The following is a 212,861-nucleotide window of genomic DNA, read 5'->3' as shown; positions in this document are numbered from 1 at the left end:
GTCCTGCTGCTCCGCGGCGGTTCCGAGGTTACAGGGAAGCAGCAGCCCGTAGACGTTCTCCTCGCCGAGCGCTTCGACCGCCAGCGTCGCCGCGACGGTGGAGTCGACGCCGCCGCTCATGTTCACCACGACCTCGGTCGCCCCGGCGCCGTCGACGTACTCCGCGACGAACGCCGTCAGGTGGTCCCGGAGCGACGCGACCTCGGCCGCGTCCGTCGCGAACCGCTCGCCGGCCGCCGCGGGCCGACTCATGACCCGCCCCGTTCGGCGAGCGGCTCGGAGCGCGTTTCCACACGACAGCGACCGGTCGAGAATGCGGCGTGCGTCAGCATTTGAACGTGTGAAACGACCGGACTGTTGGTGAAAAGTATTCCGCCCGAACACACCGGCATCCCTAATATTTCTATAACTCTTTGCATGGTCATCGCCGAGAATCACCGGAGTTTGGGGAAGAATCTCGTTTAAGTGACCGTTCGACGACAGAGAATCCGCGCAGCCGTCGCCGAGAACACCCGGCAGAACGCAGTTTTCGACAGATACGCGGGAAAACCACATATTCTCACCGTTATTTGACTCTCTCGTTCAATTTAGTTTCCGTCTATCCTAGTGTATTGACTGTTAATACGTCATTCCCGGAAAGATTTATGTGGCAAGTTGCCCAGACCTGGGTCGTCACGAGGTGATCAGAGTAACACACTACACGCGACACCTGCAAACGTCTTGGCCTTCAGCGACCTTCGGTAGGTTCGATGGGCGCCGACCGCACCATCCGTGACGGCGCCCACGCGAGCGGCGGCAGCAGCCTCCGGCACTGGCTGTGCTTTCTCATGGTTCGTTGGGCGGGCAACGGGTCGACCTACGCCCCACGCCGGGGTCTGCGGACCCCTGCCCCATCCCAATCTCTCGTTCGGCAGTCAGTGACACCGATACGAGTCGTCCACGGAGCGGTCGCTGACCCGACGACCCAGGAAACGACGGCCGGGCCGTCGTCGGTGAGGTCAACCGGGCCACCGCACCGTCGGCGCGACGCCGCCAGCCGCAGCAATTCTTTCCTCGATTACCAGCTACTTACCGCGTTCCTGTCTGTCGTTGGACATGGGCGGTCGTTTCAGCAGACGGATGTTTCTGGGGCTCGGCGCGTCGACGTCGCTGGCGCTCCGGGGGGCGGGCGTCGCCAGCGCCGCGTTCTCCGGAATCGACCAGGACTTCGAGTCGCTCAGCCCCGGCAGCTACCCGTCGGGGTGGACGAAGAACGGGGCGAACACACAGCAGGTCGTGGACGGCGTCGCACACAGCGGCGGCCGGTCGCTGAAAGTGAAAGGCGACCACGGCGGCTGCTGGCAGGCCATCGCGAACGCACCGCTCGGCGGCCACCCCGGGACCGACGCAATCCGGCTCACCGGGAGCATCAAGCCGGGCGCGTCGGGGTCGTTCGGCTGCCACGACAAGTACTACGGGCGGCTCCAGCTCCGAACGTCGGCGGGCGGGTGGTCCGACGGGTCACACCGGAACCTGCTCAGTTTCGACCGCGACGGCACCGTCTCAGGCGCCGGCGGCGTCGGCCTCGGGTCGTTCTCGCCGGGCGACTGGGTGACGTACGACGTCCGGTACGAGTACGACGGGCAGGGCACCGTCTCGCTCGAGTACAGCATCGACGGCGGGAGCGCCACCGGGTCGGCGACGGTCGACGCGCCGAACTGGGAGACCGACCTGTCGTATCTCGCGCTCCGCAGCGGCGACTTCACGGCGTACTGGGACAACCTCACGGTGAAGCGCGTCGGCGGCAGCAACCAGGTGCCGACGGCGGACTTCCAGTACGTCCCGGACGCCCCGACCGTCGACGACGACGTCGTGTTCGACGCCGCCGACGCGGGCGACCCGGATGGCTCCATCGCCGGGTACGCGTGGGACTTCGACGGCGACGGCGACTACGACGCCTCCGGCGAAACCGCGGTGCACAACTACGACGACGGCGGCGAGTACTCGGTCGCGCTCCGCGTCACCGACGACGACGGCGCCACCGACGTCGCGACCACGACCGTCCGGGTCGGCTCCGGGAACAGCGCGCCGACGGCGGAGTTCGAGTTCTCGCCGACCGACCCGGCCGCCGGCGAATCGGTGTCGTTCGACGCGTCGCCGTCGAGCGACCCGGACGGCTCCATCACGAGTTTCGACTGGGACCTCAACGGCGACGGCGACTACAACGTCGCCGGCGAAACCGTCCAGCGGACGTTCAGCGACGCCGGCGAGTACACCATCGGGCTCCGGGTGACCGACGGCAGCGGCGCCACCGACACGACGAGCCGGGTCGTCTCCGTGTCGACGCCGGAGAACGACGCGCCGACCGCCGACTTCGACGTCGCGACCGACAGCCCGACCGCGGGCGAGCCGGTGACGTTCGAGGCGACCGCCAGCGACCCGAACGGCTCCGTCGCCCGGTACCAGTGGGACCTCGACGGCGACGGCAACTACGAGGCGAGCGGAAGCACCGTCGAACACACCTACGGCGAGGCGGGCGAGTACGCCGTCCGGCTCCGCGTCACGGACGACGACGGCGCCACCGACGTCGTCGAGCGCGCCGTGTCGGTCGCGGAGCCGAAGAACAAGCCGCCGTCGGCGGTGTTCGACGTGTCGACGCCGAGCCCGCAGGTCGGCGAAACGGTGCGGTTCGACGCGGCCGCCAGCAGCGACCCGAACGGCAGCATCGAGCGGTACCGGTGGGACCTCACCGGCGACGGCAGCCGCGACGCGACCGGGGAGACGGTCGAGTTCACCTACCAGGAGACCGGGGAGTACACGGTGTCGCTCACAGTCGTCGACGACGACGGCGCCACGGCGACTTCGCGCGGCACCGTCACGGTCTCGGAGAGCCCGTTCACGTCGCTCAAGCAGGCGCATCTGAAGACGGCGAAGCGCGTCGAGGACCTGTCGGTGACGAACTTCGACGTGACCGCGAAGGCGAAATCGGCGAACGAGGGGTTCACGGCGGCGGTCGAGCGCGGCGACCTGAAGCGGGACGTCGCCGTGCAGGCGATCAGGCGGCTCGACTACGGGCTCAGCGTCACCGAGGACGCGCTCGAACACGTCGGCCCGGGGAAAGAGCTGTCCGCGAACCAGGTCGACCTGACACAGGAGATGGCGCGGCCGACCATCAGCACCTCGCTCGAACTGCTGTTGACGGTCGTCTCCATCACGAAGAAGGTCGCGAAGGGCGTCGGTATCGGGACGAAGGCCGTGCTGGCTACCGCGAAGTCGAAGGCGACGGACGCCGTCAAAACGATTCTGAAGGGCATGCTGGGCCGCGCGGTCGACGCGATGGCCGAGATCGACTACGAGGCGAACACCATCGTCGGGAAAATCATCGACGGGACGCTCGACACGGTGGAGGCGGTGAACGAAGCCGTCGAGGAGGCGAGCGACCGGCTCGCGAACCAGGTCGGGAAGTCGCTGCAGCGGTACGACGAGGTCGGCATGTCGACCGGTATCGCGACGATGACCGGGACGTTCGTCGGCTCGACAGCCGGGTCGCTGTACGCCGGCGTGCTGTTCCTGTACGAGTTCCTGTCGCCCGACCGCGTCGTGAAAAACGGGCTGCGCGGGGACACGAACGCCGCGACGTCCGCGGCGAACCAGGCCGGCATGTCCATCGCGAGCGAGGCCGAAGACACGCAGGGGCTGATTCAGGACGCCAAGGAGTTCGGCCAGTCGTTCAGCCTGACGCAGGCCGTCTTCGACCTGTGGAACGACCCGAACCTGTGGAACGTCGCGAAAACCATCGGCTCGGTCGTCCTGTTCGTCGCCGGCGGCGTCGTCAACGCGTTCGCGACGGGCGCCGGCATCGGCGCGCTCATCAAGATCAACACGACGCACCACCTCGGGCTGTTCGACGTCATACGGGGGTGACCATGCAGGAAACACACACCGACGTCCCGGCGCTGTTCGAGGAGTTCCGGGACGCGCTGGCGCGTGAGGACCTGCCCGCCGCGGTCGAAGCCGCCGTCCGCATCGACGACGCGGAGGCGTCGGTCGACTCGCTACTGACTGACTTCGTGACCGCGGTCGACAACGGCGAAACCCAGCTTGCGCGGACGATTCTCGGCCAGATTGCAGAGACGTACGAGCGGGGCGGCGAGGAGTTCGAAGCGAAGGTGCAGCGGGCGATGGCGGCGGTCGAACAGGGAACGCTGACCGAGTCCGAGCGAGAGCAGCTGCTGCAGTTCACGCGGAACGCCGCCCAGACGAACCTCAGCCGGACCGGCTTCCTCGTGGAGGCGGTGAGTTTCTTCGAGGGCGACGAGGGCGAGTCGTCGCTGGTCGAGACGACGAAGCGGGTGAAGCAGGCCGAACAGAACATCGACAGCGCCTCGGAGGCCGCGACGTCGACCGCGTCGAACGCCGACATCACGGCGTCGCCGGGGCTGCTCGGAAGCAGCGCGCCCGACGAACTCACGCAGGGGACGAGCGTCACGCTGACCGTCACCGTCGGCAACGTCGGTGACGCGGAGAGCGGCCCGTTGTCGCTCGCCGTCTCCACCGAGGACGGCCTCGAACCCGGGCAGTCGTCGTACGGCGTCGGTCCGCTCGCCGGCGGTGCGCGCAGGCGGCTCGACGTGGAGCTGACGGGGCGGTCGGCCGGCACGCACAGTGTGACGCTGTCGCTGCAGGCGGACAGGTCGACCGTGGAGTCGCTGAACGAGTCGTTCACGGTGAAAGAGACGGCCGACACGGTCCGGGAGGCCATCGTCGGCAGCGACGGCGGCGCGCTGGACGCGACCGACGTCCGGAACGCAATCAGCTACTGGGCGGACGACAGCCCGGTGCCCGGCACCGGCGGAAAGACCGTCGACACCGAGACGATCCAGCGGCTCGTGACCGAGTGGGTCGACGCGAACGGAGGCGGCGATGCGTAGCCGCGGCGACGCGGACCGGGGACGCGCGTGGCTGGTCGCGGCGGTGGCCGTCGCGGCGGTGCTGGCCGTTCCGCTCGGCGCGGCGGCCGGGACGGCGAGCGCGCAGTCGTCCGGGCTGACGGCGTCGCTGAACCCGGTGCGCGACACCATCGCGCCAGGCGAGACCGTCCAGGTCGGCGTCACCGTGAAGAACGTCGGCGACGCGCAGAGCCCCGCGCCGGTGTTCGACCTCGGCGAGCTGCCCGCCGGGTGGAGCGTCGCGTCGTGGGCCGGTACGGACGCGACCTACCGGAGCTCCACGCACGAGTGGCTCTGGACCACGCTCGACGCCGGCGAGGTGAAGAAGTTCACCGTTACGCTGGCCGTCTCTATGGACGTCAGTGGCGAGGCCACAATCACGGCGACGCTCACCGACGGCGACGACCGGCGCGCCACCGCGCAAGCCACGGTCACGGCCCGCGGCGACCCGGTGACCGCGACCGCGTCGCCGACGCCGACGGCGCAGCCGACGACCGGGTCGGGCGGCGAGACCGCGGCCGCGACGCCGACGCCCGCCGACACGGCGACGGCGACGGGCGGCGACGGCGGACGGCCCGGCCTGAGCGACGTTCGGACAGCGGTCCGCAGCCCCGGCTTCGGCGCCGCGCCGACGGCAGCCGCTGTCGCGGCGGTCGCGCTGGCGCTTCTCGGCCGCCGGCGCTCGCGGCGGTAACTGTCGTTCCGCCCGCCGGTTCCGGGGCCGGCGGCGGTGTTCCAGCCGGTGGAAATATCACGTCGCTGTGAGACGGGGCGGCCATGAGTGGCTCTCTCGTGGACCGGATATGGGACGACGTCTCGGCGCGGGTCGGCGACGACCTCAGAGCCGTCACTCGCTACGACGTCGACGGCTACGAGACCCGAAAGCGGGGCGACGTGGAGCCGCAGTACAGCGACAGGGAGAAACGGGAGATGATAGACGACACCATCGTCACGCAGCTGAACCTCGCGGACACCGAAACCGCGTTCAAGGCCGGCGAACTGCACGCGCTCGTCCGGGTGTTCGACGAGGCCTGGGTGGTGTCGTGGACCGACCGCCTCCCGAAGAAGTCCGGCGTCATGGTGTCGATTCAGCGCGGCAGCGACGCGACGATGGCCGACGTCGAGTGGGTCGTCGACTACCTCGAAACCGGCGGCGACGGACTGTTCGACTAATCGAGGCCGAGCCGACAGCGACCCGCCGGCCAGTGCCCGGTCGCTCGGCGGCTACGCCGCGAGGGCGACGACGGCGACGCCGACCCAGAGGACCCCGATTCCGCACTCCGTCAGCACGACGAGGTCCGCGATGGAGCCGAGTTCGTACCACGCCTGCCCGTCGGTTCTGTACGCGCCGTCGCCGGTTCGGCTGAGCCGCTTGAACTTCGAGTCGTTGCTGCGGAGCAGGTGGCCGTCGACGCGCGCGGCGAAGTCCTCGATCTCGCTCCGGCGGTCCCACGCGGCGTCCCGTCCCTGCCGGTAGCGCGCCGACCAGTTGCCGAGCAGGAAGAACAGGAACGCGCCGAGCAGCGACACCGCCAGCAGTTCGCGGTGCCGGCCGTTCCAGTAGAGTCCGTTCGCGACGTCGAGCAGCAGCCCGAACAGGGCCAGCGAGACGTAAAACGACTGAATCAGCAGCGTCTCCTTGTTCCGGGCGTCGTCGCCGGCGCTCTCGTAGTCGGCGAGCAGCAGGTCCCGGCTCCACTCCGTCCGCAGCGACTCCGCTACCGCCGCCTCGTCGTAGTCGGCGTAGTTGACGCTCCAGTCTTCGGTGAACGGCGGCCTGTTCCCGCCAGGTGCTTCGGCTCCGCTCTCGCCGGCCGCTGCACTGTCCGCTCCGTCTCCCGATTCGCCGGCGCCGCCGTCAGCCCCAGTCTCCTCGTCGGTCATATCCGGCGGTTGCGGCAAGCGCCCAAAAGGCTACACGTCGCTCGAGTCGTCACGGCTACGCCGCGTTCACAGGTCGAACCAGCGTACCGCGACGACGAGGCCGACGGCGGTGAGCGCGAGGCCGTAGCCGAACGCCGCCGTGTACGACCCGGTCGCCTGGATGGCTTCGCCGGCGAGCAGCGGCGCGGTGAACGCGCCGAACAGGCCGACGTGGTGAGCAGCGCGACCGCGGTCGTGACGTGGTCGTCGTCGACGGTCGCCGGGACGACGCCGTAGAAGACGCCGAGGCTGAGCTGGACGAAGTAGCCGCCGACCAGGAGGAACCCCGCGAGCAGCAGGTACGTCGACGACAGCATGACGCCGGTGAGCGCCACGCCGGAGGCGACGAGCGACACCACGACGACGGGGCGGGCGCGGCCCGCGAACAGCCGGTCGGTGACGACGCCGCCGCTGGCGCGGGACGCCGCGCCGAGCAGCGGGAACAGCGCGGTGAGCGCGCCGCTCTCGGCGAGCGACAGCGTCAGCCGGCTGTTCAGGTACGTCGGCACCCAGCTGTTGACGAACAGGTACAGCGAGTACGAGACGAATCCGAGGAGGCAGACGAGCAGCACCGACCGGTTCCGGGCGACGGCGGCGAACTCGCCGGCCGACGGGAGTTCGCCGCTGCCGCCGCGTTCGAGGTCGGCGGGCCAGAACGCCGCGACGCCGACGGTGGCCGGGACCAGTAGCAGCGGATACACGAGGAAGACTGCCTGCGGGGCGAACGCGGTGGCGATGGCGGGGCCGGTGACGTGGCCGAGCGCGAACCCGACCGGGCCGCTCGCGGTGTACAGGCCGGTCGCTGTCGCCGCGTTCCGGAACTGGCCGACCGCGGTGAGGCCGGTGTTCCACAGCAGCACGAACCCGAAGCCGGCGACGGCCCGCGACCACAGCACCGGCCAGTAGGCGCCGCGCGCCGCGAAGTACCAGCTCACGGCGCCGCCGACCACGAAGACGGCGGTGGCGAGCGCGACGCTTCCCAGTACCCCGAACCGGTCGACGATGGCGCCCGCCGGCAGGCTCCCGACGACGGCCACGCCGAGCATCACGCTCACGAGCCAGCTTACCTGGACCGGCGTCGCGCCGAGCTGGTCGGCCAACAGCGGCGCCGTGCTCGACGGAACGATTTCGTAGGCGCCCGCCGCGACCGACGTACAGAGGATGCTCACGACCAGTCCGGGGTGCTCACCGAGCGACGGCTTGGCGTCCATCGAGATGCGTGCCTCGTCGGCGCGTCGTGGTGCGGATACAAGAAAGTAGCCGGGCGGCCGCCGCCGAATCAGGCGGTGCTTGCTGGTTTCTCGCCTCGGTACGACGCGCGAGGCGAGCGGGGGCGGTTCAGGGCGCGCCGGCGATGACGAACGTGCTCTCGGCGTCGCCGTTGTGAATCTGCCGCTCGTCGGCCGGGTCGACGCGGAGCGCGTCGCCGGCCTCCATCTCGACGTCGTCGCCCTCGACGGTGACCGTGGCGGCGCCGTCGACGAGCACGTACACCTCCTCCTGGCCGTCGTCGGCGTGGTCGTGCGCCATCCCCTCCCAGCCCGGGTCGCACTCCAGCACGCTCACGCCGAGGTTCTCACAGTCCAGCGCCTCCCGCAGGAAGTGCAGTCCACCGCCCACGGCGTCGACGTCCTCGTAGTTGACCGTCGCGTACGACATGCATCCGGGTTCGACGGCCGCACCCAAAGGTGCTTTCCTCGCGGTCACGGGGTCAGCGGCGAGTCTGCCGTCGGGTCGGCGTCGTCGGCCGTTCAGAACGGTGATGGGCGCCAGCCACTGCCCACGAAAGCGCAGGTGGTGTTGGGTGCCGCTTCCGAGAGACGGTGGTGATGCGTGGCTGGCGGCCTGCCGGCCGGGTGCCATTCGGACGTGTCGCTCCGATCCGACCGACGACCGACTGATATGATTCCCGGATGAAAAGGTTTGGGTGACAATATGTTCAGCGTGAGAGGCCGTCGGTACTCCGGCGTCGACGCCCCCAACGACCCGAGTTCCGCGAAGCGACTCGGAGTCCGTCGCCGGCGACGAGTCGGGTCCGGCGGCCGGCGCGCCGCCCCTCAACGCATTTGTCGGAGGACGCACATTCGGAGGCATGGAAACCGTCGACATCGACGCCGTGGCGCCGACGCCGACCAAGACGGGGGTACAGCGACGGACGCTCACCGACCCGCTGGCGGCGGCGAACCTCGCCGTCAACCACTACCTGCTCGCGCCGGACGACCGCCTCTCCAGCGGACTGCACGCCCACACGGACCAGGAGGAGGTGTTCGTCGTCGTCGAGGGGTCGGTGGCGTTCGAGACGCCCGACGGAACCGTGACGGTCGGGGGCGGCGAGGCGGTCCGGTTCGCGCCCGGCGAGTACCAGTCCGGCCGGAACGCCGCCGACCGCGACGCAGTCGTGCTCGCCGTCGGCGCGCCGCGGGACGGCGGCGAAATACGGGTGCCGCGGGTCTGCCCCGACTGCGGCCACGACGGCATGCGGCCCGAAGCGGACGCGGACGGCGACGCGTACCTCACCTGTCCGGACTGCGGCGTCGAGGAACTGAGTCCCCCGCCGCGCGGCCAGTGGTGACGCCGCCGGGGTGCGCGAACAGCGGCGCTACTCGGAGCGGCTCCGGTCGCGAGTCGAGTCGACCGGCACCGTGAGCACCTGGACGGGGGCGGCCCGGACGACGCGCTCGGTCGTGCTGCCGAGGTGGACCAGCCGGTCGAGACCGCTGCGGCCGTGCGTCCCCATCACGACGAGGTCGGCGCCGTAGTCCGCGACCGCGTCGACGATTTCGCGGTGCGGGACGCCGCGCCGCAGGTGTTTCTCGACGGCGACGCCGCGCTCTGCGGCGAGGTCGCCGACGGCGTCGAGCGCGCGCTCGCCGTCGCGTTCGGCTCCCTCGACGGCGGCGTCGTACTCGGCGGCGACGAACCGTTCGTCCACGACGTACACCGCGTGCGCCGCGGCGTCGAACCGGGCGGCGACGTCGAGGCCGACCGCGACGGCCTCGTTCGACGCCTCGCTGCCGTCCGTCGGGAGGAGGACGCTCGCGTACATCGGCCGACTGTTGGGCGCGGACACCAAAACCGTAGCGCCGCCCGGGTTTCGCGGCGAATCCGGCGGTCGACGGGGAACTTCGGCGTCCGCGGCGACCCCGGCGTCGACACGGTAATCCGGCGCCGACGCGGACGGAGTGACGAAACGCAGCGCCGTCGTGGCCGGCGAACATCTTTAACTTCGTTTCGGACCCGACGGCACGGTATGTCCTCACAGGAGGTCCAGCTTCGGAGCACGGTCGGCGGATTCACGGCGAACGGGAAACTGCACACGCTCAGCGTCTGGTTCATCCTCGCGCTTCGGCTGATGATGGGGCTCGCGTTCCTGCAGAGCGGCCTCGACAAGATTCTCTCCGGCGAGTTCAGCGCGAAGGGCTACCTGACGGGCGCGGTGCCCGCCAGCGGCAGCCCCGCGGCGGACCTGTTCGTCGCGATGGGGAACACGCCGTGGTTCGTCGACTTCGTGAACGTCGCGGTGCCGTGGGGCGAACTGCTCATCGGCCTCGGGCTGCTCGTCGGAGCGCTCGCCCGGTCGCCGCCTTCTGGGGCGCGTTCATGATGCTCATGTTCTACCTCGGGAACTGGGACGTCGCTCACGGCTACATCAACGGCGACTTCGCGTACATGCTCGTGTTCCTCTCGGTCGCCGCCTTCGGAGCCGGCCGCATCCTCGGGCTCGACCAGTACATCGAGCAGTACGAACTCGACGGGCAGGCGCTCGTCGACCGCTACCCGTGGACGCGCTACTTCCTCGGGTAGCGCCGGACGCGTTCGTCTCGGGAGCACGGGAACCGCGTCACTGAGCGTCGACGCTTCGTCAGCGACTCACTGTTCGGCGGCCGTTCCGTGGCCGCCGTGGTCGGGGAGGCGGACGAGCGACAGCCAGAACCGTTCGAGCGACCGGACGTTCTCGATGAACTCGTCGGGGTCGGCCGGCTTCGTCAGGTAGGCGTTCGCGCTGTGCTCGTACGACGACAGCACGTCCTCGTCGGCGGTCGAACTCGTCAGAATCGTCACCGGAACGTAGTCGATTTCGGGGTGTTCGCGGACTTCCCGAAGCACCTCGTCGCCGTTCTTCCGCGGGAGGTTCAAATCGAGGATGACGAGGTCCGGCCGCGGGGCGTCGGCGTGGTCGCCGCGCCGGTGGAGGAAGTCGAGCGCGTCGACGCCGTCGCCGACGACGTGGAGCGTCGCGTCGACGTCGCCGCCGTCGAACGCCTCCTCGACGAGCCTGACGTCGCCGGGGTTGTCCTCGACCAGCAGCACGTCCGCTCCGCCGTCGCCGCGTCGCCGGTCGGTCATCGGTCCCCCTCGGCCGGCAGCGTGAACCGGAACGTCGACCCGTCGCCGGGCGTGGAGTCGACCCAGATGTCGCCGCCGTGCCGCTCGACGATGCGTTCACACAGCGCGAGGCCGATGCCGGTGCCGCCGTGCTCGTCGGGGCCGTGGAGCCGCTCGAACACCTCGAAGACGCTGTCGGTGTCGGCCGCGTCGATGCCGACGCCGTCGTCGCTGACCGAGACGACCCAGTCGTCGCCGTCGCGCTCGGCGGCGACGTGGACGGACGGCGGCCCCTCCCCGCTGTACGTGACGGCGTTGTCGAGCAGGTTCTGGAACAGCTGCCGGAGCTGCCCCGGGTCGGCGGTGACCGTGGGGAGCGACTCCGCCGTGACGTCCGCGTCCGCCTCCGAAATCTTCACCTCCAGGTTCGCGCGGGCGTCCTCCAGCGGGTCGTTCAGGTCGACCGGCTCGAACGGGTCGCCGCGGGAGTCGACGCGGGAGTACTCCAGCAGGCCGTCGATCATGTCGCGCATCCGGTCGGCGCCGTCGACGGCGAACTCGATGAACTCCCGGCCGTCCTCGTCGAGTTCGTCGGCGTACCGCCGCTCGACCAACTGGAGGTAGCTCGACACCATGCGCAGCGGCTCCTGCAGGTCGTGGGAGGCCGCGTACGCGAACTGTTCGAGCCGCTCGTTCGACTCCTCCAGCTGCTCGACGAGCGTTTCGAGCCGCTGTTGGCGTTCGACCTGCTCGGTGATGTCCTGCGCCATCGTCATCCCGGCGAACACGTCGCCGTGTTCGTCCGTAATCGGCACGACGTGGACGACCCACTCGCGGCCCTCGTAGGCGAGTTCGACCGACTCCTCCGCGCCGTCGAGCGCCGCCTCGAACGCCGGGACGAGCGCGTCGGCGGTGGCTTCGTCCCAGACGTCCCTGACGTGTTCGCCCTCGGCGTCCGCCGGGTCTACCGGGATGGAGTCGAACGCCTGCCCGGCCGCCAGCGTGTAGTTCAGGTCCTCGTCGAACAGCGTGACGAGCCCGTTCGGGAAGTACTCCGCGAGCGCCCGGTAGCGCCGCTCGGACTCCTCGAGCCGCCGCTCGTACTGCCGGCGCTCGGTGACGTCGCGGTCGGAGACGATGACGGAGACGACGTCGCCGTCGTCGTTCGTCACCGGCCGGAACACGCCGTTGATGTAGCGGCGCTCGTCCGGCTGGCCGATCGGGGTCTCGAAGTCGACGTACTCGCCGTCGGCGGCGCGCTCCACCCACTCGCGGACGTCAGCCCGCACGTCCGCGTCGTCGCCCCACCACGGCGTCTCCCAGAACGGCTCGCCGGTGACGTCGTCGAGGTCGGCGTCGATGTACTCCATCGCGGTCTGGTTGATGTCGAGCACCGTGCCGTCGGTGCCGAGCAGGCCGACGAGGATGTTCGGGTCCTCGAAGATGGCGGTGAAGCGCCGCTCGGTCCGCCGGAGCTCCCGTTCGCGCTCCTTCCTGTCGGTGACGTCGCGGAAGTACACCGACAGCCCGGTTCCGGAGGGGTACGCGCGGACCTCGAACCACGCGTTCAGCGGCTCCGGGTAGTACTCCTCGAACGACACGGTCTCCTGGCGGTACATCGCGGCCTCGTACTTCGATTCGAACTTCCGGCCGACGGCCGCCGGGAACTGCTCCCAGACCTCGGTGCCGACGAGCGACTCGCCCTCCGGCGCGATGAGTTCGCGGGCGCGGTCGTTCAGGTACGTGAACCGCCAGTCGTCGTCGAGCGCGAAGAAGGCGTCCGAGATGCGGCCGTACACCTCCTCGCGCCGGCGCTGGACGCGGTGGTTCTCGACGGCGGAGGCGAGCACGTTAGCGACGCTCTGGACGAAGTTGGCGTCGTCGTCGGTGAACTCGCGCCGGTCGGTCGTGTGCGTCCCGAGGACGCCCCACGGGTCGTCCGTCGAGCCGATGACGACGCTGATGCCGCTGACGACGTCGTGGTCGGTGAGAAGGTCCGGCCCGGAGAACCGCGGTTCGGCGGCGAGGTCGTCGACGATGACCGGCGCTTCGGCGGCCAGCGTGTAGCCGGCCTGCGAGTCGCGGTCCGTCGGCACCGTCGCGCCGCCGACGACGCCGTCGCGCCACCCGACGCCGTGCCGCAACACCAGTTCGTTGCCGTCCGGCAGCAGCTCCAGCACCTTCGCGTACTCGTTGTCCAGCGTCTCCGCGACCGCCGCCACCGCGTCCCGCATCAGCCCGTCGAGGTCGTCGGTCTCGAGCGCCTGCTGTCCGAGTTCGGCGACGACTTCCTGCTGACGGATTCTGGCGCGGAGCGCCGCGTCGCTGGACGACGAGTCCATGCTACCTCGAACCCGGGGGGCCTGCCGTAAAACGTCTCGGTCCCGTACCCAGGTTTTATTCAGATGGAGCGGCGGGAAACGAGAATCGAGCGACTTCGGCGTTCTCTCGCGTCGCCTGAACGCCGGCAACGACGGCGCGGCCGCCCGGGAATCCCGGCACTCGGGGGCCGGGTCGATTCCGGCTTAGCGGCGGCGGTCTCCGCCGCGGCGGCCGCGCGCCCAGAGGAACGCGCCGAACGCCAGCGGCGAGAGCAGCGCCGCGCCGACGCCGCCGGCGACCGCGAGGCTGCTCGTCGACACCTCGTAGACGCCCTCGTAGAGGTCGCCGACGACGACGGCGCCTCTCATCCCCTTCTCCGCGTGCGGCTCGCAGGCGTAGGTGCTGACGCCGACGCCGTCGAAGACGAGGCCGAACTCGCCGGTGGACTGCGACGGGCTGGCGTACTCGCCGTCGGTGGCCGCGAACCCGTGCGGGCCGTCGTCGCCGACCCACTCCCAGATGACGCGCGTCCCCGGGTCGACGTTGACCGCGGGCGGCGAGAACGCGAAGCCGCCGCCGTTCCCCTGCGCGCCAACCTCGATGCGGACCTCGTCGCGGCCGCGCATGTCGACGGTGCCCTCGAAGTTGTCGACGTCGTCGAACCAGTCGCCGTAGTCGGGTTCGCGGTCGACGTACTCGAAGACCGGCTCCGGTTCGGGGGTCGGCGTCGGCGTCGACACCGCGACGTCGACGTCGCCGACGACGACGGCGCCTTTCATCCCCATCGCCTTGTGCGGCGCGCACGCGTACAGGGAGACGCCCGCGGCGTCGAAGACGTGTTCGAACGTCGCGCCGGCGTCGCCGACGAACGGGCTCTCGTAGGCGCCGTCCTCGGCGACGACGTTGTGGCTGCCGCCGTCGCCGGTCCACTCCCAGACGACGGTCGTTCCGGGGTCGACGCGGACGGCGGCGGGGCCGAACGCGAAGCCGCCGCCGTTCCCCTGTGCGCCCACGGCGACCGTGACGGTGTCGGCGCCGCGCTCGTCGGCGACGCCGTCGAAGTTCGAGACGTTCGAGAACCACGCGGTGAGGTCCGTCGTCTCCTGTGCGGCGGCCGGCCGGGCCGCGCCGAGCGCGACGCCGCTGGCCGCCAGCAGCGCCGTCCCCTGCAGGAAGCCGCGACGGCCGACGCCGGCGGATTCGGCGTCGCGGTCGGCGGTTCGGACAGCGTCGTCGTCGTCGCGGACAGCGGGAGTAGTGCTCATACGAGCGGCTACGCGGCCCCGACCGATAACCACTGAAGCCGTTTCTTAGCCGGTGAGAACCGGGTTTCCGATATATCCCCTCGGGCCGCATACCACCAGTTGGAGACGACCACTCATGACGTACACAACGACGCGGCGACGGGTGTTGCAGGCTGCCGGACTCGGCGGAACCATGGCGTTAGCCGGCTGTACGGTCGGGACGCCCCCGAGCAACGACGTCGACACGTCGCCGGTGCAGCTGACGACCGCGGCGGAACTCGGCGAGGCGAAGCCCGTCGACGTCGACCGGGTCGCCGCGGACCCGCGGGACGTCCCCGCGCCCATCACGCGGAAGACGCCCGCCACCGTCGAGGTGGAACTCGAAACGCTCGAAGTCACCGCCGAGGTCGAACCCGGCGTCACCTTCACGTACATGACGTTCAACGGCCAGATTCCGGGCCCGTTCATCCGGACCCGCGTCGGCGACACCGTCGACCTCACCATCCGGAACGCCGAGGGGAACTCGATGGCGCACAACGTGGACTTCCACGCGTGCCGCGGCCCGGGCGGCGGCGCCGAGGCGACGCTCGTCGCGCCCGGCGAGGAGAAGCGGCTGCAGTTCGAGGTGACGTACCCCGGCGCGTTCATCTACCACTGCGCCGTCGCGAACGTCGACTACCACATCAGCTCCGGCATGTTCGGGCTCATCCTCGTCGAGCCGGAGGAGGGGCTGCCGCCGGTCGACCACGAGTTCTACCTCGGCCAGCACGAGCTGTACACGAACGGCGACACCGGCCAGAAGGGCCACCACGAGTTCGACTTCGCCCGGATGGCGATGGAGGACCCGACGTACGTCCTGATGAACGGCGAGAAGTACGCCATCACGCCGGACAACTACGCCGAGATGACCGTCAAGACCGGCGAGACGGCCCGGGTGTTCTACGGCGTCGGCGGCCCGAACCTGTTCAGCAGCTTCCACGCCATCGGCAGCGTCTGGGACGAGGTGTGGGAGCAGGGCGCGCTCGCGAGCGACCCGATGCGGTACGTCCAGACGACGCCGGTGCTCCCCGGGAGCGCCTGCGTCGCGACGATGTCGTTCCCGGTGCCCGGCGACTTCAAACTCGTCGACCACGCGCTCTCGCGCGTCGCCCGGAAGGGCGCGCTCGCCATCGTGCGCGCGGAGGGCCCCGAGAACACCGACGTGTTCGACCCCCAGGAGTAGGTCGAAGCGGCGCTGAAGTCGGCGGGGCGTCGGTTCTCCGCCGACGCCGGTGACTGCTGGGAGCCGCACCGCTGCGTTTCGCGAACCGTACCGCTGCTTCGGTGAATCCACCCTCGGCTTCGGCTGACCGGCCGGTGAAGCGTTCTTCAGTAAACCGCCGGACAGAAGTATCGTTCAGATTACCTATTTGGTGTGGCGGCGTCCACGTTCAGCCGCATGAGACAGTCCGCTGCACCCGGCCGCGCCGTCCCGAACCCCGACGGGTCGCTGGCCGCCGCGTTCGCGCTGACCTGCATCGTCCCGGCGCTGCTCGTCGCCGCGTCCTACCCCGTCCCTACCGCCGCGTGCCTCGCCGGCGCCGCCGCGGCGACCGCGCTGACGAAGCTGCGGAGTCGACGCGGGGCGCCCGCGGCCGACACGCGGTCGCTGACGGCTCGATGGCGACGCGGACCGCGCCCGCACGTCGACTCCTGACCGGGCGCTGGGCCGCGTCGAGTCGGGTCAAGTCGGGCCGGGTCGGGCCAATCGCGAGGCTACGATTCGCCGGTGAACGTCCGCATCACGTCCGCGGAGACGCCCTGCTTCGAGAACACCGTGACGAGGTCGCCGGCGTGCATCGTCGTTTCGCCGCGCGGGGTGATGACGTCCTGGCCGCGTTCGATGGCGACGACGAGGATGTCGTCGCCGAGCAGCCCTCGGTCGTCCGCCGCCGCCAGCGTCGTCTCGGCGAGCGGCGCGGACTCGGCGAGCGTGATTTCGAACACCTCGGCGCCGCCGGCGAGCGACATGAAGTCCTTGACCGAGGGGCGCTGGACGGCGCGGACAAGGTACTCGCCGATGAGCCGCTGGGGGTTTTCGAGGACGTTCACGCCGATGCGGCGGAACACGTCCATGTGCTCGGGGTTCTGCACGACGCTCACCTTCGATTCGATGCCGAGTTCCTCGGCGAGCAGCATCACCATGATGTTCGTCGCGTCGGCGTCGGTGGTCGTGATGACGGCGTCGGCGTCGTCCGCGCCGGCGTCCACCAGCGTCTCTTTCACCGTCGCGTCGTCGTTGATGACGAGATAGTCGTGGTTCCGGCTCACCGCCTCGGCCACCTCGGCGTCGGACTCGACGACGACGATTTCGTTCCGGGTCCGTTCGAGCAGGTCGATGACCTGCGACCCTATCGCACCCGCACCGACGACTATAGTATACATACGCCTCCAACAGTTTTGTCCGTTCTAAATCTTGCTTTCCGCAACATCCGGGCGGTTTCGGTCGGTCACCGGACGCCGTTGTAGGCGACGTAGCCGAGGAAGACGAGGATGTAGGCGACGGCGAGCGCCGTCGTGACGGCGTTGCGGCCGACGGCGCCGATGAGCGGAATCAGCACGGCGCCGGCGACGAGCAGCGCGTCGAACGTGCGGTCGTCCGCGCCGGCGGCGAGCAGCGGGCCGACGACCGGGACGTCTTCGAGCCGCATCAGTCGTACACCCCCGTGGAGACGAAGACGCCGCGCAGCAACACCAGCACCGGGATGATTTCGAGCCGACCGATCCACATGTTGAACAGGAACATCACCTTCGTGACGGTCGGCATGCCGGGGCCGGTGATGCCGGCGGAGAGCCCGACGTTCCCCTGCGCCGAGGCGACCTCGAAGAGGACGTTCTCCAGCGAGTAGCCGCCGGGGCCGGTCGGGAGGCTGACGAGCAGCACGAACGCGCCGAGCGCGAGGAAGACGAACCAGAGGAACGTGATGATTGCGGCCTCCTCGAACTCCTGGGCGGTCTCCTCGGAGGTCAGCGTCCGGCCGTCCAGTTGGAACGTCCGCACCGCGTTCGGCGGGTAGAAGACGCCGCGAATCCGGAACAGGGTCCCCTTGGTCAGCGTGAGCAGCCGGACGAGCTTGATGCCGCCGACCGTCGACCCGGCGGCGGCGCCGACGACCATGCCGGCGGCGACGGTCAACTGCGCCTGCGGCGACCAGTCCGTCCCGAGCGACCCGGCGGTCTGGAACCCGGTGCAGGAGGCCGCCGAGACGAACTGGAACAGGCCGTAGCGCACCGACTGGAACAGCGCCGCCGGGGCGCCGCGGAGGACGACGCCGGCGACCGCCACGGACTCGGGGGCGTAGACGCGCTCCGTGAACAGCAGCGCGGTCAGCAGCGCCGAGCCGAGCCCGAAGAAGACGAACACCCACCGGGTCTGCAGGTCCGTGTAGAGGTTCCGGAGGTCGCCGGTGAGCACGAGGTAGTGAATCGGGAACGCGATGCTGCCGAGCACCATCACCGGGACGAGCGCGAAGTCGATGGCGACGCTGCCGTACGTCCCGATGGAGCTGTCGGTGACGGAGAATCCGCCGGTCGCGAGCCCCGTCATCGCGTGGTTGATGGCGTGCCACATCGGCATCCCGGCGAGCCACAGCAGCAGCACCGAGAAGAACGTGAACAGCAGGAAGATCCACCAGATGGTGCGGACCGTCGAGACGATGCTGGGGTGAATCTTCTCCGAGCGCGCCTCGCTGCGGTACAGCGTCAGCGACCCGCTTCCGGGGCGGGCGAGCACCGCCGTCGTGAGCACGATGACGCCGACGCCGCCGACCCACTCGATGAGCGACCGCCACCACTGCAGCGTGCGCGGCAGCGCGTCCTCGTGGACCGACATGGTCAGGCCGGTGCCGGTGAAGCCGCTCATGCTCTCGAAGACGCCGTTCAGCGGGTTCCGGAACGCGGCGAGCGTCGACGACGCGTCGGTGCCGGCCGTCGTGAACCGAGCCGGAACGCCGAGCCACGCCGGGTCGAGCGCGGCGGTCCACGCGACGAAGAGGAACGGGAGCGACCCGAAGACGGCGACGAGGAACCAGCCCGACGCCGCGATCATCATGCCGTGGAGCCGTCCGGGGTCGTCGGCGCGGTCGAACCGTCGGCGCAGCGCCGCTCCGGCGAGCAGCGGCGCCGCGCCGGCGAGGACCAGCCCCGGGAGGACCCACCACTCGCGCCACACCAGCGGCACGACGACCGAGACGAGGACGAGCCCCGCGAGCGCCTCCAGCATCCGGCCGAGGTCGCGGGCGATGGTCCCGAGTCGAAGCGGCATATCGCTTTCGTTTGCACAACCGGCTTAAAAACGAGTTGGTTCAGGGCGCCATCTGAAGGCCCTGATATCGGTATCCGAAAGACGACGTTCCGCTTGGCGGCGGCGACCCGCGGCGCCGAACCCCGAGTCCGACCGCGGCGCCGACCGGCCGTCAGCGAATCGACCCGTCAGGGAGGCCCGATTCAACGGCCGCGCGGAGCCGGCGGACGTCGGCGGCGTCCGCGAGGTCGCCGAGCGCGTCGTCGAGGTTCGTCGCGAGCCGTCGGCGGTGGTCGTCGAGCGCCTCGCGGTCGACGTCGACGCCGAACCGCGCGCCGGCGGACGGCGCCGTCCGGTCGAACTGGAGGTGTCGGAGCGCGCCGAACTGCCGGCCGAGCGCAGCGAGCCGGTCGCGGCGACCGCGGTCCGCGCCGGCGAGCGTGGCGCCGATGACCGCGGCGCCCTCCCCGAGCGCGCCGACGGTGGCGTCGAGCAGCGACCGGTACTCCGCGGCCGACGGCGACGGCGCGTCGTGCATCCGGCTGAAGCCCTCGCTCATCCGTCGGGAGACGGCGACGAGCGTCCCGAAGCAGTCGTCGAGCCGGTCCGTCGAGGCCGCGCCGAGCGTCGAGTACGCGGAGGTCTGGAGGTAGTCGCCGGCGAGCAGCGACGCGGTGGTGTCGGCGCCGGCTGTCGAATCGTCGCCGGCCGCGTCGACCGCGGCCGCGCGGACGTCGGCCAGGAGGTCACAGCGGAGCAGGCAGTAGCCGCGGAGCAGTTCGACCGCGGCGGCGGCGCGGACGGCCGACTTGCCGGGCGCGTCTCCCGAGACGGCCTCGGCGGTGCCGACGAGCAGGTCGCCGTACGGCCGGCGCTCACGGCGCAGGACGGCGCGCCGGGCGGGGGCGAGCTGCTCGCGGTCGGCGTAGCCGAGCGCGGATTCGAGGGCGGATTCGAGCGCCGCGTCGACGTCGGTGTCGCGGTTCCGTGACATCTGCGTGCTGGGTCTCAGTCGTCCGTGGTTCGCGCGTCGGGGTCGGGCGAGCGGCCGGGTGCGTCGGCCGCCGCGTCGGTGACGTCGGCGTCGCGCCACGTGTCGCGCTGGTACCAGGCGTACGCGATGGCGGCGCCGGCGACGTTCGACACAGCGAACGCGGCCCATATGCCTGTTTCGCCGAAGGGGTCGGCGGTGAACCACGCGAGCGGGAGCCGAATCCCGCCGAGCATCGCGACGGAGATGGCGGCGGCGGTCAGCGTCTTGCCGGCGCCGCGGAAGCTCCCGGTGTACGCGCGCATGACGCCGATGAAGCCGAAGGTGAGCGCGACGTACCGGAGGAACTCCGTGGCGACGTCGACGACGGCCGGGTCGGTCGTGAACACGCTGGCGATGGGCGCGGCGGCGACCCAGACGACGACGCCGGCGGCGGTGAGCACGCCGAACAGCGTCTTCGAGGCGAGCCGCACCGCGGCCTCCGCGCGGTCCGGCTTCCCGGCGCCCATGTTCTGCCCGGTCATGGTTTCGACGCCGCGGGCGACCGCGATGGCGGGCAGGAAGATGACGGAGAACACGCGCGTCCCGATGCCGTAGCCGGCGACGACCGTCGTGGAGAAGGTGCCGACGACGACCAGCAGCAGATTGATGGAGAGCGCCCGGCCCATCCCCTCGACCGACGCCGGAATCCCGATGCGGAGCAGGCGCCGGAGCGACGCCGCGTCGGGGACCATGTCGGCCAGGTGAATCTGGACGCCCCGGGTGCCGGCGAGCATGATCGCGAGGCCGACGAGCATCGCGAGGCCGCGGGAGAACACGGTGGCGATGGCGGCGCCCTGCATCCCGAGTTCCGGGAACGGCCCCCAGCCGAATATCATGAACGGGTCGAGCGCGATGTTGAGCACGACCGACCCGAACATGACCACCATCGGCGTGATGGTGTCGCCCGAGCCGCGCATCAGCGAGACGAACACGAAGAAGCCGAACATGAACACGAGGCCGAGCGAGATGACCTGCATGTAGCCCGCCGCGCGCGGCAGCACGTCGGCGGACGCCCCCATGAGCGCGAGGAACTCGTCGACGAAGAGGTAGCCGACGCCGCCGAGGACGACCGAGGCGATGAGCGCGAACGTGATGGTCTGGGAGGCGGCGTACTCGGCCGCCCGTTCCTCGTCGGCGCCGGTGTGCTGGGCGACGAGGACGCTCCCCGCGACGGAGAGCCCGGTGCCGAGCGAGATGAGCAGGAACACCATCGGGAACGCGAACGAGATGGCGGCCAGCGCGTCGGTGCTGTACTGGCCGAGCCAGAACGTGTCGCCGAGGTTGTAGGCGGTCTGGAAGAGGTTCGTCACCACGATGGGGAGCGAGAGATACAGCAGCGGCTTGCCGATGTCGCCGGACGTCAGGTCGAACTCGTCGCGGCCCTTGAACAGCGCGGCGACGCGGCCACGGAGGCTCATCCCCCGACCACCGCGGTGGGCACGGCGACGGCGGCCCCGTTCGTCGAGTCGGCTCGAAGCAGTGCGTCGTTCATTGCGTACCTGATACTGACTGACTAGTTAGTCAAAAGCCCTTCGGGAATCGGAGAGCCGCGATTCTTCGCCTCAGACGGGGGAAACCGAGGACCCTGGCTGATTGACCATGTGGTTCACTCGGCGGCTCGACCGCCGCTCCACAAGTGTTTTGCCGGGGTCACTCCGAAGAGAGACTGATGAGTGATTCCTCGGAGACGAGCCCCGAGTCCGACGTCGACGAGGAGATCATGGAGGCGACCTACCGCGCGCTGTGCGAGTACGGCTACGCGGACCTGACGGTGAAACGCATCGCCGAGGAGTACGGCAAGTCGACGGCCGCCATCCACTACCACTACGACACCAAAGACGACCTGCTGGCGGCGTTCCTCGACTACCTGCTCGACCGGTTCGTCGACACCGTCCACGGCGTCGACGTCACCGACCCCGACGAACGGCTGGACCTGCTCCTCGACCGGCTCTTGCTCGACCACGTCGACCGCCGGGACTTCCTGGTCGCGATGCTCGAGATGCGGGCGCAGGCGCCCCACAACGAGCAGTTCGACGCGCAGTTCGAGGCGAACGAGGAGTACATCCGGTACATGCTCCGCACCGTCATCAGCGACGGCATCGACCGGGGCGCGTTCGCGGACGTCGACGCCGAACACGCCGCCAGGTCGCTGATGACTATCGTCGACGGCGCCCGGACCCGCGCGGCGCTGCTCGACACCGAGGAGACGCTCACCGACGCCCGGCAGACCGCCGACGAGTACGTCACCGCGGTGCTCAAAGCCGACCGGTGACGCCGACCGACGACGCCAACCGACGACGCCGACCGCGGACGGCGACCCAGGACGCCGGCGCCTGGTCGGCGGCCGTCGATACCTCTATACGGCCGTCAGACCACCAGCCCCGCATGAGTGAGCCGATTGTCGACGCGACGGACCCGGACGAGGCGTTCGCCGCGCTCGCGGACGAGACGCGGCTCGCCATCCTCCGGGCGCTGGCGGACGCCGACGGCGACGAGGCGACGTTCTCGGCGCTCCGCGACGCGGTCGGGATGCGCGACTCCGGCCAGTTCAACTACCACCTCCAGAAGCTCACCGGGACGTTCGTCGCGAAGACCGACGACAGCTACCGGCTGACCGTCGCCGGCCGGCAGATCCGCGGCGCGCTGCTCGCCGGCCGCTACACCAAAACCGGGTCGGTCGACCCGGTTCCGCTGGACGACCCGTGTCCGGCGTGCGGCGGCGACCGGACGTTCCACTACGACGACCAGCAGGTCGAAATCACGTGCGACGACTGCGACCTCGGCAGTTTCTTCGGCATCCCGCCCGGCGTGTTCGCCGGCTACGACGCCGACGAGTGGCCCGCCGTCGCGAACCGGTATCTCAGGACGGTGGTTCAGCAGGCCGCCAGCGGCTTCTGCCCGTTCTGTGACGGCCGGATGCGGTCCCGGCTCGCCGACCAGCTCGCGACGACCGACGACGACGCCTCGCCGCCCGAGGAGTACCGGGACGTCCCGACGTTCCGGTTCACCTGCGACCGGTGTGGAGAGACGCTCGCCGGCGACCTCGGGGTCGCCCTGCTGGACGTCCCGGCCGTCGTCGCGTTCTACCACGACCACGGCGTCGACGTGCGTGACGAGCCGCTGTCGGCGTTCCGGACCATCAGCACCGACCGCGCCCGCATCGTCGACCGCGACCCGCTCCGCGCCGCCGTGACGTTTACAGCCGACGACGAGTCGCTCACGGTCGAACTCGACGAGTCGCTCGCGGTGGTCGAGGCGGAGCGCACCGACTGACGCCGCACCCGGCTCGGGGCGGCGGCAGGCGACACGGACACTCGACGGGCACCGGGCGCTCCGGCGAATCGTCGTCGCGGACCCCCGCTGCAGCCGGTCGAAAACCCCCGGAGCAGTAACTCTTAGGAGGGTGACGTGACTGGGAGGGGAACACATGGCAACGAACACGATTCGCGGGACGGTCGCGGGGCTCGGCCGGCGAGCGAACCCGGCGTTCGCCGTCGGCGTCGTCGCGGTGTCGGTCGCCGCGTTCGGCTACGCGGTCACGGCGGCGTCGATACAGCAGCACACCTACATCCACGTCATGGCGGGGCTGCTGTGGACCGGGACGGACATCTTCATCGGCGGGATTCTCGGCCCGGTCATCGGCGGACTGGACGAAGAGCAGAGCGCCGCCGTGTTCGAGCGTCTCACCCCGAAGACCTCGTTTTTCCTGCCGTCGATGGCGTTCCTCACGATCGCCGCGGGGCTGACGCTCGCCATCCGAATCGGGCTGTTCCCGCACGCCGAGCCGTGGCTCGCGCTGTTCACCGCCGCGAACCTGATTCCGGTGATGCTGCTGGTCGGCTGGCGGCTGAACGCCTGGCGCGACCGCCGCTGGCAGGCCATCACCGCCGTCGTCACCGTCGGGTCGCTCGCGTGGGTCGCGACCACCGTCGGCCAGTTCCAGATGACGTCGCCGGCCATCGTCGTCACGCTCGCCATCGTCACGATTCTCTCCGTGCAGGGGTTCGACTTCCTGATGCCGGGCGAAGTCCGGATGTACATGGAGATGGTGTCCGACGACCCCGACCCGTCGGTCATCTCGGCCATCGGCCAGCAGAACGCGAAACTCGGCGGCGTGCAGGGGCTGTTCCAACTCGTCCTCATCGCCGTCATGGTGTCGCTGCGCTACGGCGGCTTCTGAGTCGCCGAGTCCCTGAGTCGGCCGTTGCCCCCGGCGACGCGGAGCCGCCTCGGCTCGCGACCGCCTCAGTATTCGTACAGCGAGACGACGTACGGGAGCTTGTTGTACATCCAGACGGCGACCGGAATGCCGACGACCGAGAGCGTGAACAGGTAGGCGACGCCGGTCCAGACGCCGCTCGCCCACCAGCCGACGAACACGAAGTAGACGCCGCGGACGACGAGGCCGTGCGGCTGTTCGCTCGGCGTCCCGGTCTCGTCGACGAAGTCGCGCTCCTTCAGCGACAGCACCTTCGGCACCGTGTTTATCATCCGGATGCCGAGCGGCAGCCCGACGACGGTGACGTTCAGGAGCCAGGCGACCGACAGCCAGAGCCCGGTCGCCCACCACCCGACCAGGACGAACCACACCGCGCGGACCAGCAGCGAGGGCTCGGACCCGCCTGCTCGCGTCGACTCAGTGTTTGCCATTCGTTCCGGGTTCGCGCTCGCCGGCTAACTGTCTTTGGGCGGTTTCCGTCACGGAGCGTCCCGGCGCCGGGGCGCTGTTCGCCACAGACCGCGAGGGCTGGCCGACGCTGCGGCTGCAGCGGTCAGTCGACGGTGTACCGCGCGGTGCCGTCGACGACGGTCCGCTCGACGCGCCCGGCGTCCACGAGGTGCGCCAGGATGCTCATCGTCTCCGGGAGGACGTACCGGACGTCGTGGCCGGCCTGGATGGCGTCGACGACCGCCGCGGCGGTTCGGTTGCCGTCCGCGACCGCCGCCTCGACCTTGTCGACGCGGCCGTTCAGTTTCGCGCGGTCGCGCGTCACCGTCTCCGCGAACCGGGCGTGGACGTCGCCGTGGCCCGGGTACGTCCGGTCGACGTCGCGGGCGGCGAGCGCGTCGAGCGCGTCCGAGAACGCCGGGACCGCCTCGCGGTAGCCGTCGTCGTAGCCGTCGTGCAGCAGCGCCGAGCGGAACGGCAACAGCACCATGTCGCCGGAGAACAGCACGTCGTCGCCGCCGAGCGTCGCCGCGTAACACAGGTGGTCTGCCTGGTGGCCCGGCGTGTGAATCGGGTCGAACTCGACGCCGCCGACCCGCAGCGGCTCGCCCGGGTCGACCGCGTCGTCGACGCTGTCCGGCGGGAGCAGCGACCGGGCGCGCTCGAGCGACGCGACGGCGGTCTCGGCGGCCTCGTCCAGTTGGTCTTCGGGGAGGCCGGCCGGTTCGAGGTTCGCGCGGCTGCGTTCGCGGACGGCGTCGGCGTCGCGGTTCAGCCGGTCGACCGCGGAGGCCGGCGCGTGCACCGTCGGGTCGCCGGCGTCGAGCAGCGTCGGAATCTGCCCGGTGTGGTCCGGGTGCGGATGCGTCACCACGACGTGGTCGACGTCGGCCGGCGCCAGGTCGGCCGCCGCCAGCCCGTCCCGGAGCGACGCCTCGGTGTTCGGGAGGCCGGCGTCGACGAGGATTCGCTCGTCCGCGTCGACGAGGAACGCGGCGACGTGCCCCGGCGGCCAGTCCATCGGGAACTCCAGCCGTGTCACCGAGACGGAGCCGCCGTCAGCCATTCCGGGCCACCGGGTCGAGCGAGCTGTGGTCTCGGCCGCGAGCCGCGTCTGTCACCGCGTCGGGGTCGGCGTCGGAGGCGCGCCTTCGTCGCATGGTTGCCGACTCGCGCAGGGCCCACAAAGGCGTTCCTGCATCGGAACTCCGTCGGCGGAGCCGCACGGCCGGCCGCCGGTCGGTCAAACGGCCGTTTGAGTCCCCCGAAAGCGTATGTCGGGCGGCGGGGACGGTCCGGCTATGCGCCGCAGAACGGTCCTCGCGCTGCTCGGCTCGACCGCCTCCGCCGGCTGTTCGACGCTCGGCTCACCGCCGACGGACACCGCGGACGCGACGCGGACGCGGCCGGCTCGCTCGACCGACGAAACGCCGACACCGGCCGACGGCGGCGACGTGTCGCCGCTGGAGCCGGAGAAGGACTGGAGCCTCGTGGCGTTCCAGACGCTCCCCGTGACGGTCGCGCTGCCGGAGACGCGGTCGCGGACGCGCGACGACGGCTCCGTCGCGATGCAGTTCGCTCGAACCGCCACCGCGGACGGCCCCGCGCTGCTCCGCGGAACGTTCACGAACCGGAACGACGCCGCGAACACGTTCGACCTGCACGCGCTCCCGCTGTTCCAGTCTGTCCCGTCGGCGTGGCCCGGCGGCCGCCCGCGGAGCGAACGGTACACGTACCGCGACGAACTCGTGTTGGCGCCGACGGCCGACCACGACCTCGCGACGGCGACGCCGGCGGTGGCGCTGGCCGACGACGGCCGGTGGCGGCTCGACGATCCGGTCGACGGGCCGTGGTTCCCGGAGCAGGCCCGGCTCGGCCCCGGCGAGTCCGTGCGAATCGAGTACGCGCTGGTGGGCCGCGGCGAGGGCTCGGGGTTCCCGCGGGCCCGCTACCGGTTCGACGGGCACGGCGACCGCACCGTCGACGTCGCGGTCTGGTCGACCGACCACCCCGGGCCGACGGGCGACTCCCGGTTCGCGGGCGCGTCGCCGCCGGCGCTCCCGGAGGCGACGCGGATGGCGTGGTACCACGGCGCCGACGCGGCGACGACGTCGTTCCTCCGGCCGGAGTCCGAGCGGGTGGAGCTGCCGGCGAGCGTCGACTACACGCTCGTCAACCACGGCCGGAGCCGGCTCGCCGGGAATCCGTACTTCTGGCGGCTGTGGAAGCTCGTCGACGGCCGGTGGTTCCACGTCGCGCCGCGGGGCTGGCCGGTGCCGCTGTCGTTCGTTCCGCCGGGCGGGACCGAGACGTGGACGCTCGCGGCGTTCGACGAACACGCCATCGACACGGGCGCGTCGTCGACGGTCGGCTTCCTCGGCGGCGGCCGGTACGCCTTCGAGGTCGGCGTCGGCCGCGAACGCAGAACGGACGCCGCGCTGCTCGACGTCGAGGCGCCGGCGGCGACGCTGGAGCCGACCGAGGGCCTGACCGTGACTCGCGACGGCTCGCGGGTCCGCGTCAGGTGGCCGCGCCGCGCCGACGAGGTGCCGCGGGCGACGCTGACGCTGACCCGAGCGGACGCCGGCGACACCGCCGAGACCCGCCTCATCACGGAGCAGGTGATGCAGCCGCACAACGCCGCGCTCCGGAACACGCTGCCGTACGTGGAGGACGGCGTCACGGCCGTCTCGCTCGTCACGGACCGCAACACCGTCTCGCGAGGGGCGCGGACCGGCGGCTACGAACCGGGGCGCTTCCGGTTCCGCTACGAGGGAGCCGTCTACGAGGCCGCGGCGACCTTCGACGGCGCGTGAACCGCGCCGCTTCGGGCGCCGCCGCTCGGAGCGAAACGCACACGGCCGGCCGCGGCGAACGGCGAACATGAGCGACGCGAACGACCCCGGCGAACCGAGCGCCGGACGCGACGACGGCGGCCCGAGCAGCAGCCCCGACAGCGACAGCGGCGGCGCAGTCGTGCTGCTGTCGGGCGGGATGGACAGCGCGACGGCCGCGGCGCTCGCGCGGGAGCGCGGCCACGACCTGCACCTGCTGCACACGTCGTACGGGCAGCGGACGGAGGCGAAAGAGCGGCGGTGCGCCGAGCGGCTCGCCGACGAGTTCGACGCATCGTCGTTCCTCCACGTCGAGACGGACCACCTGCAGCGAATCGGCGGGTCGTCGCTGACGGACGACTCGATGGCGGTCCCCGACGCCGACGTGGACGCCGAGGAGGTCCCGTCGTCGTACGTCCCGTTCCGGAACGCGAACCTCCTCGCGATGGCGGTGTCGCTCGCGGAGGCGAACGGCTGTGCGGCCGTCTACATGGGCGCGCACTCGGAGGACTTCTCGGGGTACCCGGACTGCCGCCCCGAGTTCTTCGAGGCGTTCGAGGCGATGGTCGACGTCGGCACGAAGCCGGAGACGGACGTCGCCGTCGAGGCGCCGTTCGCCGAGTGGTCGAAGACCGACGTCGTCGAGCGGGGCGTCGACCTCGGCGTCCCGTTCGAACACACGTGGTCGTGCTACCGGGCGGAGGCCCCGGCCTGCGGGACGTGTGACGCCTGCGCGTTCCGGCTGCAGGCGTTCCAGCGCGCCGGCGTCCGCGACCCCATCGAGTACGCGGAGCGACCGGACTACCAGAACTGAGCCGGAAAACTGCGGACGCGTTTGGAATCCCGCGCGAAGAGTGCCGCCCGTGGCAGGCAGGCAGTATTTATAGGTCCGAATCGTTCATGCAGGTAGATGGACCAGATCGAGCTGACCGACAGCCAGCGGGAGCTGCTCGCTGCGCTCGTCGACAGGTACCAGACCTCGGAGTCCCCGGTCACCGGCGAGGTGCTCGCCGAGGACGTCGACCGGAACCCGGGGACGATTCGGAACCAGATGCAGAGCCTGAAGGCGCTGAATCTGGTCGAAGGCATCCCCGGGCCGAAGGGCGGCTACAAGGCGACGGCGAACGCGTACAACGTCCTCGACTACCAGTCGCTGGAGAACCCGGAGACTGTGATGCTGGCCCGCGAGTACGACCACGTCGACGTCACGGTCGACGAGATCGACTTCACGAACGTCCACGACCCCGACGAGTGCGAGGCGCGCCTCCACTTCGAAGAGCCGGTCGAGCAGTTCGACGAGGGCGACGCGATTCTCGTCGGGCCGACCCCGATTTCGAAGCTCGTGCTCGGCGGCGTCGTCCAGTCGGTCGACGCCGCAGCCAACGAGGTCGTCGTCGACGTCGCCAGCCTCGAAGCGCCGCTCGACGAAGCGTGACGGCGACGAACCGCGACGGGCCGAACTCCTCCGCGGCGAATTTCTCCTCTGTTCCCGTAATTTCAACCGTTTTCCGCGGCGAGTCGCCCGATTCCGCCCACTACGCTTTTACTCGCAGACCCGGTACTCCAGTCGAATGACCGAGTCGCCGTTCGAGCAGGACGGCATCGGCCCCGTCTCGACAGCGACGGGTCGCGGCATCGACGTGCTCCACGTCGAGGACCACCACGCCTTCGCGGAGTTGACCGCGCTGTCGCTCGAACGGCTGAACGACCGGCTCACCGTCACCACCGCCGACAGCGCCGCGGCCGCGACGGACGTGCTCGCCGGCGACGACGTCGACGTCGACTGCGTCGTCAGCGACTACGACATGGCGAACGTGGACGGCCTCGAATTCCTCGAAACCGTCCGCGAGGCCGACCCGGACCTCCCGTTCATCCTGTTCACCGGGAAGGGCAGCGAGGAGATCGCCAGCGACGCCATCTCCGCCGGCGTCACGGACTACCTCCGGAAGGGGGCGGGGACCGAGCAGTTCGACCTGCTCGCGAACCGCATCGTCAACGCCGTCGACCAGCACCGCGCGGAGCGCACCGCCACCCGGGTGGAGCAGCGGCTCCGCGAACTCGCCGAGAACACGACGCAGGTGCTGTGGATGTTCACCGGGGACTGGAGCGACCTGCTGTTCGTGAACTCGCCGTACGAGCGCATCTACGGCCACTCCGTCGACGACCTGGCGGCGGATCCGACGAGCTTCCTCGACGCCGTCCACCCCGACGACCGCGACGCGGTCCGAGACGCGATGGCGCGGCTCTCCGCCGGCGAGACGGCGGACCTGAAGTACCGGGTGAACCCGGCGGAGTCGTTCGGCCGCTGGGTGTGGGTGCAGGCGCAGCCGATTCGGGACGCCGACGGCGACGTGGTCCGCATCGTCGGCTTCACCCGCGACATCACGGAGTGGAAACAGCAAGAGCGGACGCTCGAAGCGCTCCACGAGACGAGCCGCCGGCTGATGAGCGCCGAGTCCGACGACGACATCGCCCGCATCGCCGTCGACGCGGCCCACGACCTGCTCGGCATCCCGATCACGGGCTGCTGGCTGTACGACGACGACGAGGACGTGCTGCGCCCGGCGGCGTTCACCGAGCAGGCCGCCGTGACGGTCGGCGACCAGCCGACGTTCCGCGGCGGCGACAGCCTCGCGTGGGAGGCGTTCCAGTCCGGCGAACATCACGTCTATGGCGACGTGTCAACCGTCGACGGACGCTACAACCGCGAAACCGCGATCCGGAGCGAAGTCATCGTGCCGCTCGGCGAGTTCGGCGTCCTGAACTTCGGGTCGCGGGAGCCCGACCTGTTCGACGACCGCGACGTGTCGCTCGCGCGCATCCTCGCGGCGAACACCGAGGCGGCGCTCGTGAGAGCCTCCCGGGAGTCCGCGCTCCGCGCGGAGCGCGTCTTCTTCGACCAGGCGCTGAACGCGCTCGAAGACCCGTTTTACGTCGTCGGCCTCGACGGCACGATGCACCGCTGGAACGACACCTTCCGCGAGGTCACCGGCTACACCGACGACGAAATCGCGTCGATGACGCCCGCCGACTTCGTCGTCGACGACGACGTCGACCGGGTCGTCGAGGCCATCGCCGACGTCTACGACGGCGGCACCACGACGGTCCAGACGACGGTGGAAACGAAGGACGGCCGCCGCATCCCGTACGAACTCAGCGGGTCGGTGCTCACTGACGCCGCCGGCGACCCCGCGGGGCTGGTCGGCGTCGGCCGCGACGTGACCGAACGCCGTGCGCGCGAAGAGCGGCTGACCCGGCAGAACGAGCGGCTCGAACAGTTCACCCGCATCGTCTCACACGACGTCAGGAACCCGCTGAACGTCGCGCAGGGCCGGCTCGAACTGGCGCGGGAGGAGCGCGACAGCGACCAGCTCGCGGCGGTCGCCGACGCGCACGACCGCATCGAGACGCTCATCGACGACCTGCTGACGGTCGCGAAGGAGGGCGACGAGGTCACGGACCTGGAGCCGGTGTCGCTCGCCGACGTCGCCGCGGAGAGCTGGGGGACCGTCGACACCGACCGGGTCGTCGAGGCGGACCCGAACAGGCTCCAGCAGCTCCTCGAGAACCTGTTCCGGAACGCGGTCGACCACGGCGGCCCGGGCGTCACGGTGACCGTCGGCGACCGGCCCGACGGCTTCTTCGTCGCCGACGACGGCCCCGGAATCCCGGAGGAGAAGCGCGACCGCGTCTTCGAGTCGGGCTACTCGACCGCCGCGCACGGCACCGGCTTCGGTCTCAGCATCGTCCGCCGCATCGCCGACGGCCACGGCTGGACCGTCGATGTCGCTTCGCACAGCGACGGCGGCGCGCGGTTCGACATCTCCGGCGTCTCCACCGCCACGGATGCCGCGGACGCCACAGAGGAGACGGACTAACTCATCTCGCTTCTCGCGGCTCGGAATCGGGGGAACTGACGGGTGCGCCGGGAATCGGAGGGAAGTCGCTCGAACCAGCGCCGTCGCCCCAGCCCGGCTTCCGGAGTCACAAGCGTGAACCGAGTCGTCCCCCTAGGGGGCGACATGAGTGGATACCAGCCCGGCCGGTGCAACATCGGCGGGCGCCAGCGACGCAAGCGAGCGCTCGTCGCCGCGGTGTCGTTCGTCGCCGCCGCGGCCATCGTCGCCGCCTACCTCGTCGGCCGCATCCCGGAGGAGCTGCTCGTCGCCGTGTTCGTCCCGCTGTCGGTCGGCTTCGAGTGGGCGTTCCAGGCGTACGAGGCGTTCTGCGTGCGGCTCGCGCTGCTCGGCCGCTACAACTTCTGCAGCGACGACGGCGACGAGGCGGAACGCGGCGACGTGACCGACCCGTCCCACCAGCAGGCCGACCGGATGTTCGCCGCGAAAATCACGGTGGTCAGCGTCGCGCTCGCCGCCGCCGTCACCGTCCTACTCGTCGCGCTGCTGTGAGCCGAGCGGCGCTCGGCCCACCTCGGCGGCGACCGGCTTCGAGTCAGAATGAGAGGTGGGACGTCGAACTGGGGCCGCTGTCGTCGTCGCCGGCGTCGACGCCGCCGGCGTGCGCGAACTCGTAGGCGTCGTCGGTGAGGTAGACGGTGCCGTCCTCGCAGTCGACGTCGGCGCTTCCGAGGGTCGTGTCGGCGGCCTTGCCGTTGTCGCAGTAGCCCGAACAGGTGTCGAACATGGAGCCGTGACGCGGGCAGACGAGTTCGCCGTCGCGGACCGCGGCGCCGTTCCCGCGGTCGAACCGCTGCGGCTCGTGGGTGCACTGGTTCCGCCACGCCTCGACGCCGTCCTCGCAGGGGACGAGGATGAACTCCTGTTCGCGGCCGTACGTGTCCATGACCGTGAACAGCCACGACCCGCTGTCGTGGACAGATTCGACGGACGTGAGTTCCTGGCGGAGTGTCACGCCGGCCGAACGAACCGAATCCAGTAATAGCTACCCATCACGTCGGTGCCAGTATCGACGGAAGCGTCGGTTCCGGCGTCAGCGTCGATGCCGGCGTTCACTCGAACGCCCTGCGGAGGAAGACGAGGACGCCGCCGAGCATGGCGAGGTTGCCGAAGAAGGCGAGCCGTTCGCCGCCCCGGTCGTCCTCGTCGGCGTTCCAGAAGTCGTGCATCGTGGCGGTGACGACGGCGAGGAACGTCGCGGCGGCGCCGGTGGCGAGCCGCGGGAGCCGCCAGACCGCGATACCGACGCCGGCGGCGACCATGGTGCCGGACGCCAGCGGCGCCAGGACGTCCGGCATCGGGACGCCCGCCGATTCGGCGTACGAGACGGTGTCGTCCATGTCTCGGAAGTCCTCGGTGGCCTGCAGCGCCAGGCCGAGCCCGAGCGCGACGCGGCCGAGCCGGGAGAGCGAGTCGTCGTCGCCGTCGGGGTCCGTCTGTTCTGTCACGGTGCTGTATTGTCGCGGCGGCCTCAAAAGCGTGTCTCAGAGCGCGGAGTGGCCCCCGCGCCGGCGGGCCAGGCTGGTATCAGGACGGGACAGTGCGGCGTCGCCGTCGACCGCGACGTCGCCGGCGGCGTCGGGCTCGGCGGCGACCCGGTCCCGCTCCCGGCCGCACCTGTCAGCGTGGGACATGATTTAATTGGCGGCACGTCCCTGTTCGGGGCGAATGAGCGACCGAGACGAGCCGGCCCTCGAATCCCTCGCCGACTCGCTGGCGACGGGGTCGGAGTCGGTGATGGACATGCTGGAGCTGGTGACGGCGCTGGTGCTCGTGTTCCTGTTCGCCGTCGGCGTCTTCGACCTCGGCTTGAAGCTCGCCGGGATGATTCAGTCCGGCGCCATCACGAGCGCGCGCAGCGTCATCAAGCTCATCGACACGGTGCTGCTGCTGCTCATCATCGTGGAGATATACCGGACCGTCATCGCGTACGTCGAGGACAAGGAGATCCTGCCCATCGTCGTCAACGTCGGCATGATCGCGATGGCGCGGAAGATAATCAGTTTCCGCACCGGGAAGTACGAGTCCGCGAGCGAGGCGCTGCTCGGCGGGCTCACGTACGGCCTGCTGCTGCTGTTTCTCGTCGCCGCGTTCGCCATCATCCACTACGTCGACTGGGCGGTCGACGGCGGAACCCACGGCGACGACGACAGGGAATCCCGCGGCGGCGACGCCGGCGGCGCGAGTCGCAGCAGCGGTGGCGGCAGCGGTGGCGGCAGCGCGGGCCGCGGCGGTGACGGCAGCGGAGCCGGGGGTAGTGCCGGGAGCGGAAACTGACGGCGGCGAGGCGTCGTTCTGCGGGCCGAACTGTCGGCGTGCCGGAGCGCCGCGGGGGCTCACCAGGCGACGCGGCGGCCGAGCACGAACACGACGAGCGCGACCAGCATCGCGCCGATGAACGCCTCGATGCCGGCGAGCGTCCGGGCGGACGCGCCGACCGGCTGGATGTCGCCGTAGCCGAGCGTCGTGAACGTCACCATGCTGAAGTACATGTTCTTCCCGATGATGAGCCAGCCGCGCGGCGTCGTCACTTGCGCGAAGCTCTCCAGTCCCTGCGTGGTCAGGCCGCTGGAGCCGCGCGTCCCCTTCGTCACGGTCGCGTACAGCAGCCCCCAGACGACGATGACGACGGCGGAGACGTAGACGGAGCGCCACAGCCGCTCGCCGTAGCCGCACGTCTGGTGGAGGACGTTGTTGCCGCCCCACTTTCCGAGCGCCTTCAGGCGGTTCGGGACGGAGACGTCGTGGTCGGCGGTGGCGTCGCGGTTCCGCGCGATGTCCCAGTTCTTCCGGCGGCGGTAGTACATCTCCTTGATGAAAAACTCCGCGGCGGCCTTCCGGTCGCCGAACTCGCTGGCGCAGTTTTTCGCCTTCAGGTACGTGTTCTCCAGCGTCGCCGGGTCCGCGATGCCCGCCTCCTCGGCGGGCAGCGTCTCCTCGCTCACGGCGAACTCGTGGATGACCCAGTTGCTGCGGGCGAGATGCGCCTTGTGGGCGGTGAAGTCGAACTCCTCGAAGTCCGTGTTGCAAAAGCGGAAGTGGTCGAACAGCTCGTGGTCGCAGTCGGCGTCGTCGAGTTCGACCTCGTTGACGCTGCTGCGCGTCAGGTCGTAGAAGACGCTGCCGTCTTCGGGCTGGCCGAGCGTTCCGCCGCGGATGCGGGCGCGCCGCAGGTCGACCAGCGTCTCCTCGCCGTCCGGCTGCGGCCGGAACCGGACGGACTTCTCGAAGTCGGTTTCGCTGAACGTCGCGCGGGCCGCGAACACGGTCTCGGTGAAGTTCGCGAACAGGAAGCTCGCCTTGTCGAAGTCCGCCGTCGAGTGGAACGTCGCGCTCTGGAAGCTGGCGTCGTCGTTGTGCATGTTCGCGCTGCCTTCGAACTCGGCGGCGCGGAACGTCGCGTCGTCGCTGAACTCGGCGTCGGCGAACGTCGTGTCCTTCCGGAACTGCAGTTCGTCGAAGTGGGCTTCCCCGCCGAACCGGGCGCTGGAGAAGTCGGTTCGGTCCGCGAAGACGGCGCGGGAGAACAGCGCCGCGCCGCCGAACGCGGCGTTCTTGAACTCGGCGCGCTCGCCGAACGTCGCGTCCACGAAGACGGCGTCGCCGTCGATTTCGACGCCGAGGAAGTCCGCGTGGCGGAACTCCGCGAGTTCGAAGTTCGCGCTCCCGCCGAACGTCGCCGCCTCGAAGTCCGCGTCGTCGACGGTGTGCGCGCCGCCGTTGAACTCGGCGCCGCGGAAGCTCCCGCCGGTTTCGAAGTCGACGTCGGCGAAGCTGACGTCGCCGTCGAACCGCGCCTCGTCGACGTCGGCGGCCGCCTCGAACGTCGCGTCCGCGAACGTCGTCTGGTCCGCGAACGACGTGAACGAGACGTCGGCGGGCCCGCGGAACGTCGCGCGCTCGAAGTGCGCGCTCTCGAACGCGCTGCGCTCGAACGTCGCGGCGGCCTCGAAGACGGCGTCGTCGAAGCCGGCCTCCCGGAACTCGGCCTCCCGGAACTCGGCGTCGCCGCCGAAGACGGCGTCGTTGAACGCGGCGTCGTCGTCCTCGTGGTGGCCGCCCTCGAACTCGACGCCCGTGAACACGGCGTCGCCGCCGAACGCGACGCCGTCGAAGTCGGCGTCGGTCTCGAACCGGGCCTCCGAGAAGTCGGCGCGGCCGCGGAACTCGGCGCCGTCGAACGCCGCGTCGCGGTCGAACCGGGCCGCAACCATCGTCGTCTCGCCGCCGAAGACGGCGCCGGTGAACGCGGCGCGCTGGAACTCGGCGCGGCGGAACGTCGCCACGTCGGCGAACGCCGCGTCCGCGAACGTGACGTCGTCGTCGCGGACGTTGTCGCCGCCGTCGAACTCGACGCCGCGGAACGCCGCCGCGCCGTCGAACTCGGTTGCCGCGAACGAGGCGTCGTGGTTGAAGCGGGCCTCGTCGAACCGCGCCTCGCCGGCGAACGCGGCGTCGTCGAACGTCGACGGCCCCTCGAAGGCGGCCTCGTCGAACGCGGCGGCGCCGCCGACGGCGGCCGCGGCGAAACTGGCCTGCTCGAACCGGGCGCGCCGGAAGTCGACGTCGTCGGCGAACCGCGCGTCCTCGAAGGTCGCGTCGTCGTCGCGGACGTTGTCGCCGCCGTGGAACTCGGCGCCGCGGAACGTCGCCCGCAGCGCGACGGAGACGCCGTCGAAGGCGGCGTCGTCGTGGAACCGGGCCTCCTCGAACGTCACCTCGTCGCCGAACTCGGCGCCGGTCATCGTCACGGAGTCGTGGAAACTCGCTTCGGCGAACGTCGCCGGGCCGTCGACGGCGACGCGGGCGAACGTCGCGAGCGCGAACTCGGCGGCGAAGCAGTCGAGCGACGCCGTGAACGTCGCGTCCGCGAACGTCAGGTCGTCGTCTTCGACGTTGTCGCCGCCGGTGAACTCCGCGCCGCGGAGCGACACCGGGGCGGCGAACGCGGCGTCGGCGAACGACGTGTCGCCGTGGAACCGCGCCTCGTCGAACGTCAGTTCGCCGTCGACGGCGGCCGCGTCGAAGGCGGCGTCGCGGTCGAAGACGGCGTCGTCGAAGTCCATCGAGGCGGCGTCGACGCGGCGGAAGTTCGCGACCCGGAAGGCGGCGCGCCGGAAGTCGGCGTGCCCAGAGAGCGTCGCGTCCGCGAACGTCAGGTCGTCGTCCTCGACGTTGTCGCCGCCGCGGAACTCGGCGCCGGCGAAGACGGCGTCGCCGTCGACGCGGACGCCCGAGAAGTCGGTGTCGCTGCCGAACCGCGCCTCCGTGAACCGGGCGTCGCCCGCGACGTCGACCGCCGCGAAGTCGGCGTCGTCGGTGAACGCGGCGTAGTCGAAGCCGGCGTCGGCCTCGAACGCGGCGTCGACGAACGTGACGTACGAGAACTCCGCGCGCTCGAAGTCGGCGTCCGCGGCGAACCGGGCGCGCTCGAACGTCGCGTCGTCGAGCATGACGTTGGCGTCGCCGCGGAACTCGGCGCCGCGGAACGTCGCGGCGCCGCCGAAGTCGGCGTCGGTGAACTCGGCGTCGCCGTCGAACGTCGCCTCGTCGAAGTCGGCGTCGGCCTCGAAGACGGCGTCGACGAAGTCGGCGTACCGGAACGCGGCCTTCGTGAAGCTGGCGTCGTCGTGGAAGACGGCGCGCTCGAAGCAGGCGTCGTCGTCGAGCAGGTTCGCGTCGCCCTGGAACTCCGCGCCGTCGAACCGGGCGGGGCCGGCGTACTCCGTGTCGCGGAGGCAGGTGTCGGCGTGGAACCGGACCTCCTCGGCGGCGACCGCGCCGCCGAACGTAGCGTGCTGGAAGTCGACGTCGCCGTCGAACGTCGCCTCCCGCAGCGTGCACTCGCCGGCGACGTCGGCGCCGCTGACGTCGACGTCGGCCCGGAGCGTCGCGTCCGTCGCGTCGAACGCCTCGACGTCGGCGCCGCGCAGGTCGAGCGGCTGCCGGACGTCGGCGTTCGCGAGCGACAGCGTCCCGGCGACGCGGGCGTGCCGCAGGTCGACCGGGTGGGTGTCGGGCGCCTCCAGCACCTCGTGGTCCAGCGTCAGGTCGCCGAACCGGGCGCCGACGACCTGTTTCGCCTCGGCGCCGCCGGCGCCGGCGAGTTCGCGGAGCGCCGCCGCCACGTCGCCGTCGGTGACGCCGCGCTCGGCGCGCTCCTCCACCGGCAGGTGGAACACGCAGAAGTCGGCGTCGCCGTGCGCCTCGTGCGGACACGACCACTCCGCGGTCACCGCGGTCGTCGCGCCGTCGTCTCCCCCGTGCTCCGCCGGGTCGAACCGATACGTACAGCGAGCAGACACGTTGTGCCCGGAGTCGTCGCACCGTCTGTTAAATGTTGCCTCGGCGGGACTTTCGTTCGCGGTCGACGACCGGGAAGAATCGGGGGCCGCGGCGCGCTACTCGATGGTGACGCGGCCGCCGGTGTCGGCGGAGCGGTGGATTGCGGCGATGGTCTCCATGTCGACGAGGCCGTGTTCGCCGTCGAGGCCCACGTCGGCGTCGGTGACGACGGCGTGTCCGAAGTAGTCGAACACCTCTGTCATCTGGTTCACCTTCGGCGTGTCGAAATCGAGGGTGGTGTCGCCGAGCGTGACGGTCAGTTCGGTGTCGAGGTGGAACGCCGGTTCGATGCGGACGCGGCCCTCGGTGCCGGTGATTTCGAGGTGCGTGGTCGTGTGGGCGTTCTGGCTCGCGGTGCAGGCGGCGAGGACGCCGTCGTCGAACTCAAGCGTGAACGCGGCGTGTTCGTCCGGGACGTCGGAGAACGCCTCGTGCTCCGAGCGCATCGTCGCCTGCGCCGCCACGGGGTCGGCGTCGAGGATGAACCGCGCCGTGTTGATGGGGTAGATGCCGAGGTCCATCACGGAGGTGCCGTAGCCGCTGCGGTCACGGTCGAGCCGCCACTGGTCGGGGTCGTCGAAGATGTCGAGGAGCCGCTGGGTGTTCGCGCCGTGGACGTGACACGGCTCGCCGATGGCGCCCGACTGGACGAGTTCGCGGACGCGGCGGACAATCGGCTCGGTCTGCATCCGGTAGCCGACGGCGAGCGTGACGTCGTTGGCGTCGCACACCGCGACCATCTCGGCGGCGCGTTCGACGGTCGCCTCCATCGGCTTCTCGGTCAGCACGTCCTTTCCGAGTTCGGCGGCGGTCCGAGCGAAATCGAGGTGGTAGGCGTTCGGCGTGCAGATGTAGACGGCGTCGTAGGCGTCCGCGGCGGCGCCGTCGTGGAACTCGTCGTACGTCACCACGTCGGTGACGGTGTCGACGTCGGCGGCGACCTCCTCGCCCTTCGCGGTCGAACTGGTGACGAGCGTCGTCGTCTCGCAGTGGTCCGACTCGGCGATGGCCGGAATCGCCTCCTCGACCGTCCACCAGCCGAGCCCGATTAGCGCGAACCGGACCGTGCCGTCGGTGGTCGTCTGCCAGTCACGGCGCTCGAACTCGTCGACGTACTCGGACAGTGACATGGCCGCCCGTTCGCACACCGGAAGGTAAAGCGGGGCGGTTCGGCGCGGATATTTACTGGAAGACGAATGAGAGATTCGGGGAGCGGCCGGTCAGCCGAGGAACTGGAGGAGGACCAGCACCGTGCCGAGCGAGACGACGGTGGTCGCGAACACGTTCGTCGAGGCGAGCCGGGCGTCGCCGCCGAGCTCCGAGGCGTAGATGAACGTCGAGACGGCGGTCGGCATCGCCAGCATGACGACGCCGGCGCGGAGCGTCGTCGGGTCGGCGGCGAGCAGCGTGAACGCCGCGAGCGCGATGGCCGGCATCACGAACACCTTCAGCGCGACGACCGAACTCACCGTCGGCACGTCGATGGCGCCGAGGTCGAGCGAGAACGACGCGCCGACCGACAGCAGCGCGATGGGGAGCGCCAGCGTCGACAGCGCGTCCAGCCCGGCCAGCACCGGCGCCGGGACGCCGAGGCCGAACGAGGAGAACGCGAGGCCGACGACCAGCGCCGCGATGACCGGGTTCCGGGCGATGCCGCCGAGTTCGTCGCGCAGCGACGCGTCGGCGTTGTTGATGGTGACGAGCAGCAGAATCGTGAGCGGCACCTGCGTCAGCGCGCCGATGCCGAGCAGGATGCTGGCCTTCGCGGTGGCGAGGTCGCCGAACGTCATCGCGACGATGGGGAGCCCCAGGAAGCCGAAGTTGCAGTGGTACGACTGGACGACGGCGACGCTGCGGGTCGCCCGCGACGCCTTCCGGCGGTGGACGACCCAGCTGATGAGCGCGACGCCGAGCAGCGCGGCCCACAGCCCGACGACGAGCGTCGGCGACAGCACCTTCCCGAGCGGCTGGCTGAACGTCGACCGGAAGACGAGCGCCGGCAGCGCGACGTAGAAGGCGAACCAGGTGAGCCGGTCGGTCCACGTCTCCGTGAGCACGCCGACGTACCGGCCGCCGATGCCGACGCCGAGCAGCGCCAGCATGTAGAGAAGCTTCGAGATGACAGCCATACCGGCCGGAGGCCGGACGGCCGTTTGGGTCTTCTGTTCGCGGCGCTCCCCGCCGGCGACGCGCCGGGGCAGCTCCGGCGGTGAGTGGCCGCCGCCGGTCAGCCGTCGCCGCCGCGTTCCGGTTCGCCGAGTTCGTGCCACGGCCGAATCGAGTGGACGGCGTACCGAGTGGACGCCGTACTCCGAGTCGAGTTTGAGGAGGGCCGCTGATTCGCGGCGGCCGCTCACCGCTCGTGGTACAGCGAGTAGAGGATGACCGAGAGGCCGATGGCGACGAGCAGGCTGTTGATGAGCACGCCCTGCTGGATGGAGACGGACAGCAACTGGTTCGCGATGCCGGCGAGGAGCGCGCCGAGCGTGATGACGCCGAATCCGACCGCGAGCAGCCGGAGCGACGCGGATTTCGTGCGGCGCGACGCCCGGTAGGCGATGAGGGTGACGGCGCTGCCGAGCAGCAGAATCACGGTCTTGACGGCGACGATGGCGGTGTCGACGGCGACGCTCACAGCTCGTCACCCATCGTGGACCACATGTCAGCGAGGCGTTCGTCCGCGGCGCGCGCCGGCCGCGACACCGTGACGGCGAACCCGGCTTCGTCGCCGTCGCCGCCGGCGGCGGAGCCGTCGGAGCCGTTGGAATCGTCGCCGTCAACGTCGATGGAGACGGTGACGTCGGTGACGTCGCGCTCGTACCGGGAGACGCGGCCGCCGTCCGGGCCGGCCTCGATGGACTCGCGGACGAGCGACGCGCGGCTGAGCAGGTCGAGTTTGCGGTACAGCGTCGACTTCGATATCGTGCAGGCGTCGGCGAGGTCGGTTGCGGTCATGGGGTCAGTTGTCTCGCGGAGGATGGCGCGGCAGTCGGGGTCGCCCAGCGCGTCGAGGACGTCCTGCAGCGCCGGGTCGTCCGCCGTGGTCGCCGGGGAGTCGACCATCACTGAGAACGGTGGTCAGCCGGCATCATCAACGAACCGGTGGGTCGCCGCGGCGTCACGGCCCGGCCGCGTCGCGCTCGCCGCCGACACCGACCGGGTCGCCGAGGCGGTCGACCGCGGCATCTACACGGCCTCGCGCTCGCCGTACACCTCCAGCAGCTCCTGGTACCGGTTCCGGACGGTGACGGTGCTGACGCTGGCGACGTCGCTCACCGTGTCCTGCGTGAGCGACTCGTTCGTGAGCCGGGCGGCGGCGTAGACGGCGGCGGCGGCGAGGCCGGCCGGGCTCTTCCCGCTGTGGACGCCCTCGGAGACGGCGGTTTCGAGGACGTCGCGGGCGAGCCGCTCCGTCTCGTCGGAGACGCCGAGGTCGGAGGCGGTCCGGTGGAGGTACTGCGTCGGGTCGACCGGCTCCATCTCCAGGCCGAGTTCGGTCGAGACGTAGCGGTACGCGCGCTGCACCGGGAGCTTCTCGACGCGGCTCACCGTCGCCATCTCGACGAGCGTCCGCGGGACGCCGTGCTGGCGGGCGGCGGCGTACAGGCAGGCGGTGGTCATCGCCTCGATGCTGCGGCCCGGCAGCAGTTCCTCGTCGACCGCGCGCCGGTAGAGGACGCTCGCGGTCTCGCGGACGCTCTCGGGGAGGCCGAGCGCCGACGCCATCCGCTCGATTTCGCCGAGCGCCTGCTTCAGGTTCCGCTCCTGGGCGTTCTTCGTGCGGAACCGCTCGTCCCACCGGCGGAGCCGCTGGAACTGCGTCCGCTTGCGCTCGGAGAGCCGGTGGCCGTAGGCGTCCTTGTCCTGCCAGCCGATGGTGGTGCTGAGCCCCTTGTCGTGCATGAGCGTCGTCACCGGGGCGCCGACGCGGCGGCGGTCGGAGTCCGGTTCGTCCCCGAAGCTGCGCCACTCCGGGCCGCGGTCGACCTCGTCGGCGTCGAGCACCAGCCCGCAGTCCTGGCAGGTGCGTTCGGCGCGCTCCTCGTCGGCTCTGACGGGGCCGTCACACTCCGGGCACGTCGCCCGGGTTCGGCGCGTCGAGTCGGTCTCCGGGTCGGTTCGGGCGCGGTCGCGGTCGGTCGACGTGGTGAGTGTTTCGTTCATCGCTTTGGGGCTGCCGGCGTCGCGTCCGCCGGCTGTGAGTCGTTGTCACGCGTAGTCGGCCCGGAGCGGGTATGAACGAACGGCGGATTCCCGAGAACTGGGAAACCGCCGAACAATAAGGTGAACGACGACGAACCGGGCGGTATGGCCCGGAACGAGTCCCCCGCCGCGGTCGCCGCCGCAGTCGTCCCGTCCGCCCGCAGCACGGAGCGCGCGCTCGCGACGCTGCTGCTCGCGCTGCTCGGCGCCTACGCGGCCGGGACCGTCGTCGGCGCCGCCGCGCCGACCGTCGACGCCGTCGGCGTCGTCGCGGTCCACGTCGCCGCCGCGGTCGGCGTCACCCTCCCGGTCGCCGTGCTCGGCCGCGCCGCGCTGAGCCGGCTCCGCGAACGCGTCGAACCGCCGGAAACGGTCGACTCTGTGGTCGCTCTCGCCGTAGTCGGCTGCCTGCTCGCGCTGCTCCTTCCGATTCCGGCGGCCGCGTCGACCGCGCTGTTCGGCGCTGCGGCCGTCGGCGCCGTCGCGCTGGCGTGTCACAGCGTCGCCGTCGCGGTCCGGGGCTGAGCAGGAGCCGGTGCGCCGTTTCACGAACCGCAGAGCCACGTTGCACCGACAGCGGCGTCGCTGTCCGCGGTGAGAAGGGTTTTCCGCTCGCGACGCCGAGCGTGAGTCGACCGGCGTTGGTGGCCCGTTCGGGCCGCAGGAACCATCAAAACCCTTTTGCTGGCCTGATTGAATAGTTAGTTAGTATGGATGGGAGCAACTCGTTCCTCGGCGACCCCGCCAACACCCGCGAGGCCATCATGCGGGCGACCTTCTTCGCGCTCTGTGAACACGGCTATGCGGACCTGACGATTCAGCGGATCGGCGACCACTTCGACAAGAGCAAGTCGCTGCTGTACCACCACTACGACAGCAAGGACGACCTGCTGCTCGACTTCCTGTCGTTCACGCTCGACCGCTTTCAGGCGTCGGTCCCCGACGCGGACGCCGACGGCCCGGAGGCGCGGCTCGAAACGGTGTTCGACCGGATTCTCGCGGAGGACGTCGACGACGACCAGATCGGCTTCCTGGAGGCGATGACGGAGCTGCGCGCGCAGGCCGCCCACGACGACGAGTTCCGCGACCTGTTCACCGAACACGACGGCCTCCTCGTTGACCGGCTCAGCGACATCGTCGCCGACGGCGTCGACAGCGGCGCGTTCCGCGACGACGTCGACCCGGACCGGGCCGCGGTGTTCCTGGTGACGACGCTGCTCGGCAGCATGACGCGCCGCACCACCACGACGACCGGCGACGTCGCCGCCGTCCGCGCCGAACTCGACACGTACGTCGAACGCCGGCTCCGCGCGGACCCGGCCGACGACTAGCCGCCGCCCGAGACGCAGACACGGCCGTAGCGCGGTTCTCTCCGAGAAATCCGACGCCGGGGCGTCGGGGGAGCGTCGCCCCGGCGTCTCGACGCGCACAGTTCGGTGCCCTCGCCCGTCACCGCCCGTTCGACCCACGATGCCGTCGCATTCCACGCTGCGTCACCGGCTCACCCGGCGTGAGCCAGTGTAATTCGGCGTTCGGTCGAGAACGGGGAAAGTCGTTTAGCCAAAGTTGTTTGGTTCGCCACCCGACGGCCCGGGCGGACCGACGCCGGGGCCGAGGCGCCGGCGACCCCGGATTCCGCGGTGTCGACGGATTCATTTGGCTCGTTCCGCTCCTCTCCGCCATGCGCAGACTCGACCCCGACGGCGGTGACTCCGGCGGCGACGACGCCGCAGGCGGCTCGACCTGTGCCCGCGTCGGAGCAGCGACCGCGGCAGTCGCCACAGTCGCCGCTGTCGCGGCGGCCGCGGCGCGCTGGGCGGTCGGCGTCGCCGCGGCGCACCCCGGCCACGCGCCGGCGACTGAACCGGCCGGAGTGTTCGGCGGCGGCGCGGTTCCGGGCGTCGTGGCCGCCGTCGGGGTCGCCGTCGCGGTCGGCGCGGTCGCGCTCGCCGCCGAGGACGCCGTCTCGCGCCGCGCGGCCATCGTCGGCGTCGCCGCGGGCGCCCTGCTCGTCGCCGCCGGCGTCGTCGCCGCCGTCGCCTGAGCCGACCCGCCCGGCGGCGAACGCGTCCCGGCAGTGGCCGGCCGGCGGCGCGAAACCGGTTTCTGTGGGCGGAGCGACCGGCCGAGTATGACCGACACGGAGACGGAGCGGCGAGCCGCGGGCTGCCTGCTCGGACTGGCGTGCGGCGACGCGCTCGGCCGGCCCGTGGAGTTCCGGACGCAGTCCAGCGTCGCCGCCGAACACGGCCGCGTCACCGAGATGCTCGGGGACGGAACGCACGGCCAGCCGGCCGGGACGGTGACGGACGACACGGAGCTGGCGCTGTGTATCGCGCGGTCGCTCGCCGAGAACGGCGGCTTCGACGGCGCCGACGTCGCCCGCCGGTTCGTCGACTGGCTCGACGGCGACCCGTTCGACGTCGGCGGGATGACCGCCGACGCGCTCGGCCGCATCCGCGACGGCGCCGACTGGCGCGACGCCGGCGACGCCGTCTGGGCCGACCGGCCCGAAGGGCAGAACGCCGGGAACGGCAGCCTGATGCGCTGTGCGCCGTACGCCGTCGCGTTCCGGTCGGACCGACGCCGGCTCGCCGAGGCGGCCGCCGCGTCGTCGGCGATTACGCACGCCGACCCGCGCTGTGTCGAGTCGTGCGTCGCGCTCACCGCCGTCGTCGCGGACCTGCTGTCCGGCGCGGCGCCGGCGGCGGCGCTCGGCACCGCGCTGTCGCTCGCCGCCGACCGCGACGCGCCGACCGAAATCCGCGACGCGCTCGCCGCCGCCGACGACCCGGCTGCCGTGTCGCTCGACAACTCGGGCTACGTGGTCCACACGCTCGAAACCGCGCTGCACGACGGCCTCACCGCCGACTCGGCCGAGGACGCAATCGCCAGGGCGGCGAGCCGCGGCGGCGACGCGGACACCGTCGCCGCCGTCGCCGGAGCGGTCGCCGGCGCCCGGTTCGGCGCCGACGCGCTCCCGCCGCGCTGGCTGAACGAACTCGGCGTCGAAGCCGAGCTCCGCAGCCTCGCCGCGCGGCTCTGCGAACTCGACGCCGACTGACCGGCGACCGGGTCGCCCGCGGCGCGCGCTCGCGCCGGGGCTCGCAGTAGCCCGCAGTCTTACCACGGAACCGTGCGTACCCCCCGTCGATGAAGGAGGTGGAGCTCACCGGCCCGGCGGGCGCGGACCCGCTGGCGTGGACGCGCGAGTCGACGCCGCTGCTCCGCGGACTCGCCGACGACCTGCGGCGGGCGGAGCCGTTCGCGGGGATGACGGCGGCGGTCGCGTCGCATCTCGAACCGAAGACCGGGGTGTTCATCGAGACGGTCGCGGCCGGCGGCGCGGACGTGCTGTTCACCGGCAGCGACCCGGACAGCGGCCACGAGGCCGTCATCGACCACCTCGACGACCAGCCGGGGCTCGAAGCGTTCGCCGCCGAGGGAATGACCGAGGCGGAACTGGACGAACAGCACCACCGGCTGCTCGACCGGGAGCCGGACCTGCTGTTCGACGACGGCTGCGTCCTCGCCGCGAAACTGCACGACAGCCACGGCGACGCGCTCGAGTCGGTCGTCGGCGTCGCCGAGCAGACCACGTCCGGCGTCCACCGGCTCGAAGCGATGGCGGCCGACGACGTGCTCGCCGTGCCGGCGTTCGCCGTGAACCACACGCCGATGAAGCGCCGGTTCGACAACGTCCACGGCACCGGCGAGTCGGCCGTCTCGAACGTCCAGCTCACCGCGAACCGCATCGTCTCCGGGGAGACCGTCGTCGTCGCCGGCTACGGCCACGTCGGCCGCGGCGTCGCCGAGAAGGCGCGCGGCATCGGCGCGCACACCGTCGTCGTCGAGGTCGACCCGCGGAAGGCGCTCGAAGCGCACATGGACGGCCACCGGGTCGCGTCGATGGCCGACGCGGCCGCCGACGGCGACGTGTTCGTCACCGCCACCGGCGTCAGGGACGTCGTCCGCGAGGAGCACTTCCGGGAGATGCACGACGACGTGCTGCTCGCGAACGCCGGGCACTACGACGTCGAAATCGACGTGGACGCCCTCCGCGACCTCGCCGAGTCGACGTCGACGCCGCGCGCCGGCGTCACCCGGTTCCACCTGCCGGACGGCCGCCGGCTGAACCTGTTCGCAGAGGGCCGCCTCGTGAACCTCAGCGGCCCGTACAGCCAGGGCCACCCGGCCGCCGTGATGGACTCGACGTTCGCCATGATGACGGTCGCCGGCCGCGAACTCGTCGAGGCCGACCTGTCGCCGGCGGTCCACGCCGTCCCGGACCGGCTCGACCGCGAAGTCGCCCGGAAGAAAGCCGACGCCGTCGGCGTTCCCGTCGAGGACCGCACCGACGAACAGGCCGCGTACCTGGAGGACTGGCGGCGCGAGTAAGAGCGCCGTGAGCCGCAGCCGTCCGGCCGTTATCGCTGCCCGCTGAGCGCCTCGTACGCCGCCCACGACTCGTCCTCGGCGGGCGGTTCGACGCGGTCGCCGTCGACGTAGACGCCGCTGCCGGCAGAGACGTCGCCGACGACGGCGGCCGGCGTCCCGCGGTCGGTCAGCGCCGAGACCACGGCGTCGGCGGCGCCGGGGCGCACAGTGACGATGAGCGTCCCGGACGTCGTGCAGTTCCACGGGTCGAGCCCGAGCGCCTCGCAGGTGGCGACCGCGCCGGGGAGCGACGGGACGGCGTCGGCGTCGACGTCGAACCGGACGCCGGCGGCGCGGGCGGTTTCACAGAGCGCGCCGCGGAGGCCGCCCTCCGTGGCGTCGTGCATCGCGGTGACGCCGCCGGAGTCGCCGTCGGAATCGGTCGACGCGGCGCGGCCTGCGTCGGCGGCGGCGAGCGCGTCGCGGACGACGCCGACCTCGTCGAGGCAGGCCTGCGCGTCCCGCAGCGTCGACTCGTCGAGCGACGCGAACGCCTCGGGGTACAGCGTCGCGAGCAGCCCCGCGGTCTCGACCGCCGGGCCGTTCGTGACGACGACGCGGTCGCCCGGCCGGGCGCCGTCGGGCCGGACCAGGTCGTCGTGGTCGGCGACCCCGAGCACCGTCGCGGCGCCGACCCACGGGTACGACGCGGCCGGGTAGCGCGCGGTGTGGCCGGTCGCGACGGCGACGCCGAGGTCGGCGCACTCGTCGCTCATCGCGGTCCACAGCGCCGCGAACTCATCGTCGGTGATGCCGGCGGGGAGCGCGAACGACGGGCAGATGTGGGTCGGCGCGACGCCGGCGACGGCGACGTCCGCGAGCGCGAACGCCAGGGCGAACCGGCCGGCGCGCTCGAAGCCGAGGTCGGGGAGCACCGACAGCGGGTCGGTCGCGGCGACGAGCGCGCGGCCGCCGACGTCGAGGACGCCGAAGTCGACGCCGTGCTGCGGGCCGAGCGCGACGTCGTCGCGGTCGGCGCCGAGGTTCGGGTACACCACGTCGTCGAAGAAGCCCCGGTCCGCCTTGCCGAGCCGGTCGCCGTCGTCCATACCGGCGCTCCGGTCGGCGACCGCAAAACGGTGGTGATAGCGGCCCGGACGCGCCGCGAACGGCGTCCGTCGCCGCCGGCGCCGTCAGAACCGCGGCGCCATCGGGTGAGGAATCTCGTGTTCCCGCCGCGGCGTCGGCGCGGACAGCTCGGTTTCGCGGCCGTCGGGCCACCGAACCGTGGCGCGCTCCGGGGTGGCGTCGCCGAGGCCGAAGTGGGCGACCGGCTCCATCTGGCAGAGGTAGCCGGAGCCGGCGCAGACGACGCGGGTCTTCGTCCACGCGTCGGTTTCGAGGGTGACCGCGGCGCCGCGCGCCGGGGCGCCGTACTGCGTCGTCGGCCGGATTCGCAGCCAGTCGCCGTCGCCGTCGGCGCCGAACAGCGTCAGCGGCTGCGCGGCGAGTTCGCCGTGAACCAAGAGGAGTTCGAGGCTGCCGTCGCCGTCGACGTCGGCGACGGCGGCGCCGGTACCGAGCCCGCTCGGCTCCGCGGCCGGCCCCGCGTCGATGCGGGTCCAGCCGCCGGACGCGCCGTCGGTGTCCGCAGCGTCGGGGGCACCGGCGGTGCTGGCGTCCGCGTCGACGGGGCGTTCGCGGCGGAACAGTCTGTTTTCGGCGCCGATGGCGTGAACGAACAGTTCGTCGCGGCCGTCGTTGTCGAAGTCGGCGGCGACGACGGTGCGGACGCGGGTCGGCGCGGCGAACGCCGGCGGCGCCGCGTCGACGAACCGGCCGCCGTCGGCGGGGCCGCCGTCTGCGTCCGGCGTGAACAGCCTGCTCGGCCCCTCCCAGTTGCCGCAGGCGACGCCGCCGTCGGCGTAGGTGACGCCGCGCGCGTCGCCGTCCGGGTCGTCGACGCCGGCGGCGGCGGCGACGTCCTCGAAGTGCCCGCGGTCGTTGCGGAACAGCCGGTTCGGGCCGCGTTCGACGCCGACGAACAGGTCCATGCGGTCGGAGACGACGGGGCCGGCGAGCAGCGACCGGCCGCAGGCGTCGACGTCGAGGCCGACGGCGGACGCCATGTCCGAGAGCTCGCCGTCGTCGCCCAGCTCGTAAAACCGCGAGGGCGCCCCGTAGGAGGCGACGAAGACGCCGTACCGGCCGGTGCCGTAGCGGTCGAGTGCGGCGACCGAGCGGCCGGCGCGGAAGTTCCCGCGGTCGGCGTTGACGCCGAGGCCGAACAGGTCGCGCCACCGGGCGTCGTCGGCGTCCGGGAAGCCGTCCACCGGGTCGAGCAGCAGGTCCGTATCGCGGGTGTGCCCGCCGAACTCGTCGGTGTTGTGGACGTACAGCTCCTCGTCGCCGTCGGCGTCCAGGTCCGCCGCGGCGACCCCGATGGCGTGGCGGCCCGGGTCAGCGACGGCCGACGACGCGACGTCCCGGAGGGCGCCGTCGCGCCACGTCAGCAGCCGGTTCTCGTCGCCGTAGCCGGTCACGAGGACGCAGGGCCCGTCGACGCCCGGCGTCACGGCCGCGCCGTAGCCTCGGTGCGGCGTTCGGTCGGCGACGTCCGCGGACCGGTCCGTGAACACGCAGCGACCTCAGGGGTCGACAGGGAAGAACACACGGATTGTGACAGCCACCCGGTCTGCGCCGTCGACGCCGACGAACCGGGCGGCCAGCCGAGGGGTCGAGGCGCAGCGCGGGGCGGCGAGCAGGGGTGAGTGGTGGTGGTTCGGGCGGCGGCGAGCGGTGGAGAGACAACCCTTTTCGGGGCTCCGCACAAACCGGGACGCATGGCAGACGACGAGCCCGAGGAATCCGAGTCCGAGTCCGGAGAGGAGGAGAAGTCGTTCCGCGAGCGCGTCGAGGAGATTCGCGAGCGACGCGAACAGGAGCGCGAGGAGGGCGAAGGCGGCGCCCCGAGCCCCGAAGAGATGATGGGCGGCGGAGGCGGCGGCGGCATGGGCGGCGGCAACCCGTTCGCGCAGATGATGGGCGGCATGATGGGCGGCGGCGGAGGCGGCCCCGGCGGCATGGGCGGCGGTCCGCCCGGGATGGGCGGCGGCCCCGGCGGCGAAGAGGAGAGCGCCGGCAACGAGGAACTCGTCCGCGAGGTGCGTCAGCTCCGCGACGAGGTCCGCGACGTGACCCGGCAGCTCCAGCGCATCGCGCAGGCCGTCGAAGACGACTGACGACGCGGCGTCGCGACCGGCCACCGCGGCTGCCGGCTGCGACCCGCCGACCCGCACTCACTTTTGCTGCTCAGAGGCCGTCGTAGACGTCGCCGAGTCGGTCGACGGCGTGTTCGACGCTGACGGCGTCCCGTCGGTCGAGACAGTTCGTCGAGAGCCGGTCGCGTTCGGCGAGCGTCCGGTCGATGGCGTCCGCGAACGCGGCGGCGTCCCCCGGCGGGAACCGGTAGCCCGTGACGCCGTCGACGACCGTGTCCGAGAGCGCGCCGGCGTCGACGCCGACGACCGGCGTGCCGCAGGCGTTCGCCTCCAGCGCGACGAGCCCCTGCGTCTCGACGGGCGACGGGAACAGGAACGCGTCGAGCGACGAGTAGAACGCCGGGAGGTCCTCCCGCGGCAGGAAGCCGAGGAACCGGGCGTCGACGTCGTGTTCGGCGGCCGCGGCTTCGAGCGCGTCGCGGGCGGGGCCGTCGCCGCCGAAGACGAGCGTCGCGTCGGTGTCTGCGGCGGCGACCGCCGGGATGATGTCCGGGAGTTCCTTCTCGAAGCCGTGCCGGCCGGTGTAGCCGACCAGCGGGCCGTCCGGGAGGCCGTACGTCTCGCGGAAGCCGGCGTCGTCGACCGGGCGGAAGGTGTCGACGTCGACGCCGTTCGGGACGACCTCGATGCGGGTGTCGACGCCGATGTCGCGGAGGTGGTCGCCGGCCGGGTCGCTCGGGACGACGACGGCGTCCGCGCGGGCGAAGTAGAGCCGCTCGTAGCGCTTCGCCGCACCCTCGATGGCCGTCGCCGCCGGGCCGCCGGCGAGGTAGTCGGCGTACTCGGCCGTCGGGGTGTGGTAAGAGGCGACCAGCGGCGCGTCGATGCGGCGCGACAGGTACAGCGCCGACAGGCCGAGCGCGAACGGGGTGTGCGCGTGGACGACGTCGGCGTCGCGGACCGCCGACGGGACGCTCGGGACGGCCGCCCGGAACCCCTCGTAGAACGGGAACCGGACGCTGCGCGCCGGGTGCTCGCCGGACTCCGGGTCGTACTCGTCGGTGCCGGGGTAGACCACGTCCATCCGGCCGCCGCGGTCCTCCCACCGCTCGCGCCACGTCTGGATGGTGTAGGTGACGCCGTTCACCGTCGGCAGATACGTGTCGGTGAAGGCGGCGACGGTCTGCATTCACTCCAGGTTTTCAGAGCGGGAGGTAATGCCTTGCGTCTTCGCGGCGCGCGACGGCTCCGGCGGCGCGAACGGCGAACGGAAAACGGTGAACGGCGAAGCGGCGAACGGCGGCCCGCGCGGCGCGTGTCGGTCGTCAGGCGTCGTCGAGCAGTTCCTCGTAGGTGTCGACGAGGCGGTCGCCGACGCGGTCGAGGCTGTGTTCGGCGGCCGTCTCGCGGGCGTTCGCGCCGAGCCGCTCGCGTTCGTCGGGGTCTGCGGCGAGCCGGTCGAGCGCCGCCGCGAACTCGTCTTCGTCCTCGCAGAGCACGCAGTCGTGGCCGTCCTCGAAGTACTCGCGGAACACCGGGATGTCCCGGAGGACGCACGCCTTCCCGCACGCCATCGCCTCCAGCACGACGATGCCCTGGTTCTCCTCTTTCGTCGGGAAGAAGAACACGTCGCCGGCGCCGAACGCGCCGGGTTTGTCGTCGACCCAGCCGGTGAACGTCACGTTCTCCGGCGGGTCGCTCGTCCACTTGCGGACCGTCGGCGACGCCTGCGGCCCGGAGTCGACGGTGCCGAACCAGACGAAGTCGTGGTCGAGCCGCTCGGCGACCCGGCAGAACGCGGTGAGGCCCTTCCGCTCGAAGACGGAGCCGACCGCGAACACGACGGTCCCGTCGAGGTCGAACCGGTCGCGGTACTCCTCGCGGAGCGCCTCGTGGCCCGCGACAGAGCCGTGGTCGACGCCGTTCGTCATCGCCCGAATCGGCGCGTCCACCGGGTAGTCTGCGAGCTGGCGCTTCGTGTACTCCGACGGCGTGAGGACGAGGTCGGCCTGCGAGTAGAACCACCGGAGGTAGCGGCGGAGCGCCGGCGCGACGGCGTTCGACCCGCGGAAGCTCTCGCGGAAGTCCTCGCTCGTGACGTGACAGTGCAGCACGAGCGGCCGGCCGTGCCGCTTCGCGTGCCGCGCGACCGCGACGCTCCCCGGGCCGATGAGGTTGCAGTGCGCGACGTCGTACTCGCGGAGCGCGCCGTCGCCGGCGAGCGCGCCGCCGACGCCGCCGAGCAGCCCCGAAACCGGGCCGTCGCCGCGCCACGGCGACTCCACGACGTCGACGTCGGCGCCGGCGTCGCGCGCCCGCCGGAGCGCCTCGACCTGCTGGTCGTGCGCCGTCCCGATGCCGGCGCGCTCCAGCCGCGACTCCAGTTCGAGGTAGTTCAGGACGCGCACGGTGTGTCTGCCGCGGCGTTCTCGTCGTCCGGCCTTGAGGCTGCTGGATTGGCGCGGGCAGCGGCGACGCGCCGGCGGCGGCCGCGGTACCCACGTCGACCGCGGTACACCCGCGTCGGCCGCACCGCGCCGCAGTCGGTCACTCCAGCCGCTCGGACGTCGCCTCGTACCGGTCGGCGAGTTCGGCGTAGTGCTCGGCGGTCGCCCGCGTCGCGGGGTCGTCGAGCTCCAGTTTCGGCTCGGCGGGCGCGCCGACGACGAGCGTCTCCGGCGGCACCTCGGTCCCTTCGGTGACGACGGCGCCGGCGCCGACGACGGCGTCTTCGCCGACCTCGGCGTCGTCGAGGACGACGGCGTTCATGCCGACGAGCGCGCCCTCGCGGACCGTGGCGGCGTGGACGACCGCGCTGTGGCCGACCGTGACCGCCGGTTCGAGGACGGCGTCCTCGTGCAGCACGGCGTTGTCCTGGACGTTCGCGCCCTCGCCGACGACGATGCGGCCGCTGTCGCCGCGCAGCGACGTGTTCGGCCAGACGCTCGCGTCCGCCTCAACGACGACGTCGCCGATGACGACCGCGGCGTCGTCGACGTACGCCGACTCGGCAACGTCCGGTTCCGTCCCGTCGAACGAACGTAACACGGCCACACCTCCGAGGGAGTCCGCCTTGAAGCTGCCTCTCGCGACCCGCAAGCGCTATCCGGCGGCGCCGCCGACGCGTAGAGACGAGATGGCTGACATCGCGGAGGAGCGCATCGACCGGCTCGCGGAGCTGTCGCGGGAGGCCGTGAAGGGCGGGGAGCCGGAGCGTGCGAAGGAGTACGTTCGGCTCGCTCGCCGCCTCGCCGAGCGGCACCGCTGCGGCGTACCGCGTCGGTTCGAGCGGTTCACCTGCGACCGGTGTGACGCGTTTCTGGTCCCCGGCCGGAACTGCCGCGTCCGGCTGCAGGAGGGAAGCCACGTCGTGATTCGGTGCGGCTGCGGCGCGACCGCTCGGTACCCGTACCGGCCGGAACGCAGCGCGTGAGTCGAGCCGGCTCGGCGGCGTCGCCGTGAGCCGCAGCCGCCGCGACGGTGACGTGCAGTCGACCGCAGTCCGCCGTGAACGCCGAATCCCCGCGGCTCCGACCGGCGAGGGTAAAGTTTCAAACCGCCGCCCGCGGAACAACTGTGTATGACAGACCAGGACCTGCGGAAGCGGGCACACGACCTCGACGTCACGGTGTGGGTCGGGAAGAACGGCGTCGACGCCGTGGTCGACGAACTCGACGACCAGTTGAAAGACGCCGACCTCGTGAAAGTGAAGTTCCTCCGGGCGGCCCGCGGCGGCACCGACGTGGACGAACTCGCCGCGGACCTCGCCGACCGCGTCGACGCCGACCTCGTGGAGACCCGCGGTAACACGGCCGTCGTTCACAGATGAGCGTGCTGCTGCAGGCGACGGAGACGCCGACGACGTCGCGGAACGCGAACCCGTCGGAGCCGGTCGCGGCGTTCCTCCGGAGCCTCGGCGTCCCGGTGGACATCGCCGCGGTGCTCGGCGCCGCGCTCACGTTCCTCATCGTCCTCGTCGTGTTCTACGTCGTCGGCCGCACGTTCGTGATTCCGCTGGTCGACCGGGTGCTCGACCGCCGCGGCCTCGAGCCCCACGCGAAAAAGCCGCTGAAGAAGGTCGCGAACGTCGCCGTCGTGTTCGTCGGCGTCGCCGTCGCGTTCGGCTTCGCGGGCTACGGCGACTTCCTGCAGTCGCTCGCCACCATCGCGGCGGCGGCGACGCTCGCCATCGGCTTCGCGCTGCAGGACGTCATCAAGAACTTCGTCGCCGGCGTCTTCATCTTCACCGACCGGCCGTTCCGCATCGGCGACTGGATCGAGTGGGACGGCAACTCCGGCATCGTCGAGGACATCTCGTTCCGGGTGTCGCGCGTCCGCACCTTCGACAACGAACTGCTGACCGTCCCGAACTCCCATCTCACCGACGGCGTCATCAAGAACCCGGTCGCGAAAGACACGCTCCGGCTGAAGTTCGTGTTCGGCATCGGCTACGACGACGACATCGACGCCGCCACCGAAATCATCGTCGAGGAGGCCGACCGCCACCCCGACGTCCTCTCGGACCCGGCGCCGTCCGTCCGGCTCACCGAACTCGCCGACAGCTACGTCGGCCTGCAGTCGCGCGTCTGGATCGCGAACCCGTCGCGCGCCGACTTCGTGAAGACCCGCGCCGAGTACGTGAAGAACGTCAAAGAGCGGTTCGACGAGGAGGGCATTGAAATCCCGTTCCCGCAGCGGGACCTCTCCGGCAGCGTCGAACTCAACGCGCCCGCGGAGTTCTCCGAGTAGCGCGGCGGCGCCGCCGCGCCGACCGCCCCGTGGCTGCTCGCAGACGATTCACCGACCGCTCGGTGATTGTTCGCCGACTACTCGTCGAGGACTTCGCTCGCGATGGTGTTCCGCAGAATCTCGCTGGTGCCCTCGTATATCTCGTTGAGCTTGGCGTCCCGGTAGTACCGCTCAACCGGGAAGTCCTTCGTGTAGCCGTAGCCGCCGTGAATCTGGATGGCTTCGTTGGCGACTTCGCGGCTCACCTCCGAGGCGTACAGTTTCGCCTGCGCGGCCTCCTTGATGAACGGCTGCCCGCGAATCTTCAGGTCCGCGGCCTTGTGCATCAGCAGCTCTGCGGCCTGCACCTTCGTGTCCATGTCCGCGATCTTGTGCTGGATGGACTGGAACTGCGAAATCGGGCCGCCGAACTGCTCGCGTTCGGTCGCGTAGTCGGCGGCGGCGTCCAGCGCGGCGCGGGCGATGCCGACGCCGCGGGCGGCGATGGTGATGCGGCCGCCGTTCAGGGTTTTGAGCGCCTGCACGAAGCCGTCGCCCTCGTCGCCGAGGAGCCGGTCCTCGGGGAGCCGCATGTCGTCGAACCGGAGTTCGGCGGTCGGACAGCCCTTGTCGCCGAGTTTGTGCTCGGTGCCTTCGACGATGAAGCCGTCGTCCTCCTCGGGCCGCACGACGAACGACGAGATGCCTTTGTTGCCGGCGTCCGGGTCGGTCTTCGCGAACAGCGTCACGGTGTCCGCGACCGAGCCGTTCGAAATCCAGAGCTTCCCGCCGTTCACGACGTACTCGTCGCCGTCTCGCTCCGCGGTCGTCTCCATCGCCGGGACGTCGGAGCCGGCGCCGGCCTCCGAGAGCGCGAACGCGCCGACGTCGTCGCCTTCGGCGAGCGGCGTCAGGTACTCCTGTTTCTGGTCCTCGTCGCCGAAGGCGTACAGCATGTTGCCGGCGAGGGACGTGTGCGCCGCGACGACCGTGCCGAGGCCGCCGGAGCCGCGCGAAATCTCCGCGAGCCCGATGGCGTAGCTGTGGTAGTCGAGGTCGGCGCCGCCGTACTCCTCCGGGAACGGCATCCCCATGAGGCCGAGCTCCGCCATCTGGTCGACGAGGTCCGCCGGGAATTCGTCGGTCTCGTCGATTTCGGCCGCCCGCGGGACGACCTCCTCGTCGACGAACTCGGCGACGACGTCGCGAATCTGCTGCTGCTCCGTCGACAGTCCGAAATCCATGTCCGTGTCTGCGGCCCGCCAGGATTAGGAGTTTCCGGTGGGTCGGCGGCGGGCCGGTCGAACGCCGCGGGCCGGGCAGCCGGAGGTGGCAACTCGCTGAACTACCGTCTGCGGCGGCGCTGACGCGGCGAGCGACGCGGTGAGTCGGCGTCGACGCCGCCGTTCGTGACAGCGGCTCGACAGACAGTCGCCCCGCACCACTTTTTAACCCTGCTTCCGTAGACACCTTCATCCGAATGTCCGACGCCGACCGCCCCTCCGTGAACGACCCCGGCGCCGACCTCGCGTGGTGTCACGACGCAGTCCAGGGCGTCTCACGGACGTTCGCACTGACCGTAGACGTGCTCGACGAGCCGATGTCGTCGTACATCTGCCTCGGCTACCTCGTCTGCCGCATCGCCGACACGGTCGAGGACACCGACCGCATCCCGCCGGACGAACAGGCCGAGCTGCTGCGCACCTACGACGCCGCGCTCGACCCCGACGACGACACGACCGCCGCCGACTTCCGCCGCGACATCGACGACCACCTGCCGCCGGCGGACGACCGCTCGGCCGACTGGGAGACCGTCGACGAGGTCGAGCGGGTGTTCGCGACGTTCGAGGCGTTCCCCGAGGACGTCCGCGCGGCCGTCGTTCCGCCGGCGCGCGAGATGGCGACCGGGATGGCGACGTTCGTCGAGCGGTACGCCGACACCGGCGGGCTCCGCATCCGCACCCGCGAGGAGCTCGAAGAGTACTGCTACTACGTCGCCGGCACCGTCGGGAACCTCATCACGAACCTGCTCACCCGCGGCGACGTCCGTGACGAGCGCGCCCGCCGGCTCGCCGAGACCGCCGAGGAGTTCGGGCTGCTGCTCCAGCTCGTCAACGTCGCGAAGGACGTCCACGACGACTTCGAAGAGGAGAACAACGTCTACCTGCCCGCGGAGTGGCTCGCCGAGGAGGACGTCCCGCAGGAGGCCGTCACGGACCCGGAACACCGCGACGGCGCCGCGTCGGTCGTCGGCCGCACCGCGTCGTTCGCGCGGAGCTGTCTCGACGACGCCCAGACGTACCTCGAACACGTCCCGCTGGTCGACGGGAACACGCTGCAGGCGTGGGCCATCCCGTTCTTGCTGTCGGTCGGGACGCTCCGGGAGCTGTCGGCGCACCCCGAACGCGCGGTCAACGGCGAGGGCGTCAAGGTGAGCCGCGAGGAGGTGTTCGCCGTCGTCACCGCGATGTCCGACCACGGCCGCGGGTCGCTGCCGGAGCTCCGCGAGTCCATCGCCGCCCAGCCGTTCCACCGGGCGCCGTCGACCGCGGACTGACGGCGCGGCGCGGCTACGCGAACCCCTGTTTTTCGCGCCACGCCTGGAGGTCGGCGCGGTCGCGCGTGTCGGCCGGGAGCGTCGAGAACCACGACGCGGCCGAGATTTCGTCGTCCGGGTCGCGCACCTCCGGCGTCGCGTCCGGGTCGGCCTCAGCGGCGAACACCGGGAGGACCCCCCACAGTTCGTGGTCGTCGCACGCGACGGCGACGCGGTTGCAGATGGCGAGGCCGTCGTACTCCGCGTCGACGCCGGCCTCCTCGGCGAGTTCGCGTTCGGCGGCCTCACGGAACGTCTCGTCGTCGCGGACGCCGCCGCCGGGGACGACCCACTTGTCGACGCCGTCGTGCCGGACCAGAAGCAGGTCGCCGTCGGACCGGTAGACGACGGTGTGCGCGCCGAACGGGGCGCCGGTCCGCTTCACGCGGTCGGCGAGCGTCCGGAACCGGGCGCGCGAGACGGTCCTGCTGCGCTCCCACCTGAGGTAGTCGTCGTACTCCGCGTCGAGGCGGTGGGCGGCGCGCTCGGCTGTCTGCCGCGCCTCGTCCGCGAGGAACCAGAGGTCGTCGAGCCCGGTCATGGCGGCGGCGTCGCCGGAGGGTGGTCGGTCGGCTGTACTGGACGCATACGTTGCGGTTCGTTCCGGCCGGAAAAAGAGGCTTCGACGCCGGCGGACTCCGCCGCCGGACGGACAGAGTGCCGAGCGGAGTGCCGGGGCGCGCCTCGGGCCGTGCCGACGCCTTTCAGCGGCCTTTTGTACGGCGGCCGTAAAGCGGGAGGTATGACCGAGTTCGACAAGGAGGACCGAGTCGTCCTGCACGACGAGCACAGCGAACACGACGGCGAAACCGGGACCGTGACGCAGGTCATGGAGACGATGTTCGGCGACGCCACCTACACGGTCAGCTTCGAGGAGGGCCAAGAGCAGGGCGTCCCCGCCGACCAGCTCGAAGCCGCCGACGAAGACGAAGAGTAGCGCCGCACCGCGCTTTTCCTGCCCGTCCGAATCCGTCGGAGCGACGCCGCCTCGCGGACCGGCAACAGCGGCGCAGTCCCGCCGACCGCGCAGCGACCCGTCCCGCAAACGGAACCGACGTCGTCACCGTGCGGTCGTCCGGCCGACGGCGGACGCGTCTCGGAGTCGGACAGTGGTGCCGGTAATTCTGTACGGACTGACCCGGCGAGGGACATGATTTACGTACCGGGAGGGGAAGGAGACACGTGATGGAAGGGCGAAGCGAACAAGGTCGGTTGCTGCGGGCCGGCGTCGGAGCGACGCCCAAGGGGTATCTTGATATGTCCCGGTCTGTCAGAACCGTACGAGCCGCCCCGCCGTATCATGAGTGAGAAAGGCCCTGCGTCGACCGACTCGCCCGTCGTCCTCGTCGTCGAGGACGAGCCGGACCTCGCGAACCTCTACGCCGCGTGGCTCGGCGACGAGTACACAGTCCGCACCGCCTACGGCGGCCGCGAGGCGCTCGAACAGCTCGACGACGACGTCGACGCCGTCCTCCTCGACCGACGGATGCCGGGGCTGTCGGGCGACGAGGTGCTCGTCGCGGTCCGCGACCGCGGCATCGACTGCCGCGTCGCGATGGTCACCGCCGTCGAGCCGGACTTCGACATCGTCGCGATGGGGTTCGACGACTACCTCGTCAAGCCGGTGACGCGGGAGGCGCTCGTCGACACCGTCGAGGGGCTGTTGCGCCGCAGCCAGTACGACTCCCGCGTCCAGGAACTGTTCGCCATCGCCTCGAAGAAAGCCGTCCTGGAGTCCGAGAAGGGCCGGACCGCGCTCGAGAACTCCGAGGAGTACCGCGAACTCGAAAACCGGGTGAAGGAGCTCCGCGAGGAGCTCGACCAGACCGTCGACGAACTCGGCGACCACGGCGACTTCGAGCGCATGTTCCGCGACATCGGCACGGACGCCGAGGAGGCCGACGGCGAGGACGCGGAGACGGACGGCGAAGACGGCGACAAAGAAAGCGAGGGCGACGAGGACAGCGAAGACGGCGGCCCGACGTTCGACTTCTGAGGCGACCGAACCGGATCGCGGTCGCGAATAGGACTGGCGTGCGGCGTTACGGACCGTTCTCGCGCAGTTCGCGGGCGATGATGTTCTTCTGTATCTGCGTGGTGCCCTCGTAGATCTGCGTGATCTTCGCGTCGCGGTAGAACCGCTCGACGTCGTGGTCGTTGACGAAGCCGGCGCCGCCGTGTAGCTGGACGGCGGTGTCGGCGACGTCGACGGCGACGCGGGAGGCGTACTCCTTCGCCATCGACGCGAGCCGCGTGAGCTTCTCGGCGTCGTTGTCGACGCTCCACGCCGCCTCGTAGGTGAGGTTCCGGGCGGCGCGCAGGTCGGTGAACGCCTCGGCGAGTTCGTGTTGCACCGCCTGGAACTCGGCGACGGGGCGACCGAACTGCTCGCGTTCCTGCGTGTACTCGAGGGCGCGCTCGGCGGCGCCGCGGGCGATGCCGACGCCCTGTGCGGCGACTGCGGTCCGGGTTTCGTCGAAGAACTGCATCTGCTGGGGGAACCCCATGCCGCGCGACCCGACGAGGTTCTCCTCGGGGACGCGGACGTCGTCGAACAGCAGCTCCGCGGTGTCGCTCGCGCGGATGCCGAGCTTCCCGGTGATCTTGTCGGCCTCGAAGCCGTCGCGGTCCGCCTCGACGACGATCTGGGAGAAGCCGAGGTACCGGTCGTCCTGGTCGGGGTCCGTCTCGCAGAGCACGACGAAGTGGTCGCCGACGGAGCCGTTCGTGATCCACATCTTGGTGCCGTTGATGACCCACTCGTCGCCGTCCTTCTCGGCGCGCGTCGACACCGACGACACGTCGGAGCCGGCGTGCGGCTCGCTGATGGCGGCGCCCATGACGGCGTCGCCCTCGCAGACCGGGCGGAGGAAGCGCTCCTTCTGCTCGTCGGTGCCGAACGCGACGAGCGCCTCCGAGCCGAAGCCGGCCGAGGAGACGCAGAGGCCGATGCCGGGGTCGACGGCGAACAGCTCCTCCGTGATGAGCGCGAGTTCGAAGGCGTCGTAGCCGACGCCGCCGTACTCGACCGGCGCGTGCGGCGCCAACAGCCCCATGTCGGCCGCCTTCTCCACCACCTCCGTCGGGTAGGACTCCTCGGCGTCGTGTTCGGCGGCGACGGGCGCGATTTCGTTCTCCGCGAACCGCCGGACCTCCTCTTTGAGCTGTCGTTGCTCGTCGCTGAGCGCGAACTCCATGTGAACAGATCACGCGGCGGTCGTCGTAAGTCCGGTGGAACGCTGAACATCGAGTCAGCGGTTGTTCGGCCGCGGACGGCTCCGCGTCGGCTCCGGCGACGTGCGTTCCGCGGCCGCCGTCGCCGCGCCGGTTCCGGGAACGGACGAACCGCGGCCGCCGTCGCAGCGTCGCCTCAGTCCCCGCGGTCGTCGAGGAACGCTTCCAGCCGCGCGGTCGCCTCCTTCAGGCCGTCCATCGACGTCGCGTACGACAGCCGGAGGTGGCCGGCGCCGGTCTCGCCGAACGCCGACCCGGGGACGGCGGCGACGCCGGCCTCCCGCAGCAGCGTCTCCGCGAACGCCTCGTCGTCGCCGTCGGGGTGGACGTCGGTGATTCTCGGGAACACGTAGAAGGCGCCGCCGGCGTCCGCGACGTCGAGGCCGAGTTCGCGGAGCCGGGACGTGAGGTAGCGCCGCCGCCGGTCGTACTCGCGGCGCATCGACGCGACCTCGTCGTCGCAGCGCTCGATGGCGGCGACTGCGGCGTGCTGGGCCGTGGTCGGCGCCGACAGCATCGCGTACTGGTGCACCTTCGTCATCGCCTCGACGGCGTCCGGCGGCGCCATCGCGTAGCCGAGCCGGAGCCCGGTCATCGCGTACGCCTTCGAGAAGCCGTTGACGACGACGGTGCGTTCGCGCATCCCGGGCCGAGTCGCGACCGACTCGTGGTCGCCGCCGTAGGTGAGCGCCGCGTAGATTTCGTCCGACAGCACCAGCAGGTCGTTGTCGACGCAGAACTCCGCGACCGCGTCCATCTCGTCGGCGGACATCGTCGCGCCGGTCGGGTTGTTCGGGTAACACAGCACCAGCGCGTCGGCGTCGTCGGCGCCGGCGTCGCGGAGCGCCTCCGGGGTGAGCGACCAGTCGTCGCCGTGGTACGTCGGCACCGTCAGCGGGTCGCCGCCGGCGAACCGGACGCCCGGCTCGTACGACACGTACGTCGGCCCGGGGAGCGCGACGGTGTCGCCGGGGTCGACGAACGCCCGCAGCGCGAGGTCGACGGCCTCGGACGCCCCGGTCGTCACCAAGATTTCCTCGTCCGGGTCGTAGTCGTGGCCGTACCGGGCGACGCGCTCGGCGATGGCGCCGCGGAGCTCGCGGGTGCCGCGGTTCGCGGTGTAGCTCGTCTGGCCGCGTTCGAGCGACTGGATGGCCGCCGACCGGGCGGGCCACGGCGCCGTGAAGTCGGGCTCACCGACGCCCAGCGAGATGACGTCGTCGCGGGTCTCCGCGATCTCGAAGAACTTCCGGATGCCCGAGGGCGCGACCTGCGTGACGCGGTCGGCGGGCGTGAACCGGCTGCCGGCCGCCTCGCCGACGCCGGCGCCGTCGGCGCGCCGCGGTGGGTCGCCTGTCATGGCGTCACTGAGAGCCGGTCGTCGTCGTCCCCGTCGGTGAACGGGACGCCGCGCTCTTTGTACGTCTCCATCACGTAGTGCGTCACCGTCTTCGTCACCGCCGGCAGCGGCGCGACCTCCTCGGAGACGAACCGCGACACCTCGCCCATCGAGTCGGCGGAGACGTGGACGGCGAAGTCGTAGTCGCCGGACATGAGCCGGAGCGAGTCGACGTAGCCGGACTCCGCGATGCGGCGTGCGACGTCGTCGTAGTCCGTCTCGCGGTCGAGCTGGACGTTTACCTCAACGATGGCGGCGACGCGCTGCTGGTCCGTCCGGTCCCAGTCGATGAGCGCCGCGTAGCCGCGGAGGACGCCCGCCGCCTCCAGTTCGTCGAGGCGTGCCTCGACCTCCGCCTCGTCGAGGTCGGTCTGCCGTGCGAGGTCCGCGGCGGACTCGCGGGCGTTCGCGGCCAGGGCGTCGAGCAAGGAGCGCGTCTGCTCGTCCATGGTTCCGGGTATCCGCCCCCGGGGAAAGCGGTTTCGCCCGGCGCAACTGTTCGGCCCCGACGCGACTCCCGGGTCGACATGGGGCGGGGACGCCGCGAACGCCGCGCCGCGTGCGACGCCGCTGTCCGGCGCGGCTGTGCGGCGCGGCTCCGGCCGACTCCGAACGGCTTTCAGTCGTCGCCGTGGACCACGAACCGATGAACTACCTCCCGTGGGCCGTCGTCGCCTTCCTGTCGTACTCGATGGTCGCGCCGCTGATGCGGGTCGCGACCAGCGGAACGAACCCGATTCCGAGCAACGTCGCGGCGCTCGTCGCGAACGTCGTGCTCGTCGTCGCGACGTTCGCGGTCATCACCGTCAGCGGGGAGGGGCTGGTGACGTACCTGGACGACCCGAAGATCGGCTACGTCGTCGCCGCCGGGTTCTGTCTCGCGGTCGGCATCCTGTCGTACTACCGGGCGCTGTCGATGGGGCCGGTGTCGCTGGTCGCGCCGGTGTTCGCGATGTTCTTCGTCGCCTCCTCCGCCGTCGGCATCGTCGCGCTCGACGAGCCCGTCACGGCGCGGAAACTCGCCGGCATCGCGCTCGCCGCCGTCGCCGTCGTCCTCGTCGCCGGCGAGTGATTCTGCGGCGCCGTCGGGTGACTGTCCGGACCGGCGCCCGGTGACCGGTCGGCGAGAAGGTTTTCGTGCGCTCGAACGAACACGGCGGTATGGTGTTGACCGAGTCCGACTCGGAGCTCGGCCGCGGCGACGCGGCGCCGGAGTTCGAACTGCCCGGCGTCGACGGCGAACGGCACTCCCTCGACGACTTCGCGGACAGCGACGCGCTGCTGGTCGTGTTCACCTGCAACCACTGCCCGTACGCGCAAGCGAAGTTCGACCTGCTGAACCGCCTCGCCGACGAGTACGACGACTGCGCCATCGTCGGCATCAATCCGAACGACGACGACGCCTACCCGGAGGACTCCTTCGAGAAGATGCGCGAGTACGTCGAGTCGGGCCGCATCGACTACGACGCGTACCTCCGCGACGAGTCGCAGGCCGTCGCGTCGGCGTACGGCGCGGTCTGCACCCCCGACCCGTTCCTGTTCCGGAACACCGGCGACGGCTTCGAGTTGGCGTACCACGGCCGGCTGGACGACGCGCTGAACCCCGACGACGAACCGGAGCACGTCTACGTCCGCGACGCCATCGACGCGGTGCTCGCCGGCGACGACGTGAGCCACGACGACATGCCGAGCCGCGGCTGCTCCATCAAGTGGAAGAACTGAGCCGGCGCTCCGGGTCGAACCGAGCCGGCGCTACGCCTCGGCGTCGCGGCGCGGTCCGTCCTCTTCGGCGAGCAGTTCGAGGGTGTCGCGGGCGTTCTCCACGGCCGCCTCGTGTTTCGCCGGGTACGCTTCGACTTTCGCGCGCAGCGTGAGCCCCGGGCCGAGACGGGGCTCGCCGCCGAACGCGGCCTGCTTGTCGAGCCGCAAGAACAGCGAGTTGTTCTGGTCGACGCGCTCGTCGAGTTCGGACTGCACCCGGTCGAGTTCGGGGAGCTCCGAGAGCACCGAGAGGACGTGCCGGACGTCGTCGGCGTTCTCGACGCGCGCGGACAGCACGACGATGCGGTCGCCGTGGTGCCCCTCGTTCTCGACGCGCTTCACGTCGTACTCCTCGGGGAGGAACGTCCGGAGCGCGTCCTCTACGCGCTTTTCGTCCTCCGTCGCGTAGCAGAACGCCCGCAGGTCGACGTAGTGGAACGGAATCGCGGCCATTACCGGACGTAGGCGGGTCGCCCTGAAAAGCGTTCGACTCTCCCGGCCCGGGACGGACAGCCGGGAACGCGGGGGATTCGGGCGTCAGTCGACGCCGAACCAGGCTGAGACTCCGGCGGCGAACGGCTCGACCGAACCGCGGCAGAACGCCGGATTCGACACGACCGGACGCGGCCCGAGGCCGGCCCGAACGCGGCGCTACTCGGGGGTGTAGTTCGGCGCTTCGTCGGTGATGGTGACGTCGTGCGGGTGGCCTTCGGTCTGGCCGGCCTGCGAGACGCGGATGAACTCGGCGCGCTCCTTGAAGCCGGGGAGCGTCTCGGCGCCGACGTACCCCATCCCGGAGCGCATGCCGCCGACGAGCTGGTGGAGTTCGTCGGAGAGCCGCCCCTTGTACGGCGTCGCCGCCTCGACGCCCTCGGGGACGAACTCCTCGTCCTCCTCGGCGTCCTTGAGGTAGCGGTCGCCGCCGCCTTCGGACATCGCGCCGACGGAGCCCATGCCGCGGTACTGCTTGTAGCGCTTCCCGTTCATCGTGATGACGCGGCCCGGCGCCTCGTCGGTGCCGGCGAAGTACGAGCCGAGCATGACGGCGTCGGCGCCGGCGGCGATGGCCTTGATGGCGTCGCCGGAGTACCGGATGCCGCCGTCCGCGATGACCGGGACGCCCTCGGGGGCGGCGACGTCCGCGACCTCCGAGACCGCCGTGATCTGCGGCATGCCGGCGCCGGAGACGACGCGGGTGGTACAGATGGAGCCGGGGCCGATGCCGACCTTGAGGCCGTCCGCGAAGTCGACGGCCGCCTCGGCGGCCTCTCGGGTGCCGACGTTGCCGACGACGACGTCCGCCTCCACGGTGTCCTTGATGGCGCGCGCCGAGTCGAGGACGTTGAGGTTGTGCGCGTGCGCGCAGTCGATGAACAGCACGTCGGCGCCGGCCTCGTCGGCGGCGACGGCGCGCTCCTCCTCGAACGGGCCGACGGCGACGCCGACGAGCAGCGCGCCGTCGTCGTCGCGGGCGGCGTTCTCGTGTTCGCGGCGGGCGAGGACGCCCTGCATCGTGACGAGGCCGACCAGCCGGTCGTCGTCGTCGACGACGGGGACGCGCTCGATCTTGTGGTCGTACATCAGTTCGAGCGCCTCCCGGGCGGTGACGTCCTCGCCGGCCGTGATGACCTCGTCCGTCATCGCCTCCTTGACGGCGTCGGACTCGCCGACTTCGAGGAACGGCCGGATGTCGGTCGCGGAGATGATGCCGAGCACGCGGTCGTCGTCGTCGACGACGGGCGCGCCGGAGACGCCCTCGCGGCCCATCATCGTGTCCACTTCGCTGACGGTCTGGTCGGGGGAGGCCGTGACGACGCTCTCCCGCCGGATGACGAGCTCGTCGGCGCGCTTGACGCGCTCGACCTCCGCGGCGGTCTCCTCGACGGTCATGTTGCGGTGGAGGACGCCGAGGCCGCCTTCGCGCGCCATCTCGGCGGCGAGGTCGCTCTCGGTGACGGTGTCCATCGCCGCCGACAGCACGGGGATGTTGAGTTCGACGTTCCGCGAGACGCGCGTCGACACGTCGGCCTCGTCGGGCTCGACGCGGCTCTCTTTCGGGCGCAACAGGACGTCGTCGAACGTCAGCGCCTCCGGCACCTCCAGTTTCTGCGAGAATGGTCGGTCGTCGTTCGCCATATCAACGGTGCTTGCGCCCACCGCAAAAACGTTGCGAGCGCCGGCGGCTACGCCACGTTCTCGCACGGGACGGCGTCACAGCCGCGCGCGACCGACGACCGGTGCAAAGGTTGCCCGAATCGGTGCCGATGGTCGACTGTTCGACGCCGATTCCGGACGAGAAGTTGGAAATCGACACCTCAGTTTTAAATCCCTCCGTCGTTCTTCGTGTGCTGTGCGGCCGTGTCCCACGCAACGCTTATTGTGTCAGTCGAACGTGTTTCGTGTATGGACTCCGAGTCCCGCTACGGTACCGGTACTGTCGGTCAGGTGAGCGTCGACGCCGCGCTCTCCACATTTACCCGGCAGACCAAACCGCAGGGGAACCTCGGAATCGAAGGCCGCTGCTGGCTCTTCGGGTTCGGATTCCGCTCACACGCGCACGCGGACTCGTATCCCGATCGCCGTCAGGCCGCCGGTGAGGCCCGCCCCGCCCGCTGAAATGAGCACCTCACGGCACCCAGTCGCCCTCCGGCTCGAACGGCACGTCAGCGGCCCGACCCGGCTGCTCGCGACCGTGATGGCGCTCCCGCTCGTCGACGGGATCTTCCCGGCGCTCGTCATCGCCGGCGCGCTCACGGTCCCGTTCGGCATCGTCGAGACCGGCGTCCTCATCTTCGGCGGCTCCGCCACCGTCGCGGTCGTCCTCGCCGAGATGGAGGGGACGCCCCGCGAGAACGCCCTGTCGATTCTGCTGCTCGGCGCCGTCCTGATTCCGGTCGCCGCCGTCGAAGCCGCGCTCGCCCAGTCGATACGGACGTTCATCGACCCGGTCGTGTTCCACCGGTTCGCGGCGCTCGTCATCGTCGCGGTCGCCGCGAAGACCGCGAGCGCCGAAATCGGCGAGTACCTGCCGCGTCCCGGCGCCATCATCGGCCTCGGGCTGCTCGCCTCCGTCCAGCCGGCCGGCGCGAAGCTCATCTTCGAGCCGGAACTCGGACTGCTGCTGCGCGCCGCCGCGGCCGCCGCTGTCGGCGTCGGATTCGCGCTCGCCGTCGCGCTCGCCGGCGACCGGCTCCGCGACCACGTCGACATCGACCGGTTCCGGTTCGGCTCCGCCGTCGCGCTCGGCACGCTCGCACTCACCATCGCCAACGTCGGCATCGACACGGAGGCGCCGGTCGCGCTCGCCGTGCTCTGTGTCACCGCCGTCTTCTCGTACGACCCGTCGCCCGACTCCGCGCCGCCCGGCGCCCCGACGAACGCCGACGGCGTCGCGACCACCGACGGCGGCGCCGACGACCCCGCAGCCGACGCCGCGACCGACTCCGCAGTCGACACGACCGACCCGACTCCCGAACCGAACGCCGGCATCGACCCCGTCGACGCCGACGACGACCAGAGCAGCGACCAGCCGTCCCGCGCACCGTGGCTGTAGCCGGCCGGAACTGACTCGGCCGACCTGGCCGCCACGACCAACCCAGTTGACCCGGTCGGGACTCCGCCGCCGGACGGCGAGACCCGCGAGTTTTAGGCGCCGCGCCGCCACGGAACCCGCATGAGCAACCGCGTCGTCGAAGGCCGCATGGTCACGCCGAAAAAGCTCGCCGAACTCATCGAAGACGGCTCCGTCATGGAAGCCGAAGCCATCGAGGACGCCGACCGCGACTGCCCCGACTGCGGCGGCGACGTCCTCCAGGTCGGCTACATGCCGTCAGTCACCGAATTCGTCACGGGCTACAAGTGCCAAGACTGCGGCTGGAGCGACACCGACCGCGACTGACCGCCCGACACAATCGAAATTCCTTTAGGGTGCTCCGGCCAACGACGAGACGCGAGCGGGGTCGTGGCCAAGCCAGGTATGGCGACTGACTCCAGAGGCAGACCGCCCGGTGACGAACTCCAGACTGATATACCGAGCGACCGACTGATCATCGGCCGCGACGACGACCCTCTGGAGGACCGAGGCGCGACCGGAGATATCAGTCAATCGGGGGTTCAAATCCCTCCGACCCCATTTGAAATAAAAGTATTGCGGAGGCCTCTGCCGCTACTAACCTCACGTAAACAGCCTCCGCAGCCCACGCGGCACCCCACGAGGTGGTCCGCGTGAGCACCGAATCCTCCCCCGCCGACACCACCACCGCCGAGCCAGCGGTCTGCGAATTCTGCGGGTTCGTCATCGACGACCCCCACAAGCAGTGCCCCGCGCTCCACAACGGCGGGTGTCAGCCGTGAGCGTCGACGACGTTGCGACCGGTCCGTACTGCAGCCGGCTCGGCTGCCGGAGCCGCGCGGACCGCGTCGTCCAACACCCTGACCACGGCGAGCGGCCGCTGTGCACCGACTGCGCCACCCACGAAGACTACCCGACCGTGAGGTGGGTCGCATGACCGACGACCCGACACTCGACGAACTCGCCGACGAACTCGCGAGCGCCCAACAAGACATCACCGGGCTCCGTCAGCTCGTCGTCGAACAAAACCAGTCCATCGAAGAACTGGAGGCCGAGCTGCAGCAGGAACGCAAGAAGCGGCTCGCGCTCGAAGAACGCGTCGCCGCCAACGAAGACGCGAACGAAATGGTCGTGTCCGTCGCCGAGAACAGCGGCACCAAATACGGCGAGTACGCCGCCGTCGTCCTCCGGACACTGCACCGTGAGGCGACGAAGAGCACCTCAAACACGGCGTCGATGGACGCCAAGAAATGTGAGCACACCCTGCAGTCCCGCATTGACCGGACGAACACGTACCGGCTGATGCGGAAAATCGACGAGTGGGCGGAGTCGCCGGCAGTTTACTGGATTGAGAACCCGGACGCGTCGTCGAACAAGCGACTCGTCGTGGACCTCGACGAGGGCGAGGTACCCAAGCGGATTAAAGGCCACCCAGTGACGGAGGCTGGAGCAGTATGACACGGGCTCAGGAGAGTGTGTACGGTACAACACACTGGGCGGAGGGGAAGCCCCCGCCGACACCGCCGAATCGACGAGCCGCCTGGTGAACCGGCTCGAAACCGACCAACCCAACCCAACAAAACACCATGTTTGCACGAACGATTAGTTGCAGGTACGCTCGCCAAACGCTCGCCACGCTCTCTGTGCTGGACGTACAAGACGTCTCAGCCGTGTGTTGTAGTCTACACACGGGTTACGGAGGTGTGGCATGAACGACCCAGCCGCAGACGACGTCGACACTGCGCTGCAGTTCCTTCGGGAGTACTGCAGCGACGACGTCCAAGCGCTCGCCCAGCGCTACCCGTCCGAACAGCGGTCACTGTACATCGACTGGCACGACCTCGAACTGTTCGACCACGACCTCGCGGACACGTGGCACGACACGCCGGAGCCCGTCCGGGACGCGTTTGAGCAGGCGCTGTCGCAGTACGACCTTCCGGCCGGCGGGCTTTCCGCGGAGACGGTTCACGCCCGCCTCCACCACCTCCCCGAGTACCACACGTACTACCCAGGGAGTTTTTCACCGACCGATCACGGCGGCGACTACGTGGCGTTAGAAGGACAGATCGCGAACCGCACCGATACGTACTCGGAGATCGTCGAGGCCGCGTTCGAATGCCAGCGCTGCGGGACGAAAAGCTTCATTCCGCAGACGGAAGGCGGGTTTTCGGAGCCGCACGAGTGCCAGGGCTGTGAACGCCAGGGGCCGTTCCGGCTGCTCACTACCGAATCGAAGCTGATCGACGCGCAGAAACTCCGGATTGAGGAGCCGCCGGAGCTCGTGCAGGGCGGGGATGCGTCGAACGTCGACGTGTACGTCCGTGACGACCTGGTGGGGCAAGCGGATTCCGGGGACCGCGTGAAGATCGCGGGTGTGCTGCAGCTTCGGCAGCTCACCAGCGGGAACGAGAAGAAGGCGCGGCTGGAGCCGTACATGGATGGCCGTGCGGTCACGGTGAAGGAGACCGAGTTCGAGGACATCGAGGTGAGCGACGAGGAGGAGCAGCGGATTCGTGAACTTGCCGCGTCGGACGACCCCGACATTTTCTCGCAGGCAGTGGACAGCATGGCGCCGTCCATCGTCGGCGAAGAGTATGAAGACATCAAGCTCGGGCTGTTCTTGATGCTGGTCGGGGGGACGAAAGCGGAGTTGGCGGACGGGACGACTGAGCGCGGTGACATCCACGAGTTGATGATCGGTGGGCCGTCGACTGGGAAGTCATCGCTGATGAAGGCGGTGCAGTCAATTGCGCCGCGGTCAGTGTCGGTGTCGGGGGACAACGCGTCGAAAAGCGGTGTGACGGCGGCTGCTGTTCGCGACGACTTCTCGGAAGCCGGGGAGTGGACGCTCGACCCAGGTGCGCTGGTGCAGGCGAACGGCGGCGTGGCGTGCATCGACGAGCTGGATAAGATGCCGCCGGAGACGCGGAAGTCGCTGCATGAGGCGATGGCGAACCAGACGATTCCGGTGAACAAAGCCGGGATTAACACGGTGCTGCCGGCTGAAACCGCGGTGTTGGCTGCCGGGAATCCGAAGAAGGGTCGGTGGGATGTGTCTGAGGAGGTGACTCAGCAGATCGATTTCGACTCAACGATTCTCAGCCGCTTCGGCCTGATTTGGAAGTTGACGGACACGCCGGAACCGGACCGTGACCGGAAGATCAGCGGCGCCGTGACGACGCGGAAGGATCACGCGAAACGGAAGAGCCGGACCGACATCGAGGCGACGGTCGCGGATGGCGGCAGCGTTGAGACTGACCCGGCGATCCCGGCGGACCTGCTGCGGAAGTACATCGCGTACGCGCGCCGAGAGGTCTCGGATCCGGTGTTCGAGTCGCAGGCGACCCGGGAGAAGATTCAGGAGGCGTACGTGGCGCTGCGCGCCGCGAACGGCTACGACGTTGACGCCGCGGTCCCGATCTCTTCGCGGAAGCTGGAGGATATCGTCCGGTTGTCCGAGGCGGCTGCGCGCGCGGAGCTCAGCGACGTCATCACGAAGCGACACGTCAGTATCGCGCAGCGGCTGGTCGGTGCGAGCATCCGGCAGTTCGGGATGAACGACGACGGCGAGATGGACGTCGACATCATCGAGACGGGGACGTCGAAGACGCAGGAGGAGCGGAAGGAGACGTTGAAGGAACTGATATTTGAGGAGCAGCCGTCGGAAGGTGGCGTCGACTTAGGGCGTGCGTGTAAGCTGGCTCACGAGCGGCATGACATCGATCCGGATACGGCGCGGTCGGAGCTGGAGTCGATGCGGGAGTCTGGGCGGCTGTATTCGCCGGATGGGGGCCGGGAGACGCTACGGGCCTGGTCGTCCTGACTACTCGGCGTGATCGGTGTCGTTGAGTCGGGTTTCGAGTTCTTGGACGCGGTTTTCGAGTTGTTCGATGCGGTCGTCGCGGCTGGGTTCGCAGACGACGTCGTGGATTTGCTCGTAGAGTTCGGGGCGGTGGCGTTGGATGAGTGTGATGTCGTCGTCGAGCTGGTCGATGCGGCCGCGGACGCGTGAGAGGTAGGTGCTGGTTTTGTTTGGGTCGTCGATGGCGCCTTGGATGGCGTCGCGTTCGGCGTCGGTGAGGAGTGCGCGGCTCATCTGGTCTTGGCCGTCGGCGTGGCGTGACATATACGGTACGGATTACAGTATCCAGTGCCTTAACGCATCGGGTACTAAGTACGGTATCCTGTACGGTAGTAACATATTTAGTGATGTAGCGTCTTGGTTGGGGTAGGCACTGCGCGGCGCTGCTCTCGGCATGGCTGAAGCGCCCTCTGCCCGCTGATGCGTCCCACTCCATCCACGATCTCCGGCAGATGGCCGCGTAGGGCCCGCCCCTCCCATGCGTCGGGAGGGCAGAGGCACACGTCGCTCCGTTGGACCCTGCACGGTTCGACTCCGTGCCGGAGCATCTCCCGCAAGGGAGGGGTACGACAATGAGTACGAACGACACAGACGACGACGGTGAAAGGTTCGCCACCGAGATTACTCCCGAGGAAATGCTGTCCGTGGAGTTGGTACTCGGTGCGGACAGCGACGACCCGCTTCGGCTCCCTGTTATCAGCACTGCGCTCACCGACAGCGAGGACGAGCTGGTCGTCCGGTTCAAGGACGGCGGTATCGATGAGTTTCACCAGTTCCTCGGACTCGACACGGAGGGCAACGCATGACCGGCGCTGAGGAATCTGCGTCGGAAGGTTCTCAGTGGGTTTGCCCGAGCTGCGGCGAGGAGTGGGGCAGCAAGGACCGGAAGGTCCCCGGAGGCTGCGTCGGCTGCGTCGACGTTCTCCGGTACATCGAGATGGAAGCCCCGGGGATCGGAATGGTCCACAACGAGCCTGCTGCGGTGGTCTGCAACAACGACGAGTGCTACGAGCGGATCAACATCGACCCCGCGACCAAGGTGGTCGAGGACGACGAGGCAACCAGCATCGAGTCTAAGGAGTTCGACCCTGAGACTGGGGAACTAACAGGGTACACTCGCGTCGAAATTTACTGCTCGCCGGCCTGCCGTAACCAGCACTTCGCACAGGCCGTTCCAGACGACGCGGAGCTGCCGGAAGGGGGTGTCGAGTTATAATGTCCGACGCCTCCGAAGGAGACGAGCTGGAGATTCCGCACGAGGAGATCAGCGTCGTCACCCACGAGGGGGAGCCGGCGCTGCGGATTCACGGGACGACGATAGTCCTGCGGACGTTCCTCGACCTCCCCGGCGACGGCCACGGCGACCGCGTCCCGCTGTCCGTGGACGTCGACGCGGACGGCGATAACGGGGCGTGGTGGAACCTGACGCCGGCGGACGGCGACCTGTACCCGATGATTACGCTGCAGCCCGAAGTGAGCCAGGCCGTCACTGACGGCGGCGTGGAGCCGGAGACCGGGGGTTCTCGATGAACAGTGAACGTGCGGCTGCGGTCCGGGACTCGATCAAGGGCTGCCCTGACATCGTCGACCCTGAAGACACGTCCGAGTACAGCAGAAAGCTCGAAGACCGGCAGCACGGCGGCGTCGAAGTCACCTACACTGGCGAGTTCCTCACGCCTGACTCGACGTTCTCTCCGCCGAAGGTCGAACAAGTTGGCGTACTCGGTGACGGTGAAGGGTCTGAGCGCCCTGTCTACGCCGTGGTTCTGTCGGCGTTGTGGCACGAACCCAGCGATGTCCGTTCGCTGTCGCCGCAACTGGTGTACGAAGTCGCCAAGCATGACTGCCGTATCCGGTTTTACCCGCCGGATCACCGCCTCGGAGGGGACATCTGGATCGTCGACACGTTTTCGCAGTCGACGGGTAACACCGACGGCGACCGGTGCCCGGAGTGCGGGTCGACGTACTTCAAGATCCGCGACGGTCAGCCGGAGTGCGCAAAGTGTGGAGCGAGCGAGGAATCGGCCCAGACGAAGCTAACTGAGGTGCAGCACTGACGATGGGTGTTACGCAACAGACACTGACTGGCGACGAAGCAAACGGCCGCGAGCGTCCGGACACGCTTCTGTGGTGCGAGGACTGCGAGGACGTCGTGCTCCGCAGTCGGCGCTACGAGCACCGGCACGACCTGTCCGACAGCTCCGCGGTCACGGAAGCACAGCTAAACAAACTGCAGGAGAAGGTCCCTGACCACGCCGTCGTCGATACGCAGACGTATCAGGTTGAGTTCCACTACGAGTACGTCGAACAGGTCACCGTCGAAGCGCCGTGTAAGTCGGACGCCCGCGAGATCGCCAGAGAGAAACAGAGTCTCAGAGGCGAGTACGTGGACACTATCCACACCGACAGCTGGGAGCTTGACGAGCCGTCGCAGGCGTCGATTGAGTACCTGGAGGCGTTCAACCTTCTCCCGGACGACCATGACGTGACTCGGGAGGACATCAAGGAGGTGGCCGATGCCCGGTAAAGACACCGCCGTGATTTACCACGGACACGCTTCGCCCGCGAAACTCGCCCGTTGCCGGGACGCACTCGGCAGCGTCACGCACGGCGTGGAGTGGACCGACCCCGACCGGATGCCCGAGCGAGACGAGCCGTACATCCTGGATAACGGCGCGTACTCGGCGTCGCTGACTGGCGACCCGTGGAGTCCCGACCGCTGGTACCAGCTGCTCGCGGCGGCCCACGACCAACCCCGCGAACCGGACTGGATAGTGCTCCCCGACGTCTACGGGGACGCCGACGCCACCCGGGAGCGTCATGAGCGGTATGTGGAGGTGGCGCGCTCGCATGGCTTCGACTACTACGCGGTCGCGCAACCCGGGAAGGGCGTGACGACGCAAGTTCGGTTTGCGGAGGCTATCGGGGCCAGCGGCGTGTTCCTCGGCGGCCCCGAGGAGTGGAAGCAAGACGTTGCCCAGGACGTTCGGCGACAGACCGACAGGCGCGCGCTTCAGCTGCACATCGGCCAGCCCGGCAATCTCGGATGGGCGCTTGACATCGGCGCCGATTCGATGGACACCACGAGTATCGTGGTCAACGACGCCTACCACCGGCTGACGAAACTGGACGGCCAGCAGTCTCTAACCGAGGTGGTCGCCGGTGAGTGAGGACTTCGACCGCGCAACCTACCAGCGAACGCTCGGGTTCTGCGAAATAGCGGGGCGACCGCACGGGTGGCGAGAGCACGTCGTCGGCACGTCCCCCGGCGGAAGGGACATCATCGACGCCGTGTGTCCCCACTGCGGCCGACGGGTCGCCCGGCGCGAAGTCGTCCATAACAGGGAGGGAGAACAATATGCCGAGTGATGGCCCCGACGGCGAAGGTCCGAACAGCCGTGAGGCGTCGTCCGTCGTCTTCGACCGGTGGATGAGGAAGGCTTCTGAGAACATCGAGGAGTGGGGCGTGCAGGCCGAGGAAACGCTTCTCCTCGCGATGCAGGAGGAACTCGGTGAACTCGCTCAGGCACATCTCGAAGCGCGTCACGAGGGCGGCGACCCGGAGCGAATCGACGAGGAGTTAGACGACCTCGGCGCGCTCCTCATCCAGCTGCACGAGCGGCGTCAACGCCGGGTGAGTGACCGTGGCGAGTGACGGACTCGACCGCGTCTGCTTGGACCTGTTCGCGGGACTTGGCGGCTTCTCGGCCGCGTTCGAGAACGCCGAGGGCTGGGACGTGACGACGGTGGAACTCCGCGAAGACCTGAATCCCGACCTCGCGGCCGACGTCCTCGAACTCACTCCCGGCGACCTCCTCGACGCCATCGGCACCGACCGCGAGGAGATGGACGCGTTCGTTGTACTCGCGTCGCCGCCGTGCACGTACTTCAGCACGGCCGGGAACCACGACGCGTGGAACTTCGACGCGAACCGCCCAACCACAGACGAGGCGCGTGAGGCCGTCACGCTCGTCTACCACGCGCTCGGCCTGATTCAAGCCCTGTCACCTGACTACTGGTTCATGGAGAACCCGCAGGGTCGCCTGCGGTGGTTCCTCGGGAAGCCGACGGGGAAGGTCACGTACTGCCAGTACGGGCGGCCGTACATGAAGCGGACGGACCTCTGGGGCGACCACCCGCCGATGACATACCGGACGTGCTCGCGGGGCGAGTCGTGCCACGAGGCCAACCGCGAGTACGACGGCACGAGCGCCGTCCGCGTGCTCGGCGACTCGAAAGAGGAGCGGTCGAAGGTGCCGCGGGAACTCTCCGAGACCATCCTGTACGCCGTCGAGGACGCGCTCGCCGGCCGTGCGCCCGAACAGGCGACGCTCGGAGGTGAGACTCTTGCCGAGTGACGAACTGGAAGGAGAAGACCAGCAGCGAATCACAGCGGCAAGCATGTCGACAGACACCGTCAACATCGACGCCGAGGCTTACGAGAACATCCGACTCGTCTACGAGGGACAGACGTACCGCGTGGTTCGCACGGACGACGGTCTGGAGCTGGAGGTGGTCGACGGTGTCGAGTGACGAGCACGAGGGGGTGATTCGGCACGACGGGACGCCGGTGTCGGACGAGGCCACGAAACAGGTGTTGCTGCTCGCGCAACACACAGACGTCGTCGAGGTTGACGGCCACGGCCGAATGACGGTCGCCCGGCGCACCGAGTCGTATTTCGGCCCGAAACTCACGCTTACCCACGACGACACCGACGAGACTTTCCGGCTCATCCCGGCCGGTTTCGACAGCGACCCGGAGCTGTGGCGCGCGGTCGTCGACGACGCCGGCTTCATCGTCGAGTGGGAACTGGTTGACCACGTCTCGGCGGAGATCGTCGAGGTGGGCCCGGGGATGCAGTGCGGTTGCGGGGAGATCTGTGCGAGTCTTCGGGAGCGCCGCGCGGCGGTGGTCGGGAGGTGCATCCACTGATGGCGGACGAACGCAGCGAGGTGGTCACGGCGGCCGAGAGAGCTGGTGTCGTCGGGTTCAACAGCGCTCTTGACGCGCTGTTCATCCGGCGGACATCGTCCTCTCAGTGCATCGCGTGGACGAGCGGTGGCATGGACCGGATGGTGTCGCGGAACCTCGGGCCGCGTGGACGGGGCTCGTGGGGTGAGAGCAACGTGTTCACAGCTGACCGCGCGGCGGAGTTCGTCGAGGACGCCGAGGATGTCTCGGTCCTCGATAAGCGGCCGTTCAACTTCATCCGGTCTGCTTTCGAGCGGACGGGCGGCTTGAGCGTCGGGACTGCGTGGGCGGTCGCGTTCTTCTTTGAGGACGCGGCGCGAATCGTGAACGCCCGCGAGGAGACACTGAAGTCTGTTCCGGGCGTCGGTGACCGGAAAGCACGCGCGATCCGACGCGCCGTCGGTCACCGTGAGCCGCCACAGGAGTGGTCAGAATGACGGAGAGACACGACGTCCTCGTCAAGATCGGAGCCGGGATGCTGCTCGTCGGAGCGGTCACCGCCTTCGCTTTCGGGATGGTCGAGGTGGCCGGGAGTGTCTTCTGACGAACTCGGGGACGTCGTTTCGCAACTCGTCGGCATCGTCGAGCAGCACGTCGGCGGGGGAGAAGGCCGGTTCGTCGCGGAGACCGCCGTGATCGACGCGGCGAAGCAGGCGGGCGTGCCGCATGCCGCGGTGATGATCGGGCTGGACGCGGCGGTCGAGCAGGGGCGGCTGGAGCGGCACGACACACCGGTCGAAACGCAGCTGTCGCTGCCGTCGGACGACGACGGAATGACGACGGCGGAGCTCGCGGCGAAAATCGACGCGGCGAACGAGGACTATCCGGCGAGTGGCTCTTCCGAGGGTGGCGAATAGTGACCGATTTTCGCCAGTCTGGCGAATAGGGCTGCCTACTAAGTGCGTCGGCACCGTGGGCAACTCATGGGCAAGACAGCCATCTACGCGCGCGTCTCGACCGAAGAGCAGTCAGTCCAGCACCAACAAGAGAACCTCTGGAACTACGCCACCGACGAGCTCGGAATCTCGCCAGAGGACCTCGAAGTGCTGAGTGACAAGGCGACCGGCACCAACACGGACCGCTCGGGCTACCGCGACCTGCTCCGGATGGTCCGAGACGATGAGGTCGACCAGGTGATCGTCCGGGAGGTAACGCGCCTTGGGCGGACCATGCGCGACATCAGCGAGAACGTCCACGAGATCGTCCAGGACCACGGGTGCGGCCTGTACGTCAGGAACGACCAGTTGGAGGTTGACCCCGGCGACGAGCTGTCGATGCAGGACAAGATGATCCTGAACGTGTTGGCATGGTCGGCGGAGGTGGAGGCGAAGAAGATCAAGGAGAACACGCGGGCCGGGCTGCGCGCTGCCGAGGCGGCTGGGAAGTGGACTACTCGGCCGCCGTACGGATTCACGACTGACGACGACGGGTACCTGCAGCCGACGGACGACTTCTCGCGTGCACGCGAGGCGATTATCGGCGTGGAAGAGGAGGGGTGGTCGCATCGGAAGGCTGCTCGGCACTCGGGCGTCCCGCGGCGAACCGTCCCGAACCTGCTGGATCGGCGTGACCTCTACCTCGAAGAGTACGACGCACGCGAAAACTGAGGTTCCCGTGTGAGGAACCGTGTTTGTCCGGGGCGAACCCCGGGGGTCGCGTCCCGGAAACCATGCTGCAGATGCACTCAACTGGGGGGGATCCCGTGCATCAGTACGGCCCTCCGTGCCCATACACGAGCTCATGAAGAAATATCCAGCCGCCGGAGACGAACAGCGGCACGCCGATCAGTGGCTGCCTGGCTGCCCGGACCGGCGTCTCCAAGACGAATCGGAGGGAGACGACGACGAGCTCCCAGGTGCCGACGTCGTGGGCGGGGACCGGCGGGGCGGTGACGACGAGCGCCGCCCAGGACGCGACGAACACTACGATCATCACATCGTAGATGCGAGGGCCCCTCATCGCTACATCCTCCTCGGGCCAACACTCGCCGCAATCCAGATGAGGATTATGAGGAAGGATAGCGGGAGCACGGAGATTGCACCTGACAACACGCCGGTGGACCGAGTGACGGTCAGGCATTTCGTGACAGGGGCCGACGCGAACAACGGCGCGTCCGTGAACAGCCAGAGATAGCCGCCGTACCAGACTGGGGCGAACAGCAGCCCGGCGAGAATCGCTACCCCGGCGGCGAGGGCACCCCAGTGTTTCAGGCGGCCGCGAAGCGGCCAGTCCTCGACGACCGCGGTGCCGCACTCCTTGCAGTCACCGTGGTCGTCGACGCGGAACCCGCGTTTCGGTTCGCGGCACCCTGGGCACCAGTCACGGTCAGTCATCGGCGGCCTCCGTGTCGTCTGAAGCCGAGTGTTGTCCGCTGTACGCCGCGTTCGAATTCGGAAGTGACGATGACGTCCACAGCATGAACGCAACGGCGCCGATTAGAAACCCGGCTGCGCGTGCCGGGAGCCACGGTGGGCCGAATGTACGCACCAAGGCGTAGGTGGCGAAGCCGGCCTGCATCCCGACCACCATGTTCAGCATCATCGTCATGCGTCGCCCTCCTCGTTTGTCGGTCTCCAGCCCCAGTCCGTGTTCTGAGGACCAGACATGAATCCGCCGTTGTGGTCAGGGAGCGGCGAGTACGTCCACAGTAGGAACCCAGCGAGGCCTGCGACGGCCGCGGCCACCCAGGCCGACAGCTCTGACGGGCCGAACCCCTGCACCATGGCGAAGGTGACGAAGCCGGCCATGACTCCACCCACTATGTTCAGCATCACCGTCATCTGTCGCCCTCCGCGCCGGTGTCGAACACGCATTCGTCGAGCCTGTCGAATCCGTGAAGGATGATGCTTCCACCAGCCAGCACATCGAAAATGAACGGGGCCGTATGCCGTAGCATCTCCATGTACCAGATCGCGACCAGGCCAGTTGCGATCAGCAGGTAGCCGTTTGCCGCCTCCGAAGTTCTGGGAACAAGGCGGCGAATCATCTTGGCACCGAGGGGGATGGCGTTACGTACTCTCATCGGCGCCTCCCGCCTGTTCGGCTGCGAGCCTGGCTTCCCACCGCTTCCCGAGTCTGCCGACGCCGTAGAGCAGCCACAGCACCGCGATCAGCTCCTCCCAGAACGGGTCGGGGAACGTCTCGTGGTACGTGACCAGCAGGAGGCCCGTGGTGACGACGAGCCAGACCGTGATGTCCTCGATGCTTTGGACGCGGAGCAGCGTCCGGAGCTGCGACGCCGCGGTCATCAGCGGCCCTCAGCTTGTTCTCGCCGGATCGCGTCTCGGCTGACGGCACCGTCGAGCGCGGCGAGGATCGCGTTGAACGTTTCGTCGTTGGTGTTCCGAACGACGATTTCTGCCTCGTGGTCGTCCGTGGAGTCTGAGTCTGACGTGGACATGGAGTTCTGGGGTCGAGTAGGTCCCTGCGCGGCGAATCGACGCGGCCGCGCAGGGCGATCAGGTCGCATACCGCCCCCCCGTCGAAGCGAGGCCTTCGGCGGCGGCGTGTTCGCTGAGCCGGCGAGCGAGCTGCTGCGCCTGGCTTCGGTACTCGTCGGGCCACAGCAACACCTCGATGACACGGCCCCAGTCGGACGGGGACGGCCCGCCGAACAGCCAGATGCCGGCGACGACAGCCGCGACGATCACCGGCGACGCGCCGGCAGCAACGCCGCCGATAACCGCCGGGGCTGTCAGGGCGGCCGCGATAGCTGCCGGCGCGGTCGCCACGCGGATATGCTCGGTCGGCGTGAGTCGAGCGGCGCCGTCGCCGCGTGGTCGGCAGACGCCGCTGTTGGCGATCGGGAGCCGTCGGCCGCGGACGCGCCACCAGTTGACGGTGACGTCGGCGCGGACGCCGCGGCTGGTCAGCGCGACGGCGTGCGTCGCTTCGTGCAGCACCGTGAGTACCGTCCAGCCGGCGACCGCCAAGACGGCCGCTGCGAGCAGCACCGCGACGTCGACGGCGGCGACACGACGGATCGCGGCCTGCCAGGCCACCCGTGGCACGCCGGTGAGCAGGGCGGCGAGCAGGGCGAGCCAGGCGGCCTGGCCGGCGAAGTCGGCGCCGTGTTCGGCGAGCCGGTGCCGAAGTCGGCTGCTGTACGTCTCCCAGGTCGGCGTGGACGCGGTCACGGCGCTGCACCTCCGCGAGAGAGACCGGTACCGATGGTCTCTGTTCGCGCGCCCGCGCGCGTGTATCGCGCGTGTGTTGTGGGTGTACGTGCAGTACTATTACTACTCATGCAGGCATCACGCCGCCGTGCTGCGGTTCTGGAATCGCTTGTAGTAGTTCGGGTTCCAGTTCGCCGCGCTCCCATTCCTGGCACCGGTCAGACACCCATTTCTGTGAATAGCCGACGGCGCTCCCAGCGTCTCCCTGCGTCATCCCGTCACTACTCCAGGGCTTCACGAGATACACCGCCATCTCTGCTTTCGCCTGCCACGCGACGTCCTCCGCGTCCGGCTCCTGATCTTCTTCCAGCCGCTCTTCTTTCCGTTCACGGTCCATCTCGTTGAACTTCGCCCACAGGTCACGGCCGTCGAGCGCCGGGAACGTGTCGACGAGGTCCGGGTCCGGCCAGTCACCGGACTCGTATTTCTCGTCCATGGACTGCCTGCTGTAGCCGTGGACGACGCCGCGGCGCGGAATGTGCAGCACGTTCTTCGCGCGGCGGCGCTGCAGCTGGTCCGGGACGTCCGCCCAGTCCTGATACCCGAGCAGAATCAGGAAGTTCTCGATCCGGATGTCGAGCAGGCTTTTCTCGGTCTTGATCTGTTCGCCGTGCATCGCGGTTTTCTTGTGAAGGATGTGGGCGGCGTCCATCGCGGCGATCGGGTCTTTCGCGTCGCTGTCGAGGACCTGCTGCCGGAACGCCTGCGGGTCGTCGAACACGACGTGGTCGAGGAGCCGGTCGGGGTCGGGGTGCGTGTCGGCTGGGCAGCGGCCGAGGATCTGGTACCACAGCTCCATGGCGCCGAGGATGAACGTGGATTTCCCGTTGCCTTCTTCGCCGAGGACGATGACGATGCGGTCGTAGTCGTTACTGATTTTGCGGTCGTGCAGCGTCTGCAGCCACTGCTGGATGTGGTCCATCGTCAGTCTTGGAGCATCGCGTTGGCTTCGTCGTTTGCGGGGTCGTTGCTGGCGGTTTGCGTGGTTTCGCCGGCCTGCAGATGCCCGATTTCCCAGCCGGCTTGCCGGATGTCGCGGACGAACTGCTCCATCCAGGGTGGCATTGGGCCGGGGCCGCGCAGCTGGACGGAGTCGATGCCGCGGAGGTACGGCGGCCAGTCCTCGTCGCTGTCGGCGGGGGTGTCGCCGGCGGTGCCGTTTTCTTCCCAGCGGGCGAGGATGGTTTGGTAGATGTCGTCGGCGTTGGCGTTCGCGCGGAGTTCGGGGAGCAGCATCAGCGCGGCTTGTTTGCAGCTTTTCCGGAGCTGGATGGCGTCGTCGGACCGGAGGCTTTTCCCTTCGGCTTTCCGCGCGGCGGCGTAGGCGTAGGCTTTGGCGGCGTCGTCGATGGCGGAGGCGATTGACCCGGTGACGCTGCGGTAGTTTGAGTAGGCGTTGAATTGGTCGGCGCGGCCGTTGTCGTCGGCCGGGTCGGTGGGGCTGCTGGCCATGTTAGTCCTCCTTGGGCCGGACTTCCCAGCGGTCGTCGTAGGTTTCGACGACGACTTCGTCGCCGGCGACGAGACCGCCGTTGATTTCGCGTTCGTTGGGGGAGAGCGTGACTGCGACGCTGTTTCCGGTGGCGATCAGGGTTTTGTCGGCTTCGAGCAGCGATGGTTCGGTGTCGGCGGCGTGGCCGTGGTCGGTGGTGGAATCTGGCGGCTGACGCCCAGGTTGTGACATAGTGTGCCGTAGCTGCTCCTAACCCATAAATCTGTACGTCAGTAGCCATCTTCATCCATAGATGCGTACTTACATCCATTAGTACGCAGGTTGTGACTGTTACGTACACTTTTGTTCAAAGACCCACTACGGTGAGGTATCACCGCCCTCACCGGCCGGTGACACTCCGACCATGAGTGTGAAACGAGAGGGCTTCCGCGACGGCGCGTCGCCGGGAGCCACCACGACGACGAAGGACCGCATCGCAGACAAGTTCACCGACCTCGCAGCCACAACCACGGATCTGCTCGGCGCCGATACCCGCACCGAAGAGATCCGCGCGCAGAAAACCGCGTACGACCTCAACCAGACGAACCTCAGCGGCCTCATTCTCGGCATCGTCATCGCCGGGATCATGGGCGTCGCCGTCGCCATCCCGGTCCTCAACGACGTCATCGCGTCCGCGAACCTCACCGGGACCACCAAAACAGTCGTCGGCCTCATTCCGCTGTTCATCGGCCTGCTCGTGCTCGTCGCCGTGGCGAGCCCGCTGATGAACCGGATGTAACCACCCGCGGACACACCATTCCTGAATGGTATCCACAAGCAAACTGCTGACCGTGATGCTCGGCGTCGTGATAGCGGTCGTGCTGCTCGGCCCGTTCGTCACGACCATCAACGGCAACGTCGGCACGCAAACCGTCACGAACGAAACCGTGACCGCCGACGTCGGGTCGTACGTCGACGTCACCGGGTACAACGTCGTCTCCGGCTCCGCAACCGTCTACGGCTACAACGACACGTCCGGGTCGTTCGAGGTTGCGGCCGCCGGGACGGACTACGAGCTGGACGAAGGCGCCGGGTCGGTGAAGGCGCTGAACGGCTCGACGCTGATCAACGACGGCGAGACCATGAAGGTCAGCTACGACTACCAGGCAACGAGCGGCACCACGACGACGGTGCTGAACCTGCTCCCGCTGCTCGTCGGGGTGCTGATCCTCGGGACAGTCGGGATGAAAGTGCAGAAAGAGCTGTAAGGAGAGGCGAAACGATGCTTCTCTCCGTTTTTGCGGCGCTGACGGTGCTCGGCGTCGGCCTGTGGCTCCTCGGCTACACGTTCGATTTCATCGGCGTCGCGGCTATCGGGTCGATCATCGTGATCGGCGCCGGCGCCATGGTGATCCTCGGGTCGCTTGAGGTGGAGGCCGGCGAAACGCTCGCGAAACAGTTCACGACAGTCAACTCAACAGTTGTCAACAATGCAACGACAGTCACGCAGCAGTACCGCAAAGTCACGTTCCCACAGCAGTTCACGCTCGGCTCGCTCGTCACGACCACCGGCGGGCTGCTGTTCATCCACGCCATGGACCACGCGAGGGACGCATGAGCAGTAACGGCCACTACGGCGGCGAGCCGGCGTCCACCGCGCCGCCAGGCGTCGAAAGCGACGAAGTCGTCGCGTCCGTCCTGCAGTCCCCGGACGGCGACCTGTTCGACGCCGGCTTCGGCCTCGGAAACTACGACGAATCGCTGTACTGGCAGCAGGTCCGCGGCTTCCGGAAAGCCTTCGCGGTCTACCAGATGTTCGGCGCGACGCTCCGCGAACGCGCCATCATCGAAACCCAGCGGCGGATGGCCGCCACCGGCCACAAAACCCTGAACCACGACGACGAAGTCGTCAACTACGACGCCTTCGACGACCTCGGCGACGACGAACGCGCCGACTCCAAGTGGGCCGACACCGACGGGAAGACGTTCGCCGAATACGGCCGCGAGATCTGGGAACAGCTCGGCAACGAAGAGACCGCCGGGCTGTCCGACGCCCAGGAACGCGCGCTGCAGGAGCACGCCGGCGTCTCCGAACGGTTCGTCTCCGTGTTCGAGTCGCTGCAGGACATGCGGCACGAAGGCAGCCGGTCGAAAGGCGCGCGGCTCCTCGACGACGTCCTCGCATCCGCACAGGTGCTCCGTGACGAACGCAGCGACCTGGAGGTGGAGTGATGCTGGGCGTTGGGTTGTCGCTGCCGGTGCTCGCCGGGACGGCGGCGCTGCTCGTCGTCGCCGTCGGCACCGGTGGCGCACTGTACCTGCAGCGAACCCGGGAGCCGGCGACGGTCGACGACATCGTCGAATCCGCCGGTGACCGCGTCGATTTCAAGCGGCCGGACGTCAGCGGCGGCCTCATGGACTTGGTGCGGCTGTGGCGACACCGGAGCCGCGAGCAGAAACTCGCGAAGAAAGGCTACGTCAAGTGGATCAAGATCGGGTCGACCGTGAGCCGGCCGTGCTGGGTGAAGCCGAGTCAGGAAGGCTCCGGCGTGCCGCGGTACCGCGAAAACGGCGAGACGTACTACTTCCCGCGAGAGGCGCTCGTCACGGACTCCGTGACCGGCGCGTTCGTCGCGATGCACTACGACGGCGACGCCGACCCGATCAATCTGCGCGACAGCGATCTCCCGGCACTTCCGACCGATCAGATTGAGCGGCTGATCAACATGGAGGCGGAGTCGTCGGCGCCAGGGCTGCTGTCCGGGCTCGACCTGACGCCGAAGAAGCTGATGGGCGCGATGATCGCGCTGATCGTCGGGTACGGGCTGCTGATGCAGGTGATGTAACCATGCAAGACGGAGACTACGTCGTCCGTGACCCGGGCGGCGACAAGATGCTGGGCGCACAGACGCTCGAAGAGCTGCACGCGAAGCTCGGCGAGCAAATCGGTCGCGGCGTGAGAACTGGACGGAGGACAGCCGAATGAGTGACACGCTGGATAAGATCCGGGCGACGCTTAGCGCCGTGAGGCGCCGCAGCACGTCCCGGCAGGCCAGCGACGCGCTCGACCCGGACGTCGACCAGCAGCGGCCGCCGCGGCACCGGCGTCGGCACCGCGGCGAGATGCAGCGCGCCGCGGCGCCGGAAGGTGAGCGGCATCACGGCGTCCACGACCCTGCTGAGCGGGACGCGAGAGCGATGGAGAGCATGGAGCGGTCGGCGCATGCACGCGCGCCGGTCAACGCCGTGCTGGACCCGCTGAGCAATCCGCGTGACATCGAGTGGTTCGTCACCGGCCCGGACCGTGACGCGCCGCTCGTCGAGGACCTCGTCATGGGGTCGCCGGACGGCGGCATGGAGTCGTTCGTCCAGAGTGGCGCCGACGCCGGGACGGACGACCCGCTGAGCGTCGACAGCGACGACCTGCTCGGAGGTGACCGCTGATGGGGATCCGTGACCGTATTCGGAGCCTCGGCGGCTCCAGCGACGACAGCGACGGCAGCAGCGGCGACACGTCCAGCAGCACGGCGTCGAGCACCGACGAGAACAGCCTGGACGCACCGGGCGGCGCCGGCGCCAACGCCGACACGCCGACCGCACCTGACAGCAGTGATGGCGGCGACAGCAGCGGCGGGTCGGGGTCGTCAACGGGCGGCGGGCCGGGCGGCTCAATTCCTGGCGCCCCAGACGACAGCAGCGGCGGCAGCGGCGACACGTCCAGCAGCACGGCGTCGAGCACCGACGAGAACAGCCTGGACGCACCGGGCGGCGCCGGCGCCAACGCCGACACGCCGACCGCACCTGACAGCAGTGATGGCGGCGACAGCAGCGGCGGGTCGGGGTCGTCAACGGGCGGCGGGCCGGGCGGCTCAATTCCTGGCGCCCCAGACGACAGCAGCGGCGGCAGCGGCGACACGTCCGGCTCCGAGACCAGCGGCTCCGGCCAGCCCGCGATGGACGCACCGGGCGGCGCCGGCGCGGACGCCGACACGCCGACGGCTGCTGAAGCCGCCGACAGCGTCGGCGACGACGGCGGCACCGTGTCGTCCGGCGACGACGTGAACGACGTCCGTGCGGACCGGCTGTTCGGCGGAGATGGGTCGACGCGGCAGCAGATCGTCGAGACGGCGCGTGACCTGTCCAACCGCGCCGTCGGCGGTGACGGCGGCGGCGGGCAGCAGTCCGGCTCCGCGCCGAGTGGGCCGCCGGGGACGGACGAGTTGAACGGCGACATGATCTTCGGCGGGGACGAGCAGCGTGACGTGTCGTACGGGGAGCGCGGCGGCGCCGGCCTCACCGAGCAGGAAGCCTCGGCGGTCATCGGGTCGTTCGCAGTGAACAACCCGGGGCTGGTCGATACGGGCGCCGGCGACGGCACCGGCCGGTACAACATCGACGATCTCGGTGTGCGCCGGACGGCTGACGGCGGCCTCGCGGTCGTCGCCCGCGGCACCGGCGGCGGTGCGGCGCCGACGCGGCGATTCGGGACGACCGGGACGCCGGGGCTGGCCGCGCAGGGCGTCGTCGACGACACCGCGCGCGCGAACCAGTCCCGAAGCTTCGGCACCACCGGGACGCCAAGGCTCGCCGCCGGCCCACGGTCCCGACAGCTGCAAAACGACCGGCAGAGGATTCAGGCACGCGTCGACTCGCTGGTGAACGCCGAGACTGAGGCAGGCCGACGCTATCAGGCGGCGCTCACCCGCGAGTACCAAGAGGAGAACATCGGGACCGTCCAAGACCGCGTTCAGGACCAGCTTCGCCAGCAACAGGCCCAGACACAGGGGGAACTGTACGACTTCGACTGGTCGGCCGGCCTCGGGGATGGTGCGACGGACGAAGTCGAACAGTTCGTCGATGACACCACCTCGAATATCGGAGACTGGTTCCGAGGGAAAGGCCAATCGCTGGAAGAGGCCGCGAACCGGCGTGCCGCACGGTCGGCCAACAGCGGCGTCACGTCTGCATCCACAGGCCCCGCAGCCACGCTCCGCATCGGGGGCGAGTTCGCCGGGGCAGCCGGGTCGGTCGCAGGGGAGCTTGCAGAGCTGCCCGCTGTCGGCCTTGAAGCCGTGGAAGGCGCAGGGTACCTCGTCGGAGGGCTTCCGGTTGCTGGTGGCTCCCGGCCCGAAACGTTCCGCCGTCTCGGGGTCGGTGCCGACTACGCGAAACGGGCCGCAGGGCAGACCATCCGAAACGCAAAGCGGAATCCGCGGAATTTCGCCGCGGAAACGTTCGTGTCAGCTGGCCTCGGAGCGGCGTCACAGGCCGGGAAACTATCCCGGGTGACGCCAGATGCCGACACCTCAATCCGCCGGTCAGCAACCGGGTCAGCTCGGACGTACCGAGACGCAGTCGGCAGCATCGACATCGACTCCGGAGACGTCTGGAGCCAAATCCGAGACGAGTTCACTGGGGTCTCTCGCGGCCAAGGGAACATCGCCCCGAGAGGGGGAAACGACGTCAAGACGGCCTCGGATATCTTCGACACAGACGAGGAGATCGACGAAGCCGTGTCCTCAGATCAGGTCGAGACCGACGGGCAGCAGCTGATGCTGACCAAGCAGGTCCAGAAACAGACAGACGCCGAGGCCGAAGGTCAGACCGCCGAGACCGCGTCGGAGGCGCAGGCCTACCAGGACATGCAGCTGGATGTGGAGGAGCTGAAGTCGGAGTTCGCGGACCAGTCCACAACGACCACCACAGCCACCGAGGCGGCGTCGGCGGATGGTGTGGCAACGACGACAACCGCCACCGCTGCGGCGATGAAGGAGGGAAAGCAGACTCAGAAAACAGCCGAGGCGACCCAGGACGTCGTTGGAGGTGTCACCGTCGGAATGCAGGCAACGGACACGATGCAGGGGCTGGAGACGCTTCTGGGGAGGCAAGAGACCATGGCGGATACGACCCAGGCTCTCAAAACGAGGCTGCGGACCCAGCAGCGAACCGCGCAGCGACTCCGTATGAAGACGCGGACCAAGGCAGAGACTCGAACCAAGACGAAAACGAAACAGCGGCTCCGGGAGGAACAGCAGACTGAGTCTGAGCTGGCGGTGAAAACGCGAGATCAAAGCCAGAGGCGCCGGCAGCAGGAACAGGAAAAGAGCCGCACCGGGGAGCAGTTGATCGATGAGTCACCGGGCAGCCGGAAGAAAGACGGTCTGCTTGATGGCGTGTTGGGCGCCGGGTTCGTCGCGGAGACGTTCACGGCGATCGCGACAAAAAGCGGGACGGCAGGCCGCGCGGCGTCTCAGGAGACGCTGGAAGCCGCGCCGCGCGCCGCGAAGCTCACCGGCGAACTGCCGACCGCGGCGGCAGCGTCAGGTTCAGCGGAGACGCAGGCGGCGTTCAACCGCGTCGCCGACACGCTGACTCCGGGAAGCGGCGGCGCGGCCGGCTTCGACCTCGGCGTCAACGACGACGGCGGCAACGGAGGTGACAGCAGCGATGCGTTCAGCCTCGACGTCGGCTTCGGAGGTGACGGATGAACGCGTACCGCGCGCCGTTCGCCCTGCTCACCGTCATCATGCTGACAGCGGCGCTTCCGGCAGCGATGTGGTACATCGGCGCCGCGTCCGGACTCACCACGACCACGAAGTTTTTGGTGACGCTCGTTCCGGTCGCGCTCGCAATCCTGACCGCGGCATCCTGGCTGGAGCCACGATGACGCGCCGAAGCCGCGGCCAAGTCAACATCAGCGACGCGCTGCTCAGCGTGCTCGTCCTCATCGCGCTGGTCGCACTCATCCCGCCGCTCAACACGTTCCTCAACATGATCGCGTCCAGCGCCGACCCGCTGACAGCGACCGTGCTGCAGCTGTTCATCCCGTTCCTGTTCATCGCGCTGCTGATCACCATCGGCGTGTCTGCCCGCGGAGGGGGTGCGTAATGCTGCGCCGCGACCGCCGCGGCCGGCTCACGCTTCCCGACGTCGTGTTCACGCTGTTCAGCGTCGCCTGCCTCGGCGCGCTCACCCCGGTGTTCTACACCCTCCTCAAGCAAAACGCCGGCGAGTTCAGCGCCGGAGAACAGCTGCTGTTCCAGGCGATGGTGCCGGCGCTGCTCGTCGTGATGCTCGCCATGATTTACATCACCGCCGTCGGCGGAGGAGGGACGCGGTCATGACGGCCACGCTCCGCACCGCTACGTTCGCTGTCTTGGCGTCGCTGCTGCTCATCACGGCTGTCCCGGCGCAGGTCGCCGGCGCCAACGCCGGGACGCTCACCGCCGGCTCCGTCCACACTGCTCCGGCGGATTTCGACGCGGCGACGCTGACGAACCTGACCGTCGACGGCACCGGCGACAACGCCTCCGTCGTGATGCAGTCCGGTGTTATCGACGACTTCGAGGATGCCTCGTTGGACGCCGCCTGGAGCGGCGACACCGGCAGCGCCACGATTGTCCAGTCACCGGCATACCACGGCTCGAAGGCCGTCGAGATCAGCGGCGGGGCGTCCGGCGCAAAACTGTTCCGGAGCGCAGACGCGCCGAGCCGCGGGGACACATTCCACGTCGCAGCGCGACTCGGCAACACGACCAGCGACGAGGACGCCTTCGTCTATTTCGGGCGGCAAAGCAGCGACAGCTGGTATCGGATTGAGTTGGAGCAAAGCACCGGCAGCATCGTGCTCGCGAAAAGCGTCAGCGGCACCTACACCGCGCTGGATTCGGTGTCGATGACGCCGACCGGCGGCGTCTGGTTCGACATCGGCGTGAAGTGGCAGAGCGACGGCGACATCAACGTCACAGTCACAAACACGGCGACAGGAGCCGTCACCACGACGCTGACAGCCGACGACAGCACGTTCGACGCCGGCGCCGTCGGCGTCACAAGCCGCCTGGAAACCAACCAGTTCGACTACGTCCGGACAGTTGCGCCGACGACGGCGACCTACGTCGGCGAATCGCACCAGGTGTCCGGGGCACGGCAGGCAGCGATCGACATCGGGACGCTGCACAACGCCTCCGCCGACATCACCGTCGAGTACGACTCCGGCGGCAGCTGGACCGCAGCGAACTCGACGACCGTCACCAGCGCCGGGAACGTGACGTTGTCGCTGCCGTCGGTCGCGTCGTCAACGTGGCGCGTCCGCGTCGAAGTGTCGCGGACGGCGCCCGACGCCGCATTCGCGCTCCGCGACGAACGAATCCTCTTTAATAACAGTGCCCCGGCGGTGGCTGGTGCGTCAGCGTCGCCGAGCGGCGGGGCGACAATCAGCACGACCGACCCGCAGCTCAGCATCGACGTTTCCGACCCCGAGTTCGGATCCGCGCAAGGCGACCAGGTGACGGTGACGTTCTACGACGCGGCTGACGACTCGGTCATCGGCACCGACACGCTGTCCAGCAACGGCACCGCGACAACGACGTGGAGCAACCTCACCGGCGGCTCGCACTCCTGGTACGTCACCGTCGAGGACCAGTACGGAGCAACGACTACCTCCGCGACGTTCACGTTCGCCGCACCCGCCGAACTCCGGCTGTACAACGAGTCAGCGCCCCAGCAGCTGCTGACGAACACCACCGTCACCGTAAACCTGTACTTCGAAAACGGCTCCGGGCCGGCGCTGATCGTGAACCGGACAGTCCCCGACGGCGTCATGAACATGACCGGGCTGCCGGTCGACGAGCCGTTCATCGTCGCCGCCGAAGCACCCGGGTTCGTCGACCGCCGAATCTACGTGACGTCGCTGACGCAGCAGCAGAACCTGTATCTGCTGCCGAGTTCGGCGTCATCAACGCCGGTGCTGTTCACGCTGCAGGATTACACCGGGGACTATCCGCAGCGTTCGACGGTCCTGTTGGTGCAGCGCGGCATCAACGGGACGTACCGGACCGTGTTGGGCGACGAGTTCGGCGCCACCGGGCAGTTCCCGGCGACGCTGAAAACCGGCGCCCGGCACCGACTCGTGCTGCTCAACACCGACACCGGTGAGCGCCGACCAGTCGGGACGTACACGCCGCTTGCCGGCGGAGAACAGACGATTTCGGTGTCGCCGCTCGGCAACGTCGACATCGGCGGCGTCGCGCCGTCGGTCATCTGGATCCCCGGTACCGGCGTCATCCCGGCCGCGAACAGCTCGACCGTCGGCGCCGCAGTGTCGAACGGCACCGAAAACCTGGACTCGTGGTCCGTGACGGTCGTCCACGACCCGCCGACCGGGTCGAACACGACGCTGTGGACCAGCCCGACCCGGTCGACGACCGGCCGTGCGACCACGACGCTGAACCTCACCGGGCTACGCGGCCAGCTTCACCTTGAAACGACGTACACGGTCGGCGGCATCACCGCGTCAGAGACCTGGACGGTGCAGCTCCAGCCGCAGTTCGACGACTTCGGCTACTCGCTCGTCGGGCTGCTTGACTCCGCGCCGAGCGCGTTGCTTCCGGCCGGCGACGTCGAGGCCGCGTCACGCGCATTCGCGCTGCTGTTCACGGTGCTGACGACCGTCGTCGTCGCGGTCGCGACCGATACGACGTCCGAGTTGACTGCGGGCGTCGCGGTGCTGCTGCTCGCCGCGTTCAGCGTGATCGGCTGGGTTGGCTACGGCCTCGTCACCGTCACCGGCGTCGCCTGGATTGGGTTCGCGGCGCTCCGCAGAGGGGTGGTGTAGATGCGGTTCACGAACATCATTCTCGCCTACCTGATCATCGGCGCCGTCATGTGGGCTGGCGGCGCCGTCGCGTACGGCCAGAGCGGCGTGAACCAGTTCTTCATCCAGGAGGACGACGGGCAGCTGTCGCCCGGCGAGCAGCCCGCACAGGAAGTCAGCGGCGTCGGGAACACCATCAAAAACGTGATTGCGTCGTTCGGCGGGCCGCTCGTCCTGATCTGGAACCTCGTCACCGGGCTGCTCACGTGGCTGAACTGGCCGATCACGGTGCTGCTCGCCGTGAACGCGCCGCCGAAAGTCGTGGTGCTGCTCGGCGGCCCGATGACGGCGTCGTTCTACCTTAGCACGATCAGAGTCGTGAGGAGTTCAGCATGACCCAGGCACACAGAACAGCGGTTTGGCTCGGAGCATGGATCACTGCGGCCGTCGCTGCCGTGGCGGCGGCCGGTGAAGCGGCGGCGCAGACCACGACGCTCGCGCCGTACTATAACGGGTCGTCGCCGCCGCCGACGAACAGCACCTGGATGGACGGCATGGGGCAGGCGTCGCTGCCGAACATCATCGACCTGCTGCTGCGCGTCGGGTCGGTCGTGGTCGGCGGCGGCGGCAGCATCGCCGGCGGGGGCGGCCCGACCGGCCCGATCCTGTTCGGGTTCATGCTGCTCGGCGGCGGCGTCTCAGCCGTGATCGGCTCCGGCATGGGGTCGGTCGCCGCCGGTGTCCTGCTCGTCGCGGTCGCCGCCGGCGTCGTCGCCTTCGGGTTCGTCCCGCAGTGGCTGTTCGCCGTGCTGCTGTTCGGCGTCGGCGTCCTCGCATACCGCGCGTTCGCCTCCATCATCCAATGACCCCGACACCACCGCCCCCAGGGCCCGTCACGCCGAACGGCTCCGTGATCGGCGTCACCGCCGGTCACCGCCCGATCATCGTCCGGGAGGGCCCGGCGTGGCTCGCCGCCGTGCTGTATCAGCCGCCGTCGTGGCTGCCGCTGCTGCTCAGCACCGCCGCGATGCTGCTGGTCGCGGCGGTCGCCGTCACCATCTGGCGGCGTGGCCCGCCGAGCCGCGACGCCGCCGCGGCCGCCGCCGCGAACCTGTGTACGGTGGTTGCGGCGATGCTGCTCATCGGGATGGTGCAGGCGGCGGTCGCGGCGCCGTACGTCGTCGACGTCGCGGCCGCCGGCGGCGGCGCGTGGCTTGTCGGTATCGCGGCGCGGCGAGTGGCGGCGGACATCGCGGCGGAGCGCGCGTGACAGGCCGGCGACGCGGTTCGAGTCCGCGCACGCGCTTCGGGGCGCCCCTACCCGTGCCCCCTTTCAAGCCATGGTAGTGAAAGTCCAATCCGACCCGAAATCAGGCAGCAGAACCGGCGACTGGATCGTCCAGGTCAACAACTCGACTGTGAGCCGACACCGGCTGAAGTCCGCCGCAGTTGACGCTGCTCGGACGCGCGCGAAGAAACGCGGCGACGTCCTGAAAACGCAGAAAACCACCGGGACCTGGCGCACCGTCGCCAGCTACTGACTCGGCGTGCCCGACACGGTTCGCTGAGGGTCACCCGGTTTCTATTTCGGCGCTCATCCACGGGAACTGGTCTGCGTCATTGTGGCTGAGACCGAACACGTGCCCGAGCTCGTGCCGAAGCACCAGCCGCGCGTCGCGTCGACGCATCCCGGTTTCGACAGCCACTGTCGCATCCAGCACCAAGTCGCTGCCTTCTGCCGTCGTGGTTTCGGCGCACCCGACGGCGCTTCCAGACCCGTCGCAGACAACATCTGGTTTGAACTCGATGACGAGCGCGGCGCCGTCTCGGGCCTGTGTTCGCGCGAACGTCACGTTCGCGTCCGCGTAGCGGCTGGCGTGTTCCTCCCAGTGACCCAGTTCTGCCGCCGCGATCTGCTCCGCGGCCGACCCGTTCGGAGCGGCGACGTAGACGTAGACCGGGCGTTGCCCCCACGGATTATCGGGTGTTGAGACAGCGGCGTCCGCCGCGGACGTGACCGTGTGAAGGCCACCGAACTGAACCAGCCACACCGCGCCTGCGAGCAGTACAGCGGCGACGAGCGCTGCCCGGATGGTGCTGCGGTTCGGTGCTGCCGCGGTAACTCGGCTCCGGATACTGCGGGTTCGAGACCCGTCACAGCCGTGGGATTCGGGGAGCCGGTGTTCAGAACAGAACGTCTCCCCGCAGTAGTTGCAAGTGTAGCTCAGAACGGAGCCAGTTCCACAGACGCTACACCCGCTCATTACCCTTTGTTCACCCCGTCTGAATCATAAATCTTCGTGGCTGATTTTGGGTTGGGCGGTAAGATGGGACAGCTGCGCTACTGTTCCGGTGTCGTTGTCGATGTCGCGGAGAGCCCAGCGAACAGCTCCGGCGGCGCGATGGACTTCGGGACAGTGAATGAGACAGTGCCGACGCGCTGTTCGACGTGAAAAACAGAGCCAGAAAAGCCCTTGAACCCGATAAGAAGGAACGTTCGGGTGGGATATTCGACGCCTTCGGAGCGCAGCACCTCGAAGAACGGCACGGTTTTCGGGCCAGAGAACTTCGGCGCGCTCCAGTTCGCAATCCAGCTTTCAGAGTCTGGCTGACTTTCGTGCGCTAACCCGAACGCATCCAACCGATGGTCTTCAGTCAGCGTCACCTCCAGTCCGCTCCCCTGGTTTACGAACGTGATTTTGTCGAAGTTCGCGCCGGAGAACGTCTGCTCCATCGACGCCGTCTCTGGCCCGGTAGTTGATTTCGAGCCGATCGCGTCTTGGACACCGGTGCAGCCGGCGAGCCCTGCGGCGGAAACTGCGGCTAAGAACCCGCGCCGCGTCGCAGTCCGGTCCGTCATGTTAGATCAGCCCGCTGTTCAGCAGGTAGTGCAGGAAGGCAGGTCCGGCGAGCAGAACCGCTCACGCGATCTCTGCCTGCGGACAGGTTCGGGTTGTTGTACGCTGCGATCAGGATTCGTCGCTGTAGTTCGGTTTTGTCGGTCATGGCCGTGGTGACGGCGGCGGGCACCCGGCCGGATTTTTGTGTGTCCGCGTCGTCTACGGTGACGCGGGCTGTGAGTCCCCTAACTCCGGCGCCCGCCTTTCCGTTCCCGTGACTGTCCAGTTCAGCAGTACTTTAAACTAGGCGTCACGTACACCGGTCGTTCACTTCCGCCAACAAGCGTCAGACGCTTCTTCCACTCTGCGGCAGCCTGAACGGTGGAGCGTCGCGGTTCCTGCCGCCGAATTAGTTTCACTTTCAGTCCACGTCCGGCTCAGTTTAAACCGGGAACCGCACCTCCACGCGGATATGGCAGCACGCCAGCACACCCAGTTCGAGATCGTGACGAGCCGCGACGCCGACGAGCCCGAGCCGGTCGACGTCGAAATCAGGGACGCCGAGCGCTTCGACCGCATCGTCGAGCTCTCCCCACGGCGCGCCGAGGCGGTGACGGTCGGCGTCGACGGCGTCGAGGACCCGACGCCGGAGCCAATCGGCCGCGACGACGTCCCGTGGTGGGCGGACGACCTCCTGCGCAGACTCGGGGTCCGTCGGTGATATGGATGACCCGAATCGGCCGCCGCACGCCTACCAGGTCGGCGCGAAGCTGCCGGCGTGGTTCCGGTGTCCGGAGGGCCACGTCGGGCTGCGTCGCCGCCGCGAGTGGGTCCACTGTCCGACCTGCGGCGAGCACCTGGACTTCGACGACGTCGTGGACAAGCGCCACGGCGCCGTCCCCAGGGACGCGCCGCGGCACCCGTGACCTCAGACGGTCGCGACGATCCGGATATGCGTCCCGGCTTTCGGCGACGCGTCCACCAGCGACGCGTTCTCAATGGCGAGACACCGCGTTACCGCCGGCGGGACGGACGGCCGAGACAGCGTCGCTTCGACGGTCCAGCCGGGCCGCGGCCCGGTGTTGGGGCCGAGCGTGTCGACGGCGGCGACCGCCGGGAGTGTCGCGAGCGCCGCGGCGAGGTTGTGGGCGGCGCGTTCCTGCCGCGCGCGGCACCTCATCGCTCAGCGCGCCGCAGGCCGCTCTGGCAGCCGGCGCAGACGTCCGCGTCGGCCGGGCCGCGGATCATCACGGAGCCGCACAGCGCGCACGTCGCGCCATACACGCGAGCGTTCATAGCGGACACCCGTCGCGGTGCGTCGCGTCCTGTTCGTGGCCGGCGATGACCTCGCAGCCGCAGCCCCGGCACTCGACGAACCGGCAGCCGGTCGGCTCGCCGAACCGGTCGTATTCGGGGAACGGCCCGCGCCACGTCGGTTCGTCGTCGGTACGTTCTTGCGTCGGCAGCGTATTCGTTGACATGGGTAGTCTGGGTTCCGAGACCACCCGCCGCCCGCCTGTACCAGCAGGCGGGCAGATTCTCCGCGAATCCGCCAGACAGCGACGGGTGTTCTCAACTAACACCTCTCGCGCCACCACCATAAATCCTTTGTTGCGGAGAAACAGTAGTTACCATCATGGCCAGCAATACCGACACAGGGAAGCAACGAGTAGCCGATTCAGAGATCGTCGAGTTGTTCCAGAACACCGAAGAACCGTTTCGGACACCCGGCGACATCGCCTCAGCCGTGCCCATCAGCCGGCAGGCAGTCAACAGCCGACTCAGGAAACTCGCCGAAGAAGGAACTTTGCAGCGGCGGAAAGTCGGAGGAGCCGCCGTCGTCTACTGGGCAGAATAATCCCCAGAGGCCGCGGTCGACGCAAGCTCCTTGCCCTCGTCGGTCAGCCAGTATACCTTCGCGGACCCACCGACCTTGCGGCTCGTGAGGTAGCCCTTGTCAACAAGAGATTCCAGCCGCTTGCGCGTGCCCTGAGGAGTCATGCCCAGCTGCTCGTTGAGGTCTCGGACCACTACGAACGGATCTGGTGCCAGAGCGATGAGTCTACAGATCCGCTCATCAGACACCTTCGGCTCTGGCCCCGGCATGAGTACCCGATAATTCTTTCCACGCACCAAGTATCGGACGGTTGGTATCTGTTGTTCCAGAATACCGTTTCTGCAGAACAACTAAGTAGGACCGGCCTAATGACAGAGACATGCGACGCTACGCGGCGGAGTTCGGCGCCCACGAAAACGGCGCCGCCCCGGGACCAAGCCGGGTCGACGCCTCGTGGGGTCGCTAAACCAACGACAATGAAACGTAACAACCCGAAATCGGAAAACGATAGCGGTCACGGCGCGACGACAGCCGCCTGCCCGGACTGCGGCAGCGGCGACACCTACGAGCTCGCGGACGGCCGATACGGCTGCCGGGGCTGCGGCACCTACTTCGACGAGCCAGACTGGCGGCCAACCCGCCGCCCCGACGGCGGCATCCTCGGCGGCGACGGCATGGCAGCACGGCTCGCCGCGGCCGACCCGGACGATGTCGGAGGTGAGTCGGCGTGAGCACCGCCTCCGACCCCGATACGGTGTACGTCACGAAAGCGAACGGCGCCGGCACCACGCTACACAGCCGCCGTGACTGCGTCACCATCACGCGCCCGGACGTCCAGACCGTCATGGAGAAAGACCCGGACGTGTACCCACCGGGCTACGCGCACCGCTGCGCTCGCTGCTGGGACCACACACCCGACGACGTCGGAGGTGAGTCGGCGTGAGCGCGGCGGACGGCGACGCATCTAAACTCTGCGCGGTGTGCGTGTTCGCCGCGGAGACCGGCCGCGTGGACACGGAGCCACGGCCCGCGGTCACTGACACCGGCGACGAGGACAACTACTGCCGGGAGCACGCCGAGACGATGCAGGCGGCGCAGCTCGGCGAAGCCGTCGACCTGCTCAGCGACATCGACTGGCGGTTCATCGACGGCGTCAACGCCGACACCGTCAACGCGTTCCTCCGGGAGGCCGCCGCCGCGTCCAGCTGGACCCACACGCCCGACGAGGTGACCATCGAATGACGAACTTCTTCGGGGTCACGCTCGCCATCCTCATCGCCGCAGTCGGCTCCCTCATCGTGCTCAACGCGCCCACGACGAACGTGCTGCTTGTCGGCATCGGCCTGTTTGGCGCCGCGCTCAGCGTCCTGTGGACCTGGGGGCTCGACCAAGAGTTTCCGGGGGGCGAAGCATGACGGAGTGTATCGACTGTGGGCAGGAGACGCGCGGCGGCGGACGCTGCCCGATCTGCAGCCTCGAACACCAGTTCGGCGCCGAAATCAGCGGCGACGACGGCGACGCCGAGGACGGAGGTGACGAGACGTGACGGCACCGGCAGCAGAAATGGCGTCGCTTTACACGCCCGTGTCCGCGTTTCTGGGGCTCTGGCTGTGGCTGTTTATGGCCGGGATGGGGATAACCGGGCTTCGGGGCACGTGGTGGTTCCGGCGGCGGAGCTGGGAACCCGGCGCCGTCTACCTGCTTCACGTCGCCGTCGTAAGCCTGCTCAGCCCCGTGTTCCTCATCGCGGCAGGAGCCTACCTCCTCGCACGCGGAACCCCTCGGGCTGCCCGGTGGCTTGTATCGACTCCCGGCGACGGAGGTGATGAGCAGTGAGAACTGACCTATCCAAGGTCAACGCGGCCGAACACTACCGGCAGCGCGCCCAGCGCCTCGAGACGAACGAGGCGTTATTCGGCGGCGTCCTGCTCGGCGTGGCCACGTGCTACCTCGGACTGCTGGTATGGCAGGTGGTCGCCCGTGAGTGAGGCTGTGCGTCGGAAACAGTGCAGCGTGCTCGGCGCCGGGGACTGGTCGTGGATCCGGTCGAACCTGGAGTGGCTCGCCGAACTCGGCGTCGACGCCGACGACACGTTCCAGGCGGACGAACTGTCGATCCCGGAAGCCGAGTTCCAGCGGCTCTGCCGCCGCGGCCTTACGGAAAAAGTCGCGGCTGCCTCCGACACAGCCGGGGACGGCGCGACGTGGCGGCTCGGCGACGGCGTCCGCGACGCCATCGATGACGCCATCGCCGACGCGGACTGGCTGCCGTGCGGCCACCGGCCGTTCCGAAACCCGCGCGGCGTCGACGGCTACACCTGCCTCGTCGACGCCTGTGACGCCATCTACACGCGTGGAGAGATCCGGGCCGCACTCCGGTCGAACCGCAGCCGCGCCGACGCCATCACGGAGGGGCAGCGATGAGCGCGGTGAGAACGTGCCGGTTCGGGCACCACTACTACACCGGTTCAACCTGCCCGCTGTGTGACTTCCTCGGCCGTGAACCGCTCAAACGCGCCTACAACGGAGGTCGGCGATGACTTCACTCCCCGACGACGACCGCGAACGGTTCAAACAGTCCGAAGAAACCTGTCAAGAGGATCACGGAGGGGCAGCGATGAACGTCGCCGGCTACCGCGTCACGGTCCGCTGGCGCAAAGTTCTTCGCGACCTCGCAAAGATCGGCGTCGCCGGTGCCGCGGTGCTCGCTGCCGGCTACCTCGACGCAGCAGTAGTCACCGCCCCGGCCATCGACGTGTACGGGGATTTCATCGCCGCCGGTTACCCCGAGCTTCTCGCTCTGGTGGCCTCCGGCATCTTCCTCACCATAGTCGGTCTGTGTATCGGTAGCCTCCTGTGGATCGTGCTCAATTTGCTCTGGATCATGCAGCCGTGGGTGACGGTCCAAACCGACGACGGAGGTGACGAGGCGTGACGGACCTGCCCGAGGACTACCGGCGCGACCTCGAACAGTCCGAAGAGACCCGCCGCCGCTACCAGGAGGTGGACGATGCAGCGTGACGAGCGCGCGCAGATGATCGCCGTCGGCATGAGTCTCGCCGACATCATCAACCGCAGTAAAGCCGGGCAGGACGTCGGCGACGCCATCCAGACCGCGCGCAGCCAGCTGCCGGTCAGCGACGACCACAGCGCCGCCGCCGAACTCGACGCGGCCGCCGACGCCGACGACCCGGTCGACGTCCGGTACCACGCGCGGAGCGCCGCGCAGCTGCTCGCCGCCGACTTCACGTACTTCTCGGCAGACGGCTCCGGGTTCACCACCGCCGCCGGAGGTGACCGGCGGTGACGCCGGCGGCGGAGCCGTGGCGGACACGGTGCCCGGACGGCCACTGCAGCATCCGGCATCGGAACGACGGCACCATCTACTGCCAAGTCTGCCAGACCGAGTACCGCGCAGCAGTCGACGCGAAAACAGGGAGGGCGCTATGAGCACCGACACCACACACGACGACGTCCAAGAGGCCCAGAACACCGCCGAAGACACGGCGGCGAAGTACCGCGGCGCCGACGTGTCCGCGGCGGACTGGCGGGACGCCGCCGCGCCGACCACCCAGTGCCGGACGTGCGGCGCGGCCATTCCGGCCGGCGTCGCCCGCGTCGCCGGCGACAACACCGGCTGCATCCCCGCCTGCCCGACGTGCATGAACCGCTACGAGCCCGCCGGCACCGGGCTCACCGAGCATCTCCGCGCCACCGCGAAGTTCCGCGACCTGTTCGGGACCGGCGTCGACGACCCCGAAGCCGCCTTGGTCACCCACCGCGTCCACCGCACCCGCGGCAGCCACGACCCCGACACCATCATCGAAACCTGCCGCATCGCCACCGAGCGCCCCGACGCCGTCGACGCCGCCGAACTCCGCCGCATCCGCAGCGGCGTCGGCGACAAACTCGGCGACGACTGGGACACCGCGCGTGACGCACTCCGAGACGCCATCGACGCCACCGCCGGAGGTGACCGATGACAGGCGGCGGGTTCGGGGACATGCCGGACGACCCGTCAGACCTGACGGTTCACCGAGCGACTGAGCTGTTCCTCGAGTCGAAATCGGTCGACGTAACGGAGAAAACCGTGAAGGACTACCGCGACCGGCTCCGGTGGTTCGTGAACTGGTGTGAGGAGAACGGCATCAAAACCGTCGGCGATCTCAGCGGCATGGCCATCGACCGGGCGCGCGCCGCGCGAGCGAACGAAGGCGTCGCCCCCACCACGCTGAAAGGCATGATGGTCGCGATCAACCAGCTCGTCGACTACCTCGTCGGCATCGGCGCCGTCGACGAACAGCTGGTTGAAAGCGTCGACATCCCGAGCCTCGACACCGCCGAGGAAACCAGCGACACGCTCCTCGACGAACAGACCGCCACCAACCTCCTGGAGTTTTACCGGGACTCACCCGGTGACTACGCCGACGCGCACCACACGTTCCTCGAACTTTCTTGGAACACGGGCGCCCGCATGGGCGGGTTGCTCGCGCTCGATCTCCAAGACTACGACGTCATCAATGACGACGGAGCTGTCTCCGGCGGCGTCCTTCGCTTCCGGCATCGGCCAGAGTCAGAGACGCCGCTGAAGAACAAGACGAAGGGCGAACGCGTCGTCCGAATCTCGAAAGAGGTCGCGGAGGTGCTGCAGTACTACATCGCCCGTGACCGGTCGGATAAACGCGACGACCATGGCCGCGAACCGTTGCTGTGCGGCCACCAGGGCCGTCCGAGCGAGTCCACGCTTCGCGCGTGGAGCTACCTCGCGACGCAGCCGTGTGCCTACATGGCGTGTCCGCACGGCGAACAGCGGGAGACGTGCCAGTTCCGGAAGCGGAACCACGCGAGCAAGTGTCCGTCGAGCCGGTCACCGCACCAGATCCGGTCCGGGTCGATCACGTGGCAGCTGAATCGCGGGATCCCGCTGGAGCACGTCGCTGAACGCGTGAACGCGTCGCCGGAAGTGATCGCCCGGTTCTACGATAAAGCCGCTGACGAGCGGAAAATGCGGCGCCGGGAGCAATACACCGAGGATCTCGATATCAACACGGAGGACGAATCATGACCTGTCAGAAGCAACAGAAAGGCGTGTCGTACAGCAGGGTGCGGAATCCGGGAGAAATCGGTATCCCTCCGACCCCATCCACATCTTAGCCGTTTCGTATCATTCCCGAGAGGTACTTTTCAGAAACAAACCCTCGTGGACGTGTTCAGAGCAGCAACACCCAGGTGTACCGGACTGTGAGCAGCATCAGCGCCGTGGAGACGACGACCATGATGGCGTCGAGTCGGACGCCGGCTCGGAGCATGTGTTCGCGGCCGATGCTTCCGGTTCCGAAGGCGATGGCGTTCGGCGGCGTGGCGACGGGGAGCGCGAACCCGTAGCTGGCGGCGACGGCGCCAGTGAGTGCGATGAAGGCGGCTGCGGTGGCGGCTGACGTGCCGAGGACGTCGGCGTACCGCGGGCCGATGGTGATGAGCACGGGTGCGAAGATGGCGACGACGGCCGTGTTCGAGGCGAGTTCGCTGAGTAGCACCGTCACGGCGACGACGGCGAGCGTGACGAGCAGGATTGGGGCGCCGACGAGCGTGCCGAACGTGGCGTCTGCGAGCCACCGCGTCGCGTCCGTCGCGCCGAAGCCGTCCGCGAGCGCGAGGCCGCCGCCGAGCAGGAGGAGCGTCCCCCAGTCGATTTCGCGGACGTCGTCCCAGTCGAGGCAGTCGGCGGCGAGCAGCGTCGGCACGGCCGGCGAGAGGCCGTTCAGCGGCGCGGCGAGGACCGCGCCGGTCGCGGCGACCGCGGCGAGCAGCGAGACGGACTGTCTGGGCGGCATCGTCACGCGACGCCGCTCAGCGCCGCGCCCGCCGCGTACGCGACGGACGCGGCGAGCAGCCCGATTCCGAGCATCTCGGCGCCGCTCCGGTACCAGCTTCGGCGCGTGACGAACGTCCGGCTGGCGCCGACGAGAAAGAACACCGCGGCCGTGGTGAGCACGGAGAGTTCGAACAGCGGCCGGAGCGAGAGCAGGTACGGGACCAGCGGCGTCCAGCCGGCGGCGACGAACGCGAGGAACGTCACGGCGGCCGTGCGGGTCGGCGTCTTCCCGTCCGTGCCGGCGGCGCCGACGGCGGCCTGGTAGGCGAGGTCCGAGCGACGGCTGAGGTAGTTACTCATCCCCATCGAGAAGCCGTCGGCGAGCAGGTTCGCGACGCCGAGCACGACGACGATGCCGGGGTCGAGCGCGGCGCCGGCGACGCCGGCGACCACCGCGAACGTCGTGACGATGCCGTCGTTCGCTCCGTAGACCGCCTCGGCGATGTACGCGCCCGACGGCGAGGCGACGTCGCCTCCGTCGAGCAGTCGTGTGAGCATGGGTTTGCTCCCATCGACCGGCGACATAGTCGTACTGGGGAGCGGCGGTCTCGCGGCCCGGTGACCGCTCGGGTGGCGTCGCGGCTGCTCCGCGTTCGACGCTACTCCCGCCGGTCGCGGACGGCGTCGACGACGAGCGACTCGAAGCCGCAGTCCCGGCAGAGGAACGTCCCGTCCGGACGCTCGTACGTGGCCGTCGACCCGCACTCCGGGCAGGGCCCGTCCGCAGGCTTCGCTTCTGGCATCGTCGGAACTCCGCGCCGTCGTACAAAAAGTGAACTGGCCGACTCAGGCGTGCGTGAAGATGAACGCCTGTTCCTCCTCGACGCCGACGCAGAGGTCGAGCTGTTTCGACAGGTCGAGGCTGGTCGGGTTCTGCTTGCAGACGACGAGGTCGTCGAACGGCTCGCCGCAGGCCGGGCAGGCGACGGCGACGGTGTTCTGGAACGACTTGATGGCCGAGTTCTCCTCGCGCGGCGTCAGCGACGACAGGAGTTCGTCGGTGTCGAGGTCCATACGACCGCCTACGGTTCAGTCCTAATCAATCCCGCGGCGAATCCGACCGGCCGCAGTTCCGACCGCCGACCCTGCAAGCGGCCCGGCGGGGAGTCGCCGTCGCGGTTCGGTCGCCGCGGTTCGGTCGCCACAGACCGTGGTGTCTGGTACCACGTGGAACCCGGCTACTTAAGACGCTGCTCACCCTACGTAAGGCATGAGCAACGAATCAGGACGTCGGGCGCTTCGAATGCCCGACGACGACCAGATGTTCGCGGTCGTCACCGACATGCTCGGTGGCGGCCGCGTACGGCTTCGGTGCGAGGACGGGAAGGAGCGAATGGGCCGAATCCCGGGGCGGATGCGGTTCCGAACGTGGATTCGCGAGGACGACGTCGTCATCATCGAACCGTGGGACTGGCAGGACGAGAAGGCGGACGTCGAGTGGCGCTACGAGAGCGACGCCGCCCAGCAGCTCCGCGAAGAAGGCCACATCGACTGAGCCGCTTCGTCGGGACGGGCGCCGCCGACTACTCCGAGTATTTTCGCCGCGGAGCGCCGCCGCCGCCGTGCGAATCAGGGAGCGGCGTCGACGACTAGTCCGTGTCCTCCGCGAGCGCGCCCTTCGGGTCGCCCTTGTGGTGGAGGTTCCGGTTGTCGCGAGCCTCGGTCGGCGTCTCGGGGATGACGTCGGCGTCGACGTCGGCGCGCGGGACGCCCGTGTAGGCGTGCCCGCGGTGTTCGGCGCAGTGCGCCATCGCGTCGTGGGAGCCCTCCCAGGGCCCGGCGGTGCAGTCGTCGTCCGTACAGACGAACACGGTCTCGCCCGGCATCTCGTCGGAGCCGACTCCCGCCGACACCATAAGACTATTCCCAGGACTTGCCGGTGAAATAATCTATTGGCAGCGCGGAAAGAACCCTTCGGCGGTTCGCTCCGTCCCGGCGGCTTCCGGGGTCGGTCAGGCGAACTCGACGAGCGTCCCCTCGTACCGGCAGTCTTCGAGGGCGTGTTTGGCGTCGATTCCGGCTTCCTGCGGCGTCGCAGCGGCGCCGACGCCGACCTTCAGGTCGACGCCGACCTCGGTCGCGACGTGGTCGATGGCGGCGCGGTAGTCGTCGCCGTCGAGGTCCGGGCAGACCGCGATGACGTTGTCGCCGCCGACGAAAAAGGAGAGCGCGCCGTGCGCCTCCCGCATGTACCGCATCAGCGACGCGTACGCCTGCTCGATGCGGATGAACGAGTCGAACTCGTTCAGCCGGTCGGTGTACTTCGTCGTCGCGTCGTTGACGTCGAAGTGCGCGATGTGGACGTCGGCGTCGGCGGGCTCGGCGACGAACTCGCCGGCGAGCGCCTCGGTGCGTTCGGGTGACTGTGCAGAGCCGGCGGCCTGCACGCGCTCGGTCGCGGCTTCGAGCGCCTCCGCCGGGTCGTCGTCGACGCCGATGCCGAGGCTCACGGTCACCGGGTAGCGGTTCCCGATGGACTCCTGGAGGAGTTCGTGGTCCGTCCGGTCGAGCCCGTTCGTCACCGCGACCATGTTGTCGAACCGCGTGAAGAACACGTAGCCGTCGCGCGACCCGACGAACTGCGCCAGGTCGGCGAACAGCCGCGACTGCATGGTCTGGAGGTCCATCTCCCGGCGCGGCTCCGGCGTCACGGTCCACGGGCCGTAGTTGTCGATCTGGATCAGCGTCAGCTGCGTCGCCGTCACAATACCGGGCTATCGGGCCGTCCCTCTCAAGTACGTTCGTATTCACGAATCTGGAACGCCCGGCGCTCCGCGGGCGCGACGCGGCGGTGAGGCGGCGGTGAGGCGGTGGCGAGGCGTGACGACGAGACCGGCGCGGGGTGCTGCTGAGCGCACGGTCCGCGTTTCAGCGTGTGAACGTCTGACAAAGACTTATACGGCAGTCCGTGCTATCCGATACCATGGAAGAGCGCGACTCACCGTACGTCTTCCGCGACGAGCCGGACGACCCCGTCGGCGACGCCGACGTCACCGGTGCCGACGACGACGTCGTCATCATCGACGGCACCGCGATGACGTACCGAGCCTACCGCGGCACCGAATAGCGCCGCGGCCGACGGCTCCGCGGACGCGCGGCTCTTCGGTCCGGTCTCGTTCTGGAGAAAACGTGGAGAGCAGCGGCGTCCCCGAATCGGGTCAGTCGGGTCGAATCGGGGCGGTGCCGCGGTCGGCTTAGAAGGCGTCCGCGTGCGCCGTGATGTCGGCGTGGAGCCCCTCGCGGAGCGCGGAGTGGACGTGGCAGATGCCCTCGGCGCGCTCGACGATGTCGGCGAGGGTGTCGTCGTCGACGTCGGCCTCGACGAAGATGTCGAAGCTGATGGATTCGAGGTCGTCGTCGTCGTCCAGCGTCGCCTCCGCGTCGATCTGAATCTTGCCGAGGTCGTCGTGACCGCGCTGCTGGCCGCCGACGCGGAACGCCGGCAGGAAGCAGGATGCGTAGTCCGCGACGAGCACGGAGTTCGGGTCCGGCCCGGTCTCACCGGTCGCGTCGATGGTGAGGTCGTAGTCGCCGACCTGACTCGTGCTCGCGAACCCCTCCTCGCTGATGGTGGAAGTCTCGATGTCCGTCATATCCGGTTCGACCATGGACCGCTCGCGGCGTAAACCTTGCCGATGCGGTATGGAACCGACCCACGCCCGAACGACGCGCTCGGCGGCGCGGACGCTGCGGTGTAGACGCGGCAGCGCGGACGCAGCGGCGAAGACGCGGCGCGCGCCCGACTACCCTTCCCACTCCTCGAACGACCGGTAGACGCCCTTCGAGAGGTAGCGCTCGCTGGAGTCGGGGAACAGCGTGACGACGGTGTCGTGCGGCGCGTCGACGTCGCCGTCGCGGATTTCCCGGGCGACTTCGACGGCGGCGAGGCAGTTGGCTGCCGAACTGGACGCCGCGAGGTGGCCCTCCTCACGGGCGAGCCGCGCCATCTCGGCGTGGGTGTCCTCGTCGGCAATCGTCTTGAGGTCGTCCACCTTCTCGGGGTCGAACAGCTCGTTGGTGGCGACATCGTGGGTGCCGATTCCCTCGGTCTTGTACTCGTCGGCCTCGGGGTCTTCGCCGAACAGCCGGCCGTACGTCGACCCTTCGGGCTGCACCGCGACGACGTGCGTCTCTGGGTTCCGTTCGAGCGCGTAGTCGGCCATCCCCATCAGCGTCCCGCCGGTGCCGCAGCCGGCGACGACGGCGCCGACCCCGCCGTCGAGCGCGTCGAACACCTCCGGGGCGGTGGTTTCGTAGTGCGCCTCGGCGTTCAGCGGGTTCGCGAACTGCTGGGGGACGACCGCGTCGTCGAGTTCGGCGGCGAGTTCGTGGGCGCGTTCGACGGCGCCGCCCATGCCGTCCTCGCTCGGCGTGTTGATGACGTCGGCGCCGAGCGCGCGCATGAGCTGCTGCTTTTCGACGCTGAACCGCTCCGGGACGACGAACACCGCGTCGACGCCGAGCTGGCCGGCGGCGACCGCGAACCCGATTCCGGTGTTGCCGGCGGTCGGCTCGACGACGGTGCCGCCGGGCGGGAGGGTGCCGTCGTCGAGCATCGACGCCAGCATGTGCTTGCCGATGCGGTCCTTGACGGACGCGCCGGGGTTGAACGACTCCAGTTTCGCGTACACCGGGACCTCCTCCGGGGCGGCGTGCACCCGGACGAGCGGCGTCTCGCCGACCGTCTCCAGAACGGAGTCGAGCGGCTCGCGGTGCGTGGTCATACGGAGGCAAAGATTGCCCCCGGTTACGTACTTTTCTATCCGGGCGGCGCGGCCCGCCCCGAACTCGGCGGCGTCTCAGGCGTCAGAGTCGTCGACGTCGCCGGCGTCGGAAGAATCGTCGCCGGCCGCGGCGTCTTCCACGGCGCCGGGGTCGGCCGCCGCGACCGCCTCGTCGACGTCGACGTCCTGCGCCTCCGCGACGGCTTCGAGGAGCGCGCGCTGCTCCGCGAACTCCCGTTCGAGGGCGGTGACGCGCTCCTCGGTCGTCTGCACCGACGACTGCAGCTGCTCCACCCGGTCGCGAATCTCGTTCACCTTCGTGTACACCTTCTCGGCGACGTCCGCCACCGTCTGAATCTTCTTCGCCGTGCTTCCGAGGCCCATACTCCGGCTGTGTCGACCCCGGACCGTGGGTCTTGCGGTGCGCGGCTCCCGGGTCAGTCGCGTCCGCGGCACCGTCGGCGACACTCCCGGCTCCGGGAAGAGTTTAAGTGACGTGACGCGAACCGTTCGGCTGTCATGCCCGTCGGCCCCGAGACGCCGTTGACATACCTCGCGGACAAGACGGTGTTCACCGCGGACGGGTACCGCGTCGGCCGCGTCGTCGACGTCGTCATCGACCTCGAGGGAGACGGCGCGCCGGCGCTCGCGCTCGGCGACGTCGACGAGGACACCGTCGGCCAGCTGCCCGACGACGCGGCGGGCGTCCGCATCCCGTACCGCGGCATCCGCGGCGTCGAGGACGCCGTCGTGCTCCGGTGGCGCATCGCAGACGCCGCCCGGTCGCTCGACAGCGCGCCGGGGAGCGGCCCAGACGGCGACGACCGGGACGCCGCCGGCAACGGGGACGACGTCGACGGCGACGTCGTCGTCTGACCGGGGCGCTTTTCCCGTCACCGCCGGACCGGTTCGACATGAGTTCGAGCGGCGAGCAGCGGTTTCTCCTGACGAACGACGACGGCATCGGCACGCCCGGCTTCCGCGCGCTGTACGACGCGCTCTCCGAACTCGGCGAGGTCGTCGCCGTGGCGCCCGCCGAGGACCGGTCGGCGGTCGGCCGGTCGCTGTCGACGTCGGTCACGGTCCACGAACACGAACTCGGCTACGCCATCGACGGGACGCCGGCCGACTGCACCGTCGCCGGCCTCGAGTCGCTGTGCCCGGACGTCGACATGGTCGTCGCCGGCTGTAACAAGGGCGCGAACCTCGGCGCGTACGTCCTCGGCCGCTCCGGCACCGTCTCGGCCGCCGTCGAGGCCGCCTTCTTCGACGTTCCCGCCATCGCCGCGTCGCTGTACGTCCCGGCCGGGACCGGCGAGGACTACACAGACGTCGACGTCGCGGTCGACGACTTCCGGGAGGTCGCGGCGGCGACCCGGTATCTCGCCGAACACGCACCGGACGCCGGGGTGTTCGAGCAGGCCGACTACCTGAACGTGAACGCGCCGTGGCCGGACGACGACGACCCGGCGGCGCTCGAAGTGACGCGGCCGTCGACGCTGTACGAGATGACCGCCGAACGCGACGGCGACACCATCGAACTCCTCGACCGCGTCTGGGACCGCATGGCCGCGGGCGACGTCCCGGACCCCGCCGGGACGGACCGCCGCGCCGTCGTCGACGGCGACATCTCTGTCTCGCCGCTCACCGCGCCGCACACGACCCGGCACCACGAGGCGCTCGACGGACTCGCGGAGACGTACCAGCCGCAGGCGACGCAGTGACCGAGACGGCTGCGCGGGCGCCGCGGGTGAGGCGGGAGAAACGGACGATTCGGGCGACGCTGGTGACGCGGGAGACGCGAAGGGGACACGTTTATGCTGAGCGCGCCGGAAGCGCCGCTCACCATGAATCCGCTGCTGCTCGCCGCCGGCTCGGGCACCGCGCTGCCGACCGGGCCGGTCGCCGTCGTCGTGTTGGTCGTGAGCCTGCTAATCACCGCCGGCTGGCTGCTGTCGCTGTACCGCTGACGGACGCCCGGAGGCGGCGCGTCACGGTGACTGGCCGACCGGTCGCGCCACCGAACTTCTCGCCGCGTCTCGACCCGCCGTCGAGCCGGCGGTTCAGGAACCGTCGGTCGTCGCCGCCGGCGGTTCGACTCGGTCGCGGAGCCACGCGGCCGCCTCCCTGACTTCCGTCTCGTCGGTGCCCGTGAGCTTCACGCGGACGGTGTCCGACGGGTACGAGCCGACGGTGACGTCGAACTGGTCGCGGAGCCGCGCGAGCCTGTCGAGCAGCGTCGACTCCGCTTCGGCAGTCTCCACGGTCTCGGTGTGTCTGCGCTCGCCGACGAAGTCGTCCGCGACCGACGCGAACATCGACTTCATCTCCGCGGGGACGCCCGGGAAGACGTACACCGAGTCGACCACGCAGCCCGGCGCGACGCCGACCTCGTTGTGGAGCGGGCGCGCGCCGCGCGGCAGCATCGTGGTGCCGTCGTCGAGCTCGTTGCCGCTGTAGCCGCCGTGCTGAGTGAGCCACGCCTCGGCGTCGTCGTCGACGGCGAGCTCCCGGCCGAGCGCGTTCGCGACGCCCTCCATGGTGACGTCGTCGTGGGTCGGGCCGACGCCGCCGGTGACGACGACGGCGTCGTACTCCGCGCGGTACTCGTTGACGACGCGGGCGATGTCGGCGACGCGGTCCGGGACGGTCGTGACGCGCTCGACGTCGACGCCGCGGTCCGTGAGCTGCGTCGCGAGCCACGTCGCGTTCGTGTTCTCCGTGTCGCCGGCGAGCAGCTCGTCGCCGACGGTGACGATAGCGGCGTTCATACACGGACACAGCGCCGGCGGCCCGATAAGTTCCGCGGGCCGCAGCGGGGCCGGCTCCCACGGTCGCCGACCGGGAGCGGCGGCGTTACCGCATGCCGGGCGGCGGGTCGCGCCCGAAGTCGTCGTCTTCGATGTCGACGTCGAGGCCGAGCTCCTCGCGCTGCCGGCGGAGCTCCCGGATCTGGTACCGGAAGTACAGCAGGCCGCCGCCGCCGATGAGCGCGAGCAGGCCGACGAGCGCGGCGAGCATCCGCAGGTCGTTCATCGTGTAGAACTGGACGACGACGTGCTCGGCGCCGACGTCGGCCCAGGTGATGTGGAGGCGGCCGGCGTCGTCGACGCGGGTGTCGTAGTCGCCGGGGCTCACCTGCCCGAACACCGGCATGGAGACGCGGCGGTTCGGCGGCAGCACGACCTCGTACGAGCCGTCGACGTACGTCGGCAGCGAGAACCGCTTCGGCGAGCTGCTCGCCGTGAACGCCACCTGATCGCCCTCGACGTCGCCGGTGCCGGGGAACCGGATGACGACCGCCGACCGGGTCTGTTCGACGGCGCCGCGCTCCTGGAGCGTGGAGCCGTTGATGACGGTGCCGTTCGGGTAGCGGTACCGGACCGCGCGGACCGACAGCGGGTTCCGGCCGCCGAGGCCGTCCTCGCGGTACAGCGTCAGCTCCGAGCGGTTCACGGTGTAGACGGCCTCGAACGTCGCGTCGGTGTGAACCGTGATGTGCACGTCTGCGGACTGGTTCCAAGCGTAGCTGCCGCCGGCGGGCTCCTGGTCGAGTCGCTGGTCGGAGACGGAGCCGCCGAACACGCCGAGACAGCCCGACAGCAGGACGACGCCGACGAGCGCCGCCGCGGCGGCGAGGCGTCGACGGTTCGTCATGGGATGACGGCTTTCAGCTCCGCGGGGAGGTAGCCGCCGATGGCGGCCAGCAGCCCCGGCGGGTCCGTGTTTTCGGTGCAGATGATGCTCTGTTCGAGCAGCCCGAGCCGTTCGACCGTGACGATGTCCTGGGCGTGCCCGGCGCGGTTCACGGTGGCGCGGACCTCGGCGCGCGTCGCGCTGTTGACGTTGACGCGGCCGGTGCCGCGCGTCCACTCGTACAGCCGGTCGCGCGTCTCCTCTGCGAGCTCGTGGTCGCCGTCGTCGTCGTAGACGAACTTCAGCGGGACGTGCTGGACGATGCCGAACCGGTCGCGGATCTGCGACGGCGTCCCGGTGCCGAGCCCGAGCCGATCCGTGGCGACGTGGACGTCGCGGCCGGCGTCGATGATGAAGCCGTCGTCGTCCCACGCGCGCAGCGTCCCGGTGTAGACGTCGCCGTCCGTGAAGTGGTCCGTGATTTCGCCCCACTGCTCGCGCAGCACGTTCCGGGCGACTGCGGCGTCGTCGCCGGCGACGGTGACGGCGACGAAGTCGTCGCTCCTGACGCCGACGTCGGCGTCGACGTCGAGGTCGCCGAGCGCGTCAGCGACGAGCGACCGCATGCCGTCGAGCGCGCGGTCGCGGGCGTCGCCCTCGACGTAGCACTTCGTTGCGAGGACGACCATCTACGCGGACGCCTCGTCCCGTTCGACGTTCAGCTCGTCACGGAGCTGGTCGATGCGCCACTCCATCGCCTCGACGAGCCGGGAGTTCTCCATCGACTCCAGCGGGGAGCCGCACTCGGGGCACTCGAAGCCGAACTCCATCGCCTCCTCGAACTCGAACCGAATGGAGTCCACCTCACAGAGGTAGAACTGGTGGTCGGACTCGTACTCGCGGCGCTGCTCCAGCCCGTTGAGCAGCCGGTACATCTCCTCCTCCAGGTTCTCCGGGACGTTCTCGTAGTGGAACGTCCACAGGTACGTGAGCCACCCGGAGTCCTCGTCGCGGACGCGACGGTACTCCGCCAGGTCGTTCTCGTACAGGATGAACAGGGCGCGGCGGACGTCGTTCAATTCGAGACCGAGCTCCTCCGCGAGTTCCTCGTCGGTGACCTCCCCGTCCGGCGGCGCCGCGGCAACGGGCATGCCGGTGGGACCGACGAGTTCGTGGAGGTACTTCTGGATGACCGGGTCCTCCAGGAGTTCCTCAAAAGCCATTACCGGTAATCCGACGGGGATTCGGTTAAAAGCTCCGAATACGCCGGTGGCTCGGCTCGCGGCGCTACCGGTCGTCGAGCCGGTCGCGCGCCGCGTCGAACAGCGCCGCCGCCGGGACGTCCGCCAGTTCGTCGTCCGCGAGGACGAGCCGCTGTCTCGGCCGGCCGACGCCGTCCGGGATGCGTTCGGTGTCGACGACGCCGGCGGCGACGAGCCGCTCTTTCGCCCGCGAGATTTCGGTCCGGCTGGAGAAGCCGACGTCGCCCGCCCACTCGCCGAGGTGCATGGTGAGCAGTTCGTGCCGCGCGGCGACGAGCGTGCAGGCCGCGACCGGGTCGAGTTCGTCGCCGCGTCGGAGCGACGAGGCGCCGTCGAGCGCGTCCCGGAGCGTCGCCGCAGCGTCCGGCCAGCGCTCCGCGAACGAATCGAGCAGCGCGGTCCGGCCGGGAACGCCGACGTCGTACGGGTCCGCGGCCGCCCAGGCCTCGCCGTACTTCGCCCGCATCGCGGCCAGAAGCTCCGCGTCCGTCGTCGTCGCGGCGAGCACGTCGTCGCCGGCGGCGACGTGCGCGAAGACGGCGTCAGGTCTGACCGTGACGCTCTCCCGAACCGCGTCGGCGACCCGGACGGAGAGTCGGCCGGCCGCGACGGCGTCCGCGGCGGTCGACGCGGCCAGGAACTCGTCGAACACGGCGGTGCCGTCCGACGTGAGGAGCAGCCGGACGGAACCGTCGGGGGCGTCGTCGCCGAGCCGGTCGATGACCGCGCGAATCAGCGGCCTCGGCGGCGCGACCGCAAGTACGCGGGGCCCGGAATCCGGGGCGGAGCCGTCGCTGTCGGAACTGTCAGCGCCGTCGGAGCGGAGGAGACGGCCAGCGAGCGCGTCCGGCGTCACCGGCGGGCCGTCGACCATCGGTTCGTCTCTTTGACCGCCCTGATTTAATTTTACCTATCCGCTTCGTGCGAACAGGAGGTAGCCGGTGTGGCCGACCCCGGCCGTGCTGGGCCGAGTGCCGCGGTCGTCCACCTGCATCTGCCGCTGAATCGTCTCCAGCGTCTCGACGTCGCTCAAGCCCGCGTCGCGCGCCGCGAGTTCGGCGTCGCGGGCGTCCTCGACGAACGGGACGTACACTGCGCAGTAGCCGCCCGGAACGAGCAGGTCGGGCGCCCGTTCGACGACGTCCGCGGCGTCGGCGGTGTCGAGCGTCAGCAGGTCGAAGCCGTCGCCGCCGGTCAGTTCGTCGAGTTCCTCGGTGACGTCGCCCGTGCGGACGTCGACGGCGTCGGCAACGCCGGCGAGCCGCATGTTCTCGCGGGCCACGTCCGCGAACCCCGGGTCCTGCTCGTAGGTGACGACGTCAGCGCCGATGCGGCCGAGGTAGCCCGCGAGCACGCCGGTTCCGGTCCCCGCGTCGAGGACGCGGTCGCCGGACTGCGCGCCGACGTGGCCGACGACCAGCCCGACGTCTCGCGGCATCATCGGCGCGCCGGTGCGCTCGAAGTGGTTGAACAGGTCGGGGCCGCGGAGCGCCCGGACCAGGAACCGCTCGCCGAGGTGCGTCTCGAGGACGTCGCCGGACTCGGCGTCCTCAGGGACGGTGAGCACGCCGAGGTCGGTCTGCAGTTCGTCGCCTGCGGCGCGGAGGTACTCTCGGTCCGAGTCGACGTGGACCAGGAGGAACGCGGTGTCGCTCACTCCAGCCGGGAGATGGCGGCGGCGAGGTCGCCGTCCTCGGCTTCGAGCGCCTCCCGCGCGTCCGACTTGCTCGCGCCGGCGCGCTGCGCCACGATTTCGACGTCGTCCTCGGGAATCCCGTCGTCGCCCGACGCCTCCGTCTCGCCGGACTCGACGGCGCCGGCAGACTCGGCGGACGCGCCGCTCTCGCCGCGAGGCTGGGAGGTCGGCTCACCGACCACCTGATACGTCTCCTGCCCCTGCGCGTCCATCTTCGTCACCTGCGCGCCGTCGAACACGAGCTCCTCGTCGGCCGTCCGGATGACGACCTCCTCGGCGTCGATCTCGGTGACGTCGATACCCATCTGCTTCATCATCTGCTTCATCTTGCGCGGGTTCATCCCGCCGCCTCCGAACATACGCGGACGGTCGGCGGGGCGGAGCAAAAGCGTGGCGAACCGGCGAAGCCGTCGCCCGCCGACCCGGACGTTTCTTCCGGCGACGGACCCTCCGCGGAGCCATGCAACTCGCAGACGAGACCTGGCCGGAACTCGGTGAGGCGTTCGACCGGGCTTCGACGGCGGTGGTGCCGCTCGGCTCGACGGAACAGCACGGCCCGCACCTGCCGCTCGCGACCGACGCGCTCATCGCGGAGGCGCTGGCGGAGGCGGCCGCCGACCGGGCCGACCTGCTGTGTACGCCGCCGGTCCGTATCGCGGTGTCCGAACACCACCGGCAGTTCCACGGGACGATGTGGGTCGAACCGGGCGTGTTCCGCGACTACGTCGAGAGCTTCACCCGGAACCTCACGTACCACGGCGTCGACCGCGTCGTCTACGTGAACGCCCACGGCGGAAACGTCCAGCACCTCCGCGAGGTCGGACGGCGGCTCCGCCGGGACGAGACGGCGTACGCCGTCGAATGGATGTGGGACGAGTCGATTCCGGAGCTCGTCGACGACCTGTTCGAACACAACGGGCCGCACGGCGGCCCGAAGGAGACGGCGATGGTGATGCACATCGCCGAGGAGCTGGTGCGGACCGACCAGCTCGAATCGGCCCGCGACGGCGGCCGCGTCGACCTCGCGGACGCCGACACCGTGCGGCACGGCTCGCGGACGTTCTACGACAGCATCGACAACTCCGAGAACGGCGTCTTCGGCGACCAGACCGACGCGACGCCGGCGGACGGTGCGGAGCTGTTCGAGGCGGCGACCGACCAGCTCGTCGCGCTGCTGGAGTGGCTCGACGAGCAGCCGTTCGCGTCGCTCATGCCGGAGCCGCACGTGGAGTGAGGCCGACCGCCGCCGCGACGCGGCGGTCGCGACCCGAGCGTTGCGGCGCTGTCCGTTGGCGAACAGGCGGCACCGGCTCTCCCCCGCCGCGTCTGTGCCGCACAACCGTTGTACGCGGCGGGGCTGTCGTCACCGCATGCGGCGGGATGGCCGCGGCTTCCGCCGTAAACTCTCGCCCCACCGGGGTCGCGTCGAGGGACGACGGCTCAGCTACTCGGTTTTCGTGGTGACCGCGAGCCCTTCGCCGACGGGCACCGCGGCGGTTTCGAAGCCGTCGGCGTCGCGAACAGCGTCGAGGTAGTCGGCGACGCCGCGGGAGAACTCGTCGTCCGCGTCGACGGCGTCCGCGTCGCCTTCGAGGTGCGCGAGCAGCGCGTCGAAGTCGACGGGGCCGGCCATGACGTTGTCCGCGACGACGACGCCGCCGACCGGCAGTTTCTCGCGGACCGCGTCGAACGCGTCGCGGTAGCGCTGCTTCTGGTGGTCGACGAGCACGACGTCGAACGGGCCGCCGTAGCGCTCGACGGTCTCCATCGCGTCGCCGTGTTCGAAGACGCAGCGGTCGGCGAGGCCGGCGTCCGACAGGAACTCGCGGCCGGCGTCGAGTTCGTCGGCGTCGAACTCGGTGAGGACGACTCGGTCGGCGCCGCCGCGGAGGAACCACGACGCGGAGTAGCCGAAGCCGGAGCCGAACTCGAAGACGGTTTCGGCGTCAGTGAGCCGCGCGAGCAGCCGAAGCACCGCGCCCGCCTCCGCGCCGATGGACGGGAAGTCGTGCTCGTCGGCGAACGCCGCCATCCGTGCCTGCACGTCGGTGTGTTCGGGGCCCGCGGCGCGAACGAACCGAGAGACGTCGCTGGGGAGAACCATACGCGCCGATTGTCGGGCGGCCCCGTGAGCCTTCGGGTCACCCGCCGGACGGAACCGGAGAAGCGACGGAGTCGTCGAGCGGAGAGTTGCCGTCGGGCGGAGCGGTCGGCGGCGACTCGGACACTCAGACGGCCGTTACAGCCCGGGGCTGGCGAGGTAGCCGCCGAGAACGAGCAGCACGACGCCGACGGCGCTGGCGGCTTTTAGGAAGGCGTCGGCGTCGCGGGCGCCGGTGCGGACCTTGTCCTCGTCGAGCGCCGAGCGCGCCTTGCTGGCGCCGACTTCGACGAGGCCGGCCATGACGAGCCACAGCGCGAGCATCGACAGGACGACGTGGCCGTCCGGCGGCGTGAACAGCCCCTCGGAGCCGTACACCTCGGCCGCCATGTGGCCGCCGGTCGCGACGAAGACGACGGCGCCGACGCGGGTGAGCGTCGACAGGCCGTCGGTGACGGCGCTGAACGTTTCCGGGGCGATGTCGCCGGCTTTCGCGAGCGGCAGCAGTTTCCAGGTCGCGAGCACGACGCCGCCGACCCAGAGCCCGGCGAACAGCGTGTGGAGAACGTACGCCGCAGTGAGCGCCACTGACATGGTACGTGGCTGTGCCGGCACCGGCTTAAATCCCGGCGACAGCGACCCGGCGGCGTGCCGCGGGCGGCGTCGAACGTTTGAAGCCGTCGGGCCGTCATCGGTCGTGCATGTTCGACCCCGACGACCTGGCGGAGATCCGCGAGGCGAAACGGGAGTGGGAGGCGGAGACGCTCTCGCCGACGCTGGACCGGTTCGGGGAGCGGGAAGAGCAGTTCACCACCGACACCGGCGGGCAGGACGTCGACCGGCTGTACACGCCCGAGGACGTCGCCGACGTCGACTACGAGGAGGACGTCGGCTTCCCTGGGGAGGAGCCGTACACGCGCGGCGTCTACCCGACGATGCACCGCGGCCGGCTGTGGACGATGCGGCAGTACGCCGGCATGGGGACCGCCGCGGAGACGAACGAGCGGTTCAACTACCTCATCGACCAGGGGTCGTCGGGGCTGTCGATGGCGTTCGACCTGCCGACGCAGATGGGGTACGACTCGGACGCCGCGATGGCCGCCGGCGAGGTCGGGAAGTCGGGGGTCGCCATCGACTCGCTGCAGGACTTCGAGCGCGTCTTCGACGGCATCCCGCTCGACGAGGTGTCGACGTCGATGACCATCAACGCGCCGGCGTCCGTGCTGCTCGCGATGTACGTCGCCGTCGGCGACCGGCAGGGCGTCGACCGGGAGGCGCTGCGCGGCACCATCCAGAACGACATCATGAAGGAGTACATCGCGCGGAACCTCTACATCTATCCGCCGGAGGAGTCGATGCGGCTCATCACGGACATCTTCGAGTTCTGCACCGCCGAGGTCCCGAACTTCAACACCATCTCCATCTCCGGCTACCACATCCGCGAGGCCGGCTCCACCGCGGCCCAGGAGGTCGCGTTCACGCTCGGAAACGGCATCGAGTACGTGCAGGCCGCCATCGACGCCGGCCTCGACGTCGACGAGTTCGCGCCGCAGCTCTCCTTTTTCTTCAACGCCCACAACAACATCCTGGAGGAGGTCGCGAAGTTCCGCGCCGCGCGGCGGATGTGGGCGAAGATAATGGAGGAGCGGTTCGGCGCCGAGAACCCGAAATCGAAGCAGCTGAAGTTCCACACGCAGACCGCCGGGTCGACGCTGACCGCCCAGCAGATCGAGAACAACGTCGTCCGCGTGGCGTATCAGGCGCTCGCTGCGGTGCTCGGCGGGACGCAGAGCCTCCACACGAACGGGAAGGACGAGGCGCTGTCGCTGCCGACCGAGCAGTCGGTGCGGACGGCGCTGCGCACCCAGCAGATTCTGGCGCACGAGTCGGGCGCCGCGGACACCATCGACCCGCTCGCCGGCAGCTACTACGTCGAGAGCCTCACCGACGGCGTCGAGGAGGAGGCGTTCGGCATCCTCGACGAGATCGACGAGCGCGGCGGGATGCTCGACGCCGTGAAGAGCCAGTGGGTGCAGCGGCAGATTCAGGACACTGCGTTCGAGCGGCAGCGCGAAATCGAGGAGGGCGAACGCGTCATCGTCGGCGTCAACGAGTTCGAGGTCGACGACGAGCCGCAGGTCGACCTCGAGTCCGTGAGCGAAGAGGAGGAGCAGGCGCAGGTGGAGCGGCTCGAAGAGCTCCGGCAGTCCCGCGACACCGAAGCGGTCGACTCGGCGCTCGACGCGCTCCGGGAGGCCGCCCGCGGCGACGACAACGTCATGCCGTACATCGTCGACGCCGTGAAGGCGTACGCGACGGTCGGCGAAATCTGCGGCGTGTTCCGCGAGGAGTTCGGCGAGTATCAGCCCGGCAGCGCGCTCTGAAACCGGGGAGCAGACCGGCAGGCCTGACGGACCGGATGGACCGAGCGCCCGAACTGGACGAACCGGACTCCCGAACTGGACGAACCGGGCGTCCGAACTGGACGAACCGGGTGGACGTAGATTAATGGGGCGAGCGGGTCACGCCTCGGTATGCACTTCGACCACGTCGGCGTCGCGACGGACGACGCCGCGGGGCTGGCTGCGCTGTTCACCGACCTGTTCGACGCCGAGGTGTCCCACGAGGAGCAGTTCGACGGCATGACTGTCGTGTTCGTCGCGGTCGGCGACGTCTACGTCGAGTTGCTCGAGCCGCTCGACCCCGACTCCGGCGGCGCAATCGCCCGGTTCCTCGAACGGAACGGCCCGGGGATACACCACGTCGCGGTCGCGACCGACGACGTCCGCGCGGCGCTTTCGACCGCCCGCGACCTCGGCGTCGACCTCGTCGACGAGGAGCCGCGGCCGGGCGCGTGGGGCCACGAGGTGGCGTTCTGCCACCCGGCATCGACCGGCGGGGTGCTCGTGGAGTTCGTCGAGCACTGACCGGCGACCGACTCACTTCGTCAACGTTTCCCAACGCACCCCAACAGGATATTTTATATATTCTTCACCGTGGATTTATGCCGGTCGGCTCGCGTTCGACGGCCGTGCAACGACGCACCTTCCTCGGGGCGGTCGGGGCGAGCGCGGGGGCGTTCGCCGTCGCCGGCCGGCCCGTCCGGGCAGCGACGGATTCGGGACGCATCGAGCAGCTCGTGTTCGACTCGACGGCGAGCCTGCTGAACGCCGACGGCGACCCCGTCGCGGCCGACGCGGGGTACGTCGCGGTCCGAGCGGAGTCGACCGCGAGCAACACGAACGCGGACGGGAACGGCGGCGCGGAGGCGGCCGTGTCGTACCCGGCGGACCGGCCGATTCCGCTCGTCGCCGCCGCGGACGGCGTCGTCGGCTTCGGCGCCCCGATCGTCTCCGACGACGCGGAGTTCAACGCCGGCAACGAGGAGTTCGTCCTGTCGGTGCTCGACGACGTCGTCGGCTCCGGCACCGTGCTGTGGGACGACAGCCACGGCCAGTACTACAACTCCGGGCGGCACTCGGAGTTCATCGACTACGCGAACGGCAACGGCTACGACGTCGCCGGCACCGACGACCTGCTCGCTGACCTGCCGGACGCGGACGGCGTCGTCGTCACGTCCGCCTCCGAGTCGTTCACGGCGGCGGAACTGGACGCGCTCTCGTCGTTCGACGGCGGCGTCCTGCTGTTCACGCAGTCGGACTACGGCGACTACGACGCGACCGCGAACATGAACGAGGTCGCGGCGGCGCTCGGCGCGCCGTTCCGGTTCAACGACGACCAGGTCGTCGACGACGCCAACAACGCCGGCGTCCCGTTCGTCCCGGTGACCGACCGGTTCGACCCGGACTTCGACTACTTCGCGGACCGACCCGGGCTGGACTTCGAAATCGACCCGTCGAAGACGTACACCGTCGACGTCGTCTCCGTCACCGACGGCGACACCGTCGACGTCCGGTTCCCGTCGGGCTACGAGGACACGGTCCGGCTGGTCGGCATCGACTCGCCGGAGGTGCCGGCGGCCCGCGACGCCGAACTCGCCGAGGAGTGGGAGGGCGTCGAGTCGTACGACTACCTCGGCCAGCAGGGCACCGCCAGCTCCGCGTTCGCGACGCAGGCGCTCGGCGGCGCGACGGTCGACCTCACGTTCGACCCGAACGAGCCGCTGCGCGGCGACTACGGCCGGCTGCTCGGCTACGTCGCCTACGACGCCGACGGCGACGGCGGCCGCGACACCGACTACGCGACCCGCGCCGTCTCGGCGGGCCGCGCCCGCGTGTACGACTCGGGGGCGAGCCGCCACGACGACCTTCTGAAGCGGGAGCTTCGAGCCCGGTTCGAAGGCCGCGGCGTCTGGGCGCAGTCGGACCCGGAGGCCTCCTCCGAGATTCGGAACGGACCGGTCGACGAACTGTTCGCTCCGGAGGCCGCGACGGTCGCGACCGCCGACGGCCGCATCGACGACGAGCGCGTCCCGGTGTACGCCGAGTCGTCCGCCGAACAGCGCGGCGGCAGCGTGCGCTACGACGACCTGCCGCTGGTCGGCGTCGACGCCGACAGCCGCGTCGCGATGGTGGCGACGCCGCTGCTCGACGACGACTACGAGCAGTCGCAGGGGTTCCCGGCGGACACGTCGGGCTACGGGAACTTCGCGTTCGTCACGAACCTGCTCGACGCGCTGTCGATGCGGCCCGGCGCCGTCGTCAACGACGGCGGCCACGGCCAGTCCGGCGTCCCGCTCGGCCTCGACGGCGAGGACCTCCCGTTCTACATGCGCTACCTCGAAGGCGTCGACACCGGGCTGGAGCAGGTGAACGACCTCGGTTCCGGGATTCTCCGGCTCGGCAAGGCGCTGCTGGTCACCGCCCCCGCGGAGCCGTTCACCGACGACGACCTCGACCGGGTCCGGTCGTTCGTCCGACGCGGCGGCGCGGTCATCCTCGTCGGCGGCGCGCTCCCCGCGGCGCAGCGCCGCCACCTCAACGACGTCGCGGCCGCGCTCTGCTCCGACCTGCGGCTGAACGACGACCGCGTCGTCGACCCGGCGTCGAACCTCGCGGGCCGCGAAACAATCCCGGTCACGTCGAACTTCGACGACGACTACCAGCTGTTCAGTCCGGCCGGCGGCCACGGACGCGGCAGCGGCGACGACGGCGAAGACGACGACAGCGAGAACGGACGCGGCCGTAGCGACAGCCCGCTCAGCGGCGGTCGCGGCTACGGACGCGGCGGCGTCTGCCGCGCCGACGGCCACGGAAACGGATCGGGGAACGGCGGCGGCAAGCCGGGACGCGGCAGCGACGGCGACTGGCCGCCGGGTAACGGCAGCGACGGCGACTGGCCGCCGGGTAACGGCAGCGACGGCGACTGGCCGCCGGGCAACGGTACCGGCTCGGGCTCGTTCGACGACGAATCCGACGGGCAGTCGGGGCGCGGCGGCGACAGCGACGGCGACGACGAGTCCAGCCTCGTCGGCGGTCTGCTCGGCTGAACGCCGCACCCCTCTTTTGTGCGTGTCGGCGCCGACCCGCGGGGCGCCGGCGTCGACGCCGGGCGCGACGCGAAGGCGAAAGACCAGTAACCCTCCTCCGCGACGAACCGGTATGCGCGATTGGCTGTCACACCGTGCCGCGACGACGCCGGACGCCGAGGCGCTGGTGACCGCCTGGTCCGGCACGCGGTGGACGTACGCCGACCTCGACGCGGCGGCCGACGAGATGGCCGGCCGGTTCGCCGGGCTCGGCGTCGAAGCCGGCGACCACGTCGGCGTCGTGATGAGCAACCGCCCGGAGTACGTGACGCTCGTCCACGCGGCGATGCGGCTCGGCGTCCGGCTCGTCCCGCTCGGTGACCGGCTCACTGCGGCCGAACTCGCCCCGAAACTCGACGCCGCGGACGTGACGACGGTGCTGTGTGACGCCGACACGGAACGGGCGGCCGTCGAAGCGACCGCGAGCGGCATCGACGCCGACGAGGCCCGAGGCGACGACGCCGCCCGCGACGCGGACCCGAACGGGAACGCCGAAGCGGACGAGCGAGACGAGAACGGTGCGGACGAGAGCAGCGTGGACGAGAGCGACGGAGGTGGCGGGCAGGAGGAGGCCGGTTCGGGCGACGCGCCGAGGCCGTCGATACCGGTCGTTTCGGTGGACGAACCGCAGTGGGAGCAGGTCGCACACCTCCGGACGACGGAGCCGGCGGCGTTCGAGTCGGCGACGTGGTCGCTGTCGGACCCGCTGTTGATGCTGTCGACGTCCGGGACGACCGGCGACCCGAAGCTCGTCGTGTTGCGGCTGCAGAACGTGCTCGCGTCCGCGGTCGCGTCGGCGTTCCGGCTCGGCGTGCAGCCCGGCGACCGGTATCTCGCGACGCTGTCGCTGCACCACACCGGCGGCATCATGCCGCTGTACCGCGCGGCGCTGTACGGGACGAGCGTCGTGCTCCGCCGCGAGTTCGACCCGGGCGGCGCCGCCGACGACCTCCGCGAGTACGACGTCACCGGCGTCTCGCTGGTGCCGACGATGCTCCAGCGGATGCTGGACGCCCGCGGGACGCTGTCGGACTCGCTGCGCGTCGTGCTGCTCGGCGGCGCGCCGGCGCCGGACGACCTCGTCGAGCGCTGCCGGGACTACTCCGTCCCGGTCCACCCGACGTACGGGATGACGGAGACGGCGTCGCAGATCGCGACCGCGCGGCCGCAGGAGGCGTTCGACCGCGTCGGCACCGTCGGCCGGCCGCTGTTCTGGATGGACCTCTCGGTCGTCGACGACGACGGCGACCCGGTCCCGGACGGCGAGTCCGGCGAACTCGTCGTGAGCGGCCCGGCCGTCGCCTCGTCGTACTACGGCGACCGCGGCGGCGACGCCTTCGTCGGCGGCGCGCTCCGCACCGGCGACGTCGGCTACCGCGACGACGACGGCTACGTGTACGTGTTGAACCGCCGCGACGACCGCATCATCACCGGCGGCGAGAACGTCGACCCCGGCGAAGTCGCCGCCGTCATCCGCGAACACGCCGGGGTCCGAGACGCCGCGGTCGCCGGCGTCCCCGACGAGGAGTGGGGCGAACGGGTCGCCGCGCTCGTCGTCCGCGACGACCCCGACCTCTCCGCCGCCGACCTCGAATCGTTCTGCCGCGACCGACTCGCCGGCTTCAAACTCCCGCGGACCGTCCGGTTCACCGACGAACTGCCGCGGACCGTCTCCGGAACCGTCGACCGCACCGCGCTCCGCGACCGCCTCAGCGACGACGACGCGGAGCCCGCTGCGGACGCTGACGGCGACGCAGAACCGAGCGCCGACACCGACTCAGGCACAGATTCCGACCCGGCCAACGATGCCGGCACGGACGCTGAAGTCGACACGGACGCTGGTGACGACGAATAAGGCGAAGCCTAGCGCGACGACGAGACCGGCTCGGCGGTGACGCCGCGATAAACGGCTCGCCCGGGGGGAGGGGTTTCACGAGCGTTATAGGCCGCCGGAGCGAACCGTGGGGTATGAGCGCAGACCTCGGACTGCTCGACGAGTCGGTCGTCCCGGAGCACGCACTGGACGTGAAGCGACGCGCCCGCGAGTTCGCCGACGAGCACATCGCGCCGGTCGCGGAGGAGCACTTCCGGTCGGGGACGTACCCGTGGGAGGTGCTGGAGGCCGGTCAGGAGGCCGGGCTGGTCGCCCAGGACATCCCGGAGGAGTACGGCGGCAGCGGCTTCACGCTCCAGGAGATGCTGGCGATGGCCGAGGAGTTCTACCGCGCCGACGCCGGCATCGGCCTGACGCTGATGCTGGCGTCGTTCGGCAACGAACTGGTCTACAAGTACGGCACCGACGAGCAGGCCGAACAGTACGTCCGGCCGGTCGCGGAGGGCGACCAGCTCTCCGGGCTGGCGGTGTCCGAGCCGCAGACCGGCTCCGACCTCGCCGGGATGACGACGGCCGCGGAGAAGGTGGAGGGCGGCTACGAGCTCACCGGCGAGAAGTACTGGGTCGGCAACGCCGTCGAGGCCGACTGGCTCACCGTCTACGCGAAGACCGGCGACGGCGAGGACCGCTACGGGAACTACTCGCTGTTCATCGTCGAGACCGACAGCGAGGGGTACGAGGCCGAGCACATCCCGGAGAAGATGGGGATGCGCGCCTCCAAGCAGGGCCACATCGTCTTCGAGGACTGCTTCGTCCCCGAGGAGAACCTCGTCGGCGCCGAAGGCGGCGGGTTCTACGCGCTCGCGGACTTCTTCAATCACGGCCGCGTCGTCGTCGGCGGTCACGGCCTCGGGCTGGCCGCCGCCGCCATCGAGGAGGCGTGGGAGTTCGTCCACGACCGCGAGGCGTTCGCGCGCAACGTCTCCGAGTTCCAGTCCGTCCAGCACGATCTCGCCGACGTGCGCACCGAGTTCGAGGCCGCGCGGGCGCTGAACTGGCGCGCCGCCGACAAGGTCGCCGACAACGACGACGCCGGGCTGTGGGCCGCGATGGCGAAGCTGAAGTCCACCGAAACCGCCGTCGACTGCGCGGAGCGCGGCATGCAGCTGCACGGCGGCCGCTCCATCCTCTCGGACCGCCGCATCGCCCGCGTCTACCGCGACGTCCGCATCCCGGTCATCTACGAGGGCGCCAGCGAGATTCAGCGGAACCTCATCTACCGCCAGTCGAACTGACAGCGAGCCGCCGTTTCAGGCGCTCTCTCCGCGAATCACGGTTGATACGCGAGCCGTTTCCGTTATATCCGTCGTCGGCGCCGCGACGCCATGGCACTCGAATTCGGGGCGTTAGACGCGAAGGAACTGGTACTGGTGGTGGTCGCGATACTGGGGCTGCTGCCGGTCGTCACGCAGCGAACCGAGCGGTCGGGGCTGTTCACGCTCGGCTACGTCCTGCTGTGTTTCGGCGCCGTCGTCACGAACCTCGAACACGTCGTGCTCGGCGACGTGCTCGGACAACTCGAACACGCCGTCGGCGTCGCCGGCGCGGGCGTCGTGTTCGCGTACGCCGCCTACCGCCGACGCGGACACATTCTGCGCGGAGACGAACAGTCGGTCGGCGACGACGCAGCAGCCGGTGACGGCGCCGGCGTCGCGGGCGGCGTCGACGCCGAGGAGGTGGCGTGAATGGTTGACCTCTCGGTCGCGTTCGACCTCGTCGGCTTCGTCGGGTTCGTCGTCGCCGGCGGCTACGCCGCGCTGAACTACCGCGACGCCGAGGTGGAGTCGGGGTTCTGGGCGAACTACCTGCTCGCCGCCGGCCTCGGCGCCGCCTGGACCGGCGTCGTGCTCGCCGAACACGCCGGGTTCGGCGGCGCCGTCCTGGACACGGTGAGCGTGTCGCTGCTCACGGCGACCGTCGCGGCGTTCGCGGTCGGAAGTTCCGGGACGCTGTCGGTCGTCGACGACTCGAAGGCCGCCCGCGCCGACGCGGAGCGGGAGGCCGCCCGCGCCCGCGCCGCGACCAGCGACGCCGAGGCGGCGCGCACCGAGGCCGAGCGGGCGCAGGCGCGGACCGCGTCGCTGAACGACGCCATCGAGTCGAAGGCGGCGGCGTTCGGGTCGTCGATGCAGGCCGCCGCCGACGGCGACCTGACGGTCCGGCTCGACGACGGCGGTGAGAGCGAGGCGCTCTCGGACATCGCGCGGTCGTTCAACGAGATGCTCGACGACATCGAGGCGCTCGTCCTCGACGCGGAGACCGCCGCCGCGCGCGTCTCGGACGCCTCGGAGGAGGTCGTCGCCGGCGCCGAGCAGATTCGGACGGTGAGCGAAGGCGTCAGCGACGACGTCGAGTCGGTGTCCGCCGAAACCGTCAGGCAGGGCGACCGGCTCCGGGAGGCCGCAAACGAGATGAGTCAGCTGTCCGCGACCGTCGAGGAGGTCGCGTCGTCCGCCGAGGAGGTGGCGGCCGTCTCCAGTCAGGCCGCCGAGTCCGGCGAGGAAGGCAGCGGCTACGCGGAGGCGGCGCTCGCGGAGATGGACGCCGTCGAGCAGCGCGCGACCCGCGCCGTCGAGCAGGTCGAACAGCTCGAACGAGAGGTCGCCGAGGTCGGCGAAATCGTCGACGTCATCTCCGGCATCGCCGGCGAGACGAACCTGCTCGCGCTGAACGCCTCCATCGAGGCGGCGCGGGCGGACGCCTCCGGCGACGGGTTCGCGGTCGTCGCGGACGAAATCAAGGCGCTCGCCGGCGAGGCGTCGGTCGCCGCCGGCGACATCGAGGGGCTCGTCACCGACATCCAGACCGCCACGGACCGGACCGCCGAGAACATGCGCGAGACCGGCGAGCAGGTCCGGGAGGGCCGCGACACCGTCGACGAGGCGCTCGGCGCGCTCGAAACCGTCGGCGACCGCATCGACGCCGCCGACGACGGCGTCCAGGAGATAAACCACGCGACCGACTCGCAGGCCGCCTCGACCGAGGAGGTCGTCGCGATGGTCAAGCAGGCCGCCGAGTCCGGCGAGGCCGCCGCGGACACCGCCGACGGCGTCGCCGCGGCCGCCGAGGAGGCGGCGGCGTCGACCGCCCAGATTTCCGACCGCGCCGAGGGGCTCGCCGACCTCTCGACGGCGCTCTCCGGGCAGCTCTCCCGGTTCGAAACCGGCAGCGGCGGCGACGTCGACGGCGACCGCATCACCGCCGACGCGGACCCAGGTGCGGACCGAGCGGCCGTCGCGGACGGCGGCCGAAACGGCACCCAGTAGCGCCGCGCCCCGGCCCGTCCCGATCCGGCTCGCTCCGCCGTCCCGGCCCGCTCCGCCGCCGGGTCGTCACGACTCCGTCGCGTCGCCGAACGCCCCGTTTTCCCGCGGCGTCACCGACCGCTCGAACAGCAGCAGCGCCGCGGCGACGCCGAGACACACCACGACGAGGACGCCCCACCAGGCCGTCGAGAGGCCGTAGTCGAAAAAGAGGCCGCCGAAGAACGAGCCGAGGCCGATGCCGACGCGCTTGGCCATCTCCAGCACCGACAACTGGGTGCCGCGTTCCGCGTCGGTGCCGAGCGACGACATCAGCGATGAGGCGAGCGGCGAGTGCAGGATTTCGCCGACGGTGCGGAACACGAGGTGGCCGCCGACGAGCGCGACGCCGACCGCGACGGGGCCGACGCCGACGTCGGCCGCCCACGCGACCACCATCGAGACGGCCCAGAAGGCGGCGGAGAGCGCGAGCCCGCGGGTGCGGCGCCACACGGCGACGGCGTCGACGAGCGGAATCTGGAGCAGCACGATGGTGAGCGGATTCAGCACGTACAGCGTCCCGAGCTGCGCCGCGGTCAGCCCGAGCCCCTCCTTCGCCACGATGGGGACCGTCGTCTGCATCTGCGCGTACATGACGGCGATGCCGAGGTTGATGGCGGCGAGCGCGAGCACCCGCGGCTGGGTCGCGGCCGCCCACCACCGCGCCAGCGACGCCCCGGACTCGGCCGACGAGTCGACGTCGGCGTCAGCCTCCTCGTCGCCGCCGACGTCGCTGCGTGGGACGTACAGCAGCAGGACGACGGCGACGACGGCGGAGGTGGCGCCGTCGAGCAGGAACACGGAGACGCTGGCGAGCGAGTAGAGGACGCCGCCGGCGACGAACCCGGCGCCGAAGCCGACGTTGTTCGTGAACTTGAGGAGGGCGTAGCCGCGGTCGCGCGCCTCCGCGTCGGTGAGGTCGGCGGTCATCGCGGACGACGCCGGGGTGTACAGGCCGGCGACGAAGCCGGAGGCGACGCAGACGCCGACGAACGCGACGCCGACGCGGGAGACGCCGGCGGCGGCAGCGACCCCCGGCGGCACCGCGGCGGCGAGCGCGGGGACGAACGCGAACGACGCGAGCGCGACGGCGGACAGCGCCATCGACGACACCATCACGGGCTTGCGGCCGACGCTGTCGGCGAGGTAGCCGCCGACGGCGGTGCCGGCGGCGGTGGTGACGCTGCGCGCGCCGAGGCCGAGGCCGACGACGGCGAGCGCGATGCCGACCTGGAGGTGGAAGTGGACAGTCGCGAACGGGTAGACCAGCCCGGAGCCGAAGACGTTGATGAGTTGGCCGACCGCGACGACGTAGACGGCGCGGTCGAAGCCGCGGACGGCGTCGAGCGACGGACGCTTCACGCCGACGGCTTCGGGGACGCCGCACGTGAACCGCCCGGTTCCGGCGAGCGCGTCGCCGACGGGCCGCCGACGGGCGCGTCGTCCCGGCACTTTCACCGACCCCGAAGACTTGATATCCTTCGAGCGGAATCTTCACCGAAGGAGCACATCTCATGGCAAAGGACACGGTTCGCTACCCGGACGCGGTGGTCGAGGAGATCGACCGGCTCGTCGACGACGGCGTCTTCGAGAGCAAGTCCGAGTTCTACCGGTTCTCCGCGGAGTACGTCCTGGCGCTCGTCGACGACGACTGGGAGCCGGAGACGTTCAACTACGCTGACCTCCGCGAGGAACTCGACCTCGACGAGGAGCCGGTGCTCATCGGCGCCGACGGCGGCCGTGACTTCCTGAGCGCCGTCATCACGGTGCGGCAGTACGGCCTCCGGAACGACTTCGCGGAGGCCGAGCAGTTCATCGACGAGAACTACGACCCGACCGACCGCCCCGGCATGATTCTCGAAGAACTCCTCCGCGGCTACCGCGAACGCGGCGGCGGCAGCGGACAGCCCGCACCCGACGGCTACTGAACCGCCGAGAACCGGACCGGCGACGCGGCGCCGACCGGCTCTTCGTCCGGCAGTGTCGACGCTCGACTCCCGGGTCGCGTCCGCGACGACCCGGACACGAGGCGAGGGGTGGAACTGAAATCGGCGACCGAAAACCGCGCGGCGACGAGCGACCGCCGCGTCGGCGTCGACATCGACATCGGCGCCGGCATCGACGCCGTTGACTGGCCGACGTCGGTGTCGGCGTCAGCCGCGGAGCGCCTCCACCGGCCGTTCGTTCGCGGCTTTCCACGCCGGGTAGATGCCGGCGACGATGCTCGCGAGGACGCCGAAGACGACGCCGCCGACGATGTACGGGACGCCGCCGGCGGCCGCGGCGAGCGGGTCGCCGAGCAGCACGTCGTTGATGAGCAGCACGGCGGCGAACGCGAGCGCCGCGCCGAGCGCCGACCCGATGATGCCGAGCAGCGCCGCCTCCGCGAGCATGACGCGGAGGATGTCGAGTTTCTCGTAGCCGACGGCGCGCAGCACCCCGATCTCCTCGCGGCGCTCGATGGCGGACATCAGCATCACGTTCGCGATGGAGACGCCGGCGACGACGAGCGAGATGGCGCCGATGCCGACGAGGAAGAGGTTGATGAGCCGGAACGCCTCGTCGATCTGCTGGGCGACCTGGCCGCGCTCGAACACGGCGATTCGTTCGCGGCGGCCGTTGAACGCCTCCCGGATGCGTTCTGCGGTCGCGTTCGCCTCGCGGACGTCGTCGGTGCGGACGACGACCTGCATGTAGATGTCGTCGGCGAACACGCCGGGCGGCAGCACGATGGCCTGGTTCGGGCGGGCGACCGACGCCTGCCCCTCGTCTTCGAGGACGGCGGCGACGCGGTACGTCTCGTCGATGGTCCGCGTCTCGCCGTTCCGCGTGACGGTGCGCCGCACCGTCACCTTGTTTCCGGGTTCGAGGTCGTACTGGTCGGCGAGCGTCTGCCCGACGAGCGCGCCGTTCCGCCAGTTCCCGGGGACGTTGCCTTCGGCGACCGTGTACAGCCGCTTCGGGTTGCTGACGCCGTACAGCGTCACGCTTCCGGACGTCTCGCCGCGCTGGACCACCTGGCCGCTCCCCTGCTGCAGCGGGATTATCTCCGCTGTGCCGGTGACGCGGTCGATGGTGGCGACGTCGGCCTCCGTGATGACCGCCGGCTCTTTGTCCTCTCCGGGGTACACCTGGAGGTCGGAGCCGATGGTGCCGATGGTCTGCAGCTGCGACTGCTTGAACGCGACGCCGCCGGCACCGATGGCGCCGATGGCGACGACGCCGATGACGATGGCGGCGATGGCGAGCGCCGACCGCGTCCGGGCGCGCGTGAGGTTCCGGCGCGCGATGAGCAGCCGCGGGAACTTCCCCCAGAGCCGCTCTCGGAGCTTCATCCGGTCACCACCTCGCCGTCCTCGCGGACGGTGCCGTCGATGAGGTTGACGACGCGGTCGGCGAACTCCGCGACGTAGTCGTCGTGCGTGACGGTGACGACGGCGACGCCCTCGTCGGTGATACGCTCGAACTCCTCGAGGATCTGGTCGCCGGTGTCGCGGTCGAGGTTCCCGGTCGGCTCGTCTGCGAGCAGCAGCTCCGGCTCGTTCACGAGCGACCGCGCGATGGCGACCCGCTGCTTCTGGCCGCCGGAGAGCTCGTCCGGGTAGTGGCTGACGCGCTCGCCGAGCCCGACCCGTTCGAGCAGGTCGCGGGCGGTCTCGCGGGTCTGCTTCGGCGTCCGGTCGAGCAGCCGCGGAATCTCGACGTTCTCCAGCGCGGTCAGCGTCGGAATCAGGTAGAAGCTCTGGAACACGAAGCCGATGACCTCCTTCCGGCGCCGGGTGCGCTCGCGGTCGGTGAACGTCTCGACGTCGGTGCCGTGGAGCGTGACGACGCCATCGCTCGGCACGTCGAGCAGCCCGAGGATGTTGAGCAGCGTCGACTTCCCGGAGCCGGACGGGCCGACGATGGCGACGAACTCGCCGGGGTCGACGCGGAAGTCGATGCCGCGGAGCGCCCGGACGGTTTCGCCGCCGGTCTCGTACTCCTTGACGACGTCGTCGCCGGCGATGACCGGGTCGACGTCGCCGGCCGAGCCGCCGTCGGTTCCGCCGGCCGAGTCGCCGTCGGAACTACCGGTCGAACCGGTGGCCGAGCCGCTGTCGGGTGTCATCGGCGGAGCCAGAGCACCACCGCGGCGAGCGCGACGACCGCGAGGCCGACGAGCGCCGGCAGCGTCGGGAACGAGCCGCCGGAGTCCGCGGGCTCGGGGGTCGCGAGCGCCTCCTGACCGACCTGTATCTCCGTCGTGTACGACTGCTGGACGCCGTCGACGACGTACTCGACGCGAATCGGGACCGTCGTCCGGTCGCCGGTGAGCTTCGCGTTCAGGTCGAACGAGACGAAGTCGCTGCCGTCGACGGTGCCGACGAAGTAGTCCGGCTGCGGCTGGGCGGCGGTGACGCCGTCGGCGTTCTGGACGCTGACGACGACGCTGCTCACCTGGTCGCCGCCGAGGTTCGCGGCGCTGCCGGAGATGGCGAGGACGTCGCCGTTCCGGACGACGTTGACGCCGGTGAGCCGGATGCGGCCGGGGTTCTGCGGCGCCGTGAAGTCGCCGTTGAACGTCTCGGTGACGGTGCGGCGGTTCCCGCTCTCGGAGTACCGGAGCGTCACGGTCACCGGGTAGCGGCCGGTGGCGACCGCTTTCGCCGGGAACGAGAACGTCGCGGCGCTCTCGGCGGCGAGCACCGCCCGGACGCGGTTCGTCGCGCCGAAGGTGACGTTCGACGCCTGCGTCGACACGGTGAGGTCGAGCTGGCTGAGCTGGACGTCGAGGCCGTTCGCGACGGTGACGTTCACGGAGCGTTCGGCGCCCGCGACGGCCTCCTCGACTGACAGTTCGAGCTGCGGGCTCGGCCGGTACACCGTGACGGACACCGGTTCGACGATTCGTCGTCGGTCGCCGTCCGCTTCCAGCAGCGTGATATGTGCGTACAGTCGGTGCGTCCCGGTTTCGTTCAGCGTCGGCTCGATGGAGAGCTCCGCGGTGTTGCCGGGCGCGACGCGCTCGGAGACGTCTTTCGTCTCCACCTCTTCGGAGGAGCTGTTCCGCCCCTCCAGGATTTCGAGGTCGGTGACGGTGTAGGCGTTCGCGCTTCCCTCCGCGTTCGAGACGGTGACGTTGAGGGTGAACGGCTCTTCGGGGACCGGTTCCTCGTTCGGTTTGTCGACCGTGACGACGACGAAGCCGTCGGCGGCGACGGGGGCCGCGACGCCGGCGAGCAGCACCAGCGACGCGAGAAGGACGTGGGTTGCAGTGCGGGGCATGAAGCTCAGATGTCCGAGGTTCCTCCGCCGGTAAATCGGTACCGGAATTGAACGACCGTTCATTCAGGGCTGGCGGGGGCTTATTATGCCGGCCGCCGACGGGGAACGCATGACCGACCCGTTCGTCGTCATCGGCGGCGACGCCGCCGGCCTCTCGGCGGCCTCGAAGTTCGTCCGCGAGACCGACGCAGACCGCGACGTCGTCGTGTTCGAGCGCGGCCGCTGGGTGTCGTACTCCCACTGCGGCATGCCATACTACGTGAAAGGCGACGTCGACGACCTGCTCCGGCTCACGTCGCTGACGCCGACCGAAATCCGCGACCGCGGCATCGACCTGCGGCGCGAACGCGAGGTCGTCGGCGTCGACACCGCGGCGCGGACCGTGACGGTCCGCGGGCCGAACGGCGAGTTCGACCAGCCGTACGGCGACCTGCTGTTCGGCACCGGCGCCCGCGCGACCGCGCCGATTCCGGGGGCGGACCTCGACGGCGCGTTCACGCTGCACCACATGGACGCCGCGGCCGCGCTCCGCGCGTTCCTCGAACCGCCCGGCGCCGTCGACCCGGAGACCGTCGGGAACGACTACACGGACGCGTCGCTCGTCCGGCGATACGCCGACCGCGACCCGCCCGAGCGCGCCGCGGTGGTCGGCGGCGGCTACGTCGGCGTCGAAACCGCGGAGGCGCTCGCCGCCCACGGCGTCGACGTCCACCTGTTCCAGCGCGGCCCGCACGTCCTGCCGGCGTTCGGCGACGCCGTCGCCGACCGCGTCGAGACCCACCTCCGCGAGCAGGGCGTCACGCTCCACCTCGGCACGCCGGTCGAACGGCTCAGCGGCGACGACGGGGCGCTGTCGGCGGTCAGCCACGGCGGCGGGGCGCTCCCGGTCGAACTCGCGGTCGTCGGCGTCGGCGTCGAGCCGAACAGCGGCCTCGCGGCGGACGCCGGCGTCGACCTCGGGGCGGGCGGCGCCGTCGCCGTCGACGACTACGGCCGGACGTCCGCGCCGTCGGTGTACGCCGCCGGGGACTGCGCCGAGGCGCGCCACGCCGTCACCGGCGAGTCGACGTGGGTGCCGCTCGGCCTCACCGCGAACCGGGCGGGCCGCGCCGTCGGCGCGACCGTCGCCGGCGACCCGACCCCGGTCGGCGACGTCGTCGGCACCGCGGTCGTCAAGGCGTTCGACGTGGAGTGCGGCCGCGCCGGCGTCGTCGACCACGACGAGGCGCGCGACGCCGGCTTCGACCCGGTGAGCGAAACCGTCACCGCCGGCTCCCGGTCGGGCTACTACCCCGGCGGCGACGACACCACCGTGACGCTGACGGCCGATCGCGACACCGGCCGGCTGCTCGGCGGCGCCATCGCCGGCGAGGACCGCGCCGCCATCCGCATCGACACCGTCTCGACGGCGCTCGAAGCCGGGATGACCGTCGGCGAGGTCGAACGGCTCGACCTCGCGTACGCGCCGCCGTTCTCGCCGGTCTGGGACCCGGTTCTGGTCGCCGCGAAAGTCCTGAACGGCGCCCTCGACGGCGCCCTCGACGGCGACTGAGACGGCGACAGCGGTAGCGACACCGACAGCGACGGTCGCGGCGGCAGCGTCTGAACGTCAGGTCGCCGATGCATCGGTAGCGACTAAGGGGTCGGCGCCACAGGGGCGGGTATGCGACTGGAGGACTACTGGGGCGTCGGCCCGAAGACCGCCGAGACGCTCCGCGAGGCGGTCGGGGAGGCGGCGGCCGTCGCGGCCATCGAGTCCGCCGACGTCCGGGCGCTCGCGGACGCCGGGGTGCCGCGCGGCCGCGCCGTCCGGGTGCTCCGCCGGGCGAACGGCGCGGCCGGGATGGACCTGTTCGGGACCGGCGACGCCCGGGACGTGTACGACCGGCTGTTGACGCTCGCGAGCGAGTACGCCGTCACGGAGCACGCCTCGGACCGCGTCCGGGTGCTCACGCCGCTGACGAACCCCGACGACCGCGAGTCGCGGCTCGACGACGTGCTGCAGGCGCGCGACGCCTGGGCGGGGCTGGACGAGTCCGCGCGCGAGGACGTGCTCGCGGCGTTCGACGCCTACGACGAGGCGGGCGGCACGGACCGGGCGGCGGTGTCGTGCGCGCTGGCGCTTCGGGACGCCGGGCTGACCGGCGGGACGTTCGCGGCGCTCGACGACGTGGACGACGCGGCGCTGCGGGACGCGGAGGCCGCGCTCGAGTACCTCGACGCCGACGGCGACGTCGCCGCCGGCGCCGACGAGACGCTCGACCGGCTGCGGGAGAACCGCGACGCCGCCCAGAGCCTCGCGGACTCCGCGTTCGACGTCATCGAGACGGTCCGCGAGCGCGGCGTCCGCGACGCCGACGCGTTCCAGTCGGCGGTCGTCGAGTACGTCGCCAGCGAGACAGACCTGACGCGCGGCCGCGTCGAGTCCGCGGCGCCGTCGGACGCCGTCGACACCGCGGACTTCGTGTCGGCGACGCTGCGCGGCCTCGCGGACTCGCTCGCCGACGAGGTCGCGGCGCGCGAAGCCGAGGTGCGCGAGGAGCTGGAGGCGGACGTGGAGGCCGCCGGCGACGACGTCGACGCGGCGGTGCTCGCGGTCAGCGACATCGCCTTCGAGCTGTCGCTCGGTCGGTTCGCCGCCGAGTACGGCCTGACGCGACCCGGCCACGCGGAGGACGGCGTCGCCGTCGAGGGCGCCCGGAACCTGTTCCTCGGCGACGACGTCCAGCCGGTGACGTACGCCGTCGGCGACCACGGCCTGGACGTCGAGGCGCCGAGCGGCGACCGCGTCGCGGTGCTGACCGGCGCGAACTCCGGCGGGAAGACGACGCTGCTGGAGACGCTGTGTCAGGTGGTCGTGCTCGCGTCGATGGGGCTGCCGGTGCCGGCCGCCGCGGCCGAAGTCGGGACGTTCGACACCGTCGTCTTCCACCGGCGGCACGCGTCGTTCAACGCCGGCGTCCTCGAGTCCACGCTGAAGTCCATCGTCCCGCCGCTCTCCGGCGAGGGCCGGACGCTGATGCTCGTCGACGAGTTCGAGGCCATCACGGAGCCCGGTCGGGCCGCCGACCTGCTGAACGGCCTCGTCGAGCTCACCGTGGACCGCGGCGCGCTCGGCGCGTACGTCACGCACCTCGCGGACGACCTGTCGCCGCTGCCGGACGTCGCCCGCGTCGACGGCATCTTCGCGGAGGGGCTGACCGGCGACCTCGAACTGAAGGTGGACTACCAGCCGCGGTTCGGCACCGTCGGGAAGTCGACGCCGGAGTTCATCGTCTCCCGGCTCGTCGCGAACGCCTCCGACCGCACCGAGCGGCAGGGGTTCGAGCGGCTCGCCGCGGCCGTCGGCGAGGAAGCCGTCCAGCGCACGCTCTCGGACGCCGACTGGAACTGAGCCGACGCGGCCCCTCCGGGAGCCGTCTGCGCCGTCGTCTCGCTCATCGGACTGTTCAGCGTCGGCTGGTTCTTCGTCGCGCCGACGCTGCTGCTCGTCGCGGCCGCGGCGCTGCTCACCGTCGATGCGCGTCGAGCCGCGGAGGAACGAGGAGCCGGCGCGTAGCCGCGCAGCGCCGCGGCGCCGACCACCTGGCTGCGGCGAGCGCCGCAGCGTCGACGTCCAGCGGGTCAGCCGAACGCGCCGAGGCTCGACTGGACGTCGCGTCCGGCGTCTCCGTCGTCGCCGACGCGGATTTCGTGGCCGACGAGGTCGCGCATGTCGACGGCGTAGGCGGTGCCCGCGTTCTCCAGCACGAGGATGCGGCCCTTGGTGCCGACGACGGTGCCGCTGGCGAGCGTCTCCGCGACCGGGCGGTCGTCGAGGCCGAGTCCGTAGTCGAAGCTGAACGTCTCGATGGGGTCGTAGTCGGCGAGGACGGCGTCCCAGGCGTCGTCGTCGACCGCGGCGGCGAGCCCGTCTATCTTCGTCGGGACGCGCACCCGGTCCGGGATGTGTTCGGCGATGCCGGCCTCGATTTCGCGGGCTACGCGGCCGTTCTCGACGGTCCGGACGTGCGCGGCGCGGTCGGCGCCCTGCTCGCGGAGCCGCGTGTCAAGCCGCCACTCCTTCGTCACGCCGACCTTCACGGTGTCCGGGGCGAACGCGGCGAGGTAGACGGCGTGGTCGTCGAAGCAGTCCATCTCGTCTTTCAGGCACGTCCCGGTGCAGCGCGCGCACACCCACGTCGACCGGTGGTCGCGGCAGTACGGCGCCGCGGCGGCGTCACAGCCGACGTGGCTACCGTCGTGTATCGTGCCGGCGCAGTGCCGGTCGCCGAGCGTCCAGTCGAGGCTGTCGCCCGGCTCCAGCGCGACGCGGTCGACGCCGACCGAAGCGGAGCCGTCCGCGTCGTCGGCGCCCGCCGCGTCACCGCCGCTAGCGTCGCCGTCTGCGGAGTCCGCCGCGTCGGGGGCGGCGTCGCTGTCGGTGACGTACAGCGCGCCGTCCGGCGTCTCGTACCCGACGATTTGCACGTCCCTCCGTAGCGCCCCGTCCGCTAAAGGCGTGTCTATGCGGGGCGAACCGGGCCGAGCGCGGCGGCGCCGTCACCCCGCCGCGTCCCGGAGGTTCATCGAGCCGCACTCCGGGCACCGGACCCGGACCATCCGGGTCTTCGGGCGCTCGAACTCCGTGTCGCAGTCGACACAGCGGTACCGGAAGGTGTCCTCCGCCACCCCCGACTCGCCGCCGACCACCGCCTTGGCGACCGCTTCGACGATCCCCATGTTGACGCGGGGCTAGGCGTTCGTTCCTATGTGAATCTTCGGCTGAGGCCGACGCGCGCGAGACGCGGAGACGACGGCCGTCCGACGCACGTCGCCGGCGGCCGCATCGGCGGCGTCAGGCGAGTTCGTCGAGGAGGTCGCGGACGCCGCGGCGAATCGCGTCGTCGCTCGACGCCGGCGGCTCCCAGCCGAGCGCGGAGAGCTTCTCGACGGAGAGCCGCATCTTCGGGACGTCGCCGGTCCACCCGCGGTCGCCGCCGGTGTACTCGTACGTCGGGTCCAGCCCCATCTCGTCGGCGACGATGTCGGCGATGCGGTTCACGGACGTCGTCGTCCGCGACCCGAGGTTGTACGTGTTCAGGTCGCGCTCCGCGTGTTCGACGACGTGGCGGATGGCGTCGACGCAGTCGGTCACGTGCAGATACGACTTCTCCTGCCGGCCGTTCCCGAGGATTTCGAGCGTCTCCGGGTCCGCCTGCAGCTTCTGGATGAAGTCCGGGACGACGTTCCCGCGCTGGTACGGCCCGACGATGTTCGCGAACCGGAACACCCACGCCGTGAACCCGTAGCTGTGCGCGTACGTCGAAAGCAGCGCCTCGTCCGCGAGCTTCGACGAGCCGTAGATGCTGATGGGCTCCAGCGGTGCGTAGTCCTCCGGCGTCGGCCGCGGCGCCTCGCCGTACACCGTCGACGACGACGTGAACGCGACGTTCGTGACGCCGACCTCGTCCATCCGTTCGAGGACGTTGTACGTCATCTCCGAGTTCTCCTCGAACAGCCGCCGGTCGTCGTCGAAGTTCGTGTCGGTGTACGCCGCGAGGTGGAACACGACGTCGAGGTCGCCCGTGACCGCCGCCGCCACGTCGCCCTCGTCGGTCATGTCCGCCTCGACGAACTCGACGTCGTCGGGCAGCCGACCCGGGTCGCCCTTCGAGCAGTCGTCGGCGACCCGGACGTCGTTGTCCGCCGCGAGCGACGACGCGAGGTGCGACCCGATGAGGCCCGCGCCCCCGGTCACCAGCACGGACTTCCCGGAGAGGTTCATGTCGGGAGGGAGGCGGACGGCGAAAAGTGTCTTCCGGTCCGGCGCGTCGCTGACGGCCCCCGGAGCCCTGCGGCGCCGCGTCAGTAGTGCCAGGGGTAGTCGGAGAAGTCCGGGTCGCGGCCGTCGAGGAAGGCGTCGCGGCCCTCGCGGGCCTCCGGCGTCATGTAGGCGAGCCGGGTTGCTTCGCCGGCGAACAGCTGCTGGCCGACCATGCCGTCGTCGGTCATGTTGAACGCGTACTTCAGCATCCGCATCGCCGTCGGCGACTTCGCGGTCATCTCGTCGGCCCACTCCAGCGCCACGTCCTCCAGGTCGTCGTGCGGCACCGCCTCGTTCGCCATCCCCATGTCGACCGCCTCCTCGGCGGAGTAGGTCTTCCCGCGGAAGAACACCTCCCGCGCCTTCTTCTGGCCGACCTGCTTGGCGAGGTAGGCGGAGCCGAAGCCGCCGTCGAAGCTCGCGACGTCCGGGTCGGTCTGCAGGAACTTGGCGTGCTCGTCGCTCGCCAGCGTCAGGTCGCAGACGACGTGCAGCGAGTGCCCGCCGCCGACCGCCCAGCCGGGGACGACCGCGACGACCGGCTTCGGCATGAACCGGATGAGTCGCTGTACCTCCAGGACGTGGAGCCTGCCGGCCTTCGCCTGCCGGACGAGTTCGTCCTCGCTCTCGTCGGCCTCGTCGCCGCCGCGGTACTCGTAGCCGGATTCGCCGCGCACCGACTGGTCGCCGCCGGCGCAGAACGCCCAGCCGCCGTCCTTCGGCGACGGCCCGTTCCCGGTGAGCAGCACGCAGCCGACGTCCGCCTGCTTCCGCGCGTCCTCCAGGGCGGCGTACAGTTCGTCGACGGTGCCGGGCCGGAACGCGTTCCGGACGGCCGGCCGGTCGAACGCGATGCGGACCGTCGCGGAGTCGACCGCGCGGTGGTACGTGACGTCGTCGAACGCGTCGCTGCCGTCCACCGGCTCCCAGCGCGCCGGGTCGAACAGCGCCGAAACCGAGTCGTCGCCGGTGCGGTCGTCGTCGCTCATACTGGATGGCGCGCCCGCCGACCGCAAAAAGAGTCCGTCTCGCCGCGCGCGGCCGCCGACCGCGAGGCGGGACCAGCGTGAACACCGCGAGCGCCGCCCTCCGGATTTACGCCGGTCGCGTGCGACGTCGGCGGTGATGACCGCGCCTGCCGTGTACGACCACGTCCGGCTGACCGACGAGGACCACCCCGACGGCACCTACCGCGTCGTCGGCGTCGACGAGGAGGCGGAGACAGCCGCGCTGCTCCGGGTCGCGGACGGTGAGGGCCGACGCGTCCACACCGGCGACGTCGTCGCGGTCGACGCCGCGGCGCTCGCCGACGCCGAACCGGCGGAGAACCCCGACGAGAACCGTCCGCTCGGCGACGTCCTGGCGTCACAGGTCACGATGCTGTACTGGTCGGCGCGGCTGTTCGGCGGGGAACTCGCGGCGCACCCCGCTGCCGCCGCGGCCGCCGGGGTGCTGCTCCTGGTCGGGCTGGCGAACGAGCGAGCGTCGGTGCTTCCCGAGGCCGCGGCCAGCGTCGTCGTCCTCGCGGGGGCGCTGGCGCTGGCGTCCGTCGGGAGCGGTCGGCTGTCGCGGTGACCTACGCCAGCAGGGCGGCGAGCGACGCCGGGACGTTCATGCAGACGTGCGCGACGGTGCTGCTCGCGGTGCCGTATCTCGCGCGGAGCAGACAGAGCACGGCCGACAGCAGCACCAGCGACGCCAGCCGCGTCCCGACGACGAGCGCGGAGGCGCCGAGCAGCACCGGCGCGTCGACGACGAGGTGCTTGAGCACGAACGCGACCGCGGTGACGGCAACCGCGGCGGCGACGCCGAGGCGTTCGGTCAGCGCCGTCTGGACGACGCCGCGCCACGCCAGTTCCTCTGCGACCGGGACGGCGACGCCGTTCACGGCCACGAACAGCGCGAGCGCCCACGTCGGCGCCCCGGTTCCGCCGGCACCGCCGCCGCCGAGTCCGGCCGACTGAGGTGCGCCGAGCGCCGCGACCAGCCCGGCGAGCGCGGCGAGGTACAGCGCGAAGAACAGGACGGTGCCGCCGACGCCGGCGACGAGCGGGCGCAGCGACACGTCGTAGTCCCAGTCGGCGCGGCCGACGCCCGCGGCCGCGCCGAGTTCGGTGACGACGAACGCGGCGACCGGGAGGAACAGCAGCGTCGCCGCCATGTCCGCGCCGAGGGCGGTGCCGAGCGGGTCGGCGAGGACGGCGGCGACGCCGTGTCTGAACGCGACTTCGAGCAGCACCCACGCCGCCACCGCGAGCGCGGCGGCGACGCCGTAGCTGCCGGACGATACGGGGAGCCAGTCTGGGGAGCGTGATTCGGACATGGTTGCTGGAGGGCCGTCTGTGCGGCATTATCGTCAAGCTCGCTTTCCGTAAAGTTCGCTTGACAGTAAAGCGTGTTTTACACACCGACTTAGTTCTGTCGGACGGGCAACTGGTGGAGCGGTGAGAGGCGGGCGGGGAGAGAGCGAGGCGGTCAGTCGTCGAGGCCGAGTTCGGCGGCGTGGTCGTCGACGAACCCGGCGAACGACCAGTCGTGCGGTTCGATGCGGTAGCGGACGCGGACGACCGGGACGTCGACGTCGACGATTCGGCCGAGGTCGTGCGGCGTCCCGGCGAGCACGACGTCGCAGTCGCAGTTCCGGATGGTGGCTTCGAGGTCGGCGCGCTGCTCGTCGGTGTACCCCATCGCGGGCAGCACCGGCCCGAGGTGGTCGTAGCGGTCGAACACGTCCGCGATGGAGCCGACGGCGGCGTCCCGCGGGTCGACGCGCTCGGCGGCGCCGAACTGCTCGGCGGCGACGCTGCCCGCGCCGAAGGCGGCGTCGCCGTGGGTGAGCGTCGGGCCGTCCTCCACCACCAGCACGCGGGCGTCCGCGACCCGGTCTTGGTCGTCGACGGTGACGACGGAGTCCGCGTGCAGCACGTCGGCGGCGGGGTTCGCCTCGCGGACCGCCGACGCGACGGCGTCGACGTCGTCGGGGTCGGCGCTGTTCTCCTTGTTCAGCAGGACGGCGTCCGCGAGCCTGAGGTTCGTCTCGCCGGGGTGGTAGCCGGTTTCGGCGCCGGGGCGGAGCGGGTCGGCGAGCACGAGGTGGACGTCCGGCCGGACGAACGGGAGTTCGTTGTTGCCACCGTCCCACACCAGCACGTCGGCCTCGGCGGCCGCCTGCTCGACGACGGCCTCGTAGTCGACGCCGGCGTAGACGACGTGGCCGCGGTCGACGTGCTGTTCGTACTCCTCGCGCTCTTCGATGGTGACGCCGGCCTCGTCGAGGTCGGTGCGCGTCTCGAACCGCTGGACGCGGCGCTCGACGAGGTCGCCGTACGGCATCGGCTCGCGGACCACGACGGGTGTGACGCCGCGGGAGTCGAGTTCGGCGGCGAGCGCCCGCGACGCCTGCGACTTCCCGCAGCCGGTGCGGACGGCGTCGACGGCGAGCACCGGGACGTCAGCGGACAGCATCACGGCGTCCGGGCCGAGCAGCCGGAAGTCGGCGCCGGCCGCCATCGCCCGCGAGGCGACGTGCATGACGTGTTCGTGGCTGACGTCGGAGTAGGAGAACAGCACCTCGTCGACGTCGCGGTCGCGGACCAGCCGTTCGAGGTCGGCCTCCGGCTCGACGGGGATGCCGTCCGGGTAGCCGTCGCCGGCGAGCGCCGCCGGGTAGCGCCGGAAGCCGCCGTCGGCCTCGCCGAGGTTCTGTCCGGGCGCGCGGGTGAACGCCACGACCTCGGCGTCTTCCCGGCCGCGGAAGGCGACGTTGAAGTCGTGGAAGTCCCGGCCCGCGGCGCCCGCGATGACGACTCGTTTCACACCGGACTGTGCGACGGCGCCCGGAAAACACCGACGGCCGCACGGCCTGCCGCCGACGGCACCGCCTGTCGCAGCCGTCCAGTGGGCGGCCCACAAAGCACATACCCCGGAGCGGCGGTGGTGGAACCGACTCATGGTTTCCCGCAGACGCGCCCTCCAGCTCGCCGGCGCCGGCTTCGTCGCGCTCGCCGGCTGCGCCGACGGCGGCGGCGAGACGCCGAACCCGACCGACGCCGACACCCCGACTGAGACGCCCCCGGCGACGTCGTCGACGCCGACGAGCGAGACGCCCGACGCCGCCGGCGTCGAACTCACCGGCGCGGCGGCGACGTGGACGCGGTCGTTCGACGGGACCCTCAGGACCGACCCGGCGGTCGTCGCCGACCGCGTCGCCGTCGTCGTCGACACCACCGTGTACGGCCTCGACGCGGCGTCCGGGGAGACGCGGTGGACGTTCGAGTCGCCGGTGACGGTCGACGCCGAGTACGGCCGGCCGACGGCGTCGCTGCAAGTCCACGACGGGACGCTGTACGCGCTGGTCGGCGTCAGCGTCGGCACCGGCGCGCACGACTACGTGCTGCACGCGCTGACGCCGGGCGGCGACGAGCGCTGGCGGTACGAGTCGCCGCTCCGGAAGTTCCACCAGGTCGCCGGGTTCGGCGACGGCGCGGCGGTGATTCCGACCCACGACGACGCCATCGGCGGCGGCCGCGAGGAGACGACGTTCGCCGTGAACCTCCACAACGGGACGCGGCGGTGGCGCGCCGACACCGGCGACGGCATGGACGGCGCGGTCGGGCGGCGCTACGCCGCGGTGGAGACGTACGGCGCCGTCGACTGCCTCGGGCTGGCGGGCGGCACCCACCGGTTCCGGTACTCGCCGGACGGCGACGCCGACATCGGCGCGAGCGCGGTCGGAAGCGGCCGGCTGTTCGTCGGCCTCCAGCCGTTCGCGCAGAACGCGGACGGGCCGTCGCTGGTCGCGCTCGACGCCGCGTCCGGCGACGAGCAGTGGTCGCTTCGGGACGCGACGGTGTCGTCGCTGCGCACCCCGGACGACCTCTACGTCGGCGGCGACGCCGTGCTCCGGCTGTCGCCCGACGGCACCGAGCGGTGGCGGTACGACCGCGGCGGCCTCCTCACCGGCGTCCCGTTCGACGACGAGGCGCTGTACACGAACGCCGACGCCAGCGTCGTCGCCGTCGACCGCGGCAGCGGCGACGAACTGTGGAGCGCCGACACGTCGGACGTCGCGCTCCCGCGCGCCCGCGGCGGCGACGCCGTCGTCTCCAGCGACGGCGGGGCGCGGACCGTGTACGCCCACGGCGTCAGCGACGGGGACGAGCGCTGGCGCGCGACGCTCAGCGGCGAGTACCCGCCGACGCCGGCCGCCGACGCCGACGGCGCGTACCTCGCGACCGCCGGCGGCGAACTCCTCAAGGTGCCGTTCTGAGCGACCGCTCTCGGCCGCCCGCTACTCGTCGCTCCGGAGGCGCTCTGCGACGTCGGCGGCGACGCGGTCGCGGACGGCGTGGCTCCGCTCGGCGTCGCTGTCGACCTCGATGACCTGCGTGCCGTCGCTGCCGACGGCGTCGCGGTACAGGTCGCGGAAGCCGTCGCGGTCGGCGGCGTCGACGCGGGCGAACTCGAGGTCGTACAGCGCCTCGGTCGCCGCGAAGTCGAGGTCGTGCGGCGTCTTGAACTGCTGGGTGAACGGCGGGTCGAACCGCTCGATGGGGAGCATGTGGAAGATACCGCCGCCGTCGTTGTTGACGCAGACGACGGTGGCGTCGACGTCGCAGCGGCCGAGCGCGAGCAGCCCGTTCATGTCGTGGTAGTACGCGAGGTCGCCGGTGACGAGCGTCAGGTCGTCCGTCGTCGCGGAGCCGGCGCCGAGCGCCGTCGACGTGATGCCGTCGATGCCGGAGGCGCCGCGGTTCCCGAGCACCGTGAGGCTCTTCGCGCGCGGCCTCGCGAACCGGTCGGCGTCCCGAACCGGCATCGAGTTCGACACGAACACGGTCGCCGGCTCCGGCGCCAGTTCCGCGACGTCGGCGAGCACGCGCCCCTCGAACGGCTCGTCGCCGGCGACGGCGTCGTCGACGGCGTCCCAGTGCGTCCGCTCGGCGGCCTCCCAGCGGTCGCGCCACGCCGACGACGACGGCCCGGTGATGCGGCGCGCGACGGTGGCGGCGAGCCGCGACGGGTCGGCGACGACGAGGTCGGTGGCGGCGAACTCGGCCTCCCGCCAGCCGGCCGCCGGGTCGACGACGAACTGCCGGGCGTCCGTGTCGGCGAGGTAGCGCCGCAGCGGCTTCGACGTCGGCGACGCGCCGATTCGCAGCACGACCTCCGGGTCCGGCCACGACGCCGGGGCGCCGTCCGCGAGGAAGCCGTCGTAGCCGCCGAGCACCGGCGCGACCCGCGTCGACGAACTGAATCTGAGCCCGGAGAGCGGGTCGGCGAGCACCGGGAAGCCGGTCGCGTGCGCCAGCGCCGTCATCGCCTCCGGGTCCGGGCCGGGCGGGTCCGCGGGGCCGGCGACGACGAGGCCGCGTTCGGCTTCCAGCGCCGTCGCCAGTTTCTCGACGTCGCGGTCGTCCGGGACGGCGTGGCCGCGCGTCGTTGACACGTAGGCGCCGTCGCGGCCGCGCGCCGCCGACTCCGGGAGGTCAGCCGGGACGTCGCCGTCGACGTGAACCGGCTCCAGCGGCTTCCGGAACGGGACGTTCAGGTGGACCGGGCCGGCCGGCGTCCCCTCGGCGCGCGCGACGGCCTGCGCCGCGGTCGTGCGGAGCGACCGGAGTTTCCGCGGCGTCGCCTCCGGCTCCGGGAGGTCCTTGTACCAGCGGGTGGCGTCGCCGTACAGCTTCTCCTGGTCGACGGTCTGGTTCGCGCCGGAGTCGCGCAGCTCCGGCGGCCGGTCGGCGGTCAGCGCGAGTAGCGGGACGCGGCCCTCGTCGGCTTCGACGACCGCGGGGTGGTAGTTCGCGGCGGCGGTGCCGGAGGTGCAGACGAGCGGCGTCACCTCGCCGGTGCGGCGCGCCCGGCCGAGCGCGAAGTACGCCGCCGAGCGCTCGTCGAGGTGCGAGAACACCCGGACGTCGTCGTGTTCGGCGGCGGCGACGGTGAGCGGCGTGGAGCGCGACCCCGGGGAGACGCAGACGGCGTCGACGCCGGCGGCCGCGAGTTCGTCGACGAGCGCGCGCGCCCACAGCGCGTTGCGGTTCGGCGCAGCAGCAGTCATGACGCCCGGTTCGTCGGCGGACGCAAAGAGGACGGCGGAACGCGGCGCGGTGGCAGGTCCCCGGTCAGCGCTGCTCCCACTCCCACTCGCTCAGCGTCTCCTCGATGGCGCTGGCGAGCGCGTTGTAGTCGCGGATCTCCATGGCGTCGGTGGTGACGAACACGCCGTGGTCCTCGCCGTCGACGCGGAGCAGGTAGCCGTTCTCGAACACCCGGATGGTGTAGCGGTAGTCGCCGAGTTCGGAGCCCTCGTAGGCGTCGTGGGTCATCGAGAAGTCCTGCCGTTCGTTCCCGATGAACCCCATCAGGTCGGCGTCCCGCGCGAGGTCGTCGCGGAGGTACACCTGCATGAAGTCCTCGCGCGTGAAGTACGTCACCGACCGGAGATTGTCGCCGGCGGTGGTCCGACACGTCGCCGTCAGGCGCTCGATGGCCTCGTCCGGGAGCAGAGCCATGTGGACGCTGCCGAGGGACGCCGGTTCACGTCTCCGGTTCGGGTGAGCCTTGCCGGGGCTTCCGGCGGCCGACAGTCGGTGCCGAACTCGTCCCGCGTCCGACGACGCCGCGCGTCCGAGGTCCGCGCGATTCAGAACCGCGGCTCACGCAGCCTTTTCCGGGCGCCAACGGGCCTCACGGGGACGCCCACTGGAACCGCGTCGTCACCGGCCGCTCGGCTGGACCGTTTCGACGGCGGCGAGGAAGTCGGCGTGCGTCACGGCGAGCGCGTCCGCGTGGTCGTTGGCGTCGGCGCCGTACTCGTCGGCGACGCGCTCGACGGCGCGCATCGTCGCGTCCCGCGCGACCGCGGTGAGGTCGGCCCCGGAGTAGCCGTCGGTGTCGGCGGCGACGGCGTCGAGGTCGACGTCGTCCGCGAGCGGCTTGGCGGCGGCGTGCACCCGGAGGATTTCGCGGCGGGCCGCCTCGTCGGGCCGCGGGACTTCGACGTGCGATTCGAGCCGGCCGGGGCGGAGCAGCGCGTCGTCGAGGGACTGCTTCCGGTTCGTCGCCGCCAGCACCGCGAGGTTCGGGTTCTCGGCGGCGCGGTCGAGTTCGGTGAGCAACTGGGAGACGACGCGCTCGCCGACCCCGGAGTCGCTCGCGCCGTCGCGGTCGCCGGCGACCGCGTCGATTTCGTCGAAGAAGACGATGCTCGGGGCGGCCTGCCGGGCGCGCTCGAACAGCTCGCGGACCGCCTTCTCCGACTCGCCGACGTAGCGGTCGAGCAGCTCCGGCCCGGCGACCTGGATGAAGTTCACCTCGGACTCGCCGGCGATGGCGCGCGCGAGCAGCGTCTTCCCGGTGCCAGGCGGCCCGTACAGCAGGACGCCGGTCGGCGGGTCGGCGCCGGCGGCGTCGAACAGCGGGCCGTACGTCAGCGGCCACGTCACGGCACGCTCCAGCGTCGCCTTCGCGTCGTCGAGGCCGCCGACGTCGTCGAACGTCGTCTCCGGCTGCTCGGCGACGTACTCGCGCATCGCGGACGGCCCGACAGACGCGAACGCCGCGTCGAAGTCGGCGCGGGTGACGGACACCGACCCGAGGTCGACCGCGGCGTCGTCGCGGCGGGCGCGGCGGAGCGCGGTCAGCGCCGCCTCCGTCGTCAGCGAGTCGATGTCGGCGCCGACGAAGCCGTGCGTCCGCGCGGCGAGCCGGTCGACGTCGACGTCGTCCGCGAGCGGCACCCGGCGGGTGTGGACCTGCAGAATCTCGCGGCGGCCGGCCTCGCTCGGCACGCCGATTTCGATTTCGCGGTCGAATCGGCCGCCGCGGCGGAGCGCCGGGTCGATGGCGTCCACGCGGTTCGTCGCGCCGATGACGACGACGTCCTCGCGGGCGTCGAGCCCGTCCATCAGCGACAGCAGCTGGCCGACGATGCGGTTCTCCATGTCGCCGTCGCCGCGCTCGCCGGCGATGGAGTCGATCTCGTCGAAGAAGACGATGCTCGGCGCGTCCTCGTCGGCCTGCTGGAACACCTCGCGGAGCCGCTCTTCGCTCTCGCCTTTGTACTTCGACGTGATTTCCGGCCCCGAAACCGAGATGAACGTCGCGTTCACCTCGTTCGCGACCGCCTTCGCGATGAGCGTCTTCCCGGTGCCGGGCGGCCCGTGCAGCAGGACGCCTTTCGGCGGGTCGATGCCGAGCCGCGTGAACACCTCCGGCTCGGCGAGCGGGAGTTCGATGGTCTCCCGGACGAGGTCGAGTTCGTCGTCGAGGCCGCCGATGTCCTCGTAGGTGACGCCGTCCGCCGGCGGCGACGAGCCGGCCGCACCGCTCGAACCGCCACCCGCCGCCGCGCCGGACTCGGCGTCACCGGTGGCTGGGCCGCCGCCCGCCGCGCCGCCTGTCGAGCCGGAGTCTCCGCTACCACGTCGGCGAGAGGCGCCGCCGGACCGCTCCGTCCCGGCGCCACTCGTCCGCGTCGCCGCGCCGTCCCGGTCGCCGCCGCGGTCGCCGCGTCGGACCGTCACGTCGGTTCCGTCGTGGATTTTGACGGGGCCGTCCGGCGCCGTGTCGGCGACGACGAAGACGGAGCCGCCGAGGTGGGAGAGCCGCACCTGCTCGCCGGCCGTGACGGGCCGGCCGTCGAGGTCGCGCTTCGCGGCGGCGGCGAGCGTCTCCGCGTCGATGTCGACGTCGTCGAGCGACGCCGGCGCGTCCAGCACGACGGCGTCCGCGTCGCCGACGCGCTCTTTGGTGACGCGGACGGTCTCGCCGATTTTGGCGCCGGCGTTCGCCCGCGTCTCCGCGTCTACCTGGAGGTCGCCGTCGTCGACGCCGGCGCCGGCGGGCCACACTTTCGCGGCCGTCTCGCCGTCGCCGACGATGCGGACCGTCTCGCCGGAGAGCACGCCGAGCGCGCTCATCGCGCCGTCGGGGAGCCGGGCGATGCCGCGGCCGGCGTCGCGCTTGGCCGCGCCGCGGACCGTGAGCGTCACGCCCTCGTCGTCGGTCATGGCCGCGCGTTTGCGGCCTGCCCGTTTACCGTTTTCCACCGACGCGTCCGTCGTTTCCGAGTCGCCGGAAAGTACTCGGAGAAGCGATCGTTCAGAGAATCGTCGTTGCGCTCGCGGTCTACGTGCCGTTTTCGTCGGCGCCGGCCGCCGACCCGCCGTCCGCTCCGTTCGCCGTCTCGCCGCCGAGGTCCGCGTCGCGGAGGAGCCGCTGAACCGTTCCGCTCGGGTCGCCGTCCGGGTCGACGCGGCGCGCGTACCACCGGAGCGCCGTCTCGACCACGACCGCCGGGTCGTCCGCGGCGACCTGCACCGAGTCGGTCCCGTCCGGCGTCTTCGCCGCCAGTCCGAGCGCGTGCGCCGCCGAGAGCCCGTCCAGTTCGGCGGCCAGCGCAGACGCCGGGGAGTCCTCGTCGGCCCGGTCACCGACGCCGGCGTCGCCGTCAGCGCCGCCGGGGGGTGCTGCCGCGGATTCGGCCGTTTCCGTGTCGCCGGCGGCGTCGACGCCGCTGTCCGCGGTCGACACGCGGTCCTCGCCGCCCTCGGTGGAGATGACGTAGCGGCCGTCCCCGCGGACGTCGACTTCGTCGCGGCCGGTGAGGTCGATGTCGTCCGGGTCGAGCACGCCGTCGTCGTCGGCCGCCGCGTCGACGTCGGCCGCCGGAGTGCCGTCCGGGTCCGCGTCCGCCGCGTCCACATCCCCCGCGTCCCGGTCCGCCGCCCGGTCCGCGTCGTCTACTGTCCAGGCCGGGTCGTCGCCCGGCCCGTCGCCCGTGTCGTCGCTGTCGCTCACGGGTCGCGGTGCCGCTGCCGGCGGCTTAGTTCCTCACCTCGGCGTATCACGGCTGAAATCCGCGGCGGCGACGCGGCGGTGGCGCAGCGGCGACCCGGCGGCGACGCGGCGTGCCGCTTCCGTGCCGACGCGCGTCGCTGCAGGACCACCGTTTTGATATGCGCCCGGAGACTCCGAGTCAGTATGAACGACCGAGACCTCCCGGACCAGTACGCGCCGGAGGCGGTGGAGTCCGACGTCGACGCCTACTGGGACGAGGCCGACGCCTACGAGGCCGCGACGGAGGCGCACGCCGACGACCCCGACTTCTTCTTCGTCGACGGCCCGCCGTACACGACCGGCCAGATGCACCTCGGGACGGCGTGGAACAAGACGCTGAAAGACGCCGTGCTGCGCTACAAGCGGATGCAGGGGTACGACGTCGCCGACCGCCCCGGCTACGACATGCACGGGCTACCCATCGAGACGAAGGTGGAGCAGGAGCTCGGCTTCGACACGAAACAGGACATCGAGGAGTTCGGGATGGAGAACTTCATCGAGGAGTGCCGGGAGTTCGCCGTCCGGAACCGCGAGAACATGGACGAGGACTTCCAGTCCGTCGGCGCCTGGATGGACTGGGACGACCCGTACCAGACCATCGACCCGGAGTACATGGAGTCTGCGTGGTGGGCGTTCTCGCAGGTCCACGACCGCGGCCTCGTCGAGCAGGGGAAGCGCGCCATCTCGCAGTGCCCGCGGTGTGAGACCGCAATCGCCAACAACGAAGTCGAGTACGAGGACATCGAGTCGCCGTCCATCTACGTGAAGTTCCCGCTCAGCGACCGCGACGGCAGCCTCGTCATCTGGACGACGACGCCGTGGACCATCCCGGCGAACACGTTCGTCGCCGTCGCCGCAGACCTCAACTACCAGGAGGTCCGCGCGACCAGAGACGGCGAGACCGAGACGCTGTTCCTCGCGGAGTCGTGCGTCGAGGACGCGCTCTCGCGCGGCCGCTACGACGACTACGAGGTCGTCGCGGAGTACGACGGCGACGACCTCGTCGGCTGGGAGTACGACCACCCGCTCGCCGACGAAGTCGCGGAGTACCCGCAGTTCGAGGGCGCCGGGCAGGTGTACACCGCCGACTACGTCGAGGCGGACCGCACCGGCCTCGTGCACTCCGCGCCCGGCCACGGCCAGGAGGACTTCGAGCGCGGCCAGGAGCTCGGGCTGGACGCGTTCTGCCCGGTCGGCGGCGACGGCGTCTACACCGACGCCGCGGGCGCGTACGCCGGCGAGTTCGTCCGCGACGCCAACGACGACATCATCGCGGACCTCGACGAGAAGGGGCTGCTGCTCGCGTCGGACACCCACACGCACAGCTACGGGCACTGCTGGCGGTGTGACACGCCCATCGTGTTCCTCGCGACCGACCAGTGGTTCATCCGCATCACTGAGATCAAAGACGAGCTGCTCGACAACATCGACGACGCCGAGTGGCACCCGCACTCCGCCCGCGAGGGCCGCTTCCGGAACTTCGTCGAGGAGGCCCCCGACTGGAACGTCTCCCGGCAGCGCTACTGGGGCATCCCGCTCCCCATCTGGGTCCCAGAGGGCGTCGACGACCCCGACCCGTCGGAGCTCATCGTCGTCGGCACCCGCGACGAACTCGCCGAGCGCGCCGACCAGGACGTCGACCCGGAGACGCTCGACCTCCACCGGCCCTCCGTCGACGACCTCACCATCACGGAGGACGGCACGACCTACGAGCGCGTCCCGGACGTCTTCGACGTCTGGTTCGACTCGTCGGTCGCCACCCTCGGCACCATCGGCTACCCCGGCGACGAGGAGGCGTTCGACGAGCTGTGGCCCGCAGACCTCATCATCGAGGCGCACGACCAGACCCGCGGCTGGTTCTGGTCGCAGCTCGGCATGGGCACCGCGGCGCTCGGCGAGTCGCCGTACGAGTCGGTGCTGATGCACGGCTTCACGACGCTCGGCGACGGCACGAAGATGAGCAAGTCCCGCGGCAACATCGTCGAGCCGGAGGAGGCCATCGACGAGGTGGGCCGCGACCCGCTGCGCTGCTACCTGCTCAGCCACGAACAGCAGGGGCAGGACCTCGCGTTCGAGTGGGACGGCCTCCACGAGATGCAGTCCACGCTCAACATCCTCTGGAACGTCTTCAAGTTCCCGCTGCCGTACATGGCGCTCGACGACTACGACCCGGCCGACGCCGACCTGGACGACGGCGAACTCACGGTCGTCGACGAGTGGGTGCTGAGCCGGCTGCAGACCGTGAAAGCCGACGTCGAGGCGGCGTGGGAGGACTACGAGGTCGACGACGCGCTGAACGCGCTGCTCGCGTTCGTCACCGACGACGTCTCCCGCTTTTACGTGAAGGCCATCCGCGAGCGGATGTGGGAGGACGAGGACTCCGCGTCCAAGCGCGCCGCCTACGCGACGATGGCGACGGTGCTCGAAGAGACGACGCGGCTGCTCGCGCCGTACGCGCCGTACCTCACCGAGCGGATGTACCAGCACCTCGACGGCGACGCCGCGACGGTGCACGCGCTGGCGGCGCCGACGGTCGACGAGACGCTGCGCGACGAGACGCTCGAACGCGACATGGCGGTGCTGCGCGACGTCGAGGAGGCCGCGGCGAACGCCCGGCAGCGCGCCGAACGGAAGCTCCGCTGGCCCGTCACGCGCGTCGTGGTCGAATCCGACGACGACGCGGTCCGGGAGGGTGTCGACAACCTCCGCGACCTGCTCGCCGACCGCGTGAACGCCCGCCGCGTCGACGTCACCGAGTCGTACGGCGAACTCGTCGAGGTCGCGTCACCCGTCATGTCGGCGCTCGGCCCGGCGTTCGGCGGCGACGCCCAGCGCGTCATGGAGGCGATTCAGGGCGCGGCCCGCGACGACCTCGAAGCCGACGGCGACCTGACGGTGACGGTCGACGGCGAGACGTACAGCCTCGACGACGAGATGGTCGAGTTCCGGTCGCAGGCGCCCGACGGCGTCGTCTCCGCCGAGTTCGACGGCGGCACCGTCTACGTCGACACCGAACTCACCGAGGACATCGAGTCCGAGGGGTACGCCCGCGACGTCGTCCGGCGGATTCAGGAGACCCGGAAGGACCTCGACCTCGACGTCGACGAGCGCATCCGCGTGGCCGTCGACGTCGACGACGACCGGGTCGCCGGGTTCGTCGACGAGCACGCGGACCACGTCGCCGAGGAGGTCCGAGCCACCGACCTCGTCGGCGGCGAACCGCCCGCGGACGCCGACTTCGACATCACCACCGAGTGGGAGGTCGAAGGCGTCCCCGTGACGATTCACGTCGCCCGCACCGACGACGAAGACGCCGAGGACTGACCCGGACCGGATTCACTCACCTTTCTGGATTCATCACGACTCCACGGAGCACGCCAGGTAGCAGTACCGGGCGTCGCCGCGGCTCACGGCGCCGCTCACGTCGACCGTGAAGCCGGCGGATTCGAGCGCGTCGCTCCAGTACGCCAGCGGGTCCGCGGCGTCGGCTTCGCCGCCGCGGCGTCCCGGCGCCGCCAGCACGCCGAACTGACCGTCATCGCGGAGGACACGTCTCGCCTCCGACACCGCGGCTTCCGCTGCGGGTTCGTCCAGTTCGGAGAGCACGCCGCACGCCGTGACGACGTCCTGCGACCCCGATTCGACGGGGAGCCGCGACGGGTCGCCGCGGACCGCGTCGACGGACAGCCCGGCCGTCTCGGCGTTCCGTTCGGCGCGCGTCGCCGCGTCGCGTCCGAGCGGCCCGACGCCGAACCGGTCGAAGTCGTCGACGGCGGTCACGTCGGCGGGCCACCGGTCGCCGGCGGCTTCCGGGGCGTTCTCGTCGCGGGATTCGGCGAGGCCGACGAGCGACCGGCCCGTGCCGGTGCCGACGTCGAGCCACCGGTCCGCGTCGGCGACGTCGAGCGCGTGCCGGAGCGGCCCGTACCGCCACGCCGCGGGCGTCCACGGCGCCGGCACGAACAGCGGCTTCAGCGCCGCCTGCGCGTACCAGAGGCCGCCGAACACCGCGACCAGTCCGGCGACGTACGCCGCCCGCGTGCCGACGACGGTGCCCGCGGCGACGCCGCCCGCCGCGACGCCGACGCCGACGACGATGCGGCGGAGCCGGCGTCGCCACGCGGTCACGCCGAAGTAGTACCGGAACACGGCCCCCGGTTCGTCTGCCGGCGGATTGACTCTCCCGGTCGAGTCCGACGCGCGACACCGACGGATCGGTAGGTTCATCTGAACAGTTCTGCAACTGTTCAGTGATGGCTTCCTCGACCGAGCGGCTCGAACGGCTCGTCGCCGACGAACTCGGCGACTGCTGTGACGCCGACCTCGACGACCGACTGGCCGAACTCCGCGGGCTCGCGGACGACGCCGACGCCGGGACCACCGCGGCCGACAGCCGCGTCCTCTCCGCGCTCGGCAGCGACACCCGCTACACGATCGTCCGGCTGCTCCACGTCTCCGACGGGGACCGCTGCGTCTGCGAAATCGCGCCGCTGGTCGACGTCTCGGAGTCCGCGGTGAGCCACGCGCTCTCCGAACTCACCGACGCCGGCCTGCTCACCCGCCGCAAGGACGGGAAGTGGCGCTACTACGGCACCACCGCCCGCGCCGACGCGCTCGTCGAGGCGCTCGACGAGACCCGCGGCCCCGGCGTCGACGCCGAACCCGAGGGCGCGGATGAGTGACGGAATCGGCGTCCTCGACCGCTACCTGACGCTGTGGATCGCAGTCGCGATGGCCATCGGCGTCGGCGTCGGCTCCGTCTTCCCCGGCGTCGCCGACCTGCTGAACGCCGTCACCGTCAACGGCACCAGCCTCCCCATCGCCGTCGGGCTGTTCGTGATGATCTACCCCATCATGGCCGAAATCGACTACGGGCGCGTCCCCGCGGTGACGCGGACCGCGCGCCGCGAAATCGCGCTGACGCTCGGGTTCAACTGGCTCGTCGCGCCGTTCGTCATGTACGGGCTCGCGACGCTGTTCCTCGCCGGCCACCCGGGCTACGTCACCGGCCTCGTCCTCGTCGGCATCGCGCCCTGCATCGCGATGGTGCTCGTCTGGAACCAGCTCGCCGCCGGCAACCAGGAGCTGTGCGCCGTCTGCGTCGGCGTGAACTCGCTGCTGCAGATCGCGCTGTTCGTCCCGTACGCCTTCGTCTTCCTCACGCTGCTGCAGGGAACGGTCGTCGACGTCAGCGTCTCGCTCATCGCGCAGACCGTCGCCGTCTTCCTCGGTCTCCCGCTGCTGCTCGGCTACCTCACGCAGAAAGTCGCGTTCCGCACCGTCGGCCGCGACGCCTACTACGACCGGTTCGTCCCGCGCGTCTCCCCGCTCGGACTGCTCGGGCTGCTGTTCACCGTCGTCGTGATGTTCGCGCTGAAGGGCGACTACATCGTCGCGAACCCCGGCGAAATCGCGCTCATCGCCGCGCCGCTGCTCGTCTTCTTCGCCGGCATGTGGGCGGTCGCGTACGGCGCCGCCGCACTCCTCGGCTTCGACTACACCGAAGCCATCAGCGTGGCGTTCACGGCCTCCTCGAACAACTTCGAGCTCGCCATCGCCGTCGCCGTCGCGGTCTTCGGCGTCGCCAGCGACGCCGCGCTCGCCACCGTCGTCGGCCCGCTCATCGAGGTGCCGGTGATGCTGGCGCTCGTCCGCGTCGCGCTCGCGACCAAGTCCCGGCTGTTCCCGGACTCCACGGAGGTGAGCGGCGTTGCCTACTCCGACTGACGAGCCAGCGGGCGAAGCCGCGGACGAATCCGGGCACGGCTCGACGACAGGAGCCGGAGACGAGCCGGTCCGCGTGGCGTTCGTCTGCGTCCAGAACGCCGGCCGGTCGCAGATGGCGACTGCGTTCGCCGAGCAGGCGGTCGCCGACCGCGGCCTGCGCGGCCGCGTCGACGTCGTCACCGGCGGCACCGACCCGGCCGACCGCGTCCACGACGAGGTCGTGGCGGCGATGCGCGACGTCGGCGTCGACCTCTCGGACCGCATGCCGCGCGAAGTCACGCCGGACGACCTCGCCGACTGCGACTACGTCGTCACGATGGGCTGTGACGCCGCGTCGGTCTGCCCGGCGACGTGGAGCGGCGACAACCGCGACTGGGGCCTCGACGACCCCGACGGCGCCGACCCCGAAGCAGTCGCCGCCATCCGCGACGACATCCGCGACCGCGTCGCCGCCCTGTTCGACGAACTGGACGCGTCCGGCGCAGGCCGCGCCGCCGACGACGGCCACAACGACGGCGAAGGAGACGGCGCCGACGACGACGGCGGCGACGGAAGCGACACCGTCTGAGTCGCCGCGGCGGTGCTGAGCCGCGACACCGACGCCTCTTTGCGCCAGCCACCCGCAGCCTCAGACAATATGGCCGACCTCGACTCCGACGAGTCCGCTGGCGGCGACCCCGCGGTCGACGACCTCCCGGCGCCCGACGACGACGCGGGGCTGCCGCCGCTCGCGCTCGACATCGACGGGACGCTGACGACGCCGAGCCACGCGGTCGACCCGCGCGCGTTCGAGGTGCTGCCGCAGTGGCCGGCGCCGGTGGTGCTCGCGACCGGGAAGGCGTTCCCGTACCCGGTGGCGCTGTGTCACTTCATGGGCATCCCGGAGCGCGTCGTCGCGGAGAACGGCGGCGTGCTCTGCGTCGACGGCCACGTCCGGTTCGAGGGCGACCCCGAGCAGGTCCGGCGCGCCGTCGCCGCCTTCGAGGAGCGCGGCGGCGACCTCGGGTGGGGGCCGGCGGACACGACGAACCGGTGGCGGGAGACGGAGGTCGCGGCGCGGCAGACCGCCGACGAGGCGCTGCTCCGCGAAATCGCCGACGAGTTCGACCTCGGCTTCCTCGACACGCAGTACGCCTACCACCTCACCTCCCGCGGCGTCAGCAAGGGCCGCGCACTCCGGGACGCCGCCGAGGTGCTCGGCCGGGACACCGCGGCGTTCATCGCGGTCGGCGACAGCGAGAACGACGCCTCGATGTTCGAAGCCGTCGGGGAGAGCTACGCGCCCGCGAACGCCGACGACACCGCGAAGCGGGCCGCCGACCACGTCCTCGACGAAGGGTTCATGGACGGGACGCTCGCGGCGCTCGACAGGGTTCTACGGCGCGCCGGCGCCGACGCAGGCACCGACGGAGAACAGGACGACTGACTGGCTGCGACTGACTGGCTGCGGCCGCCGTCACTCCTCGGTGTCGTCCTCGGCGAACGGGACGAACGACCCGTTGATGTCCCACTCGTGGATGCAGTAGACGTCGCCGGCGTCGCCGTCGATGTGCCACGTCTCGTCGTCCTCGTCCCAGCGCTCCTCGCGCCCGCAGCGCTCGCAGGTGCGCTCGGTCGGCCGACGGATCTGGATGGGCATGTCCGTGTGACCGGTTCGCGTCGACTTAACCCCACCGTCGCCGGCACACCGCGCCGCCGGCGCCCCGGGCGCCCCCGGCCCAATTCGACCGGCGCCGGCCGTGTTCGGCGTACCGCTACACTGGTCCGAGGTCCGTGAGGTCGGCGAGCGACGCGGCGACGATGCACTCGTCGTGCTCCTCTCCGGCGAACGACGTGGTCTGCCGACCGATTTCCTCGAAGGCGTGCGAGTCGTAAAACGACAGGCCGACGTCGTTCTCGGCGAGTACCACCGCCGACAGCCGGCTGTGGCCGTCGGCGCGGAAGCGCCGCGCGAGTTCGCCGAGCAGCGCCGTGCCGACGCCGCATCCCCACTCGTCGGGGTGGACGTACAGCCGCCGAAGCACGACGTTTCCGACGCCGGAGGAGTACCGCGCGTGGCCGAACCCGACGAGTGACGCATCGTCAGCGTCGTCCGAGTCGGCGGCGGAGACAGCGGACTCCTGCTCGTCACCGTGGGAGGCGGCGTCGGCGTCGGCGACGAGGAACGTTCCGTCGCCGGAGATGTCGCGGCGGAGCTCCGACGGGTCGTACCAGGCGTCGACGGTGGCGTCGATGGCCTCCGCCGACAGGAAGTCGCCGTAGGCGGCGTGCCAGGCCGTCCGGGCGAGCGACGCGACGGCGGCCGCGTCGCCGCGGCGGGCCTCGCGAATCTGCATGCGTCCGCGTTGCAGCGGCCGCGCAAAAATCCGGCGGGCCGCGAGTGGGAGGCGCGGGCGGGCTAGCGGTGTTCGTTCCAGAAGCGGTCGAGGCCGAACCGGAGCATGTCGGGGCTGACCGGCTGGAACTCCTCGCGGTCGTACTCGGGGAAGTACTCGCGGACGGAGTCCCACGACTCGCGGGCGTACCGGGCGTCGACGAGCGCGCGGACGCCGACCTCCTCGGGGCCGCGGATGACCCGGCCGATAGCCTGCCTGGCCTTCCGGACCGCCGGGACCGTCAGCGCCACCTCGAAGCCGTCGCCGAACTCGCGGTCGTAGGCGGTGCGGACGGCCTGGGTGCGCGGCGACGAAGTGTTGATGATGGGGACGCCGCACACCACGGCCGCCGAGAGCTTGTCGCCCTCGTAGTCGACGCCCTCGGTGAGCGTGCCGCGGATGCTGGTGACGAGCACCTTCGCGTCGCCGGCGAAGAACGCCGATTTCAGCTCCTCGGTCGCGTCGTCTCGGCTGGACTCGTCGAGCAGCACCGGGCGGTCCAGGCGGTCGTCGAGGACGCCCGCCATCCACTCGGCCTCGCCGTAACTCGGCATCCCGACGAGGACGTTCCCGGGCGTCGCCCGCGCGACCTCCGCGGCGGCGTCCGCGTGCAGCCGCCGAGTCTCGTTCTCTTCGCCCGGCGCGCCGCGGTTCCCGTACGTGAACTTCGGCGCGTCCACCGCGAACGACGCCCGGTTCTCCTCGGGGAACCCGAGTCCGTACGTCCGTTCGACGACCGGCCGCCCCTCGGATTCGAGGTAGTTCAGCCCGGTCACCTCGCGGAACACGTCCAGCGGTGCGAGCGTCGCAGACATCAAGACGCCGCCGCCGAACTCGGAGAGCCGCTCGCCGATGGCGTCCGCCGGGACGCAGTTGTGCAGCGCGAGGTGGGCGTTGTACGCGCGCCGCCACGAGTCAGGCGGCTCCGTCTCGTCCCACGTCCGGTCGAGTTCGATTTCCCGGAAGTACGACGCGTGGTCGAGCCGGTACCACTTGTTCAGCAGGCGGCCGGCGGCCGGAGCGGCGCGCTTGCGGTCCTCCTCTTCGGCCTCGTTCAGGATGCGGCCGACGACGGCGCCCACCTGCTCGGCGTGCGCCCACACCTTCTCGCCGTAGCCGGCGTCGGACGCCCACTTCGAGACGTCGTCTTCGCCCGGTTCGGACGGGTCTCGGAGCGGGATTTCTTCGTCGTCGAGGTCCGCCAGGTCGGCGCGCCACCCCGGCCGGGCCTCGTCGAGGTGGCCGGTGACGCGGCGGTCCAGTTCCTCGCGGAGGTCGCGGATGAAGTCGCGGGTCAGTTTCAGTTCGGACAGCCCGATTTCGGCGTCGGCGAGTTCGCCGCGCACCAGTTCCGCGTCGGTCGTCCCGTTCGCTCGCTTCCCGTCGTCTTCGAACTCGACAGGCTGGATGACGCGGGTCAGTTCGTTCTCGGCGTCGCGGAGCGTCGCGTCGCCGACGCCGTCGGAGACGAGGTCGCGGACGCGCGGCTCAAGCATGTGCGCCTCGTCGCAGACGACGAACGTGGCGTCGTCGAGCAGCGCCCCGGTGAAGCTGCCGGCTGTCGTCGGGTCGAACGCGTGGTAGTAGTTCCCGATGACGACCTCCAGTTCGGGGAGCACGGCGCCCATCATCGAGTGCGGGCAGGTGCCGTGGCCGGCGGAGAGCCGCACCAGTTCGTCGGCGTCGATGAGGCCGCGGTCGGCGAAGTCGAACGGCACCGCCTCCACCGCCTCGCCGTCCTCCGGCAGGTCGTCGAGGAACTGCGCGTAAAACGGGCAGAACTCGGTGCCGTCGCCGGTCGCCCCGCCGCCGTGTTCCGGCATCGACGGCAGGTACGGCGTCGGCTCGCCGGCGGTTTCGAGGTACGACACGCCGGCCTCGGCGGTGTCGGCGATACCGGTCTGTGCGCGGCGCGCCTGCTCGACGAGCGCGCCGGCGGTGGCGTCGCCGCCCTCGCCGACGAGGTTCCGGGTGCGTTCGCGGAGCCCTTCACAGCGCTCGTAGACGGTGCTGTCGTCGATGCCGGCGGCGTGCTCGCGGCTGTACGGGCAGACGTCCGCCTTCCCGACGAGCGTCAGCCCGGAGACGGGCCGCCAGTCGGACGGCAGGTTCTCGTTGATGGCGCGGAGGTCCGCCTCGAACTGCCGGAGCTGCTGTTTGACGCTGGTCAGGACGACGACGCGCTCGAAGTCGCTGTCGGGGTCGCGGACCAGGTGGATGCCGGCGGTGAGCGCCAGCATCGTCTTCCCGGTTCCGCAGGCGCCCTCCAGCGACAGGTAGCCGCCGTCGCGGGCCGCGTCGACCGCGGCGTCGATGCCGTCGGCCTGCTCCGGGTACGGGCTGGGGTGCCCGAACACGGCTCGCCAGTCTGCGTCGCCCTCGGCCTCGGCCTCGGTCACAGCGTAGGTCGCGCGTGGCACGGCTTCAGTCCGTCGATGGCCCCGCTTTGCGACTTGAAGTTACGGACCGGGACGGTCCGTGGAGCCGCGGGCTACAGCAGGCTCTCGCCGAGCACGATGACCGACAGATTGTTGGCGAAGACGACGAGTCCGGCGGCGACGAGGCCGCCGAGCCACGCCTCGATGAGCAGCGCGAAGTACGGCCGGACGCGCGGCGGCGTGACTCGGTACGTCTCCATGAGGCCGTGGAAGACGACGGCGGCGAGCACGACCGCCGCGAGGTTGACGCCGACCAGCAGCCACACCGGCTGGGCGAGCAGCCACGCGGTCACCGGGTTCGACTCCGCGTCGGCGCCGACGACCGCCGCCGCGTACATCGTCGTCAGCATGTCGACCGTAATCAGCAGGAACAGGGCGACCGTCGCCCACCCCCAGTACTCCTCGATTCGCTCGGCGACCTGCCGCGGCGGCCCCGGCGTCTCGTCGGTCACGGTTCACCGCAGCCTCTGCCGCCCGAGACGTAATGGTTTGGGCGGCGCGGACGACCCAGACAGCGTCGATGGCGTGGACGACGCAGACGGCCTAGACAGCCCAAGCGACTCGGACGGTCTCGACGGCGCGGCTGCTCGGCTCGGCGACTCACCCGATTCCCGGCCGTTACGGCCGGGCTGCGGACGTGTTCGCTCTCGCGGCGGCGACGGCGGCGGCGGGGTCGACGCAGTCGCGGGCGCCGTCGGCGGTCCGCTCCAGGATGCGCTCGACCTCCGCCGGCGTGAGCGACGACCCGGACGACTCCATCGCTGCGACGGTGCCGGCGACGACGGGGGCGGCCGCCGACGTGCCGCGGAACCGTCCGGTCGACCGGGTCTGGACGCCGTCGGTCGTCGTCACGTCGGCGCCGGTGGAGCTGTACGCGCGGAGCCCGCCGTTCGCGGTGACCGCGCCGACCGCGATGACGCCGTTGACGGTCGCCGGCGCGACCGCGCTGCCTTCGGCGCCGGCGTACGCGAGCCGGTGGTGCGCCGCGAACAGGTCGACCGGGCCGGTCGGCTCGTCGGCGGCGTGGACGGCGACGTAGTAGTGGCCGCGCGGCACCGCCGCGTCGATGGATTCTGCGTGGCCGTTCGTCCGCGTGGACTTCCGGACCAGCCGGTCGTTCGGGCCGGGGACGTCCCGGTAGAGGTACAGGTCGTAGTCGGTGTCCGCCTCCCAGTACAGCCGCAGCGTGACGCGCCCCGAGACGGTGCCGTTCCCGAGCCGGTTCACCTGCGTCCCGGGCGCGAACGACGCCCAGCCGTCGGATGCGGGCTGGCCGCGCCAGTGCCGCTGCGCGTAGTTCCCGGCCGACGTGACGAACACGACGCCGCTGTCGGTGGCGTTCTCGGCGGCCGCCGCGATTCGGTCCATCCCGTCGGCGGTCCGCGGGAAGTAGCTGCCCGCGTCGACGATGACGTCGACGTCGTTCGCGACCAGCCACTCGACGGCGCGGCTGTACGTCTCCGGCGTCGGACTGTGGCCGACCGCGGCGAGATACAGGTCGGCGGACTCGGTCTGACGCGCCACGATTTCAGCGACCGCGGTGTCGTGGCTCGAACCGCCCTGAAAGCCCATGAGCCGCGGATTCAGGCGCCGCACCGCGCTGACCCGATCCGTGAGCGCGTCCGGCCGTCCGCGGAACTCGCTGCCGATGACGCCGACCCGCACCTGTTCGCCGGAGCCGCCGTCGTCGGTGGCTCCGACGGCGCCCCCCGCCGAGCGTCGCGGTTCGGGGGCCGCGTCGCCGCGGACCGCGCTGCCGGCGGCGTTGTCGAGGGCGTCGTCGGGGGCGGTGGCACCGGCGCCCGCCTGGATCAGCGGGTAGCCGTCGCCGTCGACGATTCCGGCGTCGTGAACGCCGGTCGAGGCGACCGCCGGGTGCGCCGTGGCGGCGCTCCCGAGGCCGCCGCTCGCGACGACGAACACCACCAGAAGCGCGGCGGCGATGCGGCGACTCATGGCCCGGGCAGAGTCACGCCGAACGGCTGCGGGTCGGTCGGCGACGCGGCTCCCATGCTGTCACTCCGCGCGGAGACGGTTGGCGACGAATACGGTCGCGAGGACGAGCAGTCCGCCGGCGATGAAGGCGGCGCCGGGCGACACCAGCCCCAGCAGCGGACCGGTCGACACGGACGAGACCGCGTCGCCGACGCGCGGCGCCGACGCGGGGCCGGTCAGCGAGACGGCGCCGAGGCCGAACGCCCATTCGACGGCGGCCGCGCCGACGCCGAGCACCGCGAGCGTCCCGATGAGCCCCTTCAGTGAGTCGAGAAACGACGACCGGTCGGTGTCGTTGCCGACGGCGACGACGACGCGCTCGTCCGCCGGCGCGTACACCGTCATCTCCCGGCCCTTCACCGAGTACCGCGTCCCGGCGTCCTCGACCAGCCCCGCGTCCTGGAGGTTGCCGAGGTGGTGGCGGACGTTCTGGACCGACGTGTCGGCGGCGTCGGCGAGCTCGGACGCCGTCGACGGCGAGTCGTGCAGCGCCGAAAGCAGGGTGCGGGCGGTCTCCGACGAGAGCGCGCCGATGAGCGTGTCGGCGTCGTCGTCGTCGAGCCAGCACACGCGGACGTCGCCGTCCGCGGCATTCGCCGCCTGCGCGTCGCCGGCGGCGGTCTCCGGCTCCGTGGACGAGCCGCCGGGCTCCGCGGACGCCACGCCGGCGTCTTCGTCCGCGTCCGTCGACGTGTCCGTCGACGCGTCCGCGGCGACGTCTGCGGGCGTCGCTCCCGTGTCGACCGCTTCGCCGTCCGACGACTCCGACTGCTCGTCGGCGACATCCGTCGGGAGCAGACCTGACATGGGGGTACGTTTCACACACACTAACTAAATGTTTCGGGCAAGATTCGACGCGACTCCCCGGACACCGACCGGATTTTCGACGGTTCGACGGCTCCGTCGCCGCTTACCGTGAATCCGTCGCGAGTCGGCGGCGTTCGCCGTCGAGTTCTCACCGCGACGGCAGCGGGAGCCGCGCCGACGCCTGCGGTTCACAGGGCGTAGCGGGCAGGCCGGGTAGGTCGGGCCGAGCAGGCAGGCCGGGTAGGCCGGGCCTGGGCGAGTCCGGGCAGGCCCGCTGGGCTTACGGCGTCCCCCGACGAACGAGGTACCGACTGCATGATTTCGTCCGACCGGATGGCGATGGTGGACCGGAACGCCGCGGCGCTCGGCGTGCCGCGCTCGAAGCTGATGGAGTCCAGTGGGAACGCCGTCGCCGCCGCGGTCCGGCGCCGCGCCGACCCGGGCGCGTCGGTGACGCTGGTGTGCGGCCGCGGCAACAACGGCGGGGACGCGATGGTCGCCGCGCGGTTCCTCCGCGAGTACGACGTCCGCGTCGTGCTGCTCGGCCGCCCGGAGTCCATCTCGACGCGCATCGCCCGCGAGAACTGGGACGCGCTCCGCGCCGCCGAACTGGACGCCGAGACCTGCGCCGACTCCCGGGCGTTCGCGCTCCACGACCCCGACGTCGTCGTCGACGCGATGCTCGGCACCGGCGTCACCGGCGCGCTCCGCGAACCGGAGGCGACCGCCGCCGCGGCCATCAACGACGCCGACGCGACGGTGCTGTCGGTCGACGTCCCCTCCGGCGTCGACGCCGACACCGGTGACGCCGCGGGCGCCGCCGTCGACGCCGACGCAGTCGTCACGTTCCACGACGAGAAGCCGGGGCTCGACGCGCTCGACGCCGCCGTCGAAGTCCGCGACATCGGCATCCCGGAGGCCGCCGAACTGTTCGTCGGCCCCGGTGACCTGCGGCCGCTGACCCGCGACCCGCAGAGCCACAAGGGCGACCACGGCGAAGTCCTGGTCGTCGGCGGCGGCCCGTACACCGGCGCGCCGACGCTCGCCGCCCGGGCCGCGCTCCGCGCCGGCGCGGACCTCGTCAGGGTCGCCTGCCCCGACGCCGTCGCCCGCGAGGTGCAGGGGTTCGACGAGAGCCTCATCGTCCGGTCGTTCGCCGGCGACCACCTCGCGCCGCCGCACCTCGACCGGCTCCGCGAACTCGCCGTCGGCCACGACGCCGTCGTGTTCGGCCCCGGCCTCGGCGACGCGGACGCGACGCTCGACGCCGTCCGCGGCTTCCTCGCCGAGTTCGACGGCACCGCCGTCGTCGACGCGGACGCGCTCCAAGTCGTCCCCGACGTCGACACGGACGCGACGCTCGTCTGTACGCCCCACCAGGGCGAACTCCGGAAGATGGGCGGCGAGACCAGCGCGGACTGGCGCGAGCGCGCCGACCTCGTCCGCGAGTTCGCCGCCGACCTGGGCCACACGCTGCTCGTGAAGGGCGCCTACGACGTCGTCTCCGACGGCGAGACGGTCCGCGTGTGTCGCACCGGCAACCCGGGGATGACGGTCGGCGGCACCGGCGACGTCCTCGCGGGCGTCACCGGCGCGCTCGCCGCCACGCAGCCGCCGCTGCACGCCGCCGCCGTCGCCGCGTACGCGAACGGCCGCGCCGGCGACGCCGCCGTCGAGGAGTCCGGCTACGGCCTCGTCGCCACCGACCTCATCGACCGACTCCCGCACGCGCTCCGCGACGAGCAAGCGGGGACGGAGGCGGACGCATGACCGACGACGGCGCGGACGAACCCGGATCCGGCATCACCGGCGACGCCGACCTCACCCACACCGACGAGTCCGGCGACGTCCAGATGGTCGACGTCGGCGGGAAGCCGGACACGGCGCGGCGCGCGGAGGCCCGCGGCGAAATCAGGCTGTCGCCGTCCACCGTCGACGCCGTCCGCGGCGACGACGTGGGGAAAGGCGACGTGCTGGCGACCGCGCGGGTCGGCGCCGTGCAGGCGGTCAAGCACACGTGGGAGACGATTCCGATGTGCCACCAGATTCCGATAACGAACGTCGACACCGACTTCGCGGTCCGCGACGACCGAATCGCGCTCACGGTCGCCGTCGAGACCACCGGGAAGACCGGCTGCGAGATGGAGGCGCTCGAAGGCGTCACGACCGGGCTCAACGTCGTCTGGGACATGGTGAAGGCCGCCGAGAAGGACGCCGACGGCGGCTACCCAGACACCCGAATCACGGACGTCGAGGTCGTCGCGAAAGAGAAGTCCGTCCCGGAGTAGCGACACAAGGCTTATTCTCCGCGGATAGCGACCCCGAGATCAATGCCCTCCAACGAACCGGCAGACGCCGGCGCGCCGAGCCGACGCCGCTTCCTGGCGCTCGCCGGCGCGTCAGCCGCCGCTGCCGCGACCGCCGGCTGTACCGGGGTTCGTCGTCGCCTCCGCGCCCCGCCGGTCGCGTGGCGAACCCCGCTGGCCTCCGTCGGCCACGTGAACTCCCCGCTCGTCCGCGTCGGCGACCGCGTGCTCGCGATGGGCGAACACGACCTCGTCGCGTTCGCCGTCGACGGCGAGCGACTCTGGGACTCGAACGGCCCGTTCTTCAACCACGCGATGACCGGATCAGTCATCGCCGACGGCGTCGCGGTCGTCGGCGACGCGTTCGGGGAGAACCGCGCCGGCTACCGCCCCGACGGAACGACGGTGTGGAGCGTCGCCGGCGAGGAGGGGTTCATGCCGTTCGCCGCCCTCGACGGGCTCGTCGTCGGCGGCCAGAACCGAGAGGGTCACGGCGTGCTCGCCGTCGACGCCGCCGACGGCGCCGTCGCGTGGGGGACGACGCCCGACAACTGGGTCACCGACGACGGCGGCCGCGCCGCCACCGACGTCGTCGCCGCCGGGTCGGTCCTCGTCGCCGCCGACTTCGACGGGCCGCTCGCGGCGCTGAACGGCGACGGGACCGTCCGGTGGACAGCGAGCGACGACTGGGACACCGCCGGGGCCGGCCACCCGACACTCGCCTCGAGCGGTTCGACCGCCGTCGCTGCCGGCGGCGCGGTCGCCGCGTTCGACGCCGCGACCGGCGAACGCCGCTGGCGACACGTCCTCCCGGACTACGCGAACGGCGTCGCCGTCGCCGACGGAACCGTCTCCGTCGCGGTCGGCAGCGACATGCCGAAAGTGGACTCGTGGGACGCCGACGCCGGCGTGCTGGCGTACAACCTCGCCGGCGGCGAACCGCTGTGGCGGACGCGGCTCCCCGCGCCCGAAGCGCGCTCCGCGACGACGACGCCCGCAGCCGCCGGCGACCGCGTCTTCGTCGGAACCGCGGACGGCACACTGGCGGCGCTGGACGCGGCGACCGGCGAGCGCCGCTGGAGCAGACCCGTCGGGTCGGAGGTGTACACCGCGCCGCTGGTCGGCGACCGGCGAGTGTTCGTCGGCGTCGAACGCGACCGGTCGGCGGAGCTCGTCGCCGTGTCCCGGTGAGGTTCGGTCGCCGTCGGCAGATACCTTTTACTCACGGGGGGCGAACCATCACCCATGATCTCGCTCGACGAGGCCGTGACGGCGCGACTGGAATCGCACGGGACGCGGTTCGAGGTGCTGGTCGACCCGGACGCGGCGCTCGCGATCAAGCGCGGCGAGTTCGACGGCGACCTGGAGGACGTCATCGCCGCCGAGGACGTCTTCGAGAACGCCTCGCGCGGCGACCGACCGCCCGAGGAGGACGTCGAGGAGGTGTTCGGGACGACCGACCCGATGGAGATAATTCCGGAGGTCATCGAGCGCGGCGAGATACAGATCACGGCGGAGCAGCGCCGCGAGATGCAAGAGCAGAAGCGGAAGAACCTCATCAACACCATCGTCCGGAACGCCGTGAATCCGCAGATGGACGACGCGCCGCACCCGCCCGAGCGCATCGAGCGGGCGCTTGAGGAGGCCGGGTTCACGGTCGACCCGATGGAGCCGGTGGAGAACCAGGTGGACGACGCGCTCGACGCGCTCCGGCCGGTGATTCCGATTCGGTTCGACGAGGTGACCGTCGCGGTGCAGTTACCGCCGGAGCACGCCGGTAGCGGTCAGGCGAAGATCCGCGAGTTCGGCGACCTCGAACGGGAGGAGTGGCAGGCCGACGGCTCGTGGGTCGGCGTCGTCACGTTCCCGGCCGGCCTCCAGAACGAGTTTTTCGACCTCGCGAACGAGGTGTCCAGCGGCGAAGCCGAGACCCGCATCGTCAAGGAAGAAGACGAGATACAGACGCGGTAACGAATCCGACTCGCCGAGCCCCGACTCACGATGGCCCTCCATCTCGCCGCCGTCCTGCTGTTCGCCGCGACGGCGCTGCTCGTCGCCGCGAGCGCCGCGTCGTTCGGCTACTGGGTGTATCTCGACGCCGACGCGCGCGGCACCGACGCGGCCGCCGTCCTCGGAGCCGCGACCGTGTTCGTCTCGTTCGTCGGCGTCTGGTACTGGCTCAGGCGGTCCGCCTACGGCGACCGCGACTCGCCGCCGTCGCGGACTCAGCGCGCGGCCGGCAGCGTCGCCGTCGCGTCCTTCTGCGCCGTCGTACTCGCTGCGGTCGTCGCGCCGCCGGACCCGGTGACGCAGGGCGTCTGGGCCGCCGGCTCGCTCGCCGTGACCGCGCCGGCGGCGTACCTGCTGGTGTACCGTCGGGGCTGGCGCGCGCTGACCGCGAGGGTCTCGTAGAACACCGCGAAAACAGGCCGCGTCGTCGCCGGCGGCCGGCGTTATCCGCGCTTGAAGCCGACGAAGAAGCCGCCGGTGAAGCCGGCGGAGACGGAGAGCGTCGACAGGAGGGTCTGGAGCCAGCCGGGCGGGGTCCCGGAGGCGGCGTCCTGGCTGGCTTTCACGAAGCCGGCGGTCAGCTTCTCCCAGTCGACGGTGATGATTCCGCGCGATTCGAGGAACTTGAACAGCGCGAGTTCGAGCCCGACGATGACGGCGACGAGCTTCGCGACCTTCTTCGCCGCGAAGCCGATGATGCCGCCGATGACCGCGCCGGACCCGAACTCGATGCCGAGCTGCTTGAAGTCCAGTTGAATCTGGAGCGCCGCCACGTCCAACATGGTCACTGGTGCGCCGCCTCCGCTTAAGTGGTTTGTGGAGGACGCCCCGCTGAATCCGCGACGACGCCGGGTTCAACCCTGCAGACCGCAATCTGCGGCTGTACCGGAGGCTAAGCGCCGGGCGCAGTCGTCAGCCGGCGTCGCAGCGCGGCCCCGCTCACCCCGAGACGTGGGAAGGAGGTATCAGTCAGCGGCACCTACACACGACTCAACCGACATGGACGGGACACGCGGAGGTGAGGACGTGACCGCCGTCGTCGCACAGCGCGTCGACCGCGGCGACGCGGACCTCACGGAGATCGTCGACCTCGCGGAAGCCGCTGGCTACGAGGTCGCTGCAACGCTGACGCAGACGCGCGAGGAGGACGCCGCCTTCCACTTCGGGGAGGGGAAGGCGTCCGAGCTCGCCGCGCTCGTCGCCGAAACGGACGCCGACTACCTCATCATCGACAACGAAGTCGGGCCGTACCAGACGTTCAACCTCGGGCAGAAGCTGCCCGACGGCGTCGAGGTCGTCGACCGGTTCACGCTCATCCTCGACATCTTCGGGCAGCGCGCGCAGACCCGGAAGGCGCAGCTGCAAGTGGAGCTCGCGGAGCTGCGGTACGAGCTGCCGCGCGCGGAGGTGAAAGCCAGCCTCGCGAAACGCGACGAACGCCCCGGCTTCATGGGGCTCGGCGAGTACGACGAGTCGCGCGAACGCGACATCAAGTCGCAGATTTCGCGCATCAAAGACGAGCTCGACAGCATCGCTGAGAAGGAGGAGGAGCGCCGCGAGCAGCGCCGCGAGTCCGGCTTCGACCTCGTCGCGCTCGCCGGCTACACGAACGCCGGGAAGTCGACGCTGATGCGGCGGCTCGCCGCCGACCTCGACATCGACGAGAACGCCGACCGGCACCCCGACATCGCCTCGACGGCGGAGTCGCAGGACAAGCTGTTCACGACGCTCGGGACGACGACCCGCCGCGCCGACACCGGGACGCGCGACGTCCTGCTGACGGACACGGTCGGGTTCATCTCTGACCTGCCGCACTGGCTCGTCGAGTCGTTCGAGTCGACGCTGCAGTCCGTCTACCACGCTGACCTGGTGCTGCTCGTCGTCGACGCCTCCGAGCCCGTCCAGGAGATCCGCGAGAAGCTCGTGACGAGCCACGACACGCTGTACGAGCGGAACGAGGCGCCGCTCGTCACCGTGTTCAACAAGGTCGACCGGCTCACCGACGAGGAACTCCGCGAGAAGCAGGAGGCGCTGTCCGCGCTCGCACCGAACCCGGTCGCCGTCTCCGGGCTGACCGGCGAGAACGTGGAGTCGCTGCGCGACCGCGTCGAGGCGGAACTCCCGGACTGGAAACGCGAGCGACTGGTGCTTCCGGTGACCGACGACGCGATGAGCCTCGTCTCGTGGATTCACGACAACGGCCACGTCGAGCGCGAGGAGTACGACGCCGACCACGTCGACGTCGAGTTCGAGGCGCCGCCGTCCGTCGTCGAGCGCGCCCGGTCGCGGGCCGCGGACGTCGACGCGGACGCTGACGCCGACGCGGAACCGGCGGAGACGCCGTAGCCGGCCACGACGGCGTCCGCCTCGACGAGTCGGACGCCCACCACACACGTTGGTTTCTCAACAATTAAGTCGCTGTTCCTCGTCTCGTCGACCATGACCGACGAGGCGGTGTTTCACGTCGTCTGCCGGGAGTGCACCGCGGAAGCACTGGTGGCGACCGCGGACGAGGCCGACGCCGTCGTCGCCGACCACGAAGCCGAGACGGGCCATGACGTCGACGTGGCGCGCGTCGAGTAACGCGTAAACCGCGTCGGTTCGTGGTCGCCGACGTGACCAACGACACCGCGGGGGACGCCGACGCGCGGCTCGACACCTGCGTCGCGGCCGCCGAACGCGGCGGTGCGCTCGCACTCGACTCGTTCAGGTCGCCGCTGTCGGTGGAGACGAAGGGCGGCCCGATGGACTCGGTGACGCAGGTCGACAGGGCGGTACAGGAGGACGTGTTCGACCGCATCGCCGAGGACTACCCCGACGACCCGGTGGTCGGCGAGGAGGCAGACGCGCTCAAGTCGGTTCCGGAGGCCGGGCCGGCGTGGGTCGTCGACCCCATCGACGGCACGAACAACTACGTCGCCGGGAACCGGAACTGGGTGACGAGCGTCGCCTGCTGCGTCGACGGCGAGCCGGTCGCGGCGGCGAACTACGCGCCCGCGACCGACGACCTGTACGCCGCCGCCGACACCACGACGCGGAACGGCGAGGTCGCGACGACCAGCGACCGCACCGACGCGGCGTCGTTCCTGGTGAACCCGATTTTCGGGCTCTCGCCGGCGCACCGCCGCGGGCTCACCGACGTCGTCGACACCGTGACGTCGTCGTTCGGCGACCTGCGGCGGCTCGGCAGCGCGCAGGCGGCGCTCTCCGGCGTCGCGGCGGGCGAACTCGAAGCCGCCGTCTCGACGGTGCGGCTCAACGACTGGGACACCGTCGCCGGCGTCCACCTCGTTCGGAGCGCCGGCGGAGCCGTCACCGACGTCCACGGCGACCGCTGGACGCCCGGCTCCGAGGGGCTGCTCGCGTCGAACGACGCGGCGCATCACGCGCTCGTCTCGGCGTTCGATCCGCGGACGTAGCGGGGCGGCCGCGAGAAGGACTGCCGGCGGCGTCGCTCAGCGAAGCGACTCGATGACGCTCAGCAGGTCGTCTTTCTCCTGGACGCCGACGAGCCGTTCGGCCTCCTCGCCGTCGACGTAGAACTGCAGCGCCGGGATGCCGCGGACGCCGGCGTCGGCGGCCAGTTCCTGGAACTCGTCGACGTCGACTTTCAGGACCGTGAGCCCGTCGACCTCCTCGGCGAGTTCCTCGATGGTCGGCTCCAGCATCTTGCAGGGCCCACACCAGTCGGCGTAGTAGTCGACGAGGACGAGCCCTTCGCCGGTGAGCTCTTCGAACTGCGATTCGCTGTCGACGTGCACCGGTTCGCCGGCGGCGGTCTGGCTGCTCATACCAGGTCGTTGGCGAGTCGTACTGATAACCGTTGTACGTCCGTGCCGAGTCGGCGCACGACCGTTCCGCAGCCGTGAGAAGCGGCGCTAGCGCTGTATCGGCGGCCTCAGATGGAGGTGGGAGCGGGTGATGAGGTGGGGGTGGCGGACAGGCGACTCCGGCGGGCAGCGCTCGTCGGCGAGTCGCACAGCCGCGGGCGACGAGCGTCGAAGGTCACTGCATCGGCGGTGCTGGCCGCGGCTTCCGCGATAAATTTACGCGTCGTAGCTGAGCAGGACGCCGTCGTCGACGCGGTCGACGTCCGTCAGCGTCAGCGCCGGGAAGTCGTCGACGAAGCCGTCGCCGTCGGCCAGCGTCGGCGCGTCGCGGCCGCCGACGAGCAGCGAACCGACGAACACGGTGAGTTCGTCGACCGCGTCGGCGGCGAACAGCGAGAAGATGAGTTCGCCGCCGCCCTCCACCATCAGCCGGTCGACGCCTTCGTCCTCGAGGGCGTCGAGGGCGGCGCGGACGTCGACGCGGCCGTCGGAGTCGGTCGGAGTTGGGATGACGGTGGCGCCGGCGGCTTCGAGCGCGTCGACGGCGTCCGGGTCGGCGTCGCCGGTCGTCACGACGTACGTCGTCGCCTCGTCGTCGAGGATTCTCGCGTCCGTCGGGGTTCGGGCCGCGGAGTCGACGACGACGCGCGCCGGGTTCCCCGAGCGGCCCGTTCGGAGCCGCTGGACGCGCCGGTCGTCCTCGTCGAGCGTGAGGTGCGGGTCGTCCGCGAGGACGGTTCCGACGCCGACCATGACGGCGTCCGCCGCGGCCCGGATGCGGTCGACGCGGTCGAAGTCGGCGTCGCCGCTGATTCGGACCTGTTCGCGGCGGCGCGAGGAGAGTTTCCCGTCGACGGAGACCGCGGCGTTGACGTGGACGTACACGGCGGCCGGGTCAGTTGTTGTGGCCGAGCGGCTTCTTCCGGTTCACTTCGATTTCGACGTGGACGGAGTCCGGGAAGTCCATGTGGCCGACCTCGCGGGCGATGTGGTCGTTCCCGTGGATTTCGAGGCTGCGGGAGTACACCTCGTAGTTCCACGTGCCGAGGTCGTCGCCCGGCGAGAGCGTCCCGGACAGCGGGACGCGGACGTGTTCGGTCGGCTCCGTGTGGGGGCCTTTACACTCCGCGCCTTTGCGTTCGAGCATCGTTCGGAGTCCGTCGACGGTGTCGTCGAGCGCGTCCCGGTCTCCGCTTTCGAACCGGAGTTTTGTGACGAATGGCATGGTGTGAGCTGGGGGGTTGTCGAGGATATGGGCAGCGGAGGCCTAAAAGGCATTCTACCGTCTCCGGGCGCGCGAGACAGTCACACGGCCGGTCGACCGCGACGGAAATCGACGCGGCCGCGGCGGGACGGTCTGACGCCGAGCCGGAGAGTCACCCGGAGTGCGGCGGCGTCGCCCCGGAAACCCGGGTTCGTCGCACGCTCCGACACCCTCTTAACAGCCGACGGCTTACCTTTCGGTAATGCCGGTCGAAGCGACCAGTGCTGGAGCTATCCTCTTCCGCGACACCCGCGGCCACAGGGAGTACTTACTCCTGAAGAGCCGGCCTGGGGACTGGGAGTTCCCGAAGGGCGGGGTCGAAGGCGAGGAGGAGCTTCAGCAGACGGCGATCAGAGAAGTGACAGAGGAGGCAGGAATCGAGGAGTTCAGACTCATCGACGGCTTCCGGAAGGAGTACGACTACGTCTTCGAGGCGGGCGGGAACACCATCCACAAGACGGTGCACCTGTTCATCGCGCACAGCTTCGAGGCGTCCGCGGAGCTCTCCACCGAACACCGCGACCTGCAGTGGCGCGACTACGAGCAGGCGCTCAACACCATCACGCAGGACGGCCCCCGAGAAATCCTCCGGGACGCGCACGACTACCTGGACGAACTCGAGGCCGAGGCAGACTCGAACGACTACCTGCTGAGCGCCTCGGACGAGTAGCGAGGCGGGGCGGAGCGGCCACTCCCCCGCGAATCAGCGCCGCGCGTTCCCGCGGAGCGACCGCGCTGGCGAGCCGCCTGCACCGAAACCCATAACGCCCCGTCAGGCGCACCTCCGGCCGTGTTTCGAGGCGCCGGCGACAGCGAGTTCTCCTTCGAACTGCTGGTGAGCCGCTGGGCCGAACTGGCGTGGCACCCCGACGACGGCCCCCGCCCGGTCGTGGTCGCCCGCCAGCTCGGCACCCGCGAGCGACGCTGGGACACCGTGATTCTGGAGGTCGACCCCGAGGCGTTCGCGCGGCGGCGGCGCTTCGGCGACCGCGGCCTCGACCGCGACATGCTGCGCGTCGTCCGCGCCGCGCCCGCCGAGTTCACGTGGTACCGCGACGCCATCGCCGACCCCGGATTCCCGTGGCGGTACGTCCGCGCCGCCGTCCACCGCGCCGCCGGCCGCGACCTCGTCGAGAAGCGCCGCGACGACCGCGGCCGAATCGAGTTCCGTCGCGTCAGTGAGTACCCCGACTGGGTGGACCGGTTCGTCGTCGTGGAGAACAAGCCGGATCTCGACGCCTCCGCGGCGGCGGCGCTCGCCGACCAGCTCCGCCACGACGTCGACGGCGGCCTCGCCGACGAGGTCTGGGTCGCCACCGCGGCGACCGGCGACAGCGTCTCTCCGGCGCTGCTCGAGGACATGCCGGTCGAGGTCGGCGTCCTGGAGTTCGATTTCTCCGCCGGCGTCGACGTCGACGCCGCGGAGGTGCTCTGGCACCCGACGCGGCTCGGCGGCGACGACGACCCGCGGCTCGGCGGGATGGCGCCCGTCGGGGACTCGGGCGCCGACCCGACGGTTCCGAAGCGGTTCGAGCTCGCCGAACGCGCGTACGGCTCCGGGTGGCGGTCGTTCCACGACACGATGCGGCCGGACTGCCGGCACTTCGAACTCCGGCGGGAGGGCCGCGCGCTCGTCCCGTACTGCGCCGCGAAGGGGCGGCACCCGACGGCCGCGGAGTGCGCCGGCAGCTGTGAGGAGTTCTCGCCGGAGCCGCCGCAGTGGCGCACCGGCGGCTGGCCGGTCGAAGGCGGCCCCGGGAAGGGAATCAAGGCGCTGCTGGAGCGGCGGCGCGAGCGGGAACGAGACGGCGCAGCTGCGGGTCGAGACGGCGCGTCCGCGGAGGAGTAGCGGCGGCGACGCGGCGACTACTCCGTCAGTTCGACGGCGACCTCGTCGCGGGCGACGGCGAGCCGGAACGTCGGGACGGTGCGGTACTCGACGTCGACGACGCCCTTCCGGCGGAGGCTCTGCAGGGCGCTGCGGACGTCGTCGACGTCGGGGTCGACGTCGTAGACGTCACGGAGTTTGTGGAGCACCGAGACGACGGACTCGGAGCGCTCGTCCGGGCCGGCGACCACGTCGAACACCTGCTTTTGCAGCTCCGGGACGCGGATGCGGTCCGGGACGCCGCCCTCCTCGCCGACGTCTTCGACGCCGGGTTCGACGCCGGTGAGTTCGGCGGCCTCGCCGGTCGCGCGGATGAGGCTGTTGTCGTCGCGGTAGTAGAAGTCGCTCAGGTGGTTTTCGAGGTACTGGTGGACGTCGCTCCCGCTCTCCAGCCCCCACCGCTCTTGCAGCTCGGAGTTCTTCGTCGGCTGGAGCCGGACGACGTCGGCGAGCCGCTCCAGCTCCTCGTCGGTGAGGCTCATTGCTCGCCGCTTCCGCCGCGGAGTATATGGGCCTCCCGGTTCGGACTAGTCAGTTCGCTATCCAGTCGCCGCGGCCGCGTCGACCGGGGGAACAGTTAGGGCGCGCGGCGACCACACGTCGCCCATGCCGGATTCGGACACGATTCTGCTCGACGTCGAGGACGGAGTTGCGACGGTGACAGTGAACCGCCCGGACGCGCTGAACTCGCTGAACGTGGAGGCGCTCGAAGCGCTGGACGAGGCGCTGGACGAGGCGGCCGACGCCGACGTCCGCGCGCTGGTGTTGACCGGCGCCGGCGACGACGCGTTCGTCGCCGGTGCGGACATCAGCCACATGAAGGACCTGTCGACGCCGGAGGCGCAGGCGTACGCCGAACTCGGCCACGGCATCGCCCGGTCGCTGGAGACGTTCCCGGCGCCGACGATCGCCGCCATCAACGGCTACGCGTTCGGCGGCGGCTGCGAACTCGCGCTGGCGTGCGACCTCCGCATCGCCGTGGAGGACGCGGTGCTCGGCCAGACCGAAATCGACCTCGGCATCGTCCCCGGGTGGGGCGGGACGCAGCGGCTCCCGCGGCTCGTGAACGACGAGGTTGCGCGCCGACTCATCTTCTTCGGCGAACGCATCGACGCGACGGACGCCCACGAGTACGGCCTCGTCGGCGAGGTGGTGGCGCACGACCAGCTCGACGACCGCGTCGACGAACTCACGTCTGACCTCGCCGCACAGCCCGCGTTCGCGATGCAGGCCGCGAAGGAAGCCGTCAACGCCGCCCACGAGCAGCCGCTCGACGCCGGACTCACGTACGAGCAGCGCGTGTTCTCCGGGCTGTTCGGGACGCACGACCAGCGCGAGGGGATGGAAGCGTTCGTCGAGAAACGCGACCCCGACTTCGAGTAGCGTCCGAGCGCGACGCCCGCCAGGGCAGCGACCATGGATGCCGGGCCGCGTCCCGTTCGAACCGGGCCGCGCCCCGTCGGTGCCGTCGCAACACCGACGCGGCGTCGGCGCGGCGCACGGAACCGTTCAGCCCTGCGAGCGCCGCGAACTGCGCCGGTGAAAGACCCAGTCGCTTAAGTACGACGACCGCCGAGTGCACCGGTATGAACTTCTGCGACGAGTGCGGTTCGATGATGAAAACCGAGGGCGACAAGTGGGTCTGTGACGCCTGCGGCCACGAGGAGCTGCGCGACGAGGCGACGGAGGCGGCGATGACGACGACGCAGGGCCAAGAGAGCGAGACGGTCGTCGACATGTCCGACGTCGACGAGTCGGAGGTCGGGCCGACGGTCGAACAGAAGTGCCCCGAGTGCGACGAGGTGCAGACGGTGCGCTACGAGATGAAGCAGATCCGGTCCGCCGACGAGTCCGAGACGCGCTTTTTCACCTGCACCGAGTGCGGCCACAAGTGGCGCGAGGACGACCACTGACCGGCCCGGCCTGACCGAACGGACGTCCCGCGGTTCTCGGTGACCCGACACGTCGGCGGCGACGCATCCCGCTCGGCAACGACGCCTTCCCCCTGGGCAGCGACGCGGCCGCTACTCCTCGTCGCGGTCGCCGTCCGGTTCGACGACGCGCTTGCCGGTCTCCTGCGGGACGACCCGCCGGGAGGCGTCCGTCCAGTCGCGGTCGAGTTCGGCGCCGTCGAACAGGCGGTCGAGGAACACCGCGAGGCCGGCGACCTCCGAGTGCGGCTGGTTCGTGACGCCGACGTTGAAGTCGGCGAGTTCGTAGAAGTCGAACGGGACCTTCTCGCCGCCGACGACGACGAGCAGCGGCTCGTCCGCGTGGGCCGCGCGGACGTCGGCTTCGACGTCCTGCACCCGCTCGCCGTACATCGTGAGGTGGGCGACGGCGCCGTCCCAGCGCTTCGTGAACGCGCGCTGGTCGCCGCGCAGTTCGACGTCGAACGGCCCGCCGAAGCGGTCGGTGATGTCCCGTATCGTCTCTGCGGACTGCCCGGCGTTGTCGGGGAGGACGACGCGGTCGGCGCCGAGCGCCCGCGCCGTCAGGCCGACGTGCGTCGTCATCCGGTCGTCGCGGCCCGGCCGGTGGCCGTACCGGAGCACGACGACGTCGTGTTCGCCTCGCATACTCCCCCGGACGTGGCGAGGCGGTAAGGGCGGTTCGCTTCCCGGGTGCTCGCCGACCCGGCCGGGACGACATTTCCCGCTCGGCGCTGCCTGCGCGGCGTAGCGGCTTTGTCACCGGGGGGCGAACGGGGGAGCCGTGTCACGGAACCCCGAGTCGCTCGCCGGCGTCGCCGACGTGAATCTCTCCGGCCGGACGGCGGTCGTGACCGGCGCGACGTCCGGTATCGGCCGCGAAACGGCGCTCGCGCTCGCCCGGCTCGGCGCGGACCTGGTCGTCCACGGACGCGACGCGGCCGCCGGCGAGCGGGTGGTCGCCGCGGCGGAGGACGTCGGCGCGGACGCCGCGTTTCTCTCCGCCGACTTCGCGGACCCGGTCGCCGTCGACGGGTTCGCGGACGCGGTCCGGGCGCACACGCCGACGGTGGACCTGCTGGTGAACGCCGCCGGCGCGCACTTCAGCGACGGCCGGCTGGTCGACTGCGGCGCCGACCGCGCCGAGCGGACGTTCGCCGTGAATCACCTCGCGCCGTTCCGGCTCACCCGCCGGCTACGCGACGTCGTCGCCGACGACGGCCGCGTGGTCGTCGTCGCGTCGCGGCTCCACCGGCGCGCCGACGGCTCGTTCGACGTCCGGTCCGTCGACGGCTACGACGGCTTCGCGGCGTACTGCCGGTCGAAGCTCGCGAACGTCCTGTTCGCGGACGCGGCCGCCGAGCGGCTCGACGGCCCCGCGGTCGCGTCGTGCCACCCGGGGTTCGTCCCCGGCAGCGGACTCTGGCGGGAGGCGTCGCTGCCGGTCCGCGTCGCCGTCGGTGCGCTCGCCGCGCTCCCGAACGTGCTCACGCCGGGCGTCGTCGACACCGCCGCGGAGGCCGCCGCGACCCCGACGTGGCTCGCCGCCTCCCAGCGGCAGGCCGCCATCCACCCCGGCGGCGGCTACTTCGTCGACTGCGAGCCGGCCGAGCCGTCCGACGTCGCCCGCGACGACGCGGTTCGCGAGGACCTCTGGGCGCTGAGCGAGTCGCTGACCGGGCTCTCGTGGTGACCGCCGCCTCCGCGACGGCCGGACTCCAATCGTTTTACGAGTCAGCGACGCGGACAGCCGACAAATGAGCGCAGCAACCGAGGAGCCGTCTCGCGCGAAGGCGTGGGTGCTGGCGGCGCGCCCGCAGACGATGCCGGCGGCGGTGTCGCCCGTTCTCGTCGGCACCGGACTGGCGCTCCGGAACGACGTGTTCGCGCTGCTGCCGGCGCTGGTGGCGCTGCTCGGCGCCGTCCTCATCCAGATCGGGACGAACTTCGCGAACGACTACTACGACGCGGTGCAGGGCGCCGACACAGCCGACCGCGAGGGGTTCACGCGGGTGACGGCCGGCGGACTCATCGCGCCGTCGGCGGTGAAGCGGGCGATGTGGCTGACGTTCGCCGCCGCGATTCTCGTCGGCGTCTACCTCGTCGCGGTCGGCGGCCTCCCGATTCTGGTCATCGGGCTGCTGTCGGTGGCGGCCGGCGTCGCGTACACCGGCGGCCCGTACCCGCTCGGCTACCACGGCCTCGGCGACGTGTTCGTCTTCCTGTTCTTCGGCGTCGTCGCCGTCACCGGGACGTACTACGTGCAGGCGGCCGCCGAACTCGGCGTCGGATTCCTGACGGTCGTCCCGCGCCCGGAACTGGTGCCGCTGGCCGCGGTCGCCGCCTCGCTCGCGGTCGCCGCGCTGTCGACGAACATCCTCGTCGTCAACAACGTCCGCGACCGCGAGGAGGACGCGACCACCGGGAAGCGGACGCTCGCCGTCCGGTTCGGCTACACGTTCTCGCGGGCGCAGTTCGTGCTGCTCGCGCTGCTCGCGTACGCGGTCCCGGTCGGCTTCGCCGCGGTCACCGGCGACGCGGCCGTGCTGCTCCCGCTCGCGACGGCGCCGTACGCCGCGCTCGTCACACGGACGGTGCTGACCGAGACGTCGGGCGAAGCGCTGAACCCGGCGCTGGAGCGCGCCGGGAAACTGCTGGCGGCGTTCTCGGCGCTGTTCGCCGTCGGGCTGGCGGTGTGAGATGACGGCGCCGGCCGCGTTCCGGGTCCGCGAGTTCTCCCTGCCGCTCCGGTCGCCGCTCGGCACGGCGACCGGCGAGCTGTCGTCCCGGCGCGTCGCCGTGGTCTCGCTCGTCGCCGACGAAACCGAGGCGGACGGACCGGCGAACGCCGGCGAAGCGGGCGGCGGTGCAGTCTCGGGCGTCGGCGAGGCGGCGCCGCTGCCGCCGTGGACCGAGCCGTTCGGCGAGTGCCGCGACGCGCTCGCGGCGGTCCGGGACGCGGTCGGCCGCGGCGACGACGTCGACCTCGACGCGCTCCCGCCGGCCGCACGCCACGCGGTCACGCTCGCGGACGCGGACGCCGCGGCGAAACGGGGCGGCGTCCCGCTCGCCGCTACCGTCGCGTCGCGCGCGGCGCTCGACGGCGACCCGGCCGAGTCCGTCCCGGTGAACGCCACCGTCGGCGACGGCGCCGTCGCGGAGACGGTCGCGGCGGCGGAGTCGGCCGTCGACGCCGGCCACGGCTGCCTGAAGTGCAAAGTCGGCGCCCGCGCGGTCCACGCGGACGTCGAGCGGCTCCGGGCCGTCCGGGACGCCGTCGGCGACGACGTGGCGCTCCGGGCGGACGCGAACGGCGCGTGGAGCCGTGAGCAGGCCGAGCGCGCCGTCGACGCGCTCGCGGACCTCGATTTCGAGTACGTCGAACAGCCGGTGCCGGCCGGCGACCACGACGCGCTCGCCGCGCTCCGCGGCCGCGGCGTCGACGTCGCCGTCGACGAGACCGTGAACGCCGGAGGTGCGTGGCCGGAGCCGCTCGGCGAGTACGCCGACGTCGCCGTGTTGAAGCCGATGGCGCAGGGCGGGCTCGGCGCGACCGCGTCGCTCGCGCGGCACCTCGACGGCCGCGGCGTCGACGCCGTCGTGACGACGACCGTCGACGCGGCCGTCGCGCGGACCGGCGCCGTCCACCTCGCCGCGGCGCTCGACGGCTGCCTCGACGCCGGGTTCGCACACGGGCTGGCTACCGGCGGCATGCTGGCGTCGGACGTCGCCGCCGACCCCGCGCCGGTGGAACACGGCCGAATCGCGGTCCCCGACGGGCCGGGACTGGCCGGCGGCGCGTTCGACGACGTCGTCACCGGGCGGAAGAACTGAGCCGGCTCGGCCCCGGGGCGCCGCGCTACTCCTCGACGACGTCGACGACGCCTTTCATGCCGAGGTTGCGGTGCGGCGAGCAGTAGTACTTCGAGACGCCCACCGACTCGAACGTGTGCGTGAACGTCGTGCCCTTCTCGGCGTGCAGGTCGCTCCGGTAGCCGTCGCCTTTCTCGACGACGTTGTGGCGGTTCCCTCGCCCGGTCCACTCCCAGACGACCGTGGTTCCGGGCGACACTTTCACCGCGGCGGGCGCGAACGCGAAGCCGTCTCCGGCGCCGACCTTCACCGTCACCTCGTCGGCGCCGGTGCGGTCGACGACGCCGTCGAAGCCGTTCGCGTCGGCGACCCAGCCGCCGTACGGGCCGCTGTCGCCGGAGCCGGTGCCGCCCAGACAGCCCGCGACCGCCGCGGCGCCGACGGCGCCGAGCGCTCCGAGGAACCGTCGCCGTCCGCGTCCGTCGCTGCCTCCGTGGTCGTCCCCGCCTCGGTCGACGTCTCCGCCGCCGACGCGGTCGCGCGAGTCGCTCATCGTCGGCCGTTACCGCTCGTCGAATATGACTCCGCCGACTCCGGGCGCCGGAAAAGACTTTAGCGACGCCCGTCCAGCAGTATCTGTCATGGTTAATCTGGTAGAAAACGTCGCGGCGGCGGTCGACGACCACGGCGACAGGACCGCCGTCGGGTTCCACGGCGACGAGATTCCGTACAGCGACCTGTGGGGGAAGACCGGGGCGTTCGCGTCCGCGCTCGCCGAAGCCGGCGTCGAACCGGGCGACCGCGTCGGGCTCTACCTCCCGAACCTCCCACAGTTCGTCGTCGGGTTCCACGGGACGCTGCGCGCCGGCGGCGTCGTCGTCCCGATGAATCCGCAGTACAAGACCCGCGAAATCGAGCACCTGCTGTCGGACTCCGGCGCGTCCGTCGTGGTCTGCCTCGCGGACCTCGCGCCGTTCGTCGACGCCGTCCGCGACGACACCGACGTCGAACGCGTCGTGACGGTCGGCGGTGACGCCGACGACGTGGAGTCGGTGACGTTCGAGGAGTTCTGCGGGACGCCAGGCTTCGACACGGTCGCCCGCGGCGACGACGACCTCGCGTGCCAGCCGTACACCTCCGGCACCACCGGGCAGCCGAAGGGGGTGCTGCTCACCCACGAGAACCTCCGGTCGAACGCCGAGATGTCCCAGTCGCTCCCGGTCGACGGCGTCCGTCCGGACGACAAGCAGCTCGGCGTGCTGCCGCTGTTCCACATCTACGGGATGACCGTCGTGATGAACGCGACGCTGTTCGCCGGCGCCGCCTACTACCCGCTGCCGGCGTGGGACGCCCAGGAGGCGTTCGACCTCGTCGAATCCGAGTCGCTGACGATGCTCCACGGCGTCCCCGCGATGTACAACGACATGGTGTCTCAGCCCGACGCCGCCGACCGCGACCTGTCGTCGCTGCGGATGTGCGGCGTCGGCGGCGCCGGCATCCCGACCGAGGTGCTCCGGCAGTTCGAGTCGCTGTTCGACGCCGAAATCTACGAGGGGTACGGGCTCACCGAAACCAGCCCGGTGACGCACTTCAACAGCGCCAGCGAGGGGCGGCGCGTCGGCTCCATCGGCCGGACGCTCCCCGGCGTCGACGCCCGCGTCGTCACCGACGACTTCGACGACGTCGACCCGGTCGACGCCGGCCCGGTCGACGAGTCCGACGTCGACCTCGACGACATCACCGGCGAACTGGTCGTCGCCGGCCCGAACGTGATGCGGGGCTACCACAACCGACCCGAAGCCACGGAGGCGGCGTTCACGGAGGCGGGCGGGAAGCGCTGGTTCCACACCGGCGACATAGGCTACCACGACGAGGACGGCTTCTACTACGTCGTCGACCGCGAGAAGCACATGATCAACACCGCGGGCTACAACGTCTACCCGCGGGAGGTCGAGGAGCTGCTGTTCGAACACGACGCCGTCGCCGACGCCGCGGTCGTCGGCGTCCCGGACGACCGCCGCGGCGAGACGGTGAAAGCGTACGTCGTCAAGGCGCCCGGTGCGGCCGTCACCGCCGACGACATCCGCGAGTTCTGCCTGCAGCGACTCGCCGAGTACAAACACCCGCGCGAGGTGGAGTTCGTCGACGAACTGCCGCGCACCACCACCGGCAAGGTCCAGAAGTTCGAACTCCGCGGGGAGTGAGAGCGAGGTGAGCCTCGCCGGCCCGGAATCGCAGAGAATCGCCGGGAATCACCGGCTAGTTTTTCTAGGTGTTCGGAGAAGTGTAAGCATGGATATGCGAAACGGTTCGGCCGGCGGGTCGGCCAACAGGTCCGTTCTCGAGGTGGTCGTGCTGACCGTGCTCGTGTTCGTCGTCGCGACCGTCGCGGGCGTCGCGTTCATCGTTCCGCTGGTTGCGCTCGGCTACGGGATTCAGACGACACCCGTGCTGGTCGGAGTGACCGCGGTGAGCCAGCTCGCCATGTTCGCGCTCGGCTACTGGTACTGCAGGCGCCGCGACCTGCGCGTCCCGCTGTCGGTTCCGACGCTTTCCGAGAGCGGCTACGTCCTGGGCGGGGTGGTGCTGGCGCTCGTGGTCGCAGTCGGCCTCTCCGCGCTCCTCGTCGCGCTCGACCTCCTCCCGGGGTCGGTCATCGGCGACACGGCGACGACGAACCCGACGTACCTCCTCGGGCTCGCGGCGCTGTCGGTCGTCCTCGTCGCGCCGGTCGAAGAGTTCGTGTTCCGCGGCGTGATTCAGGGGCGGCTCCGCCAGCACTTCGGACCGGTTCCGGCCGTGGCCGGGTCGAGCCTCCTGTTCGGCTCCATGCACCTCGCCAACTACTCCGGCAGGGCGCTGCCGATCGTCGCCGGCGCGCTCATGATCGCGGTCGTCGGCGCCGTCTTCGGGTCGCTGTACGAACGAACCGACAACCTCGCGGTTCCGATCGCCGTCCACGCGACGTACAACGTCGTCTTGCTGGTCGTCAGCTACGTCGCGACGACCAGCGCCTAGCCGAACCCCCGGATTCACGGGCCAGCGAGGCGGGGATTCGACGCAGTTCTCCGGCGCTGGTTCGCCCGGAATCCCGCGTCACCGCCCCGCTCCGCCGCCTGTCGTCGCGGATAACACGGCACATAACAAGGCTTTAGCCGGCTTCGCGAGACCGTTCGAGACATGACCGAGTACACCGTCGAGTTCGTCGGCACCGGCGAGACGCTGGAGATGTCCGACAAGCAGACAATCCTCAGCGCCTGCATCGACGCCGGCATCGCGCAGGAGTACTCCTGCCGCGTCGGGATGTGCTTCGCCTGCACCGCGAAAATCGAGGAGGGCGACGTGGCCCAGCAGGCCGCCGTCGCCCGCGGGCTCACCGAGGAGGAGGCGGAGGAGTACGCGCTCACCTGCATGGCGCGGCCGCAGTCCGACCTGAAACTCGACCGCGGGGAGTACCCGCCGAGCATCGAGGGCGACGCGGCCGCGATGGACGGCGCCGACGGCGCCGCCGCGGACGACGACTGACTGCGCTCGGAATCCGAGCCGCCCGGCGGAGCCGAGGCGTCCGTTCGCGGAGTCCGCAATCGCGGAACCGGGGTTCTGCAGCCCGCACTTATTACTGTCGAGCCGGGCAACTGTCCGAGAATGAGCCGGACCGGCCTCCCGACGACCCGGCTGCTCGTGCCGCTGCTCGGCGCGTGCATCCTCCTGCTCGCCGCCGGCCACGTCGCCGTCGACGGCGACGTCCTCGCGTACGAACTCGTCGAGGCGTCAATCCTGCTCGTGTTCGCTGCGGCCGTGTTCTACGTCGGCTACCGCGTCGACGCGGGCGGGTTCGGCCGGCCGAGCGTCTGGCGAATCCTCGCAGCGAGCCTCGGCGCCGGCGCCGTCATCGGCGGACTCTCCGGCGTCTACCTGCTCGGCCGGCTGCTCACCGGGGAGCCGATTTCCGAGGGGTGGTTCGTGCTGATGATCGGGTGGAGCCTCGGCGTGAGCGGCGGCGCGGTCGTCGGCTTCGTCCTCGAGGAACTGCGCCGCGAACAGGAGGCGCAGGCGCTGATGACGAAGCGGCTCGCCATCCTCCAGCGCGTCCTCCGGCACAACATCCGGAACGAGGTCACCATCCTCAGCGGCATCGGGAACGACGCCGCCGAGTCGACCGACGACCCCGAACTCGCCGAGCGGCTGGAGACGATGACCGACCACGTCGACCGGGTGTACCAGCTCTCCGAGAAGAGCCAGCTGCTGTCCGACCTCTGGAAGACCACGGAGGTGCTCCCGGTGGACCTCGCCGCGGTGACGCGCCAGGAGGTCGGCCGGTTCCGCGACGCCCACCCGGACGTCGTCGTGACGACGTCGCTCCCCGAGGAGGCGCTGGTGCAGTCGCACGAGTCGGGGTACGTCGCGATTCGGGAGGCGCTGCAGAACGCCGCCGAACACAACGCGACGGAGGGGCTGAACGTCTCCGTCTCCATCGAGGAGGCGGGCGACGAGACGCTGCTGCACGTCGTCGACGACGGCTCGTCGATTCCGGAGGCGGAACTCGACGTGCTGGCGCAGTCGGAGGAGCTCCCGCTGCAGCACCTCACGGGGCTCGGGCTGTGGGTGATTTACTGGGTGCTGGAGCTCTCGGGCGGCGACGTCGAGTTCGAGAACCGCGACCCGTCCGGGGTCCGCGTCACGATGCGGTTCGAGCAGGCGTGACGATTCCCCTGCGGGTGTCAGCGCGCCGCGGCCGGCGGTACGCAGCGGCCGTCAGTCGGTGGAGACGGCGCAGTTGTTCGGGCCGAGTTCCGCCTCGAACGCCGCCTCGTCGCTCAGCTCCTCGACGCCGAGGTTGGTCGCGACGATGCGCTCGTAGTTCGCGGGCCGCGGCGGCAGCGTGTCGACGACGCGGTCGACGAACCCCTCGCGGTCCAGCCCGAAGATGTCCGCGGCTCTGAGTTCGCCGAGCGGCGCCGCGTACACCCGCTCGTCGCCGACGGCGCGGGCGTCGGCCGGGTCCGCGAAGTGACCGGGAGCCACGGTCGTCTCGTCGGGGAACGCGAGGAGTCGGTCGTGGAGCGTGTCGTACGCGGTTTCGGCGTACTCCCGGGCCGCGTCGTCGCCGGCTTCGAGGTCGGGGCGGCCGACGCTCCGCAGGAACAGCGCGTCGGCGGTGAACAGCACGCCGTCGCCGCCGCCCGATTCGGCGTCGGCGCCCGCGGAGAGCCTGAACGCGGTGAGCTCGCTGGTGTGGCCCGGCGCGTGGACCGCGGTCAGCGCCGCGTCACCGACCCGGAGGACGTCGCCGTCGCGGACGAGCGCCGCGTCGAACGAGAGGCCGCGGTCGTCGGCGCCCACCGGAAGCACCGCCTCGGCGCCGCTGGCGTCGCGGACCGCGCGGACGCCGCTGACGTGGTCGGCGTGGACGTGCGTGTCGACGGCGTACCGGAGCGTCGCGCCGCGGTCGGCGGCGTCGGCGACGTAGCGGTCCGCGAACGCCCGGAGCGGGTCGACCACCGCCGCCTCGTCGCCGGCGACGACGAGGTAGTCGAGACAGCCCGACGACGGCCGCTGGTACTGCAACACGGTCGCGTCGCCGGGGGCGTCGAGTTCCGCCGAGAGGTACGTCTCCGCCCAGCGGTCCATGCCGCCGGCGAGGTTCACGGCGTCGACGCCGGCGTCGACGAGCATCGCGGCGACCTCCGCGCTCGCCTCGCCGCGGCCGCACACCACGACGACCGGCTCCGTCAGGTCGTCCGGCACCAGGTCCGCCGGGTCGCCGGTCGCCCTCGCGGCGAGGAACCGGACGTGCGGCACCTGCGCCGCCGTGACGGTGCGGCCGTCGACGTGCCACGCCTCGAACTCGTCGCGGTCGCGGACGTCCAGCACGGAGACCGCGTCGCCGCGGCGGAGCCGGCGAGCGAGCGCGGCGGGCGTAATCGAGTCGGCCGCGTCGGCGTCAGTATCGGCGTCGGCATCAGCGTCAGTATCGGCAGCAACGTCAGCGTCGGCGTCGGCCGCTGATGCATCCGCGGCGTCGTCGCCGTCTGGTCCGGTCATCTCACTCCCGCCGCTCGAAGACGTGCCGGACGACCGGCGAGTCGTCGTCCCACTCGAAGTCGTCGTGGACGCGGGCCAGCCGCTCTCTGTACGCGTCGAGGTCCGCGGAGCCTTCGGCCCGCGCGTCCTCGTCGGTGAGGTCGCCGAGCGTCCGGCGGGTGATGTCGACGACCTCGAACCGCTCGCCGTCGACGTCGAACGTGTCGCCCTCGTCGGCGTACCGGTGGCCGCGGTGGAGCTGGGTCACGTCGCCGGCGGCGACGCGGTCTCTGAGGTGCTCGTTCGGCAGCAGGTCGGCCGCGTCGATGTGCGCCATGTCCGGACGTTGGGCCGCGGCAGGGAAACGTTGACGCCGCCGCCGGCCGCACCGACGCCCATGGACGCCGCGCGCTTCCGTGAGGAGCTGGAGGAGGCGAAGTCGACGGAGCTGGACCGGCTCGGCTCGAACAAGCTGCTGCTCGCGCTCACCGACGCCGACCTCAACGCGGAGTCGGTGCTGCGCGCCGCAGCCGACTCCGAGAACGCCGCCCACACGACGTTCGCCGCGTGGGCCGACGACGAGGACGACCCGGACGCCCGCGAACTGTTCGCGTGGGTCCGCGACCGGGAGGCCGACCACCTCGACCGCGTCCTCGACTCGCTCGCCGCACTCCAGAATGGGTCGAGTGACGCCGCCGGGGACGACTCGGACGACGCCGACGCGTACGACCCGGCCGACGGCGGCACGATGCACAGCTACCTCCGGGGCCGCGACGACGCCGTCGAGCGGGTCGCCGCCGGCTGCGTCGCGCGGGCGCTGGTCACCGGACGCACCCACCTCCAGCTCGTCTCGTTTTTCGTCAACGAGAGCGACGAGGCGCGCGCCGACCTGTTCCGGGATTTGCGGGCGGAGACCGACGAGGAGCTGGAGCGCGGACTGTCGTTCCTCGACGCGCACTGTGACGCCGACGACTGGGAGCGCGCCCGCATGGTCGCCGAGTACACGATTCAGGTCGCGTACGACGACTACGCCGACGCGCTCGACGGGCTCGGCGTCGACGTGAAGCCGGTGTGTTGAGCCGCCGCCGCGCCGCTTCGAATCTCGAAGCCGGCGCCGCGCCGAACCAGCACGGCCGTGCAAAACCGCACGACTGCGGCGGCGTCTGCTGCGGTTCCGCACCCGAGCGATTGAAGGGTCGGGCCGACGCTCACACACCTAATGCGTCACGACCACCTCCTCTCGGCGGGCCAACTCACCCGCGCGGACATCGAAGCCGTCCTGGACCGCGCCGCGGACATCGCGGCCGCCCCGGGCGGCCTCGGCGAGCGGCACGCCGACCGGCTGCTCGCGCTCTGCTTTTTCGAGCCGAGCACGCGGACCAAGATGTCGTTCGACACGGCGATGAAGCGGCTCGGCGGCGACACCGTCGACATGGGCACCGTGGAGTCGTCGTCGGTGAAGAAGGGCGAGTCGCTCGCGGACACCGTCCGCGTCATCGAGGGGTACGCCGACGGCATTGTGCTGCGTCACCCCAGCGAGGGCGCCGCGAAGCTCGCCGCGGAGTTCGTCGACGTCCCGGTCGTGAACGCCGGCGACGGCGCCGGCCAGCACCCGACCCAGACCCTGCTCGACCTGTACACGATGCGGGAGAACGCCGGGCTCGACGACCTCACGGTCGGCATCATGGGCGACCTGAAGTACGGCCGGACGGTGCACTCGCTCGCCGAGGCGCTCACGAACTTCGACGTCCGGATGCACTTCATCAGCCCCGAGTCGCTCCGGCTGCCGCGCAGCGTCCAGTTCGACCTCCACGAGGCGGGCGCGCGGCTCCGCGAACACACCGACCTCGACGACGTGCTCGGCGAACTGGACGTGCTGTACGTGACGCGCATCCAGCGCGAACGGTTCCCGGACGAGAACGAGTACCGGAAGGTCGCCGGCCGGTACCAGATCGACGCGGAGACGCTGGAGGCGGCCCGCGACGACCTCACCGTGATGCATCCGCTGCCCCGCGTCGACGAGATCGCGCCGGACGTCGACGAGACCGAGTACGCGACGTACTTCGAGCAGGCGCACAACGGCGTCCCGGTCAGGATGGCGCTGCTCGACGAACTGCTCGGCGACGACGGAGGTGCGCGATGACCGACCGCGAACTCCGCGTCTCCAAGATTCGCAACGGCACCGTCATCGACCACGTCACCGCCGGGCAGGCGCTGAACGTCCTCGCGGTGCTCGGCATCGACGGCAGCGAGGGCCACGGCGTCTCCATCGGGATGAACGTCCCGTCCGACCGGCTCGGCACCAAGGACATCGTGAAGGTGGAGGACCGCGAACTCAGCCAGGGCGAAGTCGACATCATCTCGCTGCTCGCGCCCGAGGCCACCGTCAACATCGTCCGCGAGTTCGACGTCGTCGACAAAAAGCGCGTCGAGCGCCCCGAACGCGTCGTCGGGCTGCTCACCTGCCCGAACCACAACTGCATCACGAACGCCGACGAGCCCGTCGCCTCCCGGTTCCGCGTCGTCGCCGACGGCGTCCGCTGTGAGTTCTGCTCGGAGATCATCCACGAGGGAATCGGCGACCACCTCGCCGTCGACTGACGACGCGGCGCCGAGCCGCCAGGGTCGCCGACCGATTCACCGGCCGGCTCGCCGGCCGCCCGGTCTCACGTCGTCTCCGTTTCGTCTTCGTTTCGTCTCCATCTCGTCTCCGTCTGCGCCCGGAAACGATTAGTGCCGTCCGACACAACCCTTGTCCATGTCAGGGAAATCGAAGCTCATCGTCCTGTTCGGCATCATCGTGCTGCTGTACGTCGTGCTCACCTCCGACTCGGAGCCGGTGGAAGTCGACGTGGAGGACTGACGCCGCGCCTGCCGCCGAGCGCCGGACACCGAACGCCGGTCGCCGAATCCCGGCCGCCGCACGGCCCGCCGCCGCATCGCCCGTTCCGAACGACTTACCCCTGTTTCTCGCCTAGCGGCGCGTAATGACCGAGTACGGCGTGGTGACGCGGAACGCCGAGGAGGTGGGGTGGCCGGAGTTCGACCGCGGCTTCTACGAGGTGAAAGACGTGACCGGGCGGTCCGCAGAGCCGCTGGAGGACGCCGTCAGCATGGTGTCGTGTTTCGGCGACAACGCGGCCGCGGAGTCGAACCCGGAGCTGGTGCCGGTGAACGCCGACGGCGAGCCGGCGACCCGCGACCGGCAGTACTTCGACTGGGCGTACATCTGCCCGACCCACGAGGAGTACCGGCGCGGCCTCCTCGAAATCGTGGAGGACTGCGTCGACGTGAACCCCGACCTGCGGCTCGACGACGTCGGCTTCCCGCGGCAGGGGTACTGCCGCTGTGACCGCTGTGAGGCGCTGTACGCCGACAGCGACGCAGACGGCTGGGAGACGTGGCGCGCGGACGTCATCACCGAGTTCGTCGCGGACGCCGCCGACCGCGTCCCGGGCCGCACCTACCTGACGCTGTACCCGGACCCGTACCCGGGCCACCTGCTCGAGCGGGCCGGCCTCGACCTGGAGCGGCTCGCGCCGCACGTCGACGAGTTCGTGGTGCCGCTGTACGACACGAACTACGGGACGACGTACTGGCTCGAAACCATCGCGAAAGGGTTCGAGAGCCGGCTCGCCGGCCTCGACGCCGACTTCTCCGTCGAGCTGTACGCGGTCGACGTCGACGTCGACGCGCTCGTGAAAGCCGCCGAAGTCGCCGGCGCGTACGCCGGCGACGTGCTGTTCGGCTACGACGCCAGCCAGTCGGCCGCGGCGCTCCGCCGGATGCGCGCCGACGCCCAGGAGGGCGTGACGTGGGGCGACAGCGACGACGACGCAGGCGACGGCGACGACGACGCAGGCGACGGCGACGCGGTGGACGACCGGATGGAGTAGTCGGCGGCGGCTACGCCAGCGGTCCGTAGGCGAGCGCCCACACCACCGCGAGTCCGAGCAGCGCGACGAGGACGGCGACCGCGGTGAGCAGGAGCAGCAGCCGGCTGGTGGCGCCGCGGCCGGAGCGGTCGGCTGCGCCGTCGTCCGAGCCGTCTGCCGCTCCGTCGTCCGTCCGGTCGTCCGAGCCCGTATCCGTCATCAGCGGCCGTTCGGACCGGGCCCGGAAAGCTCCGGCGGGCAGGCGTTGCGGCCGCGGGGTGGTTTTATTCTCCGGGCTGCCGAACGACGCCTGTGGAACTGTACGACCGGCTGTACGAGCTGTACGCGGAGTACGACACGGAGACGCTCCGGGGGTACAGGGAGTTCGTCGACCTGTTCCCGCCGCTGGACTCCCGCGTCGCGCTCGACCGGTGGGACGAGGCGAACGCCGACCTCGCCGAGCGGCGCGCCGCGGTCGAGGCGGCGTTCGACGACGGGGAGACGCTCGCCGAGGTCGCCGCGGTCGCCGACCGCGACGCGGCGTTCACGGCGCTCGACCTCCGCGGGAAGTACGGCCGCGCGGTGAACGCGCTCGTGCTCGACGTCGACGAGACGCTGCGGAGCGCCGGCGACACGGACAACGAGATTCCGCGGTCCGTGCTGCACCTGCTCACCGAACTCGCCGAGCGCGGCGTCCCGCTCGTCATCTGCACCGGGCAGACCCTGGAGAACGTCAAAGGGTTCCTGGTGCAGGGGCTCGGGAACGAACTGGTGTACTCCGGCGCCGTCTCCGTCGTCTACGAGGCCGGCGCGGGCGTGTTCACGCCGGGGCGCGGCGAGGAGACGAAGCGGCTGCTGTACGACGACCTCGACGACGACGTCCGCGGCGTCGTCGACGACGTCCGCGACGGCGTGTTGCGCTCGGCGCCCGACGACGTCCGACGCGGCTGCCACCTCCAGGGGAACGAGTTCAACGTCACGCTGAAACCGAACTACGAGACCGGGAGCGACGCGGCCGACGAGGTCATCGACGACGCGATGGCGCACCTGCTCGAACTGGTCGGCGAGGCGGTCGCCGACCGCGTCGACGTCGACGACGGCCCGGCGGCGGCGCGGGCGTTCTTCGCGGACGCCGACCCCGAAATCGAGGCGTCGCTGCGCCGCGCCGGCGCCGACGTCCCGGCGGAGACGGAGCCGGAAGCGGTGGCGCTGTTCGAGCGGCTGAACGTCGCGCTGTACCGCGCCGACGCCGCGGAGCTCGCGGCGCGCGAACTGGACAAGGCCGCCGGGGTCCGGTCCGCGCTCGACGCGCTCGACGTCGACGACCCGTTCGTCTGCGTGATGGGCGACAGCAAATCCGACCTGGAGGTGATGGAGTGGGTCGCGTCGGCCGACGCCGGCATCTCGGCGGCGCCGAGCCACTCCTCGGAGTCGGTGCTCGAACACGTCCGCGACACCGACGGCCTGGTGTTCTCGCCGGGCGACGCAGCCGAACTGCTCCGCACCGTCTACGCGCTGAACTGCCTCGTCGACCTCGGCACCGACACCGGAGCGGCCGACGAGGCGCCGTCCGGCGAAGAGGTCGTCGGGTCGTCCGGCGACGACGCCGCGTAGCCGACCGGCCAAACCGTCCCGCTCCGGCGTCACCGACGCTGCCTCACAAGATTTACAACTTTGCGAGTGAACGCCTGCGTATGAGTCGGAACTACGAGTCGCTCCACGACCCGAACGCGGAGTACACGATGCGGGAGCTCTCCGCGGACACGATGGGCGTGCGGGCGAAACGCGGCGGCGGCCGCGACGTCGAAATCACGGACGTGCAGTGTACGATGGTCGACGGGAACTTCCCGTGGACGCTGGTCCGCGTGTACACCGACGCGGGCGTCGTCGGCACCGGCGAAGCCTACTGGGGCGCCGGCGTCCCAGAGCTCATCGAGCGCATGACGCCGTTCCTCGTCGGCGAGAACCCGCTCGACATCGACCGGCTGTACGAACACCTCATCCAGAAGATGTCCGGTGAAGGCTCCGTCGAAGGGGTCACCGTCACCGCCATCGCCGGCGTCGAAATTGCGCTGCACGACCTCGCCGGCAAGATTCTGGAGCTGCCCGCCTACCAGCTGCTCGGCGGGAAGTACCGCGACGCCGTCCGGGTGTACTGCGACTGCCACACCGAAGAGGAGGCGGACCCCGAGGCGTGCGCCGACGAGGCCGAACGGGTCGTCGAGGAACTCGGCTACGACGCGCTGAAGTTCGACCTCGACGTGCCCTCCGGCCACGAGAAGGACCGCGCGAACCGCCACCTCCGCCCAGGCGAGATTCGGCACAAGGCCGAAATCGTCGAGCAGGTCACCGAGCGCGTGAAGGACCGCGCCGACGTCGCCTTCGACTGCCACTGGACGTTCTCCGGCGGCTCCGCCAAGCGGCTCGCCGCGGAACTCGAAGAGTACGACGTGTGGTGGCTCGAAGACCCGGTTCCGCCGGAGAACCTCGAGGTGCAAGAGGAGGTCACGAAGTCGACGACGACGCCGATTACGGTCGGCGAGAACCGGTACCGCGTCACCGAGGAGCGCCGCCTCATCGAGAACCAGGCGGTCGACATCGTGGCGCCGGACCTGCCGAAGGTCGGCGGGATGCGCGAGACCCGGAAGATCGCCGACGTCGCCAACCAGTACTACGTCCCGGTCGCGATGCACAACGTCTCCAGCCCCGTCGCGACGATGGCGTCCGCCCACGTCGGCGCCGCCATCCCGAACAGCCTCGCCGTCGAGTACCACAGCTACGAACTCGGCTGGTGGGAGGACCTGGTCGAAGAGGACGTCATCGAGGACGGCTACATCCAGATTCCGGAGGAGCCCGGCCTCGGCCTGACGCTCGACATGGACGCCGTCGAAGCACACATGGTCGACGGCGAAACCCTGTTCGACGAGGCGTAGTTCGGCGGCTCACCGAACCACTTTTTCGGCGTCGACGAGGCGGAACGCTCACTCTCGGACGTCGACGGCGTCCCAGCGGTCGAGCGGTCCGCGGTAGGCGACGTGGTACGCGACCGCGGCGGCGACGCAGAGCGTGACGGCGGCGTAGCCGAGCCCGTCGGCCCACGCGGGGAGTAGCACGCTGGCCCACGCGAACGGGACGCCGGCGAGCGCGAACGCGACGAGCGCAGCGAGCCACCGCTCCAGTTCCATCGGCACGGCCGGCGACACGGGCGCCGGCGGCTTGAAGCCGCGGCAGACACCCGTCGCGGCCGCGACACGTCGCGCCGGCCCGGGGCGTCGGGCGCGGCGTCGCCGCGACAAGACACTTACCGGCCGCGGCGCGGTCTCCGGACGTGCGTCTCCGCCGCGTCGCCGTCGCGCTCGCGGTCGTCGGCCTGCTGTTGGTGCCGGCGCCGCTGTACCTCTCCGCCGCCGGCACCGCCCTCAGCCCGCCGCCGAAGACGCCGAGCGTGTACGGCGCCGAGCCGGTAGACCTCGGCACCGCCGACGGCCGCGAAACCGTGTTGCGGTACCACAGCCACCGCGTCGTGCTCTCCGTCCACCAGGTGTCCCGGCGGTACTCCGCGGGCGAGTACCGCGCGCCGAACCGCACCCGGCGGACGCTCCGCGCCGCCATCAGCGACGGGAACGCCGCCGACGACCCGGCGGTGCGGGCCGACCTCCGCGCCGTCGCGCGGAACTACACCTTCCTGACCGGCGAGTACCACGGCGGGGAGACGTACGTCCGGTTCCGCGTCCGGGAGAACGGCAGCGTCGTCACCGCAGAGCGGGTCACGGCGGCGCGGGTGGCGAACGTGACCGCGCGGCGCCGCGCCGTCGACTACGGGTCGCTGTCGGCCGCCGAACAGCGGACCGTCGACCGAATCGTCGACAACAGCACGGACGACTGGGGGTACCGGCCGCGCGTCGACGCGGCGTTCGCCGACCGGCTGCCGGCGCTGGTCAGCGTCGACGGGACGCTGTACAGCCTCCACGCGGTCGCGCACGTCGACGACCTCGGCGCCGGCTTCACCGGCTTCGTCTACGGCGTGTACGCGGCCGGCGTCGGCGTCGTGCTGCTCGTCGCCGCCGGCGGACTCGCGCTCGTCGACCGGTACCGCGGCTGAACGGCGGTCGCCGGAGAAAACGAAGCGGCGGAACCCGAATCGGGTCGGTGACGACCGAACGGCGGTCGGGGTCGAGGGTCTGCCAGCCAGTCAGGGCCAGTTGCCGTTGTCGGTGAACGAGTCGACGACGCGCTGGACGGCGACGACGTAGGCGGCGGTGCGGAAGTTCGGGAGGTCGAGCGACTCGTACGCCTCCGTGAGGTCGTCGAACGCGGAGACGATGTGCCGCTCCAGCTCCTCGTTCACCTTCTGTTCGGTCCAGTAGAACCGCTGGCGGTTCTGCACCCACTCGAAGTACGAGACGGTGACGCCGCCGGCGTTCGCGAGGATGTCCGGGAACACGTAGACGTCCTTGTCGGTGAGGACGTCGTCGGCGTCCGGCGTCAGCGGGCCGTTCGCGGCCTCGACGACGACGTCGGCTTCGACGTCGTGTGCGAGGTCGCCGTCGATGGCGTTTTCGAGCGCGGCCGGGACGAGCAGGTCGACGTCGAGCGTCAGCAGGTCCTCGTTCGTGAACTCCTCGTCGGCGTCGGGGTAGCCGGTGACGGAGCCGGTGTCGATTTTGTGCTGTTTGACGGCGCGCGTGTCGAGGCCGCCTTCGCGGTAGACCGCGCCCGAGGAGTCGGAGACGGCGACGACGTTCGCGCCGAGGTCCTCGATGAGGAACGCGGCGACGTGGCCGGCGTTCCCGTACCCCTGGACGGCGACGGTGGCGCCCTCGATGTCGCGGTCGAGGTAGTCGAACGCCTCGCGGGCGGTGAACATCGTGGAGCGACCGGTGGCTTCGACGCGGCCCTCGGAGCCGCCCGCCTCCAGCGACTTCCCGGTGACCACGCCGGGTTCGGTGGTGTTCTCCAGCGTCTCGTAGGTGTCTTTGATCCAGTTCATCTCCCGCTGGCCCGTGTTGACGTCGGGCGCCGGGATGTCGCTGTCCTCGCCGATGAGCGGGCGGAGTTCCTCCGCGAACGACCGCGTGACGCGCTCCAGTTCCGCGGCGCTGTACTCGGAGGGGTCGATGACGATGCCGCCCTTCCCGCCGCCGTACGGGATGTCGACGACGGCGCACTTGTACACCATCCAGCCGGAGAGCGCTTTCACCTCGTCGCGGGTGACGCCGGGGTGGAAGCGGATGCCACCCTTGTACGGTCCGCGGTCGCCGTTGAACTGCGACCGGAACGCCTTGAACCGGCCGATTGTGTCGTCGTCGAGGTCGACCGAGAGGTTCAGCTCCAGCACCCGCTCGGGGTGTTTGAGCCGCTCGATGATGTCGCCCTCGACGTCGAGATACGCCGCCGCGTCCTCGATCTGCTCTTGCAGACTCTCGAAGGGGTTCGCCTCTTGCTCAGCCATACGTAGGCTGCCGAAGTGACCGCTTGTAAGCGTGTCGAGTTTATACCATGGTCCACACCTAATAGACACTTGTAGTCAGGCGCAGGCGACGCGAGTAAGGGTATGTGAACGAGGCGCATTTATGATGGGTGGCGAGTCGCCGATTCGGCCGCAGGCGGCCCGGTTCCCGCCGCAGGCGACGACTCAGTTCGGCCGCGGTCGACGTGGTTCCGCCGCCGCTGCTCAGACGTCGATGCCGGCGGCGCGGGCGCGCTCGCGGATGCGCTCGGCCCGCGCGAGCAGCGGCGCGTCGATCATCTCGCCGTCCACCTCGAAGACGCCGCGCTCGGCCGCGTCGGCGGCCTCGCGGGCGTCGAGGACGGCGCGGGCCCACTCGACGTCGTCGTCGTCAGGCGTGAACGCGTCGTTGATGACGGGGACCTGAGCCGGGTGAATCGCCAGTTTCCCGTCGTAGCCGAGCCCCGCCGCGAACCGCGTCTCCGAGGCGAGCCCGTCGGTATCCGCGAAGTCGGTGTAGACGGTGTCGACGGCGTCGACGCCGGCGGCGGCCGCGGCCGCCACGACCGACTCGCGGGCGTACAGCACCTCGGTTCCGTCGTCGCTCCGGGTCGCGCCGACGTCCGCCGCGTAGTCCTCGGCGCCGAACACGAGCGCGTCGGTCGGTTCGGCGGCCGCGATTTCCTCGGCGTTCAGGACGCCGCGCGCCGTCTCCACGAGCGCGAGCACGGGGACGACGCAGTCGCGCTCGCGGAGCTGGTCGCGGAGCTGTCGGACCGCCGCCGCCGACTCCGCTTTCGGGAGCGCCACGGCGTCGAACCCGGGCGCGCCGTCGACGTCGTCGACGATGGCCTCCAGGTCGCGGTACGTCCCCGTCCCGGAGACGCGGACGCACACCTCGGCGTCGGGGTCGAACTCGGGGTCGTCGAGCACGCCGCGGACCGCCTCGCGCGCCGCGGCCTTCCGCGACGGCGCCACGGCGTCCTCCAAGTCGAAGACGACGGTGTCGGCGCCGGCGCCGTCCGCCTTCCGCATCATGTCGGGCTGGTCGCCCGGCGAGAACAGGACGCTGCGTCTGACCATGGTCGCCGTTCGGCGCGGCGGCGTTTCAATCCCACCGGCTCACCGCGGCCGCGACGACCCCCGATGCCCGGTCCGGCGGAGGCCCGCACAGTCCGCTCGGCGGAAGCCCGTACAGTCCGCTCGGCGGAGTCCCGCACGGTTTTGGTTCGCCGGGTCGACGTCGGCTCCATGGCCGGCAAATACTACGAGGAGTTCACGGTCGGCGAGACCATCCGGCACGACAAGCGCCGCACCGTCAGCGAACGCGACAACCAGGCGTTCTGCGACATGACGATGAACCAGCAGCCGCTGCATCTCGACGCGGACTTCGCCGCCGACACGCAGTTCGGCGACCGTGTCGTCAACGGCCTCTACACGATGGCGCTCGCCACCGGGCTCTCGGTCCCGGACACGACCGACGGCACCATCGTCGCGAACCTCGGCTACGACGACGTCGAACACCCGAATCCGGTGTTCCACGGCGACACCGTCTACGCGCAGTCCACGGTCACCGACAAGCGCGAGACCAGCGACGGCGAACGCGGCGTCGTCACGATGCACGTCGAAGCGTTCACCGTCGCCGGCGACGACGAGGAAGCCGACACGCTGGTCTGCGAGTTCGACCGGACCGTCCTGAGCCTGAAACGCGAACACGCCGAGTGAGGCGGCTGCGCCCGCGGCCCACAGGGACTGTTTTAAGTCGTCGGCTGCGTGACACCCGGTATGGTTCCGCCCTCCGACGCCGCAGGCGCCGCCGACTCCGGCGGGGAGTCGCTGCCCGACGAGTTCGACTGGCTGACGCTCGACCCCGACGAGGCGGTCGTCTGGACCGGGACGCCGCACCCGTCGAGTCTGGTGCCGGCGCTCGTCGTCGGCGTCCCGCTGTCGCTGATTCTCGTCGGCCTGTTCGTCATCGCGTCGGCGTACCTGCGCCGCGAGAACACGGAGTACGTCATCACGACCGACGCGCTGTACAAGAAGCGCGGCGTGTTCTCCCGCGACGTGAAGCGCGTCGGCTTCGAGAAAGTGCAGGACACCTCCTACACGCAGGACTTCTTCGGGACGCAGTTCGGCTACGGCACCGTCGAGATTTCGACCGCGGGCGGCAGCGGCGTCGAACTCAGCTTCGACAACGTCGCCGACCCGAAGGCGGTCCAAGAGCGCGTCAACGAACGCATCCGGGCGACCGGCGGCGACGCCGACCGCAGCGGCAAAGCCGACGTCCTCGACGACATCCTCGAGGAACTCCGCGCGATTCGCAGCGCCGTCTAAGCCCGCGACTCGGGCGAGACCGGCGCCGCCGCGGAACCGGCCGACGCAACGACGACGGCGGACGCGGCGCAGACCGACGCAACGACGACGGACGCGACGGCGGACGAAGAATGAGCGACGACGCCGCGGTTCCCGACGCCGTGTCGCTGGCGGACGACGAGTCGGTGCTGTGGACCGGGCGGCCGCGGCTCTCCGCCGCGATTCCGGCGGGCGTCGTCGGCGTGCTCTTCGTCGCCGGCGGCGTCGCGGCGGCGGTCGCTGGTCAGCCGGACGCGGCGTTCATCGTCGGCGGCCTGCTGCTCGCGCTGGTCGGCGTCGCGGTCCCAGCGGGGGCGCTGCTGTCGCTCACCAACACCCGGTACGTGGTCACCGACCGCGCGGCGTACGTGAAAACCGGGGTCGTCGGCCGGTCGGTGGCCCGGGCCCGACTCGCGACCGTGCAGAACAGCGCGTACAGCCAGTCGCTCACCGGGTCGCTGTTCGGCTACGGGACCGTCGACCTCCAGACCGCCGGCGGGTCGTTCGCGTTCCGCCGCGTCGACGACCCGCGGGACGTCCGGACCCGCATCGACCGCCGCATCGGCGGCGACGACGACCTCCCCGGGACGGCGTCGCAGTGGCGCGCCGTGCTGGAGGAAACCGCGGCGCTGCGGCGCGCGCTGGAGCAGTGACGAACGGACGGCTCAGTCGAACGTCAGAGCGAGCGTGACGTTTCCGGTAAATCCTGGGAGCGTGGTCCCGATTCCGCCGCTGACCTGCCAGTTGTCCAGCGTCGTGTGCGCGAAGAGCGTGTTCCACAGCGACCCGACCGCGCGCTTCACCTTGTCTTTGATGCGGTCGAGCGTCGACTTCGCCGCCGTCGCGAGTCGCTCCGGAAGCGAATCGACCACCGTCTGCTCGAACCGGTCGACGTCGAGCTGGAGCAGCCTGATGCCGTCGAAGAGCGCGGAGCCGGCGTCCGCAGTAGCAGCGTCGCCAGCCGCTGAAATCGCGTCGACGCCAGTCGCCAGCAACTGAAGCGTCTCGAAGAGCTCGTTCGCGGCGGTCCGGACCGACTCGACGTCGAACTCGTTCGATGTTATCGTTCCAGCGTCTATCTGGACATCGAACTCAGCGGAGAGTCCGGGTGGCTGCTCCCCGCCGAGCTCCGGTTCCCAGTCGGAAGGCTGAGGCGGAGCGACGAACTCTCCGACTGCGTCGGCGACGGCCTGCAGGGCGTCTTCGGCGCCCGTGGTCGCGTGCGTCTGATACCTCTCCCGTATCGACTCGGTCCAGTCGTCGTCGCGAGTCGGTTCGGTCGCCATCGTTCAAGCTATTTCCACGAAAAACCAAAAGTGTATCCCAGCCAACTAGTACAGCTCTCCGCAGGTGCGGCGTGCTCGCGTGCGTCGGCGAGTACGCAGCAGCCACGCAGCTGCACCGCGACGAACGGCGTTCGCCCGTGGGGACTCGTCGGACGCTACAGGACGGTGCCGTGTTTCTTGTCGGGGACGTCCTTCTCGATGTCGGCGTAGAAGTCGAACCGGGCGACCAGTTCGTCGCGGAGCGACGACGGCGGCACGATTTCGTCGATGACGACCTCGCTCGCCATCCGGTGGACGTCGATGTCGCGGCGGTACTCCTCGCGGAGTTCCGCCTCCTTCGCGGCGCGCTCCTCCTCGTCGTCGATGTCGTTCAGCTTGTTCGCGTAGACGGCGTTGATGGCGGCCTCCGGCCCCATGATTCCGATTTCGCCGGACGGAAGCCCGATGACGGATTCGGGCTCGTAGGCCGGTCCGCCCATCGCGTAGATGCCAGCGCCGTACGCCTTCCGGACGACGACGGTCTGTTTCGGCACCGTCGCGGACGACGTCGCGTAGATGAACTTCTTCCCCTTCTCGAGGATGGCGTCCTTCTCCACCTGCGACCCCGCCATGAATCCGGGCGTGTCACACAGGTACAGCAGCGGGATTTCGTAGGCGTCGCAGGTCCAGATGAACTCGGCGGCCTTCTCGGCGGCGTCCGGGAAGATGGCGCCCGAGCGCTCGGTCGGCTGGTTCGCGACGACGCCGACCGGCCGGCCGTCGATGCGGGCGAACGCCGTCACGATTTCGGGGCCGTACGCCGACTTCAGTTCGAACACCGACTCGGCGTCGGCGACGCGCTCGATGAGGTCGTGGACGTCGTACGGCCGGTTCGGCGCCTCCGGAATCAGTTCGTCGATGCCGTCGGGGCTGTACGTCGGCGGCTTCGGGTCGCTCTTCGGCGGCTTCTCGCCGGCCTTGTCGGGCAGGTACGTGACGAGCTCCGCGACGAGGTCGCGGGCGTGCTGTTCGTCCTGGGCGACGAGGTCGGCGCTGCCGCTGTACTTCGCGTGGACGTCGGGGCCGCCGAGTTCCTGCATGTCGATCTCCTCGCCGGTCACCATCTTCACCATCCGCGGCGACGCGATGGCCATCGCTGACATCCCCTCGACCATCACGGTGAAGTCCGCGAACACCGGCGTGTAGGCGGCGCCGGCGATGCAGGGGCCGTACAGCACGCAGATCTGCGGGACGCGGCCCGACAGCATCGAGTGGTTGTAGTAGTACTTCCCGATGCCTTCGCGGTTCGCGAAGAACCCGGTCTGCTGGTCGATGCGGCCGCCCGAGGAGTCCATCAGGTACAGCACCGGCTTCCCGTTCTTCAGCGCGCGCTGTTGCATCCGCAGGAACTTCTCGACGCCGCGGCCCGCCATCGACCCGGCTTTCACCGTGAAGTCGTTCGCCATGAAGTGGAGGTCGCGGCCCTCGAACTCCGCCGCGCCGGTGATGAGGCCGTCCGCGGGCACCCGGTCGGACTCGTCGTACTCGTCGACGTCCGGGCTGTTCGGGTGCCACGAGTCGAAGTTCGCGAACTTCCCGTCCTCGAATTTCACGCCGGCGGCGGCGCCCTCGCGGTCGGCGTCGCCGGGGCCGCCGTCGCCGTCCTCGCCGAACCACAGGTCGAGGCGGTCGCGGACGAACAGCTTCCCCTGGTCGGGGAGCCGCTCTCTGTACTTCTCCGGGCCGCCCTCCAGGATGTCCTGGATTTCCTCCCGGAGCGACGCTTCGCGGTCGGTCGGCCCGAGGTCGTCGTCGAGCGGGTACTCCGGCTCCGGCGGCGACGCCGACGCGGCGGGCTCGCCGTCGCCGGCTCCCGCTCCGGCGTACACCTCGATGTCGACTCCGAAGTGCTCGGCGAGCGCTTCCGCGATGGCGCCCGCCTCCTCCGCCGTGGCGTCGGCGCCCACGTGGACCTTCATAATCGTTGCTGCGCAAGAATTGCGGAAAGGTGTTTCCATGCCGAGTCGGCCCCGGGCCCGAGCCGCGGCCCCGCCGGACAGTTCAGAACGCTATCAGAAAATCCGTTCTGAGTACACATAAGTTTCCGCGGCGGAACCGTCCGGTGTGACCGACACCGCAGACGACACCCTCCGAGCCCTCGCAGAGCTGCCGACGATGGCCCACCCCGCGCCGACTCCGGACGGCGACGAGGTCGCGCTGTACTACGACATCGACGGCCGCAACCAGCTGTACCTGCTCGACCCCGACACCGGTGCGCTGGAGCAGTGGTCCGACGGCCAGGTGCCCAAGGACGCACGCCACGGCTTCTCGTGGGACGCCGACGGCGACCGCGTCTTCTTCCACCGCGACGAGGCCGGCAACGAGCAGAACGACCTGTACGTCATCGACCGCGACGGCGACGCCGAACCGGTCGTCGAGATGGACGGGCAGGTCACGCTCCAGTCGGTCGGCGACGACGGCGAGACGCTGCTGGTCGGCTCGAACGCCGACGGCCAGATGAACGTCTACCGCCACGACCTCCCGTCGGGCGAGACGACGAAGCTGACCGACTCCGACCGCGCCGTCTGGACCGCGGAGCTGTCGCCCGACTGCACCCGGTTCGCGTTCATGACGAACGCCGCGGACGACTACGACAACGCGGACGTGTTCGTCGCCAGCGTGGCGCGGAGCGCCACGGAGAGCGGGCCGGCGGCCGGCGACGACGTCGAGGGAGGGAATCCGCGGAACCTCGAGATCGGCGAGACCGGTGCGGAGGCGGCGCCGGCCGACTGGCACCCCGACGGCGACGCGCTGCTCGTCTCCGACAACACCCCCGACAAGGGCCGCTGCGGCGTCTACGACTTCGACGCCGACGAGGTGACGTGGTTCGGCCGCGGCGAGTTCGAGGAGACGCCCGCGTTCTTCCTCCCCGGCGGCGACCGATTCCTCGCGACGCGCTCGCGCGACGCCGAGGCCGTCCCCGTCGTCTACGACGTCGACTCCGGCGAGGGGCGCGAACTCGACCTGCCCGGCGGCGTCGCGTCGCTGGCTGACGACACGCCGCTGGCGGACGGCCGCGTCCTGATTCAGCACACGACGCCGACGCGGCGGCCCGAACTGCTCGCGTACGACCTCGACGCCGACGAGTACGAGACGGTGCTGGACGCCGAGTACGGCCCGTTCTCGCCCGACGACTTCGCCGACGCGGAGTACTTCACCGTCGAGTCGGACGGCGTGCCGGAGACCCCCCAGCGCGCCGTCGACCACGACCCGTACGACGAACTGGAAATCGGCGCCATCTTCTACGACTCCGGCGAGCGGCCGTCGCCGCTGGTCGTCAACCCTCACGGCGGCCCGCGTCACCGCGACACGCTGTCGTTCGGCTACCGGACGCAGTTCCTGCTGTCGCGCGGCTTCTCCGTGCTGCAGGTGAACTACCGCGGCTCCACCGGCCGCGGCCGTGAGTTCGTCGAGGAGCTGTACGACGACTGGGGCGGCGCCGAGCAGGGCGACGTCGCCGCCGCGGCCGAGCACGTCCTCGCCGAGTACGACTGGCTCGACGACGACGCAGTCGTGGTCTACGGCGGCTCCTACGGCGGCTACTCCGCCTACTGGCAGCTCGTGCAGTTCCCGGACCTGTACGACGCCGGCGTCGCGTGGGTCGGCGTCTCGGACCTGTTCGACATGGCCGAAAACACCATGCCGCACTTCCGCTCGGAACTGATGGTGAAGTACCTCGGCGAACCCGACGAGAACGAGGCGCTGTACGAGGAGCGGTCGCCGGTGACGCACGTCGACAACCTCGCGGCACCGCTCCTCGTCGTCCACGGCGTCAACGACCGCCGGGTGCCGGTCTCGCAGGCGCGCATCTTCCGAGACGCCCTCGACGACGCGGGCTACGAGGCGGGCGACGACTACGAGTACGAGGAACTCGGCGAGGAGGGGCACGGCTCCTCCGACATCGACGACAAGCTCAGGAGCCTCGAACTGCTCGACGACTTCTTCGAGCGACGCGTCGGCACCGTCGACGCCGACGTGGCCGCCGGAGACGACTGAAACCGCGGGTCCGCGTCGCTCGCGGCGACGCCTCGCCGCTTCGGCCTGGCTAGTCGAACATCTTGTCGTCGAACTCCGGGATGTCGAAGCCACCGTCGCCGCCCCAGCCGTCCATGATTCGGCTCTGGTACAGCATCATCGCCACCTTCGGCACCGCCTGCGGCGGCACCGGGGACGCGTCGTCGAACGCCTCCTCACACCACTGGTTGTACTCGTCGACGATGTCCATGCCGTCCTTGAAACAGCGCAGCATCAGCGCCTTGTAGCGGTCTCTCATTACCCGGTGTCGCGGCTCGGGAACGGTGGGTCTGTCGATTCCGGCCGAACAGTCCGACGTCAGTCCAGCCGTGACTGCAGCCGGGTGACGAGGTCGGCGTTCCCGAGGTGGACCGGGACGCGCTGGTGGAGGTCGTCGGCGTCGACGTCGAGCAGCGACCGCGTGCCGTCCGACGACCGGCCGCCGGCGGCCTCGACGATGTAGCCCATCGGGGCGCCCTCGAACAGCAGTCGGAGCTTTCCGTCCGGGGCCGACCGGAGCGCGGGGTAGGCGAACACGCCGCCGTACGTCAACACCTGCGCGACGTCCGCGACCATGGCGCCGCCGTACCGGAGTTTCAGTTCGGATTCGACGGCGTCGGCGTACGCGGCGAAGTCGCCCGGCCACTCCGGGACGCGGCCGCCGAAGCCGTACACGGTCGGGTCGTCCGGGATGGTCAGCGCGCCGAGCGAGTCGCGGACGCCGTCGTCGACGAGATACTCCGTCGCCTCGCCGTCGACGGCGGCGCCCATCGTCGTCACCGGGCCGAACAGGACGTACGCGGCGCCGACGAGGTCGCGGCCGGACGCCGGGAGGGCGGCGTCGTAGACGCCGACGACGGTCCCCATCGGGTTGTTCGACTTCAGGTTCGACGAGCCGTCGAGCGGGTCGCAGGTCACCGAGACGCCGTCGCCGGCGTCGACGACGGACTCGCGCTCCTCGCTGGCGTACGCGCCGACGCCGTCGACGGCGGTGAGTCGCCGCTCCAGCAGGTCGTCGGCGAAGTCGTCGGCCGCGAGAACCGTCTCGCCGGACGGGTTCGTGTCGTCGATGTGGCGGCGCCGCCCCGGGAGCCCGTCGCGGATTTCGGGGGCGGCGGCGGCGACGGCGTCGAGGACGTCGTCGACGACGGCGGCGGGCGCCCGCTCAGTCATCCGCGACGGCGCGCTGGGAGGTGTGTGCGACGGCTTCCTCCGCGGTTTCGCCGTCGAAGATGACCGCCTCCAGCGCGTCGAGGATGCCGACCGGGTCGTCGCGCTGGAACACGTTCCGGCCGACCGCGAGCCCGTCGGCGCCGTTCCGAACCGCGGTTTCGACGGTTTCGAGGAACGACCGGTCGTTGGTCTTCGACCCGCCGGACATCACGACCCTGGTCGGGCCCGCCATGTCCGCGGCGTGCTGCATCGCGTCGCCGGAGCCGGGGTACTTCACCTTCGCGACGTCGGCGCCGAGTTCGAGGCCGAGCCGCGCCGCGTACGCGATGGTGTCGGCGCTGGTGTCGTTTTTCAGCCCTTGTCCGCGCGGGTACGACCACATCACGACGCCCATGTCGTTGTCGCGGGCGGCCTCCTGGGCGTCGCGGAACTCCTCGGCCATCTCGATTTCGTTGTTCGAGCCGCCGTACATCGTGAAGCCGACGGCGTCGGCGCCGAGTTCGGCGGCGTGGTCGACGGACCAGTTGACGGCGGAGTCCGGTTCGCCCATCCAGAGGTTCGAGGTGCCGTTCAGCTTCGCGAGCAGCGTCACGTCGTCCTCGTAGGCGGGGTAGTACGCCTCGGCGACGCCTTTCTGCACCGCGAGTGCGGTGACGGCGTCGTGCGTCGCGAGGTCGAACACCGCTTCGGGGTCGGCGGTCGCCGGGTTCGGTTCGAAGTCGACCGGGCCGTGTTCGAGGCCGTGGTCGTACGCGAGGATGAGCGCCTTGCCGTCCCGCGTGATGGCGTCGGCCGCGTCGGGGAGCATCGTGTTCGCCGCTCGGCGCCCGCCTCACATAAATTGTGTGGTGGATGCCGGCACGAAATTAACTCAAAACCGAATAGTCACTCACAGCGGCGCCGACGACGACGGATTCGAGAACGAGCGGACAGTTCAGAATCAAGAGAGTTCCCGACGAATCCGGGACCCAGACGGGCCGTACGTCGCCGGCGCGGTCGCGTCTCAGCCGAGGTAGTCGTCGGCCTCGTCGCGGAGCGCGGCCACGCGGTCGTGGTCGCGGTCGAGCGCGTCCGCGACCTCGTCGGGGTCGGCCGTGGACAGCGACCGGACGGACGTGATGCCGGCCTCGGCGAGGTCGTCGCGGGTGTCCTCGTCGACGCCGTCGAGCGCCGTCACCGGCGTCGGCCGGGAGCGCTGCTGCCACGCCGACTCCGCGGCGACCGGGTCGCCGGACCCGTCGGCTTCGGGAGTGACCTCCCCGTCGGTCGATGCAGCGACCCAGGCGGCCTCGCCGTCGTCGTCGCTCTCGGCCGCGGTGTCTTCCCAGTCGCCCGAGGAGGCGGCGACCCAGGCGCGCTCGTCGTCGCCCAAGCCGCGGACCTGCGACGACCGCCGCTTCAGGTCCTCGCTGTCCTCGGACTCGAACGACCACGACAGCGAGTGCTCCCGGCGGATGCGTGCGGCGACCCCGGGGTTGACGCCGGCGTCGAGCAGCATCCTGAACGAGACGGTCTTGGCGTCGACGTCGGCGGCGGTGAACGAGGCGTCCTCGATGATGGCCGCCGTCGCGGGGCCGACGTGTTTGAGGTCAGTGGGTGATGGCTCCTCCTCGGACACGGGGTGCACCTCTCGCCGAACGATTGGCGTACGCCTCCTTAACGTTTCTGTGCCCGCTATCAGCGCCGAATAATTCGTCTGACAGTCCGCGCCCGCTGGGTATTCTCGCGCCGAACGAGGATATTTTCGGTGAAAGAAGTGACAGACTAAACAGTATAGAGGCGGGTCGGCCGCGCTGACGGCGTCCCGCTACGCTTACGGTTCACGCGGCGGCATCGGCGGGTATGCGTGGACTTTCAGCCATCGAGACGGTCGGCGTCGTCGGCGCGGGCACCATGGGGAACGGCATCGCGCAGGTCGCCGCGGCCGCGGGCTACGACGTGGTGATGCGCGACATCGAACAGGAGTACGTCGACAGCGGCTTCGACGCCATCGAGTCGTCGCTGTCGCGGCTCGACGAGAAGGGCGAACTCGACGACGACCCGGCGGCCGTCCGCGACCGCATCACGGGGACGACCGCCCTCGCTGACCTCGCGGACGCGGACCTCGTCGTCGAGGCCGCGGTCGAGGACATGGACGTGAAACGCGACGTCTTCGCCGACCTGGCGGACGTGACCGACGACGACGTCGTGCTGGCGACGAACACGTCGACGCTGTCCATCACGACCATCGCGGCCGCGACGGACCGCGCGCCGCTCGTGGTCGGCCTCCACTTCATGAACCCGGTGCCGGTGATGAAAGGCGTCGAGGTCGTCGTCGGGGAGAAGACCGACGGCGACGTCGCCGACTTCGCCCACGGCTTCGCCGAGGCGCTCGGCAAGGAGACGTGGGAGAGCGACGACAAACCCGGGTTCGTCACGAACCGCGTCCTGATGCCGTGGATAAACGAGGGCATCCGGGCGTTCGACGAGGGCGTCGCCTCGAAGACCGACCTCGACAGGGGGCTGAAGCTCGGGACGAACGTCCCGATGGGGCCGCTCGAACTCGCTGACCACATCGGCCTCGACGTCTGTCTCGACGCCTCCGAGACGCTCCACGAGGAGCTCGGCGACCGGTACAAGCCGGCGTACCTGCTCAAGCGGAAGGTCGACGCCGGCGACCTCGGGAAGAAGACCGGGCAGGGCTTTTACAGCTACGAGTAGCGGCGACGGCGGCATCCGGAACGACTAACCACCGCCCCGCCCGTTCGGCGGGTATGAAGGCGACCGCGAAAGCGCACCCGATTCAGGGCCTCGTGAAGTACCACGGGATGCGCGACCCGGACCTGCGGCTCCCGTATCACGACTCGATCAGCCTCTGTACGGCGCCGTCGAAGACGACGACGACCGTGGAGTGGCAGCCGGACGGCGGCGCCGACGACGACGTGTACCGCATCGGCGGCGAGGACGTCTCCGGCCGCGGCGCCGAACGCGTCCGGCACGTCGTCGACCACGTCCGCGACGTCGCCGACATCGACCACGCGGTGCGCGTCGAGTCCGAGAACTCGTTCCCGTCGAACGTCGGCTTCGGGTCGTCCTCGTCGGGGTTCGCCGCGCTCGCGACCGCGCTCGTCGAAGCCGCGGGACTCGACATGACGCGGCCCGAAATCTCGACGGTCGCGCGCCGCGGCTCGTCGTCGGCGGCGCGCGCCGTCACCGGTGCGTACTCGTGTCTGTACGCTGGGATGAACGACGAGGACTGCCGGTCGGAGCGGCTCGACGTCGGCGTCGGCGACGACGGCTTCGACCCGGAGGAGGACCTCCGCGTCGTCACGGCGCTGGTGCCGTCGTACAAGGAGACCGAGCAGGCGCACAAGGAAGCCGAGGCGAGCCACATGTTCCAGGCGCGGCTGGCGCACGTCCACGAGCAGCTCCAGACGATGCGCGACGAGCTCCGCGCCGGCGACTTCGACGGCGTGTTCGGGCTCGCCGAGCAGGACTCGCTGTCGCTGACGGCGACGACGATGACCGGGCCGGCAGGCTGGGTGTACTGGCAGCCCGAAACCATCGCCGTGTTCAACGCGGTCCGCGAACTCCGCGAGGAGGGCGTCCCGGTGTACTTCTCGACCGACACGGGCGCCTCGGTCTACGTCAACACGCCCGCCGCGCACGCCGACGACGTGGAGGAGCGCATCTCGGCGGTCGGCGTCGACACCGACGTCTGGGAGGTCGGCGGGCCGGCGCAGGTGCTCGGCGAGTCGGAGTCGCTGTTCTAGGGCTGACAGGCGGCGCGTCCGTCCCTCGCGGCGCGTCGCCGCGCACCCGCAGACGCCGCGAGGCCGGCGTCACAGCATAGCGGCGTTGGCCGCGGCTTCCGGTTTGAACGTTCGCGTGCACGTCGCCGACACACCTTTTCCCCTCCTCGCCGAACCCCGTTTCATGGACGTCGTCGTTCTCGGCGCGGGCTACGCCGGGCTGACGCTGACTCGCCTGCTCGAATCACGGCTGCCGGCCGCGGCCGACATCACGCTCGTGAACGACGGCGCCGACCACGTCCTCGTCCACGAACTCCACCGCGTCATCAGGCGGCCCGGCGCAGCCGACGTCATCAGCGTCCCTATCGCGGACGTGCTGAGCCGCGCGTCGTTCGTCAACGACCGCGTCGTCGACGTCGACCCCGAAGCCGGAGAAGCGGCGCTGGCCGGCGGCGACACGGCTTCGTGGGACGTCGGGGCGCTGTGTCTGGGCTCCGAGACGGCGTTTTACGGCATCGACGGCCTCCGCGAGCACGCGACGCCGCTGAAGTCGCTGGCGGACGCCGCCTCGATCCGGGAGGGCGTCGGCGTGCTGTGCGAGACGGGCGGCCGGGTCGTGGTGGGCGGCGCCGGCCTCTCGGGGATTCAGGCCGCCGGCGAGATTGCGGCGCTCGTCCGCGAAGAGGGCGTCGACGCCGCCGACCGGCCGGAGGTCGTTCTCGTCGAACAGCGCGAGGAGGTCGCGCCGTCGTTCCCGGCGCGGTTCAGCGACGCCGTCCGCGAGGAACTCACGGACCGCGGCGTCGACGTGGAGACCGGCACGACAATCGAGCGGGCGCGGGCGGACGCGCTCGAAACCGACGCCGGCACGCTCCGCTACGACGAGCTGGTGTGGACCGGCGGCATCGAGGGCGACGCCGCGGTCGACCGGGAGCGGCCGACGGTCCGCGGCGACCTCCGGCTCACCGAGTCGACGCTGGCGCTCGGCGACGCCGCGACGGTCGTCGACGCGGACGGCGAGCGCGTCCCGGCGAGCGCCGCCGCGGCGACGCGGGAAGCGAAGACGGCGGCGGAGAACGTCGGGCGACTCGTCGAGCACGCGCTCGGAGCGGACGGCGGCGACGCGGACGGGTTCTCCCCGCGGCTCGACCAGTTCCGGTTCGACGTCCCGGGCTGGCTGGTGAGCGTCGGCGACGGCTCCGTCGCGCAGGTCGGCCCGTCGGTCCTGCGCGGCAGACCCGCCGCGGTGGCGAAGGCGGCGACCGGAGCGGCGTACCTCGCCTCCGTCGGCGCGGCCGACAACGCCGTCGACCTGGTCGAAACCGAGTTGCTGTAGCGGCGCCGCCACCGGACCGACGTCAGTGCCACGTGTGCGCACGGCTCGTGGCCACCACGGCTTTTGCCGACGCGGGCGGAGCAGGCCGCATGAACCGGACGCGAACCGCGGCGACGACCGGGTCCGTCGACGGAGGCGGCGCGGCGTCGACAACGCCGGTCGGTCCTCGGTGGAGGAGAGCCCGTGACCGCAGACCGTGACCGACGCGTCGAACGCGAAAACGCCGCGGCGGCCCGGCCGGACGGCACGAGCGGCGACCTGACGGTCGTCGACATCGGCCCGGGAAGCCACGCCGACATGACGGTCCGAGCGCAGGAGGCGCTGCTGGACGCCGACGTCATCGTCGGCGACCGCGGGCGGCTCGACGACGTCCCGGTGGAAATCCGGGACCGCGTCGACGAGGAGTACGCGACCGACTCCGACAGCCCCACCGAGGCGGCTCGGGCGGCGGTCGACCGGGCGGCCGCAGGGCGCCGCGTCGCGCTGATTCCGGCGCAGGGAAGCGCGGTCAACGCGGCGGTCGCTCGCGTGTTCGACGCCGTGGGCGGTGACGGCGGCCGAAGCGAGGAGGACGAACCGCCGACCGTCGAGGTGGTGCCCGGCGTTTCGGCGGCGGACTCCGCGGCCGCGCGATTCGGCGCTCCGCTCGGCGACGCCGTCGCGACCGTCGCGCTCTCCGGCCGCCAGTCCTCACCCGAAGCGGTCGAGACGCGCCTCCGCGCCGTCACGGACGCCGGGTTCGGCGTCGTGCTCACCGAGCCGCGGTGGCCGGCGCGGCGACCGGTGTTCGAGCGGGCGTGCGCCGTTCTGGAGGCGAACCGCGACGGCGACGCCCCGGTCGGACTGGCCCAGCCGACGGACCGGGGGTGGCGCCGGACCGTCGCGCGTCTCGACGAACTCCGCGCCTACGGGGAGACCGAACTGGTCGACGCGTCGACGACGATTCTCGTCACGCCCCCCGGCGCAGAAACGCGAAACGGCTGGCTGGTCACTCAAACCGACAGTTAGCCAACAACGAACTCCGGCCGACGCGGGAGCGACTCCGTCGACGCGAGCCCGAAGAACGACGCGACCCCCAGACTGAAATTTACGGTATGCCAATCTTCTCCGATAGAACAGCACTTCCTAAATATAACTAGTATAAGGATACCGTGATTGTAGAAGTATTGTCGGAGAAGAGTTTATCATCAGGATAGTGCTAACCCCCAACATGCCAACTGTGAACATCGATCCGTACTCGGCCTCGGAGGGGCTGTTCGAGTGTGTGTCGTGCGGCGCCCGACACGCGGCGAGCAGCAACCCCGGCGCGTGTCGCGACTGCGGCGGCCCCGTGCAGAACATCGCCGTCAGTCGAGAGTAACACGCTCCGCCGAGAGTACGCGCTCCGGGGCGACGACCGCGTGAATCGGCGGGAGCGCGGGCCTTATGGCCGTCGCGTCGCTAGCACGGGTAATGAGTGAATCGGCGACGCCGGACGGGATGGACGCGTTCGCGTCGCTCGGCGGCGCGGTCCGGTCGGCGCTCTCCGAACGCGGCTTCACGACGCCCACGGAGCCGCAGCGCCGCGCCATCCCGCCGCTGGCCGCCGGCGAGAACGCCCTCGTCATCGCCCCGACCGGAACCGGGAAGACGGAGACGGCGATGCTGCCGGTGCTGGACGCGCTCGCCGACGACCCGCCCGACGGTATCGGCGCGCTGTACGTGACGCCGCTGCGGGCGCTGAACCGCGACATGCGCGAGCGGCTCGACTGGTGGGGCGACACCCTCGACCTCGACGTGCAGGTCCGTCACGGCGACACCACGGACTACCAGCGCAGCAAGCAGGCAGACGACCCGCCCGACGTGCTGGTGACGACGCCCGAGACGCTGCAGGCGATGCTGACCGGCGAGAAACTGCGCGCGGCGCTGGCGGACGTCAGGCACGTCGTCGTCGACGAGGTCCACGAACTCGCCGCGTCGAAGCGCGGCGCGCAGTTGACAATCGCGATGGAGCGGCTCCGGCGGCTCGCCGGCGGCTACCAGCGCATCGGCCTGTCGGCGACCGTCGGCGACCCCGACGAGGTCGGGAAGTTCCTCACCGGCGACCGGCGCTGTGAAATCGTCGAGGTGGACGCCGGCAGCGACGTCGAGTTCGACGTCGTCTCGCCCGACGTCACCGACGAGGACGACCGGCTCGCCGGCGAACTCGCGACCGACCCCGAAATCGCGGGCCACGTCAGAGTCATCCGCGACATCGTCCGCGAGCACGAGTCCACGCTGGTGTTCGTGAACACGCGGCAGACCGCGGAGGCGCTCGGGTCGCGGTTCAAGGCGCTCGACGAACCGGTCGGCGTCCACCACGGGTCGCTGTCGAAGGAGGCCCGCATCGAGGTCGAGGAGGCGTTCAAAGCCGGCGACGTCGACGGCCTCATCTGTACCTCGTCGATGGAGCTCGGCATCGACGTCGGCCGCGTCGACCACGTCGTCCAGTACAACTCGCCGCGCGAGGTCGCACGCCTCCTCCAGCGCGTGGGGCGCGCCGGGCACCGACGCGGCCGCACCTCCCACGGCACCATCGTCACCAGCAACCCGGACGACACGCTGGAGGCGCTCGCCATCGCGCGCCGCGCCGCCGCTGGCGACGTCGAGGAGTCCGGCATCCACCACGGCAGCCTCGACGTCGTCGCGAACCAGGTCGTCGGACTGCTGATGGACGACGGCGAAGTCGGCGCCCGCGAGGCGTACGAACTCGTGACGGACGCCTACCCGTTCGCCGACCTGACCGAACCGGCGTTCCGCGACGTCGTCCGCGAACTCGCCGGGAACCGGCTGCTGTGGCTCGACGAGGAGCGCGACGTCATCGAGTCCTCCGGCGGGACGTGGCGCTACTTCTACCGGAACCTCTCGATGATTCCGGACGAGGAGACGTACGACGTCTACGACATCTCCTCGCGGCGGCAGATCGGGACGCTCGACGAGCGGTTCGTCGTGAACTTCGCGGCGCCCGGCGAAGTGTTCATCCAGCGCGGCGAGATGTGGCGCATCAACGACATCGACGACGACGAGAGCGAGGTGAACGTCGCGCCCATCGCCGACCCGGCCGGCGAGGTGCCGTCGTGGACCGGCCAGGAGATTCCGGTGCCGCGCGACGTCGCCGCCGAGGTCGGAGAGATGCGTCGCGTCGCCGAACCGCAGTTCGCCGGCGGCGGCGACGAGCGGTCGGTGGCCCGCGAGTTCGCGGGCCGGTACCCGGCTGACGAACGGACCGCCGTAGCGGGCCTCGAACAGGTGTCCCGGCAGGTGGAGGCGGACGCGCCGATGCCGACGGACCGCCGCATCGTCGTCGAAGGGCAGGGACGCACCGTCGCCGTGAACGCCGCGTACGGCCACAAGGTGAACCGGACGCTCGGCCGCCTGCTGTCCGCGCTCATCGGGCAGCGCACCGGGTCGTCGGTCGGGATGGAGGCGGACCCGTACCGCGTCGAACTGGAGGTGCCGGCGTCAGTCGACCCGGGCACCGTCATCGAGGTGCTCGAGGAGACGGATCCGGCGCACGTCGAGGCGCTGCTCGAACTCGCGCTGAAGCGGTCGGACACGCTGAAGTTCACGCTGACGCACGTCGCCGCGAAGTTCGGCGCGCTGAAGCGCTACCAGGGCAACAAGCGGTTCGGCGGGGACCGGCTGCTGGCGGCGCTTGAGGACACGCCGGTGTTCGACGAGGCGGTCCGCGAGGTGTTCCACACCGAACTCGCCGTCGAGGAGACGGCGGCGCTGCTCGCGGACGTCCAGTCCGGCGACGTCGACGTCGTCGCGGCCCGCGAACGCACCCCGATCGGCACCGGCGGGAACTCCTCCGGCAGGGAGTTCCTCGTCCCGGAGAACGCCGACGCGTCGGTCATCAAGACCATCCGCGACCGCATCATGGACGACCGGGTGATTCTGCTGTGCATGCACTGCCGCGACTGGCGGCACACCACGAAGGTCCGGCGGGTCCGCGACCAGCCCGAGTGCCCCGAGTGTGAGTCCACCCGGATAGCGGCGCTGAATCCGTGGGACGACGACGCCGTGAAGGCGGTTCGCGCCGAGGAGAAAGACGACGAGCAGCGGAAACTCACCGAGAAGGCGTTCCGCGCGTCGAACCTCGTGCAGGCGCACGGCAAGCAGGCCGTCATCGCGCTCGCGGCCCGCGGCGTCGGCCCGCACAACGCCGCCCGCATCATCGGGAAACTCCGCGAGGACGAGGACGACTTCTACCGCGACATTCTCCAGCAGGAGCGCCAGTACGCCCGGACGCAGAGCTTCTGGGACTGACGAACCGGGTCAGACGGAGAGCAAAACCGGCAGCAGGACTGTCGAGCGGCGTCGTCGGTCAGCGGCCAAGGACGTCTCGTTCGAGCAGGTCGGCGTTCCTGACGTTCGCCTTCCAGGCGGCGTCGAACAGGTCGCCGACGACCGGGACGGAGCCGACCGCGGCGTCGACGCCGACGTTGAGCAGCATCCGAGCGAGCGTCGTGCGTCGGGCGCCGAGCCGGTACGCCTCGAAGACGATGAACAGCGAGGCGGCGGCGGCGAGCAGGTCGCCGACGACCGGGACGAGCCCGGCGATTGCGTCGACGCCGACGCGGTAGTTCACGACGGGGAGCCGCACCGACTCGTCGAGCAGCGTCGCGAGCCGGTGTGCGCGGGTGACGCGGTGGACGGCGTCGAGGTCTTCGGCCGGCTCCACGGTGACGGCCATCTCAGATGCGGGATTCGGCGTCGTCGGCGAGTTCGGCCATGCGCTTGCCGACGCGGCCGGCGTCGGAGAACTCGTCTTCGGACATCGCGGCGGCGAGCGCGTTCCCGAGGACGAACACGGCGTGTTTGTGTTCGCTCTTGGACTTGTGGACGTGCGAGGGGTCGACGCTGAGTCCGTGGTACGGTTCGAACAGCGCTTCGTCGACGTCCTCGCGTTCGCTGAAGTACTCCATGATCAGCACCATCTGCTCGTGCAGTTCGAGGAGCTCGTCCTTGTGCATGGTCGTGCGTAAGTAATTCCGTGATTTAAGCGTTGTTGGGGAGGGCGTACCACGGCGCACCCGCGGGGGAGGCGCCGAGACCCCGGAATCGGCGGGGACCTGACCGCACAGCCGGTCGCCGAGTCAGAAGACGTACTCGTCTTCGTGGCCCATCATGCCGTCCTCTTCGAACCCCGGCTCCGTCTCCTCCTCCTGCGGGCCGCTGGTCTTGTACGCCTTGATTCCGGTGGAGATGAGGTCCTCGATGGCCTCCTCGCGGTTGACGAACTCCCCCTGCTCGACGAGCTGTGCGATCTGCATCTCGAGGTGCTCCGGGATGGTGACTTCGACTTTCGGCATTACCGGAGGCTTCCAGGGGTTCGTATAAAAAGGCTTCGGGGGTGGTTTCGCCCGCGCACAACCATTATTCACGGTTCCTGGTATCGGGTTTCAGCCACCGGAACAGTTCTTCGCTAATCGCCTAATTTCCGGGTGGTCGCCGAAGTCGATAGCCTTTGGTGAGCGCGGCACCGACGTTCGAGCATGGTTACGGACGTCACCGACCTCCACGAGGAGTTCGGCGGGGAGCGGCTCCCGCCGGGGCAGCGCCGGACCGACCGGTTCCCGGTGCTGTCGAAGTCCGGGACGCCGAGCTGGGACCCGGAGACGTGGGAGTTCGAGGCGTGGGGCGCCGTCGACGAG

Annotated in this window: 252 protein-coding genes, 1 tRNA gene and 2 pseudogenes (2 of these 255 cut by a window edge); 143 read left to right on the top strand and 112 right to left on the bottom strand. The window is 70.5% G+C overall.

Annotated features, from left to right (window positions below; genetic code table 11):
- Window positions 1-252: the start of an NAD+ synthase gene (locus tag ACQUST_RS04865; protein WP_435125638.1), read on the bottom strand. The gene continues 606 nt to the left of window position 1, outside the view; 252 of the gene's 858 nt are visible here — the first part of the coding sequence; the start codon lies at window positions 250-252; its stop codon lies off the left edge, out of view.
- Window positions 253-1,095: 843 nt separating this feature from the next.
- Between ACQUST_RS04865 and ACQUST_RS04860 the strand changes: the two genes are divergently transcribed.
- The 4 genes from ACQUST_RS04860 to ACQUST_RS04845 all read left to right on the top strand — a co-directional run bounded on the left by ACQUST_RS04860 (window position 1,096) and on the right by ACQUST_RS04845 (window position 6,101).
- Window positions 1,096-3,903 carry a PKD domain-containing protein gene (locus ACQUST_RS04860; protein ID WP_435125635.1) on the top strand — a complete coding sequence of 936 codons (2,808 nt, stop codon included), beginning with the start codon at window positions 1,096-1,098 and terminating at the stop codon, window positions 3,901-3,903.
- A 2-nt stretch (window positions 3,904-3,905) separates the two neighbouring features.
- Window positions 3,906-4,910, top strand: coding sequence for a CARDB domain-containing protein (locus ACQUST_RS04855; protein WP_435125632.1), 1,005 nt, complete (start codon window positions 3,906-3,908; stop codon window positions 4,908-4,910).
- Complete coding sequence (locus ACQUST_RS04850) at window positions 4,903-5,622, top strand: hypothetical protein (protein WP_435125629.1); 720 nt, start codon at window positions 4,903-4,905, stop codon at window positions 5,620-5,622. The genes ACQUST_RS04855 and ACQUST_RS04850 overlap by 8 nt, the downstream gene beginning before the upstream one ends.
- An 83-nt stretch (window positions 5,623-5,705) precedes the next feature.
- A complete protein-coding gene (locus tag ACQUST_RS04845) occupies window positions 5,706-6,101 on the top strand; it encodes a hypothetical protein (protein WP_435125626.1) in 396 nt (131 codons plus the stop codon).
- A 51-nt stretch (window positions 6,102-6,152) separates the two neighbouring features.
- On the opposite strand, the gene ACQUST_RS04840 is transcribed toward ACQUST_RS04845, so the two are convergent.
- The 3 genes from ACQUST_RS04840 to ACQUST_RS04830 all read right to left on the bottom strand — a co-directional run bounded on the left by ACQUST_RS04840 (window position 6,153) and on the right by ACQUST_RS04830 (window position 8,510).
- Window positions 6,153-6,812 (bottom strand): hypothetical protein, encoded by a 660-nt coding sequence (locus ACQUST_RS04840; protein ID WP_435125623.1) that lies wholly within the window; start codon window positions 6,810-6,812, stop codon window positions 6,153-6,155.
- On the bottom strand, window positions 6,809-8,062 hold the full coding sequence (locus ACQUST_RS04835) for an MFS transporter (RefSeq protein ID WP_435125621.1): 1,254 nt from the start codon (window positions 8,060-8,062) through the stop codon (window positions 6,809-6,811). The genes ACQUST_RS04840 and ACQUST_RS04835 overlap by 4 nt, the downstream gene beginning before the upstream one ends.
- Before the next feature lie 127 nt (window positions 8,063-8,189).
- On the bottom strand, window positions 8,190-8,510 hold the full coding sequence (locus ACQUST_RS04830; RefSeq protein WP_435125619.1) for a cupin domain-containing protein: 321 nt from the start codon (window positions 8,508-8,510) through the stop codon (window positions 8,190-8,192).
- Between the two features lie 433 nt (window positions 8,511-8,943).
- On the opposite strand from ACQUST_RS04830, the gene ACQUST_RS04825 reads away from it, so the two are divergent.
- Window positions 8,944-9,423 (top strand): cupin domain-containing protein, encoded by a 480-nt coding sequence (locus ACQUST_RS04825; protein WP_435125617.1) that lies wholly within the window; start codon window positions 8,944-8,946, stop codon window positions 9,421-9,423.
- 27 nt (window positions 9,424-9,450) lie between these two features.
- Here the strand turns inward: ACQUST_RS04825 and ACQUST_RS04820 are convergent, their stop codons facing one another.
- Window positions 9,451-9,897 (bottom strand): universal stress protein, encoded by a 447-nt coding sequence (locus ACQUST_RS04820; protein ID WP_435125614.1) that lies wholly within the window; start codon window positions 9,895-9,897, stop codon window positions 9,451-9,453.
- Between the two features lie 204 nt (window positions 9,898-10,101).
- On the opposite strand from ACQUST_RS04820, the pseudogene ACQUST_RS04815 reads away from it, so the two are divergent.
- A pseudogene (locus ACQUST_RS04815) lies at window positions 10,102-10,655 on the top strand (DoxX family membrane protein).
- Window positions 10,656-10,721: 66 nt separating this feature from the next.
- On the opposite strand, the gene ACQUST_RS04810 reads toward ACQUST_RS04815, so the two are convergent.
- The 3 genes from ACQUST_RS04810 to ACQUST_RS04800 all read right to left on the bottom strand — a co-directional run bounded on the left by ACQUST_RS04810 (window position 10,722) and on the right by ACQUST_RS04800 (window position 14,764).
- Window positions 10,722-11,198 carry a response regulator gene (locus ACQUST_RS04810; protein WP_435125611.1) on the bottom strand — a complete coding sequence of 159 codons (477 nt, stop codon included), beginning with the start codon at window positions 11,196-11,198 and terminating at the stop codon, window positions 10,722-10,724.
- Complete coding sequence (locus ACQUST_RS04805) at window positions 11,195-13,519, bottom strand: PAS domain-containing protein (protein WP_435125608.1); 2,325 nt, start codon at window positions 13,517-13,519, stop codon at window positions 11,195-11,197. Before ACQUST_RS04805 ends, ACQUST_RS04810 begins: the two co-directional genes overlap by 4 nt.
- A 183-nt stretch (window positions 13,520-13,702) precedes the next feature.
- The gene (locus ACQUST_RS04800; RefSeq protein ID WP_435125606.1) at window positions 13,703-14,764 is read right to left on the bottom strand and encodes a halocyanin domain-containing protein; all 1,062 of its coding nucleotides are present in this window, start codon (window positions 14,762-14,764) and stop codon (window positions 13,703-13,705) included.
- A gap of 115 nt (window positions 14,765-14,879) precedes the next feature.
- Here ACQUST_RS04800 and nirK point away from each other — a divergent pair, with 115 nt between their 5' ends.
- Together nirK and ACQUST_RS04790 are read left to right on the top strand one after the other, a co-directional pair.
- Window positions 14,880-15,965 (top strand): copper-containing nitrite reductase, encoded by a 1,086-nt coding sequence (gene nirK / locus ACQUST_RS04795; protein WP_435125603.1) that lies wholly within the window; start codon window positions 14,880-14,882, stop codon window positions 15,963-15,965.
- Window positions 15,966-16,181: 216 nt separating this feature from the next.
- Window positions 16,182-16,439, top strand: a complete 258-nt coding sequence (locus ACQUST_RS04790; protein ID WP_435125601.1) for a hypothetical protein — start codon at window positions 16,182-16,184, stop codon at window positions 16,437-16,439.
- Window positions 16,440-16,498: 59 nt separating this feature from the next.
- Here the strand turns inward: ACQUST_RS04790 and ACQUST_RS04785 are convergent, their stop codons facing one another.
- From ACQUST_RS04785 to ACQUST_RS04765, 5 genes are all read right to left on the bottom strand, one after another.
- Complete coding sequence (locus ACQUST_RS04785; protein WP_435125599.1) at window positions 16,499-17,167, bottom strand: potassium channel family protein; 669 nt, start codon at window positions 17,165-17,167, stop codon at window positions 16,499-16,501.
- Window positions 17,168-17,232: 65 nt separating this feature from the next.
- Window positions 17,233-17,433: a hypothetical protein gene (locus ACQUST_RS04780; RefSeq protein WP_435125597.1), complete on the bottom strand. Its 201-nt coding sequence runs from the start codon at window positions 17,431-17,433 to the stop codon at window positions 17,233-17,235.
- Window positions 17,433-19,046 carry a TrkH family potassium uptake protein gene (locus ACQUST_RS04775; RefSeq protein ID WP_435125595.1) on the bottom strand — a complete coding sequence of 538 codons (1,614 nt, stop codon included), beginning with the start codon at window positions 19,044-19,046 and terminating at the stop codon, window positions 17,433-17,435. Before ACQUST_RS04775 ends, ACQUST_RS04780 begins: the two co-directional genes overlap by 1 nt.
- Before the next feature lie 151 nt (window positions 19,047-19,197).
- Entirely contained in the window at window positions 19,198-20,019 is an 822-nt protein-coding gene (locus ACQUST_RS04770; RefSeq protein ID WP_435125592.1) for a hypothetical protein, read from the bottom strand.
- A gap of 14 nt (window positions 20,020-20,033) precedes the next feature.
- Window positions 20,034-21,476, bottom strand: coding sequence for an MATE family efflux transporter (locus ACQUST_RS04765; protein ID WP_435125589.1), 1,443 nt, complete (start codon window positions 21,474-21,476; stop codon window positions 20,034-20,036).
- 251 nt (window positions 21,477-21,727) lie between these two features.
- Here ACQUST_RS04765 and ACQUST_RS04760 point away from each other — a divergent pair, with 251 nt between their 5' ends.
- The 3 genes from ACQUST_RS04760 to ACQUST_RS04750 all read left to right on the top strand — a co-directional run bounded on the left by ACQUST_RS04760 (window position 21,728) and on the right by ACQUST_RS04750 (window position 24,238).
- A complete protein-coding gene (locus ACQUST_RS04760; protein ID WP_435125586.1) occupies window positions 21,728-22,330 on the top strand; it encodes a TetR family transcriptional regulator C-terminal domain-containing protein in 603 nt (200 codons plus the stop codon).
- Window positions 22,331-22,443: 113 nt separating this feature from the next.
- The gene (locus ACQUST_RS04755; RefSeq protein WP_435125583.1) at window positions 22,444-23,331 is read left to right on the top strand and encodes an ArsR/SmtB family transcription factor; all 888 of its coding nucleotides are present in this window, start codon (window positions 22,444-22,446) and stop codon (window positions 23,329-23,331) included.
- Between the two features lie 154 nt (window positions 23,332-23,485).
- Window positions 23,486-24,238, top strand: coding sequence for a hypothetical protein (locus ACQUST_RS04750; RefSeq protein ID WP_435125580.1), 753 nt, complete (start codon window positions 23,486-23,488; stop codon window positions 24,236-24,238).
- A 65-nt stretch (window positions 24,239-24,303) separates the two neighbouring features.
- On the opposite strand, the gene ACQUST_RS04745 is transcribed toward ACQUST_RS04750, so the two are convergent.
- Window positions 24,304-24,708 carry a YccF domain-containing protein gene (locus ACQUST_RS04745; protein ID WP_435125578.1) on the bottom strand — a complete coding sequence of 135 codons (405 nt, stop codon included), beginning with the start codon at window positions 24,706-24,708 and terminating at the stop codon, window positions 24,304-24,306.
- 122 nt (window positions 24,709-24,830) lie between these two features.
- The gene (locus tag ACQUST_RS04740; protein WP_435125575.1) at window positions 24,831-25,793 is read right to left on the bottom strand and encodes an MBL fold metallo-hydrolase; all 963 of its coding nucleotides are present in this window, start codon (window positions 25,791-25,793) and stop codon (window positions 24,831-24,833) included.
- Window positions 25,794-26,028: 235 nt separating this feature from the next.
- Between ACQUST_RS04740 and ACQUST_RS04735 the strand changes: the two genes are divergently transcribed.
- The 5 genes from ACQUST_RS04735 (at window position 26,029) to ACQUST_RS04715 (ending at window position 31,970) form a co-directional block, all read left to right on the top strand.
- Complete coding sequence (locus ACQUST_RS04735; RefSeq protein WP_435125572.1) at window positions 26,029-27,543, top strand: hypothetical protein; 1,515 nt, start codon at window positions 26,029-26,031, stop codon at window positions 27,541-27,543.
- A gap of 67 nt (window positions 27,544-27,610) precedes the next feature.
- Window positions 27,611-28,375, top strand: a complete 765-nt coding sequence (queC, locus tag ACQUST_RS04730; protein WP_435125569.1) for a 7-cyano-7-deazaguanine synthase QueC — start codon at window positions 27,611-27,613, stop codon at window positions 28,373-28,375.
- 96 nt (window positions 28,376-28,471) lie between these two features.
- Complete coding sequence (locus tag ACQUST_RS04725; RefSeq protein WP_435125567.1) at window positions 28,472-28,996, top strand: TrmB family transcriptional regulator; 525 nt, start codon at window positions 28,472-28,474, stop codon at window positions 28,994-28,996.
- Window positions 28,997-29,132: 136 nt separating this feature from the next.
- Window positions 29,133-31,439: a PAS domain S-box protein gene (locus ACQUST_RS04720; protein WP_435125564.1), complete on the top strand. Its 2,307-nt coding sequence runs from the start codon at window positions 29,133-29,135 to the stop codon at window positions 31,437-31,439.
- A gap of 144 nt (window positions 31,440-31,583) precedes the next feature.
- Window positions 31,584-31,970: a hypothetical protein gene (locus ACQUST_RS04715; protein ID WP_435125562.1), complete on the top strand. Its 387-nt coding sequence runs from the start codon at window positions 31,584-31,586 to the stop codon at window positions 31,968-31,970.
- 43 nt (window positions 31,971-32,013) lie between these two features.
- On the opposite strand, the gene ACQUST_RS04710 is transcribed toward ACQUST_RS04715, so the two are convergent.
- Complete coding sequence (locus tag ACQUST_RS04710; protein WP_435125559.1) at window positions 32,014-32,433, bottom strand: Rieske (2Fe-2S) protein; 420 nt, start codon at window positions 32,431-32,433, stop codon at window positions 32,014-32,016.
- Window positions 32,434-32,530: 97 nt separating this feature from the next.
- On the bottom strand, window positions 32,531-32,926 hold the full coding sequence (locus ACQUST_RS04705; RefSeq protein WP_435125556.1) for a DoxX family protein: 396 nt from the start codon (window positions 32,924-32,926) through the stop codon (window positions 32,531-32,533).
- A gap of 220 nt (window positions 32,927-33,146) precedes the next feature.
- Here ACQUST_RS04705 and ACQUST_RS04700 point away from each other — a divergent pair, with 220 nt between their 5' ends.
- Window positions 33,147-33,755, top strand: a complete 609-nt coding sequence (locus tag ACQUST_RS04700; RefSeq protein WP_435125553.1) for a phosphate-starvation-inducible PsiE family protein — start codon at window positions 33,147-33,149, stop codon at window positions 33,753-33,755.
- A gap of 59 nt (window positions 33,756-33,814) precedes the next feature.
- Here ACQUST_RS04700 and ACQUST_RS04695 read toward each other — a convergent pair whose 3' ends face one another.
- From ACQUST_RS04695 to ACQUST_RS04670, 6 genes are all read right to left on the bottom strand, one after another.
- On the bottom strand, window positions 33,815-37,783 hold the full coding sequence (locus tag ACQUST_RS04695; RefSeq protein WP_435125550.1) for a pentapeptide repeat-containing protein: 3,969 nt from the start codon (window positions 37,781-37,783) through the stop codon (window positions 33,815-33,817).
- A gap of 96 nt (window positions 37,784-37,879) precedes the next feature.
- Complete coding sequence (gene gfo6, locus ACQUST_RS04690) at window positions 37,880-38,953, bottom strand: D-xylose 1-dehydrogenase Gfo6 (protein WP_435125547.1); 1,074 nt, start codon at window positions 38,951-38,953, stop codon at window positions 37,880-37,882.
- Window positions 38,954-39,043: 90 nt separating this feature from the next.
- Entirely contained in the window at window positions 39,044-39,952 is a 909-nt protein-coding gene (locus tag ACQUST_RS04685; RefSeq protein WP_435125544.1) for an AEC family transporter, read from the bottom strand.
- Window positions 39,953-40,176: 224 nt separating this feature from the next.
- Window positions 40,177-40,458, bottom strand: a complete 282-nt coding sequence (locus ACQUST_RS04680; RefSeq protein ID WP_435125541.1) for a DUF7521 family protein — start codon at window positions 40,456-40,458, stop codon at window positions 40,177-40,179.
- The gene (locus ACQUST_RS04675; protein WP_435125539.1) at window positions 40,455-40,886 is read right to left on the bottom strand and encodes a helix-turn-helix domain-containing protein; all 432 of its coding nucleotides are present in this window, start codon (window positions 40,884-40,886) and stop codon (window positions 40,455-40,457) included. The genes ACQUST_RS04680 and ACQUST_RS04675 overlap by 4 nt, the downstream gene beginning before the upstream one ends.
- A gap of 123 nt (window positions 40,887-41,009) precedes the next feature.
- On the bottom strand, window positions 41,010-41,987 hold the full coding sequence (locus tag ACQUST_RS04670) for a transcription initiation factor IIB (RefSeq protein WP_435125536.1): 978 nt from the start codon (window positions 41,985-41,987) through the stop codon (window positions 41,010-41,012).
- Window positions 41,988-42,131: 144 nt separating this feature from the next.
- On the opposite strand from ACQUST_RS04670, the gene ACQUST_RS04665 reads away from it, so the two are divergent.
- The 5 genes from ACQUST_RS04665 to ACQUST_RS04645 all read left to right on the top strand — a co-directional run bounded on the left by ACQUST_RS04665 (window position 42,132) and on the right by ACQUST_RS04645 (window position 46,424).
- Window positions 42,132-42,551 (top strand): hypothetical protein, encoded by a 420-nt coding sequence (locus ACQUST_RS04665; RefSeq protein ID WP_435125533.1) that lies wholly within the window; start codon window positions 42,132-42,134, stop codon window positions 42,549-42,551.
- Window positions 42,552-42,736: 185 nt separating this feature from the next.
- A complete protein-coding gene (locus ACQUST_RS04660) occupies window positions 42,737-43,357 on the top strand; it encodes a TetR/AcrR family transcriptional regulator (protein WP_435125530.1) in 621 nt (206 codons plus the stop codon).
- Between the two features lie 350 nt (window positions 43,358-43,707).
- Entirely contained in the window at window positions 43,708-44,070 is a 363-nt protein-coding gene (locus tag ACQUST_RS04655) for a hypothetical protein (RefSeq protein WP_435125528.1), read from the top strand.
- Window positions 44,071-44,157: 87 nt separating this feature from the next.
- Complete coding sequence (locus ACQUST_RS04650; RefSeq protein ID WP_435125525.1) at window positions 44,158-45,090, top strand: ADP-ribosylglycohydrolase family protein; 933 nt, start codon at window positions 44,158-44,160, stop codon at window positions 45,088-45,090.
- Window positions 45,091-45,179: 89 nt separating this feature from the next.
- A complete protein-coding gene (locus tag ACQUST_RS04645) occupies window positions 45,180-46,424 on the top strand; it encodes an adenosylhomocysteinase (RefSeq protein ID WP_435125522.1) in 1,245 nt (414 codons plus the stop codon).
- Window positions 46,425-46,453: 29 nt separating this feature from the next.
- On the opposite strand, the gene ACQUST_RS04640 is transcribed toward ACQUST_RS04645, so the two are convergent.
- Window positions 46,454-47,512, bottom strand: coding sequence for an AIR synthase family protein (locus ACQUST_RS04640; protein ID WP_435125519.1), 1,059 nt, complete (start codon window positions 47,510-47,512; stop codon window positions 46,454-46,456).
- Window positions 47,513-47,596: 84 nt separating this feature from the next.
- Window positions 47,597-49,042 carry an ASPIC/UnbV domain-containing protein gene (locus tag ACQUST_RS04635; protein WP_435125517.1) on the bottom strand — a complete coding sequence of 482 codons (1,446 nt, stop codon included), beginning with the start codon at window positions 49,040-49,042 and terminating at the stop codon, window positions 47,597-47,599.
- Between the two features lie 204 nt (window positions 49,043-49,246).
- Here ACQUST_RS04635 and ACQUST_RS04630 point away from each other — a divergent pair, with 204 nt between their 5' ends.
- On the top strand, window positions 49,247-49,645 hold the full coding sequence (locus ACQUST_RS04630) for a hypothetical protein (protein WP_435125514.1): 399 nt from the start codon (window positions 49,247-49,249) through the stop codon (window positions 49,643-49,645).
- A 70-nt stretch (window positions 49,646-49,715) separates the two neighbouring features.
- Here the strand turns inward: ACQUST_RS04630 and ACQUST_RS04625 are convergent, their stop codons facing one another.
- The 3 genes from ACQUST_RS04625 to ACQUST_RS04615 form a co-directional block, all read right to left on the bottom strand.
- Window positions 49,716-50,813: a glycosyltransferase gene (locus tag ACQUST_RS04625; protein WP_435125513.1), complete on the bottom strand. Its 1,098-nt coding sequence runs from the start codon at window positions 50,811-50,813 to the stop codon at window positions 49,716-49,718.
- A 136-nt stretch (window positions 50,814-50,949) separates the two neighbouring features.
- Window positions 50,950-52,032 carry a glycosyltransferase family 4 protein gene (locus tag ACQUST_RS04620; RefSeq protein ID WP_435125511.1) on the bottom strand — a complete coding sequence of 361 codons (1,083 nt, stop codon included), beginning with the start codon at window positions 52,030-52,032 and terminating at the stop codon, window positions 50,950-50,952.
- A gap of 139 nt (window positions 52,033-52,171) precedes the next feature.
- Complete coding sequence (locus ACQUST_RS04615) at window positions 52,172-52,672, bottom strand: gamma carbonic anhydrase family protein (RefSeq protein ID WP_435125509.1); 501 nt, start codon at window positions 52,670-52,672, stop codon at window positions 52,172-52,174.
- A gap of 88 nt (window positions 52,673-52,760) precedes the next feature.
- Here ACQUST_RS04615 and ACQUST_RS04610 point away from each other — a divergent pair, with 88 nt between their 5' ends.
- The 3 genes from ACQUST_RS04610 (at window position 52,761) to ACQUST_RS04600 (ending at window position 54,373) form a co-directional block, all read left to right on the top strand.
- Entirely contained in the window at window positions 52,761-53,057 is a 297-nt protein-coding gene (locus ACQUST_RS04610) for a ribonuclease P protein component 4 (RefSeq protein ID WP_435125506.1), read from the top strand.
- Window positions 53,058-53,204: 147 nt separating this feature from the next.
- Complete coding sequence (locus tag ACQUST_RS04605; protein WP_435125504.1) at window positions 53,205-53,453, top strand: YhbY family RNA-binding protein; 249 nt, start codon at window positions 53,205-53,207, stop codon at window positions 53,451-53,453.
- Window positions 53,450-54,373, top strand: a complete 924-nt coding sequence (locus ACQUST_RS04600) for a mechanosensitive ion channel family protein (RefSeq protein WP_435125503.1) — start codon at window positions 53,450-53,452, stop codon at window positions 54,371-54,373. Before ACQUST_RS04605 ends, ACQUST_RS04600 begins: the two co-directional genes overlap by 4 nt.
- A 77-nt stretch (window positions 54,374-54,450) precedes the next feature.
- Here ACQUST_RS04600 and ACQUST_RS04595 read toward each other — a convergent pair whose 3' ends face one another.
- Window positions 54,451-55,596 (bottom strand): acyl-CoA dehydrogenase, encoded by a 1,146-nt coding sequence (locus ACQUST_RS04595; RefSeq protein WP_435125500.1) that lies wholly within the window; start codon window positions 55,594-55,596, stop codon window positions 54,451-54,453.
- 236 nt (window positions 55,597-55,832) lie between these two features.
- Here ACQUST_RS04595 and ACQUST_RS04590 point away from each other — a divergent pair, with 236 nt between their 5' ends.
- Entirely contained in the window at window positions 55,833-56,909 is a 1,077-nt protein-coding gene (locus ACQUST_RS04590) for a phytoene/squalene synthase family protein (RefSeq protein ID WP_435125498.1), read from the top strand.
- 13 nt (window positions 56,910-56,922) lie between these two features.
- Here the strand turns inward: ACQUST_RS04590 and ACQUST_RS04585 are convergent, their stop codons facing one another.
- Complete coding sequence (locus tag ACQUST_RS04585) at window positions 56,923-57,489, bottom strand: NUDIX domain-containing protein (protein ID WP_435125496.1); 567 nt, start codon at window positions 57,487-57,489, stop codon at window positions 56,923-56,925.
- Window positions 57,490-57,690: 201 nt separating this feature from the next.
- Between ACQUST_RS04585 and ACQUST_RS04580 the strand changes: the two genes are divergently transcribed.
- On the top strand, window positions 57,691-57,885 hold the full coding sequence (locus ACQUST_RS04580; RefSeq protein WP_435125493.1) for a DUF1918 domain-containing protein: 195 nt from the start codon (window positions 57,691-57,693) through the stop codon (window positions 57,883-57,885).
- Window positions 57,886-58,248: 363 nt separating this feature from the next.
- Window positions 58,249-58,944, top strand: coding sequence for a response regulator transcription factor (locus ACQUST_RS04575; RefSeq protein WP_435125490.1), 696 nt, complete (start codon window positions 58,249-58,251; stop codon window positions 58,942-58,944).
- 46 nt (window positions 58,945-58,990) lie between these two features.
- On the opposite strand, the gene ACQUST_RS04570 is transcribed toward ACQUST_RS04575, so the two are convergent.
- From ACQUST_RS04570 to ACQUST_RS04560, 3 genes are all read right to left on the bottom strand, one after another.
- Window positions 58,991-60,145, bottom strand: coding sequence for an acyl-CoA dehydrogenase family protein (locus tag ACQUST_RS04570; RefSeq protein ID WP_435125488.1), 1,155 nt, complete (start codon window positions 60,143-60,145; stop codon window positions 58,991-58,993).
- Between the two features lie 173 nt (window positions 60,146-60,318).
- Window positions 60,319-61,542 (bottom strand): pyridoxal phosphate-dependent aminotransferase, encoded by a 1,224-nt coding sequence (locus ACQUST_RS04565; RefSeq protein WP_435125485.1) that lies wholly within the window; start codon window positions 61,540-61,542, stop codon window positions 60,319-60,321.
- Entirely contained in the window at window positions 61,539-62,030 is a 492-nt protein-coding gene (locus tag ACQUST_RS04560; RefSeq protein ID WP_435125483.1) for an Lrp/AsnC family transcriptional regulator, read from the bottom strand. The genes ACQUST_RS04565 and ACQUST_RS04560 overlap by 4 nt, the downstream gene beginning before the upstream one ends.
- Window positions 62,031-62,227: 197 nt before the next feature.
- Between ACQUST_RS04560 and ACQUST_RS04555 the strand changes: the two genes are divergently transcribed.
- Both ACQUST_RS04555 and ACQUST_RS04550 read left to right on the top strand, forming a co-directional pair.
- Complete coding sequence (locus ACQUST_RS04555) at window positions 62,228-62,653, top strand: EamA family transporter (protein WP_435125481.1); 426 nt, start codon at window positions 62,228-62,230, stop codon at window positions 62,651-62,653.
- A gap of 89 nt (window positions 62,654-62,742) precedes the next feature.
- Window positions 62,743-63,303, top strand: a complete 561-nt coding sequence (locus ACQUST_RS04550; protein WP_435125478.1) for a thioredoxin family protein — start codon at window positions 62,743-62,745, stop codon at window positions 63,301-63,303.
- A 30-nt stretch (window positions 63,304-63,333) separates the two neighbouring features.
- On the opposite strand, the gene ACQUST_RS04545 is transcribed toward ACQUST_RS04550, so the two are convergent.
- Together ACQUST_RS04545 and guaB are read right to left on the bottom strand one after the other, a co-directional pair.
- Window positions 63,334-63,795 (bottom strand): RNA-binding protein, encoded by a 462-nt coding sequence (locus ACQUST_RS04545; protein ID WP_435125475.1) that lies wholly within the window; start codon window positions 63,793-63,795, stop codon window positions 63,334-63,336.
- Between the two features lie 198 nt (window positions 63,796-63,993).
- Window positions 63,994-65,478: an IMP dehydrogenase gene (gene guaB, locus ACQUST_RS04540; RefSeq protein WP_435125473.1), complete on the bottom strand. Its 1,485-nt coding sequence runs from the start codon at window positions 65,476-65,478 to the stop codon at window positions 63,994-63,996.
- Between the two features lie 267 nt (window positions 65,479-65,745).
- Between guaB and ACQUST_RS04535 the strand changes: the two genes are divergently transcribed.
- The 7 genes from ACQUST_RS04535 to ACQUST_RS04505 all read left to right on the top strand — a co-directional run bounded on the left by ACQUST_RS04535 (window position 65,746) and on the right by ACQUST_RS04505 (window position 70,736).
- Window positions 65,746-65,958 (top strand): hypothetical protein, encoded by a 213-nt coding sequence (locus tag ACQUST_RS04535; RefSeq protein ID WP_435125472.1) that lies wholly within the window; start codon window positions 65,746-65,748, stop codon window positions 65,956-65,958.
- Between the two features lies 1 nt (window position 65,959).
- Window positions 65,960-66,895 carry a DUF5794 domain-containing protein gene (locus ACQUST_RS04530; protein WP_435125469.1) on the top strand — a complete coding sequence of 312 codons (936 nt, stop codon included), beginning with the start codon at window positions 65,960-65,962 and terminating at the stop codon, window positions 66,893-66,895.
- Window positions 66,896-67,015: 120 nt separating this feature from the next.
- A complete protein-coding gene (locus tag ACQUST_RS04525; protein WP_435125467.1) occupies window positions 67,016-67,240 on the top strand; it encodes a DUF5795 family protein in 225 nt (74 codons plus the stop codon).
- A gap of 57 nt (window positions 67,241-67,297) precedes the next feature.
- Window positions 67,298-67,474 (top strand) — tRNA-Trp (locus ACQUST_RS04520).
- Window positions 67,475-67,566: 92 nt separating this feature from the next.
- Complete coding sequence (locus ACQUST_RS04515; protein WP_435125465.1) at window positions 67,567-67,695, top strand: hypothetical protein; 129 nt, start codon at window positions 67,567-67,569, stop codon at window positions 67,693-67,695.
- 151 nt (window positions 67,696-67,846) lie between these two features.
- Window positions 67,847-68,371, top strand: coding sequence for a hypothetical protein (locus tag ACQUST_RS04510; RefSeq protein WP_435125462.1), 525 nt, complete (start codon window positions 67,847-67,849; stop codon window positions 68,369-68,371).
- Between the two features lie 250 nt (window positions 68,372-68,621).
- Entirely contained in the window at window positions 68,622-70,736 is a 2,115-nt protein-coding gene (locus ACQUST_RS04505) for a minichromosome maintenance protein MCM (protein ID WP_435125460.1), read from the top strand.
- Here ACQUST_RS04505 and ACQUST_RS04500 read toward each other — a convergent pair whose 3' ends face one another.
- Window positions 70,737-71,009 carry a hypothetical protein gene (locus tag ACQUST_RS04500; RefSeq protein ID WP_435125457.1) on the bottom strand — a complete coding sequence of 91 codons (273 nt, stop codon included), beginning with the start codon at window positions 71,007-71,009 and terminating at the stop codon, window positions 70,737-70,739. It abuts the gene before it with no gap.
- A 338-nt stretch (window positions 71,010-71,347) separates the two neighbouring features.
- Here ACQUST_RS04500 and ACQUST_RS04495 point away from each other — a divergent pair, with 338 nt between their 5' ends.
- From ACQUST_RS04495 to ACQUST_RS04430, 14 genes are all read left to right on the top strand, one after another.
- Window positions 71,348-71,581: a hypothetical protein gene (locus ACQUST_RS04495; RefSeq protein ID WP_435125455.1), complete on the top strand. Its 234-nt coding sequence runs from the start codon at window positions 71,348-71,350 to the stop codon at window positions 71,579-71,581.
- Complete coding sequence (locus ACQUST_RS04490) at window positions 71,578-71,991, top strand: hypothetical protein (protein ID WP_435125452.1); 414 nt, start codon at window positions 71,578-71,580, stop codon at window positions 71,989-71,991. Before ACQUST_RS04495 ends, ACQUST_RS04490 begins: the two co-directional genes overlap by 4 nt.
- Window positions 71,991-72,305 (top strand): hypothetical protein, encoded by a 315-nt coding sequence (locus ACQUST_RS04485; RefSeq protein ID WP_435125451.1) that lies wholly within the window; start codon window positions 71,991-71,993, stop codon window positions 72,303-72,305. The genes ACQUST_RS04490 and ACQUST_RS04485 overlap by 1 nt, the downstream gene beginning before the upstream one ends.
- Window positions 72,302-72,832: a hypothetical protein gene (locus ACQUST_RS04480; protein WP_435125448.1), complete on the top strand. Its 531-nt coding sequence runs from the start codon at window positions 72,302-72,304 to the stop codon at window positions 72,830-72,832. Before ACQUST_RS04485 ends, ACQUST_RS04480 begins: the two co-directional genes overlap by 4 nt.
- Before the next feature lie 2 nt (window positions 72,833-72,834).
- Window positions 72,835-73,302: a hypothetical protein gene (locus ACQUST_RS04475; RefSeq protein WP_435125445.1), complete on the top strand. Its 468-nt coding sequence runs from the start codon at window positions 72,835-72,837 to the stop codon at window positions 73,300-73,302.
- Window positions 73,292-73,945: a hypothetical protein gene (locus tag ACQUST_RS04470; protein ID WP_435125443.1), complete on the top strand. Its 654-nt coding sequence runs from the start codon at window positions 73,292-73,294 to the stop codon at window positions 73,943-73,945. The genes ACQUST_RS04475 and ACQUST_RS04470 overlap by 11 nt, the downstream gene beginning before the upstream one ends.
- A complete protein-coding gene (locus tag ACQUST_RS04465; protein WP_435125441.1) occupies window positions 73,938-74,144 on the top strand; it encodes a hypothetical protein in 207 nt (68 codons plus the stop codon). The genes ACQUST_RS04470 and ACQUST_RS04465 overlap by 8 nt, the downstream gene beginning before the upstream one ends.
- Window positions 74,134-74,430, top strand: coding sequence for a hypothetical protein (locus ACQUST_RS04460; RefSeq protein ID WP_435125438.1), 297 nt, complete (start codon window positions 74,134-74,136; stop codon window positions 74,428-74,430). Before ACQUST_RS04465 ends, ACQUST_RS04460 begins: the two co-directional genes overlap by 11 nt.
- Window positions 74,420-75,133 carry a DNA cytosine methyltransferase gene (locus ACQUST_RS04455; RefSeq protein ID WP_435125435.1) on the top strand — a complete coding sequence of 238 codons (714 nt, stop codon included), beginning with the start codon at window positions 74,420-74,422 and terminating at the stop codon, window positions 75,131-75,133. The genes ACQUST_RS04460 and ACQUST_RS04455 overlap by 11 nt, the downstream gene beginning before the upstream one ends.
- Window positions 75,123-75,308, top strand: a complete 186-nt coding sequence (locus ACQUST_RS04450; RefSeq protein WP_435125432.1) for a hypothetical protein — start codon at window positions 75,123-75,125, stop codon at window positions 75,306-75,308. Before ACQUST_RS04455 ends, ACQUST_RS04450 begins: the two co-directional genes overlap by 11 nt.
- A 37-nt stretch (window positions 75,309-75,345) precedes the next feature.
- Window positions 75,346-75,708, top strand: a complete 363-nt coding sequence (locus tag ACQUST_RS04445; protein ID WP_435125430.1) for a hypothetical protein — start codon at window positions 75,346-75,348, stop codon at window positions 75,706-75,708.
- Complete coding sequence (locus tag ACQUST_RS04440) at window positions 75,708-76,184, top strand: hypothetical protein (protein WP_435125428.1); 477 nt, start codon at window positions 75,708-75,710, stop codon at window positions 76,182-76,184. The genes ACQUST_RS04445 and ACQUST_RS04440 overlap by 1 nt, the downstream gene beginning before the upstream one ends.
- A gap of 96 nt (window positions 76,185-76,280) precedes the next feature.
- The gene (locus ACQUST_RS04435) at window positions 76,281-76,604 is read left to right on the top strand and encodes a hypothetical protein (RefSeq protein ID WP_435125427.1); all 324 of its coding nucleotides are present in this window, start codon (window positions 76,281-76,283) and stop codon (window positions 76,602-76,604) included.
- A 66-nt stretch (window positions 76,605-76,670) separates the two neighbouring features.
- Window positions 76,671-77,354 carry a recombinase family protein gene (locus ACQUST_RS04430; RefSeq protein ID WP_435125425.1) on the top strand — a complete coding sequence of 228 codons (684 nt, stop codon included), beginning with the start codon at window positions 76,671-76,673 and terminating at the stop codon, window positions 77,352-77,354.
- Between the two features lie 100 nt (window positions 77,355-77,454).
- Here the strand turns inward: ACQUST_RS04430 and ACQUST_RS04425 are convergent, their stop codons facing one another.
- The 10 genes from ACQUST_RS04425 to ACQUST_RS04380 all read right to left on the bottom strand — a co-directional run bounded on the left by ACQUST_RS04425 (window position 77,455) and on the right by ACQUST_RS04380 (window position 81,606).
- A complete protein-coding gene (locus ACQUST_RS04425) occupies window positions 77,455-77,706 on the bottom strand; it encodes a hypothetical protein (RefSeq protein WP_435125423.1) in 252 nt (83 codons plus the stop codon).
- Between the two features lie 2 nt (window positions 77,707-77,708).
- Window positions 77,709-78,080: a hypothetical protein gene (locus ACQUST_RS04420; RefSeq protein WP_435125420.1), complete on the bottom strand. Its 372-nt coding sequence runs from the start codon at window positions 78,078-78,080 to the stop codon at window positions 77,709-77,711.
- The gene (locus ACQUST_RS04415) at window positions 78,073-78,294 is read right to left on the bottom strand and encodes a hypothetical protein (RefSeq protein ID WP_435125418.1); all 222 of its coding nucleotides are present in this window, start codon (window positions 78,292-78,294) and stop codon (window positions 78,073-78,075) included. Before ACQUST_RS04415 ends, ACQUST_RS04420 begins: the two co-directional genes overlap by 8 nt.
- Complete coding sequence (locus ACQUST_RS04410; protein WP_435125416.1) at window positions 78,291-78,527, bottom strand: hypothetical protein; 237 nt, start codon at window positions 78,525-78,527, stop codon at window positions 78,291-78,293. The genes ACQUST_RS04415 and ACQUST_RS04410 overlap by 4 nt, the downstream gene beginning before the upstream one ends.
- Window positions 78,524-78,733 carry a hypothetical protein gene (locus ACQUST_RS04405; protein ID WP_435125414.1) on the bottom strand — a complete coding sequence of 70 codons (210 nt, stop codon included), beginning with the start codon at window positions 78,731-78,733 and terminating at the stop codon, window positions 78,524-78,526. Before ACQUST_RS04405 ends, ACQUST_RS04410 begins: the two co-directional genes overlap by 4 nt.
- Window positions 78,734-78,755: 22 nt before the next feature.
- On the bottom strand, window positions 78,756-78,995 hold the full coding sequence (locus ACQUST_RS04400; RefSeq protein ID WP_435125413.1) for a hypothetical protein: 240 nt from the start codon (window positions 78,993-78,995) through the stop codon (window positions 78,756-78,758).
- A 210-nt stretch (window positions 78,996-79,205) separates the two neighbouring features.
- The gene (locus ACQUST_RS04395) at window positions 79,206-79,883 is read right to left on the bottom strand and encodes a hypothetical protein (protein ID WP_435125410.1); all 678 of its coding nucleotides are present in this window, start codon (window positions 79,881-79,883) and stop codon (window positions 79,206-79,208) included.
- Between the two features lie 106 nt (window positions 79,884-79,989).
- A complete protein-coding gene (locus ACQUST_RS04390; RefSeq protein WP_435125407.1) occupies window positions 79,990-80,844 on the bottom strand; it encodes a hypothetical protein in 855 nt (284 codons plus the stop codon).
- A 2-nt stretch (window positions 80,845-80,846) separates the two neighbouring features.
- Window positions 80,847-81,374, bottom strand: a complete 528-nt coding sequence (locus ACQUST_RS04385) for a hypothetical protein (protein WP_435125405.1) — start codon at window positions 81,372-81,374, stop codon at window positions 80,847-80,849.
- A gap of 1 nt (window position 81,375) precedes the next feature.
- Entirely contained in the window at window positions 81,376-81,606 is a 231-nt protein-coding gene (locus ACQUST_RS04380; protein WP_435125402.1) for an AbrB/MazE/SpoVT family DNA-binding domain-containing protein, read from the bottom strand.
- A gap of 172 nt (window positions 81,607-81,778) precedes the next feature.
- Between ACQUST_RS04380 and ACQUST_RS04375 the strand changes: the two genes are divergently transcribed.
- The 16 genes from ACQUST_RS04375 to ACQUST_RS04300 all read left to right on the top strand — a co-directional run bounded on the left by ACQUST_RS04375 (window position 81,779) and on the right by ACQUST_RS04300 (window position 92,487).
- Window positions 81,779-82,153 (top strand): hypothetical protein, encoded by a 375-nt coding sequence (locus tag ACQUST_RS04375; protein WP_435125399.1) that lies wholly within the window; start codon window positions 81,779-81,781, stop codon window positions 82,151-82,153.
- Between the two features lie 25 nt (window positions 82,154-82,178).
- Window positions 82,179-82,622: a hypothetical protein gene (locus ACQUST_RS04370; protein ID WP_435125396.1), complete on the top strand. Its 444-nt coding sequence runs from the start codon at window positions 82,179-82,181 to the stop codon at window positions 82,620-82,622.
- 14 nt (window positions 82,623-82,636) lie between these two features.
- On the top strand, window positions 82,637-82,972 hold the full coding sequence (locus tag ACQUST_RS04365) for a hypothetical protein (RefSeq protein ID WP_435125393.1): 336 nt from the start codon (window positions 82,637-82,639) through the stop codon (window positions 82,970-82,972).
- A complete protein-coding gene (locus ACQUST_RS04360; RefSeq protein WP_435125390.1) occupies window positions 82,969-83,586 on the top strand; it encodes a hypothetical protein in 618 nt (205 codons plus the stop codon). Before ACQUST_RS04365 ends, ACQUST_RS04360 begins: the two co-directional genes overlap by 4 nt.
- A complete protein-coding gene (locus ACQUST_RS04355) occupies window positions 83,586-84,200 on the top strand; it encodes a hypothetical protein (protein ID WP_435125387.1) in 615 nt (204 codons plus the stop codon). Before ACQUST_RS04360 ends, ACQUST_RS04355 begins: the two co-directional genes overlap by 1 nt.
- A gap of 2 nt (window positions 84,201-84,202) precedes the next feature.
- Complete coding sequence (locus tag ACQUST_RS04350; RefSeq protein ID WP_435125384.1) at window positions 84,203-84,340, top strand: hypothetical protein; 138 nt, start codon at window positions 84,203-84,205, stop codon at window positions 84,338-84,340.
- Window positions 84,337-84,798, top strand: a complete 462-nt coding sequence (locus ACQUST_RS04345; protein WP_435125381.1) for a hypothetical protein — start codon at window positions 84,337-84,339, stop codon at window positions 84,796-84,798. Before ACQUST_RS04350 ends, ACQUST_RS04345 begins: the two co-directional genes overlap by 4 nt.
- Before the next feature lie 509 nt (window positions 84,799-85,307).
- A complete protein-coding gene (locus ACQUST_RS04340) occupies window positions 85,308-87,842 on the top strand; it encodes a hypothetical protein (protein WP_435125378.1) in 2,535 nt (844 codons plus the stop codon).
- The gene (locus ACQUST_RS04335; RefSeq protein ID WP_435125376.1) at window positions 87,839-88,021 is read left to right on the top strand and encodes a hypothetical protein; all 183 of its coding nucleotides are present in this window, start codon (window positions 87,839-87,841) and stop codon (window positions 88,019-88,021) included. The genes ACQUST_RS04340 and ACQUST_RS04335 overlap by 4 nt, the downstream gene beginning before the upstream one ends.
- Window positions 88,018-88,242: a hypothetical protein gene (locus ACQUST_RS04330; RefSeq protein WP_435125373.1), complete on the top strand. Its 225-nt coding sequence runs from the start codon at window positions 88,018-88,020 to the stop codon at window positions 88,240-88,242. The genes ACQUST_RS04335 and ACQUST_RS04330 overlap by 4 nt, the downstream gene beginning before the upstream one ends.
- Window positions 88,242-88,478 carry a hypothetical protein gene (locus ACQUST_RS04325; RefSeq protein ID WP_435125370.1) on the top strand — a complete coding sequence of 79 codons (237 nt, stop codon included), beginning with the start codon at window positions 88,242-88,244 and terminating at the stop codon, window positions 88,476-88,478. Before ACQUST_RS04330 ends, ACQUST_RS04325 begins: the two co-directional genes overlap by 1 nt.
- Window positions 88,475-90,967: a hypothetical protein gene (locus ACQUST_RS04320; RefSeq protein ID WP_435125367.1), complete on the top strand. Its 2,493-nt coding sequence runs from the start codon at window positions 88,475-88,477 to the stop codon at window positions 90,965-90,967. The genes ACQUST_RS04325 and ACQUST_RS04320 overlap by 4 nt, the downstream gene beginning before the upstream one ends.
- The gene (locus tag ACQUST_RS04315; protein ID WP_435125364.1) at window positions 90,968-91,342 is read left to right on the top strand and encodes a hypothetical protein; all 375 of its coding nucleotides are present in this window, start codon (window positions 90,968-90,970) and stop codon (window positions 91,340-91,342) included. It begins immediately after the preceding gene.
- Window positions 91,339-91,812: a hypothetical protein gene (locus ACQUST_RS04310; protein ID WP_435125362.1), complete on the top strand. Its 474-nt coding sequence runs from the start codon at window positions 91,339-91,341 to the stop codon at window positions 91,810-91,812. Before ACQUST_RS04315 ends, ACQUST_RS04310 begins: the two co-directional genes overlap by 4 nt.
- Window positions 91,809-92,216, top strand: a complete 408-nt coding sequence (locus ACQUST_RS04305; RefSeq protein WP_435125359.1) for a hypothetical protein — start codon at window positions 91,809-91,811, stop codon at window positions 92,214-92,216. Before ACQUST_RS04310 ends, ACQUST_RS04305 begins: the two co-directional genes overlap by 4 nt.
- A 76-nt stretch (window positions 92,217-92,292) precedes the next feature.
- The gene (locus ACQUST_RS04300; RefSeq protein WP_435125357.1) at window positions 92,293-92,487 is read left to right on the top strand and encodes a DUF2188 domain-containing protein; all 195 of its coding nucleotides are present in this window, start codon (window positions 92,293-92,295) and stop codon (window positions 92,485-92,487) included.
- Between the two features lie 30 nt (window positions 92,488-92,517).
- Here the strand turns inward: ACQUST_RS04300 and ACQUST_RS04295 are convergent, their stop codons facing one another.
- Together ACQUST_RS04295 and ACQUST_RS04290 are read right to left on the bottom strand one after the other, a co-directional pair.
- Window positions 92,518-93,210, bottom strand: a complete 693-nt coding sequence (locus tag ACQUST_RS04295; RefSeq protein ID WP_435125355.1) for an AN1-type zinc finger domain-containing protein — start codon at window positions 93,208-93,210, stop codon at window positions 92,518-92,520.
- Between the two features lie 77 nt (window positions 93,211-93,287).
- Window positions 93,288-93,806 carry a twin-arginine translocation signal domain-containing protein gene (locus ACQUST_RS04290; RefSeq protein ID WP_435125352.1) on the bottom strand — a complete coding sequence of 173 codons (519 nt, stop codon included), beginning with the start codon at window positions 93,804-93,806 and terminating at the stop codon, window positions 93,288-93,290.
- Between the two features lie 452 nt (window positions 93,807-94,258).
- On the opposite strand from ACQUST_RS04290, the gene ACQUST_RS04285 reads away from it, so the two are divergent.
- Window positions 94,259-94,507 carry a hypothetical protein gene (locus tag ACQUST_RS04285; protein WP_435125350.1) on the top strand — a complete coding sequence of 83 codons (249 nt, stop codon included), beginning with the start codon at window positions 94,259-94,261 and terminating at the stop codon, window positions 94,505-94,507.
- Between the two features lies 1 nt (window position 94,508).
- Window positions 94,509-94,712, top strand: coding sequence for a hypothetical protein (locus ACQUST_RS04280; RefSeq protein WP_435125347.1), 204 nt, complete (start codon window positions 94,509-94,511; stop codon window positions 94,710-94,712).
- A 2-nt stretch (window positions 94,713-94,714) separates the two neighbouring features.
- On the opposite strand, the gene ACQUST_RS04275 is transcribed toward ACQUST_RS04280, so the two are convergent.
- Both ACQUST_RS04275 and ACQUST_RS04270 read right to left on the bottom strand, forming a co-directional pair.
- Entirely contained in the window at window positions 94,715-94,966 is a 252-nt protein-coding gene (locus ACQUST_RS04275) for a hypothetical protein (protein ID WP_435125346.1), read from the bottom strand.
- A gap of 112 nt (window positions 94,967-95,078) precedes the next feature.
- On the bottom strand, window positions 95,079-95,267 hold the full coding sequence (locus tag ACQUST_RS04270; protein ID WP_435125344.1) for a hypothetical protein: 189 nt from the start codon (window positions 95,265-95,267) through the stop codon (window positions 95,079-95,081).
- A 155-nt stretch (window positions 95,268-95,422) separates the two neighbouring features.
- On the opposite strand from ACQUST_RS04270, the gene ACQUST_RS04265 reads away from it, so the two are divergent.
- Window positions 95,423-95,644 carry a winged helix-turn-helix transcriptional regulator gene (locus tag ACQUST_RS04265; RefSeq protein ID WP_435125342.1) on the top strand — a complete coding sequence of 74 codons (222 nt, stop codon included), beginning with the start codon at window positions 95,423-95,425 and terminating at the stop codon, window positions 95,642-95,644.
- Here the strand turns inward: ACQUST_RS04265 and ACQUST_RS04260 are convergent.
- On the bottom strand, window positions 95,629-95,817 hold the full coding sequence (locus ACQUST_RS04260; RefSeq protein ID WP_435125340.1) for a hypothetical protein: 189 nt from the start codon (window positions 95,815-95,817) through the stop codon (window positions 95,629-95,631). The genes ACQUST_RS04265 and ACQUST_RS04260 overlap by 16 nt on opposite strands.
- 282 nt (window positions 95,818-96,099) lie before the next feature.
- Between ACQUST_RS04260 and ACQUST_RS04255 the strand changes: the two genes are divergently transcribed.
- The 12 genes from ACQUST_RS04255 to ACQUST_RS04200 all read left to right on the top strand — a co-directional run bounded on the left by ACQUST_RS04255 (window position 96,100) and on the right by ACQUST_RS04200 (window position 100,688).
- A complete protein-coding gene (locus ACQUST_RS04255; protein WP_435125338.1) occupies window positions 96,100-96,354 on the top strand; it encodes a hypothetical protein in 255 nt (84 codons plus the stop codon).
- On the top strand, window positions 96,351-96,566 hold the full coding sequence (locus ACQUST_RS04250; RefSeq protein WP_435125335.1) for a hypothetical protein: 216 nt from the start codon (window positions 96,351-96,353) through the stop codon (window positions 96,564-96,566). Before ACQUST_RS04255 ends, ACQUST_RS04250 begins: the two co-directional genes overlap by 4 nt.
- On the top strand, window positions 96,563-96,865 hold the full coding sequence (locus ACQUST_RS04245) for a hypothetical protein (RefSeq protein ID WP_435125334.1): 303 nt from the start codon (window positions 96,563-96,565) through the stop codon (window positions 96,863-96,865). Before ACQUST_RS04250 ends, ACQUST_RS04245 begins: the two co-directional genes overlap by 4 nt.
- The gene (locus tag ACQUST_RS04240) at window positions 96,862-97,038 is read left to right on the top strand and encodes a hypothetical protein (RefSeq protein WP_435125332.1); all 177 of its coding nucleotides are present in this window, start codon (window positions 96,862-96,864) and stop codon (window positions 97,036-97,038) included. Before ACQUST_RS04245 ends, ACQUST_RS04240 begins: the two co-directional genes overlap by 4 nt.
- Window positions 97,035-97,169, top strand: coding sequence for a hypothetical protein (locus ACQUST_RS04235; RefSeq protein WP_435125329.1), 135 nt, complete (start codon window positions 97,035-97,037; stop codon window positions 97,167-97,169). The genes ACQUST_RS04240 and ACQUST_RS04235 overlap by 4 nt, the downstream gene beginning before the upstream one ends.
- The gene (locus ACQUST_RS04230) at window positions 97,166-97,459 is read left to right on the top strand and encodes a hypothetical protein (RefSeq protein ID WP_435125328.1); all 294 of its coding nucleotides are present in this window, start codon (window positions 97,166-97,168) and stop codon (window positions 97,457-97,459) included. Before ACQUST_RS04235 ends, ACQUST_RS04230 begins: the two co-directional genes overlap by 4 nt.
- Window positions 97,456-97,611 carry a hypothetical protein gene (locus tag ACQUST_RS04225; RefSeq protein WP_435125325.1) on the top strand — a complete coding sequence of 52 codons (156 nt, stop codon included), beginning with the start codon at window positions 97,456-97,458 and terminating at the stop codon, window positions 97,609-97,611. Before ACQUST_RS04230 ends, ACQUST_RS04225 begins: the two co-directional genes overlap by 4 nt.
- Window positions 97,604-98,047 (top strand): hypothetical protein, encoded by a 444-nt coding sequence (locus ACQUST_RS04220; RefSeq protein WP_435125323.1) that lies wholly within the window; start codon window positions 97,604-97,606, stop codon window positions 98,045-98,047. Before ACQUST_RS04225 ends, ACQUST_RS04220 begins: the two co-directional genes overlap by 8 nt.
- 112 nt (window positions 98,048-98,159) lie before the next feature.
- Complete coding sequence (locus tag ACQUST_RS04215) at window positions 98,160-98,558, top strand: hypothetical protein (RefSeq protein ID WP_435125320.1); 399 nt, start codon at window positions 98,160-98,162, stop codon at window positions 98,556-98,558.
- Between the two features lie 75 nt (window positions 98,559-98,633).
- Entirely contained in the window at window positions 98,634-98,930 is a 297-nt protein-coding gene (locus ACQUST_RS04210) for a hypothetical protein (protein WP_435125317.1), read from the top strand.
- A 139-nt stretch (window positions 98,931-99,069) separates the two neighbouring features.
- Entirely contained in the window at window positions 99,070-99,606 is a 537-nt protein-coding gene (locus ACQUST_RS04205) for a hypothetical protein (protein ID WP_435125315.1), read from the top strand.
- Window positions 99,603-100,688: a tyrosine-type recombinase/integrase gene (locus tag ACQUST_RS04200; protein WP_435125312.1), complete on the top strand. Its 1,086-nt coding sequence runs from the start codon at window positions 99,603-99,605 to the stop codon at window positions 100,686-100,688. Before ACQUST_RS04205 ends, ACQUST_RS04200 begins: the two co-directional genes overlap by 4 nt.
- A 145-nt stretch (window positions 100,689-100,833) precedes the next feature.
- Here the strand turns inward: ACQUST_RS04200 and ACQUST_RS04195 are convergent, their stop codons facing one another.
- The 4 genes from ACQUST_RS04195 to ACQUST_RS04180 all read right to left on the bottom strand — a co-directional run bounded on the left by ACQUST_RS04195 (window position 100,834) and on the right by ACQUST_RS04180 (window position 102,512).
- On the bottom strand, window positions 100,834-101,457 hold the full coding sequence (locus ACQUST_RS04195; protein WP_435125309.1) for an SLC13 family permease: 624 nt from the start codon (window positions 101,455-101,457) through the stop codon (window positions 100,834-100,836).
- Between the two features lie 2 nt (window positions 101,458-101,459).
- Window positions 101,460-101,996 carry a VIT1/CCC1 transporter family protein gene (locus ACQUST_RS04190; RefSeq protein WP_435125306.1) on the bottom strand — a complete coding sequence of 179 codons (537 nt, stop codon included), beginning with the start codon at window positions 101,994-101,996 and terminating at the stop codon, window positions 101,460-101,462.
- Window positions 101,997-102,097: 101 nt separating this feature from the next.
- Complete coding sequence (locus ACQUST_RS04185) at window positions 102,098-102,241, bottom strand: hypothetical protein (protein WP_435125304.1); 144 nt, start codon at window positions 102,239-102,241, stop codon at window positions 102,098-102,100.
- 43 nt (window positions 102,242-102,284) lie between these two features.
- A complete protein-coding gene (locus ACQUST_RS04180; RefSeq protein WP_435125301.1) occupies window positions 102,285-102,512 on the bottom strand; it encodes a DUF7385 family protein in 228 nt (75 codons plus the stop codon).
- A 196-nt stretch (window positions 102,513-102,708) separates the two neighbouring features.
- Between ACQUST_RS04180 and eif1A the strand changes: the two genes are divergently transcribed.
- Window positions 102,709-102,993 carry a translation initiation factor eIF-1A gene (eif1A, locus tag ACQUST_RS04175; RefSeq protein ID WP_435125299.1) on the top strand — a complete coding sequence of 95 codons (285 nt, stop codon included), beginning with the start codon at window positions 102,709-102,711 and terminating at the stop codon, window positions 102,991-102,993.
- A gap of 94 nt (window positions 102,994-103,087) precedes the next feature.
- Here eif1A and ACQUST_RS04170 read toward each other — a convergent pair whose 3' ends face one another.
- The gene (locus tag ACQUST_RS04170) at window positions 103,088-103,324 is read right to left on the bottom strand and encodes a hypothetical protein (RefSeq protein WP_435125296.1); all 237 of its coding nucleotides are present in this window, start codon (window positions 103,322-103,324) and stop codon (window positions 103,088-103,090) included.
- A gap of 126 nt (window positions 103,325-103,450) precedes the next feature.
- Window positions 103,451-104,203 (bottom strand): GTP cyclohydrolase IIa, encoded by a 753-nt coding sequence (locus ACQUST_RS04165; RefSeq protein WP_435125293.1) that lies wholly within the window; start codon window positions 104,201-104,203, stop codon window positions 103,451-103,453.
- A 218-nt stretch (window positions 104,204-104,421) separates the two neighbouring features.
- On the opposite strand from ACQUST_RS04165, the gene ACQUST_RS04160 reads away from it, so the two are divergent.
- On the top strand, window positions 104,422-104,565 hold the full coding sequence (locus ACQUST_RS04160; RefSeq protein WP_435125290.1) for a hypothetical protein: 144 nt from the start codon (window positions 104,422-104,424) through the stop codon (window positions 104,563-104,565).
- 127 nt (window positions 104,566-104,692) lie between these two features.
- On the opposite strand, the gene ACQUST_RS04155 is transcribed toward ACQUST_RS04160, so the two are convergent.
- The 3 genes from ACQUST_RS04155 to ACQUST_RS04145 all read right to left on the bottom strand — a co-directional run bounded on the left by ACQUST_RS04155 (window position 104,693) and on the right by ACQUST_RS04145 (window position 106,606).
- Window positions 104,693-105,091, bottom strand: a complete 399-nt coding sequence (locus ACQUST_RS04155) for an OsmC family protein (RefSeq protein WP_435125287.1) — start codon at window positions 105,089-105,091, stop codon at window positions 104,693-104,695.
- Window positions 105,092-105,241: 150 nt separating this feature from the next.
- Window positions 105,242-106,222, bottom strand: coding sequence for a PLP-dependent cysteine synthase family protein (locus tag ACQUST_RS04150; protein ID WP_435125284.1), 981 nt, complete (start codon window positions 106,220-106,222; stop codon window positions 105,242-105,244).
- 75 nt (window positions 106,223-106,297) lie between these two features.
- Window positions 106,298-106,606, bottom strand: coding sequence for a DUF5798 family protein (locus tag ACQUST_RS04145; protein ID WP_435125282.1), 309 nt, complete (start codon window positions 106,604-106,606; stop codon window positions 106,298-106,300).
- 135 nt (window positions 106,607-106,741) lie between these two features.
- On the opposite strand from ACQUST_RS04145, the gene ACQUST_RS04140 reads away from it, so the two are divergent.
- The 3 genes from ACQUST_RS04140 (at window position 106,742) to ACQUST_RS04130 (ending at window position 108,192) form a co-directional block, all read left to right on the top strand.
- Window positions 106,742-107,098 (top strand): PRC-barrel domain-containing protein, encoded by a 357-nt coding sequence (locus ACQUST_RS04140; protein WP_435125280.1) that lies wholly within the window; start codon window positions 106,742-106,744, stop codon window positions 107,096-107,098.
- Between the two features lie 38 nt (window positions 107,099-107,136).
- Window positions 107,137-107,946 (top strand): 5'/3'-nucleotidase SurE, encoded by an 810-nt coding sequence (surE, locus tag ACQUST_RS04135; RefSeq protein WP_435125275.1) that lies wholly within the window; start codon window positions 107,137-107,139, stop codon window positions 107,944-107,946.
- Window positions 107,947-108,069: 123 nt separating this feature from the next.
- Window positions 108,070-108,192 (top strand): hypothetical protein, encoded by a 123-nt coding sequence (locus ACQUST_RS04130; RefSeq protein ID WP_435125273.1) that lies wholly within the window; start codon window positions 108,070-108,072, stop codon window positions 108,190-108,192.
- A gap of 93 nt (window positions 108,193-108,285) precedes the next feature.
- On the opposite strand, the gene ACQUST_RS04125 is transcribed toward ACQUST_RS04130, so the two are convergent.
- The 7 genes from ACQUST_RS04125 to ACQUST_RS04095 all read right to left on the bottom strand — a co-directional run bounded on the left by ACQUST_RS04125 (window position 108,286) and on the right by ACQUST_RS04095 (window position 113,175).
- The gene (locus ACQUST_RS04125) at window positions 108,286-108,993 is read right to left on the bottom strand and encodes a competence/damage-inducible protein A (protein WP_435125270.1); all 708 of its coding nucleotides are present in this window, start codon (window positions 108,991-108,993) and stop codon (window positions 108,286-108,288) included.
- A gap of 85 nt (window positions 108,994-109,078) precedes the next feature.
- A complete protein-coding gene (locus ACQUST_RS04120; protein ID WP_435125268.1) occupies window positions 109,079-109,879 on the bottom strand; it encodes a DUF5803 family protein in 801 nt (266 codons plus the stop codon).
- On the bottom strand, window positions 109,876-110,547 hold the full coding sequence (locus ACQUST_RS04115) for a DUF2110 family protein (RefSeq protein WP_435125265.1): 672 nt from the start codon (window positions 110,545-110,547) through the stop codon (window positions 109,876-109,878). The genes ACQUST_RS04120 and ACQUST_RS04115 overlap by 4 nt, the downstream gene beginning before the upstream one ends.
- Window positions 110,548-111,081, bottom strand: a complete 534-nt coding sequence (locus ACQUST_RS04110) for a transcription factor (RefSeq protein WP_435125263.1) — start codon at window positions 111,079-111,081, stop codon at window positions 110,548-110,550.
- Window positions 111,082-111,145: 64 nt separating this feature from the next.
- Entirely contained in the window at window positions 111,146-111,994 is an 849-nt protein-coding gene (locus ACQUST_RS04105) for a transcriptional regulator TbsP domain-containing protein (protein WP_435125260.1), read from the bottom strand.
- A 36-nt stretch (window positions 111,995-112,030) separates the two neighbouring features.
- Window positions 112,031-112,777, bottom strand: a complete 747-nt coding sequence (locus ACQUST_RS04100) for a methyltransferase domain-containing protein (RefSeq protein WP_435125258.1) — start codon at window positions 112,775-112,777, stop codon at window positions 112,031-112,033.
- Entirely contained in the window at window positions 112,774-113,175 is a 402-nt protein-coding gene (locus tag ACQUST_RS04095; protein WP_435125255.1) for a nascent polypeptide-associated complex protein, read from the bottom strand. The genes ACQUST_RS04100 and ACQUST_RS04095 overlap by 4 nt, the downstream gene beginning before the upstream one ends.
- A gap of 101 nt (window positions 113,176-113,276) precedes the next feature.
- Between ACQUST_RS04095 and ACQUST_RS04090 the strand changes: the two genes are divergently transcribed.
- Window positions 113,277-114,050 (top strand): creatininase family protein, encoded by a 774-nt coding sequence (locus ACQUST_RS04090; RefSeq protein ID WP_435125252.1) that lies wholly within the window; start codon window positions 113,277-113,279, stop codon window positions 114,048-114,050.
- Window positions 114,051-114,260: 210 nt separating this feature from the next.
- Here the strand turns inward: ACQUST_RS04090 and ACQUST_RS04085 are convergent, their stop codons facing one another.
- Together ACQUST_RS04085 and ACQUST_RS04080 are read right to left on the bottom strand one after the other, a co-directional pair.
- Window positions 114,261-114,920: an O-methyltransferase gene (locus ACQUST_RS04085; RefSeq protein ID WP_435125250.1), complete on the bottom strand. Its 660-nt coding sequence runs from the start codon at window positions 114,918-114,920 to the stop codon at window positions 114,261-114,263.
- A 135-nt stretch (window positions 114,921-115,055) separates the two neighbouring features.
- On the bottom strand, window positions 115,056-115,511 hold the full coding sequence (locus tag ACQUST_RS04080; protein ID WP_435125247.1) for a CopD family protein: 456 nt from the start codon (window positions 115,509-115,511) through the stop codon (window positions 115,056-115,058).
- 107 nt (window positions 115,512-115,618) lie between these two features.
- Here ACQUST_RS04080 and ACQUST_RS04075 point away from each other — a divergent pair, with 107 nt between their 5' ends.
- The 7 genes from ACQUST_RS04075 (at window position 115,619) to ACQUST_RS04045 (ending at window position 125,565) form a co-directional block, all read left to right on the top strand.
- Window positions 115,619-117,301, top strand: a complete 1,683-nt coding sequence (locus ACQUST_RS04075) for an acyl-CoA mutase large subunit family protein (protein ID WP_435125245.1) — start codon at window positions 115,619-115,621, stop codon at window positions 117,299-117,301.
- 150 nt (window positions 117,302-117,451) lie between these two features.
- A complete protein-coding gene (gene mce / locus ACQUST_RS04070; RefSeq protein ID WP_435125243.1) occupies window positions 117,452-117,844 on the top strand; it encodes a methylmalonyl-CoA epimerase in 393 nt (130 codons plus the stop codon).
- Window positions 117,845-117,948: 104 nt separating this feature from the next.
- Complete coding sequence (locus ACQUST_RS04065) at window positions 117,949-120,366, top strand: thermonuclease family protein (protein ID WP_435125241.1); 2,418 nt, start codon at window positions 117,949-117,951, stop codon at window positions 120,364-120,366.
- A gap of 112 nt (window positions 120,367-120,478) precedes the next feature.
- Window positions 120,479-122,260 (top strand): o-succinylbenzoate--CoA ligase, encoded by a 1,782-nt coding sequence (gene menE / locus ACQUST_RS04060; RefSeq protein ID WP_435125238.1) that lies wholly within the window; start codon window positions 120,479-120,481, stop codon window positions 122,258-122,260.
- 113 nt (window positions 122,261-122,373) lie between these two features.
- Complete coding sequence (locus ACQUST_RS04055) at window positions 122,374-123,534, top strand: acyl-CoA dehydrogenase family protein (RefSeq protein WP_435125235.1); 1,161 nt, start codon at window positions 122,374-122,376, stop codon at window positions 123,532-123,534.
- A gap of 90 nt (window positions 123,535-123,624) precedes the next feature.
- Window positions 123,625-123,984 (top strand): hypothetical protein, encoded by a 360-nt coding sequence (locus ACQUST_RS04050; RefSeq protein ID WP_435125232.1) that lies wholly within the window; start codon window positions 123,625-123,627, stop codon window positions 123,982-123,984.
- Window positions 123,985-125,565: a methyl-accepting chemotaxis protein gene (locus ACQUST_RS04045; protein ID WP_435125229.1), complete on the top strand. Its 1,581-nt coding sequence runs from the start codon at window positions 123,985-123,987 to the stop codon at window positions 125,563-125,565.
- 66 nt (window positions 125,566-125,631) lie between these two features.
- On the opposite strand, the gene ACQUST_RS04040 is transcribed toward ACQUST_RS04045, so the two are convergent.
- Window positions 125,632-127,053, bottom strand: a complete 1,422-nt coding sequence (locus ACQUST_RS04040) for an MFS transporter (RefSeq protein WP_435125228.1) — start codon at window positions 127,051-127,053, stop codon at window positions 125,632-125,634.
- A gap of 62 nt (window positions 127,054-127,115) precedes the next feature.
- On the opposite strand from ACQUST_RS04040, the gene ACQUST_RS04035 reads away from it, so the two are divergent.
- Window positions 127,116-127,529, top strand: a complete 414-nt coding sequence (locus tag ACQUST_RS04035) for a ribbon-helix-helix domain-containing protein (RefSeq protein ID WP_435125226.1) — start codon at window positions 127,116-127,118, stop codon at window positions 127,527-127,529.
- Between the two features lie 225 nt (window positions 127,530-127,754).
- Here the strand turns inward: ACQUST_RS04035 and ACQUST_RS04030 are convergent, their stop codons facing one another.
- From ACQUST_RS04030 to ACQUST_RS04020, 3 genes are read right to left on the bottom strand one after another with little or no spacing between them, the layout of a single operon-like run.
- The gene (locus ACQUST_RS04030) at window positions 127,755-128,936 is read right to left on the bottom strand and encodes an ABC transporter permease (protein ID WP_435125223.1); all 1,182 of its coding nucleotides are present in this window, start codon (window positions 128,934-128,936) and stop codon (window positions 127,755-127,757) included.
- Window positions 128,933-129,712 carry an ABC transporter ATP-binding protein gene (locus ACQUST_RS04025; RefSeq protein WP_435125220.1) on the bottom strand — a complete coding sequence of 260 codons (780 nt, stop codon included), beginning with the start codon at window positions 129,710-129,712 and terminating at the stop codon, window positions 128,933-128,935. Before ACQUST_RS04025 ends, ACQUST_RS04030 begins: the two co-directional genes overlap by 4 nt.
- A complete protein-coding gene (locus ACQUST_RS04020) occupies window positions 129,709-130,869 on the bottom strand; it encodes a hypothetical protein (RefSeq protein ID WP_435125218.1) in 1,161 nt (386 codons plus the stop codon). The genes ACQUST_RS04025 and ACQUST_RS04020 overlap by 4 nt, the downstream gene beginning before the upstream one ends.
- A 109-nt stretch (window positions 130,870-130,978) precedes the next feature.
- Between ACQUST_RS04020 and ACQUST_RS04015 the strand changes: the two genes are divergently transcribed.
- Both ACQUST_RS04015 and ACQUST_RS04010 read left to right on the top strand, forming a co-directional pair.
- Window positions 130,979-132,421 (top strand): FAD-dependent oxidoreductase, encoded by a 1,443-nt coding sequence (locus tag ACQUST_RS04015; protein WP_435125216.1) that lies wholly within the window; start codon window positions 130,979-130,981, stop codon window positions 132,419-132,421.
- A 111-nt stretch (window positions 132,422-132,532) separates the two neighbouring features.
- Window positions 132,533-134,263: a DNA mismatch repair protein gene (locus tag ACQUST_RS04010; RefSeq protein WP_435125213.1), complete on the top strand. Its 1,731-nt coding sequence runs from the start codon at window positions 132,533-132,535 to the stop codon at window positions 134,261-134,263.
- Window positions 134,264-134,493: 230 nt separating this feature from the next.
- Here the strand turns inward: ACQUST_RS04010 and ACQUST_RS04005 are convergent, their stop codons facing one another.
- The 4 genes from ACQUST_RS04005 to ACQUST_RS03990 all read right to left on the bottom strand — a co-directional run bounded on the left by ACQUST_RS04005 (window position 134,494) and on the right by ACQUST_RS03990 (window position 137,664).
- Window positions 134,494-135,339, bottom strand: coding sequence for a DUF2797 domain-containing protein (locus ACQUST_RS04005; protein WP_435125211.1), 846 nt, complete (start codon window positions 135,337-135,339; stop codon window positions 134,494-134,496).
- Between the two features lie 72 nt (window positions 135,340-135,411).
- Entirely contained in the window at window positions 135,412-135,591 is a 180-nt protein-coding gene (locus ACQUST_RS04000; RefSeq protein ID WP_435125209.1) for an FmdB family zinc ribbon protein, read from the bottom strand.
- A 115-nt stretch (window positions 135,592-135,706) separates the two neighbouring features.
- A complete protein-coding gene (locus ACQUST_RS03995) occupies window positions 135,707-136,636 on the bottom strand; it encodes an NAD-dependent epimerase/dehydratase family protein (RefSeq protein ID WP_435125206.1) in 930 nt (309 codons plus the stop codon).
- Between the two features lie 80 nt (window positions 136,637-136,716).
- Entirely contained in the window at window positions 136,717-137,664 is a 948-nt protein-coding gene (locus ACQUST_RS03990) for a 1,4-dihydroxy-2-naphthoyl-CoA synthase (protein WP_435125203.1), read from the bottom strand.
- 136 nt (window positions 137,665-137,800) lie between these two features.
- Here ACQUST_RS03990 and ACQUST_RS03985 point away from each other — a divergent pair, with 136 nt between their 5' ends.
- Window positions 137,801-138,250: a hypothetical protein gene (locus ACQUST_RS03985; RefSeq protein WP_435125200.1), complete on the top strand. Its 450-nt coding sequence runs from the start codon at window positions 137,801-137,803 to the stop codon at window positions 138,248-138,250.
- A 1-nt stretch (window position 138,251) separates the two neighbouring features.
- On the opposite strand, the gene ACQUST_RS03980 is transcribed toward ACQUST_RS03985, so the two are convergent.
- Both ACQUST_RS03980 and ACQUST_RS03975 read right to left on the bottom strand, forming a co-directional pair.
- On the bottom strand, window positions 138,252-138,998 hold the full coding sequence (locus tag ACQUST_RS03980) for a CPBP family glutamic-type intramembrane protease (protein WP_435125198.1): 747 nt from the start codon (window positions 138,996-138,998) through the stop codon (window positions 138,252-138,254).
- 152 nt (window positions 138,999-139,150) lie between these two features.
- The gene (locus ACQUST_RS03975) at window positions 139,151-140,491 is read right to left on the bottom strand and encodes a GTPase (RefSeq protein ID WP_435125196.1); all 1,341 of its coding nucleotides are present in this window, start codon (window positions 140,489-140,491) and stop codon (window positions 139,151-139,153) included.
- A gap of 133 nt (window positions 140,492-140,624) precedes the next feature.
- Here ACQUST_RS03975 and ACQUST_RS03970 point away from each other — a divergent pair, with 133 nt between their 5' ends.
- On the top strand, window positions 140,625-141,944 hold the full coding sequence (locus tag ACQUST_RS03970; RefSeq protein WP_435125193.1) for a PQQ-binding-like beta-propeller repeat protein: 1,320 nt from the start codon (window positions 140,625-140,627) through the stop codon (window positions 141,942-141,944).
- Window positions 141,945-141,965: 21 nt separating this feature from the next.
- Here ACQUST_RS03970 and menD read toward each other — a convergent pair whose 3' ends face one another.
- The 4 genes from menD to ACQUST_RS03950 all read right to left on the bottom strand — a co-directional run bounded on the left by menD (window position 141,966) and on the right by ACQUST_RS03950 (window position 147,481).
- Window positions 141,966-143,738 carry a 2-succinyl-5-enolpyruvyl-6-hydroxy-3-cyclohexene-1-carboxylic-acid synthase gene (gene menD / locus ACQUST_RS03965; protein ID WP_435125191.1) on the bottom strand — a complete coding sequence of 591 codons (1,773 nt, stop codon included), beginning with the start codon at window positions 143,736-143,738 and terminating at the stop codon, window positions 141,966-141,968.
- A 64-nt stretch (window positions 143,739-143,802) separates the two neighbouring features.
- The gene (locus tag ACQUST_RS03960; protein ID WP_435125189.1) at window positions 143,803-144,192 is read right to left on the bottom strand and encodes a DUF7522 family protein; all 390 of its coding nucleotides are present in this window, start codon (window positions 144,190-144,192) and stop codon (window positions 143,803-143,805) included.
- A gap of 204 nt (window positions 144,193-144,396) precedes the next feature.
- Complete coding sequence (locus tag ACQUST_RS03955) at window positions 144,397-146,691, bottom strand: AAA family ATPase (RefSeq protein ID WP_435125188.1); 2,295 nt, start codon at window positions 146,689-146,691, stop codon at window positions 144,397-144,399.
- A gap of 118 nt (window positions 146,692-146,809) precedes the next feature.
- A complete protein-coding gene (locus tag ACQUST_RS03950; RefSeq protein ID WP_435125185.1) occupies window positions 146,810-147,481 on the bottom strand; it encodes a DUF7500 family protein in 672 nt (223 codons plus the stop codon).
- Window positions 147,482-147,664: 183 nt separating this feature from the next.
- Between ACQUST_RS03950 and ileS the strand changes: the two genes are divergently transcribed.
- Window positions 147,665-150,844: an isoleucine--tRNA ligase gene (gene ileS / locus ACQUST_RS03945; RefSeq protein WP_435125182.1), complete on the top strand. Its 3,180-nt coding sequence runs from the start codon at window positions 147,665-147,667 to the stop codon at window positions 150,842-150,844.
- Window positions 150,845-150,877: 33 nt separating this feature from the next.
- Here ileS and ACQUST_RS03940 read toward each other — a convergent pair whose 3' ends face one another.
- Window positions 150,878-151,669 carry a class I SAM-dependent methyltransferase gene (locus ACQUST_RS03940; protein WP_435125179.1) on the bottom strand — a complete coding sequence of 264 codons (792 nt, stop codon included), beginning with the start codon at window positions 151,667-151,669 and terminating at the stop codon, window positions 150,878-150,880.
- Window positions 151,670-151,773: 104 nt separating this feature from the next.
- Between ACQUST_RS03940 and ACQUST_RS03935 the strand changes: the two genes are divergently transcribed.
- The 4 genes and pseudogenes from ACQUST_RS03935 to ACQUST_RS03920 all read left to right on the top strand — a co-directional run bounded on the left by ACQUST_RS03935 (window position 151,774) and on the right by ACQUST_RS03920 (window position 154,673).
- Window positions 151,774-152,202, top strand: coding sequence for an ArsR/SmtB family transcription factor (locus tag ACQUST_RS03935; protein ID WP_435125176.1), 429 nt, complete (start codon window positions 151,774-151,776; stop codon window positions 152,200-152,202).
- The gene (gene arsB, locus ACQUST_RS03930; RefSeq protein WP_435125173.1) at window positions 152,195-153,247 is read left to right on the top strand and encodes an ACR3 family arsenite efflux transporter; all 1,053 of its coding nucleotides are present in this window, start codon (window positions 152,195-152,197) and stop codon (window positions 153,245-153,247) included. The genes ACQUST_RS03935 and arsB overlap by 8 nt, the downstream gene beginning before the upstream one ends.
- A 73-nt stretch (window positions 153,248-153,320) precedes the next feature.
- Window positions 153,321-153,716 (top strand): annotated as a pseudogene (locus ACQUST_RS03925) (low molecular weight phosphatase family protein); the annotation flags it as partial.
- A 168-nt stretch (window positions 153,717-153,884) separates the two neighbouring features.
- A complete protein-coding gene (locus ACQUST_RS03920; RefSeq protein WP_435125171.1) occupies window positions 153,885-154,673 on the top strand; it encodes an HAD-IIB family hydrolase in 789 nt (262 codons plus the stop codon).
- A gap of 30 nt (window positions 154,674-154,703) precedes the next feature.
- On the opposite strand, the gene ACQUST_RS03915 is transcribed toward ACQUST_RS03920, so the two are convergent.
- From ACQUST_RS03915 to ACQUST_RS03890, 6 genes are all read right to left on the bottom strand, one after another.
- A complete protein-coding gene (locus tag ACQUST_RS03915; RefSeq protein ID WP_435125169.1) occupies window positions 154,704-154,886 on the bottom strand; it encodes an HEWD family protein in 183 nt (60 codons plus the stop codon).
- 115 nt (window positions 154,887-155,001) lie between these two features.
- Entirely contained in the window at window positions 155,002-155,583 is a 582-nt protein-coding gene (locus ACQUST_RS03910; protein ID WP_435125168.1) for a GNAT family N-acetyltransferase, read from the bottom strand.
- Window positions 155,584-155,645: 62 nt separating this feature from the next.
- The gene (locus tag ACQUST_RS03905; protein ID WP_435125165.1) at window positions 155,646-158,021 is read right to left on the bottom strand and encodes an ATP-dependent DNA helicase; all 2,376 of its coding nucleotides are present in this window, start codon (window positions 158,019-158,021) and stop codon (window positions 155,646-155,648) included.
- A 92-nt stretch (window positions 158,022-158,113) separates the two neighbouring features.
- On the bottom strand, window positions 158,114-158,512 hold the full coding sequence (locus ACQUST_RS03900) for a hypothetical protein (protein ID WP_435125162.1): 399 nt from the start codon (window positions 158,510-158,512) through the stop codon (window positions 158,114-158,116).
- Between the two features lie 166 nt (window positions 158,513-158,678).
- Window positions 158,679-160,016: a S8 family serine peptidase gene (locus ACQUST_RS03895; protein ID WP_435125159.1), complete on the bottom strand. Its 1,338-nt coding sequence runs from the start codon at window positions 160,014-160,016 to the stop codon at window positions 158,679-158,681.
- A 60-nt stretch (window positions 160,017-160,076) separates the two neighbouring features.
- On the bottom strand, window positions 160,077-160,862 hold the full coding sequence (locus ACQUST_RS03890; protein ID WP_435125158.1) for an ArsR/SmtB family transcription factor: 786 nt from the start codon (window positions 160,860-160,862) through the stop codon (window positions 160,077-160,079).
- 315 nt (window positions 160,863-161,177) lie between these two features.
- Between ACQUST_RS03890 and ACQUST_RS03885 the strand changes: the two genes are divergently transcribed.
- Genes ACQUST_RS03885 through ACQUST_RS03865 form a run of 5 tightly spaced genes read left to right on the top strand, consistent with a single transcriptional unit; the run spans window position 161,178 to window position 165,580 of the window.
- A complete protein-coding gene (locus ACQUST_RS03885; RefSeq protein ID WP_435125155.1) occupies window positions 161,178-162,632 on the top strand; it encodes an NAD(P)H-hydrate dehydratase in 1,455 nt (484 codons plus the stop codon).
- Complete coding sequence (moaC, locus tag ACQUST_RS03880) at window positions 162,629-163,150, top strand: cyclic pyranopterin monophosphate synthase MoaC (protein ID WP_435125154.1); 522 nt, start codon at window positions 162,629-162,631, stop codon at window positions 163,148-163,150. Before ACQUST_RS03885 ends, moaC begins: the two co-directional genes overlap by 4 nt.
- 42 nt (window positions 163,151-163,192) lie before the next feature.
- Complete coding sequence (locus ACQUST_RS03875; RefSeq protein WP_435125152.1) at window positions 163,193-164,359, top strand: PQQ-binding-like beta-propeller repeat protein; 1,167 nt, start codon at window positions 163,193-163,195, stop codon at window positions 164,357-164,359.
- A 54-nt stretch (window positions 164,360-164,413) separates the two neighbouring features.
- The gene (locus ACQUST_RS03870) at window positions 164,414-165,139 is read left to right on the top strand and encodes a ribosome assembly factor SBDS (protein ID WP_435125150.1); all 726 of its coding nucleotides are present in this window, start codon (window positions 164,414-164,416) and stop codon (window positions 165,137-165,139) included.
- 30 nt (window positions 165,140-165,169) lie between these two features.
- Complete coding sequence (locus tag ACQUST_RS03865) at window positions 165,170-165,580, top strand: DUF7534 family protein (protein ID WP_435125149.1); 411 nt, start codon at window positions 165,170-165,172, stop codon at window positions 165,578-165,580.
- Between the two features lie 41 nt (window positions 165,581-165,621).
- On the opposite strand, the gene ACQUST_RS03860 is transcribed toward ACQUST_RS03865, so the two are convergent.
- Entirely contained in the window at window positions 165,622-165,960 is a 339-nt protein-coding gene (locus tag ACQUST_RS03860) for an FUN14 domain-containing protein (RefSeq protein ID WP_435126106.1), read from the bottom strand.
- Window positions 165,961-166,177: 217 nt separating this feature from the next.
- Between ACQUST_RS03860 and hflX the strand changes: the two genes are divergently transcribed.
- The 3 genes from hflX (at window position 166,178) to ACQUST_RS03845 (ending at window position 168,597) form a co-directional block, all read left to right on the top strand.
- A complete protein-coding gene (gene hflX, locus ACQUST_RS03855) occupies window positions 166,178-167,524 on the top strand; it encodes a GTPase HflX (protein WP_435125147.1) in 1,347 nt (448 codons plus the stop codon).
- A gap of 93 nt (window positions 167,525-167,617) precedes the next feature.
- The gene (locus ACQUST_RS03850; protein WP_435125146.1) at window positions 167,618-167,761 is read left to right on the top strand and encodes a hypothetical protein; all 144 of its coding nucleotides are present in this window, start codon (window positions 167,618-167,620) and stop codon (window positions 167,759-167,761) included.
- Window positions 167,762-167,793: 32 nt separating this feature from the next.
- On the top strand, window positions 167,794-168,597 hold the full coding sequence (locus ACQUST_RS03845; RefSeq protein WP_435125144.1) for an inositol monophosphatase family protein: 804 nt from the start codon (window positions 167,794-167,796) through the stop codon (window positions 168,595-168,597).
- A gap of 36 nt (window positions 168,598-168,633) precedes the next feature.
- Here ACQUST_RS03845 and trxA read toward each other — a convergent pair whose 3' ends face one another.
- The 3 genes from trxA to ACQUST_RS03830 form a co-directional block, all read right to left on the bottom strand.
- A complete protein-coding gene (gene trxA, locus ACQUST_RS03840) occupies window positions 168,634-168,969 on the bottom strand; it encodes a thioredoxin (protein ID WP_435125142.1) in 336 nt (111 codons plus the stop codon).
- 255 nt (window positions 168,970-169,224) lie between these two features.
- Window positions 169,225-169,893 carry a 2,5-diamino-6-(ribosylamino)-4(3H)-pyrimidinone 5'-phosphate reductase gene (locus tag ACQUST_RS03835; protein WP_435125140.1) on the bottom strand — a complete coding sequence of 223 codons (669 nt, stop codon included), beginning with the start codon at window positions 169,891-169,893 and terminating at the stop codon, window positions 169,225-169,227.
- A 10-nt stretch (window positions 169,894-169,903) separates the two neighbouring features.
- Entirely contained in the window at window positions 169,904-170,233 is a 330-nt protein-coding gene (locus ACQUST_RS03830; protein ID WP_435125138.1) for a 30S ribosomal protein S10, read from the bottom strand.
- A 241-nt stretch (window positions 170,234-170,474) separates the two neighbouring features.
- Between ACQUST_RS03830 and ACQUST_RS03825 the strand changes: the two genes are divergently transcribed.
- Together ACQUST_RS03825 and ACQUST_RS03820 are read left to right on the top strand one after the other, a co-directional pair.
- Window positions 170,475-170,942: a bis(5'-nucleosyl)-tetraphosphatase gene (locus ACQUST_RS03825; protein ID WP_435125137.1), complete on the top strand. Its 468-nt coding sequence runs from the start codon at window positions 170,475-170,477 to the stop codon at window positions 170,940-170,942.
- A gap of 120 nt (window positions 170,943-171,062) precedes the next feature.
- Window positions 171,063-172,121, top strand: a complete 1,059-nt coding sequence (locus ACQUST_RS03820; RefSeq protein WP_435125135.1) for a DUF5787 family protein — start codon at window positions 171,063-171,065, stop codon at window positions 172,119-172,121.
- Between the two features lie 17 nt (window positions 172,122-172,138).
- Here the strand turns inward: ACQUST_RS03820 and ACQUST_RS03815 are convergent, their stop codons facing one another.
- The gene (locus ACQUST_RS03815) at window positions 172,139-172,642 is read right to left on the bottom strand and encodes a DUF5797 family protein (RefSeq protein ID WP_435125134.1); all 504 of its coding nucleotides are present in this window, start codon (window positions 172,640-172,642) and stop codon (window positions 172,139-172,141) included.
- 124 nt (window positions 172,643-172,766) lie between these two features.
- Here ACQUST_RS03815 and ACQUST_RS03810 point away from each other — a divergent pair, with 124 nt between their 5' ends.
- A complete protein-coding gene (locus tag ACQUST_RS03810; protein ID WP_435125131.1) occupies window positions 172,767-173,543 on the top strand; it encodes an enoyl-CoA hydratase/isomerase family protein in 777 nt (258 codons plus the stop codon).
- 203 nt (window positions 173,544-173,746) lie between these two features.
- Window positions 173,747-174,073: a transcription factor S gene (locus tag ACQUST_RS03805; protein WP_435125129.1), complete on the top strand. Its 327-nt coding sequence runs from the start codon at window positions 173,747-173,749 to the stop codon at window positions 174,071-174,073.
- 111 nt (window positions 174,074-174,184) lie between these two features.
- Here the strand turns inward: ACQUST_RS03805 and ACQUST_RS03800 are convergent, their stop codons facing one another.
- Complete coding sequence (locus tag ACQUST_RS03800) at window positions 174,185-174,739, bottom strand: tRNA (cytidine(56)-2'-O)-methyltransferase (protein WP_435125127.1); 555 nt, start codon at window positions 174,737-174,739, stop codon at window positions 174,185-174,187.
- A gap of 136 nt (window positions 174,740-174,875) precedes the next feature.
- Here ACQUST_RS03800 and ACQUST_RS03795 point away from each other — a divergent pair, with 136 nt between their 5' ends.
- The 3 genes from ACQUST_RS03795 (at window position 174,876) to ACQUST_RS03785 (ending at window position 177,925) form a co-directional block, all read left to right on the top strand.
- A complete protein-coding gene (locus ACQUST_RS03795) occupies window positions 174,876-175,784 on the top strand; it encodes an SDR family NAD(P)-dependent oxidoreductase (protein ID WP_435125124.1) in 909 nt (302 codons plus the stop codon).
- 64 nt (window positions 175,785-175,848) lie between these two features.
- Entirely contained in the window at window positions 175,849-176,790 is a 942-nt protein-coding gene (locus ACQUST_RS03790) for a 1,4-dihydroxy-2-naphthoate polyprenyltransferase (RefSeq protein ID WP_435125121.1), read from the top strand.
- A gap of 1 nt (window position 176,791) precedes the next feature.
- Complete coding sequence (locus ACQUST_RS03785; RefSeq protein WP_435125119.1) at window positions 176,792-177,925, top strand: mandelate racemase/muconate lactonizing enzyme family protein; 1,134 nt, start codon at window positions 176,792-176,794, stop codon at window positions 177,923-177,925.
- Between the two features lie 25 nt (window positions 177,926-177,950).
- Here ACQUST_RS03785 and ACQUST_RS03780 read toward each other — a convergent pair whose 3' ends face one another.
- Window positions 177,951-178,457 (bottom strand): halocyanin domain-containing protein, encoded by a 507-nt coding sequence (locus ACQUST_RS03780; protein WP_435125118.1) that lies wholly within the window; start codon window positions 178,455-178,457, stop codon window positions 177,951-177,953.
- An 88-nt stretch (window positions 178,458-178,545) separates the two neighbouring features.
- Here ACQUST_RS03780 and ACQUST_RS03775 point away from each other — a divergent pair, with 88 nt between their 5' ends.
- The 4 genes from ACQUST_RS03775 (at window position 178,546) to ACQUST_RS03760 (ending at window position 182,608) form a co-directional block, all read left to right on the top strand.
- Complete coding sequence (locus ACQUST_RS03775; protein WP_435125115.1) at window positions 178,546-180,108, top strand: long-chain-fatty-acid--CoA ligase; 1,563 nt, start codon at window positions 178,546-178,548, stop codon at window positions 180,106-180,108.
- 94 nt (window positions 180,109-180,202) lie between these two features.
- On the top strand, window positions 180,203-180,922 hold the full coding sequence (locus tag ACQUST_RS03770; RefSeq protein ID WP_435125113.1) for a CPBP family intramembrane glutamic endopeptidase: 720 nt from the start codon (window positions 180,203-180,205) through the stop codon (window positions 180,920-180,922).
- 162 nt (window positions 180,923-181,084) lie between these two features.
- Window positions 181,085-181,429 (top strand): 2Fe-2S iron-sulfur cluster-binding protein, encoded by a 345-nt coding sequence (locus ACQUST_RS03765; RefSeq protein WP_435125110.1) that lies wholly within the window; start codon window positions 181,085-181,087, stop codon window positions 181,427-181,429.
- A gap of 120 nt (window positions 181,430-181,549) precedes the next feature.
- Window positions 181,550-182,608 carry an ATP-binding protein gene (locus ACQUST_RS03760; protein WP_435125107.1) on the top strand — a complete coding sequence of 353 codons (1,059 nt, stop codon included), beginning with the start codon at window positions 181,550-181,552 and terminating at the stop codon, window positions 182,606-182,608.
- A 51-nt stretch (window positions 182,609-182,659) separates the two neighbouring features.
- On the opposite strand, the gene ACQUST_RS03755 is transcribed toward ACQUST_RS03760, so the two are convergent.
- On the bottom strand, window positions 182,660-183,949 hold the full coding sequence (locus ACQUST_RS03755; RefSeq protein WP_435125104.1) for an MBL fold metallo-hydrolase: 1,290 nt from the start codon (window positions 183,947-183,949) through the stop codon (window positions 182,660-182,662).
- Window position 183,950: 1 nt separating this feature from the next.
- Window positions 183,951-184,265 carry an ASCH domain-containing protein gene (locus ACQUST_RS03750; protein WP_435125101.1) on the bottom strand — a complete coding sequence of 105 codons (315 nt, stop codon included), beginning with the start codon at window positions 184,263-184,265 and terminating at the stop codon, window positions 183,951-183,953.
- A 60-nt stretch (window positions 184,266-184,325) separates the two neighbouring features.
- Here ACQUST_RS03750 and ACQUST_RS03745 point away from each other — a divergent pair, with 60 nt between their 5' ends.
- The 4 genes from ACQUST_RS03745 (at window position 184,326) to ACQUST_RS03730 (ending at window position 187,824) form a co-directional block, all read left to right on the top strand.
- Window positions 184,326-185,006: a rubrerythrin family protein gene (locus ACQUST_RS03745; RefSeq protein WP_435125098.1), complete on the top strand. Its 681-nt coding sequence runs from the start codon at window positions 184,326-184,328 to the stop codon at window positions 185,004-185,006.
- 141 nt (window positions 185,007-185,147) lie between these two features.
- A complete protein-coding gene (pyrB, locus tag ACQUST_RS03740; protein WP_435125095.1) occupies window positions 185,148-186,071 on the top strand; it encodes an aspartate carbamoyltransferase in 924 nt (307 codons plus the stop codon).
- Complete coding sequence (gene pyrI / locus ACQUST_RS03735; protein ID WP_435125093.1) at window positions 186,068-186,529, top strand: aspartate carbamoyltransferase regulatory subunit; 462 nt, start codon at window positions 186,068-186,070, stop codon at window positions 186,527-186,529. Before pyrB ends, pyrI begins: the two co-directional genes overlap by 4 nt.
- 386 nt (window positions 186,530-186,915) lie before the next feature.
- On the top strand, window positions 186,916-187,824 hold the full coding sequence (locus ACQUST_RS03730; protein WP_435125090.1) for a hypothetical protein: 909 nt from the start codon (window positions 186,916-186,918) through the stop codon (window positions 187,822-187,824).
- A 10-nt stretch (window positions 187,825-187,834) separates the two neighbouring features.
- Here ACQUST_RS03730 and ACQUST_RS03725 read toward each other — a convergent pair whose 3' ends face one another.
- The gene (locus ACQUST_RS03725) at window positions 187,835-188,023 is read right to left on the bottom strand and encodes a hypothetical protein (RefSeq protein ID WP_435125088.1); all 189 of its coding nucleotides are present in this window, start codon (window positions 188,021-188,023) and stop codon (window positions 187,835-187,837) included.
- 92 nt (window positions 188,024-188,115) lie between these two features.
- Between ACQUST_RS03725 and ACQUST_RS03720 the strand changes: the two genes are divergently transcribed.
- Both ACQUST_RS03720 and ACQUST_RS03715 read left to right on the top strand, forming a co-directional pair.
- The gene (locus ACQUST_RS03720; RefSeq protein WP_435125086.1) at window positions 188,116-189,417 is read left to right on the top strand and encodes an HAD family hydrolase; all 1,302 of its coding nucleotides are present in this window, start codon (window positions 188,116-188,118) and stop codon (window positions 189,415-189,417) included.
- Between the two features lie 80 nt (window positions 189,418-189,497).
- Window positions 189,498-190,736 (top strand): mandelate racemase/muconate lactonizing enzyme family protein, encoded by a 1,239-nt coding sequence (locus ACQUST_RS03715; RefSeq protein WP_435125083.1) that lies wholly within the window; start codon window positions 189,498-189,500, stop codon window positions 190,734-190,736.
- Window positions 190,737-190,784: 48 nt separating this feature from the next.
- On the opposite strand, the gene ACQUST_RS03710 is transcribed toward ACQUST_RS03715, so the two are convergent.
- Window positions 190,785-190,994: a hypothetical protein gene (locus tag ACQUST_RS03710; protein ID WP_435125080.1), complete on the bottom strand. Its 210-nt coding sequence runs from the start codon at window positions 190,992-190,994 to the stop codon at window positions 190,785-190,787.
- A 137-nt stretch (window positions 190,995-191,131) separates the two neighbouring features.
- On the opposite strand from ACQUST_RS03710, the gene ACQUST_RS03705 reads away from it, so the two are divergent.
- Entirely contained in the window at window positions 191,132-191,905 is a 774-nt protein-coding gene (locus ACQUST_RS03705; RefSeq protein WP_435125078.1) for a hypothetical protein, read from the top strand.
- 90 nt (window positions 191,906-191,995) lie between these two features.
- Here ACQUST_RS03705 and ACQUST_RS03700 read toward each other — a convergent pair whose 3' ends face one another.
- Both ACQUST_RS03700 and ACQUST_RS03695 read right to left on the bottom strand, forming a co-directional pair.
- Window positions 191,996-193,255 (bottom strand): Glu/Leu/Phe/Val family dehydrogenase, encoded by a 1,260-nt coding sequence (locus ACQUST_RS03700; protein WP_435125076.1) that lies wholly within the window; start codon window positions 193,253-193,255, stop codon window positions 191,996-191,998.
- Between the two features lie 222 nt (window positions 193,256-193,477).
- Window positions 193,478-194,335: an HpcH/HpaI aldolase/citrate lyase family protein gene (locus ACQUST_RS03695; protein WP_435125073.1), complete on the bottom strand. Its 858-nt coding sequence runs from the start codon at window positions 194,333-194,335 to the stop codon at window positions 193,478-193,480.
- Window positions 194,336-194,398: 63 nt separating this feature from the next.
- Here ACQUST_RS03695 and ACQUST_RS03690 point away from each other — a divergent pair, with 63 nt between their 5' ends.
- From ACQUST_RS03690 to ACQUST_RS03680, 3 genes are all read left to right on the top strand, one after another.
- Entirely contained in the window at window positions 194,399-194,977 is a 579-nt protein-coding gene (locus ACQUST_RS03690; protein ID WP_435125070.1) for a MaoC family dehydratase, read from the top strand.
- 60 nt (window positions 194,978-195,037) lie between these two features.
- Window positions 195,038-195,586 (top strand): PH domain-containing protein, encoded by a 549-nt coding sequence (locus ACQUST_RS03685; protein WP_435125067.1) that lies wholly within the window; start codon window positions 195,038-195,040, stop codon window positions 195,584-195,586.
- 110 nt (window positions 195,587-195,696) lie between these two features.
- Window positions 195,697-196,257 carry a PH domain-containing protein gene (locus ACQUST_RS03680; protein ID WP_435125065.1) on the top strand — a complete coding sequence of 187 codons (561 nt, stop codon included), beginning with the start codon at window positions 195,697-195,699 and terminating at the stop codon, window positions 196,255-196,257.
- A 12-nt stretch (window positions 196,258-196,269) separates the two neighbouring features.
- Here ACQUST_RS03680 and ACQUST_RS03675 read toward each other — a convergent pair whose 3' ends face one another.
- Together ACQUST_RS03675 and ACQUST_RS03670 are read right to left on the bottom strand one after the other, a co-directional pair.
- Window positions 196,270-196,890 (bottom strand): hypothetical protein, encoded by a 621-nt coding sequence (locus ACQUST_RS03675; RefSeq protein WP_435125062.1) that lies wholly within the window; start codon window positions 196,888-196,890, stop codon window positions 196,270-196,272.
- A gap of 155 nt (window positions 196,891-197,045) precedes the next feature.
- Complete coding sequence (locus tag ACQUST_RS03670; protein WP_435125059.1) at window positions 197,046-198,848, bottom strand: acyl-CoA carboxylase subunit beta; 1,803 nt, start codon at window positions 198,846-198,848, stop codon at window positions 197,046-197,048.
- Between the two features lie 145 nt (window positions 198,849-198,993).
- On the opposite strand from ACQUST_RS03670, the gene ACQUST_RS03665 reads away from it, so the two are divergent.
- Window positions 198,994-200,925: a S9 family peptidase gene (locus ACQUST_RS03665; RefSeq protein WP_435125056.1), complete on the top strand. Its 1,932-nt coding sequence runs from the start codon at window positions 198,994-198,996 to the stop codon at window positions 200,923-200,925.
- Between the two features lie 49 nt (window positions 200,926-200,974).
- On the opposite strand, the gene ACQUST_RS03660 is transcribed toward ACQUST_RS03665, so the two are convergent.
- The 4 genes from ACQUST_RS03660 to ACQUST_RS03645 all read right to left on the bottom strand — a co-directional run bounded on the left by ACQUST_RS03660 (window position 200,975) and on the right by ACQUST_RS03645 (window position 203,734).
- Window positions 200,975-201,202 (bottom strand): hypothetical protein, encoded by a 228-nt coding sequence (locus tag ACQUST_RS03660; RefSeq protein WP_435125053.1) that lies wholly within the window; start codon window positions 201,200-201,202, stop codon window positions 200,975-200,977.
- A 59-nt stretch (window positions 201,203-201,261) separates the two neighbouring features.
- Window positions 201,262-202,116, bottom strand: a complete 855-nt coding sequence (locus ACQUST_RS03655; RefSeq protein WP_435125051.1) for a class 1 fructose-bisphosphatase — start codon at window positions 202,114-202,116, stop codon at window positions 201,262-201,264.
- Window positions 202,109-202,924 (bottom strand): class I fructose-bisphosphate aldolase, encoded by an 816-nt coding sequence (locus tag ACQUST_RS03650; protein WP_435125049.1) that lies wholly within the window; start codon window positions 202,922-202,924, stop codon window positions 202,109-202,111. The genes ACQUST_RS03655 and ACQUST_RS03650 overlap by 8 nt, the downstream gene beginning before the upstream one ends.
- Before the next feature lie 195 nt (window positions 202,925-203,119).
- Window positions 203,120-203,734, bottom strand: coding sequence for a DUF7409 domain-containing protein (locus ACQUST_RS03645; protein ID WP_435125046.1), 615 nt, complete (start codon window positions 203,732-203,734; stop codon window positions 203,120-203,122).
- Window positions 203,735-203,958: 224 nt separating this feature from the next.
- Between ACQUST_RS03645 and ACQUST_RS03640 the strand changes: the two genes are divergently transcribed.
- The 6 genes from ACQUST_RS03640 (at window position 203,959) to ACQUST_RS03615 (ending at window position 211,473) form a co-directional block, all read left to right on the top strand.
- Window positions 203,959-204,816 carry a 3-hydroxyacyl-CoA dehydrogenase family protein gene (locus ACQUST_RS03640; RefSeq protein ID WP_435125043.1) on the top strand — a complete coding sequence of 286 codons (858 nt, stop codon included), beginning with the start codon at window positions 203,959-203,961 and terminating at the stop codon, window positions 204,814-204,816.
- 53 nt (window positions 204,817-204,869) lie between these two features.
- On the top strand, window positions 204,870-205,868 hold the full coding sequence (mvaD, locus tag ACQUST_RS03635; RefSeq protein ID WP_435125042.1) for a phosphomevalonate decarboxylase MvaD: 999 nt from the start codon (window positions 204,870-204,872) through the stop codon (window positions 205,866-205,868).
- 163 nt (window positions 205,869-206,031) lie between these two features.
- A complete protein-coding gene (locus ACQUST_RS03630) occupies window positions 206,032-207,183 on the top strand; it encodes an NAD(P)/FAD-dependent oxidoreductase (RefSeq protein ID WP_435125039.1) in 1,152 nt (383 codons plus the stop codon).
- 183 nt (window positions 207,184-207,366) lie between these two features.
- Window positions 207,367-208,191, top strand: a complete 825-nt coding sequence (locus ACQUST_RS03625; protein WP_435125037.1) for an SAM-dependent methyltransferase — start codon at window positions 207,367-207,369, stop codon at window positions 208,189-208,191.
- 202 nt (window positions 208,192-208,393) lie between these two features.
- The gene (locus ACQUST_RS03620; protein WP_435125035.1) at window positions 208,394-208,543 is read left to right on the top strand and encodes a rubrerythrin-like domain-containing protein; all 150 of its coding nucleotides are present in this window, start codon (window positions 208,394-208,396) and stop codon (window positions 208,541-208,543) included.
- Window positions 208,544-208,635: 92 nt separating this feature from the next.
- Entirely contained in the window at window positions 208,636-211,473 is a 2,838-nt protein-coding gene (locus tag ACQUST_RS03615; RefSeq protein WP_435125032.1) for a DEAD/DEAH box helicase, read from the top strand.
- Window positions 211,474-211,531: 58 nt separating this feature from the next.
- Here ACQUST_RS03615 and ACQUST_RS03610 read toward each other — a convergent pair whose 3' ends face one another.
- The 3 genes from ACQUST_RS03610 to ACQUST_RS03600 all read right to left on the bottom strand — a co-directional run bounded on the left by ACQUST_RS03610 (window position 211,532) and on the right by ACQUST_RS03600 (window position 212,519).
- Window positions 211,532-211,888: a DUF4112 domain-containing protein gene (locus ACQUST_RS03610; protein ID WP_435125030.1), complete on the bottom strand. Its 357-nt coding sequence runs from the start codon at window positions 211,886-211,888 to the stop codon at window positions 211,532-211,534.
- Window positions 211,889-211,901: 13 nt separating this feature from the next.
- Window positions 211,902-212,180 carry a UPF0058 family protein gene (locus ACQUST_RS03605; RefSeq protein WP_435125027.1) on the bottom strand — a complete coding sequence of 93 codons (279 nt, stop codon included), beginning with the start codon at window positions 212,178-212,180 and terminating at the stop codon, window positions 211,902-211,904.
- Window positions 212,181-212,303: 123 nt separating this feature from the next.
- Window positions 212,304-212,519, bottom strand: a complete 216-nt coding sequence (locus ACQUST_RS03600; protein ID WP_435125025.1) for a ribbon-helix-helix domain-containing protein — start codon at window positions 212,517-212,519, stop codon at window positions 212,304-212,306.
- 183 nt (window positions 212,520-212,702) lie between these two features.
- Here ACQUST_RS03600 and ACQUST_RS03595 point away from each other — a divergent pair, with 183 nt between their 5' ends.
- Window positions 212,703-212,861, top strand: partial view of a sulfite oxidase-like oxidoreductase gene (locus ACQUST_RS03595; RefSeq protein WP_435125022.1) — the 5' end (the start) only. It continues 435 nt past the right edge of the window; 159 of the gene's 594 nt are visible here — the first part of the coding sequence; its start codon is at window positions 212,703-212,705; its stop codon lies off the right edge, out of view.

The sequence above is a fragment of the Halobaculum sp. D14 genome (genome assembly GCF_051195135.1).
Classification (GTDB): Archaea; Halobacteriota; Halobacteria; order Halobacteriales; family Haloferacaceae; genus JBNTKA01.
This window is presented reverse-complemented; position numbering and strand designations above follow the sequence as displayed.

Excerpts from the sequence above, each read along its gene's own strand:
- ACQUST_RS04860 (WP_435125635.1), top strand. The coding sequence starts at position 1,096 with ATGGGCGGTCGTTTCAGCAGACGGATGTTTCTGGGGCTCGGCGCGTCG.
- ACQUST_RS04855 (WP_435125632.1), top strand. The coding sequence starts at position 3,906 with ATGCAGGAAACACACACCGACGTCCCGGCGCTGTTCGAGGAGTTCCGG.
- ACQUST_RS04850 (WP_435125629.1), top strand. The coding sequence starts at position 4,903 with ATGCGTAGCCGCGGCGACGCGGACCGGGGACGCGCGTGGCTGGTCGCG.
- ACQUST_RS04845 (WP_435125626.1), top strand. The coding sequence starts at position 5,706 with ATGAGTGGCTCTCTCGTGGACCGGATATGGGACGACGTCTCGGCGCGG.
- ACQUST_RS04840 (WP_435125623.1), bottom strand. The coding sequence starts at position 6,812 with ATGACCGACGAGGAGACTGGGGCTGACGGCGGCGCCGGCGAATCGGGA.
- ACQUST_RS04835 (WP_435125621.1), bottom strand. The coding sequence starts at position 8,062 with ATGGACGCCAAGCCGTCGCTCGGTGAGCACCCCGGACTGGTCGTGAGC.
- ACQUST_RS04830 (WP_435125619.1), bottom strand. The coding sequence starts at position 8,510 with ATGTCGTACGCGACGGTCAACTACGAGGACGTCGACGCCGTGGGCGGT.
- ACQUST_RS04825 (WP_435125617.1), top strand. The coding sequence starts at position 8,944 with ATGGAAACCGTCGACATCGACGCCGTGGCGCCGACGCCGACCAAGACG.
- ACQUST_RS04820 (WP_435125614.1), bottom strand. The coding sequence starts at position 9,897 with ATGTACGCGAGCGTCCTCCTCCCGACGGACGGCAGCGAGGCGTCGAAC.
- ACQUST_RS04810 (WP_435125611.1), bottom strand. The coding sequence starts at position 11,198 with ATGACCGACCGGCGACGCGGCGACGGCGGAGCGGACGTGCTGCTGGTC.
- ACQUST_RS04805 (WP_435125608.1), bottom strand. The coding sequence starts at position 13,519 with ATGGACTCGTCGTCCAGCGACGCGGCGCTCCGCGCCAGAATCCGTCAG.
- ACQUST_RS04800 (WP_435125606.1), bottom strand. The coding sequence starts at position 14,764 with ATGAGCACTACTCCCGCTGTCCGCGACGACGACGACGCTGTCCGAACC.
- nirK (WP_435125603.1), top strand. The coding sequence starts at position 14,880 with ATGACGTACACAACGACGCGGCGACGGGTGTTGCAGGCTGCCGGACTC.
- ACQUST_RS04790 (WP_435125601.1), top strand. The coding sequence starts at position 16,182 with ATGAGACAGTCCGCTGCACCCGGCCGCGCCGTCCCGAACCCCGACGGG.
- ACQUST_RS04785 (WP_435125599.1), bottom strand. The coding sequence starts at position 17,167 with ATGTATACTATAGTCGTCGGTGCGGGTGCGATAGGGTCGCAGGTCATC.
- ACQUST_RS04780 (WP_435125597.1), bottom strand. The coding sequence starts at position 17,433 with ATGCGGCTCGAAGACGTCCCGGTCGTCGGCCCGCTGCTCGCCGCCGGC.
- ACQUST_RS04775 (WP_435125595.1), bottom strand. The coding sequence starts at position 19,046 with ATGCCGCTTCGACTCGGGACCATCGCCCGCGACCTCGGCCGGATGCTG.
- ACQUST_RS04770 (WP_435125592.1), bottom strand. The coding sequence starts at position 20,019 with ATGTCACGGAACCGCGACACCGACGTCGACGCGGCGCTCGAATCCGCC.
- ACQUST_RS04765 (WP_435125589.1), bottom strand. The coding sequence starts at position 21,476 with ATGAGCCTCCGTGGCCGCGTCGCCGCGCTGTTCAAGGGCCGCGACGAG.
- ACQUST_RS04760 (WP_435125586.1), top strand. The coding sequence starts at position 21,728 with ATGAGTGATTCCTCGGAGACGAGCCCCGAGTCCGACGTCGACGAGGAG.
- ACQUST_RS04755 (WP_435125583.1), top strand. The coding sequence starts at position 22,444 with ATGAGTGAGCCGATTGTCGACGCGACGGACCCGGACGAGGCGTTCGCC.
- ACQUST_RS04750 (WP_435125580.1), top strand. The coding sequence starts at position 23,486 with ATGGCAACGAACACGATTCGCGGGACGGTCGCGGGGCTCGGCCGGCGA.
- ACQUST_RS04745 (WP_435125578.1), bottom strand. The coding sequence starts at position 24,708 with ATGGCAAACACTGAGTCGACGCGAGCAGGCGGGTCCGAGCCCTCGCTG.
- ACQUST_RS04740 (WP_435125575.1), bottom strand. The coding sequence starts at position 25,793 with ATGGCTGACGGCGGCTCCGTCTCGGTGACACGGCTGGAGTTCCCGATG.
- ACQUST_RS04735 (WP_435125572.1), top strand. The coding sequence starts at position 26,029 with ATGCGCCGCAGAACGGTCCTCGCGCTGCTCGGCTCGACCGCCTCCGCC.
- queC (WP_435125569.1), top strand. The coding sequence starts at position 27,611 with ATGAGCGACGCGAACGACCCCGGCGAACCGAGCGCCGGACGCGACGAC.
- ACQUST_RS04725 (WP_435125567.1), top strand. The coding sequence starts at position 28,472 with ATGGACCAGATCGAGCTGACCGACAGCCAGCGGGAGCTGCTCGCTGCG.
- ACQUST_RS04720 (WP_435125564.1), top strand. The coding sequence starts at position 29,133 with ATGACCGAGTCGCCGTTCGAGCAGGACGGCATCGGCCCCGTCTCGACA.
- ACQUST_RS04715 (WP_435125562.1), top strand. The coding sequence starts at position 31,584 with ATGAGTGGATACCAGCCCGGCCGGTGCAACATCGGCGGGCGCCAGCGA.
- ACQUST_RS04700 (WP_435125553.1), top strand. The coding sequence starts at position 33,147 with ATGAGCGACCGAGACGAGCCGGCCCTCGAATCCCTCGCCGACTCGCTG.
- gfo6 (WP_435125547.1), bottom strand. The coding sequence starts at position 38,953 with ATGTCACTGTCCGAGTACGTCGACGAGTTCGAGCGCCGTGACTGGCAG.
- ACQUST_RS04685 (WP_435125544.1), bottom strand. The coding sequence starts at position 39,952 with ATGGCTGTCATCTCGAAGCTTCTCTACATGCTGGCGCTGCTCGGCGTC.
- ACQUST_RS04675 (WP_435125539.1), bottom strand. The coding sequence starts at position 40,886 with ATGGTCGACTCCCCGGCGACCACGGCGGACGACCCGGCGCTGCAGGAC.
- ACQUST_RS04670 (WP_435125536.1), bottom strand. The coding sequence starts at position 41,987 with ATGAACGAAACACTCACCACGTCGACCGACCGCGACCGCGCCCGAACC.
- ACQUST_RS04665 (WP_435125533.1), top strand. The coding sequence starts at position 42,132 with ATGGCCCGGAACGAGTCCCCCGCCGCGGTCGCCGCCGCAGTCGTCCCG.
- ACQUST_RS04660 (WP_435125530.1), top strand. The coding sequence starts at position 42,737 with ATGGATGGGAGCAACTCGTTCCTCGGCGACCCCGCCAACACCCGCGAG.
- ACQUST_RS04655 (WP_435125528.1), top strand. The coding sequence starts at position 43,708 with ATGCGCAGACTCGACCCCGACGGCGGTGACTCCGGCGGCGACGACGCC.
- ACQUST_RS04650 (WP_435125525.1), top strand. The coding sequence starts at position 44,158 with ATGACCGACACGGAGACGGAGCGGCGAGCCGCGGGCTGCCTGCTCGGA.
- ACQUST_RS04645 (WP_435125522.1), top strand. The coding sequence starts at position 45,180 with ATGAAGGAGGTGGAGCTCACCGGCCCGGCGGGCGCGGACCCGCTGGCG.
- ACQUST_RS04640 (WP_435125519.1), bottom strand. The coding sequence starts at position 47,512 with ATGGACGACGGCGACCGGCTCGGCAAGGCGGACCGGGGCTTCTTCGAC.
- ACQUST_RS04630 (WP_435125514.1), top strand. The coding sequence starts at position 49,247 with ATGGCAGACGACGAGCCCGAGGAATCCGAGTCCGAGTCCGGAGAGGAG.
- ACQUST_RS04625 (WP_435125513.1), bottom strand. The coding sequence starts at position 50,813 with ATGCAGACCGTCGCCGCCTTCACCGACACGTATCTGCCGACGGTGAAC.
- ACQUST_RS04610 (WP_435125506.1), top strand. The coding sequence starts at position 52,761 with ATGGCTGACATCGCGGAGGAGCGCATCGACCGGCTCGCGGAGCTGTCG.
- ACQUST_RS04605 (WP_435125504.1), top strand. The coding sequence starts at position 53,205 with ATGACAGACCAGGACCTGCGGAAGCGGGCACACGACCTCGACGTCACG.
- ACQUST_RS04600 (WP_435125503.1), top strand. The coding sequence starts at position 53,450 with ATGAGCGTGCTGCTGCAGGCGACGGAGACGCCGACGACGTCGCGGAAC.
- ACQUST_RS04595 (WP_435125500.1), bottom strand. The coding sequence starts at position 55,596 with ATGGATTTCGGACTGTCGACGGAGCAGCAGCAGATTCGCGACGTCGTC.
- ACQUST_RS04590 (WP_435125498.1), top strand. The coding sequence starts at position 55,833 with ATGTCCGACGCCGACCGCCCCTCCGTGAACGACCCCGGCGCCGACCTC.
- ACQUST_RS04585 (WP_435125496.1), bottom strand. The coding sequence starts at position 57,489 with ATGACCGGGCTCGACGACCTCTGGTTCCTCGCGGACGAGGCGCGGCAG.
- ACQUST_RS04580 (WP_435125493.1), top strand. The coding sequence starts at position 57,691 with ATGACCGAGTTCGACAAGGAGGACCGAGTCGTCCTGCACGACGAGCAC.
- ACQUST_RS04575 (WP_435125490.1), top strand. The coding sequence starts at position 58,249 with ATGAGTGAGAAAGGCCCTGCGTCGACCGACTCGCCCGTCGTCCTCGTC.
- ACQUST_RS04570 (WP_435125488.1), bottom strand. The coding sequence starts at position 60,145 with ATGGAGTTCGCGCTCAGCGACGAGCAACGACAGCTCAAAGAGGAGGTC.
- ACQUST_RS04565 (WP_435125485.1), bottom strand. The coding sequence starts at position 61,542 with ATGACAGGCGACCCACCGCGGCGCGCCGACGGCGCCGGCGTCGGCGAG.
- ACQUST_RS04560 (WP_435125483.1), bottom strand. The coding sequence starts at position 62,030 with ATGGACGAGCAGACGCGCTCCTTGCTCGACGCCCTGGCCGCGAACGCC.
- ACQUST_RS04555 (WP_435125481.1), top strand. The coding sequence starts at position 62,228 with ATGAACTACCTCCCGTGGGCCGTCGTCGCCTTCCTGTCGTACTCGATG.
- ACQUST_RS04550 (WP_435125478.1), top strand. The coding sequence starts at position 62,743 with ATGGTGTTGACCGAGTCCGACTCGGAGCTCGGCCGCGGCGACGCGGCG.
- ACQUST_RS04545 (WP_435125475.1), bottom strand. The coding sequence starts at position 63,795 with ATGGCCGCGATTCCGTTCCACTACGTCGACCTGCGGGCGTTCTGCTAC.
- guaB (WP_435125473.1), bottom strand. The coding sequence starts at position 65,478 with ATGGCGAACGACGACCGACCATTCTCGCAGAAACTGGAGGTGCCGGAG.
- ACQUST_RS04535 (WP_435125472.1), top strand. The coding sequence starts at position 65,746 with ATGGACTCCGAGTCCCGCTACGGTACCGGTACTGTCGGTCAGGTGAGC.
- ACQUST_RS04530 (WP_435125469.1), top strand. The coding sequence starts at position 65,960 with ATGAGCACCTCACGGCACCCAGTCGCCCTCCGGCTCGAACGGCACGTC.
- ACQUST_RS04525 (WP_435125467.1), top strand. The coding sequence starts at position 67,016 with ATGAGCAACCGCGTCGTCGAAGGCCGCATGGTCACGCCGAAAAAGCTC.
- ACQUST_RS04510 (WP_435125462.1), top strand. The coding sequence starts at position 67,847 with ATGACCGACGACCCGACACTCGACGAACTCGCCGACGAACTCGCGAGC.
- ACQUST_RS04505 (WP_435125460.1), top strand. The coding sequence starts at position 68,622 with ATGAACGACCCAGCCGCAGACGACGTCGACACTGCGCTGCAGTTCCTT.
- ACQUST_RS04500 (WP_435125457.1), bottom strand. The coding sequence starts at position 71,009 with ATGAGCCGCGCACTCCTCACCGACGCCGAACGCGACGCCATCCAAGGC.
- ACQUST_RS04495 (WP_435125455.1), top strand. The coding sequence starts at position 71,348 with ATGAGTACGAACGACACAGACGACGACGGTGAAAGGTTCGCCACCGAG.
- ACQUST_RS04490 (WP_435125452.1), top strand. The coding sequence starts at position 71,578 with ATGACCGGCGCTGAGGAATCTGCGTCGGAAGGTTCTCAGTGGGTTTGC.
- ACQUST_RS04485 (WP_435125451.1), top strand. The coding sequence starts at position 71,991 with ATGTCCGACGCCTCCGAAGGAGACGAGCTGGAGATTCCGCACGAGGAG.
- ACQUST_RS04480 (WP_435125448.1), top strand. The coding sequence starts at position 72,302 with ATGAACAGTGAACGTGCGGCTGCGGTCCGGGACTCGATCAAGGGCTGC.
- ACQUST_RS04475 (WP_435125445.1), top strand. The coding sequence starts at position 72,835 with ATGGGTGTTACGCAACAGACACTGACTGGCGACGAAGCAAACGGCCGC.
- ACQUST_RS04470 (WP_435125443.1), top strand. The coding sequence starts at position 73,292 with ATGCCCGGTAAAGACACCGCCGTGATTTACCACGGACACGCTTCGCCC.
- ACQUST_RS04460 (WP_435125438.1), top strand. The coding sequence starts at position 74,134 with ATGCCGAGTGATGGCCCCGACGGCGAAGGTCCGAACAGCCGTGAGGCG.
- ACQUST_RS04440 (WP_435125428.1), top strand. The coding sequence starts at position 75,708 with ATGGCGGACGAACGCAGCGAGGTGGTCACGGCGGCCGAGAGAGCTGGT.
- ACQUST_RS04430 (WP_435125425.1), top strand. The coding sequence starts at position 76,671 with ATGGGCAAGACAGCCATCTACGCGCGCGTCTCGACCGAAGAGCAGTCA.
- ACQUST_RS04425 (WP_435125423.1), bottom strand. The coding sequence starts at position 77,706 with ATGAGGGGCCCTCGCATCTACGATGTGATGATCGTAGTGTTCGTCGCG.
- ACQUST_RS04420 (WP_435125420.1), bottom strand. The coding sequence starts at position 78,080 with ATGACTGACCGTGACTGGTGCCCAGGGTGCCGCGAACCGAAACGCGGG.
- ACQUST_RS04415 (WP_435125418.1), bottom strand. The coding sequence starts at position 78,294 with ATGACGATGATGCTGAACATGGTGGTCGGGATGCAGGCCGGCTTCGCC.
- ACQUST_RS04410 (WP_435125416.1), bottom strand. The coding sequence starts at position 78,527 with ATGACGGTGATGCTGAACATAGTGGGTGGAGTCATGGCCGGCTTCGTC.
- ACQUST_RS04405 (WP_435125414.1), bottom strand. The coding sequence starts at position 78,733 with ATGATTCGCCGCCTTGTTCCCAGAACTTCGGAGGCGGCAAACGGCTAC.
- ACQUST_RS04400 (WP_435125413.1), bottom strand. The coding sequence starts at position 78,995 with ATGACCGCGGCGTCGCAGCTCCGGACGCTGCTCCGCGTCCAAAGCATC.
- ACQUST_RS04390 (WP_435125407.1), bottom strand. The coding sequence starts at position 80,844 with ATGGACCACATCCAGCAGTGGCTGCAGACGCTGCACGACCGCAAAATC.
- ACQUST_RS04385 (WP_435125405.1), bottom strand. The coding sequence starts at position 81,374 with ATGGCCAGCAGCCCCACCGACCCGGCCGACGACAACGGCCGCGCCGAC.
- ACQUST_RS04380 (WP_435125402.1), bottom strand. The coding sequence starts at position 81,606 with ATGTCACAACCTGGGCGTCAGCCGCCAGATTCCACCACCGACCACGGC.
- ACQUST_RS04375 (WP_435125399.1), top strand. The coding sequence starts at position 81,779 with ATGAGTGTGAAACGAGAGGGCTTCCGCGACGGCGCGTCGCCGGGAGCC.
- ACQUST_RS04370 (WP_435125396.1), top strand. The coding sequence starts at position 82,179 with ATGGTATCCACAAGCAAACTGCTGACCGTGATGCTCGGCGTCGTGATA.
- ACQUST_RS04365 (WP_435125393.1), top strand. The coding sequence starts at position 82,637 with ATGCTTCTCTCCGTTTTTGCGGCGCTGACGGTGCTCGGCGTCGGCCTG.
- ACQUST_RS04360 (WP_435125390.1), top strand. The coding sequence starts at position 82,969 with ATGAGCAGTAACGGCCACTACGGCGGCGAGCCGGCGTCCACCGCGCCG.
- ACQUST_RS04355 (WP_435125387.1), top strand. The coding sequence starts at position 83,586 with ATGCTGGGCGTTGGGTTGTCGCTGCCGGTGCTCGCCGGGACGGCGGCG.
- ACQUST_RS04350 (WP_435125384.1), top strand. The coding sequence starts at position 84,203 with ATGCAAGACGGAGACTACGTCGTCCGTGACCCGGGCGGCGACAAGATG.
- ACQUST_RS04345 (WP_435125381.1), top strand. The coding sequence starts at position 84,337 with ATGAGTGACACGCTGGATAAGATCCGGGCGACGCTTAGCGCCGTGAGG.
- ACQUST_RS04340 (WP_435125378.1), top strand. The coding sequence starts at position 85,308 with ATGGACGCACCGGGCGGCGCCGGCGCGGACGCCGACACGCCGACGGCT.
- ACQUST_RS04335 (WP_435125376.1), top strand. The coding sequence starts at position 87,839 with ATGAACGCGTACCGCGCGCCGTTCGCCCTGCTCACCGTCATCATGCTG.
- ACQUST_RS04330 (WP_435125373.1), top strand. The coding sequence starts at position 88,018 with ATGACGCGCCGAAGCCGCGGCCAAGTCAACATCAGCGACGCGCTGCTC.
- ACQUST_RS04325 (WP_435125370.1), top strand. The coding sequence starts at position 88,242 with ATGCTGCGCCGCGACCGCCGCGGCCGGCTCACGCTTCCCGACGTCGTG.
- ACQUST_RS04320 (WP_435125367.1), top strand. The coding sequence starts at position 88,475 with ATGACGGCCACGCTCCGCACCGCTACGTTCGCTGTCTTGGCGTCGCTG.
- ACQUST_RS04315 (WP_435125364.1), top strand. The coding sequence starts at position 90,968 with ATGCGGTTCACGAACATCATTCTCGCCTACCTGATCATCGGCGCCGTC.
- ACQUST_RS04310 (WP_435125362.1), top strand. The coding sequence starts at position 91,339 with ATGACCCAGGCACACAGAACAGCGGTTTGGCTCGGAGCATGGATCACT.
- ACQUST_RS04305 (WP_435125359.1), top strand. The coding sequence starts at position 91,809 with ATGACCCCGACACCACCGCCCCCAGGGCCCGTCACGCCGAACGGCTCC.
- ACQUST_RS04295 (WP_435125355.1), bottom strand. The coding sequence starts at position 93,210 with ATGAGCGGGTGTAGCGTCTGTGGAACTGGCTCCGTTCTGAGCTACACT.
- ACQUST_RS04290 (WP_435125352.1), bottom strand. The coding sequence starts at position 93,806 with ATGACGGACCGGACTGCGACGCGGCGCGGGTTCTTAGCCGCAGTTTCC.
- ACQUST_RS04285 (WP_435125350.1), top strand. The coding sequence starts at position 94,259 with ATGGCAGCACGCCAGCACACCCAGTTCGAGATCGTGACGAGCCGCGAC.
- ACQUST_RS04280 (WP_435125347.1), top strand. The coding sequence starts at position 94,509 with ATGGATGACCCGAATCGGCCGCCGCACGCCTACCAGGTCGGCGCGAAG.
- ACQUST_RS04275 (WP_435125346.1), bottom strand. The coding sequence starts at position 94,966 with ATGAGGTGCCGCGCGCGGCAGGAACGCGCCGCCCACAACCTCGCCGCG.
- ACQUST_RS04270 (WP_435125344.1), bottom strand. The coding sequence starts at position 95,267 with ATGTCAACGAATACGCTGCCGACGCAAGAACGTACCGACGACGAACCG.
- ACQUST_RS04265 (WP_435125342.1), top strand. The coding sequence starts at position 95,423 with ATGGCCAGCAATACCGACACAGGGAAGCAACGAGTAGCCGATTCAGAG.
- ACQUST_RS04255 (WP_435125338.1), top strand. The coding sequence starts at position 96,100 with ATGAAACGTAACAACCCGAAATCGGAAAACGATAGCGGTCACGGCGCG.
- ACQUST_RS04240 (WP_435125332.1), top strand. The coding sequence starts at position 96,862 with ATGACGAACTTCTTCGGGGTCACGCTCGCCATCCTCATCGCCGCAGTC.
- ACQUST_RS04235 (WP_435125329.1), top strand. The coding sequence starts at position 97,035 with ATGACGGAGTGTATCGACTGTGGGCAGGAGACGCGCGGCGGCGGACGC.
- ACQUST_RS04215 (WP_435125320.1), top strand. The coding sequence starts at position 98,160 with ATGACTTCACTCCCCGACGACGACCGCGAACGGTTCAAACAGTCCGAA.
- ACQUST_RS04210 (WP_435125317.1), top strand. The coding sequence starts at position 98,634 with ATGCAGCGTGACGAGCGCGCGCAGATGATCGCCGTCGGCATGAGTCTC.
- ACQUST_RS04205 (WP_435125315.1), top strand. The coding sequence starts at position 99,070 with ATGAGCACCGACACCACACACGACGACGTCCAAGAGGCCCAGAACACC.
- ACQUST_RS04200 (WP_435125312.1), top strand. The coding sequence starts at position 99,603 with ATGACAGGCGGCGGGTTCGGGGACATGCCGGACGACCCGTCAGACCTG.
- ACQUST_RS04195 (WP_435125309.1), bottom strand. The coding sequence starts at position 101,457 with ATGCCGCCCAGACAGTCCGTCTCGCTGCTCGCCGCGGTCGCCGCGACC.
- ACQUST_RS04190 (WP_435125306.1), bottom strand. The coding sequence starts at position 101,996 with ATGCTCACACGACTGCTCGACGGAGGCGACGTCGCCTCGCCGTCGGGC.
- ACQUST_RS04185 (WP_435125304.1), bottom strand. The coding sequence starts at position 102,241 with ATGCCAGAAGCGAAGCCTGCGGACGGGCCCTGCCCGGAGTGCGGGTCG.
- ACQUST_RS04180 (WP_435125301.1), bottom strand. The coding sequence starts at position 102,512 with ATGGACCTCGACACCGACGAACTCCTGTCGTCGCTGACGCCGCGCGAG.
- eif1A (WP_435125299.1), top strand. The coding sequence starts at position 102,709 with ATGAGCAACGAATCAGGACGTCGGGCGCTTCGAATGCCCGACGACGAC.
- ACQUST_RS04170 (WP_435125296.1), bottom strand. The coding sequence starts at position 103,324 with ATGCCGGGCGAGACCGTGTTCGTCTGTACGGACGACGACTGCACCGCC.
- ACQUST_RS04160 (WP_435125290.1), top strand. The coding sequence starts at position 104,422 with ATGGAAGAGCGCGACTCACCGTACGTCTTCCGCGACGAGCCGGACGAC.
- ACQUST_RS04155 (WP_435125287.1), bottom strand. The coding sequence starts at position 105,091 with ATGACGGACATCGAGACTTCCACCATCAGCGAGGAGGGGTTCGCGAGC.
- ACQUST_RS04150 (WP_435125284.1), bottom strand. The coding sequence starts at position 106,222 with ATGACCACGCACCGCGAGCCGCTCGACTCCGTTCTGGAGACGGTCGGC.
- ACQUST_RS04145 (WP_435125282.1), bottom strand. The coding sequence starts at position 106,606 with ATGGGCCTCGGAAGCACGGCGAAGAAGATTCAGACGGTGGCGGACGTC.
- ACQUST_RS04140 (WP_435125280.1), top strand. The coding sequence starts at position 106,742 with ATGCCCGTCGGCCCCGAGACGCCGTTGACATACCTCGCGGACAAGACG.
- surE (WP_435125275.1), top strand. The coding sequence starts at position 107,137 with ATGAGTTCGAGCGGCGAGCAGCGGTTTCTCCTGACGAACGACGACGGC.
- ACQUST_RS04130 (WP_435125273.1), top strand. The coding sequence starts at position 108,070 with ATGAATCCGCTGCTGCTCGCCGCCGGCTCGGGCACCGCGCTGCCGACC.
- ACQUST_RS04125 (WP_435125270.1), bottom strand. The coding sequence starts at position 108,993 with ATGAACGCCGCTATCGTCACCGTCGGCGACGAGCTGCTCGCCGGCGAC.
- ACQUST_RS04120 (WP_435125268.1), bottom strand. The coding sequence starts at position 109,879 with ATGACGAACCGTCGACGCCTCGCCGCCGCGGCGGCGCTCGTCGGCGTC.
- ACQUST_RS04115 (WP_435125265.1), bottom strand. The coding sequence starts at position 110,547 with ATGGTCGTCCTCGCAACGAAGTGCTACGTCGAGGGCGACGCCCGCGAC.
- ACQUST_RS04110 (WP_435125263.1), bottom strand. The coding sequence starts at position 111,081 with ATGGCTTTTGAGGAACTCCTGGAGGACCCGGTCATCCAGAAGTACCTC.
- ACQUST_RS04105 (WP_435125260.1), bottom strand. The coding sequence starts at position 111,994 with ATGGTCGACGGCCCGCCGGTGACGCCGGACGCGCTCGCTGGCCGTCTC.
- ACQUST_RS04095 (WP_435125255.1), bottom strand. The coding sequence starts at position 113,175 with ATGTTCGGAGGCGGCGGGATGAACCCGCGCAAGATGAAGCAGATGATG.
- ACQUST_RS04090 (WP_435125252.1), top strand. The coding sequence starts at position 113,277 with ATGCAACTCGCAGACGAGACCTGGCCGGAACTCGGTGAGGCGTTCGAC.
- ACQUST_RS04085 (WP_435125250.1), bottom strand. The coding sequence starts at position 114,920 with ATGGTTCTCCCCAGCGACGTCTCTCGGTTCGTTCGCGCCGCGGGCCCC.
- ACQUST_RS04080 (WP_435125247.1), bottom strand. The coding sequence starts at position 115,511 with ATGTCAGTGGCGCTCACTGCGGCGTACGTTCTCCACACGCTGTTCGCC.
- ACQUST_RS04075 (WP_435125245.1), top strand. The coding sequence starts at position 115,619 with ATGTTCGACCCCGACGACCTGGCGGAGATCCGCGAGGCGAAACGGGAG.
- mce (WP_435125243.1), top strand. The coding sequence starts at position 117,452 with ATGCACTTCGACCACGTCGGCGTCGCGACGGACGACGCCGCGGGGCTG.
- menE (WP_435125238.1), top strand. The coding sequence starts at position 120,479 with ATGCGCGATTGGCTGTCACACCGTGCCGCGACGACGCCGGACGCCGAG.
- ACQUST_RS04055 (WP_435125235.1), top strand. The coding sequence starts at position 122,374 with ATGAGCGCAGACCTCGGACTGCTCGACGAGTCGGTCGTCCCGGAGCAC.
- ACQUST_RS04050 (WP_435125232.1), top strand. The coding sequence starts at position 123,625 with ATGGCACTCGAATTCGGGGCGTTAGACGCGAAGGAACTGGTACTGGTG.
- ACQUST_RS04045 (WP_435125229.1), top strand. The coding sequence starts at position 123,985 with ATGGTTGACCTCTCGGTCGCGTTCGACCTCGTCGGCTTCGTCGGGTTC.
- ACQUST_RS04035 (WP_435125226.1), top strand. The coding sequence starts at position 127,116 with ATGGCAAAGGACACGGTTCGCTACCCGGACGCGGTGGTCGAGGAGATC.
- ACQUST_RS04030 (WP_435125223.1), bottom strand. The coding sequence starts at position 128,936 with ATGAAGCTCCGAGAGCGGCTCTGGGGGAAGTTCCCGCGGCTGCTCATC.
- ACQUST_RS04025 (WP_435125220.1), bottom strand. The coding sequence starts at position 129,712 with ATGACACCCGACAGCGGCTCGGCCACCGGTTCGACCGGTAGTTCCGAC.
- ACQUST_RS04020 (WP_435125218.1), bottom strand. The coding sequence starts at position 130,869 with ATGCCCCGCACTGCAACCCACGTCCTTCTCGCGTCGCTGGTGCTGCTC.
- ACQUST_RS04015 (WP_435125216.1), top strand. The coding sequence starts at position 130,979 with ATGACCGACCCGTTCGTCGTCATCGGCGGCGACGCCGCCGGCCTCTCG.
- ACQUST_RS04010 (WP_435125213.1), top strand. The coding sequence starts at position 132,533 with ATGCGACTGGAGGACTACTGGGGCGTCGGCCCGAAGACCGCCGAGACG.
- ACQUST_RS04000 (WP_435125209.1), bottom strand. The coding sequence starts at position 135,591 with ATGGGGATCGTCGAAGCGGTCGCCAAGGCGGTGGTCGGCGGCGAGTCG.
- ACQUST_RS03995 (WP_435125206.1), bottom strand. The coding sequence starts at position 136,636 with ATGAACCTCTCCGGGAAGTCCGTGCTGGTGACCGGGGGCGCGGGCCTC.
- ACQUST_RS03990 (WP_435125203.1), bottom strand. The coding sequence starts at position 137,664 with ATGAGCGACGACGACCGCACCGGCGACGACTCGGTTTCGGCGCTGTTC.
- ACQUST_RS03985 (WP_435125200.1), top strand. The coding sequence starts at position 137,801 with ATGACCGCGCCTGCCGTGTACGACCACGTCCGGCTGACCGACGAGGAC.
- ACQUST_RS03980 (WP_435125198.1), bottom strand. The coding sequence starts at position 138,998 with ATGTCCGAATCACGCTCCCCAGACTGGCTCCCCGTATCGTCCGGCAGC.
- ACQUST_RS03970 (WP_435125193.1), top strand. The coding sequence starts at position 140,625 with ATGGTTTCCCGCAGACGCGCCCTCCAGCTCGCCGGCGCCGGCTTCGTC.
- menD (WP_435125191.1), bottom strand. The coding sequence starts at position 143,738 with ATGACTGCTGCTGCGCCGAACCGCAACGCGCTGTGGGCGCGCGCGCTC.
- ACQUST_RS03960 (WP_435125189.1), bottom strand. The coding sequence starts at position 144,192 with ATGGCTCTGCTCCCGGACGAGGCCATCGAGCGCCTGACGGCGACGTGT.
- ACQUST_RS03955 (WP_435125188.1), bottom strand. The coding sequence starts at position 146,691 with ATGACCGACGACGAGGGCGTGACGCTCACGGTCCGCGGCGCGGCCAAG.
- ileS (WP_435125182.1), top strand. The coding sequence starts at position 147,665 with ATGAACGACCGAGACCTCCCGGACCAGTACGCGCCGGAGGCGGTGGAG.
- ACQUST_RS03935 (WP_435125176.1), top strand. The coding sequence starts at position 151,774 with ATGGCTTCCTCGACCGAGCGGCTCGAACGGCTCGTCGCCGACGAACTC.
- arsB (WP_435125173.1), top strand. The coding sequence starts at position 152,195 with ATGAGTGACGGAATCGGCGTCCTCGACCGCTACCTGACGCTGTGGATC.
- ACQUST_RS03920 (WP_435125171.1), top strand. The coding sequence starts at position 153,885 with ATGGCCGACCTCGACTCCGACGAGTCCGCTGGCGGCGACCCCGCGGTC.
- ACQUST_RS03915 (WP_435125169.1), bottom strand. The coding sequence starts at position 154,886 with ATGCCCATCCAGATCCGTCGGCCGACCGAGCGCACCTGCGAGCGCTGC.
- ACQUST_RS03910 (WP_435125168.1), bottom strand. The coding sequence starts at position 155,583 with ATGCAGATTCGCGAGGCCCGCCGCGGCGACGCGGCCGCCGTCGCGTCG.
- ACQUST_RS03895 (WP_435125159.1), bottom strand. The coding sequence starts at position 160,016 with ATGAGTCGCCGCATCGCCGCCGCGCTTCTGGTGGTGTTCGTCGTCGCG.
- ACQUST_RS03890 (WP_435125158.1), bottom strand. The coding sequence starts at position 160,862 with ATGTCAGGTCTGCTCCCGACGGATGTCGCCGACGAGCAGTCGGAGTCG.
- ACQUST_RS03885 (WP_435125155.1), top strand. The coding sequence starts at position 161,178 with ATGATTTCGTCCGACCGGATGGCGATGGTGGACCGGAACGCCGCGGCG.
- moaC (WP_435125154.1), top strand. The coding sequence starts at position 162,629 with ATGACCGACGACGGCGCGGACGAACCCGGATCCGGCATCACCGGCGAC.
- ACQUST_RS03875 (WP_435125152.1), top strand. The coding sequence starts at position 163,193 with ATGCCCTCCAACGAACCGGCAGACGCCGGCGCGCCGAGCCGACGCCGC.
- ACQUST_RS03870 (WP_435125150.1), top strand. The coding sequence starts at position 164,414 with ATGATCTCGCTCGACGAGGCCGTGACGGCGCGACTGGAATCGCACGGG.
- ACQUST_RS03865 (WP_435125149.1), top strand. The coding sequence starts at position 165,170 with ATGGCCCTCCATCTCGCCGCCGTCCTGCTGTTCGCCGCGACGGCGCTG.
- ACQUST_RS03860 (WP_435126106.1), bottom strand. The coding sequence starts at position 165,960 with ATGTTGGACGTGGCGGCGCTCCAGATTCAACTGGACTTCAAGCAGCTC.
- hflX (WP_435125147.1), top strand. The coding sequence starts at position 166,178 with ATGGACGGGACACGCGGAGGTGAGGACGTGACCGCCGTCGTCGCACAG.
- ACQUST_RS03850 (WP_435125146.1), top strand. The coding sequence starts at position 167,618 with ATGACCGACGAGGCGGTGTTTCACGTCGTCTGCCGGGAGTGCACCGCG.
- trxA (WP_435125142.1), bottom strand. The coding sequence starts at position 168,969 with ATGAGCAGCCAGACCGCCGCCGGCGAACCGGTGCACGTCGACAGCGAA.
- ACQUST_RS03830 (WP_435125138.1), bottom strand. The coding sequence starts at position 170,233 with ATGCCATTCGTCACAAAACTCCGGTTCGAAAGCGGAGACCGGGACGCG.
- ACQUST_RS03825 (WP_435125137.1), top strand. The coding sequence starts at position 170,475 with ATGCCGGTCGAAGCGACCAGTGCTGGAGCTATCCTCTTCCGCGACACC.
- ACQUST_RS03815 (WP_435125134.1), bottom strand. The coding sequence starts at position 172,642 with ATGAGCCTCACCGACGAGGAGCTGGAGCGGCTCGCCGACGTCGTCCGG.
- ACQUST_RS03810 (WP_435125131.1), top strand. The coding sequence starts at position 172,767 with ATGCCGGATTCGGACACGATTCTGCTCGACGTCGAGGACGGAGTTGCG.
- ACQUST_RS03805 (WP_435125129.1), top strand. The coding sequence starts at position 173,747 with ATGAACTTCTGCGACGAGTGCGGTTCGATGATGAAAACCGAGGGCGAC.
- ACQUST_RS03800 (WP_435125127.1), bottom strand. The coding sequence starts at position 174,739 with ATGCGAGGCGAACACGACGTCGTCGTGCTCCGGTACGGCCACCGGCCG.
- ACQUST_RS03790 (WP_435125121.1), top strand. The coding sequence starts at position 175,849 with ATGAGCGCAGCAACCGAGGAGCCGTCTCGCGCGAAGGCGTGGGTGCTG.
- ACQUST_RS03785 (WP_435125119.1), top strand. The coding sequence starts at position 176,792 with ATGACGGCGCCGGCCGCGTTCCGGGTCCGCGAGTTCTCCCTGCCGCTC.
- ACQUST_RS03780 (WP_435125118.1), bottom strand. The coding sequence starts at position 178,457 with ATGAGCGACTCGCGCGACCGCGTCGGCGGCGGAGACGTCGACCGAGGC.
- ACQUST_RS03775 (WP_435125115.1), top strand. The coding sequence starts at position 178,546 with ATGGTTAATCTGGTAGAAAACGTCGCGGCGGCGGTCGACGACCACGGC.
- ACQUST_RS03770 (WP_435125113.1), top strand. The coding sequence starts at position 180,203 with ATGCGAAACGGTTCGGCCGGCGGGTCGGCCAACAGGTCCGTTCTCGAG.
- ACQUST_RS03765 (WP_435125110.1), top strand. The coding sequence starts at position 181,085 with ATGACCGAGTACACCGTCGAGTTCGTCGGCACCGGCGAGACGCTGGAG.
- ACQUST_RS03760 (WP_435125107.1), top strand. The coding sequence starts at position 181,550 with ATGAGCCGGACCGGCCTCCCGACGACCCGGCTGCTCGTGCCGCTGCTC.
- ACQUST_RS03755 (WP_435125104.1), bottom strand. The coding sequence starts at position 183,949 with ATGACCGGACCAGACGGCGACGACGCCGCGGATGCATCAGCGGCCGAC.
- ACQUST_RS03750 (WP_435125101.1), bottom strand. The coding sequence starts at position 184,265 with ATGGCGCACATCGACGCGGCCGACCTGCTGCCGAACGAGCACCTCAGA.
- ACQUST_RS03745 (WP_435125098.1), top strand. The coding sequence starts at position 184,326 with ATGGACGCCGCGCGCTTCCGTGAGGAGCTGGAGGAGGCGAAGTCGACG.
- pyrB (WP_435125095.1), top strand. The coding sequence starts at position 185,148 with ATGCGTCACGACCACCTCCTCTCGGCGGGCCAACTCACCCGCGCGGAC.
- pyrI (WP_435125093.1), top strand. The coding sequence starts at position 186,068 with ATGACCGACCGCGAACTCCGCGTCTCCAAGATTCGCAACGGCACCGTC.
- ACQUST_RS03730 (WP_435125090.1), top strand. The coding sequence starts at position 186,916 with ATGACCGAGTACGGCGTGGTGACGCGGAACGCCGAGGAGGTGGGGTGG.
- ACQUST_RS03725 (WP_435125088.1), bottom strand. The coding sequence starts at position 188,023 with ATGACGGATACGGGCTCGGACGACCGGACGGACGACGGAGCGGCAGAC.
- ACQUST_RS03715 (WP_435125083.1), top strand. The coding sequence starts at position 189,498 with ATGAGTCGGAACTACGAGTCGCTCCACGACCCGAACGCGGAGTACACG.
- ACQUST_RS03700 (WP_435125076.1), bottom strand. The coding sequence starts at position 193,255 with ATGGCTGAGCAAGAGGCGAACCCCTTCGAGAGTCTGCAAGAGCAGATC.
- ACQUST_RS03695 (WP_435125073.1), bottom strand. The coding sequence starts at position 194,335 with ATGGTCAGACGCAGCGTCCTGTTCTCGCCGGGCGACCAGCCCGACATG.
- ACQUST_RS03690 (WP_435125070.1), top strand. The coding sequence starts at position 194,399 with ATGCCCGGTCCGGCGGAGGCCCGCACAGTCCGCTCGGCGGAAGCCCGT.
- ACQUST_RS03685 (WP_435125067.1), top strand. The coding sequence starts at position 195,038 with ATGGTTCCGCCCTCCGACGCCGCAGGCGCCGCCGACTCCGGCGGGGAG.
- ACQUST_RS03680 (WP_435125065.1), top strand. The coding sequence starts at position 195,697 with ATGAGCGACGACGCCGCGGTTCCCGACGCCGTGTCGCTGGCGGACGAC.
- ACQUST_RS03675 (WP_435125062.1), bottom strand. The coding sequence starts at position 196,890 with ATGGCGACCGAACCGACTCGCGACGACGACTGGACCGAGTCGATACGG.
- ACQUST_RS03670 (WP_435125059.1), bottom strand. The coding sequence starts at position 198,848 with ATGAAGGTCCACGTGGGCGCCGACGCCACGGCGGAGGAGGCGGGCGCC.
- ACQUST_RS03660 (WP_435125053.1), bottom strand. The coding sequence starts at position 201,202 with ATGAGAGACCGCTACAAGGCGCTGATGCTGCGCTGTTTCAAGGACGGC.
- ACQUST_RS03655 (WP_435125051.1), bottom strand. The coding sequence starts at position 202,116 with ATGACTGAGCGGGCGCCCGCCGCCGTCGTCGACGACGTCCTCGACGCC.
- ACQUST_RS03650 (WP_435125049.1), bottom strand. The coding sequence starts at position 202,924 with ATGCTCCCCGACGCGGCCGACGCCATCACGCGGGACGGCAAGGCGCTC.
- ACQUST_RS03640 (WP_435125043.1), top strand. The coding sequence starts at position 203,959 with ATGCGTGGACTTTCAGCCATCGAGACGGTCGGCGTCGTCGGCGCGGGC.
- mvaD (WP_435125042.1), top strand. The coding sequence starts at position 204,870 with ATGAAGGCGACCGCGAAAGCGCACCCGATTCAGGGCCTCGTGAAGTAC.
- ACQUST_RS03630 (WP_435125039.1), top strand. The coding sequence starts at position 206,032 with ATGGACGTCGTCGTTCTCGGCGCGGGCTACGCCGGGCTGACGCTGACT.
- ACQUST_RS03620 (WP_435125035.1), top strand. The coding sequence starts at position 208,394 with ATGCCAACTGTGAACATCGATCCGTACTCGGCCTCGGAGGGGCTGTTC.
- ACQUST_RS03615 (WP_435125032.1), top strand. The coding sequence starts at position 208,636 with ATGAGTGAATCGGCGACGCCGGACGGGATGGACGCGTTCGCGTCGCTC.
- ACQUST_RS03605 (WP_435125027.1), bottom strand. The coding sequence starts at position 212,180 with ATGCACAAGGACGAGCTCCTCGAACTGCACGAGCAGATGGTGCTGATC.
- ACQUST_RS03600 (WP_435125025.1), bottom strand. The coding sequence starts at position 212,519 with ATGCCGAAAGTCGAAGTCACCATCCCGGAGCACCTCGAGATGCAGATC.